Annotated in this window: 219 protein-coding genes, 2 tRNA genes, 3 other RNA genes, 9 pseudogenes and 1 other annotated feature (2 of these 234 cut by a window edge); of the genes and pseudogenes, 163 read left to right on the plus strand and 70 right to left on the minus strand. The window is 55.3% G+C overall.

All coding sequences use genetic code 11. The features are described from left to right. The 4 genes from dauA to lolB all read right to left on the minus strand — a co-directional run. Positions 1–752, minus strand: the 5' end (the start) of a protein-coding gene (gene dauA, locus KO1_RS02240) for a C4-dicarboxylic acid transporter DauA (RefSeq protein WP_026055944.1). 928 nt of this gene lie to the left of the window's left edge; only the first 752 of its 1,680 coding nucleotides appear in the window; its start codon is at positions 750–752; the stop codon falls past the left edge of the window. 249 nt (positions 753–1,001) lie between these two features. Beyond that, positions 1,002–1,949: a ribose-phosphate diphosphokinase gene (gene prs, locus KO1_RS02245; RefSeq protein WP_004103157.1), complete on the minus strand. Its 948-nt coding sequence runs from the start codon at positions 1,947–1,949 to the stop codon at positions 1,002–1,004. 182 nt (positions 1,950–2,131) lie between these two features. Further along, the gene (gene ispE, locus KO1_RS02250; protein ID WP_024274374.1) at positions 2,132–2,980 is read right to left on the minus strand and encodes a 4-(cytidine 5'-diphospho)-2-C-methyl-D-erythritol kinase; all 849 of its coding nucleotides are present in this window, start codon (positions 2,978–2,980) and stop codon (positions 2,132–2,134) included. Next, entirely contained in the window at positions 2,980–3,591 is a 612-nt protein-coding gene (gene lolB, locus KO1_RS02255; protein WP_004103154.1) for a lipoprotein insertase outer membrane protein LolB, read from the minus strand. The genes ispE and lolB overlap by 1 nt, the downstream gene beginning before the upstream one ends. 273 nt (positions 3,592–3,864) lie before the next feature. Between lolB and hemA the strand changes: the two genes are divergently transcribed. The 6 genes from hemA to kdsA all read left to right on the plus strand — a co-directional run bounded on the left by hemA (position 3,865) and on the right by kdsA (position 9,391). Further along, the gene (gene hemA, locus KO1_RS02260; RefSeq protein WP_004103152.1) at positions 3,865–5,121 is read left to right on the plus strand and encodes a glutamyl-tRNA reductase; all 1,257 of its coding nucleotides are present in this window, start codon (positions 3,865–3,867) and stop codon (positions 5,119–5,121) included. A 42-nt stretch (positions 5,122–5,163) separates the two neighbouring features. Then, positions 5,164–6,246, plus strand: a complete 1,083-nt coding sequence (gene prfA, locus KO1_RS02265) for a peptide chain release factor 1 (RefSeq protein WP_004103150.1) — start codon at positions 5,164–5,166, stop codon at positions 6,244–6,246. Next, entirely contained in the window at positions 6,246–7,094 is an 849-nt protein-coding gene (prmC, locus tag KO1_RS02270) for a peptide chain release factor N(5)-glutamine methyltransferase (RefSeq protein WP_024274372.1), read from the plus strand. Before prfA ends, prmC begins: the two co-directional genes overlap by 1 nt. Continuing rightward, a complete protein-coding gene (gene sirB2, locus KO1_RS02275; protein WP_004103148.1) occupies positions 7,081–7,473 on the plus strand; it encodes an invasion regulator SirB2 in 393 nt (130 codons plus the stop codon). The genes prmC and sirB2 overlap by 14 nt, the downstream gene beginning before the upstream one ends. Before the next feature lie 3 nt (positions 7,474–7,476). Next, entirely contained in the window at positions 7,477–8,289 is an 813-nt protein-coding gene (gene sirB1, locus KO1_RS02280; RefSeq protein WP_004103147.1) for an invasion regulator SirB1, read from the plus strand. Between the two features lie 247 nt (positions 8,290–8,536). Beyond that, positions 8,537–9,391, plus strand: coding sequence for a 3-deoxy-8-phosphooctulonate synthase (kdsA, locus tag KO1_RS02285; RefSeq protein WP_004103146.1), 855 nt, complete (start codon positions 8,537–8,539; stop codon positions 9,389–9,391). 88 nt (positions 9,392–9,479) lie between these two features. Here the strand turns inward: kdsA and chaA are convergent, their stop codons facing one another. Further along, positions 9,480–10,580: a sodium-potassium/proton antiporter ChaA gene (gene chaA / locus KO1_RS02290; protein ID WP_004113666.1), complete on the minus strand. Its 1,101-nt coding sequence runs from the start codon at positions 10,578–10,580 to the stop codon at positions 9,480–9,482. A gap of 265 nt (positions 10,581–10,845) precedes the next feature. Between chaA and chaB the strand changes: the two genes are divergently transcribed. Together chaB and KO1_RS02300 are read left to right on the plus strand one after the other, a co-directional pair. Continuing rightward, complete coding sequence (gene chaB, locus KO1_RS02295) at positions 10,846–11,076, plus strand: putative cation transport regulator ChaB (protein WP_004103144.1); 231 nt, start codon at positions 10,846–10,848, stop codon at positions 11,074–11,076. 149 nt (positions 11,077–11,225) lie between these two features. Beyond that, a complete protein-coding gene (locus KO1_RS02300) occupies positions 11,226–11,906 on the plus strand; it encodes a gamma-glutamylcyclotransferase (protein ID WP_004103143.1) in 681 nt (226 codons plus the stop codon). A gap of 35 nt (positions 11,907–11,941) precedes the next feature. Here KO1_RS02300 and KO1_RS02305 read toward each other — a convergent pair whose 3' ends face one another. Together KO1_RS02305 and KO1_RS02310 are read right to left on the minus strand one after the other, a co-directional pair. Next, entirely contained in the window at positions 11,942–12,184 is a 243-nt protein-coding gene (locus tag KO1_RS02305) for a DUF1883 domain-containing protein (protein WP_004103142.1), read from the minus strand. A 238-nt stretch (positions 12,185–12,422) separates the two neighbouring features. Next, complete coding sequence (locus KO1_RS02310) at positions 12,423–12,776, minus strand: DsrE/DsrF/TusD sulfur relay family protein (RefSeq protein ID WP_004103141.1); 354 nt, start codon at positions 12,774–12,776, stop codon at positions 12,423–12,425. A gap of 68 nt (positions 12,777–12,844) precedes the next feature. On the opposite strand from KO1_RS02310, the gene nasR reads away from it, so the two are divergent. The 7 genes from nasR to KO1_RS02345 all read left to right on the plus strand — a co-directional run bounded on the left by nasR (position 12,845) and on the right by KO1_RS02345 (position 25,391). After that, entirely contained in the window at positions 12,845–14,041 is a 1,197-nt protein-coding gene (gene nasR, locus KO1_RS02315) for a nitrate regulatory protein NasR (RefSeq protein WP_024274371.1), read from the plus strand. A 246-nt stretch (positions 14,042–14,287) separates the two neighbouring features. Then, positions 14,288–15,544 carry a CmpA/NrtA family ABC transporter substrate-binding protein gene (locus KO1_RS02320; protein WP_024274370.1) on the plus strand — a complete coding sequence of 419 codons (1,257 nt, stop codon included), beginning with the start codon at positions 14,288–14,290 and terminating at the stop codon, positions 15,542–15,544. Position 15,545: 1 nt separating this feature from the next. Continuing rightward, entirely contained in the window at positions 15,546–16,430 is an 885-nt protein-coding gene (gene ntrB, locus KO1_RS02325; protein ID WP_024274369.1) for a nitrate ABC transporter permease, read from the plus strand. A 10-nt stretch (positions 16,431–16,440) separates the two neighbouring features. Then, positions 16,441–17,229, plus strand: coding sequence for an ABC transporter ATP-binding protein (locus tag KO1_RS02330; protein WP_016808835.1), 789 nt, complete (start codon positions 16,441–16,443; stop codon positions 17,227–17,229). Between the two features lie 9 nt (positions 17,230–17,238). Next, a complete protein-coding gene (gene nirB / locus KO1_RS02335; protein ID WP_073971790.1) occupies positions 17,239–21,309 on the plus strand; it encodes a nitrite reductase large subunit NirB in 4,071 nt (1,356 codons plus the stop codon). Then, positions 21,309–23,909 carry a nitrate reductase gene (locus KO1_RS02340; protein ID WP_049594087.1) on the plus strand — a complete coding sequence of 867 codons (2,601 nt, stop codon included), beginning with the start codon at positions 21,309–21,311 and terminating at the stop codon, positions 23,907–23,909. Before nirB ends, KO1_RS02340 begins: the two co-directional genes overlap by 1 nt. A gap of 102 nt (positions 23,910–24,011) precedes the next feature. Then, positions 24,012–25,391, plus strand: coding sequence for a YchO/YchP family invasin (locus KO1_RS02345; RefSeq protein ID WP_023321187.1), 1,380 nt, complete (start codon positions 24,012–24,014; stop codon positions 25,389–25,391). Here the strand turns inward: KO1_RS02345 and narL are convergent. After that, positions 25,388–26,038 carry a two-component system response regulator NarL gene (gene narL / locus KO1_RS02350; RefSeq protein ID WP_004103129.1) on the minus strand — a complete coding sequence of 217 codons (651 nt, stop codon included), beginning with the start codon at positions 26,036–26,038 and terminating at the stop codon, positions 25,388–25,390. The genes KO1_RS02345 and narL overlap by 4 nt on opposite strands. Before the next feature lie 10 nt (positions 26,039–26,048). Continuing rightward, entirely contained in the window at positions 26,049–27,827 is a 1,779-nt protein-coding gene (gene narX, locus KO1_RS02355) for a nitrate/nitrite two-component system sensor histidine kinase NarX (RefSeq protein WP_004103128.1), read from the minus strand. A 311-nt stretch (positions 27,828–28,138) separates the two neighbouring features. On the opposite strand from narX, the gene KO1_RS02360 reads away from it, so the two are divergent. The 5 genes from KO1_RS02360 (at position 28,139) to narI (ending at position 36,582) form a co-directional block, all read left to right on the plus strand. After that, positions 28,139–29,527 (plus strand): NarK family nitrate/nitrite MFS transporter, encoded by a 1,389-nt coding sequence (locus KO1_RS02360; protein WP_017145678.1) that lies wholly within the window; start codon positions 28,139–28,141, stop codon positions 29,525–29,527. A gap of 395 nt (positions 29,528–29,922) precedes the next feature. After that, complete coding sequence (locus tag KO1_RS02365; protein ID WP_032728385.1) at positions 29,923–33,666, plus strand: nitrate reductase subunit alpha; 3,744 nt, start codon at positions 29,923–29,925, stop codon at positions 33,664–33,666. After that, positions 33,663–35,198: a nitrate reductase subunit beta gene (gene narH, locus KO1_RS02370; protein WP_004113647.1), complete on the plus strand. Its 1,536-nt coding sequence runs from the start codon at positions 33,663–33,665 to the stop codon at positions 35,196–35,198. Before KO1_RS02365 ends, narH begins: the two co-directional genes overlap by 4 nt. Next, on the plus strand, positions 35,195–35,905 hold the full coding sequence (gene narJ / locus KO1_RS02375) for a nitrate reductase molybdenum cofactor assembly chaperone (RefSeq protein WP_004113646.1): 711 nt from the start codon (positions 35,195–35,197) through the stop codon (positions 35,903–35,905). Before narH ends, narJ begins: the two co-directional genes overlap by 4 nt. Beyond that, a complete protein-coding gene (gene narI, locus KO1_RS02380; protein ID WP_004103123.1) occupies positions 35,905–36,582 on the plus strand; it encodes a respiratory nitrate reductase subunit gamma in 678 nt (225 codons plus the stop codon). The genes narJ and narI overlap by 1 nt, the downstream gene beginning before the upstream one ends. A gap of 180 nt (positions 36,583–36,762) precedes the next feature. Here the strand turns inward: narI and KO1_RS02385 are convergent. From KO1_RS02385 to KO1_RS02410, 6 genes are all read right to left on the minus strand, one after another. After that, positions 36,763–36,893, minus strand: a non-coding RNA gene (locus tag KO1_RS02385) — RtT sRNA. Between the two features lie 46 nt (positions 36,894–36,939). Further along, positions 36,940–37,071: non-coding RNA, RtT sRNA (locus tag KO1_RS02390), on the minus strand. Between the two features lie 46 nt (positions 37,072–37,117). After that, positions 37,118–37,202 (minus strand) — tRNA-Tyr (locus tag KO1_RS02395). Positions 37,203–37,237: 35 nt separating this feature from the next. Further along, a tRNA-Tyr gene (locus KO1_RS02400) sits at positions 37,238–37,322 on the minus strand. Between the two features lie 159 nt (positions 37,323–37,481). After that, on the minus strand, positions 37,482–38,324 hold the full coding sequence (gene purU, locus KO1_RS02405) for a formyltetrahydrofolate deformylase (RefSeq protein WP_004103121.1): 843 nt from the start codon (positions 38,322–38,324) through the stop codon (positions 37,482–37,484). A gap of 42 nt (positions 38,325–38,366) precedes the next feature. Further along, a complete protein-coding gene (locus KO1_RS02410) occupies positions 38,367–38,825 on the minus strand; it encodes a YchJ family protein (RefSeq protein ID WP_004103120.1) in 459 nt (152 codons plus the stop codon). Positions 38,826–38,937: 112 nt separating this feature from the next. Between KO1_RS02410 and rssA the strand changes: the two genes are divergently transcribed. From rssA to galU, 3 genes are all read left to right on the plus strand, one after another. Then, entirely contained in the window at positions 38,938–39,837 is a 900-nt protein-coding gene (rssA, locus tag KO1_RS02415; RefSeq protein WP_004103119.1) for a patatin-like phospholipase RssA, read from the plus strand. An 89-nt stretch (positions 39,838–39,926) separates the two neighbouring features. Continuing rightward, positions 39,927–40,940 carry a two-component system response regulator RssB gene (gene rssB / locus KO1_RS02420; RefSeq protein WP_004103118.1) on the plus strand — a complete coding sequence of 338 codons (1,014 nt, stop codon included), beginning with the start codon at positions 39,927–39,929 and terminating at the stop codon, positions 40,938–40,940. Between the two features lie 197 nt (positions 40,941–41,137). Next, positions 41,138–42,040, plus strand: a complete 903-nt coding sequence (gene galU, locus KO1_RS02425) for a UTP--glucose-1-phosphate uridylyltransferase GalU (RefSeq protein WP_004103117.1) — start codon at positions 41,138–41,140, stop codon at positions 42,038–42,040. Between the two features lie 133 nt (positions 42,041–42,173). On the opposite strand, the gene hns is transcribed toward galU, so the two are convergent. Continuing rightward, positions 42,174–42,581, minus strand: a complete 408-nt coding sequence (gene hns, locus KO1_RS02430) for a histone-like nucleoid-structuring protein H-NS (protein WP_004103116.1) — start codon at positions 42,579–42,581, stop codon at positions 42,174–42,176. Between the two features lie 93 nt (positions 42,582–42,674). After that, positions 42,675–42,995, minus strand: a complete 321-nt coding sequence (locus KO1_RS02435) for a hypothetical protein (RefSeq protein WP_017145681.1) — start codon at positions 42,993–42,995, stop codon at positions 42,675–42,677. A 144-nt stretch (positions 42,996–43,139) separates the two neighbouring features. On the opposite strand from KO1_RS02435, the gene tdk reads away from it, so the two are divergent. Then, positions 43,140–43,757 carry a thymidine kinase gene (tdk, locus tag KO1_RS02440; protein ID WP_016808826.1) on the plus strand — a complete coding sequence of 206 codons (618 nt, stop codon included), beginning with the start codon at positions 43,140–43,142 and terminating at the stop codon, positions 43,755–43,757. 178 nt (positions 43,758–43,935) lie between these two features. On the opposite strand, the gene adhE is transcribed toward tdk, so the two are convergent. Then, positions 43,936–46,611: a bifunctional acetaldehyde-CoA/alcohol dehydrogenase gene (gene adhE / locus KO1_RS02445; protein WP_004103112.1), complete on the minus strand. Its 2,676-nt coding sequence runs from the start codon at positions 46,609–46,611 to the stop codon at positions 43,936–43,938. 477 nt (positions 46,612–47,088) lie between these two features. Between adhE and KO1_RS02450 the strand changes: the two genes are divergently transcribed. The 7 genes from KO1_RS02450 to KO1_RS02485 all read left to right on the plus strand — a co-directional run bounded on the left by KO1_RS02450 (position 47,089) and on the right by KO1_RS02485 (position 54,957). Then, the gene (locus tag KO1_RS02450) at positions 47,089–47,736 is read left to right on the plus strand and encodes a YchE family NAAT transporter (RefSeq protein ID WP_024274364.1); all 648 of its coding nucleotides are present in this window, start codon (positions 47,089–47,091) and stop codon (positions 47,734–47,736) included. A gap of 749 nt (positions 47,737–48,485) precedes the next feature. Continuing rightward, positions 48,486–50,117, plus strand: coding sequence for an oligopeptide ABC transporter substrate-binding protein OppA (oppA, locus tag KO1_RS02460; RefSeq protein ID WP_004103108.1), 1,632 nt, complete (start codon positions 48,486–48,488; stop codon positions 50,115–50,117). Between the two features lie 88 nt (positions 50,118–50,205). Further along, positions 50,206–51,126: an oligopeptide ABC transporter permease OppB gene (gene oppB, locus KO1_RS02465; protein ID WP_004103106.1), complete on the plus strand. Its 921-nt coding sequence runs from the start codon at positions 50,206–50,208 to the stop codon at positions 51,124–51,126. 14 nt (positions 51,127–51,140) lie between these two features. Beyond that, positions 51,141–52,049 (plus strand): oligopeptide ABC transporter permease OppC, encoded by a 909-nt coding sequence (gene oppC / locus KO1_RS02470; protein WP_004103105.1) that lies wholly within the window; start codon positions 51,141–51,143, stop codon positions 52,047–52,049. A gap of 11 nt (positions 52,050–52,060) precedes the next feature. Next, positions 52,061–53,074, plus strand: a complete 1,014-nt coding sequence (locus KO1_RS02475; RefSeq protein ID WP_004103103.1) for an ABC transporter ATP-binding protein — start codon at positions 52,061–52,063, stop codon at positions 53,072–53,074. Continuing rightward, positions 53,071–54,075, plus strand: coding sequence for a murein tripeptide/oligopeptide ABC transporter ATP-binding protein OppF (gene oppF, locus KO1_RS02480; RefSeq protein ID WP_004103101.1), 1,005 nt, complete (start codon positions 53,071–53,073; stop codon positions 54,073–54,075). Before KO1_RS02475 ends, oppF begins: the two co-directional genes overlap by 4 nt. A gap of 45 nt (positions 54,076–54,120) precedes the next feature. Next, the gene (locus KO1_RS02485) at positions 54,121–54,957 is read left to right on the plus strand and encodes an ion transporter (protein WP_004103099.1); all 837 of its coding nucleotides are present in this window, start codon (positions 54,121–54,123) and stop codon (positions 54,955–54,957) included. A 69-nt stretch (positions 54,958–55,026) separates the two neighbouring features. On the opposite strand, the gene KO1_RS02490 is transcribed toward KO1_RS02485, so the two are convergent. Together KO1_RS02490 and cls are read right to left on the minus strand one after the other, a co-directional pair. After that, positions 55,027–55,356, minus strand: coding sequence for an HI1450 family dsDNA-mimic protein (locus KO1_RS02490; protein WP_004103097.1), 330 nt, complete (start codon positions 55,354–55,356; stop codon positions 55,027–55,029). A 34-nt stretch (positions 55,357–55,390) separates the two neighbouring features. Then, positions 55,391–56,851, minus strand: a complete 1,461-nt coding sequence (gene cls, locus KO1_RS02495) for a cardiolipin synthase (protein ID WP_004103095.1) — start codon at positions 56,849–56,851, stop codon at positions 55,391–55,393. 143 nt (positions 56,852–56,994) lie between these two features. Here cls and KO1_RS27970 point away from each other — a divergent pair, with 143 nt between their 5' ends. Both KO1_RS27970 and KO1_RS02505 read left to right on the plus strand, forming a co-directional pair. After that, on the plus strand, positions 56,995–57,168 hold the full coding sequence (locus KO1_RS27970; RefSeq protein ID WP_004103093.1) for a YciY family protein: 174 nt from the start codon (positions 56,995–56,997) through the stop codon (positions 57,166–57,168). A 291-nt stretch (positions 57,169–57,459) separates the two neighbouring features. Next, positions 57,460–58,560, plus strand: a complete 1,101-nt coding sequence (locus KO1_RS02505) for an NADH:flavin oxidoreductase/NADH oxidase (protein WP_024274362.1) — start codon at positions 57,460–57,462, stop codon at positions 58,558–58,560. 206 nt (positions 58,561–58,766) lie between these two features. Here KO1_RS02505 and KO1_RS02510 read toward each other — a convergent pair whose 3' ends face one another. Then, positions 58,767–59,063 carry a YciI family protein gene (locus tag KO1_RS02510; protein ID WP_004103089.1) on the minus strand — a complete coding sequence of 99 codons (297 nt, stop codon included), beginning with the start codon at positions 59,061–59,063 and terminating at the stop codon, positions 58,767–58,769. A 211-nt stretch (positions 59,064–59,274) separates the two neighbouring features. On the opposite strand from KO1_RS02510, the gene tonB reads away from it, so the two are divergent. Next, positions 59,275–60,012 carry a TonB system transport protein TonB gene (gene tonB, locus KO1_RS02515; RefSeq protein ID WP_016808819.1) on the plus strand — a complete coding sequence of 246 codons (738 nt, stop codon included), beginning with the start codon at positions 59,275–59,277 and terminating at the stop codon, positions 60,010–60,012. 19 nt (positions 60,013–60,031) lie between these two features. Here tonB and KO1_RS02520 read toward each other — a convergent pair whose 3' ends face one another. From KO1_RS02520 to pfkB, 3 genes are all read right to left on the minus strand, one after another. Further along, entirely contained in the window at positions 60,032–60,904 is an 873-nt protein-coding gene (locus KO1_RS02520; protein WP_004103085.1) for a fructosamine kinase family protein, read from the minus strand. 106 nt (positions 60,905–61,010) lie between these two features. Further along, complete coding sequence (gene ghoS, locus KO1_RS02525) at positions 61,011–61,295, minus strand: type V toxin-antitoxin system endoribonuclease antitoxin GhoS (RefSeq protein ID WP_004103083.1); 285 nt, start codon at positions 61,293–61,295, stop codon at positions 61,011–61,013. Positions 61,296–61,388: 93 nt separating this feature from the next. Beyond that, a complete protein-coding gene (gene pfkB, locus KO1_RS02530; protein ID WP_017145685.1) occupies positions 61,389–62,318 on the minus strand; it encodes a 6-phosphofructokinase II in 930 nt (309 codons plus the stop codon). Between the two features lie 286 nt (positions 62,319–62,604). On the opposite strand from pfkB, the gene KO1_RS02535 reads away from it, so the two are divergent. The 3 genes from KO1_RS02535 (at position 62,605) to KO1_RS02545 (ending at position 65,644) form a co-directional block, all read left to right on the plus strand. Continuing rightward, the gene (locus KO1_RS02535) at positions 62,605–63,363 is read left to right on the plus strand and encodes a DUF481 domain-containing protein (RefSeq protein ID WP_024274361.1); all 759 of its coding nucleotides are present in this window, start codon (positions 62,605–62,607) and stop codon (positions 63,361–63,363) included. A 270-nt stretch (positions 63,364–63,633) separates the two neighbouring features. Beyond that, positions 63,634–63,867: a hypothetical protein gene (locus KO1_RS02540; protein WP_004103077.1), complete on the plus strand. Its 234-nt coding sequence runs from the start codon at positions 63,634–63,636 to the stop codon at positions 63,865–63,867. A 583-nt stretch (positions 63,868–64,450) separates the two neighbouring features. Continuing rightward, on the plus strand, positions 64,451–65,644 hold the full coding sequence (locus KO1_RS02545) for a tyrosine-type recombinase/integrase (protein ID WP_064406820.1): 1,194 nt from the start codon (positions 64,451–64,453) through the stop codon (positions 65,642–65,644). Here KO1_RS02545 and KO1_RS02550 read toward each other — a convergent pair. The 9 genes from KO1_RS02550 to KO1_RS02580 all read right to left on the minus strand — a co-directional run bounded on the left by KO1_RS02550 (position 65,614) and on the right by KO1_RS02580 (position 72,269). Then, the gene (locus KO1_RS02550; RefSeq protein WP_004103073.1) at positions 65,614–65,856 is read right to left on the minus strand and encodes a hypothetical protein; all 243 of its coding nucleotides are present in this window, start codon (positions 65,854–65,856) and stop codon (positions 65,614–65,616) included. The genes KO1_RS02545 and KO1_RS02550 overlap by 31 nt on opposite strands. Then, on the minus strand, positions 65,857–66,084 hold the full coding sequence (locus KO1_RS02555; RefSeq protein WP_064406821.1) for a TraR/DksA family transcriptional regulator: 228 nt from the start codon (positions 66,082–66,084) through the stop codon (positions 65,857–65,859). After that, positions 66,081–66,776, minus strand: a complete 696-nt coding sequence (locus KO1_RS02560; RefSeq protein ID WP_064406839.1) for an ASCH domain-containing protein — start codon at positions 66,774–66,776, stop codon at positions 66,081–66,083. The genes KO1_RS02555 and KO1_RS02560 overlap by 4 nt, the downstream gene beginning before the upstream one ends. Before the next feature lie 43 nt (positions 66,777–66,819). Beyond that, positions 66,820–67,908, minus strand: a complete 1,089-nt coding sequence (locus tag KO1_RS02565) for a RecT family recombinase (RefSeq protein WP_064406822.1) — start codon at positions 67,906–67,908, stop codon at positions 66,820–66,822. Between the two features lie 11 nt (positions 67,909–67,919). Next, entirely contained in the window at positions 67,920–70,817 is a 2,898-nt protein-coding gene (locus tag KO1_RS02570) for a RecE family exodeoxyribonuclease (RefSeq protein ID WP_064406823.1), read from the minus strand. Positions 70,818–70,953: 136 nt separating this feature from the next. Further along, entirely contained in the window at positions 70,954–71,112 is a 159-nt protein-coding gene (locus tag KO1_RS28635) for a YdaE family protein (protein WP_004121647.1), read from the minus strand. Between the two features lie 8 nt (positions 71,113–71,120). Further along, the gene (locus KO1_RS02575; RefSeq protein ID WP_004103055.1) at positions 71,121–71,312 is read right to left on the minus strand and encodes a DUF1482 family protein; all 192 of its coding nucleotides are present in this window, start codon (positions 71,310–71,312) and stop codon (positions 71,121–71,123) included. Further along, positions 71,312–71,506 (minus strand): hypothetical protein, encoded by a 195-nt coding sequence (locus KO1_RS26765; protein ID WP_048257997.1) that lies wholly within the window; start codon positions 71,504–71,506, stop codon positions 71,312–71,314. The genes KO1_RS02575 and KO1_RS26765 overlap by 1 nt, the downstream gene beginning before the upstream one ends. Before the next feature lie 319 nt (positions 71,507–71,825). Continuing rightward, the gene (locus KO1_RS02580; protein ID WP_032734637.1) at positions 71,826–72,269 is read right to left on the minus strand and encodes a hypothetical protein; all 444 of its coding nucleotides are present in this window, start codon (positions 72,267–72,269) and stop codon (positions 71,826–71,828) included. 28 nt (positions 72,270–72,297) lie between these two features. Here KO1_RS02580 and KO1_RS26770 point away from each other — a divergent pair, with 28 nt between their 5' ends. The 19 genes and pseudogenes from KO1_RS26770 (at position 72,298) to KO1_RS02660 (ending at position 82,953) form a co-directional block, all read left to right on the plus strand. After that, positions 72,298–72,549, plus strand: a complete 252-nt coding sequence (locus tag KO1_RS26770) for a transcriptional regulator (RefSeq protein ID WP_048257996.1) — start codon at positions 72,298–72,300, stop codon at positions 72,547–72,549. Positions 72,550–72,569: 20 nt separating this feature from the next. After that, positions 72,570–72,890 carry a CII family transcriptional regulator gene (locus tag KO1_RS02585; protein WP_032734636.1) on the plus strand — a complete coding sequence of 107 codons (321 nt, stop codon included), beginning with the start codon at positions 72,570–72,572 and terminating at the stop codon, positions 72,888–72,890. Between the two features lie 337 nt (positions 72,891–73,227). Beyond that, positions 73,228–74,145 (plus strand): phage replication protein O, encoded by a 918-nt coding sequence (locus KO1_RS02590; protein WP_168421988.1) that lies wholly within the window; start codon positions 73,228–73,230, stop codon positions 74,143–74,145. Then, complete coding sequence (locus tag KO1_RS02595) at positions 74,142–74,885, plus strand: replication protein P (RefSeq protein ID WP_049101124.1); 744 nt, start codon at positions 74,142–74,144, stop codon at positions 74,883–74,885. The genes KO1_RS02590 and KO1_RS02595 overlap by 4 nt, the downstream gene beginning before the upstream one ends. Next, on the plus strand, positions 74,878–75,144 hold the full coding sequence (locus KO1_RS28885; protein ID WP_053087338.1) for a DUF977 family protein: 267 nt from the start codon (positions 74,878–74,880) through the stop codon (positions 75,142–75,144). The genes KO1_RS02595 and KO1_RS28885 overlap by 8 nt, the downstream gene beginning before the upstream one ends. Then, a pseudogene (locus tag KO1_RS02605) lies at positions 75,141–75,527 on the plus strand (class I SAM-dependent methyltransferase); the annotation flags it as partial. The gene KO1_RS28885 and the pseudogene KO1_RS02605, both read left to right, overlap by 4 nt. A gap of 174 nt (positions 75,528–75,701) precedes the next feature. Further along, the gene (locus tag KO1_RS02610; protein WP_049101123.1) at positions 75,702–76,295 is read left to right on the plus strand and encodes a hypothetical protein; all 594 of its coding nucleotides are present in this window, start codon (positions 75,702–75,704) and stop codon (positions 76,293–76,295) included. Positions 76,296–76,308: 13 nt separating this feature from the next. Then, the gene (locus KO1_RS02615; protein WP_049101122.1) at positions 76,309–77,421 is read left to right on the plus strand and encodes an ImmA/IrrE family metallo-endopeptidase; all 1,113 of its coding nucleotides are present in this window, start codon (positions 76,309–76,311) and stop codon (positions 77,419–77,421) included. A 99-nt stretch (positions 77,422–77,520) separates the two neighbouring features. Further along, a complete protein-coding gene (locus tag KO1_RS02620) occupies positions 77,521–77,787 on the plus strand; it encodes a hypothetical protein (protein WP_049101121.1) in 267 nt (88 codons plus the stop codon). A gap of 610 nt (positions 77,788–78,397) precedes the next feature. Beyond that, positions 78,398–78,718, plus strand: coding sequence for a TonB family protein (locus KO1_RS27830; RefSeq protein WP_074195144.1), 321 nt, complete (start codon positions 78,398–78,400; stop codon positions 78,716–78,718). Positions 78,719–79,121: 403 nt separating this feature from the next. Continuing rightward, positions 79,122–79,217, plus strand: a pseudogene (locus KO1_RS28955) (hypothetical protein); the annotation flags it as partial. Positions 79,218–79,614: 397 nt separating this feature from the next. Then, a complete protein-coding gene (locus KO1_RS02630; protein WP_032734624.1) occupies positions 79,615–79,908 on the plus strand; it encodes a hypothetical protein in 294 nt (97 codons plus the stop codon). Positions 79,909–80,329: 421 nt separating this feature from the next. Then, positions 80,330–80,563, plus strand: coding sequence for a DinI-like family protein (locus KO1_RS02635; RefSeq protein ID WP_064406825.1), 234 nt, complete (start codon positions 80,330–80,332; stop codon positions 80,561–80,563). A 108-nt stretch (positions 80,564–80,671) separates the two neighbouring features. Beyond that, positions 80,672–80,863: a hypothetical protein gene (locus tag KO1_RS02640; protein ID WP_224227084.1), complete on the plus strand. Its 192-nt coding sequence runs from the start codon at positions 80,672–80,674 to the stop codon at positions 80,861–80,863. A gap of 57 nt (positions 80,864–80,920) precedes the next feature. Then, positions 80,921–81,520 (plus strand): DUF1367 family protein, encoded by a 600-nt coding sequence (locus tag KO1_RS02645; protein ID WP_064406827.1) that lies wholly within the window; start codon positions 80,921–80,923, stop codon positions 81,518–81,520. Beyond that, on the plus strand, positions 81,520–81,726 hold the full coding sequence (locus KO1_RS02650) for a hypothetical protein (protein WP_064406828.1): 207 nt from the start codon (positions 81,520–81,522) through the stop codon (positions 81,724–81,726). The genes KO1_RS02645 and KO1_RS02650 overlap by 1 nt, the downstream gene beginning before the upstream one ends. A 2-nt stretch (positions 81,727–81,728) precedes the next feature. After that, positions 81,729–82,025, plus strand: coding sequence for a DUF1364 domain-containing protein (locus KO1_RS02655; RefSeq protein ID WP_064406829.1), 297 nt, complete (start codon positions 81,729–81,731; stop codon positions 82,023–82,025). Positions 82,026–82,027: 2 nt separating this feature from the next. Then, positions 82,028–82,153 carry a YlcG family protein gene (locus tag KO1_RS27980; RefSeq protein WP_375294025.1) on the plus strand — a complete coding sequence of 42 codons (126 nt, stop codon included), beginning with the start codon at positions 82,028–82,030 and terminating at the stop codon, positions 82,151–82,153. Between the two features lie 2 nt (positions 82,154–82,155). Beyond that, positions 82,156–82,953, plus strand: a complete 798-nt coding sequence (locus KO1_RS02660; RefSeq protein ID WP_064406830.1) for an antitermination protein — start codon at positions 82,156–82,158, stop codon at positions 82,951–82,953. Positions 82,954–83,255: 302 nt separating this feature from the next. Here KO1_RS02660 and KO1_RS02665 read toward each other — a convergent pair whose 3' ends face one another. Then, entirely contained in the window at positions 83,256–83,570 is a 315-nt protein-coding gene (locus KO1_RS02665; RefSeq protein ID WP_126468312.1) for a hypothetical protein, read from the minus strand. Positions 83,571–83,767: 197 nt separating this feature from the next. Between KO1_RS02665 and KO1_RS02670 the strand changes: the two genes are divergently transcribed. The 6 genes from KO1_RS02670 to KO1_RS02690 all read left to right on the plus strand — a co-directional run bounded on the left by KO1_RS02670 (position 83,768) and on the right by KO1_RS02690 (position 85,958). After that, positions 83,768–84,163, plus strand: a complete 396-nt coding sequence (locus KO1_RS02670) for a phage holin family protein (protein ID WP_049101114.1) — start codon at positions 83,768–83,770, stop codon at positions 84,161–84,163. Then, entirely contained in the window at positions 84,150–84,431 is a 282-nt protein-coding gene (locus KO1_RS02675) for a phage holin family protein (RefSeq protein WP_004121581.1), read from the plus strand. The genes KO1_RS02670 and KO1_RS02675 overlap by 14 nt, the downstream gene beginning before the upstream one ends. After that, complete coding sequence (locus KO1_RS02680) at positions 84,431–85,060, plus strand: glycoside hydrolase family 19 protein (RefSeq protein WP_064406831.1); 630 nt, start codon at positions 84,431–84,433, stop codon at positions 85,058–85,060. Before KO1_RS02675 ends, KO1_RS02680 begins: the two co-directional genes overlap by 1 nt. Before the next feature lie 7 nt (positions 85,061–85,067). After that, positions 85,068–85,343 (plus strand): hypothetical protein, encoded by a 276-nt coding sequence (locus KO1_RS28640; protein WP_073971793.1) that lies wholly within the window; start codon positions 85,068–85,070, stop codon positions 85,341–85,343. Next, positions 85,294–85,491, plus strand: a complete 198-nt coding sequence (locus KO1_RS28645; RefSeq protein ID WP_024274329.1) for a hypothetical protein — start codon at positions 85,294–85,296, stop codon at positions 85,489–85,491. The genes KO1_RS28640 and KO1_RS28645 overlap by 50 nt, the downstream gene beginning before the upstream one ends. A 206-nt stretch (positions 85,492–85,697) precedes the next feature. Then, a complete protein-coding gene (locus KO1_RS02690; protein WP_004103013.1) occupies positions 85,698–85,958 on the plus strand; it encodes a hypothetical protein in 261 nt (86 codons plus the stop codon). A gap of 442 nt (positions 85,959–86,400) precedes the next feature. On the opposite strand, the gene KO1_RS28580 is transcribed toward KO1_RS02690, so the two are convergent. Further along, positions 86,401–86,571, minus strand: a complete 171-nt coding sequence (locus tag KO1_RS28580) for a YnfU family zinc-binding protein (protein WP_218017404.1) — start codon at positions 86,569–86,571, stop codon at positions 86,401–86,403. Positions 86,572–87,149: 578 nt separating this feature from the next. On the opposite strand from KO1_RS28580, the pseudogene KO1_RS28650 reads away from it, so the two are divergent. Continuing rightward, positions 87,150–87,242: pseudogene (locus KO1_RS28650) on the plus strand (DUF2514 domain-containing protein); the annotation flags it as partial. Between the two features lie 215 nt (positions 87,243–87,457). Here KO1_RS28650 and KO1_RS02700 read toward each other — a convergent pair. Beyond that, positions 87,458–87,961 carry a retropepsin-like aspartic protease gene (locus KO1_RS02700; protein ID WP_064406832.1) on the minus strand — a complete coding sequence of 168 codons (504 nt, stop codon included), beginning with the start codon at positions 87,959–87,961 and terminating at the stop codon, positions 87,458–87,460. 129 nt (positions 87,962–88,090) lie between these two features. Between KO1_RS02700 and KO1_RS28410 the strand changes: the two genes are divergently transcribed. From KO1_RS28410 to KO1_RS02825, 27 genes and pseudogenes are all read left to right on the plus strand, one after another. Continuing rightward, complete coding sequence (locus tag KO1_RS28410; RefSeq protein WP_158423277.1) at positions 88,091–88,255, plus strand: hypothetical protein; 165 nt, start codon at positions 88,091–88,093, stop codon at positions 88,253–88,255. Beyond that, positions 88,239–88,612 (plus strand): annotated as a pseudogene (locus tag KO1_RS26800) (HNH endonuclease). Before KO1_RS28410 ends, KO1_RS26800 begins: the two are co-directional and overlap by 17 nt. Beyond that, positions 88,609–88,905: a hypothetical protein gene (locus KO1_RS02705; protein ID WP_064406833.1), complete on the plus strand. Its 297-nt coding sequence runs from the start codon at positions 88,609–88,611 to the stop codon at positions 88,903–88,905. Before KO1_RS26800 ends, KO1_RS02705 begins: the two are co-directional and overlap by 4 nt. 2 nt (positions 88,906–88,907) lie before the next feature. Further along, the gene (locus KO1_RS02710) at positions 88,908–89,342 is read left to right on the plus strand and encodes a hypothetical protein (RefSeq protein ID WP_004103005.1); all 435 of its coding nucleotides are present in this window, start codon (positions 88,908–88,910) and stop codon (positions 89,340–89,342) included. 23 nt (positions 89,343–89,365) lie between these two features. Continuing rightward, positions 89,366–89,707, plus strand: coding sequence for an HNH endonuclease (locus KO1_RS02715; RefSeq protein ID WP_004103003.1), 342 nt, complete (start codon positions 89,366–89,368; stop codon positions 89,705–89,707). Between the two features lie 117 nt (positions 89,708–89,824). Beyond that, positions 89,825–90,289 (plus strand): phage terminase small subunit P27 family, encoded by a 465-nt coding sequence (locus KO1_RS02720; RefSeq protein ID WP_004103001.1) that lies wholly within the window; start codon positions 89,825–89,827, stop codon positions 90,287–90,289. Next, the gene (locus tag KO1_RS02725; RefSeq protein WP_004102997.1) at positions 90,243–91,979 is read left to right on the plus strand and encodes a terminase large subunit; all 1,737 of its coding nucleotides are present in this window, start codon (positions 90,243–90,245) and stop codon (positions 91,977–91,979) included. The genes KO1_RS02720 and KO1_RS02725 overlap by 47 nt, the downstream gene beginning before the upstream one ends. A gap of 6 nt (positions 91,980–91,985) precedes the next feature. Further along, a complete protein-coding gene (locus tag KO1_RS02730) occupies positions 91,986–93,305 on the plus strand; it encodes a phage portal protein (protein ID WP_004102996.1) in 1,320 nt (439 codons plus the stop codon). Continuing rightward, positions 93,281–93,988, plus strand: a complete 708-nt coding sequence (locus KO1_RS02735) for an HK97 family phage prohead protease (protein WP_004102995.1) — start codon at positions 93,281–93,283, stop codon at positions 93,986–93,988. Before KO1_RS02730 ends, KO1_RS02735 begins: the two co-directional genes overlap by 25 nt. 9 nt (positions 93,989–93,997) lie before the next feature. After that, positions 93,998–95,212, plus strand: coding sequence for a phage major capsid protein (locus KO1_RS02740; RefSeq protein ID WP_004102994.1), 1,215 nt, complete (start codon positions 93,998–94,000; stop codon positions 95,210–95,212). A gap of 50 nt (positions 95,213–95,262) precedes the next feature. Then, entirely contained in the window at positions 95,263–95,517 is a 255-nt protein-coding gene (locus KO1_RS02745) for a hypothetical protein (RefSeq protein ID WP_004102993.1), read from the plus strand. Between the two features lie 4 nt (positions 95,518–95,521). Then, on the plus strand, positions 95,522–95,857 hold the full coding sequence (locus tag KO1_RS02750) for a head-tail connector protein (protein WP_004102992.1): 336 nt from the start codon (positions 95,522–95,524) through the stop codon (positions 95,855–95,857). 28 nt (positions 95,858–95,885) lie between these two features. Next, positions 95,886–96,230, plus strand: coding sequence for a head-tail adaptor protein (locus tag KO1_RS02755; protein ID WP_024274323.1), 345 nt, complete (start codon positions 95,886–95,888; stop codon positions 96,228–96,230). Further along, positions 96,211–96,600: a hypothetical protein gene (locus tag KO1_RS02760; RefSeq protein ID WP_024274322.1), complete on the plus strand. Its 390-nt coding sequence runs from the start codon at positions 96,211–96,213 to the stop codon at positions 96,598–96,600. The genes KO1_RS02755 and KO1_RS02760 overlap by 20 nt, the downstream gene beginning before the upstream one ends. Beyond that, the gene (locus KO1_RS02765; RefSeq protein WP_004102988.1) at positions 96,597–97,001 is read left to right on the plus strand and encodes an HK97-gp10 family putative phage morphogenesis protein; all 405 of its coding nucleotides are present in this window, start codon (positions 96,597–96,599) and stop codon (positions 96,999–97,001) included. Before KO1_RS02760 ends, KO1_RS02765 begins: the two co-directional genes overlap by 4 nt. A gap of 34 nt (positions 97,002–97,035) precedes the next feature. Beyond that, positions 97,036–97,494, plus strand: coding sequence for a hypothetical protein (locus tag KO1_RS02770; protein ID WP_004102985.1), 459 nt, complete (start codon positions 97,036–97,038; stop codon positions 97,492–97,494). Between the two features lie 58 nt (positions 97,495–97,552). Further along, entirely contained in the window at positions 97,553–97,897 is a 345-nt protein-coding gene (locus tag KO1_RS02775) for a hypothetical protein (RefSeq protein WP_004102983.1), read from the plus strand. After that, positions 97,897–98,127 (plus strand): hypothetical protein, encoded by a 231-nt coding sequence (locus tag KO1_RS02780; RefSeq protein ID WP_224227083.1) that lies wholly within the window; start codon positions 97,897–97,899, stop codon positions 98,125–98,127. Before KO1_RS02775 ends, KO1_RS02780 begins: the two co-directional genes overlap by 1 nt. Further along, complete coding sequence (locus KO1_RS02785) at positions 98,124–101,306, plus strand: phage tail tape measure protein (protein ID WP_004102981.1); 3,183 nt, start codon at positions 98,124–98,126, stop codon at positions 101,304–101,306. Before KO1_RS02780 ends, KO1_RS02785 begins: the two co-directional genes overlap by 4 nt. After that, a complete protein-coding gene (locus KO1_RS02790; RefSeq protein WP_004102979.1) occupies positions 101,306–101,644 on the plus strand; it encodes a phage tail protein in 339 nt (112 codons plus the stop codon). The genes KO1_RS02785 and KO1_RS02790 overlap by 1 nt, the downstream gene beginning before the upstream one ends. After that, complete coding sequence (locus KO1_RS02795; protein ID WP_004102977.1) at positions 101,641–102,396, plus strand: phage minor tail protein L; 756 nt, start codon at positions 101,641–101,643, stop codon at positions 102,394–102,396. Before KO1_RS02790 ends, KO1_RS02795 begins: the two co-directional genes overlap by 4 nt. Before the next feature lies 1 nt (position 102,397). Beyond that, the gene (locus KO1_RS02800) at positions 102,398–103,108 is read left to right on the plus strand and encodes a C40 family peptidase (RefSeq protein WP_004102976.1); all 711 of its coding nucleotides are present in this window, start codon (positions 102,398–102,400) and stop codon (positions 103,106–103,108) included. A 66-nt stretch (positions 103,109–103,174) separates the two neighbouring features. Continuing rightward, positions 103,175–103,558 (plus strand): hypothetical protein, encoded by a 384-nt coding sequence (locus tag KO1_RS02805; protein ID WP_024274319.1) that lies wholly within the window; start codon positions 103,175–103,177, stop codon positions 103,556–103,558. A gap of 45 nt (positions 103,559–103,603) precedes the next feature. After that, positions 103,604–104,203: a tail assembly protein gene (locus KO1_RS02810; protein ID WP_004102974.1), complete on the plus strand. Its 600-nt coding sequence runs from the start codon at positions 103,604–103,606 to the stop codon at positions 104,201–104,203. Between the two features lie 65 nt (positions 104,204–104,268). Further along, positions 104,269–114,063: a TipJ family phage tail tip protein gene (gene gpJ / locus KO1_RS02815; RefSeq protein ID WP_004102972.1), complete on the plus strand. Its 9,795-nt coding sequence runs from the start codon at positions 104,269–104,271 to the stop codon at positions 114,061–114,063. Positions 114,064–114,411: 348 nt separating this feature from the next. Further along, positions 114,412–114,831, plus strand: coding sequence for a translesion error-prone DNA polymerase V autoproteolytic subunit (locus KO1_RS02820; RefSeq protein WP_004102971.1), 420 nt, complete (start codon positions 114,412–114,414; stop codon positions 114,829–114,831). A 1-nt stretch (position 114,832) separates the two neighbouring features. Next, positions 114,833–116,098 (plus strand): Y-family DNA polymerase, encoded by a 1,266-nt coding sequence (locus KO1_RS02825; protein ID WP_024274317.1) that lies wholly within the window; start codon positions 114,833–114,835, stop codon positions 116,096–116,098. Here the strand turns inward: KO1_RS02825 and KO1_RS28655 are convergent. The 3 genes and pseudogenes from KO1_RS28655 to KO1_RS28660 form a co-directional block, all read right to left on the minus strand. Then, positions 116,091–116,243 (minus strand): annotated as a pseudogene (locus KO1_RS28655) (SOS response-associated peptidase); the annotation flags it as partial. The gene KO1_RS02825 and the pseudogene KO1_RS28655 sit on opposite strands and share 8 nt — an antisense overlap. 106 nt (positions 116,244–116,349) lie before the next feature. Beyond that, positions 116,350–117,522, minus strand: a complete 1,173-nt coding sequence (locus KO1_RS02830) for a diguanylate phosphodiesterase (protein ID WP_004102968.1) — start codon at positions 117,520–117,522, stop codon at positions 116,350–116,352. A gap of 259 nt (positions 117,523–117,781) precedes the next feature. Next, positions 117,782–118,048: pseudogene (locus tag KO1_RS28660) on the minus strand (SOS response-associated peptidase family protein); the annotation flags it as partial. A 459-nt stretch (positions 118,049–118,507) separates the two neighbouring features. Between KO1_RS28660 and thrS the strand changes: the two are divergent. The 10 genes from thrS (at position 118,508) to btuC (ending at position 126,853) form a co-directional block, all read left to right on the plus strand. Next, a complete protein-coding gene (gene thrS, locus KO1_RS02835) occupies positions 118,508–120,436 on the plus strand; it encodes a threonine--tRNA ligase (RefSeq protein ID WP_004102966.1) in 1,929 nt (642 codons plus the stop codon). A gap of 3 nt (positions 120,437–120,439) precedes the next feature. After that, the gene (gene infC, locus KO1_RS02840) at positions 120,440–120,982 is read left to right on the plus strand and encodes a translation initiation factor IF-3 (RefSeq protein WP_052746887.1); all 543 of its coding nucleotides are present in this window, start codon (positions 120,440–120,442) and stop codon (positions 120,980–120,982) included. 96 nt (positions 120,983–121,078) lie between these two features. Then, positions 121,079–121,276, plus strand: coding sequence for a 50S ribosomal protein L35 (rpmI, locus tag KO1_RS02845; RefSeq protein WP_001124225.1), 198 nt, complete (start codon positions 121,079–121,081; stop codon positions 121,274–121,276). Positions 121,277–121,326: 50 nt separating this feature from the next. Beyond that, positions 121,327–121,683 (plus strand): 50S ribosomal protein L20, encoded by a 357-nt coding sequence (gene rplT / locus KO1_RS02850; RefSeq protein ID WP_004102963.1) that lies wholly within the window; start codon positions 121,327–121,329, stop codon positions 121,681–121,683. 117 nt (positions 121,684–121,800) lie between these two features. Beyond that, positions 121,801–121,926, plus strand: a sequence feature (Phe leader region). After that, on the plus strand, positions 121,806–121,850 hold the full coding sequence (gene pheM / locus KO1_RS28415) for a pheST operon leader peptide PheM (RefSeq protein ID WP_001386830.1): 45 nt from the start codon (positions 121,806–121,808) through the stop codon (positions 121,848–121,850). It overlaps the preceding feature by 45 nt. Then, positions 121,868–122,038 (plus strand): hypothetical protein, encoded by a 171-nt coding sequence (locus KO1_RS28420; protein WP_153675267.1) that lies wholly within the window; start codon positions 121,868–121,870, stop codon positions 122,036–122,038. A gap of 41 nt (positions 122,039–122,079) precedes the next feature. Further along, positions 122,080–123,063, plus strand: a complete 984-nt coding sequence (pheS, locus tag KO1_RS02855; RefSeq protein ID WP_004102962.1) for a phenylalanine--tRNA ligase subunit alpha — start codon at positions 122,080–122,082, stop codon at positions 123,061–123,063. Positions 123,064–123,078: 15 nt separating this feature from the next. Next, a complete protein-coding gene (gene pheT / locus KO1_RS02860; protein WP_004102961.1) occupies positions 123,079–125,466 on the plus strand; it encodes a phenylalanine--tRNA ligase subunit beta in 2,388 nt (795 codons plus the stop codon). A 4-nt stretch (positions 125,467–125,470) separates the two neighbouring features. After that, a complete protein-coding gene (gene ihfA, locus KO1_RS02865; protein ID WP_004102960.1) occupies positions 125,471–125,770 on the plus strand; it encodes an integration host factor subunit alpha in 300 nt (99 codons plus the stop codon). Positions 125,771–125,866: 96 nt separating this feature from the next. After that, positions 125,867–126,853, plus strand: a complete 987-nt coding sequence (btuC, locus tag KO1_RS02870) for a vitamin B12 ABC transporter permease BtuC (protein ID WP_029496803.1) — start codon at positions 125,867–125,869, stop codon at positions 126,851–126,853. A 57-nt stretch (positions 126,854–126,910) separates the two neighbouring features. On the opposite strand, the gene KO1_RS02875 is transcribed toward btuC, so the two are convergent. Continuing rightward, complete coding sequence (locus tag KO1_RS02875; RefSeq protein WP_017145687.1) at positions 126,911–127,711, minus strand: MetQ/NlpA family ABC transporter substrate-binding protein; 801 nt, start codon at positions 127,709–127,711, stop codon at positions 126,911–126,913. A 225-nt stretch (positions 127,712–127,936) separates the two neighbouring features. Here KO1_RS02875 and KO1_RS02880 point away from each other — a divergent pair, with 225 nt between their 5' ends. From KO1_RS02880 to selO, 4 genes are all read left to right on the plus strand, one after another. Continuing rightward, entirely contained in the window at positions 127,937–128,488 is a 552-nt protein-coding gene (locus KO1_RS02880; protein ID WP_004102953.1) for a glutathione peroxidase, read from the plus strand. Then, the gene (btuD, locus tag KO1_RS02885) at positions 128,488–129,237 is read left to right on the plus strand and encodes a vitamin B12 ABC transporter ATP-binding protein BtuD (protein WP_004113605.1); all 750 of its coding nucleotides are present in this window, start codon (positions 128,488–128,490) and stop codon (positions 129,235–129,237) included. Before KO1_RS02880 ends, btuD begins: the two co-directional genes overlap by 1 nt. Positions 129,238–129,318: 81 nt before the next feature. After that, positions 129,319–129,783, plus strand: a complete 465-nt coding sequence (locus tag KO1_RS02890) for an NlpC/P60 family protein (RefSeq protein WP_004102948.1) — start codon at positions 129,319–129,321, stop codon at positions 129,781–129,783. 251 nt (positions 129,784–130,034) lie between these two features. After that, complete coding sequence (gene selO / locus KO1_RS02895) at positions 130,035–131,477, plus strand: protein adenylyltransferase SelO (protein ID WP_004113601.1); 1,443 nt, start codon at positions 130,035–130,037, stop codon at positions 131,475–131,477. A gap of 34 nt (positions 131,478–131,511) precedes the next feature. Here the strand turns inward: selO and hemP are convergent, their stop codons facing one another. The 3 genes from hemP to ppsR form a co-directional block, all read right to left on the minus strand. Further along, positions 131,512–131,691 carry a hemin uptake protein HemP gene (gene hemP / locus KO1_RS02900; RefSeq protein WP_160886036.1) on the minus strand — a complete coding sequence of 60 codons (180 nt, stop codon included), beginning with the start codon at positions 131,689–131,691 and terminating at the stop codon, positions 131,512–131,514. Positions 131,692–131,857: 166 nt separating this feature from the next. Continuing rightward, positions 131,858–132,904, minus strand: coding sequence for a 3-deoxy-7-phosphoheptulonate synthase AroH (aroH, locus tag KO1_RS02905; protein WP_023321177.1), 1,047 nt, complete (start codon positions 132,902–132,904; stop codon positions 131,858–131,860). A 154-nt stretch (positions 132,905–133,058) separates the two neighbouring features. Beyond that, on the minus strand, positions 133,059–133,892 hold the full coding sequence (ppsR, locus tag KO1_RS02910; protein ID WP_004102943.1) for a posphoenolpyruvate synthetase regulatory kinase/phosphorylase PpsR: 834 nt from the start codon (positions 133,890–133,892) through the stop codon (positions 133,059–133,061). Positions 133,893–134,234: 342 nt separating this feature from the next. Here ppsR and ppsA point away from each other — a divergent pair, with 342 nt between their 5' ends. Beyond that, positions 134,235–136,613, plus strand: coding sequence for a phosphoenolpyruvate synthase (gene ppsA / locus KO1_RS02915; protein ID WP_004113595.1), 2,379 nt, complete (start codon positions 134,235–134,237; stop codon positions 136,611–136,613). Between the two features lie 74 nt (positions 136,614–136,687). On the opposite strand, the gene rprA is transcribed toward ppsA, so the two are convergent. Both rprA and ydiK read right to left on the minus strand, forming a co-directional pair. Then, an RNA gene (gene rprA, locus KO1_RS02920) (antisense sRNA RprA) lies at positions 136,688–136,795 on the minus strand. A 212-nt stretch (positions 136,796–137,007) separates the two neighbouring features. Then, complete coding sequence (gene ydiK / locus KO1_RS02925; RefSeq protein ID WP_004113594.1) at positions 137,008–138,129, minus strand: AI-2E family transporter YdiK; 1,122 nt, start codon at positions 138,127–138,129, stop codon at positions 137,008–137,010. Positions 138,130–138,332: 203 nt separating this feature from the next. Between ydiK and ydiJ the strand changes: the two genes are divergently transcribed. The 3 genes from ydiJ (at position 138,333) to KO1_RS02940 (ending at position 142,415) form a co-directional block, all read left to right on the plus strand. Beyond that, positions 138,333–141,389, plus strand: a complete 3,057-nt coding sequence (gene ydiJ, locus KO1_RS02930; protein WP_004102939.1) for a D-2-hydroxyglutarate dehydrogenase YdiJ — start codon at positions 138,333–138,335, stop codon at positions 141,387–141,389. Further along, positions 141,386–141,796, plus strand: a complete 411-nt coding sequence (menI, locus tag KO1_RS02935) for a 1,4-dihydroxy-2-naphthoyl-CoA hydrolase (protein WP_004102937.1) — start codon at positions 141,386–141,388, stop codon at positions 141,794–141,796. The genes ydiJ and menI overlap by 4 nt, the downstream gene beginning before the upstream one ends. Positions 141,797–142,166: 370 nt before the next feature. Continuing rightward, on the plus strand, positions 142,167–142,415 hold the full coding sequence (locus KO1_RS02940) for a GlsB/YeaQ/YmgE family stress response membrane protein (RefSeq protein ID WP_004102935.1): 249 nt from the start codon (positions 142,167–142,169) through the stop codon (positions 142,413–142,415). A 119-nt stretch (positions 142,416–142,534) separates the two neighbouring features. Here the strand turns inward: KO1_RS02940 and KO1_RS02945 are convergent, their stop codons facing one another. Together KO1_RS02945 and iraP are read right to left on the minus strand one after the other, a co-directional pair. Beyond that, positions 142,535–142,849: a hypothetical protein gene (locus KO1_RS02945; protein WP_029779334.1), complete on the minus strand. Its 315-nt coding sequence runs from the start codon at positions 142,847–142,849 to the stop codon at positions 142,535–142,537. Positions 142,850–143,510: 661 nt separating this feature from the next. Further along, positions 143,511–143,852 carry an anti-adapter protein IraP gene (gene iraP / locus KO1_RS02950; RefSeq protein WP_017145694.1) on the minus strand — a complete coding sequence of 114 codons (342 nt, stop codon included), beginning with the start codon at positions 143,850–143,852 and terminating at the stop codon, positions 143,511–143,513. Positions 143,853–144,389: 537 nt separating this feature from the next. Between iraP and sufA the strand changes: the two genes are divergently transcribed. From sufA to ldtE, 7 genes are all read left to right on the plus strand, one after another. Further along, positions 144,390–144,767: a Fe-S cluster assembly scaffold SufA gene (gene sufA, locus KO1_RS02955; RefSeq protein ID WP_017145695.1), complete on the plus strand. Its 378-nt coding sequence runs from the start codon at positions 144,390–144,392 to the stop codon at positions 144,765–144,767. 2 nt (positions 144,768–144,769) lie between these two features. Further along, positions 144,770–146,257, plus strand: coding sequence for a Fe-S cluster assembly protein SufB (gene sufB, locus KO1_RS02960; RefSeq protein ID WP_004102919.1), 1,488 nt, complete (start codon positions 144,770–144,772; stop codon positions 146,255–146,257). 16 nt (positions 146,258–146,273) lie between these two features. After that, the gene (gene sufC / locus KO1_RS02965; protein ID WP_004102917.1) at positions 146,274–147,020 is read left to right on the plus strand and encodes a Fe-S cluster assembly ATPase SufC; all 747 of its coding nucleotides are present in this window, start codon (positions 146,274–146,276) and stop codon (positions 147,018–147,020) included. Continuing rightward, positions 146,995–148,269 carry a Fe-S cluster assembly protein SufD gene (sufD, locus tag KO1_RS02970; RefSeq protein WP_004102915.1) on the plus strand — a complete coding sequence of 425 codons (1,275 nt, stop codon included), beginning with the start codon at positions 146,995–146,997 and terminating at the stop codon, positions 148,267–148,269. Before sufC ends, sufD begins: the two co-directional genes overlap by 26 nt. Further along, positions 148,266–149,486, plus strand: coding sequence for a cysteine desulfurase SufS (gene sufS / locus KO1_RS02975; protein WP_016807788.1), 1,221 nt, complete (start codon positions 148,266–148,268; stop codon positions 149,484–149,486). The genes sufD and sufS overlap by 4 nt, the downstream gene beginning before the upstream one ends. An 11-nt stretch (positions 149,487–149,497) precedes the next feature. Further along, positions 149,498–149,914 carry a cysteine desulfuration protein SufE gene (sufE, locus tag KO1_RS02980; RefSeq protein WP_004102913.1) on the plus strand — a complete coding sequence of 139 codons (417 nt, stop codon included), beginning with the start codon at positions 149,498–149,500 and terminating at the stop codon, positions 149,912–149,914. A gap of 101 nt (positions 149,915–150,015) precedes the next feature. Continuing rightward, the gene (ldtE, locus tag KO1_RS02985; RefSeq protein ID WP_017145696.1) at positions 150,016–150,999 is read left to right on the plus strand and encodes a L,D-transpeptidase LdtE; all 984 of its coding nucleotides are present in this window, start codon (positions 150,016–150,018) and stop codon (positions 150,997–150,999) included. A gap of 64 nt (positions 151,000–151,063) precedes the next feature. Here ldtE and lpp read toward each other — a convergent pair whose 3' ends face one another. The 3 genes from lpp to ynhH all read right to left on the minus strand — a co-directional run bounded on the left by lpp (position 151,064) and on the right by ynhH (position 153,459). After that, positions 151,064–151,300: a murein lipoprotein Lpp gene (gene lpp, locus KO1_RS02990; protein ID WP_003029373.1), complete on the minus strand. Its 237-nt coding sequence runs from the start codon at positions 151,298–151,300 to the stop codon at positions 151,064–151,066. A 312-nt stretch (positions 151,301–151,612) separates the two neighbouring features. Beyond that, positions 151,613–153,025 carry a pyruvate kinase PykF gene (gene pykF / locus KO1_RS02995; RefSeq protein WP_004102909.1) on the minus strand — a complete coding sequence of 471 codons (1,413 nt, stop codon included), beginning with the start codon at positions 153,023–153,025 and terminating at the stop codon, positions 151,613–151,615. Then, on the minus strand, positions 153,022–153,459 hold the full coding sequence (gene ynhH, locus KO1_RS28960) for a protein YnhH (RefSeq protein ID WP_418274608.1): 438 nt from the start codon (positions 153,457–153,459) through the stop codon (positions 153,022–153,024). Before ynhH ends, pykF begins: the two co-directional genes overlap by 4 nt. Before the next feature lie 75 nt (positions 153,460–153,534). Between ynhH and fumD the strand changes: the two genes are divergently transcribed. Further along, positions 153,535–153,747, plus strand: a complete 213-nt coding sequence (gene fumD, locus KO1_RS03000; protein WP_004102907.1) for a fumarate hydratase FumD — start codon at positions 153,535–153,537, stop codon at positions 153,745–153,747. 25 nt (positions 153,748–153,772) lie between these two features. On the opposite strand, the gene KO1_RS03005 is transcribed toward fumD, so the two are convergent. Beyond that, complete coding sequence (locus KO1_RS03005) at positions 153,773–154,411, minus strand: TetR/AcrR family transcriptional regulator (protein WP_004102904.1); 639 nt, start codon at positions 154,409–154,411, stop codon at positions 153,773–153,775. A gap of 126 nt (positions 154,412–154,537) precedes the next feature. Here KO1_RS03005 and KO1_RS03010 point away from each other — a divergent pair, with 126 nt between their 5' ends. The 4 genes from KO1_RS03010 to KO1_RS03025 all read left to right on the plus strand — a co-directional run bounded on the left by KO1_RS03010 (position 154,538) and on the right by KO1_RS03025 (position 159,458). Beyond that, positions 154,538–156,394 (plus strand): bifunctional sugar phosphate isomerase/epimerase/4-hydroxyphenylpyruvate dioxygenase family protein, encoded by a 1,857-nt coding sequence (locus KO1_RS03010; RefSeq protein WP_064406834.1) that lies wholly within the window; start codon positions 154,538–154,540, stop codon positions 156,392–156,394. A 76-nt stretch (positions 156,395–156,470) separates the two neighbouring features. Continuing rightward, positions 156,471–157,790 carry an MFS transporter gene (locus KO1_RS03015; RefSeq protein ID WP_047719762.1) on the plus strand — a complete coding sequence of 440 codons (1,320 nt, stop codon included), beginning with the start codon at positions 156,471–156,473 and terminating at the stop codon, positions 157,788–157,790. A 31-nt stretch (positions 157,791–157,821) separates the two neighbouring features. Continuing rightward, complete coding sequence (locus tag KO1_RS03020; RefSeq protein ID WP_077265619.1) at positions 157,822–158,658, plus strand: shikimate dehydrogenase family protein; 837 nt, start codon at positions 157,822–157,824, stop codon at positions 158,656–158,658. Positions 158,659–158,717: 59 nt separating this feature from the next. Next, on the plus strand, positions 158,718–159,458 hold the full coding sequence (locus tag KO1_RS03025; protein ID WP_023329813.1) for a substrate-binding domain-containing protein: 741 nt from the start codon (positions 158,718–158,720) through the stop codon (positions 159,456–159,458). Here KO1_RS03025 and KO1_RS03030 read toward each other — a convergent pair. The 4 genes from KO1_RS03030 to KO1_RS03045 form a co-directional block, all read right to left on the minus strand. Next, a complete protein-coding gene (locus tag KO1_RS03030; RefSeq protein ID WP_004102894.1) occupies positions 159,442–160,191 on the minus strand; it encodes an ABC transporter ATP-binding protein in 750 nt (249 codons plus the stop codon). The genes KO1_RS03025 and KO1_RS03030 overlap by 17 nt on opposite strands. Next, positions 160,191–161,195 carry a FecCD family ABC transporter permease gene (locus KO1_RS03035; RefSeq protein WP_023321168.1) on the minus strand — a complete coding sequence of 335 codons (1,005 nt, stop codon included), beginning with the start codon at positions 161,193–161,195 and terminating at the stop codon, positions 160,191–160,193. Before KO1_RS03035 ends, KO1_RS03030 begins: the two co-directional genes overlap by 1 nt. After that, the gene (locus tag KO1_RS03040; protein ID WP_029496804.1) at positions 161,188–162,246 is read right to left on the minus strand and encodes an ABC transporter substrate-binding protein; all 1,059 of its coding nucleotides are present in this window, start codon (positions 162,244–162,246) and stop codon (positions 161,188–161,190) included. Before KO1_RS03040 ends, KO1_RS03035 begins: the two co-directional genes overlap by 8 nt. Positions 162,247–162,343: 97 nt before the next feature. After that, a complete protein-coding gene (locus tag KO1_RS03045; protein WP_016807781.1) occupies positions 162,344–163,150 on the minus strand; it encodes a DNA-binding transcriptional regulator in 807 nt (268 codons plus the stop codon). Positions 163,151–163,340: 190 nt separating this feature from the next. Between KO1_RS03045 and KO1_RS03050 the strand changes: the two genes are divergently transcribed. From KO1_RS03050 to KO1_RS03090, 9 genes are all read left to right on the plus strand, one after another. Further along, positions 163,341–165,005: a bifunctional 3-(3-hydroxy-phenyl)propionate/3-hydroxycinnamic acid hydroxylase gene (locus KO1_RS03050; RefSeq protein WP_023321165.1), complete on the plus strand. Its 1,665-nt coding sequence runs from the start codon at positions 163,341–163,343 to the stop codon at positions 165,003–165,005. A gap of 1 nt (position 165,006) precedes the next feature. Next, the gene (gene mhpB, locus KO1_RS03055) at positions 165,007–165,951 is read left to right on the plus strand and encodes a 2,3-dihydroxyphenylpropionate/2,3-dihydroxicinnamic acid 1,2-dioxygenase (protein ID WP_004102884.1); all 945 of its coding nucleotides are present in this window, start codon (positions 165,007–165,009) and stop codon (positions 165,949–165,951) included. 17 nt (positions 165,952–165,968) lie between these two features. After that, positions 165,969–166,835: a 2-hydroxy-6-oxonona-2,4-dienedioate hydrolase gene (gene mhpC / locus KO1_RS03060; RefSeq protein WP_023329810.1), complete on the plus strand. Its 867-nt coding sequence runs from the start codon at positions 165,969–165,971 to the stop codon at positions 166,833–166,835. 9 nt (positions 166,836–166,844) lie between these two features. After that, entirely contained in the window at positions 166,845–167,651 is an 807-nt protein-coding gene (gene mhpD / locus KO1_RS03065) for a 2-keto-4-pentenoate hydratase (RefSeq protein ID WP_024274311.1), read from the plus strand. Continuing rightward, entirely contained in the window at positions 167,644–168,594 is a 951-nt protein-coding gene (mhpF, locus tag KO1_RS03070; RefSeq protein WP_047719763.1) for an acetaldehyde dehydrogenase, read from the plus strand. The genes mhpD and mhpF overlap by 8 nt, the downstream gene beginning before the upstream one ends. Next, on the plus strand, positions 168,591–169,607 hold the full coding sequence (gene mhpE / locus KO1_RS03075; protein WP_004102867.1) for a 4-hydroxy-2-oxovalerate aldolase: 1,017 nt from the start codon (positions 168,591–168,593) through the stop codon (positions 169,605–169,607). Before mhpF ends, mhpE begins: the two co-directional genes overlap by 4 nt. Positions 169,608–169,681: 74 nt before the next feature. Next, positions 169,682–170,878, plus strand: coding sequence for a 3-(3-hydroxy-phenyl)propionate transporter MhpT (gene mhpT, locus KO1_RS03080; RefSeq protein WP_004102866.1), 1,197 nt, complete (start codon positions 169,682–169,684; stop codon positions 170,876–170,878). Between the two features lie 184 nt (positions 170,879–171,062). Beyond that, entirely contained in the window at positions 171,063–171,800 is a 738-nt protein-coding gene (locus KO1_RS03085) for a purine nucleoside phosphorylase YfiH/LACC1 family protein (RefSeq protein ID WP_023329807.1), read from the plus strand. A gap of 80 nt (positions 171,801–171,880) precedes the next feature. After that, positions 171,881–173,284, plus strand: coding sequence for a CBM96 family carbohydrate-binding protein (locus tag KO1_RS03090; protein ID WP_024274309.1), 1,404 nt, complete (start codon positions 171,881–171,883; stop codon positions 173,282–173,284). Between the two features lie 187 nt (positions 173,285–173,471). On the opposite strand, the gene KO1_RS03095 is transcribed toward KO1_RS03090, so the two are convergent. Further along, positions 173,472–175,052, minus strand: coding sequence for a rhodanese homology domain-containing protein (locus KO1_RS03095; RefSeq protein ID WP_023329806.1), 1,581 nt, complete (start codon positions 175,050–175,052; stop codon positions 173,472–173,474). Between the two features lies 1 nt (position 175,053). Then, positions 175,054–175,650: a cysteine dioxygenase family protein gene (locus KO1_RS03100; RefSeq protein ID WP_004102858.1), complete on the minus strand. Its 597-nt coding sequence runs from the start codon at positions 175,648–175,650 to the stop codon at positions 175,054–175,056. Positions 175,651–175,757: 107 nt separating this feature from the next. Here KO1_RS03100 and KO1_RS03105 point away from each other — a divergent pair, with 107 nt between their 5' ends. The 7 genes and pseudogenes from KO1_RS03105 (at position 175,758) to KO1_RS03135 (ending at position 182,802) form a co-directional block, all read left to right on the plus strand. Then, positions 175,758–176,651: a LysR family transcriptional regulator gene (locus tag KO1_RS03105; RefSeq protein WP_023321156.1), complete on the plus strand. Its 894-nt coding sequence runs from the start codon at positions 175,758–175,760 to the stop codon at positions 176,649–176,651. A 145-nt stretch (positions 176,652–176,796) separates the two neighbouring features. After that, positions 176,797–177,901, plus strand: a pseudogene (locus KO1_RS03110) (LLM class flavin-dependent oxidoreductase). Then, positions 177,879–179,024: an acyl-CoA dehydrogenase family protein gene (locus KO1_RS03115; protein ID WP_004102852.1), complete on the plus strand. Its 1,146-nt coding sequence runs from the start codon at positions 177,879–177,881 to the stop codon at positions 179,022–179,024. The pseudogene KO1_RS03110 and the gene KO1_RS03115 overlap by 23 nt, the downstream one beginning before the upstream one ends. An 11-nt stretch (positions 179,025–179,035) precedes the next feature. Further along, positions 179,036–180,010, plus strand: coding sequence for an ABC transporter substrate-binding protein (locus KO1_RS03120; protein ID WP_004102851.1), 975 nt, complete (start codon positions 179,036–179,038; stop codon positions 180,008–180,010). Beyond that, a complete protein-coding gene (locus KO1_RS03125) occupies positions 180,007–181,044 on the plus strand; it encodes an ABC transporter substrate-binding protein (RefSeq protein WP_004102849.1) in 1,038 nt (345 codons plus the stop codon). The genes KO1_RS03120 and KO1_RS03125 overlap by 4 nt, the downstream gene beginning before the upstream one ends. Beyond that, a complete protein-coding gene (locus KO1_RS03130; RefSeq protein WP_023321154.1) occupies positions 181,025–182,020 on the plus strand; it encodes an ABC transporter permease in 996 nt (331 codons plus the stop codon). Before KO1_RS03125 ends, KO1_RS03130 begins: the two co-directional genes overlap by 20 nt. Then, positions 182,014–182,802 (plus strand): ABC transporter ATP-binding protein, encoded by a 789-nt coding sequence (locus tag KO1_RS03135; RefSeq protein ID WP_004102846.1) that lies wholly within the window; start codon positions 182,014–182,016, stop codon positions 182,800–182,802. The genes KO1_RS03130 and KO1_RS03135 overlap by 7 nt, the downstream gene beginning before the upstream one ends. Before the next feature lie 179 nt (positions 182,803–182,981). Here KO1_RS03135 and KO1_RS03140 read toward each other — a convergent pair whose 3' ends face one another. Then, positions 182,982–185,003, minus strand: a complete 2,022-nt coding sequence (locus tag KO1_RS03140) for a TonB-dependent siderophore receptor (protein ID WP_097365455.1) — start codon at positions 185,001–185,003, stop codon at positions 182,982–182,984. A 557-nt stretch (positions 185,004–185,560) separates the two neighbouring features. Between KO1_RS03140 and KO1_RS03145 the strand changes: the two genes are divergently transcribed. The 8 genes and pseudogenes from KO1_RS03145 (at position 185,561) to KO1_RS03180 (ending at position 192,717) form a co-directional block, all read left to right on the plus strand. Continuing rightward, positions 185,561–186,382 (plus strand): ABC transporter ATP-binding protein, encoded by an 822-nt coding sequence (locus KO1_RS03145; RefSeq protein WP_004102842.1) that lies wholly within the window; start codon positions 185,561–185,563, stop codon positions 186,380–186,382. After that, positions 186,379–187,404, plus strand: coding sequence for a FecCD family ABC transporter permease (locus KO1_RS03150; RefSeq protein ID WP_017145715.1), 1,026 nt, complete (start codon positions 186,379–186,381; stop codon positions 187,402–187,404). Before KO1_RS03145 ends, KO1_RS03150 begins: the two co-directional genes overlap by 4 nt. Beyond that, the gene (locus tag KO1_RS03155) at positions 187,401–188,453 is read left to right on the plus strand and encodes a FecCD family ABC transporter permease (RefSeq protein WP_004102840.1); all 1,053 of its coding nucleotides are present in this window, start codon (positions 187,401–187,403) and stop codon (positions 188,451–188,453) included. The genes KO1_RS03150 and KO1_RS03155 overlap by 4 nt, the downstream gene beginning before the upstream one ends. Beyond that, positions 188,444–189,417, plus strand: a pseudogene (locus tag KO1_RS03160) (ABC transporter substrate-binding protein); the annotation flags it as partial. The gene KO1_RS03155 and the pseudogene KO1_RS03160, both read left to right, overlap by 10 nt. Next, positions 189,414–190,313, plus strand: coding sequence for a MurR/RpiR family transcriptional regulator (locus tag KO1_RS03165; protein ID WP_004102837.1), 900 nt, complete (start codon positions 189,414–189,416; stop codon positions 190,311–190,313). The pseudogene KO1_RS03160 and the gene KO1_RS03165, both read left to right, overlap by 4 nt. A 95-nt stretch (positions 190,314–190,408) precedes the next feature. Next, positions 190,409–191,179, plus strand: a complete 771-nt coding sequence (locus KO1_RS03170) for a basic amino acid ABC transporter substrate-binding protein (RefSeq protein ID WP_004102835.1) — start codon at positions 190,409–190,411, stop codon at positions 191,177–191,179. Positions 191,180–191,243: 64 nt separating this feature from the next. After that, positions 191,244–192,011 carry an amino acid ABC transporter permease gene (locus KO1_RS03175; protein WP_004102832.1) on the plus strand — a complete coding sequence of 256 codons (768 nt, stop codon included), beginning with the start codon at positions 191,244–191,246 and terminating at the stop codon, positions 192,009–192,011. Continuing rightward, positions 191,995–192,717, plus strand: coding sequence for an amino acid ABC transporter ATP-binding protein (locus KO1_RS03180; protein ID WP_004102830.1), 723 nt, complete (start codon positions 191,995–191,997; stop codon positions 192,715–192,717). Before KO1_RS03175 ends, KO1_RS03180 begins: the two co-directional genes overlap by 17 nt. A 100-nt stretch (positions 192,718–192,817) precedes the next feature. Here the strand turns inward: KO1_RS03180 and KO1_RS03185 are convergent, their stop codons facing one another. Continuing rightward, on the minus strand, positions 192,818–194,023 hold the full coding sequence (locus KO1_RS03185; protein WP_004102828.1) for an MFS transporter: 1,206 nt from the start codon (positions 194,021–194,023) through the stop codon (positions 192,818–192,820). A 281-nt stretch (positions 194,024–194,304) separates the two neighbouring features. On the opposite strand from KO1_RS03185, the gene KO1_RS03190 reads away from it, so the two are divergent. Continuing rightward, positions 194,305–195,456, plus strand: coding sequence for a M20 aminoacylase family protein (locus KO1_RS03190; protein ID WP_023321150.1), 1,152 nt, complete (start codon positions 194,305–194,307; stop codon positions 195,454–195,456). Between the two features lie 151 nt (positions 195,457–195,607). Here KO1_RS03190 and fdhF read toward each other — a convergent pair whose 3' ends face one another. Continuing rightward, positions 195,608–197,758: a formate dehydrogenase subunit alpha gene (fdhF, locus tag KO1_RS03195; protein ID WP_016809484.1), complete on the minus strand. Its 2,151-nt coding sequence runs from the start codon at positions 197,756–197,758 to the stop codon at positions 195,608–195,610. Between the two features lie 237 nt (positions 197,759–197,995). Beyond that, positions 197,996–199,078 (minus strand): malate/lactate/ureidoglycolate dehydrogenase, encoded by a 1,083-nt coding sequence (locus KO1_RS03200; protein WP_004102825.1) that lies wholly within the window; start codon positions 199,076–199,078, stop codon positions 197,996–197,998. Positions 199,079–199,390: 312 nt separating this feature from the next. On the opposite strand from KO1_RS03200, the gene nqrC reads away from it, so the two are divergent. The 11 genes from nqrC (at position 199,391) to KO1_RS03255 (ending at position 212,652) form a co-directional block, all read left to right on the plus strand. After that, on the plus strand, positions 199,391–200,152 hold the full coding sequence (nqrC, locus tag KO1_RS03205) for an NADH:ubiquinone reductase (Na(+)-transporting) subunit C (protein WP_024274302.1): 762 nt from the start codon (positions 199,391–199,393) through the stop codon (positions 200,150–200,152). A gap of 250 nt (positions 200,153–200,402) precedes the next feature. Further along, the gene (locus KO1_RS03210) at positions 200,403–202,343 is read left to right on the plus strand and encodes an FTR1 family iron permease (RefSeq protein WP_017145719.1); all 1,941 of its coding nucleotides are present in this window, start codon (positions 200,403–200,405) and stop codon (positions 202,341–202,343) included. Positions 202,344–202,370: 27 nt separating this feature from the next. Then, positions 202,371–202,898 carry an iron transporter gene (locus tag KO1_RS03215; RefSeq protein ID WP_004102822.1) on the plus strand — a complete coding sequence of 176 codons (528 nt, stop codon included), beginning with the start codon at positions 202,371–202,373 and terminating at the stop codon, positions 202,896–202,898. A 262-nt stretch (positions 202,899–203,160) separates the two neighbouring features. Beyond that, on the plus strand, positions 203,161–204,540 hold the full coding sequence (locus tag KO1_RS03220; protein ID WP_024274301.1) for a Fe-S-containing protein: 1,380 nt from the start codon (positions 203,161–203,163) through the stop codon (positions 204,538–204,540). A gap of 2 nt (positions 204,541–204,542) precedes the next feature. Next, on the plus strand, positions 204,543–205,826 hold the full coding sequence (locus KO1_RS03225) for an ABC transporter permease (RefSeq protein WP_004113521.1): 1,284 nt from the start codon (positions 204,543–204,545) through the stop codon (positions 205,824–205,826). Beyond that, a complete protein-coding gene (locus tag KO1_RS03230) occupies positions 205,816–206,946 on the plus strand; it encodes an ABC transporter permease (RefSeq protein WP_004102814.1) in 1,131 nt (376 codons plus the stop codon). The genes KO1_RS03225 and KO1_RS03230 overlap by 11 nt, the downstream gene beginning before the upstream one ends. A 4-nt stretch (positions 206,947–206,950) precedes the next feature. Further along, positions 206,951–207,646, plus strand: a complete 696-nt coding sequence (locus KO1_RS03235; RefSeq protein WP_004102812.1) for an ABC transporter ATP-binding protein — start codon at positions 206,951–206,953, stop codon at positions 207,644–207,646. Further along, the gene (locus KO1_RS03240; protein WP_004102810.1) at positions 207,633–208,118 is read left to right on the plus strand and encodes a TlpA family protein disulfide reductase; all 486 of its coding nucleotides are present in this window, start codon (positions 207,633–207,635) and stop codon (positions 208,116–208,118) included. The genes KO1_RS03235 and KO1_RS03240 overlap by 14 nt, the downstream gene beginning before the upstream one ends. Before the next feature lie 541 nt (positions 208,119–208,659). Next, positions 208,660–209,748 (plus strand): ABC transporter substrate-binding protein, encoded by a 1,089-nt coding sequence (locus KO1_RS03245; RefSeq protein ID WP_024274300.1) that lies wholly within the window; start codon positions 208,660–208,662, stop codon positions 209,746–209,748. A 71-nt stretch (positions 209,749–209,819) separates the two neighbouring features. Continuing rightward, a complete protein-coding gene (locus tag KO1_RS03250; protein ID WP_004113515.1) occupies positions 209,820–211,589 on the plus strand; it encodes an ABC transporter permease in 1,770 nt (589 codons plus the stop codon). Continuing rightward, a complete protein-coding gene (locus KO1_RS03255) occupies positions 211,582–212,652 on the plus strand; it encodes an ABC transporter ATP-binding protein (RefSeq protein ID WP_032728370.1) in 1,071 nt (356 codons plus the stop codon). Before KO1_RS03250 ends, KO1_RS03255 begins: the two co-directional genes overlap by 8 nt. 53 nt (positions 212,653–212,705) lie before the next feature. Here the strand turns inward: KO1_RS03255 and KO1_RS03260 are convergent, their stop codons facing one another. From KO1_RS03260 to budA, 3 genes are read right to left on the minus strand one after another with little or no spacing between them, the layout of a single operon-like run. Further along, complete coding sequence (locus KO1_RS03260; protein ID WP_004102805.1) at positions 212,706–213,476, minus strand: (S)-acetoin forming diacetyl reductase; 771 nt, start codon at positions 213,474–213,476, stop codon at positions 212,706–212,708. Between the two features lie 23 nt (positions 213,477–213,499). Next, entirely contained in the window at positions 213,500–215,179 is a 1,680-nt protein-coding gene (gene alsS / locus KO1_RS03265; protein ID WP_004102803.1) for an acetolactate synthase AlsS, read from the minus strand. Positions 215,180–215,189: 10 nt separating this feature from the next. Next, positions 215,190–215,969: an acetolactate decarboxylase gene (gene budA / locus KO1_RS03270; RefSeq protein ID WP_004102800.1), complete on the minus strand. Its 780-nt coding sequence runs from the start codon at positions 215,967–215,969 to the stop codon at positions 215,190–215,192. A gap of 106 nt (positions 215,970–216,075) precedes the next feature. On the opposite strand from budA, the gene KO1_RS03275 reads away from it, so the two are divergent. Next, positions 216,076–216,948: a LysR family transcriptional regulator gene (locus tag KO1_RS03275; RefSeq protein ID WP_004102798.1), complete on the plus strand. Its 873-nt coding sequence runs from the start codon at positions 216,076–216,078 to the stop codon at positions 216,946–216,948. A gap of 47 nt (positions 216,949–216,995) precedes the next feature. Here the strand turns inward: KO1_RS03275 and cspF are convergent, their stop codons facing one another. After that, positions 216,996–217,208 (minus strand): cold shock-like protein CspF, encoded by a 213-nt coding sequence (gene cspF, locus KO1_RS26820; RefSeq protein WP_016810065.1) that lies wholly within the window; start codon positions 217,206–217,208, stop codon positions 216,996–216,998. A 175-nt stretch (positions 217,209–217,383) separates the two neighbouring features. Then, complete coding sequence (locus tag KO1_RS28585; protein WP_213799282.1) at positions 217,384–217,554, minus strand: YnfU family zinc-binding protein; 171 nt, start codon at positions 217,552–217,554, stop codon at positions 217,384–217,386. A 487-nt stretch (positions 217,555–218,041) separates the two neighbouring features. Between KO1_RS28585 and KO1_RS03280 the strand changes: the two genes are divergently transcribed. The 4 genes and pseudogenes from KO1_RS03280 to KO1_RS26825 all read left to right on the plus strand — a co-directional run bounded on the left by KO1_RS03280 (position 218,042) and on the right by KO1_RS26825 (position 221,819). After that, the gene (locus KO1_RS03280; RefSeq protein ID WP_023321146.1) at positions 218,042–219,229 is read left to right on the plus strand and encodes a trans-sulfuration enzyme family protein; all 1,188 of its coding nucleotides are present in this window, start codon (positions 218,042–218,044) and stop codon (positions 219,227–219,229) included. Then, on the plus strand, positions 219,222–220,640 hold the full coding sequence (locus tag KO1_RS03285; RefSeq protein ID WP_004102794.1) for a Na+/H+ antiporter NhaC family protein: 1,419 nt from the start codon (positions 219,222–219,224) through the stop codon (positions 220,638–220,640). The genes KO1_RS03280 and KO1_RS03285 overlap by 8 nt, the downstream gene beginning before the upstream one ends. A gap of 24 nt (positions 220,641–220,664) precedes the next feature. Continuing rightward, on the plus strand, positions 220,665–221,051 hold the full coding sequence (locus tag KO1_RS03290) for a RidA family protein (RefSeq protein ID WP_004102792.1): 387 nt from the start codon (positions 220,665–220,667) through the stop codon (positions 221,049–221,051). A 63-nt stretch (positions 221,052–221,114) separates the two neighbouring features. Further along, a pseudogene (locus tag KO1_RS26825) lies at positions 221,115–221,819 on the plus strand (PALP domain-containing protein). 139 nt (positions 221,820–221,958) lie between these two features. Here KO1_RS26825 and KO1_RS03305 read toward each other — a convergent pair. Both KO1_RS03305 and KO1_RS27995 read right to left on the minus strand, forming a co-directional pair. After that, the gene (locus tag KO1_RS03305; protein WP_024274293.1) at positions 221,959–223,269 is read right to left on the minus strand and encodes an L-cysteine desulfidase family protein; all 1,311 of its coding nucleotides are present in this window, start codon (positions 223,267–223,269) and stop codon (positions 221,959–221,961) included. Positions 223,270–223,541: 272 nt separating this feature from the next. Beyond that, complete coding sequence (locus tag KO1_RS27995; protein ID WP_004102786.1) at positions 223,542–223,682, minus strand: hypothetical protein; 141 nt, start codon at positions 223,680–223,682, stop codon at positions 223,542–223,544. 311 nt (positions 223,683–223,993) lie between these two features. Here KO1_RS27995 and KO1_RS03310 point away from each other — a divergent pair, with 311 nt between their 5' ends. Then, positions 223,994–224,905, plus strand: coding sequence for a DUF535 family protein (locus tag KO1_RS03310; RefSeq protein WP_024274292.1), 912 nt, complete (start codon positions 223,994–223,996; stop codon positions 224,903–224,905). A 323-nt stretch (positions 224,906–225,228) separates the two neighbouring features. Continuing rightward, the gene (locus KO1_RS03315; protein ID WP_064406835.1) at positions 225,229–227,634 is read left to right on the plus strand and encodes a membrane-bound PQQ-dependent dehydrogenase, glucose/quinate/shikimate family; all 2,406 of its coding nucleotides are present in this window, start codon (positions 225,229–225,231) and stop codon (positions 227,632–227,634) included. Between the two features lie 78 nt (positions 227,635–227,712). Here the strand turns inward: KO1_RS03315 and KO1_RS03320 are convergent, their stop codons facing one another. Both KO1_RS03320 and KO1_RS03325 read right to left on the minus strand, forming a co-directional pair. Beyond that, on the minus strand, positions 227,713–228,678 hold the full coding sequence (locus KO1_RS03320) for an ABC transporter ATP-binding protein (RefSeq protein WP_024274290.1): 966 nt from the start codon (positions 228,676–228,678) through the stop codon (positions 227,713–227,715). Then, positions 228,675–228,696 carry the end of an ABC transporter ATP-binding protein gene (locus tag KO1_RS03325; RefSeq protein WP_064406836.1) on the minus strand. Its footprint extends 959 nt past the window's final position, so 22 of the gene's 981 nt are visible here — the last part of the coding sequence; its start codon lies off the right edge, out of view — the gene reads right to left on this strand; its stop codon occupies positions 228,675–228,677. Before KO1_RS03325 ends, KO1_RS03320 begins: the two co-directional genes overlap by 4 nt.

The following is a 228,696-nucleotide window of genomic DNA, read 5'->3' on the forward strand; positions in this document are numbered from 1 at the left end:
GGAATACCGTTGCCCTGACTGCCGTCGGCGAGAATATAGTGGAACTGAGAGCCGATGGTGGCGACGCTGCCGCCGAGCAGATTAACCACGCCCATGACCGCGCAGCCTGCCAGCAGCGCCGGCAGGTGGCCCGGCAGACGAATACCCAGGCGAGGCCAGATAATCAGCGTGCCCAGCGTGACAATACCGATGGCGGCATCGCCGGGATTAATCGTCGGCAGCGCCATAACCAGCGCGCCGACTTTCTGCAGATAATGTTCAGGCACATGCGCCATCTGCAGACCGAGAAAATCTTTAATCTGCATGGTACCAATGGTGATACCGATCCCGGAGGTGAAGCCGAGGGTAACCGATAGCGGGATATATTCAATCAGCCGGCCAAAGCGTGCCAGGCCGAAAAGAATCAGGAAGATCCCAGACATCAAAGTTGCAACCAGCAGTCCCGCAAGGCCGAACTGCTGCGAGACCGGGTAGAGAATGACCACAAAAGCGGCGGTTGGCCCGGAAACGCTGAAGCGCGAGCCGCCGGTTAACGCAATCACGATCCCCGCCACAGCAGAAGTGTAGAGACCGTACTGCGGCGCCACGCCGCTGCCAATTGCCAGCGCCATCGCCAGCGGGATAGCGATAATCCCGACGGTAATCCCGGCGATCGCATCACGGGTAAACCGCGAAGCGGTATATTTTTCTTTCCAACAAGCGTCGATGAGGGCGCGGAAAGGCATCACATGTGAGGAAAATAATCTGTTCACAATAATGTTTCATCCATGAGCGCATCATCTGTCAACTAAATGGCAGGTGAAGGAGGCATTGGTCATATCCACGCCATCCTTCGGATGCCTCTCTGCTGGCTGCGTTCATTTACCTCGATCACGTACTGCCGGTACGCTCCCGGGGATTCATTCACTTGCCGCCTTGACGCATGCCGAATGATATTGTGGAAGAATAAAAGGTTCAGAGACAAAAAAACCCGCCGCAGCGGGTTTTTGTGCCGGGCTCGATTAATGTTCGAACATAGCAGAGATAGATTCTTCGTTGCTGATACGACGAATCGCTTCGGCCAGCATACCAGACAGCGTCAGAGTACGTACCTTTTCCAGCGCTTTGATTTCCGGCGTCAGCGGAATGGTATCGCAGACGACGAATTCGTCAATCACAGAGTTTTTGATGTTCTGGATGGCGTTGCCGGAGAAGATCGGGTGCGTTGCGTAGGCGAATACGCGTTTAGCACCGCGCTCTTTCAGCGCTTCTGCGGCCTTACACAGGGTGCCGCCGGTATCGATCATATCGTCAACCATCACGCAGTCACGACCAGCGACGTCACCGATGATGTGCATCACCTGAGAAACGTTAGCGCGCGGACGGCGTTTGTCGATGATAGCCATATCGGTATCGTTCAGCAGCTTGGCGATAGCGCGAGCGCGAACCACGCCGCCGATGTCCGGAGAAACCACGATAGGGTTATCCAGGTTCAGCTGCAGCATATCTTCCAGCAGGATCGGGCTGCCGAATACGTTATCCACCGGAACGTCAAAGAAGCCCTGAATTTGTTCTGCGTGCAGGTCAACGGTCAGAACGCGGTCAACGCCGACGCTTGACAGGAAATCAGCAACCACTTTCGCGGTGATAGGAACACGAGCAGAACGAACACGACGGTCCTGGCGAGCATAACCGAAGTAGGGGATAACAGCGGTGATACGACCTGCCGAAGCACGACGCAGAGCATCAACCATAACAACCAGTTCCATCAGGTTGTCGTTGGTGGGAGCACAAGTGGACTGGATGATGAAAATATCACCACCGCGTACGTTTTCATTGATTTGTACGCTGACTTCGCCGTCGCTAAAACGACCTACAGCGGCGTCGCCAAGAGAAGTGTACAGGCGGTTGGCAATACGTTGTGCTAGTTCCGGGGTGGCGTTACCAGCAAAAAGCTTCATATCAGGCACGAGAAGAACCTCAGGCATGCGTCCAGTGGTGGATGAAATGGGCCAAAAACTGTGCGGGTGGGCACGATTTCATCCAGGCGGTGTATTTAAAGAGCCCGATGCAACGTCTGGAACAGGGTGACGTTGTCACCGTAACTCAGTTTCCCCGGCGTTTTCGCCAGATTTGCTATAATAAGCAGAACTTAGCGCAGCGCCTGCTTGAGCGGAGAGATGTTAACACCTCGCGCCACGAAGCCATGCAGCCATGCCGGGGCTTTTTCAAGCACCTGACGAGCGGCGGATTCAGTGTCAAATTCAGCAAATACACATGCACCGGTGCCAGTCAGGCGCGACGGCGCATATTCTAACAGCCAGGAAAGCGCCGCATCAACCTCACGAAAACGTTTTCTTGCGATAACCTCGCAATCATTGCCGAATTTACATTTTAATAACGTATTAATTGACCTGGCCGGGGTATTGCGCGGAAGTTCCGGATCGCGAAAAATGATCGGCGTTGGAATGCTGACCCCCGGATGCGCCACCAGATACCATTTTTCCTCCGGTTCGGCCGGGGTGAGAATTTCCCCGATGCCTTCAGCAAAGGCCGCATGGCCGCGAACGAACACCGGCACGTCGGCGCCGAGCTGCAGACCCAACGCCGCCAGCTCATCTTCCGGAAGATTACAGCCCCACAAGTGATTCAGCGCCACCAGTACGGTGGCCGCGTTGGACGAGCCGCCGCCGAGGCCGCCGCCCATCGGCAGCACCTTATCAATGCTGATATCGGCGCCGCTGCCTGCAGGAAGCTTCCCGTCCTGCGCTGCGGCCTGCATTAACAGCCTGGCCGCGCGAATAATCAGATTCTCTTCATCCGGTACGCCGTCAACCGGCGTTAGCAGACGCAGTTGGCCATCGTCGCGCGGTTCAATCGTCAGCGTGTCGCCATAATCCAGAAACTGAAAAAGCGTCTGCAGCGTGTGGTAACCGTCGGCGCGCTGCCCGGTAATGTATAAAAACAGATTCAGTTTTGCGGGAGAGGGCCAGCGGGTCATCATTTCACAATCCAGTTATCCATTTTCAGCTTGATGCGCTGACTGCCGTCGTTAAGTTCCATATTGGCCGGTAGCGAAGGTTTGGTGTCTGAGGTGTAGCCGCCCCAGGTGACGTGCCAGGTTTTGCCGTTTTGCGTGTAGTTCAGTTCGCGCAGGCGATACTGGTCATCAAGCGAGTAGTCGGTGGCCTCGCCCGGCAGGCCAATGATCCACTGCCGGAGGCTATTGAGCGGAATCGGCATGCCGGTCAGGCGGCCAATCATCTCTTCGGCGTCGGTCGCCGTGTAAGTCTGGCCTTTATTGTCAATCAGCTGCACGTTGCCCGGCTGGGCGGTTAACGACAGTTCGGTGCTGCCGAGCGGGTTAGTCAGCAGCAGGCGGTAGCGGTCCTGGCCCGTCTGCTGCCAGAAGAAGCGGGCATAGACTTTTTGCTCATCAGAAAGATAAGCAAAAGCGCCGCGCGTCTGGAACTGATTAAGATTGCGGACATCTTGCTGGTGCTGACGCCACTGTGGAGAATCCGGGCTTTTACCCGGCCCTTTCGGAGCATTAATCGCACAGGCGGTCAGAACGAGGCTTGCCAGCGGCAACAGGCGGAACAGTCGATTCATAATGATGACAAATCCTTGATGTCTACAGTGAAATGCGGCGGATGAGAGAAACAGGTGGCCGATTTGTGTAGCGGGTTACAATTATAACCATTAATGCTAGCGTTGCCGGGCGGTAGCGTCTACGTTCAAGTTGTCTGAAATCAAAAAATTACCGTTAATGGCTATTACAGATTAGCTATTACTCCAAAAGGGGAGCCTCTCTTTTATTGATTACGCGCATCCTGTATGATGCCTGCAGACTAACCTTAGCAACGCTGGTACTACTCCCTCACAATGACCCTTTTAGCTCTTGGCATTAACCACAAAACAGCTCCTGTAGCGCTGCGAGAACGCGTAACGTTTTCGCCGGATACGCTCGATCAGGCGCTGGAGAGCTTGCTGGCCCAGCCAATGGTGCAGGGCGGAGTGGTGCTGTCGACCTGTAACCGCACGGAACTTTATCTCAGCGTCGAAGAGCAGGATAACCTCCAGGAAGCTCTTATTCGCTGGCTGTGCGACTACCACGGTTTAAATGAAGAGGACCTGCGTAAAAGCCTTTACTGGCATCAGGACAACGAGGCGGTCAGCCACCTGATGCGCGTCGCCAGCGGTCTTGATTCGCTGGTGCTGGGCGAACCGCAGATCCTCGGGCAGGTGAAAAAAGCCTTTGCGGATTCCAGCCGTGGGCACCTGAACGTCAGTGAACTGGAGCGCATGTTCCAGAAGTCGTTCTCAGTGGCCAAACGGGTGCGCACCGAAACCGATATCGGCGCCAGCGCGGTCTCCGTGGCGTTCGCTGCCTGTACTCTGGCGCGGCAAATCTTCGAATCACTCTCCAGCGTGACCGTGCTGCTGGTCGGCGCCGGTGAGACTATCGAACTGGTGGCTCGCCATCTGCGCGAACATAAAGTCCGCAAGATGGTGATTGCCAACCGCACCCGCGAGCGCGCTCAGGCGCTGGCCGATGAAGTCGGCGCGGAGGTGATCGCGCTGAGCGATATCGACGAGCGGCTGAAAGAGGCCGATATCATCATCAGTTCTACCGCCAGCCCGCTGCCGATTATCGGCAAGGGGATGGTGGAGCGCGCGCTGAAGGCGCGCCGCAATCAGCCGATGCTGCTGGTGGATATCGCCGTTCCGCGCGATGTCGAACCGGAGGTTGGCAAGCTGGCGAACGCCTATCTTTACAGCGTGGACGATCTGCAAAACATCATTCAGCACAATCTGGCGCAGCGTAAAGCCGCGGCGGTGCAGGCGGAAACCATTGTTGAGCAGGAAGCCAGCGAGTTTATGGCCTGGCTACGCGCCCAGAGCGCCAGCGAGACCATCCGCGAATATCGTTCCCAGGCCGAGCAGGTCCGCGAGGAGCTGACGGCGAAAGCGCTGGCAGCGCTCAATCAGGGCGGCGATGCGCAGGAAATCATGCAGGATCTGGCGCGCAAGCTCACTAACCGCCTGATCCACTCGCCAACCAAATCTCTTCAGCAGGCCGCCCGTGACGGGGATGATGAACGCCTGCATATTCTGCGCAACAGCCTCGGGCTGGAATAGCGCACCTTTATCTCTTTTTTAGGACAGGGTGAATTTACGCCTATGAAGCCTTCTATTGTTGCCAAACTGGAAGCCCTCTATGAACGCCATGAGGAAGTTCAGGCGCTCCTCGGCGATGCCGCAACCATCGCCGATCAGGATAAATTTCGCGCGTTGTCGCGCGAATACGCGCAGCTGAGCGACGTCGCGCGCTGCTATACCGACTGGCGTCAGCTGCAGGATGATATTGAAGCCGCGCAGATGATGCTCGACGATCCGGAGATGCGCGAAATGGCGCAGGAAGAGCTGCGCGAAGCGAAAGAAAAGGGTGAGCAGATGGAGCAGCAGCTGCAGGTTCTGCTGTTGCCAAAAGATCCGGACGACGAGCGTAACGCGTTTGTTGAAGTTCGTGCCGGCACCGGCGGTGATGAAGCGGCGCTGTTCGCGGGCGATCTGTTCCGTATGTATAGCCGTTACGCGGAATCACGCCGCTGGCGCGTGGAAATCATGAGCGCCAACGAAGGCGAGCACGGCGGCTTCAAAGAGGTGATTGCCAAAATCAGCGGCGACGGCGTCTATGGACGACTGAAGTTCGAATCCGGCGGCCATCGCGTTCAGCGCGTCCCGGCCACCGAATCCCAGGGGCGTATCCACACCTCCGCCTGCACCGTGGCGGTGATGCCGGAGCTCCCGGAAGCCGAAATGCCGGATATCAACCCGAGCGACCTGCGCATCGATACCTTCCGCTCCTCCGGCGCGGGCGGTCAGCACGTTAACACCACCGACTCGGCAATTCGTATTACCCACCTGCCGACCGGCATTGTCGTCGAATGCCAGGATGAGCGTTCCCAGCATAAAAACAAAGCCAAAGCGCTATCGGTACTTGGCGCGCGTATCCGCGCCGCGGAAGTCTCCAGACGCCAGCAGGCGGAAGCCTCCGAGCGCCGTAACCTGCTGGGCAGCGGCGATCGCAGCGATCGTAACCGTACCTATAACTATCCGCAGGGCCGCGTGACCGATCACCGCATCAACCTGACGCTTTACCGTCTGGATGAAGCGATGGAAGGCAAGCTGGATATGCTGATTGAGCCGATCGTTCAGGAGTATCAGGCCGATCAGCTGGCAGCCCTTTCCGAGCAGGAATGATGACTTTTCAGCAGTGGCTGACGCAGGCCATCGCTCGTCTGAGCCAAAGTGAAAGCCCGCGCCGGGATGCCGAAATCCTGCTGGGTCACGTGACCGGCAAAGCGCGGACCTATATTCTCGCCTTTGGCGAAACGGCGCTGACGGCGGAGCAGGCCGTCGAGCTGGAAACGCTGCTGAGCCGTCGCGCACGGGGCGAGCCGGTGGCTCACCTGGTGGGCCAGCGCGAATTCTGGTCGCTGCCGCTGTTCGTTTCTCCGGCCACGCTGATCCCCCGTCCGGATACCGAATGCCTTGTTGAGCAGACGCTGATGCGGTTACCCGGCAAGCCGTGCCGCATTCTCGATCTCGGTACCGGCACCGGCGCTATCGCTCTGGCGCTGGCCAGCGAACGCCCCGATTGCCACGTCACCGCCGTTGACTTTATGCCCGATGCGGTTGCGCTGGCGGCGCGTAACGTTGAGCACCTCGCCATCAAGAACGTTACCGTGCTGCAAAGCCACTGGTATAGCGCGCTCGGCGCACAGCCGTTCGACATCATCGTCAGTAATCCACCCTATATTGATGAAACCGACCCGCATCTTGCACAGGGCGATGTGCGCTTTGAGCCAAAAACGGCGCTGGTCGCCGCCGATGGCGGCCTCGCCGATCTGGCTTACATCATTCGCGAAGGCCGCCGCTTCCTGACTCCCGGCGGTTTGATGCTGCTGGAACACGGCTGGAAGCAGGGGGAAGCGGTGCGCGCAATCTTTCGCGAGGCGGGTTATGGCAATATTGCTACCTGCCGCGACTACGGCGACAACGAGCGTCTGACGCTCGGGCAATATCAGGAGGCGTATGAATCTGTTTAACGCTGTCCTGTATCTGCATATCGCCTGCGTGGTGGTCTCGGTCAGCCTGTTTGTCCTGCGCTACTGGTGGCACTGGAGCGGCAATCGCCGGCTCGACCAGCGCTGGGTTCGCATCGCGCCGCACTGCAGCGATACGCTGCTGTTTCTCAGCGGCGCCGGATTAATGGCAATAACGCACTATCTGCCGTTTACCGAAGAGGGTACATGGCTGACTGAGAAGCTGTTTGGCGTTATCATTTATATCGCATTGGGATTTATCGCGCTGGGCCGTCGTCGTCCGCGCAGTCAGCAGAGCCGGTTTGTCGCCTTTCTGCTGGCCCTGGTGGTGTTGTTTATCATTATTCAACTCGCCATCACAAGAACACCGTTACTGGGGTAAGGCATGAGGTCGTTAGCTGATTTCGAATTTAATAAAGCGCCGTTATGTGACGGCATGGTCCTCATTTCTGAATTAATCCGCGACGATTTTCCGACGCACTATGTGCAGGATGAGCTGGAGCGGCTGCTGGCCCTGGCGCGTGAGGAGATTGCCTCCTCGTGGGACCAGGAGCGCCAGATAGAGCGTTTGCTGGAGCTTTTCTACAATGACTGGGGCTTTAGCGATTCGCGCGGCGTATACCGTCTGTCCGACGTGCTATGGCTTGATAAAGTGTTGAATAATCGCCAGGGTAGCGCGGTGTCGTTAGGCGCGATCCTGCTGTGGATTGCTCAGCGTCTGGCGCTACCGGTGGTGCCGGTGATTTTCCCGACCCAGATGCTGCTTCGCGCCGACCCTGAAGAGAGCGAGGAGATGTGGCTCATTAATCCGTTTAACGGCGAAACGCTCAACGAGCATACGCTGGAAGTGTGGCTGAAGGGCAATATTAGCCCGGTTGCCGAGCTGTTTAACGAAGACCTTGATGAAGCGGATAACGCGGAGGTGATCCGCAAGCTGCTCGATACCCTTAAATCGGCGCTGATGGAAGAGCGGCAGATGGAGCTGGCGCTACGGACCAGCGAAGCGCTGCTGCAGTTCAATCCGGAAGACCCGTACGAAATTCGCGACCGGGGGCTGATATACGCCCAGCTGGATTGCGATCACGTGGCGCTGCAGGACCTTAATTACTTCGTTGAACAGTGCCCGGAGGATCCCATCAGCGAGATGATCCGCGCGCAGATCAACACCATTTCGCACAAACAAATTACATTGCATTAAAGCCAATCCCAGCAGGCGTTCCTGGCGCAGCCAGTTTGGACACGGACAGCGCGCAGAAACCGGAGCGTACACGTAGTACGTGAGGATTGACTCGCGACGCTCGCCCTCCGGGCCGCCCTGAAGGGCGTTCAAAATACTTTCGTATTTTGTCGAGCACTGCCCAGGTCCAAAATGGCAAGTAAAATAGTCCTGATTGGATAGGCTTTAGTCTGAAACCATTCCGGTTACACCCTGATAAGGCGAACTTATGAAACAAAAAGTGGTTAGCATTGGTGATATCAACGTAGCAAACGACCTGCCATTCGTGCTGTTTGGCGGCATGAACGTGCTGGAGTCCCGCGATCTTGCGATGCGTATCTGCGAACACTACGTGACCGTTACGCAGAAGCTGGGCATTCCTTACGTGTTCAAAGCCTCTTTTGATAAAGCTAACCGTTCTTCCATCCACTCCTATCGCGGGCCGGGTCTGGAAGAAGGGATGAAGATTTTCCAGGAGTTGAAACAGACTTTCGGCGTGAAAATAATCACCGACGTTCACGAAGCCAGCCAGGCGCAGCCGGTCGCTGACGTGGTGGATGTTATTCAGCTGCCAGCGTTCCTCGCCCGTCAGACCGATCTGGTTGAAGCGATGGCGAAAACCGGCGCGGTTATCAACGTGAAAAAACCGCAGTTCGTGAGTCCGGGCCAGATGGGCAATATCGTCGATAAGTTTATCGAAGGCGGCAACGACAAAGTGATCCTTTGCGATCGCGGCGCAAACTTCGGCTACGACAACCTGGTCGTCGATATGCTGGGCTTTGGGGTGATGAAAAAAGCCTCCAATAACTCACCGGTTATCTTCGACGTTACCCACGCCCTGCAGTGCCGCGACCCGTTTGGCGCGGCCTCCGGCGGCCGTCGCGCTCAGGTTGCCGAACTGGCGCGCGCCGGGATGGCGGTTGGGATCGCGGGCCTGTTTATTGAAGCGCATCCGGATCCGGAGCACGCGAAATGCGACGGTCCTTCCGCGCTGCCGCTGGATAAACTGGAGCCGTTCCTCAAGCAGATGAAAGCCATCGACGATCTCGTTAAAAGCTTTGATGAGCTCGATACCAGCAAGTAATCGCCGCTGAAACGACAAAAGCCTGCCGGTTTTACAACCGGCAGGCTTTTTTGATCTCCCCGAACGGCATGACGCCGCCGGGGGAGGCTCAGGCAAAAATGGTCATCAGGTAGGCAGCGAACAGCGCCAGATGCGCCGCACCGTTCAGCACATTGGTGCGTCCGGTAGAGAACGATATCTGGCACAGCAGCAGCGAGGCGACCATCACGACCATCTCCGGGGCGCCAAGGCCAAAACGCAGTTCGTTACCGGTGAGGAAGGCGATAAGCGTCACTACTGGTACGGTCAGGGAAATGGTGGCCAGCACGGAACCGAAAAACAGGTTCATCGCCCGCTGGACCTGATTGTTTAATACGGCCTTCAGCGCGCCAAGGCCCTCCGGGGAGAGGATCAGCAGCGCCACCAGGAAGCCGGTAAAGGCAACGGGAGCGTTCATGCTGGTCAACAGCGTCTCCAGCGGATTGGCATTCATTTTAGTGACCGCAATAACCGCAACCAGATGTATCAGCAGCCAGGCGGTGTGCCACTTGCTGCTGTGCGCCGACGGTTTGCCGTGATGCGGGTCATCGTCGTCGCCGTCATCCTCATGTTCGTAAACAAACAGGCTCTGGTGCGTTTTCGTTTGAATCAGCAAGAAGACGCCGTACATAGCGGCGGAGATCAGCGCCACCAGCAGCGCCTGGCCGGTGGTAAAGTTGGCCCCGGGCAGCGCCATCGGGAAGACCAGAACGATTATCGCCAGCGGAAAGAGGGCGATAAGGTACTGTTTAATCCCGAACAGATTCATATACTGGGTGGCGAATTTGCGCCCGCCCAGCAGTAAAGAGAAACCGACAAGCCCGCCGGTAACAATCATAATGATCGAATAAAGCGTATCGCGCATCAGAGTCGGCGCTGCGTCGCCGGTAGCCATTAATGCGGAAATCAGGCTGACTTCAAGAATCACCACTGAGAGGCTTAAAATTAACGATCCGTAAGGTTCGCCAAGGCGGTGGGCCAGCACGTCGGCGTGGCGGACGACGCTAAAGGCGCTGCTTAGTATGCCGACCAGCGCCAGAATATTAATCGCAACGACCACTGGCAGTGACTGGCTGCTTCCCCAGAAGAACAGCACCGCCAGCGCCAGAACCGGAAAGGCGAGGGAGGTCTCCTTGTGGCGGGTTTTTACCGCCTCATGTGCATCGGTCATGAATTATCTCCAGCTATGCAGGTGTTATAATTATAGATATCGTAAGTTAATAAAATAACAGACATTGATTAAACTAATTTGTTTTTTTACTTAAATTTACCACTATAGTCCTGTAAAAGTGATAGATTGCCATAAACTGCGGTTACTATTTTTTTGTATTTATTATTCAGATAATTACTAAAACATCTTTCTCATTTATCTGTCGCCTTGCCAGCCGGTTGATCCTCTACCAGACTCACTATTCACCCTTAAACCGGAGGTTGCCATGCCCTATAGCAACAAAAGTGAATTGCCCGACAGCGTTCAGCACGTACTGCCCGCCCACGCCCAGGAGATTTACAAAGAAGCCTTTAATAGCGCCTGGGAGCAGTATAAACATAAAGAGGACCGGCGTGATGACGCCAGCCGCGAAGAGACGGCGCATAAAGTGGCCTGGGCAGCGGTGAAAAATGAATATCAAAAAGGTGAGGATGATAAGTGGCATAAGAAGAAATAATACCTTTTGCCGCGGCCTCCGCTGACTGTCCGCTTGCCCGCGGCCCGTTCATTGCTTATTGTCGAATAAAGCTGGATAATAATTCGGCAATACTTCACGGATGGCACCAGATAATCGCCGGAAGCGGGCAGTGGCGGAGGTAGTAGACAGTGTTAACTCGTGATTTCTTACTGAATGCAGATTGTAAAACGGCGTTTGGCGCTATTGAGGAATCGCTTCTCTGGTCGGCAGAACAACGGGCCGCCTCTTTGGCGGCGACCCTGGCCTGTCGTCCGGATGACGGCTCGGTGTGGATCTTTGGTTACGGTTCGCTAATGTGGAATCCGGCGCTGGAATATCGCGAATCCTGTACCGGTACGCTACCGGGCTGGCACCGCGCGTTCTGTTTGCGGCTCACCGCCGGGCGCGGTAGCGCCATGCAGCCGGGCCGCATGCTGGCGCTGAAAGAAGGTGGGCGCACGACCGGCGTCGCCTACCGCCTGCCCGATGAATCGCTGGAAGAAGAGCTGACGCTGCTGTGGAAGCGGGAGATGATCACCGGCTGCTACCTGCCGACCTGGTGTAAGCTGGAGCTTGACGATGGTCGCACCGTCAATGCGCTGGTCTTTATTATGGACCCGCGACATCCGCTGTTTGAGGCGGACACCAGCGCGCAGGTGATTGCGCCGCTGATAGCGCGCGCCAGCGGGCCGCTTGGTACCAACGCTCAGTATCTGTTCGCGCTCGATCAGGAGTTGCGCAAACTCGGCATGCACGACGCTTGCCTCGACGATTTAGTCGGTAAGGTACGTCATCTGCTTGGGGAGAATAGCCAGCCGGGGCTGGCGTAAGAATGAATCGCCCGGGGAGACCCGGGCGTTTGCTATCAGGCGGGAACGTAGCTGATAGAGTGTTCCAGCGACTGGCTGTGGCTGTCGATGAGAACGTTCCAGGTGCCGCTGTAAGGCACGGTCAGATACGCGCTATCTCTGTCCTGTACGCTCAGAACATCAGCGTGACTATCGCCAGGCACTTTGGCACTCATCAGGTGAATATGGCAGCGTTCAGAACAACGCACCACCAATGTGTCACCGCCAAACAACGTCAAACTTGCTTTTACCATTGCCATTTAATCTTAACCCCGTTTCTGTCTACAGCATCCTGCCAGCCCATTAACCCGCGTGATATTGTTCACACTTTGCTCTGTGCATAACACCAAAGGGGAGGGATGCGGATGCTGATTTTGATCAAAAAAAAGAATAAAGATTAAACAAAAATGACGTTGTGCCTGAAAGCTTTCAGCTGGCATTGTTTTCGATTAGTAAACGCCGCCAGCTTAATATTTAATCCCGTGAGCGCGGGGATTTTTAGAAGGTCAGGACTTTATCCGCCGCCAGCGTCCACTGCGCCAGCTCAACGAGGGTGCCAATCTCCACGCCATCAATCAGCGGCAGCGCGCTGATCCCCCGGCCATCGGTACAGGTTTTACACAGCTTCACCGGCACATTTTGCGCGGTGAGGATCTCCAGCATCTGCTGAATATTGTAGCCTTCCGCTGGCTTCTGCCCGCGCAGGCCGGCGGTGACCGCATCGGACATTAAAAACAGTTTGAGTTCAAGGTCGGACTGCTGCTCGCGCAGGGCGATCGCCAGACGCAGGCTGTTGAACAGAGATTCGCTGCCGTAGGCGGCACCGTTAGCGATAATCACAATACGTTGCATAAGGACTCCTTCTATAAGGCACGGTTATTGCTTGGCTGAAGTATAAAGCGTTAACCCGGGAGAGGGGTATGAATAATACGGCTGGCAATAGGCCTGAGGTGGTCGACTGGTTTGTGCGCGCGCGGCGACGCCAGAAACAGCAGCTACGTCAGCTGTCGCAGCTGGGGTCGCTGGCAGGAGAGATAAGTTCGCTGGTGCATATGCTGCAGTGCGAACGCGGCGCGTCGAATATCTGGCTGTGCTCGGGCGGCAGACTGTACTCGGCGGAGTGCCGGGCGGCAGCGGCGCTGGTCGATGAGCAATTCACACGTTTCAACGCCGCGCTGGAACCCGCCCGTGATGCCGCCAGCAGCGCGCTCTGCTGGCGCATTGCCTGCGCGGCGTGGTATTTGACGCAGCTTGCGGCGCTGCGCCAACGCGTGCGCGCCCGGAACATTCCTGCCGAAGAGGCGACCGGGCAGTTTAGTCGTATTATTCGCCATCTGTTGAATATTGTTCCGCAGCTCAATGACAGTATCGACGACCCGCAAATCGCTGGACGTATGGTAGCGCTCTATAGCTTTATGCAGGGAAAAGAGCTGGCCGGACAGGAACGTGCGCTGGGCGCGCTAGGCTTTGCCCGCGGGCAGTTCAGCGATGAACTGCGTCAGCAACTGGTGGACCGCATTGATGGTCAGCAGCCCTGTTTCGATAGTTTTCAGGCCTTAAGCTATCCGCCCCTCACCACTCTGTTTGCCAGCCAGTGCCTGGCCAGCCTGGAGATTGAACAGCTGCGGCGGGTTGCCTGTACCCGCCAGCCTCCAGTAGACGAGGGAGAAACGGCGCTCCGCTGGTTTTGCGCACAGACCCAGCGCCTTGAGCAGCTCCGTGGCGTGGAAGAGCGGCTAATCGTCGACCTGCTCAACGCCACCGCCGCCCTGCTGGAAGGCGAAGAGCAGAGCATGCAGTTGCCGCCCGCAAACTGGGATGAGGCTGAGGACAGTATCGCCCTGCGGCTGTACAAACAGCTGCTGCCGCTGGTACGCCAGCAGGCCCTTGAGCTTCAGCAACTCTCCTGCCAGCTTGCATCGTTAAAGGAAGCCCTTGAAGAGCGCAAACTGATTGAGAAGGCGAAAAGCGTGCTGATGACCCATCAGGGGATGCCGGAGGAACAGGCCTGGCAGACGCTGCGAAAAATGGCGATGGATAAGAACCAGCGGATGGTGGAGATAGCCCGTGCGCTGCTAACGGTAAAATCACTCTGGCAGACAACCCCAAAGGAGTAGTTGCACGATTAGCGAGCATTTATTGCCAGCCGACGGTGCAGCGTTTTGCGTATAGCAAGGCCGCTGGCTAAGCAAAAGCGCACAATATGGCCTTCTGCAAATCTGGCATCTGCTTTGCATTAGAAAAAATGAGTGAATAAGGTTTTGGGCAGCGGGCCAATGGCGGTGCGTATGTCCATGGATAAAGGCGTCCTGCGGTGCGTAAGCACCGCCGGGCGCTTTTTTTTGCGCGTTTCTGGAGCAGATATGGGCGATACGTTTTCAATTTCACGACGGCGTTTATTACAGACGGGGGCGGCGCTAGGCGGCGCGATGCTGCTGCCCGGCATGATGCAGGCGGCATGGGCGGCGGGGACGGATAAGCCGGAACAGACCACCGTGCGGGTGGGTTTTATTCCGCTGACCGACTGTGCCCCCTTAGCCATCGCTTCCCTAAAGGGATTCGATAAAAAGTACGGCATCACCCTCGTCCCGAGCAAGGAGGCCAGCTGGGCGGCAGTGCGCGACAAGCTGGTTGCCGGAGAGCTGGACGCCGCGCACATTCTGTACGGCATGCTCTACGGCCTTGAGCTGGGGATCGCCAGTAAACCCCAGGCGATGGCCAATCTGATGACTCTTAACCGCAACGGGCAGGCGATTACGCTCTCCAGCGAGCTGCAGGAGAAGGGCGTCACCGACCTGGGCGGACTGAAAAAACGGATCGACCAGCAGGCGCCGGGCAGCTACACCTTCGCCCATACCTTTCCAACCGGCACCCACGCGATGTGGCTCTATTACTGGCTGGCGAGCGGTGGAATTAACCCTTTCGACGATATCCGCACCGTCGTTGTGCCGCCGCCGCAGATGGTGATGAACATGCGTATCGGCAATATGAGCGGTTTTTGTGTCGGCGAGCCGTGGAACGCGCGCGCCATTAACGATCGCATCGGCTTCACCGTCGCCACTTCTCAGGATATCTGGCCGGAACATCCGGAAAAAATTCTCGGCACCCGCAGCGAATGGGTTGAGCGTAACCCGAATACGGCTCGGGCGTTGGTGGCGGCGCTGATGGAGGCCCAACGCTGGATTGATGCTTCCGTGGAGAATACTCGCGAAACGGCGCGGATACTCACCAGACGCGCGTGGCTGAACACGAAAGAGCAGTACCTCACCGGGCGCATGCTCGGCGCATACGACAATGGTATCGGTCGCCGCTGGCAGGATGCGCACCCGATGCGCTTCTACGAACAGGGGGAGGTGAGCTTTCCATGGCTCTCGGACGGCATGTGGTTTTTGACCCAGTTCCGCCGCTGGGGATTGTTGAAGGCGTCGCCGGATTATCAGGCGGTGGCGCAGCGCATTAATCGCATTGACGTCTGGAAAGAGGCGGCGCTGGCTGTCGGCGGGATCGGCGCGCCGAAGCAGCCGATGCGCAGCAGCACATTGCTCGACGGCAAGGTCTGGAATGGGGCCGACCCGGAAGGCTATGCCAGCAGTTTCGCGATTCAACGTAAAGGGGCATGAGATGAAACACGCATATAAAACTCAACCGCAGGCCAGCGCTGGAAAGGCGCCCGGCGAAGTGATCACCCTGGCTCCGCTGCAGGTTCGCAAAACCACGCCTCCGTTCAGCCGCTGGCTGCGCGATGCTACCCAACGTCTGCTGCCGCCGCTGCTCGGGCTGGGATTGCTGCTGTTGGGCTGGCAGCTGGCAGCAATAAACAGCAAAGGTTTCCCGACGCCGCTCAGCACGCTGGATTCCGCGTTGACCCTTTTTGCCGATCCGTTTTATCAGGACGGGCCGAACGATATGGGGATCGGCTGGAACGTGCTGGCGTCGCTGCAGCGCGTGGCGGTGGGGTTTGGCCTTGCCGCGCTGGCGGGCATTCCTCTGGGCTTTCTGATCGGTCGTTCGCCATTCTTCGCCCGGATGTTTAACCCGTTGATTGCGCTGCTGCGCCCGGTCAGCCCGCTGGCCTGGCTGCCTATTGGCCTGCTGCTGTTCCAGAAGGCGGAACCGGCCTCGAGCTGGACCATTTTTATCTGCTCGATCTGGCCGATGGTTATTAACACCGCCGAGGGCGTGCGGCGTATTCCTGAGGACTACCTCAACGTGGCCCGCGTGCTGCAGCTTTCCGAGTGGACGGTGATGCGCAAGATCCTCTTTCCGGCGGTCTTACCCGCGGTGCTGACCGGGGTTCGTCTCTCGATTGGTATCGCCTGGCTGGTGATCGTCGCCGCCGAAATGCTCACCGGCGGCTTAGGGATCGGCTTCTGGATCTGGAACGAGTGGAACAACCTCAACGTTGAAAACATCATCATTGCCATCGTCATTATCGGCGTGGTCGGGTTGCTGCTGGAACAGGGGCTGATGCTGCTCGCCCGTCGTTTTAGCTGGCAGGATAAATAAGGAGTCGCAGATGAAACCACTCATTCAGGTCCAGGGCGTCAGCCAGCGTTTCAATACCACCAGCGGCGAATTCCTCGCACTGCAGAATGTCTCATTCGATATTTACGAGGGGGAGACCATCAGCCTGATTGGTCACTCAGGGTGCGGTAAGTCAACTCTGCTGAATCTGATTGCCGGGATTACCTTGCCGACGGAGGGCGGCCTGCTGTGTGATAACCGTGAAATCGCCGGGCCGGGCCCGGAACGCGCGGTGGTGTTTCAGAACCACTCTCTGCTGCCGTGGCTGACCTGCTTCGATAACGTTGCGCTGGCGGTGGATCAGGTCTTCCGCCGCAGCATGAGCAAAGGCGAGCGCAAAGAGTGGATTGAGCACAACCTCGAACGGGTCCAGATGGGGCACGCCCTGCACAAGCGCCCGGGAGAAATATCCGGCGGTATGAAGCAGCGCGTTGGCATTGCCCGGGCGCTGGCGATGAAGCCGAAAGTGCTGCTGCTGGATGAACCCTTTGGTGCCCTTGATGCCCTGACGCGGGCGCATTTACAGGACGCGGTGATGCAGATTCAGCAGTCGCTGAATACTACCATCGTGATGATTACCCATGATGTTGATGAAGCGGTGCTGCTTTCCGACCGGGTGCTGATGATGACCAATGGTCCGGCGGCGACGGTCGGGGAGATCCTCGATGTTAACCTGCCGCGCCCGCGCAATCGCGTGCAGCTGGCGGACGATAGCCGTTATCACCATCTGCGTCAGCAGATCCTGCACTTCCTCTATGAAAAACAGCCGAAAGCGGCATAGGGGGCGGCGATGACGCGGCAACTGGTGATTATTGGTAACGGTATGGCGGCCACGCGCCTGGCGCAGGCATTGGTAGAACGGGATGCGCAGCGGTTTAGCATCACCATTATCGGCGATGAACCCGGCCAGGCCTATAACCGCATTCAGCTGTCGCCTGTGCTGGGCGCAGAGAAAACAGCAGGCGAGACGAGACTGCTGCCCGAGACGTGGTATCAACGGCATAACGTTAAGGTACGCGCCGGCGAGACGGTTACGGCGGTGGATATTCATGCCCGTACGCTGCAAACCACCGCAGGGGTAGTTAGCTGGGATGAACTGGTGTTCGCCACAGGCTCGCTACCGTTTGTGCCGCCGTTACCGGGCATTACGCAGCCGCACGTTTTTGCTTTCCGCACTCTGGCGGACGTCGAGGGCATCCTGGCCATCGACGGCCCGGCGGTGGTTATCGGCGGGGGCGTACTCGGCGTAGAGGCCGCCGCGGCGCTGCGGCGTTATGGTGACAGTGTCACTTTACTTCATCGCGGAAGCGGGCTGATGGAGCAGCAAATCGATGCTTTTGCCGGCGAGCAGCTGCAAATGCTGCTTGCCGATCGCGGGATTCGCTGCGTGATGGAGAGCCGTATCGCCGCTATTGATGCACATCAGGTGCGGCTGGAGGACGGCCGCGCGTTTGCCGCCTCGCGGGTGGTGCTGGCGACCGGCGTGCAGCCGAACAAACGGCTGGCCGAGCGCAGCGGGCTGGCCTGCGCCCGCGGAATCCTCGTTGACCGCCAGCTGGCAACCGTGCAGCCGGGCGTCAGCGCCATCGGGGAGTGCTGTGAAATCGACGGTCGGACCTGGGGGCTGGTGGCGCCATGCCTGCGCCAGGCGGAGGTGCTGGCTGCCCGCCTGTGCGCTACCCCAGGCGAAGATTTTTGCTGGCAGGATAGCGGCACTCGTCTGAAGGTCAGCGGTATCGAGTTGTTCAGCGCGGGCGAGCTGCGGGCCGCAGAACAGGATGAAAGCTGTATCAGCTGGGACCCGCTGGACCGCCACTACCGGCGCCTGCTGCTGCGCGACGGTAAGCTGCGCGGCGTACTGCTGCTGGGCGATTGCAGCAGCGCTGCGCCCCTCACCGCTCTGCTGGGGGCGGATGCCCCGGCGCCGGCAGAGTGGCTCTTCGATCCCTCTTCAACGATGCAGCCGCGCGCTGCGGGAAAAATTATGATGACAAAACCTGTTTTAGTGCTGGTCGGACACGGTATGGTCGGCCACCATTTTCTTGAGCAATGCGTCGACCGTCGCCTTCATCAACGGTATCGGATTGTGGTGTTCTGCGAGGAACGCTATGCCGCCTACGACCGGGTTCATCTGACTGAATATTTCACCGGACGCAGCGCAGAATCGCTGTCGCTGGTTGAGGGCGATTTTTTCGCTCAGCACGGTATTGAGCTGCGCCTGAGCGAATCGGTCGCCAGCATCGACCGCGAAGCGCGGGTGGTGCGCGATGCCTTCGGCCACGAAACCCACTGGGATAAGCTGGTGCTGGCGACGGGGTCTTACCCGTTTGTTCCGCCGGTGCCGGGTCATCATCTCGAGGGCTGTTTTGTTTATCGTACGCTTGACGACCTCGACCAGATTGCCGCCCGCGCCGCAACCGCCCGACGGGGTGTAGTTATCGGCGGCGGGCTGCTCGGGCTGGAAGCGGCCAACGCGCTGAAGCAGTTGGGGCTGGAAACTCACGTTGTCGAGTTTGCGCCGAACCTGATGGCGGTGCAGCTGGACAACGGCGGCGCGGCAATGCTGCGAGAAAAAATCAGTCAACTGGGCGTCGGGGTGCATACCAGCAAGGCGACGACGGAGATTGTTCGCAACGAACAGGGGCTACAGCTGAACTTTGCCGACGGTAGCTCGCTGGCGGCCGATATGCTGGTGTTCTCCGCCGGTATTCGCCCGCAGGACGGGCTGGCGCGCAGCGGCGGGCTGGAAGTGGGCGAACGCGGCGGGATTTGTATCGACAACCAGTGTCGTACCTCCGACCCGGACGTGCTGGCAATCGGCGAATGTGCCCTGTGGGAGAACAAAATTTATGGTCTGGTGGCGCCTGGCTATCAGATGGCGCGCGCCGCAGCGGCTACCCTGGCGGGCGAGGAAGGCTGCTTTAGCGGCGCGGATATGAGCACTAAGCTGAAGCTGCTGGGCGTTGATGTCGCCTCGTTCGGCGACGCCCAGGGGCGCACCCCGGGCTGTCAGAGCTATCAGTGGACCGATGGGCCGCAGCAGATCTACAAAAAAATTATAGTCAGCGCGGAGGGCAACAAACTGCTCGGCGGGGTGCTGGTCGGGGATGCCAGCGACTATGCCACGCTGCTACAGATGATGCTTAACGGTATGGCTTTACCCAATCACCCGGAAAGCCTGATCCTTCCGGCGCTGGAGGGCAGCGCGCCAAAAGCGCTCGGCGTGGCGGCGTTGCCGGACAGCGCGCAGATTTGCTCCTGTCACAACGTCAGCAAAGGCGATATCTGCCAGGCGGTGAACGGCGGCGCGGGCGATATGGCGGCGATAAAAAGCTGCACCAAAGCGGCGACCGGCTGCGGCGGCTGTAGCGCGCTGGTAAAACAGGTGATGGAGTATCAGCTTGCCGAGCAGGGCGTTGAAGTCAAAAAGGATATCTGCGAGCATTTTGCGTGGTCGCGGCAGGAGATCTATCACCTGGTACGCGTCAACCATATTCGCACCTTCGAACAGCTGATTGCCCGCTATGGACGCGGTCACGGCTGTGAGATCTGTAAACCTCTGGCGGCCTCGGTGCTGGCCTCCTGCTGGAATGAATATCTGCTGAAGCCGGCGCATTTGCCTCTTCAGGACACTAACGACCGCTACTTCGCCAATATTCAGAAAGATGGCACCTATTCGGTGGTACCGCGTATGGCGGCGGGAGAGGTGACGCCGGACGGGCTGATTGCGATCGGCCAGATCGCCAAACGCTATCAGCTGTACAGTAAAGTGACCGGCGGCCAGCGTATCGATCTGTTCGGCGCGCGCCTGGAGCAGCTCCCGGCAATCTGGCGCGAGCTGGCCGAGGCGGGATTTGAAACCGGCCACGCCTACGGCAAATCCCTGCGGACGGTGAAATCCTGCGTGGGTTCAACCTGGTGCCGCTATGGCGTCCAGGATTCCACCGGCCTGGCGGTAACCCTCGAACATCGCTATAAGGGGCTGCGCGCGCCGCACAAAATTAAAATGGCGGTCTCCGGCTGTACCCGCGAATGCGCGGAGGCCCAGGGCAAGGATATTGGCGTCATCGCTACGGAGAAGGGCTGGAATCTGTACGTTTGCGGCAACGGCGGTATGAAGCCGCGCCATGCCGACCTGTTCGCCAGCGATCTGGATGAAGCCACCCTTATCCGCAGTATCGACCGGCTGCTGATGTTCTATATTCGTACCGCCGACCGTCTGCAGCGTACCAGTACCTGGATGGATAATCTTGAGGGAGGCGTCGACTATCTGCGCGCGGTTATCCTCGAAGACAGCCTTGGCATCGGCGAAGAGCTGGAGCAGGAGATGGCGCGGGTGGTCGAGAGCTACCAGTGCGAATGGCAAACCACCCTTAACGATCCGCAGCGGCTGGCGCTGTTCCGCTCCTACGTGAACAGCGATGAGCCGGACGAAGCGGTGCAGCGGCAAACCCTGCGCGGCCAGCCGCAGCTGGCCCCGTTCGCGGCGCAGGCCGAACCGGCGCTGCCGTCCCGCCCGTGGCAGGCCATTTGCGATCTCGACGCCATCCCGCAGCAGGCGGGGATTGGCGCGCGGCTCGGCGAGCGGCAGATTGCGCTGTTCCGCTTTGGCGATCAGGTATATGCCCTCGATAATCTTGAACCGGGCAGCGAGGCCAACGTTCTTTCGCGCGGCCTGCTGGGCGATGCGGGCGGTGAACCGATCGTGATTTCGCCTCTGTATAAGCAGCGTATTCGCCTGCGCGATGGCCGCCAGTGCGACGACGGCGAAATGGCGGTACGCGCATGGCCGGTAAAAGTGGAGAACGGTAAAGTATGGGTTGGCAACCAGCAGCTGCTGGCGCGCGCGGAGGCCTCGTGATGAATGAAACCAGGACCACTTGCCCCTATTGCGGGGTCGGCTGCGGCATTATCGCCAGCCTGAATGCCGACGGCCAGGTTACCGTACGCGGGGATGAACAACATCCGGCAAACTTTGGCCGCCTGTGCGTGAAGGGGGCGGCGCTGGGCGAAACCGTCGGGCTGACGGGAAGATTGCTCTTCCCGGAAGTCGATGGCGGTCGCGCGACCTGGGCCCAGGCGCTGGCAGCGGCGGGTTCGCGTCTGCGGGAGATTATCGACGAGCACGGGCCGCAAGCGGTGGCGTTTTATGCCTCCGGCCAGCTGCTGACCGAGGATTACTACGTGGCCAATAAGCTGATGAAGGGGTTTATCGGCGCGGCAAATATCGATACTAATTCGCGGCTGTGCATGTCTTCAGCGGTCACCGGCTATAAACGGGCGCTGGGCGCTGATGTGGTGCCGTGCAGCTATGAGGACGTGGAAAACAGCGATCTGGTGGTGCTGGTCGGGTCGAACGCCGCCTGGGCGCATCCGGTACTCTATCAGCGGCTGGCGCAGGCGAAGCGCGACAATCCGCAGATGCGGGTGGTGGTCATTGATCCGCGTCGGACCGCCACCTGCGATATTGCGGACAGGCATCTGGCGCTGGCTCCCGGCAGCGACGGCGGACTGTTTGTCGGCCTGTTGAACGCCATTGCCGCCCGCGACGACATCTGCGGCGATTTTAGCGATGCGCCGCAGGCGCTGGCCATCGCGCAGGACTGGGATATCAACCACGTCGCGCAGTTCTGCGGCCTGCCGCGACAGCAGATCGCCGATTTCTACAGCGAGTTTATCGCCGCTCCCCGCGCCATCACGCTCTATACCATGGGGATTAACCAGTCCGCCAGCGGCAGCGATAAATGTAACGCTATCATTAACGTTCACCTGGCGAGCGGTAAATATGGGCGTCCGGGCTGCGGGCCTTTTTCGCTGACCGGACAACCTAACGCCATGGGCGGGCGCGAGGTAGGCGGACTGGCGACCATGCTGGCGTCGCATATGAACTTTGAAACCGACGATTTACGGCGTCTGGCGCGCTTCTGGGGGACCGAACGTCTGGCGCAAACGCCGGGGCTGTCGGCGGTGGATCTGTTCGCCGCCATTGGCCGCGGCGAGGTGAAAGCGGTGTGGATTATGGGCACCAACCCGGTAGTGTCGCTGCCGGACAGCCATGCGGTAAGCAAAGCGCTGGCGGCCTGTCCGCTGGTCATCGTGTCCGACATCGCCGCCGCTACCGATACCGGACGCTTTGCCCATATCCGCTTTCCCGCGCTGGCGTGGGGAGAGAAGAGCGGCACGGTAACCAACTCCGAACGAAGGATCTCACGCCAGCGCGCTTTCATGGCGCCACCGGGGGAGGCCAGAGCCGACTGGTGGATCGTCGCCCGCGTGGCCCAGGCGCTGGGCTTCGGCTCCGCTTTTGCCTGGCAGCACCCGCACGAGGTGTTCAGCGAACACGCCGCGCTTTCAGGATATGAAAATGATGGCCAGCGGGCATTTGATATCGGCGGACTGGCGGATCTCAGCCGCGAAGCGTGGGAGGCGCTGGAACCGGTGCGCTGGCCGGTGAGCCGCAGTGAAGCAGCCTGGAGTGTGCATAAGGGCTGGCATCGCGACGGTAAACTGCGGATGGTGCCGGTCGCGCCGCAACCTACCCGGGCGACCACCGATGCGTTCTATCCACTGATCCTCAACAGCGGGCGGATCCGCGATCAGTGGCACACCATGACCCGCACCGGCGCGGTGCCGCGTCTGATGCAGCATATTAACGAGCCGGTGGTGGAAGTCGCGCCAGCGGACGCGACGCGCTATCAGCTGCTGGAAGGCGAACTGGCGCGGGTGCGCTCACCGAATGGGGTGATGGTAGCAAAAGTGATTGTCAGCAATGGCCAGCGTCCCGGGTCGCTGTTTGTGCCGATGCACTGGAATGATCAGTTTGCTCGCCAGGGACGGGTGAATAACCTGCTGTCTGCAGTCACTGACCCGCACTCCGGGCAGCCGGAAAGTAAACAGGCGGCAGTGGCGATAGCTGCCTGGCTACCAGCGTGGAAAGGCGAGCTTTTTTCTCGCTTGTCGGTGCCGCTACCCGCTTCACTACACTGGCGGCGGCGGGCAGCGCAGGGAATCATTCATCTTTCGCTGGCGGGGGATATCGCCTCCCGCGAGTGGCTTATTGAGTGGTGCCAGCGAAAAGGGTGGCAACTACAGACAGCCAAAGGCGGTAGCATCTGGAACCTGCTGGCGTGGCAGGGGGAAGAGCTGATGCTCGGCTGGTGGAGCGATGTCAACGAACCGCGCGTGGATGCCGAGTGGATTAGCGCCGCGTTTCGCAGCCCTCCGCCGAATGCTACCCAGCGTCACGCATTATTGAGCGGCAGAAAGGGTAGCGATGAGGTACCGCGCGGACGCATTATCTGTAGCTGCTTTAGCGTGGGCGAACGGGCGATAGACGAAGCGATTGCCACTGGCTGCCGTACGCCCGCCGCACTGGGAGCAAAGCTCAAATGCGGCACCAACTGCGGCTCTTGTATCCCGGAACTTAAGGCGCTGCTGGCGGCGAAGCTGGCGCAGGCCTGATATTCGGTATATTCCTGGAATCGTGCGGGAGGCTGCCAGGGCGGGTAAAAAACGATAAACTTAACTTTTGCCGCCATCACTTTATGAGTAGACGTAACCGATTTGAGCTCCTTGTCGTTCCGTATAACCCCTTATTTACCGCTTCTCCTGCTGCTGACAGGCGCTCCCACCCGCGCGCTGCAGGATACTCAGGCCTTTTCCAGAGGCCCTGAAAGCTTACCCGACCTTGGCCTGGCGCCGCAGGTCGATGACGACGCAAAACATTTTGCCGAGATGGCGAAAAAATTTGGCGAAGCCAGCATGAGCGATAATGGGCTGACAACCGGCGAACAGGCGCGTGTATTTGCCATGAGCCGGCTGGGCAACGAAGTCAGCCACCAGCTGGAAAGCTGGCTTTCGCCGTGGGGCAACGCCAACGTCGATTTGCTGGTCGATAAAGAGGGCAATTTTACCGGCAGCAAGGGGAGCTGGTTTGTTCCTCTTCAGGATAACGGCGACTATCTCACCTGGAACCAGTACTCGGTCACCCAGCGGGATAACGGTCTGGTCGGCAACGTCGGCCTCGGCCAGCGCTGGCGGATGGGCTCCTGGCTGCTGGGCTACAACTCCTTCTACGATAAAGTGCTCGATGAGCGCATGGCGCGCGGCAGCGTCGGGGCCGAAGCCTGGGGTGAATCGCTGCGCCTGTCGGCTAACTACTACCAGCCGCTCGGCGGCTGGCAGCAGGGGAGTAGCCTGACTCAGCAGCAGCGTATGGCGAGCGGCTACGATGTGACCGCTCAGGCGCGGCTGCCGTTTTATCAGCACATTAATACCAGCGTGAGCGTGGAGCAGTACTTCGGCGATAGCGTTGACCTGTTCCATTCGGGCACCGGCTATCACAATCCGGTCGCGGTGTCGGTGGGGCTGAATTACACCCCCGTTCCGCTGGTCACGGTGACCGCCAAACATAAGCAGGGCGAGAGCGGCGTCAGCCAAAACGATATTGGGTTAAAGCTGAACTATCGTTTTGGCGTTCCTCTGAAACAGCAGCTGGCGGCCGATGAAGTCGCCGTTAGCCGATCGCTTCGCGGCAGCCGCTACGATAGCCCGGAACGCGATAATCTGCCGGTGGTTGAATATCGCCAGCGCAAAACGCTGTCGGTTTATCTGGCGACGCCGCCCTGGGATCTTCAGCCCGGGGAGACGGTGCAGCTGAAACTACAGATTCGTAGCCTGCACGGAATTAAGTCGCTAAGCTGGCAGGGCGATACCCAGGCGCTGAGCCTGACCTCGCCGATAGAGGCCAACAGTACGGACGGCTGGACCGTGATTATGCCGCGCTGGAACAGCGAAGCCGGGGCAAGCAACCGCTGGCATCTTTCGCTGGTGGTGGAGGATAAAACGGGTCAGCGCGTCTCATCCAATGAGATCGCACTGGCGCTGACTGAGCCGTTGGTACGCGTACCGGCCGATGGCGTTTCGTGGCAGCATCTGCCCTAGAATACGCGCTCCTGATGGACCCAAACCGCCGCTTCCACGCGCGATTTCAGCTTCATTTTCTTCAACATATGTTTGACGTGCACTTTAACGGTACTTTCGGTGATATCCAGACGGCGGGCGATCATTTTGTTTGGCAGGCCCTGGGCAATCAGCTTGAGAATATCGCGCTCGCGCGGGGTTAGCTGGCTGATGTCGCGGTCTGAGGTAGCGCGATTAGCGCGCAGGCTGGCAGCCAGCACCGGGGTTAACGCTTCGCTGAGCACCATTTCGCCTGCCGCCGCCTGCTGTAGCGCTTTCAGCAAATCTTCCGGCTCCATATCCTTCAGCAGGTAGCCGTCGGCGCCGCGTTTCAGCGCGGTCACCACGTCTTCTTCATGATTGGAGACGCTAAACACCACCACGCGGCCGGACAGCGACTTCTCGCGCAGCTTGTCGAGCGTTTCCAGACCGTTCATGCCCGGCATATTGAGATCCAGCAGAATCAAATCAGGATCCAATGATTCCGCCATCGCAATACCTTGCTCGCCGTTGCTGGCTTCGCCGATAACCTGGATATCCGGGGCCATGCTGATCAGCTGTTTGACGCCGGTGCGCAGCATCGGGTGATCGTCGATGAGAAGGATGGTTGCCCGTTCCTGTTGACTCATGGAGTTCTCCTTATTGGATTGAAAACGATTTTTCAGGGATAAAAGTGACCACCACTTCGGTACCGCCGGTTTCCCGGCGCCGAACCTGGCAGTCCCCGCGCAGGCTCTGAGCGCGATCGCGCATGATAATCAGGCCGTAGTGGTTGCTGCGCTCCGCATGGTCCGGTACGCCGCGACCGTTATCGGCCACCGTCAGACGGACCTGATTGTCCCGCAACGCCACGGTAACGCTGACATCGGTGGCATTGGCGTGCTTCAGCGCGTTGCTGAGCGCTTCCCGGGCGATTTGCAGCAGATGGATGGCCTGATGCGACGGCACAAAACGCGGCGGCAGCTGATAGTCCAGGCGTACCGTAAAACCGAAGTGGGCGCTGTATTCCTGGCAGCTGGCCTCCAGCGCCGGACGTAGTCCCGGCTCGGTGAGCTGTAGCCGGAAGGTCGTCAGCAGTTCGCGCAGCTGAGCCCAGGAGGTATTCAGTTCATTACGGATTTGCCCCAGCAGCTGGCGGCTCGCTTCCGGCAGGTCATCGCCCTGCATTTGCAGGCAGCTAACCTGCATTTTCATACAGGAGAGCGACTGGGCGATGGAGTCGTGGAGCTCGCGGGCGATAGTGGCGCGCTCCTCCATGACGATTAGCTGCTGCTGGCGCTCCTGATGACGATCGAGAGCGAGGGTGCCGGTAAGTTGTTCCACCAGCGTGTCAACCAGCTGCTGCTGATCGTGGCTCAGATGACGCCCGGCGGGCAGGGTGGCCAGTAAAATACCGTACTGATTATGGGCATCCGACAGCCGCCATTTTAAAGTGGTGCCGGTATCAGGCAGCGGCGGCAGGTCGCGGGGACAGAGATAACAGCCCCTGTCGTCGCACTGAATATCGGAGTGGCAGGAAAACTCCTGATGGTTGTCTTCGTCTTCAAGGTCGTAGACGCGAACTTCAATATCGCGCAGCAGGGTCAGCCCCTGTAAACCGTTAAGAACGGGCGAAATGCGTTCACAGAGCGGCGCGTTAGAGTGCAGGCGGCGGTTGGCCTGCCACAGAAAGGCGAGGATCTCGTTTTTTTGCTCCAGGCCGGCGGTTTTTTCCTGCACCCGGCGTTCAAGCACCGAATAGCTCTCCGCCAGCTCTTTGGACATGTTGTTCAGCGCCATGCCGAGCGTCGCCATCTCGTTGCGCCCGTTAATCTGCGCCCGCTGGGTGAAATCACGTCGGCTCACCGCTCGGGCCATACCGAGCAGCTGTTTCCACGGACGTAACAGGCGGGCGCGCAGCCAGACGATGGTAAATACCAGCAGCAGCGCCATCCCTACGGCCATGATGCGCTGGATCCAGACAACGTGTTTAATCCGCTCCTCGGTGGTGTGATCGAAAGCGGTAACCAGCTGGTCAATGCGGTCGACAAAGCCGGCGACATCCGTCGCGACCGAGGCCTGATTTTGCGCTTTGCGCATTCCCGGCGCCAGCTCCAGCTGCCAGTAGTGCTGCAGCGCCTGGAGCTGCCGCTGCTGATCGTCATGGCGAGCGGCGTACTGCAGTTCCGGGCTAAAGACGGTTGCCGTCATTTCATCCAGCAGCTTTTGATCGCTGTCGGTGAGCGGTATCGCCGCCAGCAGGCGATAGCTCTGCATGCGCAGCGAACCGGCTTTATTGATGGCATGCGCGCTGCCCTGAACGCCATGCACCAGGCGGGAAGAGATCGCCATTCCGGCGACGCCGATGATCGTGGCCAACAGAACGATCAGCGCGAGTTGATTAACCAGCGTCAGCGGCGTAAAAAGTCGTTTCAACATGGGATATGGGGCTCCTGACCGGCAAATTATCCGGGAGTGGCGCTTATTCTCGGACATCCCCTGGAGTATACCCATACCCCCAAAGGATTACCCCTTAATTGTCAGTCTACGATGGGCTGGTGGCAGGCGTTGAGGTAATCCCGGCACTGGCGTGAAAAACCACACTTTTTTGCGCAGAAATAGCTACTCACTTCGGGTGATGAATTTTTTTTAGCCAAATTAGCGCCAACTTTTCCTTTGATTTATATCAACTTACCGCCGCCTGTAACCCATAAGGTAGCCAGGGTTAATATGAATCATCAGAGGTGTCTATGAGTCACTCTTCAATCCCGGAGAAGACTAACAGCTCAGTCATTAGCGACTGGCGTCCTGAAGATCCTGAATTCTGGCAGCAGCGCGGTCATCGCATCGCCAGCCGCAATCTGTGGATCTCCGTTCCGTGTCTTTTACTGGCATTCTGCGTCTGGATGTTGTTCAGCGCCGTTGCCGTCAACCTCAATAAAGTCGGCTTTCAGTTTACTACCGACCAGTTGTTTATGCTGACCGCGCTCCCGGCGCTGTCCGGCGCGCTGCTGCGCGTGCCTTACGCGTTTATGGTGCCGTTGTTCGGCGGTCGTCGCTGGACTGCGTTCAGTACCGGGATCATGATCGTACCCTGCGTATGGTTAGGCTTCGCGGTGCAGGATACCTCTACGCCTTTCAGCGTTTTCGTGATCATCTCTCTGCTGTGCGGCTTTGCGGGGGCGAACTTTGCTTCCAGTATGGCTAACATCAGCTTCTTCTTCCCGAAACAGAAGCAGGGCGGCGCGCTGGGTATCAACGGCGGCCTCGGTAATATGGGCGTCAGCGTGATGCAGCTGGTTGCTCCTCTGGTGGTATCCCTGTCTATTTTCGCCGTCTTTGGCGGTACCGGCAGCGAACAGCCGGATGGTTCCATGCTATATCTGGAAAACGCCGCGTGGATCTGGGTGCCGTTCCTGATTATCTTCACCCTGGCGGCGTGGTTCTTCATGAACGACCTGTCGGCATCGAAGGCGTCGCTGAGCGAGCAGCTGCCGGTACTGAAGCGCGCGCATCTGTGGATTATGGCGCTGCTCTATCTTGCCACCTTCGGCTCGTTTATCGGCTTCTCGGCGGGCTTCGCCATGCTGTCCAAGACCCAGTTCCCGGATGTGCAGATTCTGCACTATGCGTTCTTCGGGCCGTTTATCGGCGCACTGGCGCGCTCGACCGGCGGGGCGATCTCCGACCGACTCGGCGGGACTCGCGTGACGCTGGTGAACTTTGTGGTCATGGCTATCTTCTGCGGCCTGTTGTTCCTGACGCTGCCGACCCACGGCGAGGGCGGTAACTTTATTGCCTTCTTCGCGGTATTTATGGTGCTGTTCCTGACTGCCGGTCTGGGGAGCGCGTCTACTTTCCAGATGATTTCGGTTATCTTCCGTAAAATGACGATGGATCGCGTCAAGGCGCAGGGCGGCAGCGAAGCGCAGGCCATGCGTGAAGCGGCGACCGATACGGCGGCGGCGCTGGGCTTTATTTCAGCGATTGGCGCCATTGGCGGCTTCTTTATTCCAAAAGCGTTTGGTATCTCGCTGGATTTGACCGGCTCGCCGGCCGGAGCAATGAAGGTATTCCTGGTGTTCTATATCGCCTGCGTGGTGATTACCTGGGCAATCTACGGACGCAAGCAGAAATAATATTTTCTGGTGAGTTTCTGCAAAGGGCGCAAATATCGTTGCGCCCTTTTTTTATTTATTATTTAGTTACAACATGCTAATCGTTGAGGGTTATTTTAAAAGCAGTCCGGAGTCACAAATAAAATAGCGGCATAAGCATCTACCCCTTAATACCATGGCGAATGGCAAAACCCTGGCCTTTGCAGGTTTTTTAGATGAATTTATATGTAAATCATATAGATATAAAATAGAAATAAATACTACTTTGGTGGTATCAGGCTTCCGGAGCGGCTTTTATAAGCCCTATCGTCTTGATCGTTATCAATTCTCTCCCTCTTTCATAGCGTTACCTTCGCTGCAAATCCAGCAATGTCGATTTATCAGAGAGCCGTCAGGCTCCACACAGGAGAAACCCGATGAGTAAATTCCTGGACCGGTTTCGCTACTTCAAACAGAAGGGTGAAACCTTTGCCGATGGGCACGGCCAGCTTCTAAAAACCAACCGGGACTGGGAGGATGGATACCGTCAACGTTGGCAGCATGACAAAATTGTGCGCTCCACCCACGGTGTCAACTGCACCGGCTCATGCAGCTGGAAGATTTATGTCAAAAATGGTCTTGTCACCTGGGAAACCCAGCAGACCGACTATCCGCGCACCCGTCCGGATATGCCAAACCACGAGCCTCGCGGCTGCCCGCGCGGCGCCAGCTACTCCTGGTATCTTTACAGCGCTAATCGCCTGAAGTACCCGCTGATGCGCAAACGCCTGATGAAAATGTGGCGTGAAGCGAAAGTACAGCACAGCGATCCGGTTGACGCATGGGCCTCGATTATTGAAGATGCCGACAAAGCGAAAAGCTTTAAGCAGGCGCGCGGCCGCGGCGGTTTCGTGCGTTCGTCCTGGCAGGAAGTGAACGAGCTGATTGCCGCCTCTAACGTCTATACCGTCAAAACCTACGGCCCGGACCGCGTAGCCGGCTTCTCGCCCATCCCGGCGATGTCGATGGTCTCCTATGCCTCCGGCGCGCGCTATCTGTCGCTGATCGGCGGGACCTGCCTGAGCTTTTACGACTGGTACTGCGACCTGCCGCCTGCATCACCGCAGACCTGGGGCGAGCAGACCGACGTACCGGAATCTGCCGACTGGTACAACTCCAGCTATATCATTGCCTGGGGATCCAACGTACCGCAGACCCGTACCCCGGATGCCCACTTCTTCACCGAAGTTCGCTATAAGGGCACTAAAACCGTTGCTATCACCCCTGACTACGCCGAAATCGCCAAGCTTTGCGATCTGTGGCTGGCGCCGAAGCAGGGTACCGATGCGGCGATGGCGCTGGCGATGGGTCACGTCATGCTGCGCGAGTTCCACCTCGACAAACCAAGCCAGTACTTTACCGATTACGTGCGCCGCTACACCGACATGCCGATGCTGGTGATGCTCGAAGAGCGCGATGGCTATTACGCCGCAGGCCGCATGCTGCGCGCAGCTGATCTGGTGGATGCATTAGGTCAGGAAACAAATCCGGAATGGAAAACCGTCGCCTTTGATGAGAAGGGCGAAATCACCGTACCGAACGGTTCTATCGGTTTCCGCTGGGGCGACAAAGGTAAATGGAATCTTGAACAGCGCGACGGTAAAACCGGCGAAGATGTCGAGCTACGCCTGAGCCTGCTGGGCGGCCACGACGATATCGCTAACGTTGGCTTCCCCTATTTTGGCGGCGAAGGTACCGAGCACTTTAATAAAGTCGAGCTGGAAAACGTGCTGCTGCACAAACTGCCGGTAAAACGCCTGCAGAAGGCCGACGGTTCTACCGTGCTGGTCACCACCGTCTACGACCTGACCATGGCGAACTATGGCCTGGATCGCGGACTCGGCGATGAAAACTGCGCCAGCAGCTACGATGACCTCAAAGCGTATACCCCGGCATGGGCGGAGAAAATCACCGGCGTTTCCCGGGCGCATATTATCCGCACCGCGCGGGAGTTTGCCGATAACGCCGATAAGACCCACGGCCGTTCGATGATCATCGTCGGCGCCGGTCTGAACCACTGGTTCCACCTCGATATGAACTATCGCGGTCTTATCAATATGCTGATCTTCTGCGGCTGCGTTGGTCAGAGCGGCGGCGGCTGGGCGCACTATGTCGGCCAGGAAAAACTGCGTCCGCAGACCGGCTGGCAGCCGCTGGCGTTTGCCCTTGACTGGCAGCGTCCGGCGCGCCATATGAACAGCACATCGTACTTCTATAACCACTCCAGCCAGTGGCGCTATGAAACCGTAACCGCGCAGGAACTGCTGTCGCCGTTAGCGGATAAATCCCGCTACAGCGGCCACCTGATTGATTTCAACGTGCGCGCCGAGCGTATGGGCTGGCTTCCGTCGGCGCCGCAGCTGGGCACCAACCCGCTGCGTATTGCGCATGCGGCAAAAAAAGCGGGCATGACGCCGGTCGATTACACCGTCAAATCGCTGAAAGAGGGTTCCATTCGCTTTGCCGCAGAGCAGCCGGAAAACGGTAAAAACCATCCGCGCAACCTGTTTATCTGGCGTTCCAACCTGCTGGGCTCCTCGGGTAAAGGCCACGAGTACATGCTGAAGTACCTGCTGGGTACGGAAAACGGTATTCAGGGCAAAGATCTCGGCAAGCAGGGCGGCGTGAAGCCGGAAGAAGTGGAGTGGAAAGATAACGGTCTCGACGGCAAGCTGGATCTGGTGGTGACCCTCGACTTCCGTCTGTCGAGTACCTGCCTCTACTCCGACATCGTGCTGCCGACCGCTACCTGGTATGAAAAAGACGACATGAATACCTCGGATATGCATCCGTTTATTCATCCGCTGTCTGCCGCCGTCGACCCGGCCTGGGAATCGAAAAGCGACTGGGATATCTACAAAGATATCGCGAAAAAGTTCTCCGAAGTGTGCGTGGGTCATTTGGGTCAGGAAACCGACGTGGTAACGCTGCCTATCCAGCACGACTCCGCCGCCGAACTGGCGCAGCCGCTGGACGTTAAGGACTGGAAAAAAGGCGAATGCGACCTGATTCCAGGGAAAACCGCGCCGCATATTCTGACCGTCGAGCGCGATTATCCGGCGACATACGAACGCTTTACCTCTATCGGCCCGCTGATGGAGAAAATCGGCAACGGCGGTAAAGGCATCGCCTGGAATACCCAGAGCGAGATGGATCTGCTGCGCAAGCTCAACTACACCAAAGCGGACGGCCCGGCGAAAGGCCAGCCGATGCTTAACACCGCCATTGATGCGGCAGAGATGATTCTGACCCTGGCGCCGGAAACCAACGGCCACGTGGCGGTTAAAGCCTGGGCGGCGCTCAGCGAATTTACCGGTCGTGACCATACGCACCTGGCGACGAATAAAGAAGAGGAAAAAATCCGCTTCCGCGATATTCAGGCCCAGCCGCGCAAAATTATCTCCAGCCCGACCTGGTCCGGACTCGAAGATGAGCACGTTTCCTATAACGCCGGCTACACCAACGTTCACGAACTGATCCCGTGGCGCACGCTTTCCGGCCGCCAGCAGCTGTATCAGGATCACCAGTGGATGCGTGATTTTGGCGAAAGCCTGCTGGTTTATCGTCCGCCAATCGACACCCGGTCGGTGAAAACGGTGATGGGCGCGAAATCCAACGGCAACCCGGAGAAGGCATTGAACTTCCTGACGCCGCACCAGAAGTGGGGGATCCACTCCACCTACAGCGACAACCTGCTGATGCTGACGCTGTCGCGCGGCGGGCCGATTGTCTGGATGAGCGAAGCGGACGCCAAAGATCTGGGGATCGAAGATAACGACTGGATCGAAGTGTTTAACAGCAACGGCGCGCTGACCGCCCGCGCGGTGGTAAGCCAGCGCGTACCGGCCGGGATGACCATGATGTACCACGCGCAGGAACGTATCGTAAACCTGCCGGGTTCTGAGATCACCGAACAGCGCGGGGGGATTCACAACTCCGTGACTCGTATTACGCCAAAGCCGACCCATATGATCGGCGGCTATGCGCAGCTGGCCTACGGCTTTAACTACTACGGCACGGTAGGGTCTAACCGCGACGAGTTCGTGGTGGTACGTAAGATGAAGAATATTAACTGGTTAGATGGCGAAGGTAACGACCAGGTACAGGAGAGCGTAGAATGAAAATTCGTTCACAAGTCGGCATGGTGCTGAATCTCGATAAGTGCATCGGCTGTCATACCTGTTCAGTCACCTGTAAAAACGTCTGGACCAGCCGCGAGGGTATGGAGTACACGTGGTTCAACAACGTTGAAAGTAAGCCGGGCGTTGGTTTCCCGAACGACTGGGAGAATCAGGAAAAGTGGAAGGGCGGCTGGATCCGTAAGATCAATGGCAAGCTGCAGCCGCGCATGGGCAACCGCGCGATGCTGCTGGGTAAAATCTTTGCTAACCCGCATTTGCCGGGCATCGACGACTACTACGAGCCCTTTGATTACGACTACCAGAATCTGCACAACGCGCCGGAAAGCAAACATCAGCCGATCGCTCGCCCGCGCTCGCTGATCACCGGCCAGCGGATGGATAAAATCACCAGCGGTCCGAACTGGGAAGAGATTCTGGGCGGCGAATTTGAAAAACGCGCCAAAGACCAGAACTTCGAAAACATGCAGAAGGCGATGTACGGCCAGTTCGAAAACACCTTTATGATGTATCTGCCGCGCCTGTGCGAACACTGTCTGAACCCGGCGTGCGTCGCGACCTGCCCGAGCGGCGCGATCTATAAACGTGAAGAAGACGGCATCGTGCTGATCGACCAGGACAAGTGCCGCGGCTGGCGCATGTGCATCACCGGTTGCCCGTACAAGAAAATCTATTTCAACTGGAAGAGCGGCAAATCAGAGAAGTGCATTTTCTGCTACCCGCGTATCGAATCCGGGATGCCGACCGTCTGTTCGGAAACCTGCGTGGGGCGTATTCGCTACCTCGGCGTGCTGCTGTATGACGCGGACGCGATTGAAAATGCCGCCAGCACGGAGAATGAGAAAGACCTGTATCAGCGTCAGCTGGACGTGTTCCTCAACCCGAACGACCCGAAAGTGATTGAGCAGGCGCTGAAGGACGGCGTGCCGCAGGGGGTTATCGAAGCCGCCCAGCAGTCGCCGGTGTACAAAATGGCGATGGACTGGAAGCTGGCGCTGCCGCTGCATCCGGAATATCGCACCCTGCCTATGGTCTGGTACGTGCCGCCTCTGTCGCCGATTCAGTCAGCCGCCGATGCGGGTGAACTGGGCAGCAACGGTATTCTGCCGGACGTCGAAAGCCTGCGTATCCCGGTTCAGTATCTGGCAAACCTGCTAACCGCGGGCGATACCCAGCCGGTGCTGCTGGCGCTGAAACGCATGCTGGCGATGCGCCACTTCAAACGCGCGGAAACCGTAGACGGCGTACTGGATACCCGGGCGCTGGAAGAGGTTGGCCTCACTGAAGCCCAGGCGCAGGAGATGTATCGCTATCTGGCTATCGCCAACTACGAAGACCGTTTCGTGGTGCCGAGCAGCCATCGCGAGCAGGCCCGCGATGCTTTCCCGGAGAAAAACGGTTGCGGCTTCACCTTCGGTGACGGATGCCACGGTTCTGATAGCCAGTTTAATCTGTTCAACAGCCGCCGTATCGATGCTATCGACGTCACCAGCAAAACGGAGCCGCACCCATGATTGAACTCGTCATTGTGTCGCGCCTTCTTGAGTACCCTGACGCTGCCTTATGGCAGCACCAGCAGGAGCTGTTCGACGCTATTGCCTCTTCGGAAAAGCTCGCGCCGGAGGATGCCCATAAGCTGAGCGTTTTCCTGCGCGACCTGACCGCCCAGGATGTGCTGGACGCGCAGTCTCGCTACAGTGAGCTGTTCGATCGCGGCCGTGCGACCTCGCTGCTGCTGTTTGAGCACGTGCACGGCGAATCCCGCGATCGCGGCCAGGCAATGGTCGACTTGATGGCGCAGTATGAACGCCACGGTCTGCAGCTGGATAGCCGCGAATTGCCGGATCATCTCCCGCTGTATCTTGAGTATCTGGCGCAGCTGCCGGAGGCGGAAGCGCGCGGCGGATTGCAGGACGTTGCGCCGATTCTCGGTCTACTGAGCGCTCGCCTGCAGCAGCGCGATAGCCGCTACGCGGTACTGTTTGAGCTGCTGCTCAAGCTGGCACACGCCCAGGTAGATAGCCAGAAAGTGGCGGAAAAAATCGCCGATGAGGCCCGCGACGATACGCCGCAGGCGCTGGACGCCGTCTGGGAAGAAGAACAGGTGAAATTCTTTGCCGATCAGGGCTGCGGCGAGTCGGAGATCTCCGCTCACCAGCGTCGTTTTGCCGGAGCCGTTGCCCCGCAATATTTGAATATCTCTAACGGAGGACAGCACTAATGCACTTCCTGAATATGTTCTTCTTTGACATCTATCCGTATATCGCCGGGACGGTATTTCTGGTCGGCAGCTGGCTACGTTACGACTATGGGCAGTACACCTGGCGTGCGGCCTCCAGCCAGATGCTGGACCGTAAAGGGATGAATCTGGCCTCGAACCTGTTCCATATCGGTATTCTGGGAATTTTTGCCGGTCATTTTCTCGGCATGCTGACGCCGCACTGGATGTACGAGTCATTCCTGCCGGTTGACGTGAAGCAGAAGATGGCGATGATCGCGGGCGGCGCCTGCGGCGTCATGACGCTGGTGGGCGGGCTACTGTTGCTGAAACGCCGTCTGCTGAGCCCCCGCGTGCGCGCCACCACCACCGGAGCGGATATTCTGATCCTCTCCCTGCTGATGGTGCAGTGCGCTCTGGGTCTGCTGACTATTCCGTTCTCCGCTCAGCATATGGACGGTAGCGAAATGATGAAGCTGGTGGGCTGGGCGCAGTCGGTGGTGACCTTCCACGGCGGGGCTTCGCAGCATCTGGACGGCGTGGCGTTTATTTTCCGCGTGCATCTGGTGCTGGGGATGACGCTGTTTGTGCTGTTCCCGTTCTCCCGTCTGGTGCATATCTGGAGCGCGCCGGTCGAGTACCTGACGCGCAAATACCAGATTGTTCGCGCCCGTCGCTGATTCTATTTCGTGTAAAGCTCAACCCTGCTGCGGCAGGGTTTTTCATTGGTGCGGTCTGCTCCCGGCGTAGCGCTGCCGGGGCATATATGGCAGAAATACAGAATCAGTTCTGGAGCAATAAAAGAGCTAACTAAGACGGTTTTGATTATTTGATTTTGCTGAGGTACTGCAGGGAAGTGATGGTGGTGGGGAAGGATTATTCGTCGCTTCGCTCCTCACCCTTCGGGCCGTTGCCTGCGGCAACGTTGTCTCGCTTTCGCTCGACTCGAACCTTGGTCGAAGCTTCTCATCCTTCCCTGCATCGGGAGAATATATGGCAATGTGCTTTGAGCCGGTAGCGGTGTAACAGAGAAGTGATGGTGGTGGGGGAAGGATTATTCGTCGCTTCGCTCCTCACCCTTCGGGCCGTTGCCTGCGGCAACGTTGTCTCGCTGACGCTCGACTCGAACCTTAATCGAAGCTTCTCATCCTTCCCTGCATCGGGAGAATATATGGCAATGTGCTTTGAGCAGGTAGCGGTGTAACAGAGAAGTGATGGTGGTGGGGGAAGGATTCGAACCTTCGAAGTCGATGACGGCAGATTTACAGTCTGCTCCCTTTGGCCGCTCGGGAACCCCACCAGGGGTAATTCATATTGTCGAGGTAAAGCTTGAAATGGTGGTGGGGGAAGGATTCGAACCTTCGAAGTCGATGACGGCAGATTTACAGTCTGCTCCCTTTGGCCGCTCGGGAACCCCACCACGGGGTAATGCTTAATACTGGCCTGCTTCCTTATCGGGAAGCGGGGCGCATCATATCAAATGACGCGCCACTGTAAAGTATTCGTTTGCTAAAAATAAACTGGTTGCCTGATTTTTACGCGTAAAGCCGTAAAGCTAACCAGTTAATTTCATTATCGATTAAAGAATAATCGTTCGGTTGCCGTAAACAAACACCCGCTGTGCAAGCACCTGGTACAATGCGCGGCTCAGAACGTTTTTCTCAACGTCGCGGCCAGCGCGCATCATATCTTCTGCGGTGTAGGTGTGATCGACGTGAATAACGTCCTGCATGATGATGGGGCCTTCATCCAGATTATCGTTCACGTAGTGGGCGGTTGCGCCAATAATCTTCACCCCGCGGTCATAGGCCTGATGATACGGACGCGCGCCGATAAACGCCGGCAGGAATGAGTGGTGAATATTGATAATCTTATTCGGGAAGCGGGAGACAAACTCGGGGGTCAACACCCGCATGTATTTCGCCAGCACGACGTAATCCGGTTCATGGGCGGCGATAGCATCACCCATCTGCTTATCGTGCTCTTCGCGGGTTAGCCCCTCATGGCTCACCAGCTGGAAGGGAATATCAAAGCGTTCAACCAGCGAGCGCAGGGTTTCGTGATTGCCGATGACGGCGGCGATTTCTACGTCCAGTCCGCCATAGTTGGCTTTCATCAGCAGATCGCCGAGGCAGTGCGCCTCTTTAGTCACCAGAATGACGACTCGGCGGCGGCCTGCTGGGTTGAGCTCACGAATCGAGCCTTCCGGCAGCGCGCTGTCGAGGTCAGCCAGCAGAACGGAGTCATTGAAAATACCCTCGAGCTCGGTACGCATAAAGAAGCGGCCGGTCCGGTGGTCAACGAACTCATTGTTCTGCACGATGTTCAGCTCGTGCTTATAGCAGATATTCGTGATACGCGCGATGAGGCCTTTCTGATCAGGGCAAATGGTGCGTAGTACTTTACGTTGTAGTGAATGCATCGCGGGGAAAATCCTGTAGTGTTTGCTATTCCTGCTGCTGGCTTACTGGCCGCAGCATTTTTTAAATTTTTTACCTGAACCGCAAGGGCAGGGGTCGTTACGACCGATCAGCGGTCGCATTCCGTCAATATAGTACCACTGTCCGTTTTCTTTTAAGAATCTGGATCGTTCAATAATGGCGCCGGAGCGGTTATTGTCAGTGAAACGCGCGATAAAGCTGACGTAGCCTTCATCGGGACTTCTGCCTTCATCGGCAGCAAAGACGGTGAGACCCAGCCATTGAGTTTGCTTAAACCCGTTCTCCAGGTCCGCGCGAAACTGTTGCGCCTGACAGGAGGGGTGCCAGGTTTTAATCAGATAGTCGGCGTCCTGCATAACAAATGCGCTATAGCGGGAACGCATCAGCTGTGACGGATCTGGCGCAAGCTGCGTGCCAGCCAGATAACGCTGACAACATGCGCTATACTCCAGAGCGCTGCCGCAGGGGCATAATGGCGACAAAACGGCCTCCATGGGATAAAGAAAGACGGCGCTACGCCGCCAAAGCGCAATATGTTAACTGAGGTATGGCGATGATGCCATGCCCGGAGTGGAAGGATATGTTTCGGTAAGAATGAGAAAGCTCAAGATCGGTCTGGCGCTAGGGGCAGGAGCCGCCCGCGGGTGGTCGCATATCGGTGTGATTAATGCATTACAGCGTGCGGGCATTGACGTTGATGTCATCGCAGGGTGCTCTATTGGCTCGCTGGTGGGGGCAGCTTACGCCTGCAACCGCCTTCCGGCGCTGGAGAAATGGGTATGCTCTTTTAGCAACTGGGACGTCCTGAAATTAATGGATCTCTCCTGGCAGCGAGGGGGCTTGCTGCGGGGCGAACGGGTATTTAGCCAATATCGTAAACTGCTACCGGTCACCGAGATTGAACGCTGCGAGCGTCGTTTTGCGGCAGTTACCACCAATTTAAGTACCGGTCGCGAACTATGGTTTACGGAAGGGGATCTGCATCTGGCGATTCGTGCCTCGTGCAGTATGCCTGGTCTGATGTCGCCGGTCATGCATAATGGTTACTGGCTAGTGGATGGCGCGGTGGTTAATCCCGTGCCGGTATCCCTGGCTCGGGCAATGGGCGCGGATATCGTTATTGCCGTTGATTTGCAGCACGACGCGCATCTGATGCAGCAGGATTTATTATCCATGGAGGTGCCGCGTCCGGAGGCCGAAGAAGATTTTTCGTGGCATTCACGGCTGCGCTCCCGCCTGGCGCGTATGACCTCACGTCGGGCGACGGTAGCGCCGACGGCAATGGAGATCATGTCGACTTCCATTCAGGTTCTGGAAAATCGTCTTAAGCGAAACCGTATGGCGGGCGACCCGCCGGATATCCTGATTCAGCCCTTTTGCCCGCAAATCTCCACGCTGGATTTCCACCGTGCCGGCGAAGCTATCGCTGCCGGACATCTGGCAGTGGAAAAGAGAATGGATGAACTATTACCTTTAGTGCGTACCTCCGTGTAGCGCATTTGATGCATACTTAAGTAAATTCTGACAGGCGGTAGCGTGAATCGCGTGCCACTATTAACTTATCGTCAGTCAGGGGAGAGATCATGACGCAGCCATTGGCGGGAAAACAGATTCTGATAGTTGAAGACGAACCCGTTTTCCGCTCACTTATGCACACCTGGTTAGCTTCGCTGGGCGCGACCATCGTCCAGGCGGAAGATGGCGTGGATGCACTTCAAAAAATGGCCGAGTCAAAACCCGATTTGATGATATGCGATATTTCCATGCCGCGAATGAACGGCCTGCAGCTGGTGGAGCATGTGCGCAATCAGGGCGAGCAGCTGCCGATTCTGATGATTTCAGCGACGGAAAATATGGCGGATATCGCCAAAGCGCTGCGCCTTGGCGTGCAGGACATTCTTCTTAAACCGGTAAAAGATTTCGATCGCCTGCGAGAAACCGTGTACGCCTGCCTCTACCCCAACATGTTTAATTCTCGTGTCGAAGAGGAGGAACGCCTGTTTGAGGATTGGGACGCGCTGGTCAGCGATCCCTCCGCGGCGTCAAGGCTGCTACAGGAGCTTCAGCCCCCGGTCCAACAGGAGATGTCGAACTGCCGTATTCACTATCGGCAGCTTGTCTCCGTCGATAAGCCCGGTCTCGTGCTCGACATTGCGCCGCTATCAGAAAACGATCTGGCGTTTTATTGTCTGGACGTCACGCGAGCGGGTGATAATGGGGTTCTTGCTGCTTTATTACTGCGCGCCCTTTTCAATGGCCTGCTGCAGGAGCAGCTTGCTCATCAGGGACAGCGTTTACCGGAGATGGGGAGCCTGCTGAAACAGGTCAATCAATTACTGCGTCAGGCTAACCTGCCGGGGCAATTTCCATTATTGGTAGGGTATTACCATAGCGGCTTGAAAAATTTAATTTTGGTTTCCGCGGGTTTGAATGGCACGTTGAATACGGGGGAACACCAAATTCAGATTAGCAATGGCGTTCCGTTAGGTACCCTGGGTAATGCCTATCTCAACCAAATTAGTCAACGCTGCGCATCATGGCAGTGCCAAATTTGGGGGGCCGGGGGACGTTTACGCCTTATGTTGTCTGCGGAGTGAACAATTGCGCTTATTTTTACCCAAGTGGGATTACCACGCGATCTTTTGTGGTGGTACTATCGCCGGGTTTAATGCGTAAAATTCCTAATTCGGAGATATCTAATCCTTTTCGGAACAGGTTCAACTGAACAGGCTGATATACTCGATACCATATTATTAACGAGAAGTTTAAAAAACGAACAGTCCAGGAGATTTCAATGGCTGCGCTTAATTCAAAAGTAAGAAAAGCTGTCATCCCGGTTGCGGGATTAGGCACCAGGATGTTGCCCGCTACTAAGGCTATTCCGAAAGAAATGCTGCCGCTGGTAGATAAGCCATTAATTCAATATGTTGTTAACGAATGTATCGCCGCCGGGATTACAGAAATTGTTCTGGTGACGCACTCTTCTAAAAACTCCATCGAAAACCATTTCGATACCAGTTTTGAACTGGAAGCCATGCTGGAAAAACGTGTAAAACGCCAGCTGCTGGAAGAAGTGCAATCTATTTGTCCGCCGCACGTGACTATTATGCAGGTGCGTCAGGGGCTGGCTAAAGGTCTGGGCCATGCTGTGCTGTGCGCGCATCCGGTTGTCGGCAATGAGCCGGTCGCGGTTATTTTACCGGACGTTATTCTTGACGAATATGAATCCGATCTGTCCCGCGATAACCTGGCGGAAATGATCGCTCGTTTTGATGAGACCGGAGCCAGCCAGATTATGGTTGAGCCGGTTGCTGACGTGACCGCGTACGGCGTTGTCGATTGCAAGGGCCAGTCCCTGCAGCCGGGTGAGAGCGTACCGATGGTCGGCGTTGTTGAGAAACCGAAAGCGGACGTAGCGCCGTCTAACCTGGCAGTTGTAGGTCGCTATGTGCTGAGCGCCGATATCTGGCCGCTGCTGGCAAAAACGCCTCCGGGAGCCGGTGACGAAATTCAGCTGACCGATGCCATCGATATGCTGATCGAAAAAGAGACCGTTGAAGCCTATCATATGAAAGGCAAAAGCCACGACTGCGGTAATAAGCTGGGCTATATGCAGGCCTTCGTTGAATATGGCGTGCGCCATAAGTCGCTGGGCGCTGAATTTAAATCCTGGCTGGAAAAAGCCATCGCGAAGTAATTGATCGCTACACAATGCACGACCGGGAGCGAGATTCGTTTCCCGGTTTTTTTATGTCCGCAGGGCACAGGTCCGATTAGCGGATAAAAAAAATCCCGCCGAAGCGGGATTTTTAAACGGATGCGCGGGGATATTACAGCAGGAAATCGTCCAGCGTTTTACCTTGCTCATCCATCGCTTTCTTGATCACTGCCGGAGTACGACCCTGACCAGTCCAGGTTTTAGTTTCGCCATTTTCGTCAACGTAGCTGTATTTAGCCGGACGTGCAGCGCGCTTGGTTTTAGTTCCCGCTTTAACTGCAGCCATAGTGCTCAGCAGTTCATTAGGATCAATACCGTCAGCAATCAGCATTTCACGATATTGCTGCAGTTTACGAGTGCGTTCTTCAATTTCCGCAGCCGCAGCGCTTTCTTCTTCACGACGTTCGTTAACGACAACTTCTAATTTTTCCAGCATTTCTTCGAGCGTTTCAAGGGTGCATTCTCTTGCCTGTGCACGAAGAGTACGGATGTTGTTCAGAATTTTAAGTGCTTCGCTCATTGTAGTAATCTCAAACTTATATTGTGGGGTGGTTTGTTGGTCTAATAATAGAGCGATAAATTCAGATGTGCAATAGGGGAGAATGTAAGGAAGTCAAAATAACTTGTTATTTGTCTCGGGAATTAATTCATTTAACTTAAATTTTATGTGCGGGTTCACATCTTTCCTGCTTATAGCGCGGTGGAAAACATAAGCTAAAACCCTGAGATAGTATGCTTTTTCTGTTGCGCGATGAGAAAAATTATACTTTGCATGGATAAATATCATTGTCAGTATTAGCGCAGCAGCGGCGATGATGTTTAATATAAAACACTTGTCCAGCGCGGTTATAGCTATCAGAAAAATGCCTGGTAAGCACAAAAGCGCAATAGCGATGTGAGAGCGGACCGCTGTTGGCGCACGAATAGCAGGCATTCCCCTTCAATTAAGATGCTTAATCTATCAGGCATTCGTTGACCGAACATTCCCGGCAATACCCACACGGTGAGGGCTGATAGTGAGTGAATATATGATACAATTTTGCTGCGAAAAAACACATTGATTGGGGTTACGCGGCCGATGGCACAACTTTATTTCTACTATTCAGCAATGAATGCAGGCAAGTCTACCGCTCTGTTGCAGTCTTCATACAATTACCAGGAGCGAGGGATGCGTACTCTGGTTTATACCGCAGAGATTGACGATCGCTTTGGTTCAGGGAAAGTGAGTTCAAGGATTGGCCTCTCCTCGCCGGCGCGGTTGTATAATACGCAGACAGCGTTATTTACCGACATTGCCGACGAACATAGACGTCAGCCGATTCACTGCGTATTAGTTGATGAGAGCCAGTTTTTGACGCGCGAACAGGTGCATGAGCTGTCTGAAGTCGTAGACCAGCTGGATATTCCCGTGCTGTGCTATGGACTGCGTACTGATTTTCGCGGTGAACTTTTTACCGGCAGTCAATATTTGCTGGCGTGGTCAGATAAGCTGGTTGAATTAAAAACTATCTGTTTCTGCGGTCGTAAAGCGAGCATGGTTTTGCGCCTCGACCAGGAGGGGCGGCCGTACAATGAGGGGGAACAGGTAGTGATTGGCGGTAATGAACGCTATGTGTCCGTCTGCCGCAAGCATTATAAGGAGGCGTTGAGCGTCGGTTCTTTAAGCTTTGTGCAGAACAGGCAGCACACCTGCTAATACCTTCCCGTGAGACCCTCTCAGGCGCTTATATAGCGCCTTTTTTTATTACTCAACCCTGAACCCTTGATTATACATTTCGGCCGTCTGAGACCTTATGTGGGCCGCTGAACGGGGGAGATAAAAAAAGCCCCATCATAAGATGGGGCTGGTATTAACGTTCTTGACTACTGTGAGATTAAGCGGATTTCTTCGCTTTTTTCTCAGCTTTACCCGGCGCGGCTTCTTTCTTCTCTTCCACGCCGCCTTCGACGTAATGGCGACCGTAGTAGGTATCCAGCAGAATCTGTTTCAGCTCGGCAATCAGCGGATAGCGCGGGTTGGCGCCGGTGCACTGGTCATCGAATGCGTCTTCAGACAGCTTATCAACGTGGGCCAGGAAGTCAGCTTCCTGCACGCCAGCTTCGCGGATAGACTTAGGAATACCCAGTTCAGCTTTAATTTCTTCCAGCCAGCCAAGCAGTTTTTCGATTTTCGCTGCGGTGCGGTCACCCGGTGCAGTCAGACCCAGGTGGTCAGCGATTTCCGCATAGCGACGACGGGCCTGCGGACGGTCGTACTGGCTGAATGCCGTCTGTTTGGTCGGGTTGTCGTTGGCGTTATAGCGGATAACGTTGCTGATCAACAGGGCGTTCGCCAGACCGTGAGGAATGTGGAACTGAGAACCCAGTTTGTGCGCCATGGAGTGACATACACCCAGGAAGGCGTTAGCAAACGCAATACCGGCGATTGTTGCAGCACTGTGTACGCGCTCACGCGCTACCGGGTTCTTAGAACCTTCATGGTAAGACGCCGGCAGGTTTTCTTTCAGCAGCTTCAGCGCCTGCAGCGCCTGGCCGTCGGAGAACTCGGAAGCCAGTACGGAAACGTAAGCTTCCAGCGCATGGGTCACCGCATCCAGACCACCGAAAGCACACAGGGATTTCGGCATTTCCATGACCAGGTTAGCATCAACAATCGCCATATCCGGAGTCAGGGCATAGTCAGCCAGCGGGTATTTCTGCCCGGTTGCATCATCGGTAACAACGGCGAACGGCGTGACTTCAGAGCCGGTGCCAGATGTGGTGGTGATCGCCACCATTTTGGCTTTAACGCCCATTTTCGGGAACTTGTAGATACGCTTACGGATATCCATAAAGCGCAGCGCCAGCTCTTCGAAGTGGGTTTCCGGATGTTCGTACATGACCCACATGATTTTCGCCGCGTCCATCGGGGAACCGCCGCCCAGGGCGATAATTACGTCCGGTTTGAAAGAGTTCGCCAGCTCAGCGCCTTTACGGACGATGGTCAGAGTCGGGTCAGCTTCCACTTCAAAGAAAACTTCTGTTTCAACGCCGGCCGCTTTCAGTACGGAAGTGATCTGGTCTGCGTAGCCGTTGTTAAACAGGAAACGGTCGGTGACGATCAGCGCGCGTTTGTGACCATCAGTAATCACTTCATCCAGCGCGATTGGCAGTGAGCCACGACGGAAGTAGATAGATTTCGGAAGTTTGTGCCACAACATGTTTTCAGCTCGCTTAGCAACGGTTTTCTTGTTGATCAGGTGCTTAGGACCAACGTTTTCCGAGATGGAGTTACCACCCCATGAACCACAACCCAGAGTCAGGGAAGGTGCGAGTTTGAAGTTATACAGGTCACCGATACCACCCTGAGAAGCCGGGGTGTTGATCAGGATACGTGCGGTTTTCATCAACTGACCGAAGTAAGCAACGCGTTCTGGCTGGTTATCCTGGTCGGTATACAGGCAGGAAGTGTGGCCGATACCGCCCATAGCAACCAGTTTTTCCGCTTTATCAACCGCGTCTTCGAAGTTCTTCGCACGATACATCGCCAGCGTCGGGGACAGTTTTTCGTGGGCAAACGGCTCGCTTTCATCAACGTCGGTGACTTCACCAATCAGAATCTTGGTGGACACAGGAACGGTGAAGCCTGCCAGCTCAGCGATTTTATACGCAGGTTGACCAACGATAGCGGCGTTCAGCGCGCCATTTTTCAGAATGATATTCTGAACCGCTTTCAGCTCCTGGCCCTGCAGCAGGTAGCCGCCGTGGCTGGAGAAACGTTCGCGAACGGCGTCGTATACGGAATCTACAACGACTACGGACTGCTCGGAAGCACAAATAACGCCGTTATCGAAGGTTTTAGACATCAGTACGGATGCGACGGCGCGTTTGATATCAGCCGTTTCGTCGATAACAACGGGAGTGTTACCCGCGCCTACGCCGATTGCCGGTTTACCAGAGCTGTACGCTGCTTTAACCATGCCCGGACCGCCGGTAGCGAGGATCAGGTTGATATCCGGGTGATGCATCAGCGCATTGGACAGTTCTACGGAAGGCTGGTCAATCCAACCAATCAGATCTTTCGGCGCGCCGGCAGCGATAGCCGCCTGCAGTACGATATCAGCTGCTTTATTGGTTGCATCTTTAGCACGCGGATGCGGCGAGAAGATGATGGCGTTACGAGTCTTCAGGCTAATCAGAGATTTAAAGATAGCGGTTGAAGTCGGGTTAGTAGTCGGGACGATACCGCAGATGATACCAATCGGTTCAGCGATTGTAATAGTACCAAAGGTGTCATCTTCAGACAGGACGCCGCAGGTCTTTTCATCTTTATAGGCGTTATAGATGTATTCGGAAGCAAAGTGGTTTTTGATCACTTTATCTTCGACGATGCCCATGCCGGATTCGGCAACGGCCATCTTAGCGAGAGGGATTCGAGCATCTGCAGCGGCCAGAGCGGCGGCGCGGAAGATTTTGTCTACTTGTTCTTGAGTGAAACTGGCATATTCACGCTGGGCTTTTTTTACGCGCTCTACGAGTGCGTTAAGTTCAGCGACATTAGTAACAGCCATAATGCTCTCCTGATAATGTTAAACTTTTTTAGTGAATCAGTAGCTCGATTCGACAGTATAGACAGTGTGTTAACTGCTTGCATTTAAATGTTAACGTAAAGAATTTTGTGCTTCTGACTTCACCGATTGACTAAAAAAGCTTTTGTTTTTTCTTTCAGGTACCGCTGTTGTGCCTCCTCTCTGTGTGTAAACAAGGTTACTCACTTCTGAGTACAAATTATGTGATCTAAATCAATAATCGGCAAAGCTGATACCTTTCAGCAGGTCATTTTTTGACCAATTTGCTCAAGTGTAATGATACGGTATGCTAATTAAATGACTAAATAGCATTGCATAAACAAATAAATAACATTCCAGCCTTATTATGTACTTCCAGATGAATAGAGATGAATTATGCTATCAAACAGCGTATCTTCTCGCGGATATTTTATGCTGGTAACTGTCAACAGCCATTTTTATGATGCTGCGGAGCGCCCTGTGATTCAGTCGTTGTTCGATTTTTCAGCCTACTTTAAATTTTTTATTGGGTTATTTGCGCTGGTAAACCCGGTTGGCATTATCCCGGTGTTCATTAGTATGACCAGCTACCAGACGGCGGCCGTACGCAACAAAACCAACCTGACCGCCAACCTGTCCGTCGCCATTATCCTGCTCACGTCGCTGTTTTTGGGCGATGCAATTCTGCAGGTCTTCGGCATTTCCATTGATTCTTTCCGCATTGCCGGCGGGATTCTGGTCGTCACCATTGCCATGTCGATGATTAGCGGCAAGCTGGGCGAGGATAAACAGAACAAGCAAGAAAAATCAGAAACGGCCATTCGCGAGAGTATTGGCGTGGTGCCGCTGGCGCTGCCCCTGATGGCCGGTCCCGGGGCCATCAGTTCGACTATTGTCTGGGGAACGCGCTATCACAGTGTCGCCCACTTTGTTGGCTTTTCCGTCGCTATCGCGCTTTTTGCGCTGTGCTGCTGGGGCATTTTCCGTATGGCCCCCTGGCTGGTTCGTTTACTTGGTCAAACCGGTATCAACGTAATTACCCGTATTATGGGACTGTTGCTGATGGCTCTCGGGATTGAGTTTATCGTGACCGGTATAAAGGCGCTGTTTCCAGGGCTGGTGAATTAACCTGCATCGCTTTGTGCGCGGGGCTCATTGTCCCGCGTTTGCTAAATATCAGTAAAACATATCAAAAATGGTGATTTATCTGGCTGGTATACGTTTTTTTAATGCCTGATAATGTTATTTATTTTCAGTTAATTACCCCTGTAATTTACGTCTTTCCTGCCGTTTTACCCACAGTCGCTACTGTTATTTTCTTCACATCATTCTCTGGCGCTTGCCGTCTGATAATCGAAATGATATTAGTAATTTATCTCGTGAAGCAGATGAATGTGCTAAATAATAAGCGAATGTTAAATTTTCGTACAAAATTTCATCGATTCACTGAGATTTGGCATTCAATGCGAGTATTTTATTTTAACGTCATGATAAATAACAATTTTTTAAACATTGCCCTGCCTGATGCTGACTCGGCTACCGCAATGATCTGGCGACAAAAGAGAATCCGGTAACATATTTGCAAATTGCATTGGCGGACAATAAAGCGTTTTGGTACTTTCCGGCGTGATCTTTAGTGAATTCATGCGCAAATGAGAATTCTTATTAAATAGCTCATTGCGACTTAAAATCGCCCCCGGACAGGGGGGTAAGAATCGACGTCAAGGCTGCCGTTTGAGCGGTCGTAATAAATAAGTCGGTGATAGCAAGCAGTACTCGCTGGCAGCTGCATAAACTCCTGCACTGTTCAGAATCCAGAAAAGAGAAAACAGGCTGGTTAAATAGCCAGTAATTATAATGAGTGGAGTAACAAACACATGACCATCATCACGAAAAAAAGCCTGGTAGCCGCAGGCGTACTCTCTGCATTAATGACAATCAACGCCGCGGTGGCGGCAGATGTACCGGCAGGGGTACAGCTGGCGGATAAACAAACGCTGGTACGTAACAACGGCTCCGAAGTTCAGTCTCTCGATCCGCACAAAATTGAAGGCGTGCCGGAGTCCAATATTAGCCGCGATTTGTTTGAAGGGCTGTTGGTAAGCGACCTTGATGGCCATCCGGTGGCGGGTGTGGCGGAAAAATGGGACAACAAAGATTTTAAAGTCTGGACCTTCCATCTGCGTAAAGATGCTAAGTGGTCCGACGGTTCGCCGGTTACCGCGCAAGATTTTGTTTATAGCTGGCAGCGTCTGGCGGATCCGAAAACAGCCTCGCCTTATGCAAGTTATTTACAGTACGGTCACCTGGCCAACGTTGACGACATCATCGCCGGGAAAAAGCCAGCAACCGATCTGGGCGTCAAAGCGCTGGACGATCATACCTTCGAAGTGACCCTTAGCGAACCGGTACCTTATTTCTACAAACTTCTCGTGCACCCATCCGTTTCTCCAGTTCCTAAAGCCGCTATTGAGAAATTTGGTGACAAATGGACCCAGCCGGCCAATATCGTCAGCAACGGCGCGTATAAATTAAAAGACTGGGTAGTGAACGAACGTATTGTACTGGAACGTAATGCTAACTACTGGGATAACGGCAAAACCGTTATTAATCAGGTTACCTTTTTGCCGATCGCTTCTGAAGTCACCGACGTCAACCGCTACCGCAGCGGCGAAATCGATATGACCTATAACAATATGCCGATCGAACTGTTCCAGAAACTGAAAAAAGAGATCCCGCAAGAAGTTCACGTCGATCCGTATCTGTGTACTTATTACTACGAAATCAATAACCAGAAAGCGCCGTTTACCGATGTTCGCGTGCGTACCGCGCTGAAGATGGCGCTGGACCGCGACATTATTGTCAATAAAGTGAAAAACCAGGGCGACCTGCCAGCCTATAGCTATACGCCGCCGTATACCGATGGCATGAAGCTCATCGAACCTGAGTGGTTCAAGTGGTCACAGGAAAAACGTAATGAAGAAGCGAAAAAACTGCTGACCGAAGCCGGCTATTCTGCTGACAAGCCGCTGACTTTCAATCTTCTCTATAACACTTCCGATCTGCACAAAAAACTGGCTATCGCCGTGGCTTCGATCTGGAAGAAAAATCTGGGTGTCAACGTGAAGCTGGAAAATCAGGAATGGAAAACCTTCCTCGATAATCGCCATCAGGGTACCTTCGATGTCGCACGCGCCGGCTGGTGCGCGGACTACAACGAACCCACTTCCTTCCTGAATACCATGCTGAGCGACAGCTCAAACAACACTTCGCATTATAAGAGCCCGGCTTTCGACAAGATTATTGCCGAAGCGCTGAAAACCAGCGATGAAGCAAAGCGCGCGGATCTCTATGCACAATCCGAGCAGCAGCTGGATAAAGACTCCGTCATTGTACCGGTCTTCTATTATGTTAACGCCCGTTTGGTTAAGCCGTGGGTAGGTGGGTATACCGGTAAAGATCCGCTGGATAATACTTACACAAGAAATATGTACATTGTGAAGCACTAATGGCAATACGTGAGGCAGGCATCATTGCCTGCCTCACGGTGTCTTATTTCATCGCACTATTGAAGGCACACGCCAGAAGGTACGGGCAATGTTAAAATTTATCTTACGTCGCTGTCTGGAAGCGATTCCGACGCTATTTATTCTTATTACTATCTCTTTCTTCATGATGCGTCTTGCGCCGGGAAGCCCTTTTACCGGTGAACGCACGCTGCCGCCGGAAGTCATGGCGAATATTGAAGCAAAATACCATTTAAACGACCCCATCATGACCCAGTACTTCAACTACCTGAAGCAGCTGGCGCACGGTGATTTCGGTCCTTCTTTTAAATATAAAGATTATTCAGTCAACGATCTGGTGGCCTCCAGCTTCCCGGTATCAGCCAAATTAGGCTTTGCCGCGTTTTTTCTGGCGGTGGTGCTCGGCGTGACGGCCGGGGTTATTGCAGCATTGAAGCAAAATACGAAATGGGATTTTGCCGTGATGGGGATAGCAATGACCGGAGTCGTGATACCGAGTTTCGTGGTGGCGCCACTGCTGGTCATGATATTCGCCATTACGCTGCACTGGTTGCCGGGCGGGGGATGGAACGGCGGGGCGCTGCAATATATGATTTTGCCGATGGTCGCTCTGTCGTTAGCCTATATCGCCAGTATCGCGCGTATTACCCGCGGTTCGATGATCGAGGTTTTGCACTCTAACTTCATCCGCACCGCCAGGGCAAAAGGCTTGCCGATGCGCCGTATTATTCTGCGCCATGCCTTAAAGCCTGCGCTGCTGCCGGTACTTTCCTATATGGGGCCCGCCTTCGTCGGTATTATCACCGGCTCAATGGTTATCGAAACGATTTATGGTCTGCCGGGAATCGGTCAGCTGTTCGTCAACGGCGCGCTGAACCGCGACTACTCGCTGGTGCTCAGCCTGACCATTCTGGTGGGCGCATTGACCATTCTGTTTAACGCGATTGTTGACGTGCTGTATGCCGTTATCGATCCGAAAATTCGTTACTGACGCTGGGGTTCGCCATGATGTTAAGTAAGAAAAACAACGAGGCGCTGGAAAACTTCAGTGAAAAACTGGAAGTCGAGGGGCGTAGCCTCTGGCAGGATGCCCGCCGCCGCTTTATGCATAACCGCGCCGCGGTTGCCAGCCTGATTGTGCTGGTGATTATTGCGCTGTTCGTTACCATCGCGCCGATGGTAACGCAGTTCTCCTATTACGATACTGACTGGGGCATGATGTCCAGCGCGCCCGATATGGAGTCCGGCCACTACTTTGGTACCGACTCTTCCGGCCGCGATCTGCTGGTGCGCGTGGCTATCGGCGGGCGTATCTCATTGATGGTCGGCGTTGCTGCTGCGCTGGTGGCGGTGATTCTGGGAACGCTTTACGGTTCGCTTTCTGGCTATCTGGGCGGCAAAGTGGATTCGGTGATGATGCGCCTGCTGGAAATCCTCAACTCCTTCCCGTTTATGTTCTTCGTCATTCTGCTGGTGACCTTCTTTGGCCAGAATATCCTGCTGATTTTCGTGGCTATAGGCATGGTCTCCTGGCTGGATATGGCGCGTATCGTTCGCGGTCAGACCTTGAGCCTGAAGCGAAAAGAATTCATTGAGGCTGCGCAGGTCGGCGGCGTTTCAACGCGCAATATCGTTATCCGCCATATCGTGCCTAACGTGCTTGGAGTGGTTGTGGTGTATGCCTCACTGCTGGTCCCAAGCATGATTCTGTTTGAATCCTTCTTAAGCTTCCTCGGTCTGGGGACCCAGGAGCCGTTAAGCAGCTGGGGCGCGCTGCTCAGCGATGGCGCCAACTCGATGGAAGTGTCGCCGTGGCTGCTACTGTTTCCTGCCGGTTTCCTGGTAGTTACGCTGTTTTGTTTTAACTTTATCGGCGATGGCCTGCGTGATGCCCTCGACCCGAAAGACCGCTAAGGAGCGCCGTCATGAGTACGATTGAAACGGCGAAAACGCCGCAGACTGCCCAACAATCCGGATTGCTTCTGGATGTGAAAGATCTCCGCGTCACCTTTGGTACCCCCGATGGCGATGTGACCGCGGTCAACGATCTCAATTTCAATCTGCGGGCCGGGGAAACCTTAGGCATCGTGGGCGAGTCCGGTTCCGGTAAGTCGCAGACCGCTTTTGCGCTGATGGGCCTGCTGGCGGCAAACGGTCGCATCGGGGGTTCAGCGACCTTTAACGGTAAGGAGATCCTTAACCTCCCGGAGCGCGAACTGAATAAGCTGCGCGCCGAGCAGATCTCCATGATTTTTCAGGACCCGATGACCTCGCTCAATCCCTATATGCGGGTAGGCGAGCAACTGATGGAAGTTCTGATGCTGCACAAAGCGCTGAGTAAAGCCGAAGCGTTTGAAGAGTCGGTGAAAATGCTGGATGCAGTCAAAATGCCGGAAGCGCGCAAGCGGATGAAAATGTACCCACACGAGTTTTCCGGCGGGATGCGCCAGCGCGTGATGATTGCGATGGCGCTGCTGTGCCGGCCCAAGCTGCTGATCGCCGATGAACCGACCACGGCGCTGGACGTGACCGTACAGGCGCAAATCATGACGCTTCTCAATGAGCTTAAGCGCGAATTTAATACCGCAATCATCATGATTACCCACGACCTGGGCGTTGTCGCCGGCATCTGCGACAAGGTGCTGGTGATGTATGCCGGGCGTACCATGGAGTATGGCGAGGCGCGCGACGTCTTTTACCAACCCTCGCATCCGTATTCCATCGGACTGCTCAACGCAGTACCGAGGCTGGATGCGGAAGGCGATGCCCTGCTGACGATTCCCGGTAACCCGCCGAACCTGCTGCGTCTGCCTAAGGGCTGTCCATTCCAGCCGCGTTGCCCGCATGCGATGGAGATTTGCAATAGCGCTCCGCCTCTGGAGGAGTTTGCACCTGGCCGCCTGCGCGCCTGCTTTCAACCGGTGGGGGATTTGCTATGAACGCCGTAACGGAACAAAGAAAAGTCCTGCTCGAAATCGCCGATTTGAAGGTGCACTTTGATATTAAAGATGGAAAACAGTGGTTCTGGCAGCCGTCAAAAACGCTGAAAGCGGTAGATGGCGTGACGCTGCGTCTGTATGAAGGGGAAACCCTGGGCGTGGTCGGGGAGTCAGGCTGCGGAAAGTCGACGTTTGCGCGCGCGATCATTGGTCTGGTGAAAGCCACCGACGGTAAAGTCGCCTGGTTGGGCAAAGATTTACTGGGCATGAAGGCCGAAGAGTGGCGCGACGTGCGTAGCGATATTCAGATGATCTTTCAGGATCCGCTGGCGTCGCTCAATCCGCGCATGACGATCGGGGAAATTATTGCCGAGCCGCTGCGCACCTATCATCCAAAAATGCCGCGCCAGGAAGTTCGCGACCGCGTGAAGGCGATGATGATGAAAGTGGGCCTGCTGCCGAACCTGATTAACCGCTATCCGCATGAATTCTCCGGCGGCCAGTGTCAGCGTATCGGTATTGCGCGCGCGCTAATTCTTGAACCGAAGCTCATTATCTGCGATGAGCCGGTCTCCGCGCTGGACGTGTCGATTCAGGCACAGGTGGTTAACCTGCTGCAGCAGCTGCAGCGGGAAATGGGGCTGTCGCTGATTTTCATCGCCCACGATTTGGCGGTCGTAAAGCATATTTCCGACCGCGTGCTGGTGATGTATCTTGGTCATGCCGTGGAGCTGGGCACCTACGATGAGGTGTACCATAATCCGCTGCACCCCTATACCAAAGCGTTGATGTCGGCGGTGCCGGTGCCGGACCCCGATAAGGAAAAGAATAAAACGATCCAGCTGCTGGAAGGGGAGCTGCCATCGCCGATTAATCCGCCGTCGGGATGCGTATTCCGTACCAGATGCCCCATCGCCGGGCCGGAGTGCGCAAAAACGCGACCGGTGCTGGAGGGCAGTTTCCGCCATGCGGTTTCCTGCCTGAAGGTAGACCCGTTATAATCTCTGGGGCTGACGTAAGTCAGCCCTTTTATTAGCGAGGTTTACGTGGCTTTTCATATTCATGCCGCTCGTCTGCGGCTGTATCATTTACTCTTCGATCAAAATCGCCGTTCCGGTCGTCATTTTGAGGGACTTTGCGGCATATTTGCCCTGCTCAGCGTGCTGGTGATATTTATCGAGTCCGGGCTCGGTACGCAATATCATCTGACATTAGACGAATGGCATATTTTCGTCTGGCTCGAACTTATCGTCACGGCGGTTTTTACTTTTGAGTATTTTCTGCGCATTATCAGCTGGCCGAATCCGCTAAAGTATATTTTCAGCTTCTGGGGAATTATTGACCTGGCCACCATTTTACCGCTTTATGTTATGTGGCTATGGCCCGAGATCAGTATTGAGTACGTGTTTGCCTGGCGGGCGATGCGCGCCATCCGGGCATTGCGCATCCTTAAGCTACTGCGCTTTATGCCGTCGCTGAATATTTTCTGGTCCGCAATCGTCAGCGCACGCCACCAGCTGATCCTGTTCTATTCTTTTATTGCCATTGTGATGGTGATCTTTGGCTCCCTGATGTATCTGGTTGAGGGGCCGCGATACGGTTTTACTACGCTAAATGCGTCGGTTTACTGGGCGATAGTGACGATAACTACGGTAGGGTATGGCGATATTACGCCGCATACGCCGCTGGGGCGCATTTTGGCATCCATACTTATCTTAATTGGCTACTCGATTATTGCGATCCCTACCGGCTTAATTACCAGCCATATGACCGCCGCCTTTCAGAATCGCCGCACGCAGCGCCAGTGTCCGCACTGTCAGCATCACGCTCATGAAAAAGGTGCTCGCTACTGCAATGCTTGCGGCAGCGAACTGCCGGAATAAATAAAAAAGCCTGCGCTGATTCACTCAGGCAGGCTTCTTCTTTTATTAGCTATTTGCTTAAGAAAGAGCTTATTCGCGCCACAGGATATGGCAGAGCTTGTGGTCTTTCTCGCGGCAAAGCAGCACGCGTGCAAAAATGTCGTTAATTTCGCCGCCATCTTCATCGGCCAGGCCAATCACCACTTCAGCGAAGAAGTCAGGATTGAGGTCGAAATCCACGTGCTCTTCCCAGTCCGGTGCCGGGTCAAACAGCTCGGCGCCGCCGCGCTCTTCAAACTGCAGGTTGAACAGAATGACATCCGCCGGGTCGAGGTTATCGACGGCCAGTTCAAGGAAAATGTCGTAGGCCTGTTCAAGCGTTTCGTCTTCGGTCAGGCGGTTGTTTAAATCCATATCCATGATTGCTACCCATTAAACATCTGATTGGCACGTTTTACAGCAACGGACTGAAGAAGTAAAACAGTCGCTCGGCGATCCGTTGCCACAGCGGACGTTTTAACCACAGCCTGGCGTCCAGCAGGCGCGAGCGGGAAATATAATCATCCTGCACCGCGGCCAGATCGCTGCCGAAACCGGCATCGTCAATCACCAGCGTGATCTCGAAGTTAAGCCACAGGCTACGCATATCGAGGTTAACGGTACCCACGAGGCTAAGTTCGCCATCAACCAGCACGCTCTTGGTATGCAGCAGACCGCCTTCAAACTGATAGATTTTCACCCCGGCAGCCAGCAGCTCGGTAAAGAAAGCGCGGCTGGCCCAGCCGACCAGCAGCGAGTCGTTCTTGCGCGGCAAAATAATGCTGACGTCAACGCCGCGCTGGGCGGCAGTGCAGATGGCGTGCAGTAGATCGTCGCTGGGCACAAAATAAGGTGTCGTCATGATCAAATGCTCTTTGGCTGCATAGGCGGCAGTCAGCAGAGCCTGATGGATCAGGTCTTCCGGGAATCCCGGGCCCGAGGCAATGGTGTGAATCGTATGCCCGCTGGCCTCTTCAAACGGCATAATGTTCGCGTCCGGCGGCGGGGGCAAAATACGTTTTCCGGTTTCAATCTCCCAGTCGCAGGAGTAGACAATGCCCATGGCTGTCGCGACCGGACCTTCCATTCGCGCCATCAGATCGATCCACTGGCCTACGCCGGAGTCCTGCTTAAAGAAACGCGGATCGACCAGATTCATACTGCCGGTATAGGCAATATAGTTATCGATCATGACCATTTTGCGGTGCTGACGCAGGTCCATGCGGCGCAGGAAGACGCGCATCAGGTTTACCTTCAGCGCTTCGACGACTTCAATGCCGGCATTACGCATCATGGCGGCCCAGGGGCTGCGGAAGAAAGCCACGCTCCCCGCGGAGTCCAGCATCAGCCGGCAGTGCACGCCGCGCCGCGCCGCCGCCATTAATGACTCTGCGACTTTATCGGCCATGCCACCGGGCTGCCAGATATAGAACACCATCTCGATATTATGACGAGCGAGCTGAATATCGCGAATCAGCGCCTGCATGACGTCATCGGATTCGGTAAGCAGCTGTAGCTGGTTGCCTTTAACGCCACCAATTCCCTGACGACGTTCGCAGAGCTTGAACAAGGATTCTGCGACCGGGCTATTATCTTCGGCAAAGATATGCTTGCAGGCCTTAAGATCCTTCAACCACTTAGCCGTCGATGGCCACATGGCCCGCGCGCGCTCGGCGCGACGTTTACCCAGATGCAGTTCACCAAATGAGAGATAGGCGATAATTCCTACCAGCGGAAGGATATAAATGATCAGCAGCCACGCCATCGCTGACGGTACCGCGCGTCTTTTCATTAATATCCGTAATGTTACACCGGCGATAAGTAGCCAGTAACCGAGTATAACCAGCCAGTTCACCACCGTGTAAAAGGTTGTCATAGATGAAAAATCCTTTTGAATGACTTGATGACATGAGTTTACGCATCAGCATCCATCTGGCAAATAAAAACGCAGCGAAAGCGTTGGTTAGCCCGATTCATCGGTCTATAATGCAGGCTGTTTTCACTCGTAGAGTAGTTGCAATGAAGCGTAGTAGAACGGAAGTAGGGCGCTGGCGCATGCTTAGACAGGTGAGTCGCCGTAAAGCACGCTGGCTGGAAGGCCAATCGCGTCGCAATATGCGCATCCTCTCCATCAGAAAGGAGCTGGTTAAACGGCAACGTCACTCTCTGCTGTTCACCTTCTCTGAGTTTTGAGAGTCGAAACAAAAGGCACCGTTCGCGGTGCCTCTGTTTTATCCGCGTTTCGTTGTGAGCATACTCTTATATTGACACCCTCTTTCTTTAGCCAGCGAAACCCTTTTTCGCACCGGATCCTGCGTTATTGTTTGCATTAGCCGAATGCTGGCAGGAAGGCTCATCGCCACAACACCTTTTCCCGGCTCATAAGGCTGGCTCAACGCGTATAAACGCAAAAAACGGGAAGTACCATGCATCAACACATGCTACTTATAATGTCCGTAAGGCTTCTATTATTGAGAGGTATCTATGAGTCAACTTTTTAGTCCGGTGCGAATCGGTAAGCTGGAACTTGAGAATCGCATTGTCATTGCTCCAATGTGTCAGTATTCCGCCGACAATGGCAAGGCGACGGCATGGCATCGTATCCATCTTGGACAACTGGCTTTTTCCGGCGCAGGTTTACTGATTATCGAAGCCAGCGCTGTCGAGCCAGCAGGGCGAATCACCCCGGCTGATATGGGCTTATGGGATGACGAAACGGAAGCCGCATTACACGCCGTACTGAAAGATATACGCCAGTACTCTTCAATCCCCATCGGCATCCAACTGGGCCATGCCGGAAGAAAAGCATCTTCCGCAGCCCCCTGGCTGGGGGGACAACAGCTGGCACATGATGCTGGCGGGTGGGACGCGGTTGCGCCATCAGCGCTGGCCTATGGCGAGGGCGATCGTCCTCCGGTTGAGCTTACTCAGGACCAGATGAAACGCATCAAGCAGGCATTCGCAGACAGCGCCAGACGCGCTGAGCGGATGGGTATCGAGTTGATTGAAATGCATGCTGCTCATGGTTACCTGCTTCATCAGTTCCTTTCTCCGCTCAGTAACCAGCGCACCGACGAGTATGGCGGGTCTCTGGAGAACCGCTTGCGTTTCCCGCTCGAAGTCTTTCAGGCCATTCGCGAGGCTGTCGGTCAGGACATCGCGGTGGGAGTGCGACTTTCTGCGACCGATTGGGTTGATGGCGGCTGGGATAATGCACAATCAATTCTCTTCAGCCAGAAGCTTGAGGCTCTCGGCTGCGACTATATTCATGTTTCCAGCGGTGGATTGTCGCCTCATCAGGCGATTCAGGTTGGCCCGGGCTATCAGCTGCCGTTCGCCCGTGAAATCCGGGAGAGGGTGAATATCCCGGTGATTGGGGTGGGCTTAGTGACGGAACCCCAGCAGGCGGAAGATGCGTTAAGCCATGGCGACGCCGATCTCATCGCCATTGCCCGCGCGGCGCTCTACAATCCGCACTGGCCCTGGCAGGCAGCTGCCGCTCTGGGAGCCCATGTGAGCGTTCCGCCACAATATCTTCGCTCGGAACCACATTGTCTCAAAGGCACGCTGCACTCCAATAGCTAATCAACAACAGCAAGTCGGCGGTGCTGATGCGCCGCCGGCAACGGTTATCATCATGACGTTGCTTACAGCGACTGCTGGAATCGAGAAGGTGAAGGGAAATAAGGATGGCGACCATTGCGTACTCGCGGACACGGAAGCGTCCTCTCATGAACGATCGCCATAGATAAAACTTTTAACGCACTCTTATTGCTTAAAAATTTTAGATTCTAAAAGACTTTCTTATACGGTTTGACCGACACTTTCTGATAAACCCCTGCGGCAATATAGGGATCGTCATTGGCCCATGATTGCGCCGCTTCCAGTGATTCAAATTCCGCAATGACCGTTGAGCCGGTAAAGCCCGCCGCGCCGGGTTCATTACTGTCTACGGCAGGCATTGGGCCTGCGGTCAGTAAACGACCTTCATCATGTAATAATTGCAAACGCGCCAGGTGGGCGGGACGTACCGACGTCCGTTTTTCCAGAGAGTCGGCGATATCTTCAGCGTAGATAACGTAAAGCACGGCATGGCTCCTTATCAATAAATTGGCGAATCACGTTAAGTGAAACCGTCGTTGACTGCAATGCAAAGATGCTGACGATCCTCAGAATGCCATGCTCCGGAGGCTTTTTGTCAGAAAACAGGGCAAATTTTGATACAAGCCAACAACCCTAGTTGAATATGATTGCTATTTGCATTTAAAATCGGGACATCATTTTTCAACAGAAACGACTATGAGCGCAATGACCTTTGATTTACCTCGCCGCTTTCCGTGGCCTACGCTACTGTCCGTGGTTATCCACGGCGGTGTTGTCGCGGCGTTGCTCTATACTTCGGTACATCAGGTTATTGAACGGCCTTCGCCATCGCAACCCATTGAGATCACTATGGTAGCCCCGGCAGATCTGGAACCGCCTCAGGCGGCGCAGCCGGTCGTAGAACCCGTTGTTGAACCGGAACCCGAGCCTGAGCCGGAAGCGCTTCCGGAACCGCCAAAAGAGGCGCCGGTGGTTATCCATAAACCGAAGCCTAAACCGAAGCCAAAGCCTAAACCAAAGCCGGAAAAAAAAGTTGAGCAACCGAAGCGGGATGTAAAACCGGCGGAGACGCGCCCGGCCTCGCCTTTTGAAAATGCAAATACGGCGCCAGCGCGTACCGCGCCGAGCACTTCAACCGCTACCGCTAAACCAACCGTCACGGCGCCTTCGGGACCGCGGGCGTTAAGCCGCGGAGAGCCGACCTATCCGGCACGTGCCCAGGCGCTGCGGATTGAAGGAAGCGTACGGGTTAAGTTTGACGTGACAGCGGATGGGCGCGTGGATAACGTGCAGATCCTTTCGGCCCAGCCAGCCAATATGTTTGAACGTGAAGTGAAAAGCGCCTTACGCAAATGGCGCTATGAGCCGGGTAAACCGGGGACCGGTATTACCATGACTATTCAGTTCCGCATGAAAGGCGTTCAAATTAACTAACCCGCAGAAACAAGGCCCCTTACGGGGCCTTTTCCATTAAGACGTCATCAAGCGCTTTTTGCGCCGTCACCAGGTGCTGGCCGCCAAACAGGATAGCCCGATTCAGCAGCGTATAGAGCTGGTAAATTGGCTGCCGCTCGAGAAAACCGGACGGCAGCGGCGAAACGGATTGATAGCCATCGTAGATTTGCGGCGGCTGTTCCGGATGCAGCGGCAGCATCGCCAGATCGCACTCGCGATCGCCCCAGTAGCAGGCCGGGTCGAAAATGTATGGCCCGTCAGGCCCGAGCGCGCAGTTACCGGACCATAAATCGCCGTGAAGCAGCGACGGCTGCGGTTGATGATTGCTCAACCGCTGCTGGACGGTATCGACAAGACTATCGATATCGCCAAAATGCAGACCTTTCTCGGCGGCCAGCTCCAGCTGCCAGCCTATGCGTTGTTCGGCGAAGAACGTAGACCAGCGACGTTGCCAGGCGTTCGGCTGAGGCGTTGTGGAAAGATCGTTGTCAAAATCCAGACCAAACTGCGGTTGGTCGCTCCATTGGTGTAAATGGGCGATTTGCTGGCCTAACAGGAAAGCGCTGTGCGCATCCAGCGGGCGAGGAGGGAGGTATTCCATCACCAGAAAGCTGTAATCCCGGTCGCTGCCTACGGCAAAAACCTGCGGTACGTTCACGGTTTTGCTGCGTGACAGTAGCTCAAGCTGGTCTGCCTCGGCCGTGAAGATGGGTAAAAGCTCACGTTCGTCGCACTTTACGAAGTAATCCCGGCCGCCGAAGCGTAAATGCCAGGCCGCGTGGATCTCGCCGCCGGGTAGTTCGTTGCGCAGTTCGATTTCAGCTGCTTCGGTATGCAAATCGCTTAATAATTTGCCGATCGCTTGCCACATGCCGTCTCTCCCCATGTTTGCCAACTTTTCATAAGGTTAGCGCATAACCCAGGCGCAAAATTCGAACTGACGCACAACTGAACGTTTTCTGTCGCGTCAATCGCACTTATTGAGCTTTTAACCACTCGCTGAATGTGGCAACGGTAACGTCGACGGTTCTTCCCAGCGCAGTTTCGGCTAAACCCGCGCTCAAGGCTTTGACCTCTTCGGCATTCTGCATGGAAAGCAGACCAAAAACGTTGGTTCCCAACTCGTGGGGGTTGCCTTCATCATCGTTTAAAACCAGGGTAAATCCGGCGCGAGTCAGGTGATTACTAAGCTCATTAATTTCCGTTAACGTCTCTTCGTGAAAACGAACCGTGACCACCCAGGCAGTAATTTCGCTACTCATTTTTCACCCCATTGTTATCCATGGCTTTTTTAGCATAGACCATCCTGTTGATTTGGCGACTCCCCCTGTAAAGACAGAGGGAGTGAGGCGTAATCAACCGCGCAGGTAGTCGTAGATTTTTTGCGTATTTTCCAGCGAGCAAAGGCGGGTGCCCTGATTTATCGTTGCCGCGCTACCCGCCGCCACCCCAAAGCGAACCATATCTTCAAGTGAGGCATTTTCCGCCAGCCTTAACGTCATGGCGCCGACCATGCTATCGCCGGCGCCGACGGTGCTCTGGCTTTTCATCGGCGGCGGTACGACCTGGACACTTCCATTCATATCAACACCCAGCGCCCCCTGTGCGCCCAAAGAGACGACAACGCGCTGGACTTTGCCTGACCGAATAAGCTCCTGCGCGGCAAGACGCACATCATCCGGTTGGCTCAGGTCCCGCTGTACCAGCGCGCTGAGCTCTTTCTGGTTCGGCTTAACCAGCTCGATATTGCCGACATCAAGCGCGGCGGCAAGCGCGTCGCCGGAACTATCAACAATACAGCGCAGGCCATGCTGCTGAGCGTTTTTGACCAGCTGCGTCAGGTTTTCGACGCTGATGCCCGGCGGCAGGCTTCCGCTAATCACCAGCAACGAGCCTGGAGCAATGGCGAGAACTTTTTGCTCCAGAAGATGAAGCTCTTCTTTGGTTAACGCCGCGCCCGGCATCACGAAACGATACTGTTCGCCGCTGGCGTTCACGTGAACGTGAAGATTCTGTCGCGTCCAGTCATGGGTTTCTACCGTATCGACGGGAACATGCTCATCCGTCAGCAGCGCGGTCAGATGTTCACCCGTTGCGCCGCCGACGGGAAAGATAGCGGTGGCGCTGCCGCCAAGAAACGTGATGGCTCGCGCCACGTTAATACCGCCGCCTCCGGGTTCAAATACGGGGGCGCTACAGCGTAGCTTGCCTTCAGGGTAAATTTGCGGGGTTTGCGTGGCGCTGTCGAGCGAGGGGGCTAACGTGAGCGTATAGATTTTGGTCATCCGGTTTCCTCCATAATACGAATTTAGCTGCTCTGATTTTAAGCATGGCACTTAAAGGAGGTGAGGGAAAGCCGCAAGTGATTTTCGCCGGGCCTGGCTTTTATCTTTATGAAATAAAAATTGTTTTAAGAAGGGTCTTATACAAAAAACGAAAGAGTAATTGATTGCTAAGTTAATCGTGCTTTTTTATAATTTACTCCCTTTCCTGGAGCGGCAATCTGCGATCCTCGCGAAAGTTTCCGGGACCCTCCTGGTCTCCTTATAGGTTGTACGGACTTAAAATTAAATGAAGCTTTTGAAGACAGTACCCGCAGCGGCAATGCTGGCGGGGGGGCTCTTTGCGTCTGCATACGCAATGGCCGATGATTCCGTTTTTACTGTCATGGATGACCCTTCTTCTGCCAAAAAACCTTTCGAAGGAACTGTTAACGCCGGCTATCTGGCGCAGTCCGGCAATACGAAAAGTTCCTCAATGACCGCAGACTCCACGTTGACCTGGTATGGCAATACGACCGCATGGTCGCTGTGGGGAAATGCCAGCAATACATCGTCAAACGATCAGCGCTCTTCGGAAAAGTACGCGTTGGGTGGACGTAGCCGGTATAACCTGACCGATCAGAACTATATCTTTGGCCAGGCCAGCTGGCTGACCGATCGTTACAATGGCTATCAGCAGCGTGATGTGTTCACCGCGGGTTATGGTCGGCAGATCATGAACGGTCCGGTACACAGCCTGCGTTTCGAATTCGGTCCCGGCGTGCGTTACGACGAGTATACCGATGGAGATAACGATACCCAGCCGCTGGGCTACGCTTCCGGCACTTATGCCTGGCAGATGACCGATAACGCCCGATTTACCCAGGGCGTTTCGGTATTCGGCGCTGAAGATACGACGCTGAACTCGGAAAGTGCATTGAATGTGGCGATCAATGCGCATTTTGCGCTCAAAGTGGCCTATAACCTGACGTGGAACTCGGAACCGCCATCCTCGGCACCGGAACACACCGATCGTCGTACAACGCTATCGCTCGGATATAAAATGTAATATTTTCAGGCCGGATATTCCGGCCTGTTTGTTTTAAATTTGGCATAAAGTGGCATTATTATTTTTGGTCTCTTGTTTTGTTTTTTATAAAAAGAACCGGCCTTCATAATTTCCTCATAATTGTCTTTTTGCTGACAAATATGCAGTTAATTTGACACGAAAAGATAAATATTGGGTCGGACAAAAATGTGATCTGGATCTATACTGTGGAACACAGGCGGAGATAACGATTCCGTTCTATTACCTGAAACAAATAAGAGAATGACTATCATGAGAAATAGCAAAATCGCACTCGCGGCCGTGATGCTGTGCACGCTGTCTTTTGGCGCATTTGCCGCCGCTCCCGCACCGCAGCCGGGTAATAACGATCATACGCAAGTTGGCATTGCTAAAGCCACCGATGTCGAAGCGGGTTCCAACATTGCGCCGGGTTCACAATCAACCGGGCAGTCAATGAACGATGCTTTTGATGTTCATAAACTTGTTGCCGGGGAATGGTCCTGATATTTCATCACCATTTAACATCCCCCTTTAATTATTTCGTGAAGCAGCAAACCGGGTAATGTTGTACCGGTTTTGCTTTGCGCGTTTTCGGTTAAACATTCACTATTTATGTGAAATCATAAATATCCTTTATGGGTCATCCCGTCCTGCGTTGTGCATCTTGTTGCGAAAGAATTACGCTGCGTTAGTCGCGCCCCCCTTTTTTTTCCCATCAACAATAACCATTTAGTCTCATGTGACTTTAATCACGCAGTAATGATGTGTAAACTAACCGTCGGTGTTATCAACAGGCGGCTGCAGGTGGGTACGCGTCGGTGAACGAGCGTGCACATATTTTCGCAGAGTGAAGCGGGAACTGAGCCGGAACATGTTGATAATTATGATTATATTGTTTTGTATGTGCTCTTTCGTGTAGGTCCCTATCACTGTTTCCCTTTGTTCATCCCCGTTTCACGATTCCATTCCCGGCCCGCGCCAGCGTTGACTTAAGCCCTCTCAGGTGTTTCACTCCGTTTTATTCTATTCCACATTGTGCCACGGAAATTGTGTACACAACGATGTACACAGTAAAACGGATGTACACATGCTTACTGATGCCAAATTACGCAAGATGAATGGCAAGCCGATCCCGAAACGGATTGAGCTTTCAGACGCCAATGGGTTGTCTGTTCGTGTAACCCCTAACGGCGTCATTGTTTTCCAGTACCGGTATAAAATTGACGGCCGCCCCCGGAGAATGACCATCGGTCAGTATGACCAGGTTTCATTGAAAGAGGCCAGAGAACAGGTATCTGAATTCCGCAAACTGGTCGCTGTGGGTAAAGACCCGATAACCGCGCGCGATATGGCCGTTGAAGCGAACATTAAAGCCGCCACTGTAGAGGACTGCATAAAGGCCTGGCTGGGAAGTGCATCAGCAAGCAGATTGGTTAAGCGCGATCAGTGGGAGAGGGCTTTATATCGCCATGTGGTGCCCTATGTCGGGAGTATGCTTGTCGATGAGATGGCTATTTCTCACTGGCAGCCAGTGTTTAAGCGAATGAGAGATAACGACGCCGAGACATATGCCGGAGAAGTCCTTTCACGCATGAAAACGATTTTCTCATACTGCATCCGAATTGAACTGATAAAGAGAAACCCGGTCACCGACCTGCGTGTTATTGATGTTGGCAAACCGGCAAAGAAAGGTAAGCGCAATCTCAGCGACAAAGAAATAGGCGCGTTCTGGCATGCGGTTGAGGCGTCAACTATTACTCATCAGAACAAACTGCTTCTTAAGTTACTTCTGCTAACCGGCTGCCGCGGCGTAGAGCTCAGACTGGCGAAAAAGGCGGATTTTGATTTAGATGCAAGGGTGTGGCGCGTGCCTGATGAACACTCCAAAACCAGGGAGCCATTCGAGCGAGGGTTATCAGTGAAGGCGGTAGAAATTCTGCGGGAGGCATTTTCCCTGTATGAGGATTTCAGTCAGGTATTCCCGCCAGCAGCTAAGAAAGAAGACCGACCGATGGCGGCAAGCGTGATCCTAAATCTTGCCATTCAGCTTCGTGAAGATATGACCATCGATCACTGGTCGATACATGACTTACGTCGCACTGCTAAAACCAAAATGGCAGAGCTTGGCGTTATGCCACACGTATCTGAAAAAGTGCTTGGCCATAAACTTAGTGGCGTCCTTGCCATTTATGACCAGCACAGTTATCTGCGTGAACAGCAAGAAGCGCTCGATCTCCTTGCTGCCCATATTCAATCATGCGTGGACTCAACGAGCCCCTGAGAGGCAAAGAAGCGCATTACGTCACAATAGCGATACTGCTCTCCACCTTTCCCCGGGTTCGTGCCTGGGGCTGGTGCAGGGAAGGGGGTTCCGCTCTGCTCCCAGTCGCGGCGCTTCCTCCAGAAAGTGGTCCGTGAAATTCCTCCCAGCATGGCCTGCACCGTTTCACGGTTAATGATGGCCGGCTGAATAGTGATGTTTGTGTTCTGCATCTACTTGTACCCCTTCTGGTGCTTACCGCGCAATTCCTCTTCTTCTTGGCAATCAGCGCAGCGCTGACAACCCGCAACCGCTTCCCGGCGCTTTTCTGGTATCTCTTCCCCGCAATCAGAGCAGTGAGTAGCCGAAACCGCCGCATGGTTGATCCGCATGTTCTGGATGGTCAGCTCCAGCCTGCGATCTGCCAGCTCGTTGGCCTGATCGATGATTTCCGCGCTCATGCTGCACCGCCTTCAACGCGCTTGAACTCGATAACCCAAACCCATGGATTCGCCTTCCAGCTTTCAGTGCCGTAGATTGATTCCCATAGCAGTTGAAACGCTCGTACAGGATGCTGCGCATTTACGACGCCAGGAATGCCGAAATCAGCGTGTGAACATGTCGTCAGATTCTGTATTCCTTCTCGCATAGCATCGACATCGTGTATTGAGTTAAGACGCTCAACGCGCACGTCGGTGATTTCCAGTAGAATGCGGCTTGCTGCTTTCGGCATATGAATGGATGGCTTCCAGCACGAACGTCCATCTTCATAACCATCGTCATCACCCCAGGTAAAATCACCATCAGCTGCATAAATGGCGTGGCCAGAGTAATAGCCATTGCCAAACGGCATTTCGTGAATGGCTGTAGCCGGTCGGTTTGGCGTCCATGGTTGGATTCGACCATCCTCATCAAGTTCGTGACTGACGACTCCCCACGTCTCGCGCACCCAAACTCGATCGCTTGGTTTACCAAATGCGCTGTTCAGATAGTTGCCTGCCGACAGCTCCCCGGCCAGTTCATTGCCAGACAACTCGCACCCAAGGTTTTTATCTAAAACTGGAAACTTTACCGGGCGCCGCGTCTGCTTCTTCCTACCGTCGAGAATGGCGCACACCATTTCCCCGTTAAAAATCATTCCGCGTTCAGTAATTTTCGTCATCTCGTTACCGGGAGGGCGAACCCTCCCGCCTCCCTTAGCCCAGGTATTCCGGTTTCATGTCGTCCAGGGTGATACGAAACTGGTCATACAGTTCATCACCAAGATGGCGTTTGGCGGCGGTGAGGGTGCCTTCAGCTTTAGCAAACAGCTCGGCGGCTTCAGGTTCGCCAGGATTTGGCAGTGAGTTGATCGCAGCTTCAATCTTGTTACGTGCATCAACGAGGTAGTAGCGCTTCACTGCCTTGTTTTTCAATTCAGTAAAAAGTGCCGTACCCAGTAATGCTTTTTGCGATTCGATATCTGCGCGAATGGCTTTGGCTTGATCAACGGAGCTTGCTGTGTCAATCCGATCACGTAGTTCGTCGGCAACAGCATCAATGTTAGATGCTGATTCCTGCGCGCTGGCAACAGCGCCTACGGTACTGGTTATCTCATTCAGCGTGATTTTTTCTGTCTGGGCAGGGTTGATTATCTTTTCCTCGCGCTCGTCAATCTCATCTGCAGTATAGACGCCCAAAATTACATCCGGGCAGTACAGCCGCGCCCAACGTTTAACGGCGAGATAAGCCAACTGCTGACGGGGATCTGTCGCCCAGAGTGTTGAATTGCGAACCTGTGCCTGCGAAAGCATCAGGACAAGTTCGCGAGGTTCGGATTCTCCTTTGAGCGTTGCCCAGGCGCGAACGCCCACACCAGCTTCATCTTTCAAATTCCAGCCCGGAGCGATGTACTTCTTGTTCTGGTTGCTTGTCTTTTCTACGAAGCGCCCAACGATATTCTCCCATTCCCCGAACCATTCGAAGTGGATTCGATCCTTTGTTGGCGCCATGGTGTTGATTACCGCATTCACTAGTTGCGCTTCATAACCAAGAACACCTGAATTACCCACGATAAAAGTTTTCTGCGCCACTGCGAATGGGTCCATGCCCCAGCGTGCAGCCTGCATTACAACAGCCATGCACGCATCTGGTTTCCCGCGATAATGCTCGGGCACGAAGTTCCCACTATTGGCCATTACCTCCGAGAGCGTGCGCAGGCGGTTGAACAATTCCCCATTCGTCAGGATTGAAACGTTGTCGATCTTCTGGGTCTGGTTGTCAGTAGTTGCGACTAAATTGGACATTGTTTTTCCCCTTATGCCTGTACGCGCAGCGCTTCGAGACGGCGCACATCAAAATCGTTAAGTTCTTCGGCGTAGTCTTCGGTAATCGGTGCTGGCCATTCGCCAGTGTCGAAACCGTTAGCGATGGCGCGCATTGCTTTGCGGTATTCCAGCATGCCGAGCTCCAGTAGCTCTTCGGATGCCTCGATAATGGCGATCCAGTGGTAGTTCTCGTCTTTGTTGACGAATATCCAGAAGAACTGGTCAAGGGCTGCGGTTTCGCAGTACATAGCCGCGCTCAGGTGGTAATCGCGCTCGATGATTTCTCTGTGCAGCTTCGCGCGCAGACCTTCCTGCTTGATGTTCCACATGCTGATGGTTTTAAGGTCTGCACCGATGCGCAGGCCGCCCATGTCTATCTCAAGGTCAGGACGCACGCGAACTTCCAGCCCGGTTTCCTCATCAATGCCGAAATAGCTCACCTCGACGGCACGGCTCGGGTGCGTCAACAACTTGCCAGCGGTCGGGTGATTCAACAGTGCTTTCTGAATGGCCAGTGCCGTAGCCAGCTGCTGGCGGGTAACCAGCACTTTTCCTTCCGGGTTCTCGCGCCATGCATCCAGCAGCTCATCGGCAAACACGGCATCCGGTTTAACCGATTTCACAGCCTGAATCAGATCCGCTTTGGTGCCTGATACTTTCAGCGGCTGCGCCTTCTGGGCTTCCTGAGCGACCATGTCAGGATTGATAATCGCCAGTTGTTCCAACATGGCATCACGGCTGCCGCTGGTTTTAACAGGCGCTGGCAGGGTGGCGTTGTATTCTTTGATGCAGGCCTTCATTTTGACTGCGGTAACTTTCTGGCCTTCTTCGATGCGCTGAAATTCAGCGGGTAAGGCCATGTAGTTTTCACCTGTTTGGGTAACGTCATCACCCATAGGAACCGGCTGCGGTAGTGTGGCGTTGTGCGCCTCCAGTTGCGCCTTGATGTCATCAGCACTCAAAAGCGGCGGAAGCCCGGCGTTGTACTCGTCGATAAACGCGCGGATCGTCGAAGCCGTGGTGAAGGCGCCTTCCGGGATTTCCGGCTCGATGCTGAATTCTTTTTCCAATTGTTCGGGCTGCAGCGCCAGCGCATGGACCAGATTGCCCATATCCAGAACAGGGGAGCGCGTTTTTTCAATGACTTTCGAGACGTGACGCTTTTCGAAATACATCAGAGATATACGGGCATCTTTAACCTGAGTCGAACTGATGCCGTTCGCCGCGTGGTAAACCTCGTTCGGTACACCTTCATAGCGGCTAGGCTCGAAGTATTCTGGCCATACTGTCGCTGTAAGTTCCTGGTCTGGTTCTTCGGCGGAACCTTCAGGCTTGATTGTTGGTTCCTGGTCCTGCAGAACCGCAGCGGCCAGGTCAGGACAGCGCTCAGTTAAAATTTTGCGTGCGTTTACGGCATCTGTTTTTTCAGCATCTGCATTAGCGCTTTCGCCTGCCGGTACCGGATTATCAGCTTCGTCTTTGACCTGCTGAGCCTCTTCCATCTGCACATCGCTGGTGGCCTCTTCGTTATCGCTTTTTGGGGCAGGAGAGGCCATAAGGCCTTCAATGGAGAACACGGTGGTACTGATCCTGGCGATTTCAGGCTGACTCTTTTTGGTCAGGTCTTCGTGAACCCATTTGGAATCGCTTGGGTCGCTGATGCCTTCGACGTATTCACCACGGTCAGCAGCAAGTTTCCTGTCGACATCCTCCCGGGTTAAATCTGTACTGCTTGAGTGACGGCCAGCGCGCGGATCCTCTTCCCACTCCGGATAGCCTTTTGAGCGCTCGCCGTTTTCATAAATGCCATTAGCCGCAAGCCAGTTACGAACCATTGCCCGTAGTTCTGACGTGCTTTCTTCGCCATTCCATTTAATGGCCCGGGTGACGCCGAATATGCTATTTGCGTCGTAATCGAGAATGTCTGTAGTTTTGCTCAGAATCTTGAGCGCCTTAACATGCACATCCTCTTTCCTGTCTACCAGGTCTTTGGCACCGATGAGTTGAGGGCGGCTGATTTTTCCCGGCTCTGCATCCGGGTACAGTTGAGCAATAGCGATCTCAATAGCCAGATTCGCGATATTCTGCGTTACGGCGCGTTTATAGCGTTCGGGTGTAGCGTGAGGGTCAGCATGGGGAACTGCTGAAATCTGATTGCCAACTGACCATTCCCTGGTAAGGATGCCGCGATCGATAGCATTGGTTTCGAACCACAATTTCGCAAACTGAATACGCTTGCCAAGTTCGTGGCGCTTCCCTTCAGGGAAGACCTTTTTATTCGCGCTCGTAAATTTCCACAAAGCTGGCATGTCGTATTTCTTTATTTCAGGAATGCTTTCAGCAGCAAGAATGAGATCCTGAACTGCCGAATTATCTGTATCCATTTCCATGGCGGAAAGGCGGCCGCGATGCGGGATGCTGATATGGTAAACGTGGCCTTCTTCTGCCATGTACTGTGCCAGCAGCTGAATGCGGAAGGGCATTTCTGCGAGGTTGTAGAGGGAGTTTTCATCGTCTGAAACCGCAGCGTCGGAAGCATCAGAATCGTTTTTGTCTGAATCACCATTAACGATCTCATCTTCAACAACGGTGGTTGAATCAGCAACAGCCCCCGGGATAACCTGCCAGGTGCGCTGGTCGTCGCCGAGCTGATAGCGCTTGCACCATTCAAAATCCAGAACACCTTCAGCGGGAAGGTCATTAAATACCGGGAAATCGGTCCGAATGGGTTTCAGGTAGTCTTTGCCGCGCCCGGTTTCGATTTCTGCATCTTCCAAATCAACATCTAACTGCAGCTGCGCGCGAGCTTCAGATTTTGCGGAACGCCAGATAATGGCATCGGCTTTACCCGATTTTTGAGTTGCCTTTATCAGATAAAAATATTCCATGTGATAGCCTCAATTTTGGGTGTTAGAATCCCCGGGCCATTGATAGCGCCCATCGGGTGTTCATTGGTTTTGGTAATTTCCGGTGTAACTTTGGTCGGTGGCACCGGACGTACAGCCCGCTTCGGCGGGTTTTACGTTAGGCCTCGTTGGCCATGGCGTCGTATTCGCCACAACGTTTCGAGCAATACGTTCTTTCACGTGGTACTAACTGCGTGCCGTGAATGATGAGAATTGTCATCTTCACAACTTTTCCTTCCTCCAGTGCCTTGCGGCAATACGCACATCGTTTCTGCATAACGCCTCCTACATCTGTGCGGTGAACCCGGCGGGGTGTTCAGCCAGAACGCCTTTCAATGGAAGGCATTCGCCTTTTACACCTTGCTCAACTGCGGCTTCCTGGCATTCTTTCTCGCTGTCATAAACACCCAGCAAAACATCCTGATTACCGCCAATGAGCATGCCGACGGTGATTACCAGAGCGAACATTGTGCTCATCAGTGGGTACCTGCCGGAACGAGATAGGGCGCAAGCTCCCTTGAGTAAAAGGGCTGACGGATAAAGCGCAGATTTCCCTGCGGTTCATGGAAATAGGTTTTGCGAACATGGTCGTATGAAACAGACCAGGGCGCGCCGGTGCGCGGATTACGCATTGGTATTGCGCGACCGCTGTTTGGAACTGGATTAGCCATAGATAACCCCCGCAATGCATATGATGAATAAAACCCAGAAGGTGAACCCTATAACTGCCGAAATGATCAGGGCTCTGATGCCTTGCTTACTCATTTCAACCTCTGCCTTGTCGCCGGCCAGCGGAACGTTTATCGGAGCAACGCAGCGCGTTGTTGATGGAGTGAGTTTATGAAAATATAAACCTTTATGTAAACCTTTTTATGAACAAAAAAGTTAATTTTTCTGTAAACATTTGATTATATTAGTTTTAAAGTTTTGATTGATTAATCGTGAAACTAAAAAGCCGCCATGAAGGCGGCTTAACAAAGAAGAGATATGTTACTTACGGGAGGCGAGTAGTTCAGCAAATAACTGGTTGTATTTTTTGAATTTTGTTTCGAATTCAATTAGTACTGTTTTTTTCTCAGAATCCGGAAATCCACGATAAAACTTAATTAGGTTAACTTCATCAGCAGTAAGCATTGACGAAAGCACTGAAGGCATAGAGCCATCATGCTCATTACCGGCATCCATAGCATCCAGATAACCTGGGGGCATATTGTAGTCCCTTTCTATCCGCCGTGCCGCTCTTTCGCCAAAAGAAGTCTTACCATTTATCAGTTGTGATAAATAGCTTTTCTCTCTTTCAGGAAGAGTGCGCTCAGCAAACCAGTCAGCTAGTCGCTTACTTCTAATTTCTTTTGTGCTCATGCCGTCATTGTGATTAGTAAAATCTAAACAATCAAATTCTTTACTTTTTTGTTTATAAAGATATAAACTCATAGCGAAACACCTCGGACAGGAAGCACAAATGCAACTTAGTCAATATTTTCTAGAGCGCGGTAACGCGAAGTTCCTAGCTGAAAAACTTGGAATATCAAAATCATATCTATCTCAGATGGCCTCTGGGAAATCCGCTATATCACCAGAACGGGCCATAGAGATTGAAAATCACACAAAAGGCGTTGTTACAAGAGCAGATTGTCTACCAGATCGCTGGATGAACATTTGGCCCGAATTCACACCCCCAAATGCAACTAATAAAGCATCAATAAACCAATGACCTCAAAAGGATTATTACCAATGCAAAACGCAATAGCACGAAAGTTAGATCCACCAATTCTCAACCCGGTTGAGATTGAAAGCGTCTTACTCAACCGGCTTTCATCGGTCGGCCAAAAGGTTTACGCCGAACTTTTGGGGATCAGTGAGTCAACGGCAAGCAGGCGTAAAGGGGAGGGCCATTTTGCTGATGTGGCGAAAGAACTCTCAATACTCGGATTGCAAGTTGTACCGCCGGAAGCAGTCGTTGTGTCCAGGCATTACCTGCAGTCTGTTGAAACGCTCGCTGATATAGGTCTGCGTGCTGAGCGGTGCCGCCCGGGTCCGCTGGGATGGGACTGAATGAATCACATCGAATTCATCGAGAAGAATGTCCGCGAGGAACTGCTTCGCCAGGGCTTCACGCAGGCAGTGGCTCAGGGGGGGGGGCATACCAGGCGGTCGATATGTACAAGCGGATGTCACAGGCAAGCCGAAAAGGGGGAATGTTTGACGATGTTATGCGACACGCAAAGTTATGGGCAGAGAAGCAGACAAGCGCATCCGAACGCCGGGAAGCAAAGCGCACCGTGCGAAAAGGCAGCAATCAGGCTGGTTTGTTCTGAAAGGGTGAAGACCGTTGTGCTCTAACACAGCCGGTCTTCGGGTGAATTAATTGGACCAATTCACGGGATTAAGTATGTCAAATACCGCTGAAGTTATCAATTTTCCAATCAAAACTGAACTAACGGGAGGTCGCATGGCCGACCTGTCCAATGGCTATACCAGGATCGCCAATGAGATTCAGAAACTCAAACCGCGGCTGCGCATGTCCGGGCGCGAGTGGCAGTGTCTTGAGGCAGTTATCTGGCTTACCTACGGATGGAACAAAAAACAGGATCGGGTAACAAATACCGTCATTTCTGAGTTAACCGGTTTGAGTGATTCTCATGTTTCAGATGCGATAAAACTACTCGCGGCGCGGGGGATTATTTTTAGTCACAAGCATGGCGTGATGAAAACCGTCGGTATAAATACCGAGCTATCCGCCTGGATTTTGGACAAACCGAAAACGGGAAAACTCTTCCCGAAAACGGGAATTACCTTCCCGGAATCGGAAAAAACCTTCCCGGAAACGGTAGACACCCAAGACTATAACAAAAACAATATTAAAAGATCTTCGTCTCGGAATTCTGAAGAATCCCGAAACGAGAAAACTCAAGAGTTTCTCTCTCGGCATCCAGAAGCGGCCGATGGGATTTATACCCCTGCGGGAAAATCCTGGGGAACAGCTGACGACCTCAAAGCCGCGCGATGGATTTTCGATAAAGCCCTGACCGTGAATGCCTCACTCTCAGAACCGAACTGGGTTGAATGGGCAAACACCATCCGTCTGATACGCATGCAGGACAAGCGCAGCCATTACGAAATCTGCGAACTGTTCAAGTGGGCCAACGAAGACGATTTCTGGCAAAAAAACATTCTCAGCCCTTCAAAACTACGCAAGCAGTGGGATCAACTGACAACTAAGCGCCTGCGCAGCCCATCTCCATCAAAAATCACATCAGGCGCCAGTGCGCTGGACAATACCGACTGGATAGACGGGGTACTCGAATGAAATCTATCGCAGAAAGCATGCATAACTTCGATCGAAAGAACTTCCAACGTATCGCCGCCGGCATGCCTGAAATGCAGGATGCGCAGAGCTTTGCACATCAGGCGACAAAGACGGCTGAGGTATTCAACGAACTGTTTCGCCAGTTGCTCGCGGTATTCCCGGCGCTTGCCAACAAATCAGCGGAAGACCTCAACGAGATGCGTCGCCAGTGGCTCCTGGCGTTCAAGGAGAACGGCATCACCACGGTAGAGCAGATTAACGCCGGCATGCGGGTTGCTCGCAAGCAGGAAAAACCCTTCATGCCATCTCCTGGTCAGTTTGTTGCCTGGTGCCGTTCTGAGGAGGCGGTGACGGTAGGCCTTCCAGATGCGAGTGAGCTGGTTGATATGGTTTACCAGTATTGCCGGACCCGCGGTCAGTATCCTGACGCTGAGTCGTACCCATGGCCTGAACACAAAATCGAACCGATAACGCTGAAACACAAAGCCTGCTACTGGATGGTTACCGGTCTGTATACGGATATGCGCGCAAATGGTCTCAGCGATTCAGAACTGCGTCGTAAAGCATCAGATGAGCTGTTGCGTATGGTTCGTCGCTTGAACGCCGGAGAAACGATTCCAGAGCCGGTTAAGCAGATCCCAAAACTCGGCGGACGTCCGCTGAGTAACGAGCAGGGCTTAAACAAAATCGCTGAAATCCGCGCGAAGTTTGGCCTTGGGAGAGGGCGCAACCATGGCTAACAAATCACGTGAACAAAAACAGGCCTGCGTCCAGGCGATTATCGAACTTACTCGCGAGAAAGGGCGCCTGACAGTGAAAGAAGCCTGCGCAGAACTACGCATGTGCAGGGATACCGCAGGTCGATATTTCCAGGCTGCAGTCAGAACCGGAAAGGTCATCCGCTACGGGCGGCTTGGATTGTTCCGGGACCAGCGGGCGACCATAGATTTTGACCTTCAGAGATTCAGTCGTCGGAAGGATACGGGAGCATGCAAATGACAGAGCAAACCATTCTCGACATGTGCTGTGGCTCTCGGATGTTCTGGTTCGATAAACAGGACGAGCGCGCTGTATTCAGTGATATTCGCGCTGAACAGCACAAACTTTGTGACGGTCGCAGCCTGGTTATCAGCCCGGACATTATTGCCTACTTCCGCGCGCTGCCGTTCGCTGACACCTCTTTCCCGATTGTCGTGTTTGACCCGCCGCATCTTGAACGAGTGGGCGAAAACGCCTGGATGGGTAAGAAATACGGTCGCCTGAACAAAGATATCTGGCGCGATGACCTGCGCACAGGTTTTGAAGAGGCTTTTCGCGTGCTGCGGCCACACGACGTAATCATCTTCAAATGGAACGAAACCCAGATAACCGCGCAGCGTCTGGGGTAGATAATTTGGCATCTGAAAAAATCGCAGTTAAGAAAAAAATCTGACGAGCTTCTCAATCGTTGGAAAGTGGCTGTAAACATTAATAGGGGCTAGTTGACAAAATCAATGTTTTGCACCATTATCCCGGTTGACAAAGTTTGATTTTTGCACTGAAAGGAAAGTGACCCGATGCAAAATTACCCATTACCTTGGACGTTTCATCCGCAGTTAACCGAAGAACGCTTATCTATTATTGCGGAGGCTCTCCTTAAAGTGCAGGAAGACACGCATGAGCTTTTGTCTTCTTCGCTTGATGATAATTATACCCGAGCAACATGTACTTTTGGGCGCCAGAAAAATCGAATCGTCAAATTGTGCATGTCAAATAAATACGACTGGTTGGGGCTTTCTAATCCGAATAATGATTACACAATCACTATTGGCGGTATCCCAATCCGTTCATTTAGCGATGATCCAACTAATCCGAAAAAGGCTAACTTCTTTCGAAAGAATAGTGTTGATCAGCTATTCGCATCGGAAGATACAATCCCTACGATTTGGCGCTTCGTTGTAGAGAAACCTGAGTTCGAAGGTGAAGGTGGGCGAGTGCATTTTGCGGGTTATAATGCGCTGGAAGAAATGCTCTCTTTATGGACGTATGGCGAAGAACGGGTAACTGTGCTGCATTCTACAGATGATACCCCGCCAGCACCTGTCAAGATTGAGCTGGATGATATCAGCGCTTCTATTCCTGAAAAGGAAAAGAAAAGCGATAACGGATAATAGTAGGTGAAAAGTGTTTAACGGTTCTAATTTGCGATTGGCTCGTCTGTATCATGAGTTATCACTGGAGCAAGTAGCTGAGCGGGTCGATAAGACCCGCCAGTACATTCAGCGGCTGGAATCCGGTTCGGCTGTGCCTACTCCTGAGCTTGCGAATAAATTAGCTGCCGTATTGCTGGTCACGCCTGAATTTTTCTCAGTGCAAGAGCAGTCTCCAGTGAATGAAGAGCTCGTTCACTTCCGCAAGCGTAGTTCAACACGCATGGCTACTAAGTTGGCGACGCTTGCTAAAGCTGAATTATATCGCCGCCTCATTGAAGTTTTTGAAGAGTACTTGAATTTACCGCCAGTAAGATTTCCTGAACTGAGAGTAAATACTCAAGAGGACATAGAAAGAGCCGCTGAGAAATGCCGGACTGATTGGGGATTAGGTTTTGGGCCGATTGACAATATGACTCGACTTGCTGAAAAGCTGGGAGCATTTGTTACTTCTTTCGATTCTGTCTCTGATGATGTGGATGCGCTTTCTGTTCCTTTAAGCCGGCCATTCATTGTAAGAAATACGGCTAAAAAATCGCCTTGCCGTCAGCGTTTTGATATTGCTCACGAAGTAGCACATTTGATTTTGCATGAAGGTATTTCAACGGGAGATCGGGTAACTGAATCTCAAGCTAACCGTTTTGCATCGGCATTGCTTTTACCCCGTTCGGCGATGGCAAAATATTTCCCTCGCCCAATTGGTGGTCGTATCGACTGGCAAGGGCTGAGTCAATTTAAATTGACATGGAAAGTAAGTAAGGCAGCAACAATTTATAGGGCGCATCAGCTTTCTCTCTTAACCGATGCCCAATATAAAACGGCATTCTTCGGTTTAAAGCGCAAGGGGGAAGCAATTGATGAAAAAGAGGATTATTTGATTCCTAATGAAAAGCCTGAGCTTTTTCATAAGGCAATGAAGTTTCTCTTAACGGATCTGTCTGTTGATGTTGAGTACTTAGCCAAGCGTTTGTGTATTACCCCGACGATGTTAGCAGAGTTAGCAAACGATAATACGTTAGATTTTGCCCGAGAAGTCGCTAACGAAAATGTCGTTTCTCTGTCTGCATACCGAATGAATACCGTTTAATCTAGTTGTAAAGAGATCCCGCTTTGGCGGGATTTTTTATGTGTAATATTAAATAACTAATTGATTTATATAAATTTATTTTGAAAAAGGAAAGTTTTAATGAAGATTCGCCTCACAGTGACAGTTAGCGCTTATGGCCAGGGTGATAACCCTTTGTTTACAAGATTGATATTTGTAGATAAAGACCTTACTAATGCGCCTCCGATAGAGGTTTTTGTGGAAGGATTACAAATGGAGTTGCTTCCTGATTTTCAAAAAGAAAACAGTAGTATTGCAAGCATTGCGGTTGAATCAATTGTGATTATTGACAGCGGAAAAAGCGTCGCGCATACAGTCTGGCCGAAGCCTGATAAAAAAGGTGCATAAATCTGCATTCATATGTACAAAATTTAGGATGGTAATTTTTCAAGAGCAGACCAGATGGGTGGGTCTTCCGGTGGTCTGCACATTTGCACAAAAAAGCGGGGTTTCTGCGTGCGTGCGGGCGAGGCGGGGAGTTGGTGATACCTAAATCCCCTACAGTGACAAAAACCATAAAACGCAAACACGCTATTTGTTATCAACAAACCGCAGGTTTGTATTTATGCGAATGATAACCAGGAAGAAACCCGCCTTTACTGGGCTGTATCAGACAGGCGTACTGACTCGCATAGCTGCTGTAAAAAGTCCTGATGGTGGCGGCTTGCGATTGTTCAGTTTGTGGGGGAGGCAAGGATATAGCTGTGTTTGTGAAGGCTGCTCGCGGAGGAATCCGCGAGTGGTCTGGTCTCGACTACCTTGCTAACTTCTGCGCGAGCTGCGGAATCAGCCTCTGGGAGATTCACAACAAGGTCACAGAAAAACCGCCGCAGTGATATATAATCCCCTCCACACAAGAGTGGGCTTGTGTCGAAGTGGAGCCTCTCCCTCCGGCTTTACATGTAAAATGCGCATTAGTGAACTTTGGACGCAAGGGAAACAACAGTTGGTATAGTATATGAATAAAACATTACTTCTGGTTTGCGCTGTTCTTATATCAAACTTGGCACTTGCTGTAGAAAATAAAGAAGAAATAGTGCCTGTGCGTATAAGTTGCCCTTTCCCTTATTATCCAGCTTCTGCTATGGCTAATAAGATTAGCGGCACTGTAACATACTCTGCCGAAGTAAATGAAAAAGGAGAAGTTACTTCTGTTGATACAACTGGCACTGAGATCTTTTTTAGAGAAACTAGATCAGCAATCCGGAAATGCAAGTTTGAGCCAGGAAGACCGGGCATTGCCCGTGGAACCATAAGATTTAGGCCGTATCAACCGTAAGAGCTCCTAACTTTTTGGGGAAGTTACCTCTGGAACTATGCTTCGCAAGAAGATTTAGATGCACATGACATGTTTTATCTATTTCCTGCATAGATTATCTGGTTTTTCTTGCATATGTATGGCGATAAACCTTGCTATTGTATTGGCATTTGGGCTTTACCTACAGGCGCGCTCAAGCAAAACATCATGTACCCGCTTCAGTGGGGCTTTTCGCATATGCTCATTTTGCATTTATCCCCAAGGCGAGCGATTATTACCTCGTCAGCCTGAACACCTGATACCTGTTATCCGGCTCCAAGTGGGGGCACATGGCGCACAAAACCTTAAAGCAATTCCTGTCACCGATGGCGAAAGTCACCGGATATTTTCTGCATTCACCATTTGGCCTCTGCGGAGGTGAAGCGTGAACATTCCTCAAGAAGGCATCAAACTCCATCGCGGTAACTTTTCGGCTATTGATGAATACCTACAGCCATATCTGGCGAATGGCGATACCTACTGACTAATACTCAAGCCGCGGCGTGAAATATGCAAAGGATAAGCAGGTCGCGCGCTGTGGCAATGCCGTCCCGCCGCCGTTTGCTGAGGCGTTGGTGAGGGCTAATTTACCTGAATTATGTCAAAAGAAAGACCCGCCACCTGATATATATTATAAAGCTGAGAATGCAACTGTGTTTGAAATTTGTTGAATGAAATTATTGAAGTGAATTTATGTGGCGCGCTTATCATTATATAGCTTTAGGTTAAATTATTTGGAAAACTCTCAATTTGAAAATAGTTAAATCTTTTCTCCATTAAAGCTGCTATTGTCTCTTATGAAAGGGACCCATCAGGTACCAGAGCCTTCTGGTACTTGATTTTTAAGTCTATCGCTTAGGGAAGATTGAGGGTTTGCCATGGCTAATGATTCACGAGGAAATGAAGTGATCTTCAATCGTGCATATCTAAACTTATGCTTTAAAAACAAAAAATTAAGCCCGTTGGTTATAGTGGGGAAAATTAAAGAACACAATATTGTTGAATGTTTTTCTTTTGGTCTTAAGGGTACGATAGATATTGAGTCAAGATGTCTTTTTTTGCGTTATAAATATCCGTGGCCAGATTTTGAAATTGAACTGGTTAGAAAAAAAGGAGGTGATTATGAGTTCATGCTCTTTCATAATTATTTTCTTAAGGGTATTGGCAATTAAGACATTTATAATGCTTTTTTAATAAAAATGGATTTCCCTAGACTATATGACTTAGGTGTCTTTTTTCTTGAACCTGTCTATAAATAACATTCAAAGAGTATGGCGTACTTTCCGACGCTTCTATCAAATAATTGTAGTGTCGCTAAACACTTATATTTGGCCTCCATGTAATTAAAAAATGTACTTCTAAATGACTCTTTTGAACTCACATGAGTTGGTTGAATTTTGTTCATCGCGACCTATGCTCCTGTCCATATATAAAGCTATTGTCTAAAAAAAACCATAAAATCAACCCGCTACGGCGGGTTTTCTTTTCCCATTCCTGACAAAAATTAACGTTTTGTGCTCTTAAGATATTGAACATTCAGTAAGTTAGGTGTACTGTTTATTTATACAGTATATCGAACGGGGGGGTGATACCATGAGAATCGAAGTAACCATCGACAAAGCTAAAAAACTGCCTACCGGTGCTGAACCAGCGTTAGAGGCCGAATTCCTGCGGCGATTAAATCAAAAATATGATGATTGCAAATTATCTATTCGTCGCGCTGGTGCTGATGGGCTCAGTGTTTTCGGCGGCGTAGATGGCGATAAAGAAACTATTGCAGAAATTCTCCAGGAAACATGGGAAAGCGCCGACGACTGGTTTTATTGATAGACCTTTTTGGTGACTGGCATTTCCCAAAGTATCGCAATAAGCGTGTCCCTTTGATGCTGTCGCCGGACTATATTTTTGCGTCTGTATGTCGCTCAGGGGGATGAAGTGGAGCTCGATATCGCCGAAGTGGTAGACATAATCAGGCAAGGCGGGAAGTTTTTAATTTCGAGTGAGGAAGGAAAAATAACCGGGCTCGAAAAGGTAAGAAAAAACCAGTTTTTGCTGACTATTGAAGAATTTAAAGAACTGTCTAAAGATGCTGGTTGCATTGACGAAACCGAGAATAAGCTGCAATAATTTAGCTGCCGCCTGAACAACGGCAACGGAGCATCACAGCGCCACGGAGTGAAACCCATGGCGCAACAATTACACCTGATAAAACAGTCTCAAGGAATTCTGATCCCTGCAACGCAGGAGACCAGTGATTTCCTGCAATCAAAATGCAAGCTCGGCGCCGTTCTGGAAGCTGACTATAAGCTTGTCCGCAACCCGGCGTTTCATCGCCGCTATTTCGCTTTACTCAATCTTGGCTTTGAATACTGGGAACCTACTGGGGGAGCGATCTCGTCTAACGAGCGCAGGCTTATCACCGGTTACGCCAAATACCTGGCTGCATACGGAGGTAATGAGTCGGCATTGCTTAATGCTGCCGAGCAATACCTCGACCGCATAGCTGAGAAGCGTGCCGGCAGCATCAGTATTTGTAAATCCTTCGACGCTTACCGGGCATGGGTCATTGTCGAAGCTGGACACTATGACGCCATACAGCTGCCGGACGGCACGCTAAAAAAACACCCTCGCAGCATTTCTTTCGCCAGCATGGACGAATGCGAATTTCATGAACTGTATAAAGCATCGCTGGATGTTCTCTGGCGGTGGATCCTTTCGCGTTCGTTCAAAAGCCAGCAGGAAGTAGAGAACGCCGCAAACCAGCTTTTGAGCTTTGCGGGGTGATGCTTATGAAATATTCATGGTTTCACCATAGCGACTGCACCACGCAGCAGGCTGAAGAGCTGATGGCGAAATATCGCCAGCGGGGTGTGAGGGTTGAGCGCAGCCTGAATCAGGACTTAATCACCTGGACCGTCAGTGCGCAACTGGTGGAGGAAAAGAACCCACCACGCCCTGATTCTCGGTGGCGCAACCGGATGTGGAGGTGATTATGGCTAACCTTTGCAAAGCGGCGCGTGGTCGCGAATGCACCATCCGGATTCCCGGGTACTGCAACGGCAACCCGGAAACCAGTGTGCTGGCACATTACCGGCTCGCTGGCACCTGCGGCACAGGATACAAGCCTGACGATACTCAGGCGGCTATCGCCTGCAACTGTTGCCACGACTTGATCGACGGCCGGAAGAAAACAACCGATTACACCTATGACGAACTGCGCCTGATGCATGCAGAAGGTGTGCTCAGAACACTGGCCATATGGAAAAAAGAAGGGCTGGTAAAAGCATGAACATGAAGACAACTGAATGTATCCGCCAGCGCTGGTTACGGTTGAACATCGTCCGCTATCGCGGGTCGTTCCCGGTGGCATATCGCATCCTCAGAAACCAAATCCGCAATCAGAAAGCAGGGGCATAATTGTGAAACTTGAAGCATTACCAAAATTTTTCTCACCAAAATCGATGATGCCCGGTGCAGTACCATGCGGAATAACGTCTGAGACCCTGACGATTACCGATGTCATGGCCGCGTTAGGCCTGGCAACATCAAAATCAGCGATAGGTATCGAGCTTTACCTTGCAAAAGCCGGTGTTCTGGAACCTGACAACATAATTGCCTTCATTGGCGAACTCGCCATTCAACGCGCCGGCAGGAACCGACCCCTGCAGGCGATGGAGGAACAGCAGCGCACGGAGTTCTTGCGTGTAATGGCTGGTTACGTGTTCCGGGATTATTCGCTTAGCGCTGCCAGTCTGGTCACATGTAGCAGTTGCGCTGGATCTGGTTTTATTGACGCCGAGGTGTTCACCAACAAAGTGTCTTATCCGGACGGAAAGCCTCCGAAATGGGTAAAAGTAACTAAGGGGATCTCGCCATCGGACTGGGAAGAAGTTAAGGCCGTTCGTGAGCAAGTAAAAGTGATATGCAAAGCGTGTAATGGGAAAGGGCGACTCAAAAACGAATGTCGGTGCCGGGGCCGCGGAGAGGTACTGGATAAGAAAAAATCAGAGCTTCAGGGACTTCCGGTTTTTAAGCAATGCCCCCGCTGCACTGGCCGCGGCTATCCCAGATTAAAAGACACGGAGGTATTCAAGGCTCTAGGTGTGACCGAAACTACCTGGCGAAGAAACTTCAAATTGTTCTTTGAGCGTCTGGTGGAGTATTGCCACGTCGAGGAATCCTTCGCAGAAAAGATGCTTGAGAAGGTAACGAGATGATTTTGCAGCAGGCTATTGCAAGCGTGGCGGAAATTGGCTAATCTCATTCCAACGATGGGTTAATTCGCCCATGACGTTACAGATCTTAAAACCTCGCTTCGGCGGGGTTTTCTGTTATGCGCTTTCGTTGACTCATTTCTTTTCAGCATGTAGATTTGATAGAAATTCTGTTTTGGGAATGAAGAGGCGGCTCCCAAAAATTAACCGCCAAGTTGGTCACTTCGGCTTAGGACTGGGACTCTAACCATGCCGGCTGAGAGGTCGGTGCTAACTCAAACCACTTATTAATGTCGGTAGTTTTTTTATTTCACCAATGATACGACAATCACACCATGGCCGTAAGCTGACGGGTGTTTATCGTCACGGATAACTTTGACGCCACTTTCAACAATTAGACTGTCCTTGGATAGCTCTTCTGTTAAGAGATTTGCCAAATGATTTAAATCAGTCTTCCCGTCAAGCGAAGTATAGTGGAACTCAACCTTTTCGTTTGCATTGATGTAAGTCGGTCTACCAGTCACATCGGGGTATTGACTCCTGATCTTATCGGAAATCTTTTCCATCGCGTTATATATTGGCATTCCGCCTTGAGAGCATTTTACTTTTACGTTTCTCACTGAATAATCCTTTTTCGATTATGGGAATTCCATTCTATCAGTTCGAAAAACAAACACACAAGGCTGCGCCTTTGCGTGGCCCTTTTCATTTGTGCCGCCAGAACGTCATTCACATTGTGCATTATCGAAAATCCATCTGGCGGCCTTTCTAATTTCCCCTCGCACTGAGAGGACTCACAGCAATAAGAGGGGGTTAAATGTCCGATCCTGTTTCTGCCACAACGATAGCGGCTGGTGGACTGTTCGGCGCCAGCCTATTCGGCTTGGCAACTGGCATTGATTATGGCGTGGTGTTTGGTGCGTTCGCTGGTGCGGTGTTCTATGTCGCAACGGCAGTGAATATTAGCCGCATTAAGCTGGTGGGCTACTTCATCACTTCATTCATATTCGGTGTGATTGGCGCTCCTCTGTTGGGGGCGTACTTCTCAAAGTGGACGGGTTACAGCGACAGGCCGCTTGATGCACTCGGTGCTGTAATCGTGGCAGCCATAGCCATTAAGTTGCTGACGTTCGTTAACAGTCAGGACCTGGGTAGCCTCTTTGGGATTCTCTCTCGCTTACGTGGAGGAGGGACAAGCAATGGTAACAAGTGATCCGAGCGCAATCATCAATGCGGTGATATGCGCTGTAATTGTTGTTGTGCTGATGTTCTACCGACGCGACGGGTCAAGACACCGCCCCATGATATCGCTGATGGCTTACTTCACTGTGCTGGTTTATGCCAGCATCCCTTTCCGTTTCCTGTTTGGCCTGTACGAGTCGTCACACTGGCTGGTGGTGCTGGCGAACATTCTTATCTGCGGCGCGGTTCTCTGGTTCAGAGGGAATGTGGCGCGTCTGGTTGATGCACTGAGGCACTGATGAACAAATCACAATTCCAGAAGGCGGCCGGCATCAGCGCCGGGTTAGCTGCGCGTTGGTTTCCGCATATTGATGCTGTGATGAAAGAATTCGGCATCACAACTCCACTCGACCAGTCGATGTTTATTGCCCAGATGGGACACGAGTCCGGAGGCTTTACCCGACTGGTGGAAAATCTGAACTATGCAGCAGATAGCCTTGTGCCTACGTTCGGTAAACACCGTATCACCGCTCAGCAGGCCGCCGCACTCGGCAGAACGGCAACACAACCAGCTAATCAGCGAGCAATCGCGAATCTGGTGTATGGGGGCGAGTGGGGCAAAAAGAATCTCGGTAATCAGGTTGCTGGTGATGGCTGGAAATATCGAGGTCGAGGCCTGAAACAAGTTACGGGCTTGAGCAACTATCGCAGTTGCGGACAGGCGCTGAAGCTTGACCTTGTTACCCAGCCTGAGCTGCTGGAGCGAGATGGTTACGCAGCACGTTCGGCCGCATGGTTTTATGTCTCCCACGGTTGCCTGCTTCATTCCGGTGATGTTGAGCGCGTAACCCTGCTTATTAACGGTGGCCGCAACGGTCTGGATAAACGCCGTGCGCTCTTTAACCTGGCTAAATCAGTACTGGTGTGAGGTAATTATGGGCATTGAAATGATTATTGGTCTGGCAACTGCGTTGCTGGCCGTTATCGCTGGCGCATTTGGGTTAGGCCATGCCCGCGGGAATTGCAAGGCGGAAACCAAAGCCGAACAGCAGCGAACCGAAGATAATGCCGCTGCCCGCGTCGCCGTGGCGGAACGGAAAGAAGAAGCCACCAGAGAGGCCAGCAATGTACAGCAGACTGTTAGCCATATGCCTGATGACGATGTTGATCGCGAGTTGCGCGAAAGATTTACCCGCCCCAGTGGTGGTTGATACCGCGTGCAGCTGGGCGCGGATCATCTACCTGACTGACCACGATATCGACGCGCTGGACAAGCAGACGAAGCGAGACATCCTAGCGCACAACAAGTCTGTGATAGCGAATTGCCCGAACCGAAACGAAAGGCTACAAAATGAGTGAAGCTAAACAGCAGGACGGCTTTACCGTACAGGTTAACCCTCAGCGAAATTGAGTAGATCAACCTTATTAAGATAATGAATAGCCCCTAAGTCCAAAACCTACTGAAAAAGGTAGGGGTAAACAGAGCTTGTTATGCTATGCCATTACAATCACTTATAGTAGGGTGAGAAAATAATGTGCTTTACCATAAACTTAGGATTAGTTTAATGAATACGTTAACTGGCTTCATAGTTTTTTTAATTATCGCTCTGGTATTTGGATACTTATGCCATATTACGGCGGAGCGAAAACTTTCAAAGGCAAGGGCTGAGCTCAAAGCGGCGGAGGAAAGGGGGAAACCATACTCAGAAGAAGTTGTTAGTTATATGATGGGACAGCCAGGTATAATTGCAATCTTCTTTGCATTCATCAGTTTCCTTTCATTTATTGCGTCAATGTTCAATCTGGTCTACTGGTTTTTCCCATAAAGATCCTGTTGAAAATGTACCTTATCAGCCGTGGCCACCTCTGGGTGGCTTTTTTATGACATAATAGACTCGCTCCGTTTGTCGTTGAAACCTTCCGCTACTGGGGGAGAATCATCTATCTGACTGACACGATATCAATGTCTGGACAAGCAGACCAAGCGAGATATTTTGTGCACAGCAAATCGGACCTGACCAATTGTCCATAACAAACTGAAAAGGCGAATAAATGAGTGCTGTTGAACCGCAGGATGGCAGCACCGTAAAGTGCTCTCGCAAGTTAACTCCTGATGATTTTGAGCGAATGAGTCGCCTGAAAGGAGTGAGCCGTCATTTTTGCAGTCCGCTGGATACGGGCTGTAGCGCGCCCTGATGCTGATTGCTGAGTTGTTTCGGTTATTGAAGCCTAAGAGTGTACTTAAGCTTCAGAAAAGCAGTCAATCAGTTACTTTATAGGTTTACTTTCTGAGGGTAGGAAAATATTTCCGCAGTATGGGCAGATCAATGTTATATCGTTTTTTATTCTCGACAGGCTATGTGTTGACTGGCGAGAGCAGTGAGGACAGGTGCTTTTTACAGGTCTAAGTGTACGTATTTTGTCTTTGAGCATCGACATGGTTTTTATCCTCGTTAGTGATTGCTAACCATACACCTCAGGACAGAAAATAGCTCGCTTTATAACCGTTATTTTTTTGAGGCTACTTCGTTGTAGATGACAACGCACGACTAAAGCTAATCTCGTTAGGTCAGGGCCGTTGCACCTTTCGACGACGGGTAAATCAGCTAACGACATCTTCAAAGATTTTCATTGCGTGAGTGTGTTAACCCTTGGCGGGATAATCATCTGCCTGGACAGACTATTTTAGTGGCATTTGTCGGTTAAAAAGACGAACTGCCATAATTATATGTTCGTTAGTATGAAAAAAAATGAAATACACTACTATCATTGCACCTCCGTCCCCAACACCAGTTTGTCGGAGGTCAGTTGCTCGTTTGGATAAATCTCTCCCGGATGGCTCCTGAGAGTTTATTTAATCGATAACTGTGCATGACAAAAGGCCGCATCTCTTTTGCGGCCTTTTTCATAGCCATCAGAAAGGCCACATTTCGGAGGCACTCCACGTAGGTAGTTTTTTTAATGGCTATAACAATGTGCCTTCGATTGTTACGCATAGGGAGTTAACCCCCGTGGCTTATGCTGCAATTGCAGACGAACGATACACAGCAGGAATGACCTGTGAGCGGATTTACGAATCGGTGAGAACCTCTGTCCCCGCCAAGGGGTAACATAATCAAAAATCCCTGATAGGGGATTACTGAGGACAGTATGACCTTAATCCAGCACATTAAAATGCAGGGAGATGCGATATGTAACAAGGAGGCAGAAATTATAGCTCTTAGGATGGTTAATATTCAGGGGCAGCGGCAAGTACCATGTGATAACAAGCCGCAGTTGGGGGAAGGGAGCTCGGAAACTAGAGTTGTATTTCTGCCAGTATGGCTTAACTGTTAAATAATAACTCAAATTTATTATTTTTGTAGTCAAGCGTGAATGTGCAGTGTTGCAGAAACTCCATTCCAAGAATTGCTTTGAAATGACGCCCATTATCAACTAAAGGTGTTGCATGAAATTCTTGAGAAAAAAGGCGCCCGTCCAATGTTAGGCTCATAATAGCCCTTCGAGAAGTTGAATTAATTGTAGAAGTTCCTCCCTGTACCTGTATTTCTCGAGTAACTGGGAGTTCTAATTCATCAGCAAAATTATTATCGATATAACAAGCGGTAGCACCAGTATCGATCAGAACCATGACTGATTGATGTTTCTCGGGGCTCGGCATGTGGTAATGATTATCTTTGTCAGCTGCAGCAAATGTAACAGCTATCACGGGTACAGCCTTTGGTTGCGGTGTAGTTGAAAGTTCCCCGCTGTCGTTCATAAAGTATATTGGTAAATTAATTGCCATTTCATTTCCTAAAGCAGAACTAATCAGCCAATTTTCTGCCATTACATGTTCGTCTGTGTCCCACCACGGACGGGCCGAGCTATAACCTTACATGCTGAGGTTTCACAGTAACATCCTGATGTTTAACCAGTAGCCTCGCATCTGCGGGGCTTTTGGTATTCGTGATGCCACATGATGAAGAGCTTAAAAATTGAATACGTAGGAGGGAAGCTGGTGGTGATTGAGTATGACGATTTGTCATTCGCATCGCTGCCAGTTTCAGAGTTTCCCATCGACAGTGCCGCTTTAACTCTCTCCAAATTCATGCTTGAGGATGAGTATGCCTCCACGAGCTAAACGACCTTGCCGGCACAGAGGATGCGCGGCAGTGACGAATGATGTCAGTGGATACTGTGAGATCCACCGGCAGCAACACATTGGCGATGGTTGGCGTAACCATCAGAGCGGAAAAAGCCGACAGCAACGCGGATACGGTCGTCCCTGGGAAATCATTCGTGCCTCATTCGTGCCCGAATTCTCGTGCGCGACAAATATCTTTGCCAGAACTGTCGACGTAACGGCATCGCCACCAAAGCCGCCAGCGTAGATCACAAAATCCCAAAAGCCCACGGTGGTACTGATGACGATTCCAATTTTGAATCGTTGTGCTGGCCGTGCCACAGAAAGAAAACCGCAACAGAGAGAACACGATGAAGAATTTAAAAATTGAATACGTTGATGGCCAACTCGTTACCGTTGATGTTGAGGGGATTTCGATGCTCAATGCAGGACTATCGGGCCTGAACTTCAGCCATTTTCTGGGGAAAGAACCGCATCTCAAGTTTGAGGTAGGTGGTGAAATTCCCGAGGGACTGGTTCCCGTTCAACCGCAACCGCAAGAGCCACAGCAAGCGCAAGCGTTCGAAGGCGAGCACCTGCCAGCCGAAAGCGCACCGCGCCATCAGCGTAACCGCAATAAAAATCGCAACCGTAACCGGAGCCATTAATCATGTTCAGTCGTGATGATTTAACTATTTCAATGTACTACGCATCATCCACTGATGCTGAATCAGGTAACAAGCTGGCCACAATGACTATCGAAGTGCGCGATACAACTCCGATTGCTGATCTGGCCCTGATGACACAGCTGCAGTGTGTGACCGATAAGGCGAAAAAGAAAACTTACTCGGTAGGCAAGCAAAGTATCGCCAACGGTTCCGATCCTCTTCTGGTGGCCATTGAAGGCCACTGGCGGACTGGTACGGAGGCGCTGGTCAAAGAGCTGATTGCAGAGGTGATGGATTTCATCGCCGGCAGCGTAGGACAGGAAAGTACCTGGGTTGGACAGTACGGGCTTAAGGTATTTGAGAATGCACCGTTGGCAGAACGTCTCCCGGAGAATGTGCTGCGGGCGGATGGTATTGCGGAGTCAACGGCATCCTGAGGTCACCACCAATGAGGTAGAGGATGAATAATAGGCCCCGTATATATAACAACAAATGGGATAAGGCGCGTTTGTCATTCCTGCGTAAGCATCCGCTGTGTGTGATGTGTCATGAACAGGGCAGAACAACTGCCGCTACAGTCGTTGACCACATTATTCCTCACAAGCTTAAAGATGCGCTGATTTCTTGCGACCTAAGGTTAATCGCTGTAGCTCAAAAGCTTTTCTGGGACAGAAAAAACTGGCAGGGACTCTGCAAATCTCATCATGACTCAACGAAACAGCGAATGGAGAAGCGTGGCACCGTCATTGGTTGCGATGAAAGCGGTGTGCCGCTTGATCCGAATTCCCACTGGTTCAAATGATGATGGTCCTACGGGGGGAGGGGGGATCTAAACTTCAGCGCCCTGACCCCAAATGACCGCCGCTTGTCCTTTGTGTGCACAACCGCGAAATGAAAAGTTTTTTTCCTGGAGGTTCTGATGGCCGGACGACGCCCGAAACCGACACACCTCAAAGTGGTTACCGGCAATCCGGGCAAACGAAAACTCAACGATAAGGAACCCACGCCAGCGAAAGAAATCCCGAGTCCTCCGGCCCATCTTACTGACTGGGGAAAAGTAGCCTGGGGACGGTTGACTGTTCTTCTTGACGGGATGGGGGTTCTCACCGTCGCGGATACGCTGGCGCTTGAACGTCTCTGCGATATCTATGCCGACATCCTGCAACTGCGTGACACGATTGCGGTGGAAGGCAGAACCTATACCGTCCAGACCGATGGCGGTTTTTTGATTAAGGCTAATCCGGCGGTTTCAATGCTGGCTGATGCCGACCGTCGTTTTAAAAGCTACCTGGTAGAATTCGGTCTGACGCCGGCGGCAAGGACGAAGGTGAAAGTTAATGGCGAAACCCCCGAAGAGGACACGCTCGACAAGTTCTTCGGTTGATCCGGCCACGCAGTACGCGCTGGACGTGACCTCCGGAAAAGAGTTGGCGGGGCCGGACATTCGTAATGCCTGCAAGCGTCATCTTAAGGATCTGGATTCCTGCCATGCGCGTGGGCTCAGTTGGGACGCTGAGGCGGCACTGCGTTCAATTGATTATTTTGCCAAAGTGTTGAAGCTTAATGGTGGTGATTTTGAAGGTGCCCCTTTTGTTCTTCTTCCCTGGCAGTGCTTCATTGTTGGCTCCATTTTTGGCTGGAAAAATTCGAAAGGATATCGACGCTTTCGCATGGTTTATGTGGAGTCCGGGAAAGGTTCCGGCAAATCACCGCTTTCTGCAGGGATCGGTCTTTACTGCCTGACAGCGGATAAAGAGCCGCGTGCTGAAGTTTATGCCGCGGCGACGAAGAAGGACCAGGCGATGGTTCTTTTCCGTGATGCGGTAGCGATGGTCGATCAATCGCCGGCGCTTTCCGCGCGCATCCAGAAATCAGGCGGTGCGGGAAAAGAGTGGAATCTGGCATTTCTGCAGGCAGGCTCCTTCTTTCGTCCAATCAGTTCTGATGATGGTCAGTCGGGACCTCGTCCCCACTGTGCGCTCATTGATGAGGTCCATGAGCACAAAAGTAACCAGGTCGTGGAAATGATGCGAGCCGGTACTAAGGGGCGTCGGCAGGCTCTTATTTTCATGATAACCAACAGCGGCCACGATAAAACCAGCGTCTGCTTTGACTACCATGAGTACGGGCGAAAGGTCGCTGAAGGCTCGATTGAAGATGATAGCTTCTTCTCCTTTATCTGTTCTCTGGATGAGGGAGATGATCCTTTCAAGGATGAAACCTGCTGGAAAAAAGCTAACCCATCGTTGGGACATACCTTTGACGAAAACTATCTTCGGGAGCAGGTCACTCAGGCCCGGGGCATGCCATCGAAAGAGAGCATTGTTCGCCGGCTTAATTTTTGCCAGTGGGTCGATGCCGATAATCCATGGATGAGCAGCGACGTCTGGATGGGATGCGAAGAAGCTTTCGACATTGACGAACTGGAAGGTGAGGAGTGTTACGGCGGTCTGGACCTTTCTGGTTCTCGTGATTTGACCGCGCTGGCGCTATTTTTCCCTAAGCAGCGGAAACTGCTGGTGGAGTTCTGGACACCAAAAGAGACGTTGCTCGATCGGGCAAAAACCGACCGGGTACCTTATGACGCCTGGGCTCGTGATGGCCATATTCACACCACGCCGGGAAAGGCAGTGAAATATGGTTTTGTCGCTCAACGAATAGCCGATCTTTCACAGCAATTTCACATCATTGCGATTGCCTTTGACCAGTACCGTATTAAGTACCTTGAACCTGAGCTGGAGGAGGCATCAGTTTCTGTCCCGCTTATTCCTCACGCGCAGGGCTATTACAAGGCAAAAGACTCCGGGTTGTGGATGCCACATTCCATTGAACTCTTCGAGGAGTTGCTTGATGACAGCATCGTCATTATCAAAACCAACCCCTGTCTGCGCTGGAACGCTGCTTCAGCGGTGACTGAGGCAGACCAGAAAGAAAATCGCATTTTTGCCAAGAAGAAGAGTACGGGCCGTATCGATGGTGTGGTAGCCAGCGCTATGGCGATCGGCGCTGCTGAAGGTTACGAGGACGACTCTGGCGATATCGATGATTTTTTCAGTAATCCAATCATAGTGTGAGTCACCATGAATAAAGAGAAGAAACCCGGTCGGATAAAAAGTGCCGTCCGCCGGTGGCTCGGTATGCCGATATCACTGACGGACGGAGAATTCTGGTCAGCCTGGGCTGGCGGTGAATCGGCGGCGGGCAAAACCGTCACCGTTGATAAGGCGCTTCAGCTGTCTGCTGTCTGGTCATGTGTCAGGCTGTTATCGGAAACCATCGCCACGCTGCCGGTTGGCTTTTATGAAAAAACATCCGACGGGCGTCAGAGTGCAAATGAACATCCGCTCTATGAGCTTCTGCATAATCAGCCCAATGCTGATATGACGGCGGTGGAATTCTGGGAAATGATAATGGCCAGCCTGTTGTTGTGGGGAAATGCTTATGCCGAGATTGACCGTACCGGAAAGCGTATTACGGCGCTGGTACCACTACGGCCTGAGCGTATGAAGGTGGAACGAAGTCGCGAGGGTGAGCCCATCTATACCTATCGGGATGGAGCAGGCGGCGGAACCCGGAATATTAAAGAACAGAACATGATGCATATCCGCGCATTCAGTACGAATGGCGTGATGGGTCTCTCGCCAGTGAGTTATGCCCGCCAGACCCTGGGGATGGCAATGGCAACGGATGAAGCCAGCGCGAAGGTATTTAAAAACGGTATGCGCCCAAGCGGCATCCTTTCTATGGAGCAAGTCCTTAAGAAAGAGCAAAGAAACGAGGTGCGGGACAGCCTGACTGAACAATTCGCTGGATCGATGAATACCGGGAAAATGATGGTGCTGGAAGCTGGAATGAAGTTTCTTCCTGTGGCTATGAATCCGGAGGATGCCCAGATGCTCCAGACCCGGGCTTTTAATATTGAGGATATCTGCCGTTGGTTCAGGGTCTGGCCGGGGCTGATTGGTCATAACGCCCAGGGGCAGACGATGTGGGGGAGTGGGGTGGAGCAGATGTTGATTGGCTTTCTGACTTTCTCTCTTCGCCCCTGGTTGACCCGCATCGAGCAGGCCATCCGTAAAAATCTTCTGGCGCCAGGTGAACGCAATCGGTACTTCGCTGAGTTCTCAATTGAAGGGCTGCTTCGTGCGGACAGTGCCGCTCGTGCTGCGTTTTATTCAACGATGACTCAGAACGGGCTGATGTCCCGTAATGAAGCCCGACAGAAAGAAAATCTGCCACCCAGACCTGGTGCCGATCAACTTACCGTTCAATCCAACCTGCTGCCAATAGATCTGCTGGGGAAATCTGGCGACGGTGAATCTGCCAAAAACGCACTGCGGGAATGGCTTGGCATTAAATCAGAGGAGACGCCGGAATGTACCGGAAAAACGCAGCCATGAAAGTAAAGGCATTCGATTTTGATATTAAGGCCGTCAGCGATGATGGCCTTTTTTCTGGGTACGGTTCCGTCTTCGATGTGGTGGACAGCTACAACGAAGTGGTTGCACCGGGCGCTTTCCTTGAAAGTATTGAGGAAACCCGGGCAAAGGGCCGAACCTTTCCGGTGCTCTGGCAGCACCGGACAGGTGAGCCGATAGGGAACTGGGATATCTCGACCCTGAAAGAAGACAAGCATGGTCTGTTTGGCGAAGGGGCACTGTGGCTTGATGACGCAGCTTACGCAAAAACCGCCTGGCGGGGCATGAAAACCCGGGCAATTACTGGCCTTTCCATTGGCTATTACGTCCGGGAGTCAAATTACGATGAGAAAACCCGGATCCGCACATTAACAAGGCTCGATCTGGTCGAAATTTCCATCGTCACTGTACCAGCCAACGATGACGCCCGCATTGACGTCATTAAGTCGAAGTTGTCCCACGGCGATCTTCCTTCACTACCTGAATTTGAGGGGCTCCTGCGTGAGGCAGGCTTCTCTAAAACGCAGTCCACGGCGATCGCCTGTCGCGGCCTGTCATACCTGCTTGACCGGAGTGAGTCCGGGGGCGAAGACGGCGAAACCAAATCGGCTATTGCGGCGATGAGCCAGCAACTGTGTCAGTTTTCTCTCCCTAAAATTTTCTAAGGAAAAGATATGTATCAGAAAAAATCGGCTGAAGACCAGCCGCAAACCATCGGCGAAATTTCGGCTCAGCTCTCTGCCGTTATGGACCAGGTCAAAAATTTTGGCGAAGACGTGAAGCGAAAAATGGAGACGGGCGAGACGGTCTCTCAGGAGCTTAAGCAACGAACAGATGAAAGTCTCAGTCAGCTCAGCGAGCTGAAAGAGCGCCTGACCGAACTGGAGCAAAAAGGTGCCCGCCGCCAGGACGATACCCCGACGCAAAGGAAATCACTCGGTCAGTTGGTGGTTGAAAGCGAAGAGTATAAAGGTATGGACAGCTCGGCCCGCAAAAGTATTCGTGTGAAGCTGGAGCAGAAAGACATCATGAACGTGCCGGCAACAACCGGAACGGGTGTCAGTGCAACTAACAGCCTGGTCGTCTCTGATCGTGTTCAGGGCATTATTGCCCCGCCGGAACGCACTCTAACCATTCGTAATCTGCTTATCCCGGGCAATACCGCATCCAACGGTATTGAATTTGTTCAGGAGACGGGGTTTACGAATAATGCAGACACTGTTCCGGAAGGTGCCCTGAAACCCAAATCTGACATCAGGTTTGACCTGAAAAATGCACCAGTTCGCACCATCGCCCACCACTTCAAAGCATCGCGTCAGATCCTGGACGACGCCCCCGGGCTGGCCAGCTATATCGATGGGCGTGCGCAATATGGCCTTCGCTTTAAAGAAGAGTTGCAGCTTCTGAGTGGTGATGGTACCGGCGCGAATATTCTCGGTATTTTGCCGCAGGCAAGTGAATTTGCGCCTGCACTCACTTTGTCCAATGCCACGCCGATTGATCGTCTGCGTCTGGCTGTTTTGCAGGCCGTTCTGGCGGAATATCCGGCGTCTGGTTTTGTGCTGAACCCGATTGACTGGGCTGGCATTGAACTGACCAAAGATAACGAAGGTCGTTACATTATTGCTCAGCCGGTCAATGGCGGTGTTCCACGTATCTGGGGTCTCCCTGTTGTGGAAACGCAGGCCATGGTGCAGAACAACTTCCTGACGGGGGCCTTCAATATGGGGGCGCAAATCTTTGACCGTATGGATATCGAAGTTCTGCTATCCACCGAGAACGAAGACGACTTTGTTAAAAACATGGTCACCATCCGTGCGGAAGAGCGTCTGGCACTGGCTGTGTATCGCCCGGAGGCGTTTGTCACCGGTACTGTGACAGCGCCATAACCTGTGAGCCGGGGCCATCTGTGTGGCCCTTTTTTTATTCAGAGGGTGTGATGAAAACGACTAAGAAAGCAGTGAGTGCGGAAGCCATAGTCTCTTCAGAAGCGACAGCAGAATCGGCACCGGGAATGGTCTCAGTCCAGCCCCTTCGCCGTTTTATGGATGGCGATGTATTCCGTACACCACAGGATGAGGCATTTACCGTTTCACGTCAGCGGGCTGCGGATCTGAAGGCGAATGATCTGGTGGCTCTGGTGGGGGATGCTCCGGATAACAAAATGAGCCCACAACCTGATACGAAGGGGTAATTCGATGCCAGTGATCCACACTGAAATAGCGATGGAGCATCTGCGGGTGGATGACGAACTGGAGAAGACGATGGTTGAGGGCTATCTGTCAGCTGCTGAAGATGCGGCCATGGAGTTTTTAGATCGTCGTTTTTATGCGGATGAGCAGGCGCTTGTAGCTGCAGTAGAAGACGGAAGCGCTGGAGAACGCCCCATGGTTATCAGACCTTCTGTACAGAGTGCCGTCTTGCTGATCCTCGGTGGGCTTTATGCACATCGTGGTGACGATTCTGCTGGTGGTGCAATACCAAAGCAGGCGCGCTGGTTACTGGAGCCTTTCCGCACAGGCATGGGTGCCTGAAAGAATTGCCCGGAAACAGGAAACGATTATGGGTAGCCTTCATGCTGGCGAGCTCAATAAACGCATCATCCTGCAACGTCAGGAAAAAAGCCGCGGTCCTCTTGGTGAAATTATTTCCGGGAGTATCGCTAATGTTGCCACCGTTCGGGCAAAAGCGGAGCTGAGATCAAACCGGAAAATAAGGACGCTGGATCAACAGCAAGTTGCCGAGACCTGGCTGTTCACTCTGCGAACCCGGCCTGATGTTCAGATTGACTGGCTTATAAGGTGGAATGATGCGGTTTTCACCGTCGTCTCTGTTGATCGCAGCCATCCTGACCGGGTGGAAATAAAAGCAGAGAGGGATACGAGACATGATCGAGTTGGCGATTAAAACCGCGCTGGAGCGCATTACCGGCATGAATGCTTATCCGCTTTTACTGCCGGATACGGTCCAGGAAGGGGTGACCTTTCAGCGTATCTCTGACCCGGAAATGTACTCGGGAACATTGCGGACGGGGATCGTGTCTGCCCGTATCCAGGTGAATCTGTACCGTGTTGATGATTACACCTCATTGCTGCAGCTGGATAAAAAAATCTGGTCGGAATGGAAGTCAATCGTTCACGGCCAGCTGGAGGGTATCCCGGTTCAGTATGTGGAGCGTGGTGGTATCCAACAGGATAAAACGACGCTGACGAACCGCAGCATCCAGTACCGCCTGATTCGTGATTTCATCATTCACTACGTGGAGGACTCATCATGATCCGAATGGAAGTGAAAGGGCTGGATGAGCTGGAACGGCAGTTAACCGCTTTGGGGGAAAAGGTCGCGACGAAGGTGTTACGGGATGCCGGTCGTGAGGCGTTAAAGGTTGTCCAGGAGGATATGAAGCAGCATGCTGGCTTTGACAAGGAAAGTCCCGGCCCTCATATGCGCGACAGTGTAAAAATCAGCTCAAGGAAGGGATCAGCTAAGTACCGCAGTACCGTTGTCACACTCCGGGTCGGACCGAGTAAAAAGCATCATATGAAAGCACTTGCGCAGGAGTTTGGCACCGTTAAACAGGTGGCTCAACCATTCATCCGACCGGCGCTGGATCACAACGTCCAGAAGGTTCTACGCATCCTGGCGGTCGAAATCCGCAACGGCATTCAAAACAGGTAGTGTTCGCTACCATTCATAAAAAAGAGAGAAAACTATGGCTGATAAGAGTTCGCCTGAATATGCGATGTTGCCTGCCGGCACCATCGTAAAATACGGGGAACCCGGCGCTGCAGCATCGGCTCTGAAGCCGCTGGTTAACTGTAAAGCGCTGGGCGCAATGGGGCAGACTGGAGGTTTTGTCGACTGCACTACGCTGCTTGATAAGCAGAAACAATCCATCAGTGATCTGCCTGACGGGCCTGAAAAGTCGCTGGGTTTTATTGATGATCCGAGCAATACGGATTTTGCCGCTCTGCTTAACGCAGCGGAAGCCCGAGAAACTATCCAGCTGTATGTTGAACTACCGAACAAGCGGACGGCGACGATGTTGCTGGCGCTGTCCGGCTGGCAGATGAACGAAATCACCGCTCCGGCGAGTGAGGTCATTCAGATCACCGTGCAGGGAAAGCAGAACAAAATCACCTGGGGCACTGCCAACAGCAGCGGGGCATAACCACATCATTATTGAAGTGACAGCCACCTCCGGGTGGCTATTTTATGGAGAGTAACTAATGAAAGATGACGTTAAATCCCGCCTTCTGGCCCCTGACAGTGATGCAGTTCCTGTCCAATTGTTTGGCAGCGAATTCCATATCAGGCGTCTTACCGCCTTTGAGATGTCAGAGTTTGAAGATAAAGCATCACAGCTGACCGGTCCCGATAATACGCGAGGGCTGATGCTGGAAGCTGCAGGGCTGGTCCTGAGCGCTCTGGTCGACGAAAATGGCCTTCCCCTGCAGAACCTGCCTTCTCCGCTGGAACTGATGAAATCACGCTCCTATGCATCGATAACCGAGGCGATGAGCAAGGTCCAGCGTTTTAGCTACGGTACGCTGGAGGAAGCACAAAAAAACTAATGAACTCCCCCTGGCTTATGGCGGTTTTTTCGCTTGCCGCTCGCATGGGGGAGTATGACCCACGAAAAATTGCCAGTCTTCCTGCAGATATTCTTCTTTACTGGCAGGCCTGGTTCTCCCTGAGCGGTGGTGAAGCTGTTCATCTGTCCGCTCCAGAAACCACTGCCAGCCATTCCCCTTCTCTTGCTGACCAGCAGTGTGCTGATGTTATGAGGATTCTAGGACAATGAGTGATGTAGCCAGCTTATCGGTTGCCCTGCATCTGAATTCAGCTGCATTCCGGTCGCAAATTACCGAGGCATATCAGAACGCAGGGCAGGCCAGTAAAAAATTTAATCAGCAGGCGACAGCACAGGCTAACGAGCTGACAACAGCGATAGCCAAAACCGTCGAGGCCGCAAAAAAAATCGGCGTGCAGGGTGCTAATGATGATCAGTTTGCCGGTGCCACCCGAGGTGCTGGCCAACTGAACTTCGTGCTTCATGAAGTTGCAGCCGGGAGTAATGTCGCCAGCAGCAGCATAATTAATGCACTTATCCCCGCCGTTCATACCTTAAAGGGGCGACTTGACAGTTCGGCAGGAGGCTGGAAGACACAGCAGGATGCAGCCCGTCAGGCAGCTGCCGAACTGGAGTCGGCGGCAAAGGCACAAATTGCGGCGGCACAGGCCGAAAGGCAGTCTGCGCTGAATAAAGCTGCTATCGCTGAAAAGACGATAGCTGCAGCGCAGGCCCAGCGTGAGCAGGCGATTGCGTTGGACGAGTATTACGCGAAACAAACCGAAGTTAATAAGCTGTACGGGCTGAATGTCAGCTATCAGGATGAACACCTGAAGAATGAGCGGGCCATCATTGAAGCGAACCGTCTTGAGGCCAGCGGGCTTGAAAAATTAAAAGCCGCCAAAGCGGTTGTTGTGACCGCTGATGCCGCCGAAACAGGTGGAAAGGCGGCACTAACAGCAGCAACAGAAGCTGCTGCTGCGGCAAATACCCAGCTTACTGTGACCCAGCGTATTGCAGCGACCAGCAGCCGGGCGCTTAGTTCGGCGATGAGTCTGCTGGGTGGACCTGTTGGTATTGGCCTGTCGGTGCTTGCTGCCGGTGGCTCAATGATTTACAGCGAGTTTAAAAAATCCGAGGAGCAAACAAAAAAACTGAATGCGGCGCTACTCGGAACGAGAACGTCAGCTCAGTTATCTCTCACTGAACTGAGAAGCCTCAATGCTCAGCTTGGTGGTACAGAACATTCCCTTTCTGCTGTGGTCGCTACGGCAAACGGTGGTTTCAGTGGTGCATTGCTGCATGAAGTTGCATCTATTGCGACAGCCTACGCTGAAGCCGGTGGGAACGCTGAGGATCTGGTCAGCAAAATATCTGCCCTGAAGGGAGACCCGCTTAATGCGATGGCCCAGCTGACAGCCCAGGGCATTTCGCTGAATGAATCCATTGTCGCACAGGTTATCAGCCTGACGAATAAAGGGGAAACAGCGAAAGCAACGCAGCTCATCATGGAACAAGCTCTTGATGCGGAAAGCGTTAAGCTGAAAGAGCTGGCGGCACATGCGGAAACTTATCTTGATAAGTTAAAAAATCTTGGGCGTGAGTGGGGGATACTCGGAAGTCTTGGTGAAACCATTGCTTTGACCGATCTCCTCACTAAAGACCAGAAAGAGTTTGACGAAAAGACACGCCGCTTTATCGCTACAAGCAAAGCAGGATACGCCGAGGCACAAAGTGACCGTATAAAAAACGCTGCCGGGCTGAAGAGCTACATGGATGCCGGGAGTACCGCAGCAGAAAAGCGTGCTGCAGCGATAAAAAAACTCAATAACAGCATTTACGCATCCGGCTCGCAGGAGTATCAGCGGATCCTGAAAGGGATTAATGATGAATACGACAAGGCCACGAAGAAAGATAAACCCAAAAAGTCTGGTAGCGGCGAGACTGAAGGGCAGCGAATGCTGGAGCAGGCACTGCAACGAAACGCAGTACTGAAAGAACAGGCGCAGACCACTGATACGTTGACAGAATCCGAACGACAGCTGGTCGCCTTTAATGAAAAACTCTCCGGGCTGAAGGGTGAAAACCTGACCAAAAGCCAGCAAAGCCTGGTGAATATGCAGGACCAGATCCGGGCGCAACTGCAGTCGAATATTCAGCTTGAAAAAGAAGCCGTCTTGCGAAAAACCTCGCTGAAATATCAGGCTGAAAGCCGTAAGTGGGCTGAAGAGGCTCAGGCTATGCAGCGCGAAGCTGCTCTGAATCTGGAGAAGTACAACCTTTCCGAACAGGAAGCTAGCGACGCAGAAGCCCGTAACGCCATTATTAACCGCTTTAATCAGCGGCGCATTGCGCTGGAGAAAGATTTTACCGATACCACATCGGCTGAATATCAGGCCCGTCTGGCCGATCTGGAGCGGATAAAGCAGCAGGAACTGCAGATTACCGAGCAAAGCGTGCAGGATCGTCTGAGAGCAGAACAGGATTACAGTGCGGGATTCAGGCGTGGGGCGAAGAACTGGACAGATAATGCGCGGGATGCAAACAGCCAGATAGCCAGCTTTACCACGAGTGCCTTTGACAGCATGGCAAGCTCCCTCGCTTCCTTTGCCATAACCGGTAAAGGAAGCTTCAAAAGCTTTACTATTTCAATCCTTTCAGATTTGGCGCAAATTGCCACGCGTATCGCGCTTTCCAGTGCACTGCAGAGTATTTTTGGCATGGTCGGTTCTGCTTTTGGCGGTGCGATCGGAGGAAGTGCAGGTGCGGCAGGAGGTGGAAATACGCCGTCCGGATCGTATGAAGCCGCTGCAGCCACGGTGGAATTCAACGCAAAAGGTGGCGTCTACGATTCCCCTTCATTAAGTGCCTACAGCAACCAGATCCACGACACCCCGCAGTTCTTCGCCTTTGCCAAAGGCGCGGGGGTATTTGGTGAGGCTGGTCCGGAGGCCATTATGCCACTGACCCGAGGGACTGATGGTTCGCTGGGCGTCCGTGCCATTGGTGAACAGTCCTCCGGCCCGGCCCTGTCGGTCATTAAGGGGCTGATTGATATGGCGACACAGTCACTTCTGACCACGATTCAAAGACTTGTCGGAACAGGTTTCAGCACAAGCGCAGAGGGGATCACCGGAATGGGGGCTGCTCCGATGATACCTGCGCCGCGTGCCGCGGATGAGTTTTCAGGCATCCGGGCGACAGCATCCGGCCAGCCCTCAGCGTCTGTTGAAGGGCCAAAAGTCTGGATCACCATTTCTGGCGACAAAACCTCGACTGACAGCACGTCAGGGTTTGAAGAGTTTGGCCAGCAGATTGGGTCGTTCGTCGAGAAAAAATATCGTGAGCTGCAGGCGAAGGATATGCGCCCGGGTGGCGCTATCTGGAGCGCCGTAAGAGGACAACGCTAATGGCCATCGAGATATTCACCTGGAGTCCCCGGGTAAACCCTGCGCAAACCGTGAAGTTTCGCACCAGAAAGGCGGAATTTGGTGACGGGTATACGCAGGTTTCAGGGGACGGATTAAATACCCGGTCACAAGAATGGGAGTTGAGTTTTGTCGGTACTGAGGAGTATATCCGACCGATAAAACAGTTCCTGGACCGGCATGCAGGTACAAAGTCGTTTCAGTGGACTCCGCCGCTTGAAGATGCGGGGCTATTCCGTTGTGAACAATATAAGCCCGTGCCGATGGGCGGCGGGAATTATTCACTTTCAGCCACTTTTATTCAGGGATTTAAACCATGAGTCTGAATGCAAATTACCAGAAACTGGAGCCGGGTGATGAAATTCGGTTGTTCGAAATAGACGGCCGCGCTTTTAATATGGGCGAGGTCTTGTATTTCCACGGTTATAACGTTCCACATTCAGCAGAGGAAATCATCGCCGCCGGTGGGGATGAAGCAGCATTACCCGCGAAAAGTATCTGGTGGCAGGGTATCGAATATAAAGCCTGGCCGTGCGAGCTGGAAGGGATTGAATCCAGCACTTCGGGGAGTGATGCGCAACCGACGCTGCGTGTAGGCAATATCGACGGGTCAATTACAGCGCTATGTCTGTATTACGACGACATGGCGCAGGCGCGGGTCACGATACACGAGACCCAAAAGCAGTATCTCGATGCGCAAAACTTCCCGGAGGGAAACGCGTCCGCAGATCCCACGCAGGAAAAGCGTCGGCTGTATTTTATCGATGCCAAAAATCTTGAAACCGACGAAGAGGTGGAGTTCACCCTATCAAGCCCGCTGGACCTGCAGGGGCTAATGATTCCTACCCGGCAATACCACTCGATTTGCACCTGGTGTATTCGCAACCAGTACCGCAGCGGCGATGGTTGTGATTATGCCGGGACAAAATATTTCGATAAGAACAACAAACCGGTCGATGACCCTTCGAAGGACGTCTGCAATGGGACGCTCTCGGCGTGCAAATTGCGCTTTGGTGAAAACAACGAGCTACCGTTCGGGGGATTCCCTGGCACGTCGTTGATAAGGAGCTGATATGCGCCAGAAAACGATTAAAGCCATTCAGACGCATGCTGCGTCTGAGTACCCGCGAGAGGCCTGCGGGCTGCTTGCTCAGAGGGGGCGTGTTGAGCGCTATTTCCCCTGCAGGAACCTGGCCAGCGAGTCGAATGATAATTTCGTCCTAGCCCCAGAAGATTACGCAGAGGTAGAAGATTGGGGTGTGGTCATCGGTATTGTTCACAGCCATCCGGATGCGACCACTCAGCCCAGCGAACTGGATAAAGCGCAGTGTGATGCTACGCTGCTCCCCTGGCATATCATCAGTTGGCCGGAAGGCGATCTCCGCACCATCCACCCAAGGGGGGAACTGCCGCTCATCGAGCGACCGTTCGTGCTTGGCCATTACGACTGTTGGGGGCTGGTGATGAGTTATTTTCGGCAGACCCACGGCATCGAGCTGCATGACTACCGTGTCGACTATCACTGGTGGGAAAACGATTATCCGGATAACTTCTACCATGATTGCTGGTACGAATGCGGGTTCCGTGAATTTGATGGCCCGCCGCAGCCGGGCGATATGGTCATCATGCAGGTGCAGGCAGATAAGTGGAACCATGCCGGGATTCTGCTGGAAGGGAACATGCTGCTGCACCATTTCTATGGCCACCTCAGCCAGCGAGTGCCGTATGGCGGGTACTGGTTAGACCGAACGATGAAAATCGTTCGCCATTACTCTCTGTGTTAGCCTTCTCTTCATATTCAGGTTTATCCTACAAGGGACTTTAAGTTTTTGACTGAAAAGGAGAAGCAAGTGAGGAATTTTTTAACTGTATTTTTATGCGCTATTTGCCTGGCAGGCTGTAAGCCAGGTAATGATCAGATTACTGATATCGCGAAGAAAGAAATTAAAAGGATAATGAAAGATCCTGATAGTGCCGAATTTACTGATTTGGTAACAATAGAAATAAATGATAGAGATATTGGAAATGGCGCATATTGCATAATCGGGAAAGTTAACGGGAGAAATAGTTTTGGTGCCTATAACGGACCGACCCCCTTTGCTATAACACTGGTTGCTGAGCCTACATTATTGCCATTTATGTCACCAAAGTATTATTTATCCAGTAAAGTATACGTTCGTGATGAGGCCGATACTATTAGGTACATGGCTATACGTAAGCTATGCGGACAGTAAATAACACTAAAACTCGGCTTAACCGGGTTTTTAAATGGAATATATATGCAAGAAACCATGACACGAATAGAGCTTTCTGGCGTTTTGGGAAAAACCTTTGGCAGGCTCCACTATCGTTTAATTAGCACAATTCATGAAGCAAGCGTGGCGCTAGCAGCGACCATTCCTGGGTTCGAAAAATTCATGATTAACAGTAAGGAACAGGGACTGACTTTTGCAGTTTTCAGGGGCAAAAAGAATATTGGTAAGGATGATTTGGGATTTCCTGCTACAGGAGAAGTCATCCGCATCGTTCCTATAGTTATTGGTAGTAAAAAGGCCGGGATTCTTCAAACGATTCTTGGCGCAGTGCTGGTCGTTGTGGGCGCAGTAATGACGTATGTTTCGGGCGGGACGGCTTCTCCACTGGCTGCAAGCCTTATGACCAGCGGCGCAGCCATGATGCTGGGCGGCGTCGTCCAGATGCTTTCCCCTCAGCCCGGAGGTCTAGCCCGCAGAGAATCCCCTGAGAATAAAGCCAGCTATGCCTTTGGCGGTGTAACAAATACCGCCTCACAGGGTTATCCCGTTGGTTTGCTTTATGGTCAGCGGCGAATTGGCGGCGCGATTATTTCCGCCGGAATTTATGTCGAAGACCAGCAATAGATGTTTCAGTAAATAACACCCTCCAGTACAGGCCACCTTGCGGTGGCTTTTTTTATGGGCGTAATATGGCAAATAACATAATCAAAGGGCGCAAAGGTGGCAGCTCAAGCCAGCGCACGCCGACAGAACAGCCGGATGATTTACAGTCCGTAGCAAAAGCCAAAATTCTCATCGCGCTGGGCGAGGGTGAATTTGCAGGTGAGTTAACGGGCAAGGATATTTATCTCGATGGTACCCCGCTATTAAATGCCGACGGGTCAGAGAACTTTTCCGGCGTGGCCTGGGAATTTCGTCCCGGAACACAGGCCCAAAAATATATTCAGGGTATTCCGGGCACTGAAAATGAAATCAGCGTCGGAACAGAAATATCCAGTGAAACCGCCTGGAGCCATACGTTTACCAATACCCAGCTTTCCGCCGTTCGCGTCCGCCTGAAATGGCCATCCCTGATGAAACAGGAAGACGACGGGGACGTAGTGGGAAATACAGTTAAATACGCCATTGATTTACAGACCGATGGCGGTGCCTGGCAGACCGTGCTGGAAACGGCGGTGACCGGGAAAACCACGTCCGGCTATGAGCGCAGCCACCGCATCGACCTGCCGCAGGCAGGGAGTACCTGGACTTTGCGACTGCGGAAAGTCTCGCCGGACGCCAACAGCGTCAAAATCGGCGATGTGATGACGCTGCAGAGCTACACAGAGGTAATCGACGCGAAGCTGCGCTATCCGCATACCGCGCTGCTCTATATCGAGTTCGACTCCAGCCAGTTTAATGGTTCCATCCCGCAAATTTCCTGTGAGCCACGCGGGCGCGTGATCCGCGTTCCGGATAACTATAATCCAGAAACCCGTGAGTATACCGGCACCTGGACAGGTGGCTTTAAGTGGGCATGGACGGATAACCCGGCATGGATTTATTACGATATCGTTGTTTCAGACCGGTTTGGCCTCGGCAACCGCCTGACCAGCGCCAATATTTCTAAATGGACGTTGTACCAGATCGCACAGTACTGCGATCAGCTGGTTCCGGATGGTAAGGGCGGCGACGGCATGGAGCCTCGCTATCTCTGTAACGTTTACGTGCAGGAACGCAATGATGCCTACACCGTGCTGCGTGACTTTGCGGCTATTTTCCGGGGAATGACCTGCTGGAGCGGTGAGCAGATTGTTGTGCAGGCGGATATGCCGCGCGATGTTGATTTCAACTATACGCGGGCGAATATCATTGGTAAACCGCGCTATTCGAGCAGCACCAGCAAGGCTCGCTACACCAACGCGCTCGTCTCCTGGTCCGACCCGGCGAACGCGTATGCTGATGCGATGGAACCGGCGTTCGTCCCGGAGCTGGTTTCCCGCTACAGCTTTAACCAGCTCGAAGTGACGGCCATTGGGTGTACCCGGCAGAGCGAAGCCCACAGGAAAGGGCTGTGGGGCATTCTGACCAACAACAAAGACCGAATGGTTGAGATTGATGTGGGGCTGGACGGTAAAATCCCGCAGCCGGGCTACATCATTGGACTGGCTGATGAACTTCTGGCCGGACGCGTGAACGGCGGGCGTATCAGCGCAGTTAATGGACGGGTGATTACCCTTGACCGGGATACTGATGCAAAAGCTGGTGACCGGCTGCAGCTGAACCTGCCGTCAGGCATATCTCAGGCCCGGACGATCCAGTCAGTTAACGGTCGCCGACAGGTCACGGTTACGACGGCGTACAGTGAGACGCCGGAGGTGGAATGTGTCTGGGTGATTGAATCTGACGATCTGTATGTTCAGCAGTACCGCGTTATCGGGGTCAAGGACAACAACAACGCCACGTATACAATCACCGGCGTGGCCCACGACCCGGATAAATTCCCGCGTATCGATACCGGCGCGATCATCGACCAGCGCCCGATAAGCGTTATCCCTCCAGGGAGTCAGCAGCCGCCGGAAAGCATCGTTATCAGCTCGTATTCTGTGGTGAATCAGGGCATCAGCGTCGAAACGATGCAGGTGCACTGGAATGCGGTGAAAGATGCGATTTCGTATGAAGCGCAGTGGCGACGTAATGACGGTAACTGGATTAACGTGCCGCGCAGCTCGACCACCTCGTTCGAGGTCAGCGGCATTTACGCCGGTCGTTATCTGGCCCGTGTCCGGGCGATCAACGCTGCAGAGGTCTCCAGCGGCTGGGCATATTCAGAAGAGAAAACGCTGACCGGAAAAATCGGTTTGCCGTCGGCACCGCTGGCGCTGACCACCACTTCCCTGCTGCATGGCGTGCAGCTGAACTGGGCGTTCCCGGAGGGGAGTGGCGATACGCAGAAAACCGAGCTGCAGTACAGTCCTAATCCCAACGGCAACGGGGCGATGGCGCTGTCTGATGTGGCGTATCCGGGTAAAACGTATCAGCAGTTGGGCCTGCAGATTGCGGCGATGTTCTGGTACCGCGCGCGGATCGTTGACCGTATCGGCAATGAAAGTCCGTGGACGGCCTGGGTGCAGGGGATGGCCAGCGACGATATCGGTGAGTATTACGATAAGCTGACTGATGCGATCAAGGACACGGACGCCTGGCAGGAAGTCCAGCGGGATATTGAGGAGACTCATAAGGAGCTGCTGGACACCGCCGATGCTATTCGTGAAGAAGTCACGCAGCAGGTTGACGGGCAGATAGAGTCCGTCAACAAGACGATAACGGAGAATATCAACAGCGTAAATCAGACGCTCAGTGACAATATCACGGCAGTCAACAAGAGCATCACCGATGCCGTGAGCGAGATTAATGCCTCCGTTGACCAGCAGATCGCTGACGTTAACAAAACCCTGACCGAGGGGGATGCTGCGTTAAAATCCCAGCTGCAGGCGGTTGAAAACAGTCTGAAACAGTCCATCGCCCAGGCGAATACAGGCTGGGACAAAGCGGTAAAACAGGAAACTGCCGACCGCATTGCGGACGTCAACGCGAAGGCGGCGCAGGCGGCAGACCAGCTGCTGAATGAAAAAAACGAGCGCGTGGCCGCCATTAATAATCTGCAGACGATTATTCAGGACGGCGACGAGTCACTGGCCCGTCAGATTTCTGAAATTTCCGCCGGTAGCGGGCAGCAGTTTGATTCGTTCAGTATCTGGTACTTCGATAAAGACAATGAGGGGTGGACCGAGGACGATGCCGGTCAGGTGCCGATGCAAATCACGGACGACGGCTGGCTGAAAGCACTGAACAGCACCGCCTCCTGCCGTTCGCCCAACGGGCAAACTATTCCGGCTTCCTCCTATCGCACCGTCATGCTGCGTATTAAACGCGTGGGTAATCCGGCATGGAAAGGGCGGCTTTACTGGATTGGTACAGAGGAAACCGGCTGGAGTGATGCCCGCTCGGTGAATATCGCGGAGCAGGAGTTTGACGGCGATGGTATCAGCGTGGTGGCCATCTCCGATGTGAACTGGAATGCATCCGGTACGGTCCGCCGCTTTCGCCTGGATCTGGCTCAGGGGCAGAATGCCGACAACCATTTCCTGATCCACTGGATATCGGTCGGGCGTCCGGCACCGGCGGCCAGTACTGCGGCGCTGCGTAATGAGGAGATGGCGCGGACGCAGGCAGATGAAGCGGAAGCGCTGAAGCGCTCCACGCTGGCGGCACAGATAAGGGGAACGACGGAAAGTAACAGCCTGGCGGATCTGCGTTCCGGCCTGCTGTATCAGGAGATGAGTGCCCGTATCACTGCTGATAAAGCAGAGGTGACAGCCCGGGAATCGCTGCAGACGCAGTTCAACGAGAATAAATCCTCGGTCGCGGAGGAGCTGAGTTCCCTGTCGACCGCACAAAGCGCACAGGCCAGCAAAATCAGCGGGCTGGAAACCAGTCTGGGTAAAAAAGCCGATGCAACCGCGCTGCAGTCCCTCACGCAAAAGGTTGAACAGCAGGGCACCACGTTAACCAGCCAGGGGAATTCGCTGACCTCGCTGTCTAACCGCGTCGGTAAAACAGAGTCGGGCGTGGCCGCAAACAGCAACGCCATCACGGGCCTGCAGTCCAGCGTCAGCCAGCAGGATAAAACGCTGACCAGCCAGGGCAGCGCGATCGCTAAACTGCAGAACGACCTGACGACAACCAATTCAAACGTCAGTACAAAGGCCGATGCGAGCGCGGTCACGGCGTTAACCAACCGGGTATCCGCGACGGAAGGCAACCTGACCACACAGTCTGGCCAGCTGACGATGCTGAAAAACACCCTGGCTGAAGGGAGCCTGATTAGTAACGGCGGCATGGATGTGGATCTGTCGTTCTGGGAGAACTCCGGTACCGGCTCGGCATTCACGTATGATGCAGGTGAAAAAGCGCTGAGAACGACAACCGGCTCTGTTCGGGTTGCCAACGTGACGCGTATCCCCGCTGAGGCCGGGCTGACGCTTACCGTCTCATTTGAGTACAAAACATCGGAAACGATGAACAGCGTATCGTCTGATACCGTTGGTGTGATAACTGATTTGGGCAATCCTGTCGCCTGGCTATCCTCAGAATCCCCGTGGCTGAGTGGCGTGACGACCAGCTGGCAGACGAAAACCGTGGAGCTGACCATTCCGGCAGACTTTACCGGGAATTATGTCTATCTGCGGTTTGCCGCCGGGGGCTGGGCACCGTCAAACAGTGCGCGTCTGTATATCCGTAAAGTCGACGTTTTTTCGTCGACCGGGGTGTCGAAGAAGGCAAATGCCTCTGCCGTGACTGACCTGACCAGTCGCGTTGACTCAGCGGAAGGGAAGCTGGCCAGCCATAGCCAGGCAATCACAAAGCTGCAGAATGACCTGACCACCACGAACTCGAATGTGAGTAAAAAGGCGGATCAGAGCGCGCTGACGTCACTGACCGGGCGAGTGGAGAAGACGGAAAGTGGTCTGACTGCAGCGAACAGCAATATCACTTCCCTCAACAGCTCAATTAGCGCCGCAAAAGCAGCCGGGGATGACTATATACCTAACCCGGCATTTGATCCTTCTTACGACCGCATGGGGTATGACGTCGTATCATCCGGCGCTGCTGGCGTGCCCGGGGATTGCCCGTTTGCGTACGTGGTTCGTCTGGCAGGCCGCGATCATGTCCCAAAAATAAACAACATTGCTGTCACACCGGGTGATGTCTTCGAGATGTCGGCCCTGGTAGCCTGCGGCGCCGGTCAGGCCGATTTTAATCTCTATATCGCCAGCGGCACCTCTGCGACAGAAGGGGTTAAAGCGAGGCTTTCTGGCGGTAATACGAAAACCACGGCGGCCTGGAAGCGCGCAACATGGCGCTTTACGGTGCCGTCCGACACGAATTTCCTGCGCCCCTTCCTGCAGGTTAACCAGAGTTCACCCTTTGGTACGGTCTGGTATGCAGCAGACTGGCATCTGCGCAACGTCACCGCAGCGAACCGCGCACAGAAAACCGCCGATGCCACCGCGTCAGCAGTGGATACCCTGACCACGAAAGTCACCCAGCAGGGCGATACGTTGTCCAGCATCGGGAGCCGGACGACGGCGCTGGAAAACGGGCTGAAGACGACAAACAGCACCGTCAGCCAGAAGGCGGACGCGAGCGCTGTTCAGACCCTGCAGAACACGGTGACGCAGCAGGGCAAAGACATTACGGCGGCGAACAGCGCGATAACGAAGCTGACCAGCGACCTGTCGACGACGAATGCCAATGTCAACAAAAAGGCGGATGCGAGTGCGCTGCAGACGCTGCAAAACACCGTGGCGGAGCAGGGCAAAACGCTGACAAGCCAGGGCAGCAGCCTGACGCAGCTGAGTAACAGCCTCAATGAAGCTGTTGCTGATGCGGATGCCTCCCGGGCGATACCCGGCAACCTGATTTCCAACGGGTCATTCGAGCGCGGCCAGGCTGCGTTTACTGGCTGGCAGTCAGCGACGTCAGTCATAACGGCATTGTCACCGTACAACGGCACCCGAATCCTCAAGGTGGTGCCGGGCAGTAACGTGGTCTCGCTGCTTCAGAAGATTTCGTTCATAAAGGATCGCACCTACAAAATAGGTGTGTTCACGCGTGTTTCAGGTGGCACGACAATGCCGTCAGGCGCTGCCGGAAATAACAAGCTGCGTATTGGTGAATCCGGCGGACCACTGAAAGAGGTGCAGTTCAATCCCGCGACGCTGCCGACAGGCTCTGTCTGGCAGGAAATTTCTGGCACATGGAAGGCGACGAAAACGGCAGTCCTTGACGTCTCCATTATGGTACTGCTGGCGACGGGTGAGCAGTATTTTGATGATTTCTATCTTATTGACGTGACTGATGAGACCAGTATTGCGGCCAGCGCCACTGCCATCAGTAATCTGACCAACCGGGTAACGAGCGCGGAAGGGAAGCTGGAGAGTCAGAGCAGCAGCATCACGAAACTCACGAACGATCTGGCCACGACGAATGCCACAGTTAACAAAAAGGCGGACGCGAGTGCGCTGCAGTCGCTGCAGAACACCGTGACAGAACAGGGCAAAACCCTGAGCAGCCAGGGCAGCAGCATCACCAGCCTGCAGAACGGGCTGACGACCGCGAACCAGAACATCGCGAAGAAGGCCGATGCGTCAGCCGTCACCTCGTTAAGTAACCGGGTTACCGAAGCCGAAGGGAAACTGACAAGCCAGAGTAACAGCATCACGCAACTTCAGGCATCGCTGATATCCGGCAGTCTGATAGCTAACGGGGGGATGGAATCGGACCTTTCGCTATGGGTGGATTCCGGCACCGGCTCCGCGTTTACGTATGATGCCGGGGAAAAGGCGCTGAGAACGACGACAGGCTCCATTCGTGTAGCCAACCAGACCCGCATTCCGGTTGAGCCAGATACGAAATTAACCGTTACGTTTGAATTTAAATCCTCAGAGGCGATGTCGAATATATCCTCTGACTCCGTTGGGGTTATTTCTGACCTGAATAACCCCACCAGCTGGGTGGTATCCAGTACATCATGGTTAAAAGGGATAACGACCAGCTGGCAGACGAAAACCGTGGAGCTGACCATTCCAGCAGATTTTACTGATAATTTCGTCTATCTGCGGTTTGCAGCGGGCGGCTGGGCGCCTTCCACCAGTGCACGACTTTTTATCCGTCATGTAGTTGTGTTTTCATCAAATGGCGTGGCGGGTAAAGCCGACGCCAGTGTCGTGAATGATTTATCGTCAAAGGTTACTGAGCAGGGCAAGACGCTGGCCAGCCAGAGCCAGGCGATCACAAAGCTGCAGAATGACCTGTCGGGCACCAACGCGAACGTGACGAAGAAAGCCGACGCCACTGCCTTAAACGCGTTATCTAATCGGGTAACGCAGACGGAAAAGGATATCAGCAGCCAGGCTGACAGCATTACCAGCCTGAACAGCTCGCTGAATATTAATGCCCGTAAAGGCTCAAACCCGTGGCTGGACGGAACGTTTGAATCCTACGACGCAAACCACAACCTGGGTGGGTCAGCGCGAGTGGTCACCGGGGTCAGTTACTCGGGCGGCAAATGTATGCGCGTTTCGCGCGCACAGAACACGACAGGCAACAGCGATGATTTAATCGGCTCACGCCTTGCCATTCGCGATACGGCAGTATTCAGGGTTGAATTCTGGGCGATGATGCCTTCCGGAGAAAACCCGTCCAGCGGCTGGGTCACTGTCGTCGGTCTCAACGTCCAGAATGATGCGGGTGCGAACTCATGGCTGGGGGCAGCGAATGTCAGCGAATCAGCGCTGGCCGGTCGTGACAAATGGGTTAAATTTTCCGGCTATGCAAAAGCCACAGCGAAAGGCGCGACGCGCGCAGTGGTCTGGATCTCCACGCGCGGAGCGAACGGCAGCAATACGCCAGGCTATAACCTGTATATCGACGACCTGGTTATCACCGATGTCACCGATGCTTACAATGCGCAGGGCACAGCAGACGCGGCGGCCTCTGCGGTTGACTCCCTGACCACGAAAGTCACCCAGCAGGGCGATACGTTGTCCAGCATCGGGAGCCGGACGACGGCGCTGGAAAACGGGCTGAAGACGACAAACAGCACAGTCAGCCAAAAGGCGGACGCGAGTGCCGTTCAGACCCTGCAGAACACGGTGACGCAGCAGGGTAAAGACATTACGGCGGCGAACAGCGCGATAACGAAGCTGACCAGCGACCTGTCGACGACGAATGCCAGTGTCAACAAAAAGGCGGATGCGAGTGCGCTGCAGTCGCTGCAGAACACCGTGACAGAACAGGGCAAAACCCTGAGCAGCCAGGGCAGCAGCGTTACGTCCCTGAATAACAGCATTGTGGCCACCCAGCAGGATGCGGACGCGGCAAAATCAATGCCCGGCAACATGCTGGCGAACAACTCGTTCGAACGCGGTTTTGACGGCTGGAGTAACTCCGGCTGGAGCACGCTGGCAGCGCAGAACCCGAAGTCCGGCAAATACATCATTCAGGCCACGAAGACATCCAGCGGCTCAACGGCCTGTGACCAGGTGGTGAAGCTGACGGGTGGCCAGACGTACCGCGTGGGTGCCTGGGTGCGCAGGTCTGCCGATATGGCCATCAGCAATGCCAGCAATACCAAAATCAGCATCCGCAATAGCTCAGGGCCGCTGAAAGATATTACGATCCCGGCCAGCGTCGGTACTGCATGGACTTATATCAGCGGCGACTATAAGCCGACGGCAGACGCAGAGCTGATCATCTCTCTGCGCTCCAGCCTGTCTGCTGGTTATCTGTATCTGGACGATGCATTCTGCATCGATGTCAGCGATGAGGTGGCCAATACCGTCAACGCTGCAGCCATCAGTTCGCTGACAACGCGCGTGACCAGCGCAGAGGGGAAAATTACCTCGCAGGGGCAGCAGCTCACCAGCCTGCAGAACAGCCTCGGAAATAAAGCGGATGCCAGCGCGGTCAGTTCGCTGACGACGCGGGTCACGAAGGCTGAAGATAAAATCGAATCAACAGCCAGCAGCCTGACCAGCCTGAACAGTACCGTCGGTACGTTATCCTCGACCGTACAGGCCCAGGGTCAGACGCTGGCGGATACAAACGGCAAGGTCAACTCGATGTACTCCATCAAAGTTGAAACAAATAACGGGAAGAAGGTAGGCGCCGGGATCGTGCTGGGCAGCGATGGTTCCACAAGCGACATGATCCTCTATGCCGACCGTTTCTCGCTGTTTAACCGCAACAGCAAGACTGCTGTGCCGGTGATGATTGCTGAAGGAAACGAGCTGTACATTGATACCGCCCGGATTAAGAACGGTTCGATCCAGAACGCCAAGATTGGCGATATTCAGTCAAACAACTACGTTGGGGGCAGTGAGGGCTGGCGAATCACTAAATCGGGAGCCAGCGAATTTAATAATGTTGTCGTGCGTGGGGAAGTTCATGCAAACAGCGGAAAGTTCACGGGTCATATTGAAGCAACCAGTGGTACGTTCAAGGGCAAGCTGGAGGCGCAGGAATTTATCGGGGATATTGCTATTGCCCGTCGCTACGATGATATGGCATTTCGTCGTAACAACAGGGTGCGCCGTAATATTTACTATCAGAATCGTGGTTATGGAATGACCGTTGTTCTTTGCTGTACGTTGCTAATGGAGTCGCCGGGTATTGATAGAAAATATGGCTACACGGTGGATGTTGTGTTTAATGTAGGAGGGCAGCAGGTCACTCGAAAATACCAAATGATGGGTGATAACGGATTTACAGGGACCATTGCACAGGAATTTCGATTTGCAGCTAACCTCAACGCGGACAATAACAAAGTGAGTTGCTTTGTTGAGGCCCATGGAAATGACGCCAATTTTGACTATAGCTGCAGGGTGGAGAACATCACAGCAATGGCATTCCGGACCAGTAGTAGCAGCTTCAGCTAATACGAAAAGAGGCCATACGGCCCCTTCTCATGTTTCTTTGCATCGGTATTGTTGGGTCATTTATAAAAATCCTCCTGCTGGTTAAGGTTGCTCTCCTGCGAACCGTATGCAAAAGCCTGCTGGTTAGCAATTTGCTATTGAGGCAGTGTCATGACTGAAAATTTTTATCCTCGCACTGTTCGCAAAACCATCAATCGGTTAAGTCATTAAAACCTTTTAAGACTATCCACAATCATTACATCAATACCTTACAGCAATAACGAAAATTGATAGGTAAAACCTATATTGATATGTCGCTGAGTTGAAATTACTGTATATATAAACAGTATTTATGTGAGCGAGTTTATTATGCAGTTTTACACGCCCGTTGAGTTACGTAAGATCATCCTGATTCCGTTGTTCAGTGACCTTGTGCAATGTGGTTTTCCGAGTCCAGCGCAGGATTATGTTGAGCAACGTATTGACCTGAACGAGTTGTTAGTTAACCACCCCAGCGCGACGTATTTTGTCAAAGCTGCCGGCGATAGCATGAAGGACGCCGGGATCGGGGAGGGAGATTTACTGGTCGTGGATAGCTCACGAACCGCAGTCCATGGCGATATCGTGATTGCCGCTGTGAACGGGGAGTTTACCGTTAAGAAGCTGCAGCTGCATCCGCGGGTTCAGCTTAACCCAATGAATCCTGCATATTCGCCGATAGTCGTAGGAAGCGAGGATACTCTCGACGTGTTCGGGGTCGTTACTTTCATCATCAAATCGGCTGGCTGAGATGTTTGCGCTTTGCGATGTGAACTCATTTTACGCATCGTGCGAAACAGTATTCAGACCAGATCTGAAAGGGCGGCCAGTGGTCGTCCTTTCCAATAATGATGGTTGTGTGATTGCCCGTAGCGCAGAAGCCAAGCCGTTTGTCAAAATGGGTGAGCCGTACTTCAAACAAAAGGATCTGTTTCGCCGGCACGGCATTATCGCGTTTAGTAGCAACTATGAGCTCTATGCCGATATGTCCAATCGTGTGATGACGACACTGGAGGAGCTATCTCCACGATGCGAAATTTACAGCATCGATGAAGCTTTTTGCGACCTGACAGGAGTTCGTAACTGCCGCGACCTAACCGACTTTGGCCGGGAAATTCGTGAGACAGTTCTACGAAGGACGCACCTCACTGTAGGCGTTGGCATAGCCCAGACTAAAACTCTGGCTAAGCTGGCAAATCACGCAGCGAAACAGTGGCAGCGGCAGACCGGAGGTGTGGTTGATTTGTCGAACCTGGAGCGGCAGAGAAAGCTAATGGCGATCTTACCAGTTGATGAGGTATGGGGCGTTGGGCGCCGTATCAGTAAAAAGCTGGAAGCCATGGGGATTAAAACTGTGCTGCAGCTGGCTGATACTGATATCAGGTTTATCCGTAAGCATTTTAATGTGGTACTGGAGCGAACAGTGCGGGAACTGCGCGGCGAGCCATGCCTCGGTCTGGAGGAATTCGCGCCGGTAAAACAGGAAATCGTGTGCAGCCGTTCGTTCGGCGGTCGTATCACGGAATACCATGAGATGAGGCAGGCGATATGCAGCTATGCGTCGCGCGCAGCGGAGAAACTCCGTGGCGAGCATCAGTATTGCCGGTTCATCTCAGCGTTCGTTAAAACCAGTCCCTTCGCACTGAACGAGCCATATTACGGTAATAGTGCATCGGTAAAACTGCTAACGCCAACTCAGGATAGCCGCGATATCATCGAAGCGGCAACGAAATGCCTCGATGCAATCTGGAAAGATGGGCATCGTTATCAGAAAGCAGGGGTAATGCTGGGCGATTTCTACAGTCAGGGCGTTGCACAGCTGAATCTGTTCGATGACAACGCACCGCGGCAGAACAGCGAAAAGTTAATGGAAGTTCTCGACCACCTTAACGCAAAGGACGGAAGGGGGACGCTCTATTTTGCAGGGCAGGGAATGCAGACCGCATGGCAGATGAAGCGAGAAATGCTATCACCCCGCTATACAACGAGATACAGCGACCTGCTGAAGGTCAAGTGACCGGCCCCTGATTCTTCACGTTACCAACCGCGTGGGATACAGGTTGCCATGTGAAATGGTCTGCTGACACTGCAACATCCGCATTTATCTCCTCCGTCTCTTTCCCTCCTATATCCTGCCTCATCCATTCGCGCGCTGCTTACGGCTCGGGGAAACGCGGGTATAGGAGGTCAATATCAATAAGGCGTTTATCGACCTCAAAATCAACGACCGTAAAACGCCTTAAAATTCGTCACCACTTTCTACTATTCCTAAATCTCCGCAGGGTCCGGCCAACTTACAAATGGCAAGCCATTATCTGAGTAGCCTGAAAAAAGGGGCCCCTGGAAGTAAGCGATACCGGCTGACTCCAGCCACATCCATTCTTCAGCTTTCTCGATATCAGTAGCGCATATTCTTATCTCGAGCGTATCACAGCAACTGATTATGCTTTGAACTACAGCTTGTTTCGCACCATCCCTGTGGATATTTCTTATTAGCTCACCATGAATTTTAATTTTTTCAGGCTGGAATTTTGTTAGGAGGAGTAAGCCTGCATGTCCAGACCCAAAGTCATTAATAGCAACGCTTATACCAGCGCTTTTAAGTATTCGCACCGCATATAAAAAGTCATCAATATTGGCGAACAAATCTTTTTCTAAGAATTCGATGATAATTTGTTCAGGAATGAGATCGCTTTGTTCAATATACTTAAGCAGCATACAAGGGGCATCACTAATCTTGATTATAGTCAATGGTAATAGACTTATAGAAACCCTTTGTTCAGAATGAAGGAAACTACCAGCTTCAAGAAGAGCAACACGCTTTGATTCAAGATCATGATGTAACAAGTCCATTCCATACAAACCAGTTGTCTTGGGATTGCTGAACTGGAACGAATGGACCTTTCTCGCGAGAGGATCTACCACTGGATTTATAATGAAGGAACTAGCAATATAAGGACTTTCAGGGATTAAAGGTTCCCTGGTAAACAGCCATTCAGTAGTGGACGGCAATTTATAGTATTTTTCTTGTTGTATGGACTCTATGAATGTCCGAAAAAAACGCAATGCTCTATCATTATAAAGCAGTTGGTGTTGTGTAGTCCCTCTGTTCAGAATTGCCCTCAGGCAGTCTTCATGGCTATGTAAATCAATATCAATTAATTCCATGCCCGCATTACCAAATCGCCTGAAAGGTGCAACGTCATTTAAGAGTTCAACAATATTAAAGTGACGAGTATCACTACAGATTCTACTGTAAATTTCGTTAACTTGGGCCTGAGGTCCTTCCAGTAATTGCAGAAAGTGAATCCCATTAAAAATCAAAATTCCAGTAACATCACTTTTGATATTATGTGCATTTGCGAGCTCAATCATTTCCATGATTGAGGTTCTTGAAATGCTACTATGGGCATGACTACGGTAAATGATAGTTGTAAGCATCTCAGTCCTCGCTATGGTGTCTAAACAGAGATTAGCAGACTTATGATCTAAAATTCGAGGAAATTATCAAAAATCTTTAGCCCGCTACTAATGATAAAATGTCTGTACCTTTCAGAAGGATTGGTATCAATTCATCAGCACAAAATGTTCGTTTTACACGATAAGCAAATAATTTCTTGACATATTAAAATGGTAAAAGAGTAGGGGCTATCGGTTAATTTTACTCAGTTATACCAGTCGTCAGCCTAGCAAACATCGAGCCATGTTGCCATAGAGGTTTGTACACCTGACTTATCGTGGAGATTTCAACGTGGGCGAATATGGGCACCGGCTTTTCGCTCACCCCCGGCACATAGCCGCGTGAACGGCGTTGGCCTTACGTACGCTCAGTAGCAAAACTTTAGTCCCTGGCACCACGTTATCGGGTGATTGGTTCGGGGTCATAGGCGATATCTCGCTCGGCCTCTTCGGCTAAATAAGCCAGGTATTCTTCACGGGTTTGTGATTGAGCAAATCGTCCGCACATAATCTACCTCCAGTCGGTAAGACTAAAAGTATAGACATCGCGCAGGAGGACTGATCGAGGGAGTAAGAATAGAGATTCATCATGAAAGAGAGGTGCGCACCGAAATTTACATGACTATCGGAATGGATGATGCCAGCGGGGTGGGATGTGGTAAACCGATTCGTTTGCGATCTGGAAAGCTGCTCGCAAATACCTTTTCTTTTAATTCTCCATGTTAAATTTCAGACTCTGATTCAATACCCATAGTTTTGTTGCAGCTTTCATGAGAAGTTGATGCCGTGTATCATGGTGACTCGGTATTAGGAGTTTATGGCGGGTACATTTTGGATTTTGTACATCCTGGTGTACACATTAAGCAGAGTGAAGCTCATAAACGTGTGTAAACTACTAATATTAATAAATTAATCAATTTTGCATGTGCTCTTTCGTGTGGGGCACCACTGCAAATAAGGACATGAAATGCCTGTAATTACGCTTCCTGATGGCAGCCAACGCCATTTTGATCATGCTGTGAGCCCGATGGACGTCGCTTTGGATATTGGCCCCGGTCTGGCGAAAGCCACCATTGCGGGTCGTGTCAACGGCGAGCTGGTCGACGCCTGTGACTTAATTGAAAACGACGCGACGCTCTCTATCATCACCGCGAAAGATGAAGATGGTCTTGAGATTATTCGTCACTCCTGTGCGCACCTTTTAGGGCACGCAATTAAACAGCTGTGGCCAAATACCAAAATGGCGATCGGCCCGGTTGTCGACAATGGTTTTTACTATGATGTCGATCTGGACCATACCCTGACCCAGGAAGATATCGACGCGCTCGAAAAGCGTATGCACGAGCTCGCCGAGAAAAACTACGACGTCATTAAGAAGAAAGTCAGCTGGCACGAAGCGCGTGAAACCTTCGTGAAGCGCGGCGAGAGCTATAAAGTCTCCATTCTTGATGAAAACATTGCTCATGATGACAAACCCGGTTTGTATCATCATGAAGAATATGTCGATATGTGCCGTGGACCGCATGTGCCGAATATGCGTTTCTGCCATCACTTCAAACTGATGAAGACCGCTGGCGCCTACTGGCGCGGCGATAGCAACAATAAAATGCTGCAGCGCATCTACGGGACCGCATGGGCAGATAAAAAAGCCTTAAATGCCTATCTGCAGCGTCTGGAAGAAGCCGCTAAGCGCGATCACCGTAAAATCGGCAAGCAGCTCGACCTGTATCATATGCAGGAAGAGGCGCCGGGTATGGTATTCTGGCATAACGATGGCTGGACTATCTTCCGCGAACTGGAAACTTTTGTGCGTTCTAAGCTGAAAGAGTACCAGTATCAGGAAGTTAAAGGTCCGTTTATGATGGACCGTGTGCTGTGGGAAAAAACCGGCCACTGGGACAACTATAAAGATGCGATGTTCACCACGTCTTCTGAGAACCGTGAATACTGCATCAAGCCGATGAACTGCCCGGGTCACGTACAGATCTTCAACCAGGGTCTGAAATCCTACCGCGATCTGCCGTTACGTATGGCTGAATTCGGTAGCTGCCATCGTAACGAACCGTCAGGCGCGCTGCATGGCCTGATGCGCGTACGTGGCTTTACTCAGGACGACGCCCATATCTTCTGTACTGAAGATCAGGTTCGCGATGAAGTGAACGCCTGTATTCGTATGGTCTACGATATGTACAGCACCTTTGGCTTCGAGAAAATCGTCGTCAAACTGTCGACTCGCCCGGAAAAACGCATCGGTAGCGATGAGACCTGGGATCGTGCTGAAGCGGATCTGGCCGTTGCGCTGGAAGAGAACAACATCCCGTTTGAGTATCAGCTGGGTGAAGGCGCGTTCTACGGTCCGAAAATTGAATTTACCCTGTATGACTGCCTCGATCGTGCATGGCAGTGCGGTACTGTACAGCTGGACTTCTCCCTGCCGCAGCGTTTAAGCGCCTCTTATGTGGGTGAAAATAACGAACGACAGGTTCCGGTAATGATTCACCGCGCAATTCTTGGTTCGCTGGAGCGCTTCATCGGCATCCTGACCGAAGAGTTTGCGGGCTTCTTCCCAAGCTGGCTTGCGCCGGTGCAGGTTGTGGTCATGAATATTACTGATTCTCAGGCTGAATACGTTAACGAATTGACGCGTAAACTACAAAATGCGGGCATTCGCGTAAAAGCAGACTTGAGAAATGAGAAGATAGGCTTTAAAATCCGCGAGCACACTTTACGTCGTGTCCCTTACATGTTGGTCTGTGGCGACAAAGAGGTAGAAGCCGGCAAAGTCGCCGTGCGTACCCGTCGTGGCAAAGACTTGGGCAGCCTGGACGTAAATGAAGTTATCGAGAAGCTGCAACAAGAGATTCGCAGCCGCAGTCTAAAACAACTGGAGGAATAAGGTATTAAAGGCGGAAAACGAGTTCAAACGGCACGTCCGAATCGTATTAATGGCGAGATTCGCGCCCTGGAAGTTCGCTTAACTGGTCTGGAAGGCGAAGCTTTGGGTATTGTGAGTCTGAGAGAAGCAATCGAAAAAGCTGAAGAAGCTGGAGTAGATTTAGTTGAAATCAGCCCTAACGCCGAACCGCCAGTTTGTCGTATCATGGACTACGGCAAGTTCCTTTATGAAAAGAGCAAGTCTTCTAAGGAACAGAAGAAAAAGCAAAAAGTTATCCAGGTTAAGGAAATTAAGTTCCGTCCTGGCACCGACGATGGCGATTATCAGGTAAAACTCCGCAGCCTGATTCGCTTTCTGGAAGATGGCGATAAGGCCAAGATCACGCTGCGTTTTCGCGGCCGTGAGATGGCCCACCAACAGATCGGTATGGAAGTGCTTACCCGCGTCCGTGACGATCTGAGTGAACTGGCAGTAGTCGAATCCTTCCCAACGAAGATCGAAGGCCGCCAGATGATCATGGTGCTCGCTCCTAAGAAGAAACAGTAAGGCCTTCAAGTAGCAATGTCTGTGGAGCCTGCGGGTTCCACAGCCGTTGTTCGCCTATGTTTCGTTTATTAACAATGCGAAGTGGAAGTTATTAAAATGCCAAAAATTAAGACCGTACGCGGTGCTGCTAAGCGCTTCAAAAAAACCGGTAAAGGTGGTTTTAAGCACAAGCACGCTAACCTGCGTCACATTCTGACCAAAAAAGCTACCAAGCGTAAACGTCACCTGCGTCCGAAAGCCATGGTTTCCAAAGGCGATCTGGGCCTGGTCATCGCGTGCCTGCCGTACGCATAAGTCGTTAACCCTTTTAACTTTTTAATTAGAATAGATACAGGAGAGCACATATGGCTCGCGTAAAACGTGGTGTAGTTGCCCGTGCACGTCACAAGAAAATTTTGAAACAAGCTAAAGGCTACTACGGTGCGCGTTCTCGCGTATACCGCGTTGCCTTCCAGGCTGTTATCAAAGCTGGTCAGTACGCTTATCGTGACCGTCGTCAGAAAAAGCGTCAGTTCCGTCAACTGTGGATTGCGCGTATCAACGCAGCAGCACGTCAGAACGGTATTTCTTACAGCAAATTCATCAACGGCCTGAAAAAAGCCTCTGTTGAAATCGACCGTAAGATCCTGGCTGACATCGCAGTATTCGACAAATTAGCGTTCACCGCGCTGGTCGAAAAAGCGAAAGCAGCTCTGGCATAAGCCAGTTGAAAGAGGGAGCTTGTCTCCCTCTTTTCGTTTCAAGACTATCAATACATTGACTTTTATTCGCGTAAGCTTTTCAATATCGATCTTACGTTTTTACCAGACAAGGTAATGCAAGCATGAATGCTGCTATTTTCCGCTTCTTTTTTTACTTTAGCACCTGAACTCAGGAGGCTAGCGCGTGAAAGAAGAAACGGAAAACAGCGCCAAAAAGCCTCCCACTGTGGAGGCTTTTTTTGTATCTGAACTGGCTTGTTCTATTTCAAGCCCCAGACGAGTGGCTGGCCCTGGTCATTCTGACAACGGGCGGATTGCCCGCCGTCTGCGGCTCGAAATAGTGAGAGCAAAATAATAACCATAACCGGTGTCTGCACCGACATAATGAGGAAAACCATGTCACATCTCGCAGAGCTGGTTGCCAGTGCGAAGGCAGCCATTAACGAGGCATCAGATGTTGCTGCGCTGGACAACGTCCGCGTGGAATACCTGGGTAAAAAAGGTCTCCTGACCCTTCAGATGACGACCCTGCGTGAGCTGCCTGCTGAAGAGCGTCCGGCAGCCGGTGCGGTTATCAACGAAGCGAAAGAGCAGGTCCAGCAGGCGCTTAACGCGCGCAAGTCAGCGCTCGAAAGCGCAGCGCTCAACGCGCGTCTGGCCTCGGAAACCATTGATGTCTCTCTGCCGGGGCGTCGTATCGAGAACGGTGGCCTGCATCCGGTGACCCGTACCATCGACCGTATTGAAAGTTTCTTCGGTGAGCTCGGTTTTACCGTCGCGACTGGCCCGGAGATCGAAGATGATTATCACAACTTCGATGCGCTGAATATTCCAGGCCACCACCCGGCACGCGCTGACCACGACACTTTCTGGTTTGATGCCACGCGCCTGCTGCGCACGCAAACATCAGGCGTACAGATCCGCACCATGGCTAATCAGCAGCCGCCAATCCGCATTATTGCCCCCGGCCGCGTGTATCGTAACGACTACGATCAGACGCATACCCCGATGTTCCATCAGATGGAAGGTCTGATCGTTGACACTAACATCAGCTTCACCAACCTGAAGGGAACGCTGCACGATTTCCTGCGTAACTTCTTTGAAGAAGACCTGCAGATTCGTTTTCGTCCGTCCTATTTCCCGTTCACTGAGCCGTCTGCAGAAGTTGACGTGATGGGTAAAAACGGTAAATGGCTGGAAGTGCTCGGCTGCGGTATGGTGCATCCAAACGTGCTGCGTAACGTGGGCATCGATCCGGAAATCTATTCCGGCTTTGCCTTCGGCATGGGTATGGAGCGCCTGACCATGCTGCGCTATGGCGTGACCGACTTACGCGCGTTCTTCGAAAACGATCTGCGTTTCCTCAAACAGTTTAAATAAGGGCAGGACAGAACAATGAAATTCAGTGAACTGTGGTTACGCGAGTGGGTTAACCCGGCCATCGATAGCGAAGCGCTGTCGGATCAGATAACGATGGCCGGCCTTGAGGTTGACGGCGTAGAGCCGGTGGCGGGCAGCTTTAACGGCGTTGTCGTTGGCGAAGTGGTTGAGTGCGCTCAGCACCCGAATGCCGATAAACTGCGCGTCACAAAAATTAACGTCGGCGGAGAACGTCTGCTGGACATCGTCTGCGGCGCGCCAAACTGCCGTCAGGGCCTGAAGGTTGCTGTTGCTACCATCGGCGCCGTTCTGCCGGGCGATTTTAAAATTAAAGCGGCAAAGCTGCGCGGCGAACCGTCGGAAGGCATGCTGTGCTCCTTCTCCGAACTGGGAATTTCCGACGATCACAGCGGTATTATCGAACTGCCTGCCGACGCGCCGCTGGGTACCGATATTCGTGAATACCTGAAGCTTGACGATAACACTATCGAAATCAGCGTCACGCCAAACCGTGCCGACTGCCTGGGAATTATCGGCGTGGCCCGCGATGTTGCCGTGCTCAACAAGGCGCCTTTGAATGTCCCGGAAATGGCTCCGGTTGCCGCCACCATCGACGATGTTCTGCCAATCCAGGTTGACGCGCCGGAAGCGTGTCCTCGCTATCTGGGGCGTGTGGTAAAAGGCATCAATGTCAAAGCGCCGACGCCGCTATGGATGAAAGAGAAGCTGCGCCGCTGCGGTATTCGCTCCATCGATGCCGTGGTTGACGTGACCAACTACGTTCTGCTTGAGCTCGGTCAACCGATGCACGCATTCGATAAAGACCGCATTGAAGGCGGAATCATCGTACGTATGGCGCACGAAGGTGAAACGCTGGTTCTGCTTGACGGCTCCGAGGCGAAGCTGGATAGCGATACTCTGGTTATCGCTGACCACCAGAAAGCCCTCGCCATGGGCGGTATTTTCGGCGGCGAGCACTCCGGCGTAAACGATGAAACGCAAAACGTTCTGCTGGAATGCGCGTTCTTTAGTCCGCTATCCATTACCGGCCGCGCCCGCCGCCATGGCCTGCATACCGACGCTTCGCACCGCTACGAGCGCGGCGTGGACTCCGCGTTGCAGTATCAGGCAATGGAGCGTGCTACCCGCCTGCTGATGGATATTTGCGGCGGTGAAGCGGGCCCGATTATTGACGTTACCAATGAAGCGACTCTGCCGAAGCCTGCGACCATCCGTCTGCGCCGCAGCAAACTGGATCGTCTGATTGGCCATCACATTGAAGATACGCAGGTTAGCGACATTCTGCGTCGTCTGGGCTGTGAAGTTACCGAAGGACAGGATGAGTGGCATGCCGTGGCGCCGAGCTGGCGTTTCGACATGGAGATCGAAGAAGACCTGGTCGAAGAGGTTGCCCGCGTCTATGGCTATAACAATATTCCTGATGAACCGGTACAAGCGGGCCTGATTATGGGCACCCACCGCGAAGCGGATCTGTCGCTTAAGCGCGTGAAAACGTTGCTTAATGACAAAGGCTACCAGGAAGTGATTACCTATAGCTTTGTCGATCCGAAAGTACAGCAGTGGATCCACGCCGGCGAGGAAGCGCTGATTCTGCCGAGCCCGATCTCCAGCGAAATGTCGGCGATGCGCCTCTCCTTGTGGACCGGTCTGTTAGCAACGGTGGTCTACAACCAGAATCGTCAGCAGAACCGCGTACGCATCTTTGAGAGCGGTTTACGCTTTGTGCCTGATACCCAGGCTCCGCTGGGTATTCGTCAGGATCTGATGCTGGCTGGCGTTATCTGCGGCAACCGCTATGAAGAACACTGGAACCTGGCAAAAGAGACCGTCGATTTCTATGATGTAAAAGGCGATCTTGAGTCTGTACTCGACCTGACCGGTAAGCTGTCCGACATCGAATTCCGTATCGAAGCTAATAATGCGCTTCATCCGGGCCAGTCGGCAGCGATTTATCTGAAAGGTGAACGTATTGGTTTTATTGGGGTTGTTCATCCCGAGCTGGAACGTAAACTGGATCTGAACGGTCGCACTCTGGTATTTGAACTGGAGTGGAACAAGCTTGCAGACCGCGTGGTGCCTCAGGCGCGTGAAGTTTCTCGCTTCCCGGCGAACCGTCGCGACATCGCCGTCGTTGTGGCAGAAAACGTTCCCGCTGCCGATGTTTTAGCCGAGTGTAAGAAAGTTGGCGTAAATCAGGTAGTTGGCGTAAACTTATTTGACGTGTACCGCGGCAAGGGCGTAGCGGAAGGTTTCAAGAGCCTCGCTATCAGCCTTATCCTCCAGGATACCAGCCGTACACTCGAAGAAGAGGAGATTGCCGCTACCGTCGCCAAATGTGTAGAGGCATTGAAAGAGCGATTCCAGGCATCATTGAGGGATTGAACCTATGGCGCTTACAAAAGCTGAAATGTCAGAATATCTGTTTGATAAGCTTGGGCTTAGCAAGCGGGATGCCAAAGAGCTGGTAGAGTTGTTTTTCGAAGAGGTCCGTCGCGCTCTGGAAAACGGGGAGCAGGTAAAGCTCTCCGGGTTCGGCAACTTCGATTTGCGTGATAAAAACCAACGCCCGGGCCGTAACCCGAAAACGGGAGAGGATATCCCTATTACAGCCCGGCGAGTGGTGACTTTCAGACCTGGCCAGAAGCTAAAAAGCCGCGTCGAAAATGCGTCACCCAGAGACAAATAATCTGAACTAACTAAAAAGGCCGCGATGCGGCCTTTTTTCTTTTCTTCGCCGAATACCGTAAAATCAATCACATCCTTTTCCCCGATGCAGAAATCTATGCTGACCTTTGCTCAAATTCAACGGCGCCGCAGCCGGCGCTGGCTTGCCGTATTAACCTTGCTGCTGCTGGCTACGTCGACCATTAGCCTGTGCGCGGGCGACCAGTGGATTGGCCCCGGCGAATGGTTTAGCGCCAAAGGTGAGCTGTTTATCTGGCAGATACGTCTGCCGCGCACCCTGGCCGTTCTGCTGGTGGGCGCCGCGCTGGCGCTTTCCGGGGCGATTATGCAGGCGCTGTTTGAAAACCCGCTGGCGGAGCCCGGCCTGCTGGGGGTCTCAAACGGCGCTGGAGTCGGCCTGATTGCTGCCGTATTGCTGGGAAAAGGACTGCTTCCTGGTTGGGCGCTGGGGCTGTGTGCAATCGCGGGCGCGCTGGTCATAACCTTTATTTTGCTACGTTTCGCCCGGCGGCATCTGTCTACCAGCCGTCTGCTGCTGGCGGGTGTGGCGCTCGGTATTATTTGTAGCGCGCTGATGACCTGGGCAGTCTATTTCTCTACCTCTTTCGATCTCCGCCAGCTGATGTACTGGATGATGGGCGGATTTGGCGGCGTAGACTGGCAGCAGCTGTGGTTGATGCTGGCGCTGCTGCCGGTACTGGCCTGGGGATGCCTGCAATCGCAGCCGCTTAATTTGCTCGCGCTGGGGGAGGTTTCAGCGCGTCAACTGGGGCTTCCGCTGTGGTTATGGCGAAAGGTACTGGTGGTCGCGACCGGTTGGCTGGTGGGCGTCAGCGTGGCGCTGGCTGGAGCGATTGGCTTTATCGGTCTGGTTATCCCGCATATTCTGCGTTTATGTGGTTTGAGCGATCACCGCGTACTGCTTCCGGCTTGTCTGCTGGCGGGCGCCAGCGCGCTGCTGGGGGCGGATATCGTCGCGCGGCTGGCGCTATCTGCGGCGGAGCTGCCTATTGGCGTAGTGACCGCCACCCTGGGGGCGCCGGTGTTTATCTGGTTATTGCTTAAATCAGGCCGCCCGCATTAACGGGCGGCCATACAGACAGGGGCTGGCTTGTTGCCGCCTCTGTATGCGGCCGATCCATTACCAGCCCTTAATCGCATCGCCTTTATAGACTTCCGCTGCCTTGTCGGCAACGGCTTGCGTCTGGAAGGCCTCTTTCAGTTCCTGAACTTTTTTACTGTCTTTATTATCTTCGCGCGCAACAATGGCGTTGACGTACGGAGAGTCCGGCCCCTCCATAAATAACCCATCGCGAGCGGCGGACAGACCAGCCTGCGCGGAGAAATTGGTATTAATAATCGACAGGGCGACGTTCGGGTCGTCAAGCGTACGGGTCAGCTGCGGCGTGTCGACTTCCACAATCTTCAGCTGTTTAGGATTATCAATAATATCCAGCGTCGTCGGCAGGTAGCCTGTCCCGTCTTTCAGCTTGATCAAGCCCTGCGCCTGTAGCAACAGCAAACTGCGGCCCAGGGTGGTGGTTTCGTTAGAAATGGAGATCGTCGCGCCGTCAGGCAGTTCGCTAATATTTTTGATTTTCTTCGAGTAAGCGGCGATCGGGAAGACGAAGGTTTTACCGACAATCGCAAACTTATAGCCGCGTTCTTTTGATTGCGCTTCAAGGTAAGGCAGCGTCTGGAAGGCGTTAGCAGCAACGTCTTTATTGTTTAACGCTTCGTTCGGCAGGACGTAATCATTAAAAGAGATGACCTCCACGTCGAGGTTGTATTTCTCTTTAGCCACCTGTTCTACGACTTTCCAGATAGCCTCATCCGGCCCGGTATTGATCGCGACTTTAACTTTATTATCTTCATCCGGCGAGCAGGCCGATAACAGCGCGACGGAGGCCGCAATTAACACGGTGCTAAACATCTTTTTCATCAATAAAACTCTCTCAAATTAACAATTAACGAAATGCTATTACATCCATTCACCACTGTACACTGAATTGCTCTGTACCGGTGTTGAGATGAATTCATGTTGCGCAGCCTGTTACATCAAGAGACACTCCAGGGCGATTCCAGGTAGAATGCCCTGGTCTGAATCCGCTACAGTAGATAGAGATCACCTGAAGCAGTCACCGGTTTTATTCACTGAGGGAAGGCTATGCAACACGATATTCTTAATACTGATGTCACCACTATCGATGGTGAGAAAACAACGCTTGCTCCGTGGGCAGGCAAAGTGCTGTTGATCGTTAACGTTGCGTCAAAATGCGGCCTGACGCCGCAGTATGAGCAACTGGAAGCGCTGCAAAAGGATTTAGAAAGCGAAGGTTTCAGCGTGCTGGGCTTTCCCTGCAACCAGTTTTTGGGGCAGGAGCCGGGCAGCGAAGAGGAGATTAAAACGTTCTGCAGTACGACTTACGGCGTGACCTTCCCGATGTTCAGCAAAATTGACGTCAACGGCGAACATCGCGCGCCGTTGTATCAAAAGCTGATTGCGGCGGCGCCTCAGGCCGTTGCTCCAGCAGGCAGCGGTTTCTATGAACGCATGGCCAGTAAAGGCCGCGCGCCGCTGTATGTCGACGACATTCTGTGGAACTTTGAAAAATTCCTGATTGGCCGCGACGGCCAGGTTATCGGTCGTTTCTCTCCGGATATGACGCCGGATGACCCGCAGCTGGTGGCCGCTATTAAAGGAGCATTAGCGAAATAATGCCGTTTTTGATGCAGCTACAGGATGTCGAAGAGCCTGGACGGCTGGCGCCGTTTTCAGCCGATATCAGACCGGGAGAGATTATTCATCTGGTGGGGCCAAACGGGGCGGGGAAAAGCACATTGCTGGCACGTATGGCGGGGCTCTCTACCGGCCCGGGGCAGGTAAGACTGAATGAACGTCTTCTGAATGACTGGCCGGCGCAGGAGCTGGCGCGTCATCGCGCCTACTTAAGCCAGCACCAGATGCCGCCTTTCGCCATGCCGGTCTGGCATTACCTATCGCTGCATCTGCAGAACGAGGCGCAAAACGGACTCCTGACGGCCATTGCGCAGAAGCTGGGCTTAGGCGATAAGCTTGGACGTCAGGTGAATCACATCTCCGGTGGGGAGTGGCAGCGCGTGCGCCTGGCGGCGGTGATACTGCAGATTCATCGTCAGGCTAACGCGTCCGGTCAACTGCTACTGCTGGATGAACCGATGAACAGCCTGGACGTGGCGCAGCAGGCCGCGCTCGATCGACTGCTTAGCGATCTCTGCGCATCAGGCATTGCCATCGTCATGAGCAGCCACGATCTTAATCATACTCTCCGGCACGCCCACAGCTCCTGGCTTATCTGTCAGGGGCAAACTATCGCCTGCGGCAGCACCGCGGAGGTGTTAAGCGAGGAGAATTTAACCGCTGCCTATGCCATGGAGTTTCAGCGGGTTGAGGTGGCGGGTCATCTTATGCTCGTTGCGTCACAGTAGCACGCAGTCAGCTTGCCAGCGAATTGATAAACAAGGTAAATTATTCCGATAACCGGATAGGGAACAGAGGATTCGTCTGAGATGCGTTTCTGGCTCGTTTTGTGCGTTGCGTTATTTCTCGCGGGTTGTAGCAGTCACCGTGCACCGCCGCCAAATCCGCGGCTGGCTGATTCGATTACCGTCGTTGCCAACCTGAATGAGCAGTTAAGGAACTGGCGGGGAGCGCCGTATCGCTACGGCGGAATGTCGCCGCGCGGCGTTGATTGCTCGGGGTTCGTGCTGATGACGTTTCGCGATAAATTTGCGTTACAGCTGCCGCGCGAAACCCGCGAACAGGCGGAAATCGGCACTAAAATCGATAAAAGCGAACTGCTGCCCGGCGATCTGGTCTTCTTTAAAACCGGATCCGGCGAGAGCGGTCTGCACGTCGGTATTTACGACACGGATAACCAGTTTATTCATGCTTCCACCAGCCAGGGCGTCACGCGTTCATCGCTGGATAATGTCTACTGGCATAAAAATTTCTGGCAGGCGCGCAGGATCTAACGTTAGCTAATGAGCAGGGAGCCCCTGTCTCCCTGCTCATCATGGCAAAGCGGCTGAGAGATAGCGCTCCATGCTTGCCGATTCAGCTATCCCCCCCAAATTAGACCAGCCGATCCGCGTCTCTTCCCGGTACGCTACCGGGCAATGGCAGAAGCGTGCTAAATCCCCGTGCGGCTTATTATTGCAATAACCCCGCACTCGCCCCGTGTTAATAATTTGTTGAAGGCACTACACTGAAGGCAGGAGGAAACATGACCCTGTCTTTTACTACCCACTGGCGTGATGAACTGCCGGATTTTTACACTGCATTATCCCCCACGCCGCTGGAGAACGCGCGCCTTGTCTGGCATAACGCGCCGCTGGCGCAAGAGCTGGGCATTCCCGAGTCGTTGTTTAACCTGGACAAGGGCGCTGGCGTATGGGGCGGCGAAGCGCTGCTGCCGGGGATGTCGCCGCTGGCGCAGGTCTACAGCGGCCACCAGTTCGGCTCGTGGGCCGGACAGCTCGGCGACGGGCGCGGTATTCTGCTCGGCGAACAGCAGTTGGCCGATGGCCGCCGCGTTGACTGGCACCTGAAGGGCGCCGGGCTGACACCCTATTCGCGCATGGGAGACGGGCGGGCGGTGCTGCGCTCAACGATCCGCGAAGGCCTGGCCTCGGAAGCGATGCATGCGCTGGGCATTCCCACCACCCGCGCTCTGGCAATGGTCGCCAGCGATACGCCGGTGTACCGCGAAACCGTCGAGCAAGGGGCAATGCTGATGCGCCTGGCGGAAAGCCACGTGCGTTTTGGCCATTTTGAGCACTTTTACTATCGCCGCGAGCCGCAAAAAGTGCAGCTGCTGGCGGATTATGTGATTCGCCACCACTGGCCTCATCTGCAAAATGAAGCGGATAAATACATTGTGTGGTTCAGGGATGTTGTCACCCGAACCGCGGAGATGATTGCCAGCTGGCAAACGGTCGGCTTCGCCCACGGGGTGATGAATACCGATAATATGTCGATCCTCGGACTGACGATGGATTACGGCCCGTACGGCTTCCTTGATGATTTTCAGCCTGGCTTTATCTGCAATCATTCCGACTATCAGGGGCGCTATAGCTTTGATCATCAGCCGGCGGTAGGACTATGGAATCTGCAGCGCCTGGCGCAAGCGCTCTCGCCGTTTATCAGCGCGGAAGCGCTGAACGGCGCGCTGGATGACTACCAGCACGCGCTGCTGACGGCATATGGCCGGCGTATGCGCGACAAGCTGGGATTATTGACCCAGCAAAAAGGGGATAACGAGCTGCTGGACGGCCTGTTTTCTCTGATGGAGCGCGAGGGCAGCGACTATACGCGGACCTTCCGGATGCTAAGCCTTAGCGAGCAGGAGAGCGCCGCCACGCCGCTGCGCGACGAATTTATTGATCGTGAGAGGTTCGATAGCTGGTTTGCCGCTTATCGCGCGCGCCTGCGCGATGAACAGATTGACGATGCGCAAAGGCAGGCGCAAATGCGCAGCGTGAATCCGGCTATCGTGCTGCGCAACTGGCTGGCTCAACGAGCCATTGAGCAGGCAGAGCAGGGGGATATGCGTGAACTGGAACGTCTGCATAGCGCACTTTCTCAGCCCTTTGTCGATCGCACGGATGAGTATAGCCAGCGTCCTCCGGACTGGGGAAAGCGCCTTGAAGTGAGCTGCTCGAGCTAATCACCATTCTCCCTGCCTCTTCCGGCGGGGAGCATTATTTGGTCAGGATCAGCTTGCCCGAATGAGTCTGACGCAGCAGATAGCGCTGACCGCCATGTTCAATCACTACCCGTCCTTCGCTGCCTAATAATGTCCGGCTGCTTATCTCTTTGTCCGTCGGAACGGGATACGGGGCATTGTCTTTTGTTTTTTCTGCTGTGGCAGTGTTATCCATACGCGTCATAGCACTAAAAATAAAAATCAAGGCAACAATGATAATCATTATCAATAATGTTGTTTTTGACGGCAAGCTTTATTTAACGCTTTACCAGATTTAGCAGGTATCCGGCCGGACATTGGCGAGAAAAATCTCCCCGCCGCGATCGCGACGGGGAAGGGGACTAGAGGCGGGTGGCGGTTGCGGCGGCTAATTCATCCAGCAGCCGTTCGCTGTCTTCCCAACTCAAGCAGGGATCGGTAATCGATTGTCCCCAGGTCAGCGGCTGGCCGGCAACGACCTTTTGCGTACCTTCCTTAAGGAAGCTTTCGGCCATGATCCCGGCGATTGCGTTCGAGCCCGCGCGGATCTGCTGACATATATCGGCGCAAACTTCCAGCTGACGGCGATGCTGTTTCTGGCAATTACCGTGGCTAAAATCCACCACCAGTTGTTCCGGCAGGTCGAACTCTGCCAGCGCTTCTCCGGCGGCGGCGATGTCGGCAGCGTGGTAATTCGGTTTTTTACCACCGCGCATAATAATATGGCCGTACGGATTCCCGCTGGTCTGATAGATGGTCATCTGGCCCTGCTTATCCGGCGACAGGAACATATGGCTGGCGCGGGAAGCGCGGATGGCATCAACGGCGATACGGGTATTACCATCGGTACCGTTTTTAAAGCCCACCGGGCATGAGAGCGCAGAGGCCATTTCGCGATGGATTTGGCTCTCGGTTGTACGCGCGCCGATAGCGCCCCAGCTAATCAAATCGGCAATAAACTGTCCGGTCACCATATCGAGAAACTCGGTAGCGGTGGGGACGCCGAGCTCGTTCACCTGCAGCAGCAGGCTACGCGCCAGTTCAAGGCCGTGATTCACCCGGTAGCTGCCGTTCAGGTCGGGGTCGGAGATCAGCCCCTTCCAGCCAACCACCGTACGGGGCTTCTCAAAATAGGTGCGCATCACGATTTCCAGCTGCGGCTGATAGCGTTCGCGCATACCCTGCAGTCTGCGCGCATACTCCATCGCCGCATCAGTATCGTGAATGGAACAGGGACCGATCACTACCAGCAGGCGGCGATCTTCACCGTTGAGAATTTTTTCGATTCGGCGGCGCGAAGCAGAAACGTGGGCGGCAACATCGGGGGACACGGGATGCCGTTGCGCCAGTTCCGCGGGCGTTACCAGGCTTTCAATGCGCGCGGTACGCAATTCGTCTGTTTTATTCATTGGGGTCTCAAAAATCTGTTTCTTCCGCGGCGAAAATGCCGGGAAGTGATGCGCATCACGATAAACCAATCCCTGCTTATTGCAAGAGCAGGGCATGATCCTGTATAGGCCACGGGTGATAGCATAAACAAATTTTTGATATCGTACTAGTGTGTTAGTACATTCTGCGGCTTAGCCCCATAATATCCATGATTTTGGTGGCGATCTCTTCAACGGAGTAATTGGTACTGTTCAGGCAAGGGATTTTATTTTTGCGATACAGCGCTTCAACTTCGGTGACTTCCATCCGGCACTGGCGCATAGAAGCATAGCGGCTGTTTTCCCGTCGCTCTTCGCGGATGGCCGCCAGCCGCTCCGGATTGATAGTTAAGCCGAATAGTTTGTGCTGGAGCGGCTTAAGCGATGCCGGCAGAATCAGATTGTCCATATCATCGGCGATAAACGGGTAGTTGGCGGCGCGGATACCGTACTGCATCGCCAGGTACAGGCTGGTAGGCGTTTTCCCGCAGCGCGAAACGCCGAGGAGGATCACCTGGGCCTGATCGAGGTTGCGCAGCGAAATCCCGTCATCATGAGCAAGGGTGTAGTCGATAGCGGCGATACGCGCGTCGTATTTGTTCAGATTACCCGGGGTCAGGCCGTGGGTGCGGTGAGCGATTGGCGTCGGGTCCAGGCGTAGCTCCTGCTGAAGGGGGGCCACCAGCGCCTGAACAATATCCTGACAAAAGCCTTCGCTTTGCACGATGATATCGCGGATCTCCGGCAGCACGATGGAATAGAACACCAGCGGTCGAATACCGGTCTGCTGGAAGATGGCGTCAATTTGTTCCTTCACGGCGCGCGCGCGGCTGATATTTTCGACAAACGGCAGGGTTACGCTGCTGGTGGCTACCGGGAATTGCGACATGACCGCATGACCCAGAACTTCCGCCGTAATAGCGGTACCGTCGGAAATATAAAATACGTGGCGATCTACAGCACTTTCCATTTTGACCATCCGGTATAAAGAGTTTAATTAGCTGAAAGCAGATATTAAATTTAAGCATATCACTCCAGGCTTTGTCTCAAATTTAAAAAGTGAAACGCTATTTTTATTTTTAATGAAAAGGTTGGTTCATTTTTCGCAACTGCGTATCTTTTGTATCAAATTTCATCAGATTTTAGAAGAATCATTGGCTTAGCTATATCCGGAAAAGAATCCTAAAAACGAAAAAATAATTTGCTTGAACGATTCACCGTTTTTTTCAACGGCATAATTATGTCAGGATAAATCCCGTAGTCGATCGTGAATTATTTATCACTGGTATTAAATCACAAAAGGATTGTCTCGATGTCCAACAATGGCTCGTCACCGCTGGTGCTTTGGTATAACCAACTCGGCATGAATGATGTAGACAGGGTTGGGGGCAAAAATGCCTCCCTTGGTGAAATGATTACAAATCTGTCAGGTATGGGTGTGTCCGTACCGAACGGGTTTGCCACCACCGCTGATGCTTTTAATCAGTTTTTGGACCAAAGCGGCGTGAACCAGCGCATCTATGAACTGCTGGATGAAACCGACATTGACGACGTTTCCGCATTAGCGAAAGCGGGCGCGCAGATCCGTCAGTGGATCATTGATACGCCGTTCCAGAGCGAACTGGAAAATGCGATTCGCGACGCGTATACCCAGCTGTCCGCCGATGACGCTGAGGCCTCCTTTGCCGTGCGCTCCTCCGCAACGGCGGAAGATATGCCGGATGCCTCCTTCGCCGGTCAGCAAGAGACATTCCTTAACGTGCAGGGCTTTGACGCCGTGCTCGTCGCGGTGAAGCACGTGTTTGCTTCGCTGTTTAACGATCGCGCCATTTCCTATCGCGTGCATCAGGGTTACGATCACCGCGGCGTGGCTCTATCCGCCGGGGTACAGCGGATGGTGCGCTCCGATCTGGCATCATCCGGCGTAATGTTCTCCATCGATACCGAATCCGGATTCGATCAGGTGGTGTTTATCACCTCCGCCTGGGGGCTTGGCGAGATGGTGGTGCAGGGGGCGGTGAACCCCGATGAGTTCTACGTCCATAAACCGACGCTGGAAGCGGGACGGCCGGCGATTGTTCGCCGCACCATGGGGTCGAAAAAGATCCGCATGGTTTATGCTCCAACTCAGGAGCACGGCAAGCAGGTGCGTATCGAAGACGTGCCGCAGGCGCAGCGCGACGTTTTCTCGTTGACCGACGCGGAAGTGCAGGAGCTGGCCCAGCAGGCAGTGCAAATCGAGAAGCACTACAACCGCCCGATGGATATCGAATGGGCGAAAGATGGCCATACCGGTAAGCTGTTTATCGTCCAGGCGCGTCCGGAAACCGTCCGTTCGCGCGGCCAGGTGATGGAGCGTTATACCCTCCATGCGCAAGGGCAGATTATTTCGGAAGGGCGCGCGATCGGCCACCGCATCGGCGCGGGTCCGGTGAAAGTCATTCATGATATCAGCGAAATGAACCGTATCGAGCCCGGCGACGTTCTCGTGACCGACATGACCGACCCGGACTGGGAACCGATCATGAAAAAAGCGGCGGCGATCGTCACCAACCGCGGCGGGCGGACCTGTCATGCGGCGATTATCGCGCGTGAGCTGGGGATTCCGGCGGTAGTGGGCTGCGGCAACGCCACCGATCGCATCCAGGAAAACCAGAATGTAACCGTCTCCTGCGCCGAGGGCGATACCGGCTACGTCTATGCCGAAATTCTCGACTTCAGCGTCAAGAGTTCCACCGTCGGCGATATGCCGGATCTGCCGCTGAAAATTATGATGAACGTCGGTAACCCGGACCGGGCTTTCGACTTTGCCTGCCTGCCGAACGAAGGCGTGGGCCTGGCGCGTCTGGAGTTTATTATCAACCGGATGATCGGCGTTCACCCGCGCGCGCTGCTGGAGTTTGACGATCAGGAACCGGGTCTGCAGAACGAAATCCGCGAGCTGATGAAAGGTTACGACTCGCCGAGAGAGTTTTACGTCGGTCGCCTGACCGAGGGTATTTCGACGCTTGGCGCGGCATTTTTCCCGAAACGGGTCATCGTGCGCCTTTCCGACTTCAAATCTAACGAATACGCCAACCTGGTCGGCGGCGAGCGTTATGAGCCGGAAGAAGAAAATCCGATGCTGGGCTTCCGCGGGGCTGGCCGCTATGTCTCCGAAAGCTTCCGTGACTGCTTCGCGCTGGAGTGTGAAGCAGTAAAACGCGTGCGTAACGATATGGGCCTGACTAACGTCGAAATCATGGTGCCGTTTGTTCGTACCGTCGCGCAGGCAAAAGCGGTGGTTGAAGAGCTGGCGCGCCAGGGCCTCAAGCGCGGCGAGAACGGCCTCAAGCTGATTATGATGTGTGAAATCCCATCGAATGCGCTGCTGGCTGAGCAGTTCCTCGAATACTTCGACGGTTTCTCCATTGGTTCCAACGATATGACGCAGCTGGCGCTGGGTCTGGATCGCGACTCCGGCGTGGTCTCCGAGCTGTTCGATGAGCGTAACGACGCGGTGAAAGCGCTGCTGTCGATGGCTATCCGCGCGGCGAAGAAACAGGGTAAATACGTCGGTATCTGCGGGCAGGGTCCGTCAGACCATGAAGATTTTGCCGCCTGGCTGATGGAAGAGGGAATCGATAGCCTTTCCCTCAATCCGGATACCGTGGTGCAAACCTGGCTTGGCCTGGCGGAGCTGAATAAGTAAGTTTTTCGCTAAACAAAATGCGCAATCCCCGTCAGCAATGGCGGGGATTTTTTGTTTCAGCCGTCAGCGTACGGGCAAAAAAAAGCCCATCGTGGGAGATGGGCAAAGACTACACACAGCAATTCGTTGTTTCACTCAGGGGATTTCCATGCTTATAAATCAAGGCATTGATTTATAACCGTGAGCTAATACTAGGCACTGAGGCTTTTTGCGTCGATCGGATTCCTCTCAATAGTTAAATTAAGGTAAAGAATCTGCGAAGCAAATGTGGTTAGTGGGCAGAGGAATGCGGACTGTTGTGAGGAATATATTAGTGTTTCTTAATATTTGAGGGCGGTGTGCCCGACAGCGGTCGAGGCGCAATGGCAAAAGGCGGGTTCCCCCGCCCGTTGACTTATTTATCCTGCGAGGCTCGGGTATTGAGCTCGCTAAGCTCCTCAAGCACCAGATCGGGATCTTTCGGCGGCGGCGGCGCTTCGTTAACCCACGCGTCGTATAGTCGCCAGGAGACCGCCAGCAGAACCGGCCCGATAAACAGGCCAATCATGCCGAAAGCCACCAGACCGCCGATAACGCCGGAAAGGATCAGAATCATCGGCAGGTCGGCGCCCATACGAATCAATAGCGGGCGGATAAAATTGTCCATGGTGCCCACTACGCAGCTCCACACCAGCAGTACGGTACCCCAGGTGGTATCGCCGCTCCAGTAGAGCCAGATAATTGACGGCACCAGAACCAGTAAAGGCCCCAGCTGGACAAGACAGGTAAAAATCATCACCACGGTGAGCAGCGCCGCGTAGGGAACGCCGCTGACCGCGAGACCAATACCGCCGAGCACCGCCTGGGCCAGGGCCGTCACGACCACTCCCAGCGCCACGGCGCGAATTGCCTGACCGGCGAGGATCACCGCCGCGTCGCCGCGTTTGGCGGCCAGACGGGTAGCGAAGTGGCGGAAACCATAGGCGACCTGTTCACCACGCCAGTACAGCAGCGCGCTAAACAGTAGCATAAGACCGCAGTAGACCAGCAGCTTGCCGATATGCGCCGCCTGACCAACAAACCAGGTGGTGGTGGTGCCGAGATAAGGGCGAATTTTAGTCATAATCGCCGTGCCCCCCATCTCCAGCAAATTATGCCAGCCGGTGTACAGCTTATCGCCGATCAGCGGAACCGTATTCAGCCACGCCAGATCCGGCGGGGTAAAGTTGCCGCTGGTCACCACTTTTATTAATGGCACGCTGTTGTCCACCAGACTATTGACCAGTAGCGCAATAGGAATAACGAAGAGTAAAAAAAGCAGCAGGGTCATTACCAGTACGGCCAGAGAGCGTTTGCCGAAAAGCAGGCTCTGCAGGCGCAAAAGTACCGGCCAGGTCGCGATGACCACCGTACCGGCCCACGCAAATGACAGAATAAATGGCTGAACGACCCACAGACAGGAAATAATAATCAGGGACAAAAACAGCACCGACAGCAGAACTTGCGGTATATCCCGGGGCTGATTGGGGTTAATCATAGTGAAATTTTACCTTTGCAGTCGCGTCAAAAGGCTGACGCAGCGTAATTCCATGTACTGATAATAATATCAATAAGTTCGCGCGCCTGATTTTGCCCTTAATTCTGGCGGGCGCATATGAAAAAAATGTGATAAAAAGTTGGGTGCGTCACGCAAACGATTAATCACTTACAACACAACATAGTCAGGCAGGGTCGAGCGTCATGATCCCACAGATTTCTCAAGCGCCAGGTGTCGTTCAACTGGTGCTGAATTTTTTGCAGGTACTGGAGCAACAGGGTTTTACCGGCGATACCGCCACCAGCTACGCCGACAGGCTAACGATGGCAACTGATAACAGTGTATATCAGCTGTTGCCGGATGCGATTTTATTCCCCCGTTCCACGGCAGACGTGGCTCTGCTGGCAAGACTGGCGGCGGAAGAGCGTTTTAAAACGCTGATCTTTACCCCGCGCGGAGGCGGCACCGGTACGAATGGCCAGGCGCTGAACGCCGGGATCATTGTCGATATGTCCCGCTATATGAACCGCATTATTGAAATCAACCCCGAAGAAGGGTGGGTGCGGGTGGAGGCGGGGGTCATTAAGGACCAGCTTAATCAGTTTCTTAAACCGTACGGCTACTTTTTTGCGCCGGAGCTGTCGACCAGCAACCGCGCCACGCTTGGCGGGATGATCAACACCGACGCCTCCGGGCAGGGGTCGCTGGTCTACGGTAAAACCTCCGATCACGTACTCGGGGTGCGCTCGGTGCTGATCGGCGGCGATATTCTTGACACTCAGCCAATCCCGGCGGCGCTGGCGGAAACCCTGGGCGCAGAACAGTCGGCGATCGGGCGAATCTATCGCACGGTATATCAACGCTGCAAAGCGCAGCGGCAGCTGGTTATCGATAAATTCCCGAAACTTAACCGTTTCCTCACAGGTTACGATCTGCGCCACGTGTTCAACGACGACATGAGCGAATTTGATCTGACCCGAATCCTGACCGGTTCCGAAGGCACGCTGGCGTTTATTACCGAAGCGCGGCTGGATATCACCCGTTTGCCGAAAGTGCGCCGGCTGGTCAACGTTAAGTACGATTCCTTTAACTCTGCGCTGCGCAACGCGCCGTTTATGGTGGAAGCGAAGGCGCTTTCGGTCGAAACGGTCGACTCGAAGGTGCTCAATCTGGCGCGGGAGGATATTGTCTGGCATTCGGTTAGCGAGCTCATTACCGACGTTGCGGATAAGGAGATGCTGGGGCTGAATATCGTCGAGTTCGCCGGTGATGACGCCGAACTGATTGATGGCCAGGTGACGACCCTGTGTCAGCGCCTGGATGAACTGATAGCACGCAACGAGGCGGGCGTAATCGGCTGGCAGGTTTGTCACGAGCTGGACGGCGTCGAGCGCATCTACGCGATGCGGAAAAAAGCGGTTGGGCTGCTGGGGAATGCCAAAGGGGCCGCCAAACCGATACCTTTCGCCGAAGATACCTGCGTGCCGCCGGAACACCTGGCCGATTATATTGCTGAATTCCGTGAGCTGCTCGACGGCCACGGGCTGAGCTACGGTATGTTTGGTCATGTCGATGCCGGCGTGCTGCACGTGCGGCCGGCGCTGGATATGTGTGACCCGCAGCAAGAGATGCTGATGAAGCGGATCTCCGATGACGTGGTCGCGTTAACCGCTAAGTACGGCGGTCTGCTGTGGGGGGAACACGGCAAGGGTTTTCGCGCTGAATACAGTCCGGCATTCTTCGGCGAAGAGCTGTTCGGCGAACTGCGCAAAATTAAAGCCGCGTTTGACCCGGATAACCGTCTGAACCCGGGTAAAATCTGTCCTCCGGAAGGCGTTGATGCGCCGATGATGAAGGTGGATGCGGTCAAGCGCGGGACATTCGATCGGCAGATCCCCATCGCCGTGCGCAGCTCGTGGCGCGGCGCGATGGAGTGTAACGGCAATGGCCTGTGCTTCAACTTTGATGCCAAAAGCCCGATGTGCCCGTCGATGAAGGTCAGCAACCACCGTATTCACTCGCCGAAAGGGCGGGCAACGCTGGTGCGTGAATGGCTGCGCCTGCTGGCGGACCGCGGCATCGACCCCAATCAGCTGGAAAAAGATCTGCCGGAAAAACGCGCCAGCCTGCGTACTCTGGTGGAGCGTACCCGCAATAGCTGGCACGCACGTAAAGGCGAGTACGATTTCTCCCATGAGGTTAAAGAGGCGATGTCCGGCTGTCTGGCCTGTAAAGCCTGCTCGACCCAGTGTCCGATTAAAATCGACGTTCCGGAGTTCCGTTCGCGTTTCCTGCAGCTTTACCATAGCCGCTATTTGCGCCCGGTTCGCGACCATCTGGTGGCGACGGTTGAATCCTACGCGCCGCTGATGGCGCATGCGCCAAAGACCTTCAACTTCTTTATCAATCAGCCGTGGATGCGCAAGCTATCGGAAAAGCATATTGGTATGGTTGATCTTCCGCTGCTTTCCGTCCCATCGTTGAAGCAGCAGATGGTCGGCCACCGTTCGGCGAATACCACCCTGGAACAGCTGGAAGCGCTGAGCCCTGAGCAGAGGGCGAAGAGGGTGCTGGTGGTTCAGGATCCCTTCACCAGCTATTACGATGCGCAGGTGGTTGCCGACTTTGTTCGCCTGATCGAGAAAGTGGGATACCAGCCGGTGCTGCTGCCGTTCTCTCCCAACGGCAAGGCGCAGCATATTAAGGGCTTTCTGACGCGATTCGCGCGCACCGCGCAGAAAACTGCCGACTTCCTTAACCGCGTGGCCCAGCTCGGCATGCCGATGGTGGGTGTCGATCCGGCGCTGGTGCTCTGCTATCGCGATGAATACAACCAGGTGCTGGGCGACAAGCGCGGCGATTTTCGCGTGATGCTGGTGCATGAATGGTTGCCGCAGGCGTTGACGGAAACCGCAGCGCAGGATCAAGGCGGCGAGTCGTGGTATCTGTTTGGTCACTGTACTGAGGTGACGGCGCTTCCCGCTTCTACCCGGCAGTGGGCGGATATCTTCGCACGCTTTGGCGCGAAGCTGGAAAACGTTAACGTGGGCTGCTGCGGTATGGCCGGGACCTACGGTCATGAAGTGAAGAATCACGCCAATTCGCTGGCCATCTACGCGCTCTCCTGGCAGCAGGCGATGCAGCGCCTGCCGCGCAACCGCTGTCTGGTCACCGGCTACTCCTGCCGTAGCCAGGTGAAGCGTATTGAAGGCAGCGGCGTACGCCATCCGCTGCAGGCGCTACTGGAGATTATGGGATGATTTGGAAACGTCACAGCACGCTGGAGCAGTTGAACGCGATGGGCGACGGGAACATGGTCGGCCTGCTGGATATACGCTTCGAGGCCATGACCGACGAGACCATCGCCGCGACCATGCCGGTAGACAGCCGTACCCATCAGCCGTTTGGCCTGCTGCACGGCGGCGCATCGGTAGTATTAGCGGAAACGTTAGGTTCGGTGGCGGGCTACCTGTGCAGCGAAGGCGAACAGAAGGTGGTCGGTCTGGAGGTCAATGCCAACCATATTCGTTCGGTGCGCAGCGGGAGGGTTCGCGGCGTGTGCCGGGCGCTGCACGTCGGCTCCCGTCACCAGGTGTGGCAGATCGACATTACTGATGAGCAGGGGCGTCTTTGCTGTTCGTCGCGGTTGACCACAGCCGTAATTTAAGTCAATTAAGGGGGAAGATTTCCCCCTTAATACTTATTACCTGCCATCCTTCATCACCGCTGAACGTACCTACGCTATATCCGCTAGCTGCCGGTTTGCACTGTTATTTGTATTGAGATTCAACCAGGCCCAATGTTAACGCTTTATAAGAAAAGTCCTGGCTTAACTTTGCTGCTCACCAGGGATTATTAGCCTTCTACCTTTTATATTCTTTGGTCGCTTATTTGTGCGACATCTTTAGCGCGTAGACCATTATGTTTGATATGACAAGCTCATCCATGTTAAATATAAATTTATCAAACATCGTTAATATTTATGCTAATATTTTTAATACCAGAATTTACAAGGTAACAAGAGGACGGAGTTAGCTATGGGTATCATTTCATGGATCATTTTTGGGCTTATTGCCGGTATTTTAGCCAAGTGGATTATGCCGGGGAAAGACGGCGGCGGGTTTATCGTTACCGTAATTCTCGGTGTCATCGGTGCAGTTGTCGGGGGTTGGATTAGTACTTTCTTCGGCTTTGGCCGGGTCGACGGTTTTAATTTCGGCAGCTTTGTCGTCGCGGTGATTGGTGCGCTGGTCGTACTCTTCATCTACCGTAAGATCAGAAGCTAACCGCACCAGCAACGCCATAAAGTGCAGAGGCTGCCGCCATTGTCGGCAGCCTTTTTAATATCTCTAAAATGTCCGAGTGTTTAATTTCCCCTCTTTCATTCTATTACCACGATACGCGCTTACAGCGCGGGCATATCGGGGACCGGCACGACTTCAACGCGCACTTCATAATGTTTAGCTTTGCTGGCTGGAATCAGCGGCGTGAGTTTATTGATCGTTTCGACCGGATTATCGGTGGCTACGGTGGCGGAGAAAATAACCGGTTTTTTCGGCGGCACAGGGAAAGGCATTGGGCCATAACCCTGAGTCAGCTCGAAGGGGGGATGGCCAGCATTATGCGCCTCAGCCGCCGGTGAGGGCGTTTCGGCTTTCTCTGCATCGGCGGCGAACGCGCTGGTGACGGTAATCGAAACGACGGCGAAGAGCGCAATGATAGTTTTTTCATTTTTGTTACCTCATAAGTATGTCGATAAAAGCTTAGAGGCAACGCTTTTGGCAAACAATCCCACGGCGGGCGAATCCTATGAATCTCCTTATTTCTTCACGAATGTGAAAGCCTGTCCGCGACGGTGAGGCTTACGAAATTTAAGGGGGAAATGGGGTTAATCGAGCAAAACGCTAATAATTAACAGGACGACCATACACATCGACATGACATCTGTTTCTATATCCATAGTTCAGTACAACACAGGTTCCCGATCGGTCGCCGTTGCGACATTGCGTGAAAAGATGAAGGAAATTTAGCAGCGCATTCTACAGGAGCCAGCCGGTACTGAATAAATCTTTATTTCTGTGAAATGACAGCACTTATAATGAAAACGAATAGGTTTCGTTGCATGAATGGATTCGCGTTAGTGAGGGGGCAAACAGCGTCTCAATTTGGCATATTGGTCGGGTGGCGCGTCAGGCGGCGCGGGAGCCAGAGGGGCAATGGGAGGCAAATGCCATCGTCCCGCCGGATACGCACGTGAAGAAAATATTAATACCGTTTATTGGCCGCCGCGCCTCGTTATGCGCAGCGCGGCATCAATCGATGCCACGGTGGACGCCGACGCGGCGAACAGGCGGCAGGACTTCGCTGGAGCAGGGCTCCGCTTAGTCCACGCGTTTGCCTTTGGCTGCCTCTCCGCCGCCGAGTGCGTCTTGATTAATTTTATCTTCGTGGGTATTAATCAATTGCGTGAGCGCTATTTGCTCCTGAAATTTAGTCAGCAGAAGCTCAGCGTCGGATTTAAGAATATCTTCCGATGATTCAAGCACCGAGTTAATTGCTTTGGTCACATTCCCAACCAGCTCCGCGACCCCTCCTTCCTCGCCAATGGCAAGCATCAATGCGCTTATCAGCAGCGACTGGGCCTCAACCTGCGCAGCAAGCTGCTTGTTTTCTGCATCCATCGCTGAAATTTTCGCGATGATGCTGAGAATGACATTATTCATGATAATCCTTAAATCAATGAGTTAAACGCCGAAGATCACGCTGGTTATATTCGTTGCAGGATCAGCGAAATATCCATTGAAGATAAATATGCCAGAAAATATATCATCAGTGGTAGTGGGGTATTTTCATTATCGGTTGCAGGCGATCCGTCGCTATGGCTTTATCTCAATGTGCTGTCAGATGATTTTGCTGCCGGCACGCTGGCTTGTTGCGGCCTGAAGCGTGTAACTCATTGAATGTCCAGCAAGTAGATGAAAAGTGCTTTTTCCCGCGCCTATTTTATAAATCGGTATTTTCGATACATCTTTGCCATTGCCTGCAATTAAGTGCGCCAAACGTCAATATCTTATTATTTTTCAATATATTAAAACAGAAATTCGCAGGCTGAAAACGCCGAGCACAGGGTCTATGCTTATAAAAAGCGCAAGAAATGAGCCAGCGGGGACAATACCCCTTCTCCGGATGGGTTGAAGTGATAATCATTATCACTAACATAGTGGGTATGCCCTGATGGCGTCAACCTATGAGGTAGAGCGATGGATTCACATGCAGGAACTTTTAATCCCGAAGATTTCAGCTGGCGCGGCCTGGCGATGACCCCAGCCGCCGCCGCCCATATTCGCGAACTGGTCAGCAAACAACCCGACAAGCAGGGGCTACGCCTGGGCGTTAAAACCAGCGGCTGCGCCGGCTTTGGCTACGTTCTCGAACTCATCGCTGAACCGGAGCAGGACGATCTGCTTTTTGAGCGCGATGGCGCGAAACTGTGGGCGCCGCTGCAGGCCATGCCGTTTATCGATGGCACCGAGCTCGACTACGTCCGCGAAGGTTTAAACCAGATTTTTAAATTTCATAACCCCAAAGCGCAGCACGAATGCGGCTGCGGCGAAAGTTTTGGCGTTCAGGCGGAGTAACTATGTCTCGTAATACTGAAGCAACTGACGATGTCAAAACCTGGAGCGGCGGGCCACTCAACTATAAAGAGGGCTTTTTTACCCAGCTACAGACCGATGAGCTGGCGAAAGGCATAAATGAAGAGGTGGTTCGGGCGATTTCGGCACGCCGCAATGAACCAGAATGGATGCTGGAGTTTCGTCTGAACGCCTTCAAGGCCTGGCAGGCAATGGAAGAGCCGCACTGGCTGAAAGCGCACTACGACAAGCTGAATTATCAGGATTACAGCTATTACTCAGCGCCCTCCTGCGGCAACTGCGATGACGCCTGCGCTTCTGAGCCCGGAGCTCTACAGCAAACGGGGTCCAGTGCGTTTCTGACCAGCGAAGTCGAAGAGGCGTTTAACCTTCTCGGCGTACCGGTTCGCGAAGGGCGGGAGGTGGCCGTCGACGCCATTTTTGACTCGGTTTCCGTGGCGACCACCTATCGCGAAAAGCTGGCGGAGCAGGGGATTATTTTCTGCTCCTTCGGCGAAGCGATTCACGATCACCCTGAACTGGTCAGGAAATACCTCGGCACCGTAGTACCGGGCAACGACAACTTCTTTGCCGCCCTTAACGCGGCGGTAGCCTCCGACGGCACCTTTATCTATGTGCCCAAAGGCGTGCGCTGCCCGATGGAGCTGTCGACCTATTTCCGCATCAACGCCGAGAAAACCGGCCAGTTCGAACGCACCATACTGGTCGCCGACGAAGGCAGCTACGTGAGCTATATCGAAGGCTGTTCGGCGCCGGTACGCGATAGCTACCAGCTGCACGCGGCGGTGGTGGAGGTGATTATTCATAAAGATGCCGAGGTGAAGTACTCCACGGTGCAAAACTGGTTCCCCGGCGACAATAATACCGGCGGGATCCTTAATTTCGTGACCAAGCGCGCCCTGTGCGAAGGCGAGAACAGCAAAATGTCGTGGACCCAGTCGGAAACCGGCTCGGCGATCACCTGGAAGTATCCGAGCTGTATTCTGCGCGGCGATAACTCCATTGGCGAGTTCTTCTCGGTAGCGCTGACCAGCGGCCACCAGCAGGCGGACACCGGCACCAAGATGATCCATATCGGCAAAAACACCCGTTCGACGATTATCTCGAAGGGGATTTCAGCCGGCCACAGCCAGAACAGCTATCGCGGCCTGGTCAAAATCATGCCCACCGCGACCAACGCGCGCAACTTCACCCAGTGCGACTCCATGCTGATTGGCCCGGACAGCGGGGCGCATACCTTCCCGTATGTAGAATGCCGTAATAACAGCGCGCAGCTTGAGCACGAAGCGACCACCTCCCGTATCGGCGAAGATCAGCTGTTCTACTGTCTGCAGCGCGGAATCAGCGAAGATGATGCCATCTCGATGATCGTTAACGGTTTCTGTAAGGATGTCTTCTCAGAGCTGCCGCTGGAGTTTGCCGTAGAAGCGCAAAAATTACTGGCGATTAGCCTTGAACACAGCGTCGGCTGATAACAAAGGAAATAAGATGTTAAGTATAAAAAATTTGCAGGTCGCCGTTGAAGACAAAGAGATCCTGCGCGGACTGAATCTGGACGTTCGCCCCGGCGAAGTGCATGCCATTATGGGCCCGAACGGTTCCGGTAAAAGTACGCTCTCCGCCACGCTTGCCGGACGTGAAGACTATGAGGTGACCGGCGGCAGCGTGGAGTTTAAAGGCAAAGATCTGCTGGAACTCTCCCCTGAAGATCGCGCCGGCGAGGGCATCTTCATGGCCTTTCAGTATCCGGTTGAAATTCCCGGCGTCAGCAATCAGTTTTTCCTGCAAACCGCGCTGAACGCCGTGCGCAGCTACCGCGGCCAGGAGCAGCTTGACCGTTTTGACTTTCAGGACCTGATGGAGGACAAAATTAAGCTGCTGAAAATGCCGGAGGATCTGCTGACCCGCTCGGTTAACGTCGGCTTCTCCGGCGGCGAGAAAAAGCGCAACGATATCCTGCAGATGGCGGTGCTGGAACCGGAGCTGTGCATCCTGGACGAGTCGGACTCCGGGCTGGATATCGACGCCCTGAAGATTGTTTCCGACGGCGTCAACTCGCTGCGCGACGGCAAGCGCTCGTTTATTATCGTCACCCACTATCAGCGCATTCTCGACTATATCAAGCCGGATTACGTCCACGTGCTGTACCAGGGGCGGATTGTTAAATCCGGCGATTTTACTCTGGTCAAACAACTGGAGGAGCAGGGCTATGGCTGGCTTACCGAACAGCAGTAACGCGCTGCAGCAGTGGCACCATCTGTTTGAAGCGCAAAGCGAGCAGCGCAGCCCGCAGGCGCATCAGCATTTGCAACAGCTTCTGCGGCTGGGGCTGCCGACGCGTAAACATGAAAACTGGAAATATACGCCGCTGGATGCGTTACTGAACCATACTTTTGTCGCTGCGGAACCGCAGACGCTGACGGCGGCCCAACGCGACGCGCTGGGGCTGGCGGTGGACGCATGGCGTCTGGTTTTTGTCGACGGCCAGTTTAACGAACGCCTGAGCGACGACCTGACCGCCAGCGGCTTTGAGGTGCGGGTAGATAACGACCGTCAGCCGCTGCCTGAAGCCGTTCAGCCCGAAGTTTTTCTGCATTTGACCGAAAGCCTGGCGACCAGCGTCACCCATATCCGGGTCGGGCGCCACCAGCGACCGGAAAAGCCGCTGCTGATCGTGCACATGACGCGCGGGCTGGCGGGCGATGAAATGAACACCGCCCACTATCGCCACCATCTGGAGCTGGAGAGCGGCGCGCAGGCGACTATTATCGAACACTATCTGAGCCTCAACGACGCTGCCCATTTTACCGGCGCAAGGCTGACGATGTCCGTGGCGGATAACGCCCACCTGCAGCATATCAAGCTGGCGTTTGAAAATGCGCAAAGCTACCACTTTGCCCATAACGATTTGGCCCTCGGACGCGACGCCTCCGCCTTCAGCAGCAGTTTTCTGCTCGGCGCCTCGGTACTGCGCCACCACACCAGCACGCAGTTGAACGGTGAAAACAGCAACCTGCGGATTAACTCGCTGGCGATGCCGGTTAACAACGAAGTGTGCGACAGCCGCACCTGGCTCGATCATAAGGTCGGATACTGTAACAGCCGTCAGCTGCACAAAACCATCGTCAACGATAAAGGGCGCGCGGTGTTTAATGGACTGATCAACGTCGCCCAGCATGCGATTAAAACCGATGGCCAGATGACCAACAATAATTTGCTGCTTGGCCGCCTGTCCGAAGTGGATACCAAGCCGCAGCTGGAAATCTACGCTGATGACGTGAAGTGCAGCCACGGCGCGACCATCGGGCGCATTGATGATGAACAGCTGTTTTATCTGCGTTCGCGCGGCATTACGCAGCAGGCGGCGCAGCAGATGATTCTTTACGCCTTTGCCGCGGAGCTCACGGAAGCGATCGATGATGAGGCGCTCAGGCAGCAGATACTGGCGCGTATTGGCCAGCGTTTGCCGGGAGGTAAAGCATGACATTTTCTGTGGAACGCGTGCGCGCGGATTTTCCCGTGCTTAATCGCGAGGTGAACGGTCAGCCGCTGGCCTACCTTGATAGCGCCGCCAGCGCGCAGAAGCCGGAAGCGGTGATCAACGCTGAGGCGGAGTTTTACCGCCACGGCTATGCGGCGGTACACCGCGGCATTCATACCCTTAGCGCGGAAGCCACGGCGCGGATGGAGCAGGTGCGTCAGCAGGGGGCGACGTTCCTGAATGCCCGATCGGCAGAAGAGCTGGTGTTTGTTCGCGGTACCACGGAAGGCATTAATCTGGTAGCGAACAGCTGGGGCAATGCTAACGTCGGCGCAGGGGACAATATCATCGTCAGCGCGATGGAGCATCACGCCAATATCGTGCCGTGGCAGATGCTGTGCGCCAGGGTGGGCGCCGAACTGCGGGTCATCCCGCTGAATCAGGACGGTACGCTGCAGCTCGATGCCATCCCCGGCCTGTTTGATGAGCGCACCCGGCTGCTGGCAATCACCCAGGTGTCTAACGTGCTGGGAACCGAAAACCCGGTCGCCGCCCTGGTGGCTTTAGCCCATCAGCACGGCGCCAAAGTGCTGGTGGACGGCGCGCAGGCGGTGATGCACCATCCGGTGGACGTGCAGGCTCTGGACTGTGATTTCTACGCATTTTCCGCGCATAAGCTTTACGGCCCCACCGGTATCGGCATGCTCTACGTTAAGCAGGATATCCTGCAGGATATGGCGCCTTGGGAAGGGGGCGGGTCGATGATCGCCACGGTCAGCCTGACGCAAGGCACGACCTGGACAAAAGCGCCGTGGCGCTTCGAGGCGGGAACGCCGAACACCGGCGGTATCATCGGGCTGGGGGCGGCGCTGGATTACGTCAGCGCGCTGGGTCTGACGCAGATCGCGGAATATGAACAAACCCTGATGCGCTACGCGCTGCAGGCGCTGGAGAGCGTGGCGGATTTAACCCTTTATGGTCCGCAAAATCGGCTCGGGGTGATTGCCTTTAATCTCGGCAAGCATCATGCCTACGATGTCGGCAGCTTCCTGGATAACTACGGCATTGCGGTACGTACCGGGCACCATTGCGCCATGCCGCTCATGGAGTTCTACGGCGTCCCTGCCATGTGCCGGGCGTCGCTGGCGATGTACAATACCACGGAAGAGGTGGACCGGCTGGTAGCGGGCCTGCAGCGGATCCACAAATTGTTAAGCTAAAGGAAGCAACTATGGCGGCGTTACCTGATAAAGACAAACTGCTGCGCAACTTTAGCCGTTGCGCGAACTGGGAAGAGAAATATCTCTATATCATCGAACTGGGGCAGCGCCTTGCGCCGCTGAGCCCGGAAGAGCATAGCGCGCAGAACATCATTCAGGGCTGCCAGAGCCAGGTATGGATCGTGATGACGCAGGAGCAGAGCGGCGCAATTGCGCTTCGCGGCGATAGCGATGCCGCTATTGTGAAAGGGCTTATCGCGGTGGTGTTTATTCTTTACGATCGGATGACGGCGAAGGATATCCTCGCTTTTGATGTGCGCCCGTGGTTTGAAAAAATGGCCCTCACGCAGCACCTGACGCCTTCACGGTCGCAAGGACTGGAAGCGATGATCCGCGCAATCCGCGCGAAGGCGGCAAATCTTAGCTAGAATTAAACAGTAGATTTCATTCTGTTATGCGCGACGGGAGGGGAACCTCCCGTTGTGCATAACAGGCCTGGCGTTTTATCAGCGAAAGAAGGAATCTCAGTATGAAACGCGCTTCTCTCATCACCATAGCCGTTCTGAGCGCCCTCAGCGCGTCACATGCAGCCTGGGCCGTCGATTACCCTCTTCCCCCTGCCAACAGTCGTTTGATTGGTGAGAACCAGTCCTGGACGGTACAGGAGGATGATCGCAACCTGCAGGCGATTGCCCGTCGTTTCGATACCGCAGCGATGCTGATCCTCGAAGCGAACGATACGATTGCCCCGGTGCAGCCTAAACCGGGTACCCAGGTGCTGATTCCCTCCCGGATGCTGCTGCCGGACGTGCCGCGGGAAGGGATCGTCGTCAACCTGGCCGAGCTGCGCCTGTACTACTTCCCGCCGGGAATGAACCAGGTGCAGGTTTATCCCCTCGGGATTGGTCAGCAGGGGCTGGAGACCCCGGAGATGACCACGCGAATAGGGCAGAAAATTCCGAACCCGACCTGGACGCCGACGGCAGGCATTCGCGCTCGCTCGCTGGAAAAAGGAATTAAGCTGCCGCCGGTCGTGCCCGCAGGACCGAATAACCCGCTGGGGCGTTATGCGCTGCGCCTGGCATACGGCAACGGGGAATATCTTATTCATGGCACCAGTGCGCCAGATAGCGTCGGACTACGCGTCAGCTCCGGCTGTATGCGCATGAATGCGGCGGATATTCAGGCGTTATTCAATCAGGTGAAAAGCGGGACGCCGGTGCGGATTATCAATCAGCCGGTCAAGTTCGCCGTGGAGCCGGACGGTAAGCGCTATGTTGAAGTTCATCGACCGTTGACGCCGGATGAGACCAGCAACCCGCAGACGATGGCCTATACGCTTCCTGCGGAGTTCCATCAATTCTCCGGCGATAAAGCGGTGGATGAGGCCATGCTTAAACGCGCGCTGACCCGGCGAGCAGGATATCCGGTGGTGGTATCCGCGGGCAGCAGCTCGACGTCGGGCCTGTCCGTACAGAGTGCGCCGGTAGACGAAGCAAAAAGGGTGCAGTAGGCGGGGGAACGAGAGGCAAAAAAAATGGCGCACAATGTGCGCCATTTTTATTACACAGATACTATTACTTACGGTATTTAGTAGCTGCGTTGTCCAGACGCTGGTTAGCGCGAGCTGCGTCATCTTTAGCAGCCTGAACGTCGGAACGCATTGCGTTCACGTCGTTGCTCAGCTGGTCAACTTTAGCGTTCAGAGTCTGAACGTCAGAAGACAGCTGATCGATTTTAGCATTGCTGGAGCAACCAGCCAGCAGAGTAGAACCCAGGATTACCGCGCCCAGTACCAGTTTAGTACGATTCATTATTAATACCCTCTAGATTGAGTTAATCTCCATGTAGCGTTACAAGTATTACACAAACTTTTTTGTGATGAGAATATTTTTTTACTTTAATACGCTTATTTTTGATCGTTCGCTCAAAGAAGCATCGAAATCATCAGGTAACCTTAAAAAGGCGAGAGAAAACAGCGCGCTTCCATCGGATTCATCTTAGATAATCTCGCGTTAAATAGTAAATTCCGATTTGCATTTTTATTAATAGCAGCTAGTGCTGGAATAAAAAAAAGCGCCTCAATGAGGCGCCTTTAAAGGAAATACTAATTAACCTGTAAATTATTACAGCACGTGCACGGAAGCGGTATTGGTGGTTCCGCTCGGGACTAATGCGCCGGAAACCATAACAACCACGTCGCCTTTGCGCGCCAGGCCGCTCTGCAGCGCCAGCTCTTTACCGAGGTGATAGAAAGCGTCGGTAGAGGCGATCTCTTCAACCAGCTGCGCTACCACGCCTTTGCTCAGCACCAGCTGACGCGCGGTGGTTTCGTTGGTGGTCAGCGCCAGGATGGTTGCATCCGGGAAGTATTTACGTACGGCGCGCGCGGATTTACCGCCCTGGGTCGCGACGACGATCAGCGGCGCTTCCAGTTTTTCAGCCGTTTCAACCGCACCGCGGCAGACCGCTTCGGTGATGCGCAGCTTACGGTTATCGTTGTTGTACTCAAGACGGCTGGTCATCACGCGGTCGGTACGTTCGCAGATGGTCGCCATGATGGTGACCGCTTCCAGCGGATATTTACCTTTTGCGGATTCGCCTGAGAGCATGACAGCATCGGTGCCGTCGAGGATGGCGTTAGCCACGTCGCCCGCTTCCGCACGGGTCGGACGCGGGTTTTTGATCATGGAATCCAGCATTTGGGTCGCGGTAATAACGACTTTACGCGCGCGGATACATTTTTCGATCATCATTTTCTGCGCGAAGATAACTTCTTCAACCGGGATTTCAACGCCCAGGTCGCCACGCGCAACCATGATGCCGTCAGAAGCTTCGAGGATTTCATCGAAGTTGTTCAGGCCTTCCTGGTTTTCAATTTTAGAGATGATCTGGATCTTCTCGCCGCCGTGAGCTTTCAGGTGCTCGCGGATTTCCACGACGTCAGAACGCTTACGGATAAAGGAGGCCGCAACAAAGTCCACGCCCTGCTCGCAACCGAAGATCAGATCTTGTTTGTCTTTCTCAGCCAGCGCCGGCAGAGCGATAGATACGCCCGGCAGGTTAACGCCTTTGTTCTCGCCGAGGTCGCCGTTGTTCAGCACTTTACAAACAACTTTGTTACCTTCGATCGCGGTGACTTCCATACCGATCAGACCATCGTCGACCAGTACGGTGTTGCCGACGCTCAGGTCGCTGGTGAAGCCTTCATAGGTCACCGCAACGATTTCGTTATTACCTACTACCGATTTGTCGGTGGTGAAGGTGAAAGTCTGGCCCGCTTTCAGGGAGACGTCGTTACCGCCTTCCAGCTTAATGGTACGGATTTCCGGACCTTTGGTATCCAGAAGGATTGCCGCTTTCTTGCCCGTTTTGCTCATCACATTGCGCAGGTTCTGGATGCGCTGGCCGTGTTCCGCATAGTCACCGTGAGAGAAGTTCAGACGCATAACGTTCATACCGGCGTCCAGCATTTTGGTCAACATCTCTTCGGATTCGGTTTTCGGACCGATGGTGCAAACAATTTTGGTCTTTTTCATGACAGTTTAATCTTTAAGTTGTGAAGGATAGGGATGGGGAATCTGACTCCGCGGGCGTACTGCCGCAGAGTTAAACCTGTATTACGAAAGTTGCTATGCCACGCTCTAAGGATAGGTGACAACAAAAGAGCGTGCAGAAGAATGTGTGCTGGCGGTTCAGCCCATGAAAAGAGGCAACGTGTTATGCGTTTAGTCATGCAATCCAATGCGCTGAAACCATTCAATAAGAATTTGCCGGGCATTATACGTTGCCCAATCCAAAAAAGAAAATGAAAACCATGTTTCATTTCTATAGTTATATACTTAACAAAATGCAAACTAAACCTACGCTTATGCGCAACACATTTTTTCATCAGCTGACAAGATAAAGCGGGCGGAAATGCGGATTTATTCACAACTTTGCCAGCAAAAATACGTCGCTGAGGCGAAATCATCGCGCTGGTTTGATTTAAGCGGGAAATATATCAATAATGATTTGATTGATAATGAAAATTTGAGAGCCAAATAGCATGGGAAACACAGCCAAAGATGAGGCGCTGTATCAGGAAATGTGCCGCGTTGTCGGTAAAGTCGTGCTTGAGATGCGCGACCTGGGTCAGGAGCCAAAGCATATCGTTATCGCCGGCGTGCTGCGTACCGCCCTGGCAAACCCGAAGGTCAAGCGCTCAGCGCTGACGCAGGAAGCGATGGAGAAGGTGGTCCATGCGCTTTCCGGCAGCTAGCCGGACCTGCGCGTTTCCCTGAGCTTCATGAAATCACAAAGCGTATCACCGCTTTGACGGCAATATCGCAGTGGTGGGCGACCATCGCTTCATCATCAATGGCCGGCATCGGGTCGTCCAGATAGAGGCTGCTAAAGGTATAAAAGTTCGACACCTGATAGAAGCTAAAGCTGCTGATCAATCGATGCACATCGCGCGCCTCCAGACCCGCCTGAAACACGCCTTGCTGCTGGCCGCGCTGCAGAATATCTTCCAGAATCGACAGAGCGGTACGGTTTAGCGGTTTCAGCTGTCCGGAGCTTTTCAGCCACTTGCCGCGCTGCATGTTTTCCATACAGATAACCCGCATATAGTCGGCGTGCGTGGCGTGATAGCGCACGCTCCACTTTACCAGCTGCACCAGCGCCTCAACCGGCGGCACGTTTTCCAGCCCAAGCTGCTGCTCGGTTTCGCGGATCCTCGCGTAGACGTGCTGGAGCACGGCCTGATAAAGCTGCTCTTTGGTCTTGAAGTAGTAGACCACCATGCGTTTAGTGGTCTGCGCTTCGGTGGCGATTTGCTCCATTCGCGCGCCCGACAAACCGTGCTCGGCGAAAACGGTAATAGCGGCGGCGAAGATCCGCTCCTTAAGCGATTGTGCTTCATCATGAGCAACGGCAGACATAACGGCTCCTTTTCTTGAGATGCAAAAAATACACATATTGATCACAATTTTGCAACCAGCCATGGCGCAATTGAACCAAATGATTCATATTCAGGTCATTAAGTCAGCTCATGACCCGAGGACACTATGTTGCGCTCCATCGCCACCGTCTCGATTTCCGGTACCTTACCCGAAAAGCTCCATGCCATCGCAGCGGCGGGCTATCAGGGCGTCGAAATTTTTGAAAACGATCTGCTCTATTATACCGGTACGCCGGCCGATATCCGCCACCTGGCGGCTGATTTAGGGCTAAAAATCACGCTTTTTCAACCGTTTCGTGATTTTGAAGGCGCCAGCCGCGCCCAGTTCACCGCTAATATGGAACGCGCCAGACGCAAATTTGCGCTCATGCATGAGCTGGGCTGCGATACCATGCTGCTGTGCAGTAACGTTCAGCCGGACTGTTCCGCCGACGTCGAACTGCAGGTGGCCGATTTACGCGCTCTGGCTGAGCTGGCGGAGCAGGAAGGCATCACCATCGGCTACGAGGCGCTGGCCTGGGGCACCCACGTTAACCGCTGGCATCAGGCATGGGCGCGGGTCAAACGCGTCGATAGCCCGGCGCTGGGTATTGCGCTCGACAGTTTCCACGTGCTGGCGCGCGGTGACACGCTGGCGCAGCTGGCGGACGTGCCGCTGGAGAAAATCACCTTTGTACAGATGGCTGACGCGCCACTGATGAAAATGGATATCCTCGAATGGAGCCGCCACTTCCGCTGCTTCCCCGGTCAGGGACAGCTGCCGCTGGTGGATTTTGCCTGCGAGATTATCCGCTGCGGCTATCGTGGCCCCTGGTCGCTGGAGATTTTTAACGACAGCTTCCGGGCTTCTCCCAACGGTGCGACGGCGAAAGATGGCTATCGCTCGCTGCTGTGGCTGGAAGAGCAGGTCCGCCACCGGCTGCCGGAAAGCCGCGCGCCGCTGTTTGCACCGGCTGAACTACCGGTCTATGCCGGGCTCGAGTTTATCGAGTTTGCCGCCACGCCATCGCAGGCGGGAGTACTCGGAGACAGGCTGGCGCAGCTCGGCTTTGCCGAAGAGGGGACGCATCGCTCAAAACGCGTCTCCCTCTGGCGCAACGGTGGGGCGCGGGTGGTGGTTAACGCCCAACCGCATAGCTGGGCCGACCATTTTCATCAGCGTCACGGAGTTTCTCTCTGCGCTATGGCGCTACGCGTCAGCCAGAGTGCGGCAATCGTCGAGCGCGCCCGCGCCTTGGGCTATGCCACCTGGCAGGGCGATGCCGGGCCCAACGAAAGCCCAATCCCGGCGGTTTGCGCCCCGGACGGTAGCCTGATTTATCTGATTGAAGTGGGCGACGACATCTACACGCGCGATTTCCATCTGCGCACGGACGTCACGCCGCGCGACGATTATTGTGGTATCGATCACCTGGCACTTGGCATGGAGTCGGATAGCCGCGATAACTGGATCATTTTTTTCCGCACCGTATTCGGCTTTATCCTTGAGCATGAACAAACGCTACCCGATCCGTACGGGCTGGTGCGCAGCCTGGCGGTACGCAGTCCGCAGGGCGACATCCGCTTTGCGCTGAATATTTCGCAAAGCCGCGCCACGCAAATTGCCCGTTCAGTGGCCTGTTATCAGGGGGCAGGTTTACAGCACGCGGCTTTTGCCTGCCGCGATTTATCCTCCACGCTTGCAAGTGTGCCCGAGGTTGCCGTCAATGCGCTGCCGATTCCGGCGAACTACTATGAAGATTTGCTGGCCCGTTATGGGAAAGATGTTCCTGTTAACCTGTTGAAGAATCATCAAATTCTTTACGATCGCGATGGCAGCGGCGGCGAATTTTTCCACCTCTACACCCGACCGATTGCGGTGGGACGCTTTTTCTTTGAACTGACCGAGCGCCGCAACGGTTACGCACTTTATGGTGCTGTAAATGCAGCTGTACGCTTGTCAGCAATGCAGTACACCGAGTAATGTAGCAGATGGTTCACCACCCAACGTTGCAAACACAATAACAATATCCGGCTGTACCCTATGACAGGAAACGACTATGAACTCTTATAGCCACAATCACCCGACGGCGGCGGCCGCGTCCGGCGTGAGGCCCTCCCGGCGGCGTATCGGTATTCTTGCGCTGCTGGCCGTCGGCACCATGATCAACTATCTCGACCGTACGGTGCTGGGTATCGCCGCGCCGCAGCTGACCGCTGAGCTGGGTATTGATGCCGCAATGATGGGCATCGTGTTCTCCGCCTTTGCCTGGACCTACGCGCTGGCGCAGATCCCCGGCGGCATCTTCCTTGACCGCTTCGGCAACAAAGTGACCTATTTTCTGGCGCTGACCCTGTGGTCGCTATTCACCATGTTCCACGGCCTGGCGGTTGGCCTGAAAAGTCTGCTGTTGTGCCGCTTTGGCCTCGGCGTCAGCGAAGCGCCCTGTTTCCCGGTGAACAGTCGGGTGGTGAGCGCCTGGTTCCCGCAGCAGGAGCGGGCGAAGGCGACGGCGGTCTATACCGTCGGCGAATATCTCGGGCTGGCCTGCTTTTCGCCGCTGCTGTTCTGGATAATGGGCAGCTTCGGCTGGCGCGCGCTGTTTATTAGCGTCGGCGCGGTCGGCGTGATGTTCGCGCTGGTGTGGTGGCGCTGCTATCGCGAGCCGCATGAAGATAAACACCTCAATCAGCAGGAGCGCGAGCTCATCGTCAACGGCGGCGGAATGTCCACCGGCGCAGAGCAGCATACCGCCTTTAGCTGGCCGCTGATTCGCCAGCTGCTGGCGAAAAGACAGATTCTCGGCGCCAGCATCGGGCAGTTTGCCGGTAATACGGTGCTGGTCTTCTTCCTGACCTGGTTTCCAACTTATCTGGCCACCGAACGCCATATGCCGTGGATTAAGGTCGGCTTCTTTGCCATCATGCCGTTCCTGGCGGCGGCGGGCGGCGTGATGTTCGGCGGCTGGGTCTCGGATAAGCTGCTGAAGGCCACCGGTTCGGCGAATCTCGGGCGTAAACTGCCGATCATTGCCGGTCTGCTGATGGCGAGCACGATTATCTCCGCCAACTGGCTGACCAGCGATCTGGCGGTGATTCTGGTGATGTCATTCGCCTTTTTTGGTCAGGGGATGGTCGGGCTGGGCTGGACGTTAATTTCCGATATCGCGCCGAAAGGCCTTGGCGGTCTGACCGGCGGCCTGTTTAACTTCTGCGCTAACCTCGCCGGGATCCTGACGCCGCTGATCATCGGTTTCATCGTCGCGGCTTCCGGCAACTTCTTCTACGCGCTTGTTTATATCGGTGGCGCTGCGCTGCTGGGCGTAGCGGCGTATGTGTTTATTTTGGGTGACGTCAAGCGTATCGAACTTTCGCAGTAACGTGATGCAGTCGTTGTTAAAGGAGCAGGGAATGGTGATTAGTGGAAATACGCGGCTGATAGCGCATCTTGGCTATCCGACCACGAAGTTTAAAGCGCCGATGATTTATAACCCGTGGTTTGCCGATCGACAGGTTGACGCCAAAGTAGTGCCAATGGGCGTGAAGCCTGAGGATTACGCCGCCTTTGTCCCGATGCTATTTAAAATGACCAATATTATTGGCGCGCTGGTCACCATGCCGCACAAAATCGCCACCTGCGGGCTGGTCCAGCATCTTAGCCCGACGGCGGCAATTGCGGGCGCCTGTAACGCGATTCGCCCCGAAGCCGACGGCACGCTCAGCGGTGATATGTTTGACGGAGAAGGCTTTGTTCTCGGTATCCGGCGCAAAGGGTTCGCGACGCAAGGGGCGCGGGCGCTGGTGGTGGGCAGCGGCGGCGTCGGCTCGGCCATTGCCGCATCGTTGGCGGCAGCGGGCGTCAGCGCCCTGACGCTGTACGACGTCCGCCCGCAGACGGCGGAAGCGCTGGCCGGACGTCTGCTCGAGCACTATCCTCGGCTGGATATCACTCTGATGCAGCGCGACCCGCAGGGGCACGATCTGGTGGTCAACGCTACGCCGCTGGGGATGAAAGAGGGCGATCCGCTGCCGCTGGACCCGCAGCGCCTGGCGCCGGGCACTTTTGTTGGCGAAGTGGTTATGGCCCAGGAATTTACTCCGCTACTGCAGGCCGCGCGGGCGGCGGGCTGCCCCATTCAGCGCGGCACCGACATGCTGTTTGAAATGATCCCGGCCTATCTGCGCTTCTTTAACCTGCCGGTGGCAACGCCGGAACAGCTGCGCGAACTGGCGGAAATTGGCTACTGAAATGATCTGAACCTGCGTTATTATAGCGCTGTATTTATGACTATATAGCGATGGTTCTTATGACTTCCTCCCTAAAGCTGCTGGCAGCGGGAAGCCTGAAAAGCGCTTTCATTCCGCTGCTGGCGCGCTTTCAGCAACAGACCGGCATCCCGGTCGACGTCCATTTCGGTCCGGCTGGTCTGCTGCGCGAGCGCATTGAGGCCGGAGAGCCGTGCTCCGTGTTCGCCTCGGCCAATAGCCATCATCCGCAGGCGCTGCGTCAGGCGGGGCTGGCCGGAGAGTGCTATTGGTTCGCCCGGAATCAGCTGATGCTGACCGTCCGGCGCGACGCGAAAACCGAGGCGCGGGAGTGGCTGACGCTGCTCAGCGACCCGGGCTTGCGTCTGGCAACCTCAACGCCGGGCTGCGACCCTTCAGGCGACTACACCTGGCAGCTTTTCTCCCACATTGAAGAGCGCTGTCCCGGCGTCGGTGCCGCCATCATGGCGCGTGCTCGTCCGCTGGTAGGCGGTCGAGACTCGCTGCCGGTGCCTGCGGGAGAAACCGCCGGGGCGTGGCTCATTCGGCAAAATTTAACCGATCTGTTTATCGGCTATGCGCATTACGCCGCGCAGATGGCGGCGTGCGGCGATCTGCGCACGCTGGTTATTCCGCCGGCGTGGAATGTTCGCTGCGATTATCAACTGACGCAGATTGAACAGAGCGCCGGGGCGCAGCGTCTGTGCCGCTTTATCCTCGGCGGAGAGGGCCAGCGTTTTCTGAAAAACGCCGGCTTTTTAGCCATCAACGGCGAATCGTAAACTGCGGGGCCAGCAGCGGCAGCGCCGAGCCCGGGTGACAGATTTTGCGTACCGCCAAACCATACGCGCGCTGAAGATTCTCTTCCGTCAGTACGGCGGTGGATTCTCCCGCCAGCCATTCACCGTCGGGGAGCAGTAGCAAAGTCTGGTTCGCTACCTGCAGGGCGTGGGTGGGATCGTGCGTGGTAAACAGCACCGTCCGCTTCTGGCGATATGCCAGGTCGCTAATCAGCTGCAGCACCAGCTGCTGATTGGCCAGATCCAGCGCCGAGCAGGGTTCATCCAGCAGGATATTCTGGCTGGCTCCCACCAGCGCCCTGGCGATGAGCACCAGCTGCTGCTGGCCGCCGGACAGCGCACGGAACACCTTGTCGGCGAGCGTCGCGATCCCCAGCTGCGCCAGCGCCTCCTGGACCTGGCGCTCGTCGTCCGCCGATGGCTGAGCGAACAGGTTAACGTGGCGCGCCCGCCCCATCAGCACCACGTCACGTACCAGCCAGCTAAAGGCTGGACGAAAATGCTGCGGCACGATGGCGATACCGCCGGTGCCGGTAAACTGGCCGCCGAGCGGCGCCAGGACGCCGGTCAGGGTATCGAGCAGGGAGCTTTTGCCGCGGCCGTTGGCGCCAAGTACCGCCCAGATATCACCGGAGCGGCACTGCAGGTTCAGCGGGGCGAATAGCGGTCGGCTATAACCGTAGAGCAGGTTGCTTAAATTCAGGGAAAGGGTCATCAGCGCGCGCCCGTGCGTCGCGACTGCACCAGCAGCCAGGTGAACAGCGGCGCGCCAAGCAGCGCGGTGATAATACCAATGGGAATTTCGGCCTGGGTTAGCGTGCGGGCAAGGTCATCGACGACGATCATAAAACCGCCGCCGAGCCAGAAGGCGATAGGGAGAAGACGCCGGTGATCGGCGCCGGTCAGCAGCCGCGCCAGATGCGGGATCACCAGCCCGACCCATGCGATGCTGCCGCTGACCGCCACCTGAGCGGCGACCAGCACCGCGCAGCATACCAGCACCCCGCGACGCAGCGCGGTCACCGAAACGCCCAGCCCGCGGGCATCTTTTTCCTCCAGCGCCAGCAGGTTAATCCGCCAGCGGAGCCTGAACAGCACCATCGCGGCGCAGGCTACCGGTAGCGCCATCAGCAGGACTTTATGCCAACTGGCGGTGGCAAAGCTGCCGAGCAGCCAGAAGACGATATTCGGCAGCGTTTCTTCGGTATCGGCCAGATACTGCATCAGGCTCACCAGGGCGGCAAAAAAGCCGCTGAGGATAATTCCTGAGAGGATCAGTACCAGGGTACTTTCGCGCCCCTGCAGCGCGGCGATTAGATAGACCAGCATCAGCGCGGCAAGGCCGAAGAGAAAGGTCGAGGTCATCATCAGCGCGGCATTGAGTCCCAGCAGAATCGCCAGCGTCCCGCCGAAAGCGGAGCCGGAGGTGACGCCGATGATATGCGGGTCGACCAGCGGGTTCTGGAACACCCCTTGTAAGGTGGCCCCGCACAGCCCCAGCGCGCCGCCGGCCAGCAGCGCCATCACGATCCTCGGCAGTCTGACCGACCACACCACCTGACCGGCGACGCCGTCGAGGGGGGAAAGATGCGCCAGCTGGCGAAAAACCTCCGCCAGGCTTAACGGATACTGCCCGAGGCAGATAGAGGCGAGTGCAATCATGAGCGTTACCAGCGCGAGGGTACAGTGCAGCAGAGCCGGATGACGATGACTAAGCATCCGGCGACCACTTCACGCGGTAGAAACGCTGATAGTACTCCTGCGCCTTCGCATCGACATCAATGGTGTTATAGCGTGATGGATAGAGCTTTTTCGCCATCCACAGCTCGCCAATCGCCAGCGCCTCCGGCATCGGATAGCCCCAGGCCTTGGCGTACTCCGGCATCAGCCACACGCGATGGTTTTTGACCGCGTCAATGCTCTGCCACTGCGGGTCGTTTTGTATCTGTTTGACCACCTCCGGGTAGCGGTCCTGAACGAAAATTACCTGCGGATCCCACTGTAGTACCTGCTCCAGCGAGACCTGGCGCGCCCCCTTCACGCTGGCGGCGGCTACGTTCAGCGCTCCGGCGTGCTTCATCATCAGGCCGGTATATTTGCCCGAACCGTAGGTGTTGAGATCCGGATTGGCCATATACACCCGCACCCGCTCATTTTCCGGGATGTCGGCAACCGGCGCATTGGCCAGACTGCGCGCGCTGAAGGTGTAATCAATCAGCTGTTCGGCCTGATCCTGGCGACCGACCACTTCGCCAATCAGGCGGATCCCCTGTTTCAGCCCCTCATTGTAGGCCTGCTCTTCATTGGCCATTGTCGGGTTCATTTTGTTTTTCTCCCCTGCGGCATCCTGGCGCAGAGAGATCGCCACCACCGGGATCCCGGCGCTCTGGATCTGCTGGATCATCGCCTGCGGCGCATAGTTGGCAACGAAGACTACCTGCGGATGTAGCGCCAGCAGGCTCTCGATATTGACCTGGGTGAGATCGCCTGGCATCGGCAGTTTTTCAATGTTCGGCATAAAGCGCGCAAACTGCGGGCCAAGCTGTTTTTTCCAGCTGCTCAAGACGCCGACGACGTCGTCAGCAGCATTAAGTTGCACCAGCAGGTTTAAGGTCTGGTGCTGGAGCACCACGGCGCGGGTGACGCGGTCGGGGAGGGTGACTTCACGGCCCAGCTGGTCGGTGAGGGTGCGCTCGGCAAAGGCCTGACCGGTGAACAGGCTGGCGCCTGACAGCGTCAGGAGAAGTAAAACGTGCGGGTATCTGAACATAACAGGCTCGGCAGCAAATGAATAATCGTTATATATTAGAATATACAACGTGGCCGGGCGCAATGGCTGACGGGCTATTTACCCCTTATGGACAGGGCTACTGGTAGAAAACCTCTTCATCGGACATCCGTTCCTCTATCTGCCTTGCGACCTTTTGCAGCGAGGCGAGATGCTTTTGCGCCGCCTGGTCGATGGTCATAGCTTTGGCCATATAGACCAGGTTCAGGCAGCCGATAACCCGCTGCCGGCGGCGAACGGGAACGGCAATGGAGGCGATTTTCTCCTCCTGCTGCCAGCCGCGAAAGTTTTCACCGTAGCCGTTTTGCCGGGTGCGTTCGAGAATGGCGGCCAGTTTTTCCGGCTCGCGCGCCAGCTGATACTCCGCTTCCGGGCGGGCAGCCAGCATATCGATGATCGGGCGTCGTTCGTGTTCCGGCGCGAAAGCCAGCCAGGTTAACCCGGAGGCGGTCAGCAGCAGCGGCAGGCGGCGGCCGACCATTGCCCGGTGGAAGGAGAGGCGGCTGAAGCGGTGGGTGGTTTCGCGCACCACCATCGCATCGACGTCCAGGGTGGTGATATCGGTCGGCCATAAAACCTCGCGCAGCAGCTCGCCAAGCAGCGGCGTGGCGAGGGCAGAAATCCAATGTTCGTCACGAAATCCCTCACTTAACTGACGCACTTTAATCGTCAGGCGAAAGCTGTCATCGGAGCGGCTGCGGCGCACGTAACCCTCATCCTGCAGCGTTTCCAGCAGCCGCCTGACGGTCGTACGATGCAGACCGCTAAACTCGGCCAGGGTGCTGACCGTCGCGCCTCCGTCGAATTTATTTAACAAATTTAATAACAATAATCCGCGGCTCAATCCGCGTACCGTTTTGTATTCCGCCGACGAATTCTCGTTCATGCATCCTCAATAAAAATCAGTTTAAACAAGCTTGTGCACCAGGTGCACATCAGGTGATGTTTTGATTGTAGCGTAAATCGCCAACCCTATACTGACCTCACAATAAAAATAAATTCACATTTAGTTAACAAATTGCCTCGCTGACATTAGTGCAGTGGCGGCAATTTGTCCGAAGCGTGAGGTTTTGAAAATGACAACATCCAATCCTGATATCCAGCCCGCCGTACAGCACAGCGCGCAGGTCGCGATTGCCGGCGCCGGCCCGGTTGGCCTGACGATCGCCAACTACCTCGGGCAGATGGGCGTCAGCGTGGTGCTGATCGAGAAGCTCGAGTCGCTGATCGATTATCCCCGCGCCATCGGTATCGACGATGAGGCGCTGCGGGCGATGCAGGCCGTGGGGCTGGTAGATAATGTGCTGCCGCATACCACGCCGTGGCACGCGATGCGCTTTCTCACCCCCAAAGGGCGCTGCTTTGCCGATATTCAGCCGATGACCGACGAGTTTGGCTGGTCGCGCCGTAACGCGTTTATTCAACCGCAGGTCGATGCCGTGCTGTACGACGGACTCAGCCGCTTTCCCCACGTGCGCTGCCTGTTTTCCCGCGAAGTTGAAGCCTTTAGCCAGAATAGTGACGGTGTCACGTTAAATGTTAAAGGCAGCGGCGGCGAGCGGGAAACCGTTCGCGCCGACTGGCTGGTGGCCTGCGACGGCGGAGCCAGCTTTATTCGCCGCACGCTGAATATTCCTTTTGAAGGGAAAACCGCGCCGAATCAATGGATTGTTATCGATATTGCCAACGATCCGCTGGCGACGCCGCATGTCTATCTGTGCTGCGACCCGGTGCGCCCGTACGTCTCCGCCGCGCTGCCGCACGGCGTCAGGCGTTTCGAATTTATGGTCATGCCCGGCGAAACCGAAGCCCAGCTCAGCGAGCCGCACAAGATGCGCCAGCTATTGAGCAAAGTGCTGCCGGACCCGGATAACGTCGAACTGATTCGCCAGCGCGTCTATACCCATAACGCACGCATCGCCGAACGCTTTCGCGTCGATCGCGTGCTGCTGGCGGGCGACGCGGCGCACATCATGCCGGTCTGGCAGGGACAGGGTTACAACAGCGGTATGCGCGATGCTTTTAACCTGGCCTGGAAACTGGCGCTGGTGGTGAACGGCAAAGCCGGAGAGGCGCTGCTGGACAGCTACCAGCAGGAGCGGCGCGATCACGCCAAAGCGATGATCGACCTGTCGGTCACCGCCGGCAACGTCCTGGCGCCGCCGAAACGCTGGCACGGCGCGGTGCGCGACGGAATTTCGTGGCTGCTGAATTATCTGCCGCCGGTCAAACGCTACTTCCTTGAAATGCGTTTCAAGCCGATGCCGCAGTACCGCGACGGCGCGCTGCTGGCGGAAGGCGAAGGCAAAACGTCTCCGGTTGGCAAAATGTTTATCCAGCCGAAGGTCACGCTGGAAACGGGGCAGGTGACGCTGCTCGATGAGGTGATTGGCGCCAGGTTCGCCATTATCGCCTGGGGCTGCAATCCCCGGTGGGGGCTCACCGACGAGCAGATTGCGCGCTGGCGCGCGGTCGGGGTGCAGTTCATTCAGGTCGTGCCGGAAGTACAGATTCATTGCGATCAGGACAACGTGCCCGGCGTTATCCGCGTGGGCGATACGCAAAACCGCCTGAAAAACTGGTTCGCGCAGCACGATACCGCCATCGCCGTGGTGCGTCCGGATCGCTTCGTCGCGACCGTGGCTATCCCGCAAACCCTCGGCAAAAAGCTCAACGCGCTGGCGAGCAAGATGCAGCTGGCCTCCGCGCAAGCGCCAACCGTGATTGAACAGGTGGCCTGATATGAACGCTTATCTTCATTGCCTCTCGCATACGCCGCTGGTGGGTTACGTTGACCCGGAACAGGCGGTGCTGGACGAAGTTAACGGCACCATTGCCGACGCGCGGGCGCGTATTGCCGCTTTCGATCCGGAGCTGGTGGTGCTGTTTGCCCCCGATCACTACAACGGCTTTTTCTACGATGTGATGCCGCCGTTCTGTTTAGGCATCGGCGCAACTTCTATCGGCGATTTCAGCAGCGCCAGCGGCGTTCTGCCGGTGCCGACGGCGCTGGCGGAGGCCTGCGCCCACGCGGTGATGAAGGAGGGCATCGATCTGGCGGTCTCCTACTGCATGCAGGTGGATCACGGCTTCGCGCAACCGCTGGAGTTCCTGCTCGGCGGGCTGGATACGCTGCCGGTTCTGCCGGTGTTTATCAACGGCGTCGCGTCGCCGCTGCCGGGCTTTCAGCGTACCCGCATGCTGGGCGAAGCCATCGGCCGCTTTCTGACCACCCTCAATAAACGGGTATTAATCCTCGGCTCCGGCGGCCTGTCGCATCAGCCGCCGGTACCGGAGCTGGCGAAGGCCGATGCCCATATGCGCGACCGGCTGCTGGGCAGCGGCAGGCAGCTGCCGCCGGACGAACGGGAACTGCGCCAGCAGCGCGTGATTAGCGCGGCGAAGCAGTTTATCGAGGATCAGCACTCGCTCTATCCGCTCAATCCGGTCTGGGATACCCGCTTCATGAGCCTGCTGGAGCAGGGGCGGCTGGCGGAGCTGGACGCCGTCAGTAACGAAGAGCTGTCGGCAATGGCCGGGAAATCAACGCACGAAATTAAAACCTGGGTGGCCGCCTTTGCCGCGCTATCCGCATTTGGCCGCTGGCGCTGCGAAGGTCGCTATTACCGACCAATCCCCGAGTGGATTGCCGGGTTTGGCTCGCTGAGCGCCACAGTGCAGAACTGAATTAACGGGAGAATATGATGAGCTACCAACCGCAAACCGAAGCCGCCACCAGCCGCTTTCTCAACGTGGAAGAGGGCGGAGAAACATTACGCATCCATTTTAATGACTGCGGCCAGGGTGACGAAACCGTGGTGATGCTGCACGGCTCCGGCCCCGGAGCTACCGGCTGGGCCAACTTTAGCCGCAATATCGACCCGCTGGTGGAGGCGGGCTATCGGGTCATTCTGCTGGACTGCCCCGGCTGGGGGAAAAGCGATGCTATCGTCAGTCGCGGCTCCCGCTCCGACCTGAACGCCCGGGTGCTGAAAAGCGTCATTGATCAGCTGGATATCAGCAACGTGCATTTGCTGGGCAACTCGATGGGCGGACACAGCGCGGTGGCCTTTACCCTCAGCTGGCCGGAGCGCGTCGGCAAACTGGTGCTGATGGGCGGCGGAACCGGCGGCATGAGCCTGTTTACGCCGATGCCGACGGAAGGCATCAAGCTGCTGAACGGCCTGTATCGCGAACCGACCATCGAAAATCTGAAAAAGATGATGAACATCTTTGTTTTCGATACCCGCGATCTGACTGACGCCCTGTTCGACGCGCGTCTCAACAATATGCTATCGCGCCGGGAGCATCTGGATAATTTCGTCAAAAGTCTCGAAGCCAACCCGAAGCAGTTCCCGGACTTTAGCCCGCGTCTCGGCGAAATCCGCGCGCAGACACTGATCGTCTGGGGGCGTAACGATCGCTTCGTGCCGATGGACGCCGGGCTGCGCCTGCTGGCGGGCATTAACGGTTCTGAACTGCATATCTATCGCGACTGCGGCCACTGGGCGCAGTGGGAGCACGCGGAGAGTTTTAACCAACTGGTGCTCGATTTTCTGGCACGTGCCTGAGGAAGCCGAATGACAACTTTATCTCTTGAACACCTGGCGCAACGGTTGCGTGAGGCGGAAAGTCGCGGCCAGGCGATTGAACCGCTGCGATCTCTCCTCGGCGTCGACAACGCCGAAGCGGCCTATGCTATCCAGCGGATGAACGTGCAGCACCACGTGGCGAACGGCCGCCGGGTGGTGGGACGCAAGGTGGGATTGACCCATCCTAAAGTGCAGCAGCAGCTGGGCGTTGACCAGCCGGACTTCGGCACCCTGTTTGCCGACATGTGCTACGGCGATAACGCCAATGTGCCGTTCTCCCGGGTGCTGCAGCCGAAGGTGGAAGCCGAAATCGCCCTGGTGCTGAAACAGGATCTGCCGCATGCCGATACCACTTTTGATGAACTGTACGCCGCCATCGACTGGGTGCTGCCGGCGCTGGAAGTGGTCGGCAGCCGTATCCGCGACTGGTCGATTGGCTTTGTCGATACGGTCGCCGATAACGCCTCCTGCGGCGTTTACGTTTTGGGCAGTCCGGCGCGGCGCCCGGATGGGCTGGATCTGAAACATTGCGTGATGCGCATGACCCGTAACGAGGAAGAGGTCTCCAGCGGGCGCGGCAGCGAATGCCTTGGCCATCCGCTGAACGCGGCGGTGTGGCTGGCGCGCAAAATGGCCAGCCTCGGCGAGCCGCTGCGGGCGGGCGATATCGTGCTCACCGGAGCGTTAGGCCCGATGGTGGCGATTACCGCCGGCGATCGTTTTATCGCCCATATCGACGGTTTAGGTTCAGTGGCGGCGACCTTTGTCGCCGAAGAGGAACAGCGTGATGAGTAAACGTAAAGTCGCCATTATCGGCTCCGGCAATATCGGCACCGATTTAATGATCAAAATTCTGCGCCACGGGCAGCACCTGGAGATGGCGGTGATGGTCGGCATCGACCCTGAGTCCGACGGCCTGGCCCGCGCCCGGCGTATGGGCGTCGCCACCACCCACGAGGGCGTTGGCGGGCTGATGCAGATGGCGGAATTCGCCGATATCGATGTGGTTTTTGACGCCACCAGCGCCGGGGCGCACGTGAAAAACGACGCCGCGTTGCGGGAAGCCAAACCGGGGATCCGCGTGATCGACCTGACCCCAGCGGCCATCGGCCCGTACTGCGTGCCGGTGGTCAATCTCGAGGCCAATCTTGCCGAGGGTAACGTCAATATGGTGACCTGCGGCGGCCAGGCCACTATCCCGATGGTGGCGGCGGTATCCAGAGTGGCAAAAGTGCACTATGCAGAGATCGTCGCCTCGATTGCCAGCAAATCTGCCGGTCCGGGGACGCGCGCTAACATTGATGAATTTACCGAAACCACCTCGCAGGCCATTGAGAAAGTGGGCGGCGCGGCGAAAGGCAAAGCGATTATCGTGCTGAATCCGGCGGAGCCGCCGCTGATGATGCGCGATACCGTTTATGTCCTGAGCGAAGCGGCATCGCAGCAGGCGGTTGCCGAGTCGATCGCCGAGATGGCGGCGGCGGTGCAGGCCTATGTGCCGGGATATCGCCTGAAGCAGCAGGTGCAGTTTGAGGTGATCCCGGAAGATAAACCGGTGAATCTGCCGGGCGTCGGCCGCTTCTCCGGCCTGAAAACGGCGGTTTACCTCGAGGTCGAAGGGGCGGCGCACTATCTGCCCGCTTACGCGGGTAACCTCGATATTATGACGTCGGCGGCGCTGGCGACGGCGGAAAAAATGGCCCAGGCGATGAATGACGCAGCGGGAGAGGCAGCATGAACGGCAAAAAACTCTATATCTCCGACGTGACTCTGCGCGACGGGATGCACGCGATTCGCCATCAATACTCACTCGACAATGTACGCCAGATTGCCCGGGCGCTGGATAGCGCGGGAGTGGATTCAATCGAAGTCGCCCACGGCGACGGCCTGCAGGGTTCCAGCTTTAACTACGGCTTCGGCGCGCACAGCGACCTGCAGTGGATTGAAGCGGCGGCGGAGTCGGTCAGCCAGGCGAAGATCGCGACTTTACTGCTTCCCGGCATCGGTACCCTGCATGACCTGAAAAATGCGTATCAGGCAGGCGCGCGGGTGGTGCGCGTGGCCACCCACTGCACCGAGGCGGATGTTTCCGCGCAGCATATCGCCTTCGCCCGCGAGCTGGGCATGGACACCGTCGGCTTCCTGATGATGAGCCATATGACCACTCCGGAGCAGCTGGCGCAGCAGGCGCTGAAAATGGAATCCTACGGCGCGACCTGTATCTACGTTGTCGATTCCGGCGGGGCGATGAATATGCGCGATATTCGCGATCGTTTCCGCGCCCTGAAATCGGTGCTGAAGCCGGAAACCGCCACCGGGATGCACGCACACCATAACCTGAGCCTCGGCGTCGCCAACTCCATCGCCGCGGTGGAAGAGGGCTGCGACCGCATCGACGCCAGCCTGGCGGGGATGGGCGCCGGTGCGGGCAACGCGCCGCTGGAGGTGTTTATCGCCGCCGCCGATAAGCTCGGCTGGAATCATGGCACCGATCTGTATGCCCTGATGAACGCCGCCGATGAGCTGGTGCGCCCGCTGCAGGATCGCCCGGTGCGGGTTGACCGCGAAACGCTGGCGCTGGGCTATGCCGGGGTTTACTCCAGCTTTCTGCGCCACAGCGAAGTGGCCGCCGAGCGCTACGGCCTGAGCGCGGTGGATATCCTCGTCGAACTGGGCAAACGGCGGATGGTGGGCGGTCAGGAGGATATGATCGTCGACGTCGCGCTGGACCTGCTCAATCGTCATCAATAAAAGCAACGCGCGGCTGGCAACGTATCAGCCGCCATTTACCTGCTCCGCTTGTCCGGATATCGCAAAGGTACCCTATGACCCAAACAACGACTGCAAGCAATTCGCGCCTGATGTTAACCGTCGGGCTCTGTTTTATGGTGGCCCTGATGGAAGGGCTGGATCTCCAGGCGGCGGGCATCGCCGCCGTCGGCATGGCGCAGGCGTTCGCGCTGGATAAAATGCAGATGGGCTGGATTTTCAGCGCCGGGATCCTCGGCCTGCTGCCCGGCGCGCTGGTGGGCGGCATGCTGGCGGATCGCTACGGCCGCAAGCGAATTCTGCTCGGCTCGGTGCTGCTCTTCGGCCTGTTCTCAATCGCCACCGCGCTGGCATGGAATTATCCGACGCTGCTGCTGGCGCGCCTGTTAACCGGCGTCGGGCTTGGCGCGGCGCTGCCGAATCTGATTGCTTTAACCTCCGAGGCCGCGGGTCCTCGTTTTCGCGGCAGGGCGGTCAGCCTGATGTACTGCGGCGTGCCCATCGGCGCGGCGCTGGCGGCGGCGTTGGGCTTTTTCGGCCTTGCCGCGGCCTGGCAAACGGTGTTCTGGGTCGGCGGTATCGTTCCGCTGCTGCTGGTGCCATTATTGATGCGCTGGCTGCCGGAATCGCAGGCGTTTCGGCGCAGCGCACAGGGCGTGCCGCTACGCACGCTCCTTGCGCCGGGCAACGCCGCCGCTTCTCTGCTCCTGTGGTTGTGCTATTTCTTTACGCTGCTGGTGGTCTATATGTTGATCAACTGGTTGCCGATGCTGTTAGTTGGCCAGGGATTCAGCCCCAGCGAGGCGGCGGGGGTGATGTTTGTCCTGCAGTTCGGCGCCGCCTGCGGGACGTTGCTGCTGGGGGCGCTGATGGATAAGCTCAGTCCGCTATGGATGTCGCTGCTAATTTATATCGGCATGCTGGCGTCGCTGCTGGCCCTGGGAACCGCGTCCTCGCTGACCGCAATGCTCTTCTCCGGCTTTGTCGCCGGCCTGTTTGCCACCGGCGGCCAGAGCGTGCTGTATGCGCTGGCTCCGCTGTTCTATCGCACCGAAATCCGCGCCACGGGCGTGGGAACGGCGGTGGCGATTGGCCGTCTCGGCGCGATGAGCGGTCCGCTGCTGGCTGGCAAAATGCTGGCGCTGGGCACCGGCACCGTCGGGGTGATGGCGGCGTCCGCCCCCGGCATTCTGCTGGCGGGCGTGGCGGTGTTCTGGCTGATGAGCCGACAAAAGCGCGCCGCGCTGGCCTGAGCATTTTCGTTTATTCCCGGGGACGGCGCGGTAAACCCGCGCCTTGCCCGGGCTACCGGCCCGCAGCAGTTTGTTGCTTGTAGCCCGGCTAAGCGCAGCGCGAGCCGGGGCGCTGTCCTTCGCCTTGCGCATCTCTCTACTTTGGCATAGGTTAAATCATCATCCATTGATTCTTCCTGGCATCATGTCTTTTACCTCCCGCTTACTGAGCACTATCCCCGGCATCCGGTATGCCTTTCTCGACGTCCATGAAACCGCCGCCTTTCCCTATAGCGAAATGGCGCCAGTTAAACTGGTTCACAGCAACATCGTGCATGAGTATCTGGCGCCGCAGGCGGAGCGACCCCATGCCGATGCGATGTTTACCGCCCTCAGCGGGCAAAAGATAGGGGTAGTGACCGCCGACTGTCTGCCGCTGCTGATGGCGTCGCGCGATGGGCGCTATATTTGTAGCGTCCACGCAGGCTGGCGCGGCGCGGCCAGCGGAATTATTGAAAATAGCCTGGCGTTGTTTCAGCGTTATCACGTCGCCCCGCAAGATCTGGTGGTGGTGAGCGGGCCGCATATTCACGCCTGCTGCTACGAAGTCACCGCCGACTTCTATCAGGCTCTGCTGGCAATGCCCGCAGGCGAGCTGGCAAAGCGCCATCGGGAGCAGCTCTTCCTGCCCCATCAGGCGGCGTCAGTGGGGGAGCAGGCGCAAGCGACCGCTGACGACAATGTCTGGTTCGATCTGCGGGCCTTTGCCCATCTCCTGCTGCGCAGCGCGGGGGTGCCGGAAGAAAACATGGAGTGGCTGGGGAGCTGTACCTACTGCACGCCGCAGCTGCTGGGGTCGTTTCGTCGGCGCACGCATTTCCCGGCGCCGAAGTCATTTCAGTACTCATGGATCATGCGCGAACCTGATAGTGCGGGCCGATGAGACGAAATGATATTTGATGATGTGTAACATCGGCGGGCGTTTGCTATCTCTGCACTCCTTCAAACAAGGAGGATTGCAAAATGAAATTGAACCCGTTCGCTTTAACTCTTGCGCCGCTGCTGGCCGCCGGCGCGTTTTCTGCTCATGCCGGCCCGCAGGCCCACGTGGTCTGCGCTTATCACCATACGTTGGGCGATGACGCCATTATGATGTTCGGCAAACCGAATCAGGCTATGTGGCATGATTTTTTTGGCAACACCCATACTGACGCAGTGTCGACCTATCAGACGCTGCGCGACCAGCCGGAAACCACCTGCGATAACAAAGCCGACAGCTCCGCCTACTGGGCGCCATCGCTGAAGCTGCCTGACGGTCAGGTGGTCGCGCCGGCTTATCAAAAAACCTACTACCAGACCAGCAAAGTCGAACAGCATCCGCTGCATCCGTTCCCGGCCGGTCTCGAACTGCTGGCGGGCGATCATCACGGTTCTGCTCCCAGTTCGCGCATTACCTTTCTCTGCGCCAACGGCAATGGCTATACCAATAAGGCCGATCAGATTTGCGGGCTGCGCAAAGCGGGGGATGCGGTACAGTTTAATATCGGTATCCAGTTCCCCAACTGCTGGGATGGCGTCAACCTGAAACCGACGCACGGCCACAGTAACGCGACATACGACGTCAATGGCGCCTGTCCAGGCGATTACCCGGTGAAAATTCCGACCGTAAACATGAACGTGGCATACGTTCTGCCGCAGATAAAAACGCTGGATACGGCAAAAATTCAGCTTTCAATGGATCCGGTCATGGACGGCGACAAGCGTCAAGAGCGCTGGGGCAGCATCTATACGGCGCACGCGGATTTCATGAACGGCTGGACGGTTGAGGCAGCGCACTATATGACCGAGCGCTGCATGAATAAGGGGATCGACTGCGGTAGCGCGGTGCCTTATGGCTTCTCCACGGTAGAGGAGAACGCGCTGGTGGACAGCACCGAGCCGACGGTGACCCATGCCGCTCCGGAAAATCTGGTGGTCAGCGATAACTGGAAAAACGGCGGGCGCACGCATAACCCGGAAACCATGACGCTGGTGAAATTCCCGATCCCGCCGCTGCCGCAGGGACAGGACGCTTCGCTGTTTAAATATCAGTTGCGGATCTACGGTGGAAAAGTGGAAACCAACGGCGCGGATCAGATTTTTCTCTATCCGGCGAGCAACGACTGGAGCGCAAACAGCGTGACCTGGAATCATCGTCCGTCCTGCAACTACAGCTCTGATGGGGTTCTGTATCTTAATTCAAAGCGTGAATACCGGACGATCGATGTTGATAAAGCGGTGCGCAAGGCGCTGGCTGAGGGCAAATCCGAGATCTCGTGGTATATCGGCGGAGACCGTCAGGGCAACCGCTATCATTTCGATCCCGCGGGGTCGCAGCAGGAGCCGATGCTGATGCTGATGGGCTTTAAAAATACGCCGGAGATCTGATCGCAGCTATACCCCGGGAGCAGAGTGCAGTGCGGCATAATTTCCCGGAGGCGATGCTGCGCATCTGTCCGGGCTACGGGATGGCAGATGGCGGTGAACCTGTAGCCCGGGCAGGCGCTTAGCGCCGCCCCCGGGAGCAGAGTACAGGGGCCCGTAGCCCCGCTAAGCGCAGCGCGAGCGGGGGAAATCACAATACCGTAAACCCGTGCGTACCATCGCGCGCCAGCTGTTCAACCAGGCCGAACTCCCAGTCGAGGTAGGCCTGCATTGCCGCCGGGGAGTTATCGGTACCTTCATATGGGCGCTGATAGCGATCGCTGCGCGGCGTCGCCAGATGCGTCTCGCCATGCTCCAACGCCAGTCCGGCATCAATCCACGCCAGGGTGCCGCCGCTCAGCAGCTGCACCGGTTTACCGGTTAAAGCCGCTACCTCCGGCACTGCGTAGCGGGCCAGCAGGCTGCTGCCGCAGGTGACAACGTAACGTTCTCCTTGCGGTATCACCTCCAGCGCCTGGCGCAGCTGCGAACGAACCAGCCAGTAAGCGCCCGGGATATGCCGGGCGACATAGTTGGCGCTGGTGGTGAAGTCCAGCACCACGGTGCCGGGTACCCGCAGCTGTTCCGCTAACTGCTGTGGCGAAATCTCCTCCGCCTGCGGCCCCGGCGGTACTTTGGCCGCGGGGGTACCGCGCTCGCTAAAGTCTTCAGGGCGCGCATCATTTAACACCGCCACTTCCCACCCCATCTGCGCCAGCCAGGACGCCGTTATCGGCGCGCGTATCGCGTCATCGGCAATCAGCACAATCCGCGCTCCGCGCACGCTGGCGAAATGGTCGGTTTCCTGCACCAGCTGCCCGCCGGGCGCGCTAACGCTCAGCGGCAGATGGCCTGCGGCGTACTCCTCCGGGCTGCGAACGTCAAACAGGTAAGTCGTACGCGCGGGCTGCCGCAGCCAGCGCTGAAGGGTTGCGGTGTCTATAAAGGCGACGCCGGCGCGCTCCGCCAGCTGTCTCACCGCCGTCGCGCGTTCGACTGAGGCGCGAAAATCGGCATCGTAGCGGCGCTGCTGGCCGCGCTCAAGGTCAAGCCCGGCTAAGGTCCAGCCGATGGTGCCGTTGCGCAGCGCGTAGACCGGATTGGGCAAACCGGCGTTGCGCAGCGACTGCGTGCCGATAATACTGCGCGTGCGCCCCGCGCAGTTGACGATCACCGTCGCCTGCGGTGACGGAATCAGGCCCTCGATGCGCAGCGCCAGCTCCCCGCCGGGCACGCTGATGCTGCCGGGAATATTCATGGTGTGATACTCATCGAAACGGCGCGCGTCGACGACCACCACCTCCTGTTGACCCTCGAGCAGCGCCTTCACTTCCCCGGCGCTCAGCGAGGGGGTATGCCGCTCGCTCTCTACCAGCTCGCCGAACGCTTTACTCGGCGAATTCACGTCCTGAAACAGCTCCCCGCCGCTGCGTTGCCACCCCGAGAGGCCGCCTTCCAGCAGCGCGACATCCTGATAACCCCAGCTCTGCAGGCGCTCGACGGCCCGCTCCGCCAGACCTTCGCCGCCGTCATAGACGGTAATCGGCGTCGTCAGGCGCGGCACGCGTCGAAAAACATCCAGCTCCATTTTGCTGAGCGGCAGATTAGCGGCAAACAGCGGATGGCTGCGGGCAAAGTCGGCCTCTTCGCGAACATCGATCAGCGCCAGCTCCGCGCCGTCAAGCAGCGCCTGGCGCAGCTGAGCGGTCGGGCGATAAGAACAGATGGGCATATTAATTATCCTTTGAGAGATCCCAGATATTGGGCAAGTGGCGATTGGAGTAACCGGAGACAAAAGGTTTGACGAGGCCTTCCGGGGTATAGACCGCGCGCCTGACGCCGCCGATATTGCCGCCGTAAACGTGAATACTGATCGAGACGCTATCCGCGAGGGCGTTGCTCACCCGGTGAATATCGCCATCGCGGGAAGAGACTTTTTCTACTTCACCAGGGGAGAGGCGTTCGGCAACGCCGCTGACCACCGGCTGGCCGCGCTCGTCCAGGCGGTAGCGCTGATTCTCCTCCGCGCCGCGCAGCATGCCGATGGCGCCCCACACCCGATGATCGTGAATCGGCGTCGATTGCCCAGGCCCCCAGACGAAGCTGACGATGGAAAATCGCTGTCCGGAATCGGCATGCAGTAGATACTGCTGATAGTGGTGGGGGTGCGGCAGGGTGTACTCTTCCGGCAGCCAGTCATCTTTTTTTACCAGCGTGGCCAGGCGCTGAGCCACGGCGTCAAGCAGGGCTGGCTCATCGGCAAATTCGCGATGCAGGGCATCAAGGTCCTGAATAAACTGGCGTAATTTTTCCACTCGCGGTGCGGTCATGGTCGCTTCCTGTTGTCGGGACTGGTCTTTACGCTAGCAAAGGCGTTAATATAATTAAAATGCAATTTCCTCATATATTAATATGCAAAAATCACATTAAGGACGCTATGCGCATCGACGACATTGACGCACTGCTGGCCACCGTGCAGTTCTCCTCGCTTAATCAGGCCGCGGAATATCTCGGTATTACCCAATCGGCGATAACCCGCCGACTTCAGCGACTGGAGCAAACCCTCAACGTGACGCTGCTTGAGCGTCAGACCCGGCCGCTCACCCTGACCGCCGCCGGGCACCGGGTTTACGAGCAGTGCCTGAGCATCAAGCGGGAGACCAAAAAGCTGTACGGCCTGCTCGACCCCGAGGCCGAGCCGCACGGCATCCTGCGTCTCGGGGTTCCGCAGAGCGTGGCGGAAATTGCGCTGCAGCCGGCGCTGACCGCGCTGCGCCAGCAGTTTCCCGCCCTGAGACCGCAGGTGACCTGCGGCTGGAGCGGGCTGCTGCAAAAGCGCCTTGAAAGCGTCGAGCTGGACGGCGTGCTGGCGATGGGGCCGGAACAGCAACGCTTTGCTGAGGGCTGCGGCGGGCGCTTGCTGTGCCCGCTGGATATTGCGGTGATTGCGGCCAAAAGCTGGCGTCTTCACGCCGGGGCGCTGCGCGACTGCGCGGAAAAAGGCTGGGTGCTTAATCCCGACGGCTGCGGCCTGCGGGCCGGGCTGATTCGCGAGCTGCAGTCCCAGGGGCTGCGTCTGGCGCTGAATGTTGAGACCGCGGGTGCCCAGCTGCAAATCAGCCTCGTGGCGCAGGGGCTGGGGCTTGGCCTGGTCCCGCGCGCCGCGCTGGCCGCCAGCCCGTGGCGCGATGAGGTGACAATATTGACGCTGGCGGATTTCCAGCCCGAGGTGCATCTGTGGCTGGTTCACGCGCAGAATCTGGCTAATCTGAGCCAGCCGCTGACTTTTTTCGCCGGCAAAGTCGTTCAGCAGCTAAACGTATCTGGCTGAAACGTATATATAATTTTTATAAATGCTTATCTTGCATATTAAGATATGATAAAAATGCATTTTGTTCATTAAGAGCCCGTGTATAGGGTAATGAAAACGCGCCGCCGCGGCGGCCCACTCATTATCCTGCTACAAGGAGTTCTGCATGAGCATTCAATTTCTCGGCATGATCGGCCACCGCCTGTCGTCGGAAACCATCGCCCCGGTCGGCCCCATTTTTGACCGCGATTACATCGTGCGTTTCGCGCAAACCCACGAGGCCGCCGGGTTTGACCGCCTGCTGGTAGGCCACTGGTCCGATCAACCCGACGGATTTCTGGTGACCGCGCTGGCGGGCCTGTCGACGCAAAAGATCGGCTTCCTGTTGGCTCATCGTCCCGGTTTTGTCTCGCCGACCCTCGCTGCGCGTAAGTTCGCTACCCTTGAACATCTGCTGGGCGGACGGCTGGCTGTGCATATCATCAGCGGCGGCAATGACGCCGAGCAGCGCCGCGACGGCGATTATCTCGATCACGACCAGCGCTATGCGCGCACCGATGCCTTCCTTGAGACCCTTCGCACGGTGTGGACCGCCGAACAGCCGGTGGATATCGCCAATGACTTTTATCAGGCGGAACAGGCGTGGTCGGCGATACGCCCGCTGCAAAAACCGCATATCCCTCTCTACTTCGGCGGCTCGTCGGAAGCCGCTATCGCCGTGGCCGGCAAACACGCCAATGTTTTCGCTCTGTGGGGCGAGTCGCTGGCGCAAACCGAGGAAACCATCCAGCGCGTGCGGGCCGAGGCGGCGAAACATCAGCGAGAAATCGACTTCAGCGTCTCGTTCCGGCCGATTATCGCCGCGACCGAAGCTGAGGCCTGGGAAAAAGCCGAGCATATTCTGCACGTCGCCACCGAACGGGCGGCGCAGAGCGGGGACGGCTTCAAAGCCAAGCCCGACAGCGTCGGGGCGCAGCGTCTACGGGCCACCGCAGCGCAGGGCAAGGTGGTAGATAAACGTCTGTGGACCGGAATTGCGCAGCTGGTGGGCGGCGGCCACAACTCTACCGCGCTGGTAGGCACTCCGGAACAGGTTGCTGACGCGCTGCTCGATTATTACGACCTCGGCGTGCGCAACTTCCTGATCCGCGGATTCGATCCGCTCAACGATGCCCAGGAGTACGGTAAAGCGCTGCTGCCGATCGCCCGCGAAAAAGCGGCCCTGCGCGCCGCGGCGGAGCGCGCATCGTGAAACATCCGGCTACCGATGAGTGGGCGCGACGGCTCGCGGAGATTCGCCACCTGATGGCGGAGCAGGCGGCCAGCCTCGACGCCAGCGGCGACTTTCCCCGCGACAATATCGACCGTCTGCGCCAGCGCGGCTTTTTAAGCCTCGCCGTACCGCTGCAGTACGGCGGGGCAGGTGCCGATCTTCCCAGGCTCCAGCAGGCGATTGCCGCTATTGCCTGGGGCGAACCGGCGACGGCGCTGATTGTCTGCATGCAGTACCTGCATCATCTGCGGCTGGCGGAAAACGAGAACTGGTCCGAGCCGCTGCGCCAACGGGTTTTTCACGATGCCGTTGAGCGGGGAGGATTGATCAACAGTCTGCGCGTGGAGCCGGAACTGGGCTCCCCGGCGCGCGGCGGCCTGCCGCAAACCGTGGCGACCCGCCGCGCGGAAGGGTGGCAGATTAATGGCCATAAAATTTATACCACCGGTATTGAGGGGCTGAGCTGGCTGGCCATCTGGGGCCGCAGCGACGACGCTCCGCCGCTGGTCGGCACCTGGCTGGTGCCGCGCGAAAGTGACGGTATTAGCGTCGTCAAAAGCTGGGACCACGGCGGAATGCGGGCAACCGGCAGCCATGAAGTGGTGCTCAACAACGTGCAGGTGGCCGCCGATCACGCGGTGGATGTATGGGCTGCCGATGCGCCTCCCGCGCCGGATGCTGAACAGTTTCGCCTGTTTGCCAACCGCCACACGGCGCTACTGGCGGCAATTTACGACAGCATCGCGCGGGCGGCCCGCGACTGGCTGGTGTCCTGGCTGGGTACGCGTATCCCGGGGAGCCTTGGGCAACCGCTTTCCAGCCTGCCGCGGGTGCAGGAAAAAGTCGGCCAGATTGACGGCTGGCTACTGGTCAATCGCAGTCTGCTGGAAAAGGCCGCGCAGCTGGGCTTTTCCGCCATTGAGGCGAATCTCGCGAAAGTCACGATTACCGACAACGCCATTCAGGCGGTAAACCTGGCGCTGGAGCTCACCGGCAACCATGGCCTGAGTCGGCAAAATCCTCTGGAACGCCACTATCGTAACGTGCTTTGCGGACGGGTACACACCCCGCAGAGCGACAGCGCGTGGCTGGCGGCCGGCAAATACGCTTTTCAAAAATAAGGATAATTCTCATGCGCAGATTTAATGTTACCGCTTTAGGCGGCGCGATCATGCTGCTGGTCCTCAGCGGCTATGCGGCGGCTCAGGAGCGAATCACCCTGCGAATTGCCGATCAAAAAGGCGGCATGCGTTCGCAGCTGGAAGCCGCCAACGCCCTGCAGAATCTCCCATATGAGATTAAATGGGCCGAGTTTCCGGCCGCCGCGCCGCTGGCGGAAGCGCTTAACGCCGGGGCGGTGGATGCGGGGATAATCGGCGATGCGCCGCTGCTGTTCGCGCTGGCTAACGGCGCGCCGGTTAAAGCCATCGCCGTCGATAAAAGCAACCCGGCCGGCACCGCGGTGCTGGTCTCGCCCGGCAGCGCGTTGAAAAGCGCCGCGGATTTAAAAGGCAAACGCATCGCTACCGGTAAAGGATCGATTGGCCACTTTGTGGCGCTGAAAGCGCTGGAGCAGGCGGGAATTTCGCCAAAGGATGTGCAGTGGGTGTTTCTCGGTCCGGTGGACGCCAAAGTGGCGCTGCTCAACGGTTCGGTTGATGCCTGGGCGACCTGGGAGCCGTACACCACGCAGTTGGTGAAGACCGCCGAGGGGCAGATCCTGGTCAGCGGCAAAGGGTTGCTGCCGGGCAACACCTTCCTGGCGGCAACCGATGATACCCTGAAGGACCCGCAGAAGCGCGCGGCGCTGCAGGATTACCTCAATCGCCTGGCCGGCGCCGAGCGCTGGGCGTATGCCAATCTCGATAGCTACGGTAAAACCCTGGGGGAGATTATTCGCTTCCCGGCGGATATCGCCCGCGCGCAGTTTGCCAATCGCCAGTCGCAGTGGCAGCCTCTGAACGCGAAGACGGTCGCCCAGCAGCAGTCGACGGCGGATTTTTATCTCGCCAACGGGCTGATCCGCGCGAAGCTGGACGTGACGCCGACGTTTGATAACGGCTTTAGCGTGCCTGCCGCGCAGGCCCATGCGGAGGCGACGCCATGATAACCTCTGCTTTTTCCCGCCGTCGTTTCTTACGCTTGACCGGCAGCCTTGCGCTGGCCGGCGCATCCCTGCCGCTTTGGGCTCACGATATGGCGGCTATGGCGAGCGGTGAGGAACACCTGGCCCTGCGCCTGGCGCAGCCGTACAAAATCAAGCTGGCGATTAACAAAAGCGCGGTGTGCCTGGCGCCAGTCGCCGTCGCCGAGCAGCAGAAGATCTTCACTAAATACAATCTCGACGTGGAGTTCGTTAACTTCGGCAACTCGACGGACGTGCTGCTGGAGGCAATTGCCACCGGCAAGGCCGACGCTGGCGTCGGGATGGCGCTGCGCTGGCTGAAGGCGCTGGAGCAGGGCTTCGACGTGAAGCTCACCGCCGGAACCCACGGCGGCTGCCTGAACCTGCTGACGGCGAAAAACTCGCCGTTCGGCGGCCTGGAGAGCCTGAAGGGGCAAACCATCGGCGTCACCGATATGGCGGGGCCGGATAAAAACTTTTTCGCCATCTTGCTTAAGCGCCACGGTATCGATCCGATAAGCGATGTGCAGTGGAAAGTCTATCCGGCGGATTTGCTCAGCGTGGCGCTGGATAAACGCGAAATCGCCGCCATCAGCGGCAGCGAACCCTTTAGCTATCGTCTGCTGGACACCGGTAAATATCAGCTTATCGCCAGCAATATGACCGGCGATTATGCCAGGCTGAGCTGCTGCGTACTGGGGGTCAGCGGTAGCCTGGCGCGCGATCATAAACCGGCCGCTGCCGCGCTCACCCAGGCGATTCTTGAGGCGCACAGCTATGCCGCCGCGCACCCGGAGAGCGTGGCGCAATCCTTCCTCGCCCATGCGCTGAATACCAATGAGGCGGAGGTCAGCGGCATTCTCCACGGCCAGGGGCACGGTCATCACGCGGTGGGCGAAGCGTTTGTTAAAGAGCTGACCCAGTACGCGGTGGATCTTCAGCGGGTGCAGGTCATTAAACCGGGAACCGATCCCCATCAGTTTGCGGAGAGCATTTATGTCAACGTTTTCGCCTGAACGGGCGCTGGCGCGCCCGGCAAGCGGCAGGCCGCGGTGGACGGAAGGCTGGCTGGCCGCCGCGCTGTGGATGCTGGGCGGCTTGTATACGCTGGCCTGGCCCGATGCCGGGCGGCGCTGGCCGTTTAGCGAAGGGTGGGCGCTGGCGCAGTTCACCCTCGGCGGCGGGCTGCTGGTGCTGGCGCTGAGCTACCGCTACTGGCGGCAGCGGGGGACGCGTCTGCAGCATGCCGGAAAGTGGCTGGCGCTGCTGCCGCTGCTCTTTGCGCTGTGGGAAGGGCTGACGGCAAAGACGGCATTTTTGCCGGTGCCGTTTTTCGCGCCGCCGCAGGCGCTGATTGAGGTGCTGCACGATGACTGGCCGCGCCTGCTCGATAGCCTTCTGCATTCGCTGGGGCTGCTCGGGCTCGGGGTGCTGCTGGGCACCAGTTGCGGTTTTATCAGCGGGCTGGCGATCGGCTGGTCCCAGCGGATCGGCTACTGGGTGCATCCGGTGTTACGTCTGCTGGGGCCGGTGCCGTCCACCGCGCTGCTGCCGCTGTGCCTGTTTATCTTCCCTTCCAGCTTTGGCGCCAGCGTGTTTCTGATCGCGCTCAGCACCTGGTTCCCGGTGACCGTGCTGACCTGGTCCGGGGTTATCGGCATCGATAAGGCGTGGTATGACGTGGCGCGTACCCTGGGCGCCAGCCAGCGTTTCCTGATCCTGCGCGTGGCGATCCCCGCCGCCTTGCCGAACGTTTTTGTCGGCCTGTTTATGGGGCTGGGCGCGTCGTTTTCGGTGCTGATTGTCGCCGAAATGGTCGGCGTGAAATCCGGGATCGGCTTTTATCTGCAGTGGGCGCAGGGCTGGGCGGCCTATCCCAATATGTACGCGGCGCTGCTGGTGATGGCGCTGCTTTGCTCCGGCCTGATTAGCGGGCTGTTTATGGTGCGCGACCGGCTGCTGAGCTGGCAGCGGGGAGGGATGCAATGGTAACCGCGAACGCCACTTCTCAGGCGGCATCGACCGGCGCGGCGGTGTCGATAAGCCATCTGCATCATGCTTTTACCCTCGGCAAACGGACGGTGCCGGTGCTGGAGAATATCAGCCTGCAGTTGCGGCCCGGAGAAAGCGTCGCGCTGCTCGGCCCTTCAGGCTGCGGTAAATCCACTCTGCTGCGGCTGCTGGCGGGACTGGAGCCGCAGCAGGCCGGGCAAATTCAGATTGATGAGGCGGCGATGGGCGGGCCGGGGCCCGAGCGAATACTGGTGTTTCAGGACCCGACCCTTTATCCGTGGCTGACGGTGCGGCAAAACGTGCTGCTGGGGCCGCAGGCGCAGGGGAAAAAGGGGCTTGAGCCAAAGGCCGACGCGCTGATTGCGCGAATGGGTCTGCAGGCGTTTAGTGAGGCGTTGCCGCGCCAGCTTTCCGGCGGGATGGCGCAGCGTGCGGCGCTGGCGCGCGCGCTGCTGAATGAACCGCGTCTGCTGCTGCTCGACGAACCGTTGGGCAAACTGGATTCGCTTACCCGCATCAGCATGCAGCGGGAGCTGATCGCCCTGTGGCAGCAGCAGGGCTATACCAGCCTGCTGGTCACTCACGATATCGAAGAGGCGCTGCTACTGTGCGATCGGGTGTTAATCATGTCGCCGCGGCCGGGGCGGATTATCGCCGAGTTTGCGCTGCCGCTGGCGTATCCTCGCCATCGCGACAATCCGCTGCTGCTGCAGCATCGTCAGGATATTCTGCGTATTCTTGGCCAGGGAGAGGATTGGTAAGGCAACGTGCTAACCGGGGGCGTGCTCATTCTGACCGTTCGGCGGGTAGTCCCGGGAGCGGCGCGGTAGGGCCGCGCCTTGCCCGGGCTACAGGGATTGCGCTCATTCTGACCGTTTGGCGGGCAGTGTGGTAGCCCGGATAAGGCGCCGCGCGCCGCGATCCGGGACAGGGATGAGGCTTAAAAATCCATCTTCACCGTAAACTGCACTTCCCGCGGATCGCCGATCTGGTTACCGAGGTTATTGGTGCCGATGGAGGAGGTGTAATAGGTCTTATCGAACAGGTTCTTCACGTTAACCTGCAGGGTGACCGGATATTGTAGCTTCATCTTATAGGCGGCAAACACATCCGCCACCGCATAGCCCTGCAGATAATAATCCGCGCCGTTGGTCCCGGAACGTTTGCTCACCGCGCGACCGCCGCCGCCCACCGTCAGCGTATTGCTGTCGTAGACGTTATGAATGTCATAGCTCAGGAACAGCGAACCGGTGTGTTTCGGCACGTTCGGCAGCGGTTTGCCTTTGTAATCCGGATCGTCGGTGACCTTCGCATCGGTATAGCCGTAGCTGGCGATGACGCTCAGGTTATCGGTCAAGGATCCGGCCACGTCGACTTCGACGCCGCGAGAGCGCACCTTACCGGCGGTTTTCGCCACGGTTTCATCACCCACGGATTCCGTGTAGAGAACGTTGCGCTTATCAATATCAAACAGCGCAATATTGGCGGTGACGCCGTTGAACAGCTCAAACTTTGCGCCCAGCTCGTACGCCGTGGACTCTTCCGGCGGCAGGTTGCCGATATAGCTGGCGATAGAGGACTGCGGCATAAACGACTGCGCTACGTTACCGAACAACGAAACGGACGGCGTCAGCTTATAAACCAGGCCCGCTTTCGGCGTCCATTTTTGGTCGCTGCTGTCGGTATTGACGTTAAACGGGCGGCCCTTACCGGCGTACTGGGTGTAATACTGATAGCGCACTCCGGCAACGGCAATCCATTTATCGGTAAGATAGAGCGCGTCCTGAACGTAGCCCGCGTAGCTCTCCTGCTGAATGCGCTGGTCGCTGTCGGATGCCGAAGCGCTGGAGCATTTGCCAACAGTACCGTAGACCGGATTATAGATATTGAAACCCTTGACGTTCTTACAGCGGATCATATCGGTGCGCAGCAGATCGTAATTCTCATAGGCCAGACCAGTGAGGATCTCGTTGTAAAAGCCGCCAATAACCACGTTACCCTGTAAATCCGCTCGCGAAGAGTGCATTTTCTGGGTTGAACCGTGTGTGGCATCGACGCGGCGGGTCAGGTTGCCGGTCGCCGAGTCGTAGGCCATTACCCGGGCCTGATCGTCGTTGTAATGATCCTGGCTGTAGCTGTAGTCGAAGCGGGCGGTCCAGGCGTCGCTGAGACGGTATTCGGCATTCAGCTGCGCGAGATCGGAATAACCGTCGGTAATATTAAACGGTTCATCAAAACGGGTTTTACGGTCGACGTTCACCGCATGACCGGTGTTCAGATCGAAGATGGTGCCGCGATCGAAGGGAGTACTGTAGTTACGGTGCGAATATGACACGTTCACCGTCGCCCGCTCGCCGAACCAGGTCAGAGAGGGGTTAATAAAGCTGCTCTTCTCTTTGCCGAAATTACGCCAGTAATCTTCATGCTGATATTCGCCAATCACCCGATACGCCAGCGGCGTCCCGTCAATGGGGCCGGTGACGTCAAATCGGCCGGTACCGCCGCCAAAGCTGGTGGAGGTGGCGGAAACAGAGCCGCCAAAAGTGCGCTCCGGGCGTTTGGTCACCACGTTGATTAATCCGCCGGGGTCGAGAATACCGTACAGCGTTGAGGCCGGGCCTTTAAGCACTTCGACGCGTTCGGTGGCGGCGGTAAAACTGCGCGGCAGTACGGTGCGCAAGCCGTTGGTCATGATTGAACCATCGCGGTTAGCGCCGAAGCCGCGGCGGGTAAAGGCATCCTGGGTTCCGCCGAGGGTATTGGTTTGCACCACGTTGGCGACGTTATACAGCGCTTCATCGAGGTTCGTCGCGTGCTGATCCTGCAGCACCTGTTCGCTGACAGTATTGACGACCTGAGGAATATCCAGCATCGGCATGGAGGTCAGGGTAGCGGTTGACGTATTGACCGGCTGATAACCGTTAGTGGCGCTTTGCCTGCTGCCGTCGGCCACGACCGTCATGGTCTCGTCGGCGGTTTTTTTTGTTGTATCGGCGCCATTAACCGCTGCCAATAATCCCGGTGAGGTGAAAAAAATCAGTGAAAAAAGCGCACGCCCTTTTAATGCCGAAGAAGGGACATTTAATGGAGTCATTGTTGTTTCTCGTGAACGAACCTCGCCTTTGCGGTGAGGTAAAGCCAATAAAATCATTGCCCTGGAAAATAAACCTGGCTGTTTTTTACGCCGTACCGCGCGCCAGATATGTAATTGAGAATCATTCAAACACGAAGAAATGTAGTAGTAAACGTTATGTAAGATAAAAAATCGGCGAAATGAATAATCAATCATTTAGCGGCGAACTGACGAGAGGGTAAGCGTTTATTTTCTTGTTTTTATTGATAATAAATTTTTTACCTGGTCATTGACGCGGAGGTGATAAAGCGTGAAGTCAGACGCGGTAATGGGGTATTGACTACTACATTCATCCACCGCATGATCAAAAGAGAATGAGATTTATTTATGTTTGAGTGCGGAACGCGCGGGCCCGACGCCACGCCGTTGCGGCGCGGGAGCGAGTTATGCCACAGCGGGTGTTGCCTGCAGAGCAGGGAATCGTCCTTGATTCCCTGTCGGCCGGATATGGCCAGACGTTAATTATCGACAATATTCATCTCACCATTCCTCACGGGAAAATGACCGTTCTGGCCGGTGCCAACGGTTCGGGTAAATCGACGCTGCTGTCGACTATCGCCCGGATGCTCAAGCCGCTGGGGGGCTGCGTACGTCTGGACGGCGAGGTGATTCACCAGATGCCGACCCGGGAGGTTTCCCGTCGGCTGGGCATTCTGCCGCAATCGCCGCTGACCCCGGAGGGGCTGACGGTTTTTGAACTGGTTTCGCGCGGGCGCTATCCGTGGCAGGGGCTGATGCGGCAATGGTCGCAAGCCGATGAACGGGCGGTGGAAGAGGCGCTACGGCTCACCGGCACCGCAGAATTCGCTCATTTACCGGTGGATAGCCTCTCCGGCGGCCAGCGCCAGCGCTGCTGGATCGCAATGGCCCTCGCTCAGCAAACGGCGACGATTCTGCTGGATGAACCCACTACCTGGCTCGATCTGCGCTATCAGGTCGATATCCTCGAACTGCTGCAAACCTTAACCCGCGAACACGGCCGCACCGTGGTGACCGTCCTGCACGACCTGAACTTTGCGGTGAACTATGCCGACCTGCTGGTATTTCTCAAAAAAGGGCAGATCGCCGGGGTGATTAATGAACAGGAAATCTGCACGCCGGAGCTGATCAAAAACGTCTTTGACGTGGACGTTCAGATGTCGCTCAACCCGCAGACCGGCAAGCCCTTTTTTATGCCGTTCCGCGCTCGTGAGGAGAAAGCTTTATGAGCGCCTCCGCGCTGCTGCTTCAGCGCCGACAATCCCGGCCCCGGCTGGCGCTGGTATTGCTGAGCCTGCTGCTGCTGGGCGGCTCGCTGGTGCATCTCGGGCTCGGCGCGCGCTGGATTGCCCCGCAAACGGTGTTGCAGGCGCTGTTCCATTACGATCCGCGCAATTTTGACCACCGAATTATCGTTGATTTACGTCTGGTACGTCTCGCGGCGGCGCTGCTTACCGGCGCGGCGCTCGGCGTGGCGGGCCTGCTGCTGCAAACCGTGATCCGCAACCCGCTGGGTGAGCCGCATATTCTCGGTCTTAACGCCGGCGCTTCGCTGGCGGTGGTGGCGACATCGGCGCTGGGGATCAGCCTCGGCGGCGTCGCGTTAGCCAGGCCGCTGACCGCCGCCTGCGGCGCGGCGCTGCTGTTTGGCGGCGTGATGCTGCTGTCGTCGTCCGGTCGCGGTGGCGTCACGCCGCTACGCATTACCCTGTGCGGGGTGGCGCTGTCGGCCTTTGCCTCGGCGGTGACGGCGGCGATTCTGATCCTCGATGAACAAACGCTACTGGCGATGCGTACCTGGCTGGCGGGCGATCTTGCCGGGCTGAACTGGCAAACGCTGTGCGCTGCGCTACTTCCGGCGCTGGCGGGGCTGACGATCGCGCTGATCATTGCCCCGCGTCTGAACGTGCTGGCGCTGGGCGATAAGGTCGCGCTGGGGCTGGGGGTGAAAATCGTTCAGACCCGCCTGCTGGGGCTGGCCGCCATTGCGCTATTGTGCGGCTCCGCGGTGGCGGTGGCCGGGCCGATCGGCTTTGTCGGGCTGGTGGTCCCCCACGCGGTGCGCCGGCTGATTAGCGAAGATATTCGCCTGGCGCTGCCGCTGGCCGCTCCGGTTGGCGCCCTGGTGCTGCTGCTGGCGGATATCGCCGCCCGCACGCTGGCGGCCCCCCAGGAGCTGGCGACCGGCGCAATGACCGCGCTGGTGGGGGCGCCGGTGTTTATTGTTATCGCCGCGAGGTTTTTTAAATGAAAAATGCCGTCCGTCGCGCCGGCTTTCGGCCGCTGACCTGCGGCCGCTGGCACATTCTGCTACGGCCCGCGGCATTAAACATCGCCGCTGTTGCGCTGCTCGTCATCCTGCTGCTGGCGCTGTTTGGCCTGACCCGCGGCAGTTTCCCGATGCCCTCCGGTACCCTGTTCCATGCGCTGCTGGGTGGGGAAAACGTGGGCGAACAGCAGCGATTTATTCTGTTTGATATCCGCCTGCCGAGGCTGTTTATGGCGCTGCTGTGCGGGGCGATGCTCGGTCTGGCCGGCGCGGCGATGCAGAGCATTACCCGCAACGGTCTGGCGGATCCCGGGCTTATCGGGGTGAAGGAGGGGGCCAGCATTGTCGTCCTGGCGCTGGTGCTGTTCTTCCCGGCGGTGGGCCTGGTCTGGCGGCCGCTGGCGGGAATGCTCGGCGGCGTGCTGGTGGCGCTGCTGGTTCTGGCGCTGGCCCGCGATTGTTCGCGCCCGCGCTTTATTCTCATTGGCATCGGCGTGTCGTGGACGCTGGCGGCGGCGGTCGGTATTTTTATGACCACCGCCGACGTGCGCGATGTACAAACGGCGATGATCTGGCTGGCGGGGAGTTTGCACGCGGCGACCTGGCCGCTGTTGGTCGTTGCCTTCTGCTGGGCGCTGCCCGGGGCGATGATCCTTTTTTTGACCGCCAGGGCCGCCGATGTGGCGCTGCTCGGCGACCGCACGGCCATCGGCCTCGGCGTACGTCTGCAGCAGCTCACCCTGTTGCGCTTTTTCGCGCCGGTGCTGCTCACCTCCGCCAGCGTCTCCTGCGTCGGTAGCCTTGGCTTTGTTGGCCTGATGGCGCCGCATATGGCGCGTTTTCTGCTGCGCGGCGGCCAGGTGGCGCTGCTCTGCGGCAGCGCGTTAATTGGCGCGCTGCTGGTGTTAGTCACCGATACCATTGGCCGACTGGCGTTCGCGCCGCTGCAGATCCCCGCAGGGATCGTCATCGCTCTGGTCGGTTGCCCGTTTTTTATCGTTCTGCTCTGGCGTCGTCGTGATGCCCTGTAAATCAAAAAGGATCGCTATGCGTTGGTTCGTTTCTCTGCTGGTGCTGCTGGCGGGCGTCGCCTCGGCCGCCGATACGCAAACCTTTACCGACGACTTAGGTCGCACGGTCACCGTTCCACGACATCCGCAGCGCATTGTGTCGATGCACGATCTGGATATCACCATCCCGCTGATTGAGCTTGGCGTCCCGCCGGTGGCCAGCCATGGCCGGACGCGTCCGGACGGCAGCCACTTTTTACGCGCCAGCGCTCAGCTGACCGGCGTTGATTTTGATAACAGCGCGATTCGGTTTATCGGCACGGCGGATATCGATCTCGAGGCGGTAGCCGCCGCGAAACCGGACCTGATTATTACCGAGCCCAGCCGCCACGTTTCGGTGGAGCAGCTGGAGAAGATTGCGCCGACGGTCAGCATCGACCACCTGCAGGGCAGCGCGCCGCGCATCTATAGCAAGCTGGCGCAGCTCACCGGCACCCAGCCGCGGTTATTGATTCTCGAACGCCGCTATCAGGCGCAGATTGCCCAGCTGAAGTCGATTGTGGACACGCAAAAAATCGTGGTTTCGGTGATTCAGGCCAACAACGGCAAGGTTACCGTGCATCACGCCTATCATGCGCTGGGACGCGTGCTGCGCGATGCCGGATTTCGCTTTCCGCCGCTGATCGACAACATCCCCGATGGCCAGCGTATTGACGTCAGCGCCGAGCAGCTACCGGCGCTGGACGCCGATTTCGTATTTGCCACCTGGCGTTCCGATACCGGCGGCAGGCCGCAGGATGAGCTGCAGGCGATGGAGAGCGTGATGCCCGGCTGGTGCGACTTTATGCGCGCCTGCCGCACCGGGCGCTATATTCTGCTGCCGCGCGAGGAGGTTATCTCTAACTCCTACGCTGCGCTGTCGCTGATGGTCGCCCAGGTGCAGTCGCACATTGCCGGTCGTCCTTTGCCCGAGGGATTGCAATGAAAACGGTGGTTAAAAGAGAGAAGGGACGGGTGGACCTGTTCGGTGAGCGTTTTCGCGCTCGCGCGCATCAACTGTCGCCGCGTTTGCTGGCGGTGGTGAGCTATATCAACGAAAACCGGGAAGCGGTGCTGGAGCGCACGGCTATGGAAATCGCCGCCGCGACGAATACCTCGGACGCCACGGTGGTGCGCGCCATCCAGGCGCTCGGCTTCGCCGGCCTGCGGGAGCTGAAGCAGACCATGGAGCGCTGGTTCGGCCCGTCGGCGACCTCGTCGGAAAAAATGATCTCCACGGTGAGCGCCTTGTCCAGCGACGTCAATTCGAGCATCGATTTCGTGCTGGACGGGCATCAGCGGGCCTGCGAAGTGCTGTCGCGCCCCGCCAACCGTGCGGCGGTGGCCCAGGCGGTGGCGCTGCTGACCGACGCCCGCCAGGTGGGGATTTTCGGGATCGGCGCCTCGGGCATTCTGGCGGAATATACCGCCCGGCTGCTGAGCCGCATCGGTCTGCCTTCGTACGTGATGAACCGCACCGGGTTTAGCCTCGCCGAGCAGCTGATAGGCCTGCAGCGCGGCGACGTGCTGATTATGATGGGGCAAAAGTCGCCGCACCGGGAGGGGATGACGACCCTGCGAGAGGCCCGGCGACTGGGAATACCGACGATTTTGCTGACCCAGGCGGTGGATTCCCGCTTTAGCCAGGAGGCGCAGGTGGTGATTGAGGTGCCGCGCGGCGGCGATAACGGTCGGGTGCCGCTGCACGGTACGGTGCTGGTATGCCTGGAGATGATTGTGCTGTCGGTCGCCTCCACCGCGCCGCAAAAAACGGTGAAATCGATGAAGCGGATCAATGAATTGCATCGGGCTATTGGTAAATCCGGCGGTAAACGAAGCTAAACGACAGATAATTTACCGTCGGGAAGGTTTCCGGTTGCATGCCATGCTGACTGTGTGTATTTTTATGCAAAATTAATGCATAAAACGGAGTTGTCATGGTTAAGAACTGGATGAAAGCATGTTGCCTGGTGGCAGCAATGATCGGCACCGCTCAGGCGGCTCAGCAAACGTATGTGGTGGGCTCCGGCGGCACCTATCGCCCGTTTGAATTTGAGAACAGCCAAAAACAGCTGGAAGGTTTTGATATCGATATCATTAAAGCGATCGCCAAAGCGGAAGGCTTTGATATCAAACTGGTCAATACGCCGTGGGAAGGGATCTTCGCCACCCTCAGTACCGGCGATCGCGACATTATTATTTCCGGGATCACCATCACCGATAAGCGTAAGCAAATGGTGGATTTCTCCGCCCCTTATTTCCCGGCTGAGCAGTCCATCGTCGTGCCGGCGGATTCGAAAGTCACCTCCCTTGAGGCGCTGAAAAATGAGAAAGTCGGCGTGGTGAACTCCAGCACCGGCGATATTGTGGTTTCCGAGGTACTGGGTAAGAACAGCACGTCAATCAAGCGTTTTGATAATACCCCGCTGATGCTGCAGGAGCTGTTTGAAGACGGCGTAAGCGCCGCGGTCGGCGACGTCGGCGTGGTGAAATATTACATTAAGCAGCACCCCGAGAAGCAGTTCAAGCTGGTGCCGGATGCCAAATTTGAGCGCCAGTATTTCGGCATCGCGGTGGCCAAAGGCAACAGCGAGCTGCAGGCGAAAATAAACGCCGGTTTACAGAAGATCGTCGCTGACGGCACTTACGCCAAAATCTATAAAACCTGGTTCGACGAGAACGTTCCGACACTGCCAGCGCAGCAATAATTCGATTTTTGTTTTCATCACGGCTATCGACACTGGCGATAGCCGTATTTTTTAGGGAAGGGCTATGACGGGATTCCGTTGGGAGATCATTGAGGAGTACGGTCCGCTGTTTATGGACGGTGCCCTGATGACCATTAAATGTACCATTATCTGCGTGATCCTCGGCACCCTGTGGGGGCTGACCCTCGGGCTGGGGCGCATGGCGAAAGCCGAACATGGGGTATGGAAGTACGTTCTGCGTTACCTGGTGCAGTTTCCGGTGCGCTTTTACGTCAGCGCGTTTCGCGGCACGCCGCTGTTCGTGCAAATTATGGTGGTGCACTTTGCGCTGGTGCCGCTGTTTATCAATCCCCGCGACGGTTTGCTGGTGACCAGCGGCATGATGAGCGCCGATTTTGCCCGCGAGCTGCGCTCAAACTATGGCGCGTTTCTCTCCTGTATCGTGGCGATTACGCTGAACGCCGGGGCTTACGTGTCGGAGATCTTCCGCGCCGGGATCCAGTCGATCGATAAGGGGCAAATGGAAGCTTCCCGCGCGCTGGGAATGCCGTGGTGGAAAACCATGCGTCAGGTGATTCTGCCGCAGGCGTTTCGCCGCATACTGCCGCCGCTGGGCAACAACGCCATCGCCATCGTCAAGGACTCCTCGCTGGCGTCGGCTATTGGTCTGGCGGACCTGGCCTACGCCGCGCGCACCGTTTCCGGCGCTTACGCCACCTACTGGGAACCCTACCTGACCATCTCTCTGGTGTACTGGGTTATTACTTTCCTGCTGGCGCAGCTGGTTAACCGTCTGGAAAAGAGGTTTGGCAAAAGTGATTCACATTCATAATTTACACAAGCGCTTCGGCGACAGCCACGTTCTGCGCGGCATCAGCTGCGATATTAAGCCACAGGAAGTAGTCTGTATCATTGGGCCGTCCGGTTCCGGGAAAAGCACCTTCCTGCGCTGCATGAACGCGCTGGAAACCGTTAGCGAAGGCGAAGTCGAGGTGAACGGCTATGCCGCTCACGATCGCGCGACCGACCTGAATAAGATGCGGGAAAGCGTTGGTATGGTTTTTCAGCGCTTCAATCTGTTCCCGCACAAAACGGTGCTGGAAAACCTGATTATGGCCCCGATGAGCCTGCGCGGCATGGCGCGTGCGGAGGCAACGCATCTGGCGGAAGAGCTGTTGGCGAAAGTCGGACTGAGCGATAAGCGCGACGCCTGGCCCTCCAGCCTTTCCGGCGGCCAGCAGCAGCGCGTGGCCATCGCGCGCGCGCTGGCGATGAAGCCATCGATTATGCTGTTTGATGAGCCCACTTCGGCGCTCGATCCTGAGCTGGTGGGCGACGTGCTGGAGGTGATGAAAAATCTCGCCAGCGAAGGGATGACCATGGTGATCGTAACCCACGAGATGGGCTTTGCCCGTGAAGTGGCCGACCGGGTTATCTTTATCGACCAGGGCATCATTCAGGAAGAGGGTAAACCGGCGCAGATCTTTGGCGCGCCGACTAACCCGCGCACCGCCGCGTTTTTAAGTAAAGTGCTGTAACGACTCCCGGCCCCGGCGCGCGACGGCGCTGCCGGGGAGAAGACCTTACGCGGGCGATGAGGGCGCTTTCGTTCTGTCAAACCGTGACTGCCCTTAAGCGTTACTGCGCCGCCTCGCGAATATCATCCCTCTCTTCTTCGCGCTCACGTTCGTCCGCCAGTAGCGCTTTTTCGTTTTTACCCAGGCATTGAATCAGCAGGAACAGCGCGCCGCTGACAAACAGCGTGATAAGCAGGCCGTCATAGCCCGAGACGCTAATCAACAAGCCGCTGACCACCGGGCCGGCCACGCTGCCTGCAGACCAAAAGAAGCCCAGCAGGGCGTTGATCATAATCAGCTTCTGCCCGGAGAAGGTTTTCCCGGCGCGGACCAGCGATAGGGTATAGAGTGCCCCCGCCGCGGCGCCGAGAATCAGGCAGCCGACAATCAGCTGGATGTACGATGCCAGCAGGAACGGCAGGGCCAGCAGGGCGAGGCAGAAGACCATTGCGCAGGTCAGATGTACGCGGCGGATGCCGAAGCGGTCGGCAATCCAGCCCAGCGGCGCCTGAAATACGGCATCGCCGGTAAGTACTACCGTAACCAGCAATACCGCCGTCACTTCATTCAGCCCTTTATCCATACCGTAAAGCGGCAGCAGCGCCAGTATGCTGGCATCAAAAAAGGCAAAGCAGAAAACGCCGGAAGCCAGCACCGGTAAAAAAGCGCCGAGGCTGCGCCAGCTGGCCCGTTCCGCCAGCCGTTCGCGGCTGCCGGTTGGCAGGTGGCGCAGCATCAGCAGGCAGGCGAGGGTCACCACGCCGACCAGCAGCAGCGTCCAGGATTGCCAGGCCTCTCCGGCGGAGATCAGCAGCGGCCCCGCCAGCTGACAGCCGGTAAAGGCGGAGGCATAAATGCCGGTCAGGGTGGCCCGATTTTTCCCCGCCGCGCCGCCGGTGATCCAGCTTTCGCCAATGACGATAATTACCCCTGACGCCAGGCCGGTCACCAGACGCGGCAGCAGGAGATGAAGCATATCAAACGACAGGCAGGAGGCGATCGTAGCTGCCGCCAGCGCCACCAGGCTGACGGAGAGCAGAAGCCCCATCTCGAAACGCCGGCACAGCGCGGGTGAGAGGAAGGAGGAGATCATCATCCCCGCTGGCGGAAGCGCGGCCAGCAGGCCGACGTAAACGGTATCAATCTGCTGCTGCGCCAGCTCCAGACTGATTAAGGGCACCGTGTATCCGGTGATAAATCCCACTAATGAAGCCGCCATGATCATCGCCAGCGTGGGGGCAAGACGATTCTGCTCTGGGTTGAACATTTTATTTTCGGTTAAGGAGGTCTGTAGAGTGAATTATTCGGCAAAACGCCAGTATAGCTGCATAATAATTAATCGCACGCCTTATGTCACCGTTGATATGACTACAAAAAAACGCAGTGCAGGCCGATGCCGCGCAGGGGCGCGTTGGCGCTGGGTTTGGCGGAAGTTGTCAGCGAGCGGGCGAAAGGATATAACCAATAGGCTAGCGGGTTACCCGTAGCCCTAAAAAATCGCATAAAACACTCGTTCAGCGCTGAAGCTGTGCAGGAAAGGAGTATGTCATGGCTGTGTCCCCTTCACTGATCGCCGAGGCCATTCGCTGGCGACGTGATTTTCATGCTTGCCCTGAGCTGGGGTATCAGGAACAGGAAACGTCGCGCCGGGTGGCTGAACTGCTCGCTTCATTTGGCCTTCAGGTGCATCGCGGGCTGGCGGGTACGGGCGTGGTCGCGACGCTGGAGAACGGCCCCGGTCCGGTAATTGGCCTGCGGGCCGATATGGATGCGCTGCCGATAACCGAGCTGAGCGACGTCGGCTATAAATCGCGAAACCCGGGCGTGATGCACGCCTGCGGCCACGACGGCCATAGCGCGATGCTGCTGGCGACGGCGGCCCATCTGGCGCAGACCCGATGCTTTCGCGGCACCGTGCACTTTGTTTTTCAGCCTGCTGAAGAGAACCTGGGCGGCGCGCGTAAAATGGTGGAAGAGGGGCTGTTTGCGCGCTTCCCGATGGATGCCATTTACGCGCTGCACAACTGGCCGGGTATGCCGCTGGGCCAGGTGGCGATCGGCAGCGGAGCGATGATGGCCTCTCTCGATGCGTTTGAAATCACCCTGACCGGCAAGAGCTGCCATGCGGCGATGCCGGAGCGCGGGGCGGACCCGATTGTCGCCGCGGCACAGCTGATTATGGCGCTGCAAACCATTCCGTCGCGCCGCCTGTCGCCGCAGGAATCCACGGTGGTAAGCATTACCCAGATTTCCGGCGGGGAGGCGATTAACGTGCTGCCGGATAAAGTCGTGCTGCGCGGCACCTTTCGCTGCCTGAACAACCAGGTGCGCGAGCGGGTCAGGGGGCTGATCGAGAGCTATGTCGCCGCCCAGCCGCAGGTATCAGACGTGGAAGGCAAAATCGCCTGGTATCCCGGCTATCCGGTGACCACCAACCATCCTGCCGAAGCGCAGAAGGTTCGTGAGGTGGCGAGTGCGCTTCTGGGCGAGTCGGCGGTGATCTGGAACGGTAATCCGTCCATGGCGTCGGAAGATTTTGCCTGTATGCTGGAGGCCTGCCCGGGCGCTTATTTCTGGATCGGCACCGATGGCGAGACGGCGTCAAAGCCGCTGCATAATGCCGGCTATGATTTTAACGATGAACTGATTCCGCACGGCGTGGCGCTGTGGACGACGCTGGTGGAGACGCTGCTGGCGTAAGAGACCGATCCCCGAGGCGATACTGCGCATCTGTTCGGGCTACCGGCCCGCAGACGGCACTGAACCCGTAGCCCGGGCAAGGCGCGTTGCGCGCCGCCCCCGGGAGCAAAACTTGATATGGAGGGAGAAGCGCGTCTCTCCCTCCGGTGTTTTACACGTTCACGGCCGCTTTCAGGCGGGCTTTCATCTCGCTGTAGCTGTTCCATGCATACTGCTCGGCCCAGCGCTGATCCGCAATAGCCTCTACCTTCACCGCACAATATTTGGTTTCCGGCGTTTTCGAGATCGGATCGAGATTATCCTGCGTCAGCTCGTTACAGGCACCCACCCACCACTGGTAGGTCATATACACCGCGCCCTGGTTAATGCGATCGCTAATGTCGGCGCGGGTAATCACCTTACCGCGTCGCGAGCTCACCCACACCAGCTGCTGATCGGCGATGCCGAGGCGCTGCGCGTCGGCGCGATTGATTTGCACCCGGCCCGGCTCATCGGCAAGCGACTGCAGGGCCGCGCAGTTACCGGTCATCGAACGGCACGAGTAGTGGCCCACTTCGCGCACGGTACAGAGCACCAGCGGGTAGGCTTCATCCGGGGTTTCGGCCGGCGCTCGCCACGGGGCGGCAAACAGCTGGCCTTTGCCGGTCGGCGTGTCGAAGAGATTATCTTTATACAGCCACGGCGTTCCGGGGTGATCCAGCGTCGGACACGGCCACTGTACGTGGTTCATATCGCCCATTTTTTCATAAGTGACGCCGTAGAACAGGGGGCAAAGCTCGCGCATTTCGTCCCAGATTTGCTGGTTATTGTCGTAATGCATCGGGTAGCCCATTTCGCTGGCCAGCAGGCAAATGATTTCCCAGTCGCGCTTAACGTTGCCGGTGGCAATAACCGCCTGCTCGAAGCGCTGGAAACCGCGATCGGCGCAGGTGAAGACGCCGCCGTGTTCGCCCCAGGAGGTGGCGGGCAGCAGCACATCGGCGATCTCTGCGGTTTTGGTCATAAAGATATCCTGCACCACCACGAAATCGAGCGCCTCAATCCCTTTGCGCACCAGGCCCAAATCGGCTTCCGTTTGCAGCGGATCTTCCCCCATGATGTAGTAGGCTTTGATTTCGCCGGCCAGCGCTTTGTGCGGCACTTCGGTGATTCGGGTGCCGACCTGGTCGTCCATGACCGCCGGGTTAACGCCCCATGCTTTAGCAAACTTATCGCGAACGCTGGCGTCGGTGACGTCCTGGTATCCGGGGAACATATTTGGCAATACGCCCATATCGCAGGCGCCCTGAACGTTGTTTTGCCCGCGCACCGGGCCTACGCCGACGTTGGCGCGTCCGAGGTTACCGGTTAACAGCGCGAGGCTGGCCAGCCCTCTGACGACGTCCACCGCCTGGCCGAACTGGGTGACGCCCATGCCCCACATGATGGTCGCGGAGGGGGCGGCGGCAAACATGCGCATCGCCTGGCGAATTTCAGCGGCCGGCACGCCGACTATCTCCTCAACGGCTTCAGGTGAATAGTCTTTTACCGTTTCGCGATAGGCGTCCAGCCCCTCGGTAAAACGGTCGACGTAATCGTGGTTATAGAGATCCTCTTCCAGCAGGACGTGGGCGAAGGCGTTGACCAGCGCCATATTGCTGCCGTTGTTGAGCTGCAGATGGCGATCGGCGATGCGCGCGGTTTCGATACGGCGCGGGTCGCAGACGATGATTTTCGCGCCGTTTTCCCGGGCTTTAATCACCCGGCGGGCGACGATAGGGTGAGAGTCGGCGCAGTTATAGCCGAAGACCAGCAGGCATTTTGAGTTTTCGATATCGCTGATCGAGTTGCTCATCGCGCCGTTACCCAGCGCCAGCTGAAGTCCGGCTACCGACGGGCCGTGGCAGACGCGGGCGCAGCAGTCGACGTTATTGGTGTGGAGCACGCCGCGGGCGAACTTCTGCATCACATAGTTGGTTTCATTGCCGGTACCGCGGGATGAACCGGTCGTCATAATGGCGCGCGGGCCATGCTTCTCCTTTATTTCACGCAGTTTTTTCGCCGTATAGCGGATAGCTTCATCCCAGCTTACCGGGGTGAATTTGCCGCCTTTTTGATAGCGAATCATCGGCTGCTGCAGACGCGGCGTCAGCAGCTGGGTATCGTTGAGAAAATCCCAGCCGTAATAGCCTTTAAGGCACAGCTGATTTTGGTTGGTGACGCCATCAGCGGCTTCGGCTCGGATAATTTTATTGTTTTCGACGACCAGCTTAAGTTTGCAACCGGCCCCGCAATAAGGGCAAACGCTCGTGATTTTTTTCATCAGTAACAGACCTGTTAACAGTGAATAAACAACAACGGACAGACCGGGCCCGGCCCGCCGGTGTCAGGGCGCCATAAGCCAGCGTACCGGCAAATGACGCAAGCGTTATGCACAGCGCGTGCCAATAATTAATACATTGAATATAAAGATAATATTTGTTCGAAAAAGAGATGGCGGCAGTGATGTCGACACTAATGACGATGACATGACGCCCGGGCGGGCGTCATGGCGGGAAAATCAGGCCAGCTTCTGCCGCAGCCGCGCGAGGGTGTCGGCGGGTAAACCAACTTCTTCGGCGGCGGCGCAAATCGCCTGCCAGCTTCCGGCGTCCAGCGGAATGCCCTCCGCCAGGCGCTGCTGGCGGTTAGCCTCTTCCCACTCGCCCGGGGCCAGAATCGGCGCGTCCGGCTCGTGCGGCGACTGTTTACACCAGTCGATAAACGCTTCGGTCTCGCGCTGCATATCCGGCGCATCGAACGCTTCCGGGCTGAGAATAATGGTGGTCATGCAGTTGAAGATAGCGTCCACGCTGCCCTGCAGGGTCTCCTGATGCGAGGTTTTACCGCCGGATACCGCGCCGCCGATAATTTCGCACAGCGTCGCCAGCGCGTAGCCTTTGTGTTCGGCAAAGGTCAGCAGCGCCCCCAGCGGCGACGTCTGCATCACCGCCGGGTCGGTCGTGGGGACGCCGCGAGCGTCGATCAGCGACCCCGCGGGGACCGGCACGCCTTTATGCCAGGCAACGCGGGTTTTACCAAAAGCGATGGCGCTGGTGGCGTAATCCAGCAGCAGCGGCGGATGGCCGGCGCGCGGAAAAACCACGCACAGCGGGTTCGTGCCGAAGCGGCTATCTTTGCCGCGGAACGGGGCGACCATCACGTTGCCAACCACGTTTACGAAATGGATAGAGATCATTCCGGCGGCGGCGCACTGTTCCGCCCAGTAGCCGATGCGGCCAATATGATGCGCATTGCGCAGCGCCACGGCGGCCATACCGTGCTGTTTCGCCTTCTCAATACCGATCTGCATGGCTTCATGGGCCACGACCTGGCCGAAGCCGCCGTTGCCGTCCAGCGTGACAACCGCACCCGCGTCCTTCATCACGCTGGCGTGGCGGTTGAGCTGCAGATAGCCCTGCGCGTGGGATCGTACGTAGCTCGGGATCATGCCTACGCCGTGGGAGTCATGCCCGGCCAGGTTGGCGGCAACCAGATGGTCGGCGATAAGCGACGCTTCGGTGGGGGAGCTTCCCATATGGGCGAAAAGGGTTTTAACAAAATGATGCAGATCCGTGGCCTGGAAGCGATGTCCTGTTTGCACTGATTCTCTCCTGTGAGTGGGTTGCGGATTATTGTTTTAGTGTGTTTGCCGTTCCATGCTGCGCTGAGCAACGGCGAAGATCAAGGTTTGCGCGCGGCTGTCGTTACGCTGGGCGATCATCTCCAGAGAACAGGGGAGAAATAAAAAATAGGGGGGAGATATTTTTCTCTGCAGTCGGGGATATTTATCCCGCCGGCTTTGGCGCTCCGCAGAATTAATGATAACGATAATAATTATCATCAGCTCTGGACAGCCAGAGGCAAATGATTGCACTCTGTATTAAGGATGCCAACCGATGGGAAAATGAAGCGCATGCGTAAAGGTAAAATTATTGTTTTAATTTTGATGGTGTTTTGTATTCTTATTTTTGCAATTGTTGTCGCCTGGTTTTTACTGTCCAAAGACAATTATGCCGTACCGGAAAATGCGGCGACAGAAAATGCGGTACTGCAGGTGGCGGGTTTAACCGGCAACGAACCTCGCGATCCGCAGGCGCTGAAATCGCTCTATGCAAAACGGGTGATCGTCCGTCAGGTTAATCTGGATAGCGGCCAGTTTGTTGCGCCGGGAGAGGATACCGCTGGGCAAAAAGGCTGCGGTGAACCGGCAGTAGCGCAGAACCCGACGCCCATTCGCCAGCGCTGCCCGCGGGCAGTGGTTTATCTTATTCGCAATAATGATAATGAAATTCAGCAGGTTATACTGCCCTTTTACGGTAAAGGGGCAAAATCGATGATGTATGGCTTGATCGCGCTGGCTACCGATGGTCGCACGGTAAAAGACCTGCTGTATTATCAGCAAAATGAGACGCCGCTGCTGGGCGCGCGCGTGACAGATCCCGAATGGCGTCGCCAATGGCCGGGCAAAAAAATACGCGATAATAACGGCCAGCCGGCGCTGAAGGTCGTACAAAATACTCCTGGCCAGCACGATGATTACACCGTGGATGGTATCAGCGGCGCGACGTTAACCTCCGTCGGCGTCGAGAAGAGTATTAATTATTGGGTGGGTGAGCAGGGCTACGGTAATTTTCTCCGGCAGCTACAGCATAACCCTGAGATATTACGCCGTTAATATCGCACAAGCCAAAATATGCTCCATAACCGGCGCGAAGATCGCGCCGGTTTTTTTATGCGCTCACGACAGCTATTTCGCGCAAGCCAGGCGTCACTCACGCGCTAATAACGGATAGTTATTAATAATTATTTCTTTGCAACATTTTACATAAATTGTCACAGGTTGACATTTTCATGATCCAGGTCATGTACATTGCGAGTAAAAATGACAACGATAATCATTATCATTAACTCGCAAGGGATTTGTCATGACCGGCCCTCGTTCCTTCCTGCTGCTGATGCTGTTGAGCCTGTTGTTTGGCAGCGCGTGCGCGATGGCGCAGACCCAGTATGCGCCTTATATCGAAGATATCGAGCAACGTCTTGATAAAACGGCAGAACTTTATCAGCAGCAAAAAAATACCGACGCGCGGCGCGAAGTGCAAATGGCCTACTTTGAAGTGTTTGAAAACCTTGAAGGGCCAATTCGGATCAATATCTCGGCGCGTAAGAGCTACGAGATGGAGAGCACTTTCGGCGAGATCCGCCGCATGATCGGTGAAGGCAAACCGATCGGCGAGGTGCAGGCACGTATCGACGGGCTGAAGCAGGCGCTGCGTGAAGTTGAGCCGGTGCTGGACGGCGGGCATCGGCTGGTGGCGGAAGAGCAGCATACCGCGCTTACGCGCGATGACATTGCGCAGCACTGGCAGGAGAGCTTCCGCACCCTTGACGACAGGCTGGCGCAGGCGGTAACGGAGTATCAGGCCGGCAACTACGCGCAGGCCAGCCAGCAGGTGCAGCAGGCGCAGTATCAGGGATTTAAAAACTCCGGAATGGAAACCTCGGTGCGGCAAAATCGCTCGGCGAAGGAAGCGGCCGCCATTAACCAACAGTTTAGCGCGCTGCTGACTCTGGCCGCCCAGCCTGACCGCCTGAACGAGGTGTCGTATCAGGTCACCACGCTATTACAGGATCTGGAAGACATTCTGCCGGGTCTGCCAACCACCCGCGACGATCGGCCGATGGGCGCTCCCTCTGGCGCCGATAACGCCGCGCTGGCTGATGAAACGACCGCCCGCGCGGACTGGGCAAGCGTCGCCCAGGGGATTAACCAGAGCATCAACGCCGCGCTAACGCGCTATCAAAATGGGGAAGGGCAGGAGGCGATCCTCGACGTACAGGACATCTATTTCGACCGCTTTGAAGCCACCGGGATGGAGAACAAAATCGGTTCTCGCGATGCGGCCTTTAAAACTTCTCTGGAGGCCCATTTTACCCGTATGGTCAGCCTGATGAAGGCCGGACAGCCGCAGGAGAGGCTGGCCGCGGAAGCCGCCGCCCTTGAGGCGGATCTGCAAAAAGCGGTCACCATGCTTGGCGAAGGCGAAGAGACCCAGTGGAGCCTGCTGCTCTATAGCCTGATGATCATCGTGCGCGAAGGGCTGGAAGCGCTGCTGATTGTGGCGGCTATCGTCGCGTATCTGGTTAAAAACAACCATCACGACAAACTGCCGCTGATCCGCCAGTCGGTGATGGTGGCGCTGGTCGCCAGCGTGGCGACGGCGTTTATCTTCCAGCTGCTGTTTACTCAATCCGGCGCCAGCCGCGAGCTGCTGGAGGGGATCACTATGCTGATTGCGGTAGTGATGCTGTTCCTTATGAGCTACTGGCTACTGTCCAAAGTTGAAGCCCGCCACTGGAAGGCCTGGCTTGAGGGCAAACTCTCCCATTCGCTGTCGCGCGGTTCGCTGGTGGGACTGTGGTTAACCAGCTTCCTTGCGGTCTACCGCGAGGGGGCCGAAACGGTGCTGTTCTATTACGCCCTGATTGGCGATGCCCAGGGGCTGCCGGGCCATCTTGCCATCGGCGCCGGGTTTGTTATCGGCTGTGTCGTTCTGCTGATCGCCTGGCTCGTCATGCGCTACTCGGTGGTCCGGCTACCGCTCAAACCCTTCTTCCTGTTCACCGGCGGTTTTATGTACCTGATGGCGTTTGTCTTCGCCGGAAAAGGGGTACTGGAACTGGTGGAGGGCAAACTATTTCAGCCAACGCTGATCGCCGGAATACCGGAAATCAGCTGGCTGGGAATTTACCCCTATGTGGAAACGCTATTGCCGCAGGGCATATTGCTGCTCGCGGCGCTGGCGGCGCTATGGATCATGCGCCGTCGTCAGGCACCCGCTGAAACCATAAAAACGCATTGCTAACCATTTTAAGACGAGAGGATGAGTCAGATGACCATGAAGAAGACCCTGATGATCAGCGCCACCCTGGCCAGTATCTTCACCGCGCCCGCGGCGCTGGCCTTTAAAGAGTATCCGGCCGGCGAGCCGGTCACCATGAATGAAATGGAGATCGCCGCGGTTTACCTGCAGCCTATTGATATGGAGCCGCGCGGCATGGGGCTGCCGGCAGCGAAGTCGGATATCCATCTGGAAGCGGATATTCACGCGGTAGAAGGCGGTAAAAATGGTTTTGGCGCAGGTGAATGGATCCCTTATCTGACGATCTCCTACACCCTGGTCAATAGCGATACCGGCGAAAAACAGGAAGGCACCTTTATGCCGATGGTGGCGAGCGACGGCCCGCACTACGGCGCGAACATCAAGATGATGGGCGTGGGTAACTATAAAGTCACCTACCACATTGATCCGCCGTCGAAAGCCGGGATGCACCGCCATACCGATAGCGAAACCGGCGTCGGCCGCTGGTGGAAGCCGTTTGATGTGAGCTATGAGTTTAAATATGTCGGTCTGAACTAAGCGTCTCCGGAGGCTCAGATTGTTGACAAAGCGCGCTCTGCTGCAAATCTCCGTTTCGCATTCGCGATCCTGTGGTAACGCATAACTTGCTGATATTACTTTTTTGTAAGCAGAGTGAGGCGTTAGCCGCCAGAAATGCGACGCCATCGTTAAAGCAGGGTTGTCATCAGTCTCAGCATCCTCAGATGCGAGTGTTTTCACGCAGGATGGCCGGGCGGTCATCCTGCGGCGTGTTATTCATCCGCCGTACTGAGTTAAAGTCATGAGCTATTTTTTCGTCACGACGCTACAGGCCTTTTCCTGCATTGCGCTGCTTTCCGCCGTACTCTGGGCGCGCGGCGCGCCTCCCGTCCTGCGTCCGCTGGTCTGGACGCTGCTTACCGCGCTGGGCTGCGGACTACTGACCGGGTTGTATATTCGCCCGAGCCAGACGCTGGAGCTTCTGCTGGTCGGCGCTGAAATCCTCGTATCGCTGCTGTTTTTACTGAGCTTCAGCTGGTCTTCGCCGCGCGTTCGCTATCTGTGGCAATGGCTCCTCACTTTCGGCGCAGCCCGGCACTGGGCGCTGGACCCGAACCTGGGCGGATTGACCTCCACGCACGTTCTGAACACCGATCTGCTGCTGAATATCACCGCGCTGGCTGCGGCGTTCGCGCTGCTGTGCCTTGCCTGCGCGCTCTGCGCCATGCTGCTGCGCAGAATGCGCGGCTTCTACTGGCCGCTGGCCCTGCTGCTGTTGGTCCTGCTGTGGCTACCGCTCGGCGGTAACCTGCTGCTGCTGTTGATGAAGCTACAGGTGCTACCGCTGCTGAAACCGCTGCTGAGCTTTGTCGCCAGGGTGACCAACAACGCGGCGATGTATAACTGGGCCGCCGCCGCGATACTGCTGCTGCTGTGTCTGTGCTGGATCCCGGCGCTACGCCGCTATTATCGGGCGGTTAAAGCCGCGGAGGCCCCCATCTCCCGCCGCCTTGCGCTGGCCGAACGCCGTAAAGCCAGCCGTTTGTGGTTGACCACCGTTTGCTGCGCGCTGGCGATTATCGGCGGCCAGCTATGGTGGAATCTGGTGGCTTCGCAGCCGCCGCGCTTGTCCGAGGCGCAGGCGGTTACGCTGGCCGCCGACGGCCAGGTGCATATTCCGGTCGAGCAGGTTCGAGATGGCAAACTGCATCGCTTCGTCTGGGTGGCGGACGACGGCAAAGCGATTCGCTTTTTTATCATTAACCGCTATCCCGATAAGCTGCGCTTTGGCGTGGTGTTTGACGCCTGCCTGCTGTGCGGCGATCAGGGCTACGTTATGGAAGGCAATCAGGTGATTTGTGTCGCCTGCGGTGTGCACATTTTTATCCCCTCGATTGGCAAGCCCGGCGGCTGTAACCCGGTGCCGATCGACGGCTGGCGCAACGATGACAAACAGCTGACGATACCCGGCGCGGCGCTGGCCGGCGGAGGTAACTATTTCTCTACCGTCCTGACGATTAACGTCACCGACCCGGTGGATGGCTCCACCCTGACCAACACCCGCGCCGACTACAAATACAGCTATGGCGGTAAAACCTGGTTCTTCTCCTCTGAAGCCAACTATGACCGTTTCCGCAATGCGCCAGAGCAGTTTGTGCCCGACGCGGTGAAGGAGGAGTAACCATGCTGTGGCGAATGATCTACCAGTCGTGGGGGCGCAACCTGCGGCGCAAAGCGCTGGCGGTATTGACCGTGTTTCTGGCGACCAGCCTGATCTCGGCGCTGCTGGCGGTCTCTATCGATATCGGCGACAAGATGTCCCGCGAGCTGAAATCCTACGGCGCCAATATTTTAATTGAGCCCGCCGGGCAGGCGGCGCTGCCCGCGCTGTTCAGCGAGCAAAGCAACCCGCTGGCCAGCGACGACTTTCTTGATGAATCCGAGCTGCCGAACATCAAAGATATTTTCTGGCGCAATAACATCGTTGGCTTTGCCCCGATGCTCGGCGGCGAGGTAAACGTTGCAGGACAGGATATTCGCGTGCTGGGCACTTTTTTTAGCCAGCCGGTCAGTATCCCGGATGAAGAGGGGTACGAGACCGGACAGCGGACGGTCAGCCCCTTCTGGCAGGTGACCGGCGCATGGCCGCAGGAGCCGGTCGGCGAGACGCCGCAAACGCTGGTCGGTCACGCGCTGGCGCGAAACTACGGCTGGCAGCCCGGCGATCGCCTGGCCCTCAACGTTGCGGATAGGGTGCTGAACGTCCAGGTGAGCGGTATTTTGTCCAGCGGCGGCGATGAGGATAACCAACTGGTGATGCCGCTTAGCGTCGTGCAGCAGCTGCTCGGTCTACCGGGAAAAGTGCAGGCGATCCGCGTCTCGGCGCTGACGGTACCGGAGAACGAGCTGTCGCGCCGTGCCCGTGAGGATCTCGAGGCGCTGAATGCCGAAGAGTACGATCTCTGGTACTGCACCGCCTACGTATCGTCCATCGCCCACCAGCTGGAAGAGGCCATTTCCGGCGCCGAGGTGCGTCCGGTCTGGCAGGTTGCTGCTTCGGAAGGTGTGGTTATCGACAAAATTCAGCTGCTGATGGGGGTGGTGACTCTGGCCGCGCTGGCTGCGGCGGCGATGGGCATCGCCTCGTTGATGACCAGCACGATTATGGAGCGCGCCAAAGAGATTGGTCTCATGAAAGCGCTGGGCGCCCGCCAGTGGCAAATTTTGCTGCTGTTTTACCTTGAGGCGGCGCTGGGCGGCCTGGTCGGCGGCGCATTGGGCTGTATCGCCGGTTGGGGGCTGGCAAAGGCTATTGGCCTGATGCTGTTTGCTACGCCGCTGAATTTTGCCTGGGTGGTGGTGCCCTGCGTGCTGGTGATAGCGGTGCTGATTGCTTTAATCGGTACCTGGTTCCCGGCCCGCCGGATCGCTCGTCTTTACCCTGTGGAGGTGCTATATGGCCGCTAAGCGCGACATGCTGTGGCTGCTGGTGTGGCGAGCGCTGCGGCTGAGAATGCAGCGGGTCAGCGTGGTGTTTGCCGCGCTGGCGGTAGGGGCGACCATCGTGACCGCACTCTCCGCCGTGTGGTTCGATATCAATAGCAAAATGAGCGAAGAGCTGCGCACCTTCGGCGCCAATTTTTATATTGGTCCGGGCCACGGCGCCAGCATGCCGCAGCCGGAGCTTCAGGCCATTCTTGATGGCGCGCCGGCGGGCCTGATTCACGGCGCCAGTCCGTGGCTGTACGGTACGGCGCGTACTGAGCTGGAGAAAGTGGTGATGGTCGGGGTGTGGTTTGAGTCGCTGCAAAAGCTGGTGCCTTACTGGCAGGTCAACGGCAGCTGGATCGGCGTCAGCTTTGACGATCGCAACGCGATGATTGGCGTCAAACTGGCGCAGCGCCTGGCACTGAATGTTGGCGATAGCGTGACGCTGGTAGACCATAGCCGGCGTAAGACGCTGCTGATTAAAGGCATCGTAGAGGCGGGGGACGCGACCGACAATATGCTGATCGTCAGCCTCGATGTGGCGCAGTCCTGGCTGCAAAAGCCCGGCGCGATCAGTCACGGGCTGCTTAGCGTCAGCAATGACCTGGGCCAGGTGGAGCGCTATGCCAGCCAGCTGCAGCATCAGTACCCGAACCTTGAGATTCGTCCGGTGCGCAAAGTGTCGGCTTCCGAGGGGCAGGTGCTGGATAAAATTAAGGGGCTGATGGGGCTGGTGTCGATGGTGATCCTCGCGCTGTCGTCCCTGTGCGTTAACACCACCCTGATGGCGATTGTCGGTGAGCGGGCGAAAGAGTTTGCGCTGCAAAAAGCGCTGGGCGCCAGCAACGGCGATATTACCCGCCAGATGCTGCTGGAGACCAGCATTATTACCCTCGCGGCGGTGGTCTGCGGCTGGGGGCTGGGCTATCTGCTGGCGCAGCTGCTGGGACTAACGGTGTTTAACGCCAGCATCTCGCTGCGTCTGCCGGTGCTGCCGCTGACCCTGGTTCTGTCTTTACTGGTCGCCCTGCTGGCGGCCATTGTTCCGGTGCGGCGCGCGGTGAGCGTCGAACCGGCGAAAGTGCTGAAAGGAGAGTAACGCCATGACCGTCACGTCTTTGCGTCAAATGGCGATTGAAACGCGTCATTTATATAAGCGGTTCGGGGAAGTTACGGCGCTGGAGGATATTAATTTGCGCATCGCACGCGGCGAGTTTGTTGCCATCATGGGCGCCTCCGGTTCCGGCAAAACGACCCTGATGAACATTCTTACCTGTCTGGATACCGCCAGTGAAGGACAGGTGATCCTGGATGGCACCGACGCCGCGGCGTTGGATGAAGAGGGGCGCCGTCGCTTTCGCGCGCAGAAAATTGGCCTCGTCTTCCAGCAGTTCCATCTCATCCCGTTTCTGACGGCGCTGGAAAACATCATGCTGGCGCAGCATTACCACAGCGTGGTGGATGAGAGCGCCGCCAGAGCGGTGCTGGCTCAGGTGGGACTTGAGCATCGCGTGACCCATTTACCGAGCCAGCTGTCGGGCGGGGAACAGCAGCGCGTCTGCATTGCCCGGGCGCTGGTTAACGAGCCGCCGGTTATTTTTGCCGATGAGCCGACCGGTAACCTTGACGAAGAGAACGAGCAGCGGGTGCTGGATCTGCTGACAGATTTACACCGCCAGGGGCGAACCATTGTGATGGTGACCCACAATCCGGCGCTGGGTCAATTCGCTGACCGCATCGTGCGTTTGCAGCACGGAAAGTATCTCGGCGAGGAGGTGAATCATCATGCGCATGCCTGAAGTGATGCTGTTTCTGACGCTGGCGCTGCTTAGCGGCTGCAAAGAAGAGAAGCTGGCTCGCGGCGAAACGGCGCCTGCGCTGGCGGCATTCGATTTACAGGAGTCGCCGGTCAGCCTCGATCGTTGGCGAGGGAAGGCGGTCTATCTTAATTTCTGGTCCGCAGGCTGCGGCGGCTGTCTGGCGGAGATGGATACCCTGCAGGCGCTCAGCCAGCGCTGGCCGGATAAGCTGGTGGTGGTGGGGGTGAATACCGATCCGGATACCGTGGATATCGCGCCGCTGCTGGCGAAGCATGGGATTAGCTATCCGGTGCTGCGCGATCGGCTGAAAATAACTCAGGAGCGCTATCAGGTTATCGGTACGCCAACATCAATATTAATTGATGGCGACGGTAGGGTGCTGGACTGGCATCAGGGGATGCGTAAGCCCGATGAACTACGAACGGTTTTGCGCCAGCTGGCGCAACGGTAAATTCCCCAGCTCGTGCTGCGCTTAGCCGGGCTACAGGTTCTCGGGCCGGTAGCCCGGACAGGTGCGTCAGCACCGCCTCCGGGACAGGTGTGAAGCCAAATGCACCGGCTTAGCGTTCACCCGGCCCGCGCTGCGCTTAGCCAGGCTACGGATTCACACCGTCAGCGGTCCCGTAGCCCGGATAAGGCGTCAGCCGCGACCCGGGAGTTTTCGCTTATACATACTGACTCCGTAGCGTCGGCTATTAGCCGCTGCCATTCATGATATGGAAGTCAGCGATTTACCGCGTCCTGCGCCAACAAGTTTTATTCGTTTATTTAAGAATGCCTTATTCGGCAGGTTTAAAAACAGAAAAACTTAATCTTTTCTTAATATTTCATCACCTCAACGTTTTAGGCTTTTGCCAAATCTCAATCACCATCATTTAAATTACGTCAGCGTCACAAAAGCCGTAAAAAAACATTCCCAGGCGTTGCAAGGTTCTTACGTCACGCTATATGTTAAATTTACATTTAATAAATGATGCTTAAAGGTTGATTTTATGTATATGAAAATTAGTGGCTTAGTGATTTCACTGACGGCCATATTCTCCGGTCAGGCCTTTGCTGCGCTCCCTCAGGGCTATCCGGCGGATTATCAAAAGGTCGTGGATGCGGGGATTAAAGAAGGCAAGGTGGTGATTTACTCAACCACGGATACTAAGGCCGCAGGTCCGTTAATTAAAGGTTTTGAAGCGCAATATCCCGGCATTAAAGTTGAATATAACGATATGAACAGTACCGAATTGTACAACCGTTATATCAGCGAGCAGGCAGCGGGCGGCGGAAGCGGCGATGTGGTCTGGAGCTCTTCAATGGATACGGCGCTGAAGCTTGCCACCGATTATGCGGAACAGTATGCCTCCCCGGAACAAGATAAGCTGCCGAAATGGGCGGTCTGGCAGCAAAAAGCCTACGGCACCACCTATGAACCGGTGGTCTTTATCTATAATAAGCGCCTGATCCCGCAAGGGGATGTTCCTGATTCGCACACCGCGCTGGCGAAGCTGATCGCCAGTCAGGCTGATAAGTTCAAGGGCAAGGTCACTACCTACGATATTGAAAAATCGGGCCTGGGTTTTATGCTGGCGGTTCAGGACAGTAAAGCCGATGCTCACTACTTTGACGACCTGGCGGGAATGGCGAAAGGCGGGCTGACCGTGCAATCGTCCACCGGGACGATGATGGAGCGCGTCTCCTCCGGGGAAAACCTGATTGGCTACAACATCCTCGGTTCATACGCGGAGGCGCGGGCGAAAAACGACCCTTCGCTGGGTATCTCGTACCCGAAAGATTATGTGCTGGTGCTCTCGCGGGTCTCGTTTATTACCGCAGAAGCCGAGCATCTGAATGCGGCGAAGCTGTGGTTTGATTACGTGCTCTCGGAAAAGGGGCAAAGCATCCTGGCGAACCAGGCCGATATTCCCTCCCTGCGCAATGATATCGAAGGTAAAAATGATATCGACGGTATGACCAAAATGCTCGGCAGCGCGCTGAAGCCCATTCCGGTCGATGAAACGCTGCTGGCGTATCTTGAGCCGAAACAACGCCTGGAATTTATCAAACAGTGGCGCACCGCCGCGGCGAAATAACCCTCCGGCGCTGCGCATCTTTTCAGGATGCGCAGCCCACATGATACCCGCCAGGTTTAAAGGGATCGCTTATGAATATTTTACGCCGAAAGTGGCAGGGGTTGCCGCGCGGAATTGTTGTCCTGATAACGGCGCTGGCCATTTATGTCCCGCTGCTATTTATCGTGGTGCAGAGCTTTCTCTCGGCACCCTTTTTTGCCCGCTCGAAGGCATTTAGCCTTGAGGCCTTCGAATTTATCTTTACCGATCCGGATTTTTATCTGGCGCTAAAATCTGGCTTTATTCTCGCCTTCGGCCTGGTGGCGATCGCCATTCCTCTCGGCGGGATCCTCGCCTTTTTAATGGTGCGCACCGATTTACCCGGCAGACGGATTATTGAGCCGCTAATTCTGGTGCCGATTTTCGTATCGCCGATGGTGCTGGCCTTTGGTTACGTGGTGGCGGCGGGACCAGTAGGCTTCTTTTCGCAATGGGCGGAGCAGCTGATCGGTTTTGTGCCCTGGAATATCTATTCGATGTTCAGCATCGTGGCGATCGCCGGACTGACGCACGTTCCACACGCCTATCTCTATATCTCTTCCGCGCTGCGCAGCGTCGGTTCGGATGTGGAAGAAGCGGCGCGAACGGTTGGCGCATCGCCGCTGCAGGTCATGACCTCGGTGAGCCTGCCGATGGTACGGCCGTCCATACTCTATGCCTGCGTACTGCTGTTTTTTCTCGGCCTGGAAGTCTTCGGCCTGATGCTGGTGCTGGGGGACCCGGAAGGCAATATGGTGCTGGCCACCTATCTTTATAAACTGACCAACAAGCTCGGCACGCCTTCCTATCATCTGATGGCAGCGGTGGCGGTGGTGCTGATCTGCATCACCATTCCGCTGGTGATGCTCCAGCGCCGCCTGATGCGTACCGCCAACCGCTTTGTCACCATGAAGGGGAAAGCATCGCAGGCCCGGGCGCTGCCGCTGGGGAAATGGCGCTGGGTCGCCGGTATCGTCGTGGTGGCCTGGTTAACGGTTACCATCGGCGTACCGCTGATCGGCGTTGCGCTGCGGGCCTTTATTTCGAACTGGGGGGTTGGCGTCCCGCTGTGGGATGAACTCTCGCTGGCGACGTTTCGCAACATCTGGCAGCAGCCGAATTTGCTGCGCGCCATCGTTAACTCTATGGCGATTGGGGTCATCGGCGGCGCGCTGGCGGTGGTCTGCTATCTGTTCGTAGGCATCGCGATGCACCGCAAACCGGATAACGTCACGCGCTTTCTCGACTACAGCGTGCTGGTGCCGCGTGCGGTGCCGGGGCTGCTGGCCGGGCTGGCATTTTTGTGGGTGTTTCTGTTTCTGCCGATGTGGCTGGATCAGTCGCTGAAAAACGGCTGGCTCTCGGCGCTGCCGGTGGCTGAGTGGCTGCGCGACCATCTGATTGTTCAGCTGCGCGCGCTGCGTAATACCATTTTTAGCGTCTGGCTGGCCTATACCGTGGTCTGGATGGCCTACGGCCTGCGGCTCATCTCCTCGACGCTGCTGCAGGTGGCGCCTGAGCTGGAGGAGGCGGCGCGCAGTACCGGCGCATCGCGCGGGCAGATCACCCGCCACGTCACGGTGCCGCTGTCGCGCTATGGCCTGATTGGCTCCTGGCTGCTGATGTTTCTTATCTTCGAGCGCGAATATTCGACCGGGGTTTATCTGCTCTCTCCGGGAACGGAAACTATCGGTTCGATGCTGGTGTCGCTGTGGGCGGCGGGAGCTATCGATATCGTCGCCGCGCTCTCGTTTATTAATATCCTGCTGGTGGTCGTGGGTCTGGGCATCGCCCTGCGCTTTGGAGTGAAATTACATGATTGAATTATCGGTAGAAAACCTGCATCTGACCTACGGCGATAACCCGGTACTGAAGGGCGTATCTATGGAGCTGAGGCGGGGGGAAGTCGTCTCGCTGCTCGGTCCATCGGGGAGCGGAAAAACCACGCTGCTGCGGGCGGTCGCCGGGCTGGAGAAGCCCACCAGCGGCACGATCGCTATCGGTAAAACCCGCGTTTATGACGGCAACCCGCGTAGTGAAATTCCGGCGGAGGAGCGTAACCTGGGTCTGGTGTTCCAGTCCTACGCCCTGTGGCCGCATAAAACGGTATTTGAGAACGTGGCTTACCCCCTCAGGCTACGTAAGGTCGCCGCCGCGGAGATCAAACAGCGGGTGCAGAGCGTACTCGATCAGCTGGGCCTGGGGAATCTTGGCAATCGCCACCCGCATCAGCTCTCCGGAGGACAACAGCAGCGCGTGGCCATCGGCCGGGCGCTGGTATATAACCCGCCGGTCATTCTGCTGGATGAACCCCTGTCGAACCTCGACGCTAAGCTGCGGGAAGAGGCGCGGGTCTTTTTGCGCGAGCTGATCGTCAAGCTGGGTCTGTCGGCGCTGATGGTGACCCACGATCAGAATGAGGCGATGGCGATTTCCGATCGCATTTTGCTGCTCAATAACGGCGTCATTGAGCAGCAGGGAACGCCGCAGGAGATGTACGGCAGCCCGAGAACGCTGTTTGCCGCCGAGTTTATGGGCAGCAATAATCGGCTGCACGGCACCGTCACCGATCTGGATAACGGTCGGGCGCGCATTGAGGGCGCCAGCTGGGCACTGTGGGGAATGGCCGGGGAAGGGGTCAGCGTGGGGGCGGAAGCAACGGCGATCATTCGTGTTGAACGCCTGCGCATAGCCTCCTCGCCTGAAGAGAACATGCTGGAATTAGCGCTGCTGACCAGTATGTATCTCGGCGACCGCTGGGAGTATCTGTTTCGCACCGAAGGCGATGATTTCGCTATTCGTGCCTACGGTAGCGCACTGCGCGATGCCGAACGTTGCCATCTTACCTTGCCCGTCAACGATCTGTGGATCTTCCCGAAAGGCTGAAAAAAAGCCCCGGCGCTTAGGCCGGGGCAAACCATGTCAGAGTTTATTTATTATTAACTGAATACCATACCACCATCGATCAGCAGCGACTGACCGGTCATATAGTTGGAGTCCGGACCGGCCAGATAAGAGACGCAGGCCGCGACGTCTTCCGGTTCGGAAAGACGACCGAGGGTAATGCGTTTCGCAAATTCCTGGGTTCCGTAGCCCAGCGGTTTGCCCGCCGCTTCGGAAACCTGACGGTCAATTTCCGCCCACATGGGGGTTTTGACGATCCCCGGGCAGTAGCCGTTAACGGTAATTCCCAGATGCGCCAGATCGCGGGCGGCGGTTTGCGTCAGGCCGCGCACGGCAAACTTGCTTGAACTGTAGACCGCCAGTTCCGGGTTACCCACGTGGCCCGCCTGGGAGCAGGCGTTGATGATCTTGCCGCCGTGGCCCTCTTTTTTAAACGCATCTACCGCGGCCTGAATGCCCCAGATAACGCCCTTAACGTTGATATTGTAGACTTTATCGATGACGTCCTCGCGAATCTCTTCGATAGGCGTAGAGGGCGCGACCCCGGCGTTGTTAACGATCACGTCAAAACCGCCAAGGCCCTTACGCGCCTGCTCAACGGCGGCAAAAACCTGATCGCGTTTCGAGACATCGACCTTCACCGCCAGCGCCTGGCCGCCGTGCTGGTTAATTTCGTCAGCAACCGCCTGTGCGGTGGCATCGTTATAATCGGCGATGGCCACGGCAAAGCCATCTTGAACCAGGCGAAGGGCGATAGCTTTACCGATACCCTGGCCTGCGCCGGTCACGAGTGCGACTTTTTTCATTGCTGGATTCCTTCTGTAGTGACTCAAAGTAGTTGACTGAGATGAAGCTGGCCCATCAGCAGCGGGTTGTCGCTGTAATCGACGGGGATGGCGACCACGGCGGGGCCATCGACGTCCATCGCCGCCCGCAGCGTCGGCTCAAGGGCGGCGGCGCTCTCGACCGCGAACCCTCTGGCGCCGAAGGCTTCGGCATAGGCTTTAAAATCCACCGGTCCGAACTCAACGCCGGATAGCCGCTGATATTTTTTCTCTTCCTGAATTGCCACCATGTTGTAGCCGTTATCGACCCAGATGATATGCAGGACGTTAGCTTTTAGCCTTACGGCGGTCTCCAGCTCCATACTGGATTGCAGGAAACCGCCGTCGCCGGAAACCGAAACCACTTTGCGCTGCGGGTTCACCAGCCAGGCGCCAATCGCCCACGGCAGCGCCACCCCCATGGTCTGTTGACCGTTGGAAATCATGACCTGACGAGCGCGGAAGCTGTAGAGATAGCGGGCGATCCAGATATGAAAGCTCCCCATATCGACGGTCAGCGTTACGTCGCTGTTGACGATATCCTGCATGGCGCGAACGATGCGCAGCGGATGAAGCGCAAACTGGTTTAGCTGCGCGCCGCGGCGATCGAGCAGTTCCCGCTGGTGCTGGCGGTCAACAAGAATCTCCGCGGCCTGCGGCGACAGAACCAGCTGGTGGTCAATACGCCCGGAGAGTTTGTGCAGCGTGGCAGCGATATCGCCGACCAGCTCGATATCCGGGGTATAGTTGCGCTCTTCATAAGCGGGCAGTACGTCGATATGCACCAGCGCGGCGTTACCGTTATTCCACATCGCCGGTTCATACTCCACCGGGCTATAGCCAATGCAGATGACCAGGTCGGCGAGATGCAATAGCCGATCCCCGGCCTGGTTATTGAACAGCCCAACCCGTCCGGCAAAGCGCGTAAAGTGGTCCTGATTTACCGCGCCGGCGGCCTGATAGGTACTGGTGACCGGGATATGGCTTTTTTTCAGCAATTCGCGGAGCGCCGCGCTGTTTTCCGTCTGGCTGGCCATCAGACCGAGCAGGAATACCGGATTTTTTGCCACGGCAATCATCTTCGCCACTCGCTCAATGGCGTCGTCCGGGGCCGCGCCGGTCTGCGGGGCTTCGCTGGCGGGCAGCACCCTGGCGTGGACTGGCTCATCGACGACATCCTGCGGCAGACTGACGAAGGCGCTTCCCGGCCGTCCCTGCTCGGCGGCGCGAAATGCGTTAGACACGACCTCCGCCAGCGCATCGGATGCGGTGACTTCCACCGAGTATTTGGTTACCGGGCTGAACATCGCCACCGTATCCATACTCTGGTGCACTTGTTTGGCCTTGTCGGCGCGTTTTACCGCACCGCCCAGCGCCACCACCGGATCGCCTTCGCTGTTAGCGGTGGCCATACCGGTAATCAGATTGGAGCAGCCGGGGCCGGAAGTGACCAGCGCGACGCCCGCTTTCCCGGTGATGCGGCCAACCGCAGCGGCCATAAAGGCGGCGTTGGCCTCGTGGCGTACCGGGATAATGCGAATTGAGGAGTCCAGTAGCGAATCAAAGACCTTATCGATTTTTGCCCCCGGAATGCCGAAGACCTGGCGAACGCCCTGGGCCTCCAGCTGGCTGACGATCAGGTCGGCGCCATGCGCCCACTGGCGAGGTTGATGTTGATTATCCACGAGAATCTCCTTAGTTTTCGACTGAGCGAATGGCGGCATCTAGATTGTCCGGGTGCAGATCCGCCTGCAGGAAGGCGCTATCGGCAGGAAGGTCAATCATCAATTTGTGGATTTCGCCAAAGGTCAGCACGCCGTGGTCGAGCTGATAATCGAGCAGATGACCGCCGCCCTGACGGTCATCGGTGATGAAATGTTCGTGGTAGCCGGCAACGTTAATGCCCTGCATATGCTGCGGGGTACGGAAGCCGACCAGTACCCCTTCGCGCTGGTTGAAGCGGAACACAGGCTGGTCGTCGAGCACGTCGGTCATCGCCCGGTAGGGCGGGGTCTGGCGCGGTACGGTGCGGGTATGCGCATGACGAAAATGACCGTTAATGCGCAAGGCGCAGAAGAGATTATCGGAGGGTATTTGCTGGTCGATAATGTCGTGCAGCTGCTGGCGGCTCACCGGTTTATCGAACGTTTTACGATACTGCGGCTGAAACCAGGTCATCACCGCAAACGGCGTGCGCTGTTCCATTCGGGCTTTACGGGCGCTGCCGTCGGCGCGCAGCTGGTATACCTCGCTGCTAAACGCGATCAGCTCGCCGTCCAGTTCATTAAAGGTTCCCAGGCCAAAATCGCCGTGGGTGAGTAAATCAGCGATGGTGGTATTGCCTTCATAAACGCCGCTCAACAGCGCGCTCATCAGAGAGGTCTGGTAGATGACGCTATCGGGATGTTGCGCGGAAAACCCTCGTAGAGTTTCACACAGGCTCTCTTCACAAGAGCATTCAGCAGAATGGTTCATTACCCGCTTCCTCGTTCAACGAATATCAGAAAGGTTAAATAAATGTTGACGCGATTCAGCTCACAGTTCCAATATAGAATCTATGCTTGTTTGAGACGTTTTCGATATGGAACTTCGTTATCTGCGCTACTTTGTTGCCGTCGCCGAGGCGCGACATTTCACTAAAGCGGCAAAAGAACTTGGTATCTCACAGCCGCCTTTAAGCCAACAAATTCAACGGCTTGAACGGGAAATTGGCACGCCGCTTTTCCGCCGTTTAACGCGCGGCGTTGAGCTAACGGAAGCGGGGGAGTCGTTCTATGAGGATGCCTGCCAGATCCTCGCCCTGAGCGATGCGGCGCTCGAAAAGACGAAAGGGATCGCCCGCGGACTGAACGGTCGGCTGGCGCTGGGCATTACCAGTTCTGATGCCTTCCATCCGCAGATCTTTAGCCTGCTGCAGCAGTTCCAACAACGTTACCCGGCGGTAACGCTGCATCAAATCGAGGGCAATATGGCGACGCTGATGGGGGCGCTTGGCGAAGCGGAGCTGGATATTGCTTTTGTACGCCTGCCTTGTGAAAGCAGTAAAGCCTTTAATCTGCGGATTATCGATCAGGAGCCGATGGTGATCGCGCTGGCGCGTTCGCATCCGCTGTCGTCATGCGATGAACTCGCGCTCGAGCAGCTTACCGACGTGGCGCCGATTCTTTTTCCGCGCGAAGTGGCCCCTGGCCTGTATGAGCTGGTGTTCAACAGCTATCTGCGCGCCGGTATTGACGTGCAGCGAGCCTATCAATCATCGCAAATATCGTCGTCGCTCAGCATGGTGGAAGCCGGATTCGGCTTTGCGCTGGTGCCGCAGTCGATGACCTGCATCACGCTACCTGGCGTCAGCTACCACCCTTTGGCGGGCGCGCCGCTAAAAACCGATATTGCTATCGCCTGGCGACGCTACGAGCGTTCGCGCACGGTGAAGCATTTCCTGGCCATGTTTTAACCGGCGAGGTGACTTATTCAGCAGCTATTGACGTTTTATACTGTGTTTTAAGAAAGATAAACATTGGCGGCGGTCGGGCCACGCAGTCCGTTGACTCGACAAAATTCGACGCGGATGCCGGGGCTGATTGTGGTTGGCTCGCCGGGCGATAGTGCGGAAATATGAACCTGTACGTCTTTGCGACCATCGGAGGGGATGATCAGGCCTTTGCCTGTTTTATTATCAAATGTTTTGACAATACCTGTCATTTTTTGGAACAAATAAATACCTTTTAAATATGAAAACCGGCACGACTATACAGTAAGTGAGTGGGAAGTCTATGCAAATCGAAATAAAACCCGCGCTTGCGGGCTTTTACTTTGCCAAAAAAACGCCATCAGCGCTGGCTGATTATTGTGCAATCATGCGCAATAATCGGCTTCTGACAAGGGATAATTAAGCAGCGGTTTTTGCAGAGGACTGGAAAAATTTATGGCAGTAGGGGCAGATGAGTTGAGCACCTTTTTGTACTCGGCTGAAGCTGTGTTCTGAGTCCTGAGAGCAGTTAGGGCAGGAACATTTTACGAGATAATTACGGCGAGTTTTAGCGTCTTTGCGTTCTGACATATGATATTTCCTGAGTTAAGGGCTTACGACCATACAGCATTGCGCCGCAAATAGCTCTAACTCATTCTGCATAGCGCGTAAATGAGGGAACTCAGGAACCCTATCGCTGGCACCAGTATGAGAAAAATCGTTTCGTGGCCGCAGGCGGTTAAAGAGTAAGTTTTCCCCCATATTTTTGTGATTAACATCACCCTTTAAATTCAATGTTTTATTTATCAATCAGTTAATGGTGGGTGATTTTTTCGTGCAGAGAACAATTTTCTCCATTATTCGCGGATTAGAGGGAAAATAGGTAAGATTTTCTTCCGCGCCTAATATACATTTTAATGGTGGTCGAAGAACGCAAATCACGATGTTGATGATTATATGACCGTTTATTTTTTGGCTATTAAACGGAGTTTTGGCGGCAGTCTTATGTGCCAACTTCGCTGACCACGTAAATAAGAACTCACGATATTTATGACTAATAATAGTTTGAGTATATCCTATGAAAACCAGAACTAAAGATATTGCTACCCTGGCCGTTCATGCTGGAAGCCAATCCGATCCGGTAACCAACGCTATATTTACCCCGATTGTCACAGCCAGCTCTTTTATCCAGCCTAACCTTTATGAAGGCGGCGATTTTTGTTATTCCCGGGTTTCCAATCCAACGCGTAAAGCTTATGAATCCGCACTTGCCGAGCTGGAGGGGGGGATATATGCCACCGCTACCGCATCGGGAATGGCGGCCACCAATATCGTGATGGAACTATTGCCCAAAGACGCACACATTATTGCGATGAAGGGCGTCTACGGCGGAACCTGGCGGCTGTTTGAGAAATTAAAAACGCACACCACCGGCGCCACAATTTCCTATATCGATCTGAACGATGAGCAGAGCCTGATGGCGAATATTCAGGAAAATACCGCCTTAATCTGGATTGAAACGCCGACCAATCCATTACTTGAACTGGTCGATATCGCGAAAGTGTGTCGTATTGCTAAAGAACACGCCATTACCACCTGCGTTGATAATACCTTTGCCAGCGCCTGGAACCATAAACCGCTTGAAATGGGGGCGGACATGGTCATGCTCTCCACCAGTAAATATGTTGGCGGACATTCTGATTTAATAGGCGGCGCGGTTATTACCAATAATGAAGCGCTCGCCTCGAGGCTCGATTTTATTAAAACAACGATCGGCTCTATTGCCTCGCCCTTTGATGCTTACCTTGCCCTGCGCGGTATGAAAACGCTGGATTTGCGCATGGAGCGTCAGTGCAGTAATGCCCTGCGCGTGGCGGAATATCTGGAAAACCATCCGGCGATTGCCAGCGTCTATTATCCGGGGCTGCCGTCGCATCCTCAGCATCAGCTATGCAAGAAGCAAATGCGTTCGGGCGGCGCGGTAGTGACCGCGACCCTGAAGGGAGACATGCAGAGCCTGAAACGCTTTATCGGCGGTCTGCACTATTTTGTGCTGGCGGAATCGCTGGGCGGGGTAGAGAGCATGATTAACCATTCGGCCTCAATGTCCCACGGTTCGATGTCAAAAGAGGAGCGGGAAGCGATCGGCGTTTATGACACGACGCTGCGCTTCTCCGTCGGCATTGAACATATCGATGACTTACTCCAGGACCTGGATATTGCCTTCGCCGCTATGGACCTCAAACAGGATAACCATCATGCATGATTATGGCATCTGGACGATAATTACTCCGCTGGTCACCATTATTCTGGCGATTCTGACCCGCCAGGTGATCCTCTCTCTGCTTACCGGTATTTTTGTCGGCTATGCGGTGATTCACCACAGCATTATCCAGGGCGTTGGCGGCACGCTGAACGGAATTATTGAAACCTTTGCCTCCGCCGGTAATGCGCGAACGATTATTTTTATGGTGATGATCGGCGGCATTATGCGGCTGATTGTGGTCACCGGCGGCGTGCGAAAGCTGGTGCAGTTTCTTTCGGAGAAAAATGATTTCGTCACCAATAAAAAGTCGGTCCAGCTACTGGCGATGGTGGTGACATCGTTAATCTTTATCGAGAGTTCGATAAACCAGCTGATTGCCGGCGCATCAACGAAAAACCTTGCCCGGCGCTATAAAGTCTCGCCGGAAAAGATGTCCTATATTATCCAGACTTCCTGCGTGTCCGTTTGCTCGTCGGTGATGATCAACGGCTGGGGAGCGGCGATGATGGGGGTTATCGGCGTCCAGATTGCGCAAGGCTACCTGACCGGCGAGCCATTTGAAGTGCTGGCAAGCTCGATGGTCTGGAATACGATGGCCTGGTTTTCATTAGCCTCAGTGCTTTTTTATATCCTCTCCGGCTGTAGCTGGGGGCCGATGAAAAAGGCGGAGGTTAAGTTTGAAACGGTCCAGACGGAAATAGAACAAGAGCATGGCGAAGAGGAAGCGGACCCGGTGATTGACCATCCGGCCTGCAACTCATTGCTCAACTTCTTTATTCCAATCCTTTCCACCGTACTTATGGTGCCGGTAGTGCTATATATCACCGGCGAGGGACAATTCTCCAAAGGCAGCGGCTCCATGTCGGTCTACTCCGGCGTTATGTTTGGCACCGTCGTCTCTTTTATCTGGTTTCGCCTGCGCGGTATTCTGAACGTAGAAAACTTTTTTAAAGAGCTGTATATCGGCTACGCCAGTATGGTGAAAATCAGCTCAATCATGATTCTGGCCTTCCTGATGGGGCATATTTCGGCGGAACTGAATACCGGACAGTATATTGCTTCGATAACCTCCGGCGTTATTCCATCCGGCTTTTCGATCGGCTTTATCTTCCTGATTGCCGCGGTGATGTCGCTGGCCACCGGTACCTCCTGGGGAACCTTCGCCATCATGATTCCAATTGGCGTCCAGCTCGGCGTGTCCTTAGGCATCGATCCGCACTTTATGATCGGCGCGGCGATTTCCGGCTCAATCTTTGGTGATATGACTTCGCCTATCTCCAGTGATGCCATCGTGGCATCGATGGCGACCAACTGTGACCATATTGAACATATTCGCACCCAGCTGCCTTATGCGCTGGTGACGGGCGGGCTGGCGCTCATTGTTTATTTAATTGTCGGCTTCACTCTTTAACTCAATATTCTTAAAGGATTTGCTATGACTAAGGCTATCGCGACAGAAAATGCGCCGCAGGCAATTGGCCCCTATATCCAGGGCGTGCGCAGCGGAAATTTTATTTTTACATCTGGTCAGCTACCCATCGATCCGCAAACGGGCACTATTCCCGAGTGCGCCGAAGGCCAGACCCGACAGAGCCTCGAGAATATTCAGGCAATCATTGAGGCCGGCGGCCTGACGGTCGCCAATATTTGTAAGATGACTATCTTCGTCAAGGATCTGAACGAGTTCGCCGCCATTAATGATGCCTACGCGGCGTTCTTCACTCAGCGTAACGCTTCTTTCCCGGCGCGCTCTTGCGTAGAGGTCGCCCGGCTGCCAAAGGACGTTAAAGTAGAAATTGAAGCTATCGCCTGGCAGGGATAACTCACGCGAAAGACGGCTTAACGGCGGCTTATTAGCCGCCGTTTTTATATCAAGGAGAGGGCTATGTCGGTAAAACATTATCTCAACAGCTTAGCGCGCGTCGCGCTGGTTGGTGGCGTCACTCCCGTTCAGCATCTGCAGCGGCTGTCGGAATATTTGCAGCGCGATATCTCTATAAAACGTGACGATATTTCGCATCCTGGCATGGGCGGTAATAAGCTCAGAAAGCTTGAGTTTCTGGCGGCAGATGGGTCTGAAGTGCGCAGCGCTGCTGGAGAATCCCATTCAAACCGTGGAGCCTAACTATCTCTGCAACGGCAACCATCTGCTGTTTAGCCTGATGGGCTGCGAGTCAGAAAGGGTTGCAGAACTTTACGATTCGGATGCGCAGCTGCAGCAGTTCAGCGAGCGGCTTTCGGCAGAAGGGGCGAAACCCTATATTGTTCCCGTCGGCGGCTCAAACGCGCTGGGGTCGCTGGGCTACGTTGAGTGCGCGCTGGAGATAGCGGATCAGTGCGAGCAGATGTGTGCAGTCCGTGGTGGTGTCCTCCGACAGCGCGGAGACGCATGCCGAATACCGCAGGGATGGAGGCGGTGGCGTTGCTGGCGCAGCTGGAGGGGATCGTGCTTGATCCGGTCTATACCGGCAAGGCGATGGCGGGCCTGATCGATGGCGTGAAAACGACGCGTTTCACCGGCAGCGGGCCGGTGATGTTTGTCCATACCGGCGGCGCGCCGGCGCTCTTTGCTTACTATCCTCGCGTCTGAACAACGACGTTAACCAAAAATCGAACCACGCCCGCGCGTGCATGCCGGCGTGGTTTTTTTACATGCTGCGGCGGAGGGGCAGTGGACGCTTTACCGCCGGACAACGCCCGGCATCCATTCGTCCAGCGCCGCGTCAAACCTAATAACGCTTGTGCGCCATGATTTCGATAATTTGTCGGTCGGTATGCTGCATGGCCCGACCGGCGATGGCGCAAAGATTACGAATGGAGTTTTCCACATCGCGATCGACGATACCGTCGTTGCCGGAAACAACCGAATTATCCAGCGCCAGCAGAACCGCTTTCCAGGCGGAAGAGATGCTGGTGGACACTTTCATTGCGCAACTACCGGAAGCGCCATCGCATATGATGCCGCTGACGTCGCCAATCATGTTATTAACCGCCATGGCGATGGTGTCAAAGCTGCCGTTCATCAGCCAGATAATCCCCGCCGCGGCACCCATTCCGGCGGTGGTGGTGGCGCAGAGGGCCGATAGCCGCGGAAGTTGACAGTGAATATAAATGGCGACCAGATGTGATAGCGCCAGCGCGCGGGCCAGCTGCTGCTGGCTGGCGTGAAGACGCTCTGCGGCCACGACCACCGGCATGGTGGCGGTGATGCCCTGGTTGCCGGAGCCGGAGTTGGTCATCGCCGGCAGCGATGCGCCGCCCATGCGGGCATCCGACGCGGCGCTGGTGCGGTAGAGGATCTCGTTAAACATATCATCGGAAACCAGTCCTTTGTCGACCTGGCGCTTTAGCGTCGGGCCGATATGCAATCCCCACTCTTTGCTCAGCCCTTTCTTTGAAAGGGCGTTGTTCATTGCGCCAGCCTCGAGCATAAATTCCAGCGTCTGCGCAGGCGCTTCGCTAACGAAATCATAGATCTCGCGCAGCGAACTGTGGGCGACCTGCGCCAGCGGATCGCAGGCGGGAGCAGCGTTCGCGCTTGCGTCCTTAACAAACAGAGGCTCACCCATTTTCTCAATCGCCACCACGTTGGTGTGGTCGCCGGTGATGGTGACCGTCGCATGCTGGTCGCCCGCGTAGACTTTGGCGCGAACGTACAGAATCTCGTCGCAGGGTTCCTGTAGCACCACGCGCACGGCGCCAACCTCAAGTAGCGCCCTGGCGGCATCAATTTCCCGACGGGTGGCCTTGTTAAGCACTTCCAGATTCGCCTGCGGGTCGCCGGCGATAGCGCCGAGAGCCGCGGCGATAGGCAAGCCGGTCATCCCCGTACCCGGGATGGTGACGCCCATACCATTTTTCATCAGATTCGGCGAGACCGCAGCTTCGATCCGCACAATCGCGCCAGAGAGCTGCTGCGCCGCCACGGCGCAGGCGAGGGCGACAGATACCGGTTCGGTACAGCCTAAAGCGGGTTTCACTTCCTGTTTTAATGCCTGAATAAACAGGTTCCATTTAGCACGATTTTCCCGGTGTGACATGACTGAGCCTCTGGAGCGGTGCAGAAAAATGGCCATCGAGGGGATGACTTTCTCCTCGACATTGATTTGCGCCTGCGGGCCAGAAAACGGCGCGGCTCGCAGGAACGATAATCAAAATATTACCGCACTCAGCAGAGAAAAAAGTTGCACGTTCAATTTGTAAAATAGCGCTTTGGGAGAAAATTTTTCTTTAAAAAGCGCGTTGCAAACGGCTTTATGGCGAGGGCTGCGCTGGCGGGATAAAAAAACCGGCAGAGTAGCCGGTTTGGTCGTTAGATCTTACAGGCGTCGCCGCAGTCATCATCGGCCACAATGGCCTGCGCTTTTTTATCGGCATCTTCAAGTCGTTCAGCGTTGCGCTCTTGCGCTTCTTCCAGTCCGCTAAAAACCAGGTTATCGAGATCAATTTCCATGCGTTACCCATTTAAGTTCAGTGTTGACCGTGTGCAAGTATAGGCAAAACGGCAGGCGGATGCACCCGGCCTGAGCCCCGGTAGCACATAGCGGTAAGCGCGGATGTTTTATTGCGCAAGGCGAGACGAGAAAAGGCGTGGGCGGCGACAAACAATAGTTGAGCGGATATTTCATTTTTAGCCATCAAATTGTTGAATGTTTATCACGCTATTTGTTAAACAAATCGACAACGAGCGCCACACTGGCCATTGACTTGTAAAGATTATGCTAATATTGCCGTGCTTATGGATGTATCTATGGATTATGGTCAATGGTATCGACAACCGCAGTAGCCGCCGTCAAAGAATGGCGGAAACATAATAAATTTATTTGTCAGGTTAAACTCAGCTATAAAAAGGTACTGCGTAAATGCAGAGAAATATCTTTAACCGGAGGGAAATACAAAGAATATCAGACATTATGCGCCAGCTATGCTTGCGCGAAATTAACGGGAGCCACCGAGGGGCTGGTTAACTTTGAAGATAAACCCTTTAAGGCCTATTTAAATAAAAAGATGTCAAAAAGAGCGAAACTCGATATCGCTCATGGCGCTTTGAATTTTATAGAAAAAAGCTTTCGTCCCGAGGCCTTGCCGCAGCTGTATGATATGGCGAACTTTGGCCGTACGCTTATCGCCATTCCGCTGAAAAACGGTAGCAGTATTGATGTGAAGCTCCTGGCATCGCCTTTTCAGGAGGAAGGGGAGCTCATGTTGTTAATGTTCCTTGGCGATAAACGCGTCTACAGTATCTGTTTTTCCTGCACTGACGATGGCCGCGCCTGGATTGGCGGTATTCAGGGAGGGAAAGATATCGATAATGAAGAGGTGAAGGCGCTGACGAAAGAGCTTTACGGCACCCGTCCTAAAAACTTAATTATCACTCTGCTGTACGGTTTTTTATCCTTTTTCAATATCAAGGAGATCTATGCTATCGACAGTGATTTTCATGTTAAAAGCGACAGAGTAAAAACCCGTTATTCTGAGCTTTGGCTGGAAATCGGCGGCGAGAAGCATCGACGCGGCTGGTATAAATTACCGCCAACCGAGATTAAGAAAAGCCTGGAAGAGGTTAAAAGTAAGCACCGTAGCCAGTTTATCAAGCGTGAAGGTCTGAAGGAGCTGGCGCAGTTGGATCTTGCCGCCGCGCTAGGCGACATCTGCCTCTGCCGTAACGCCGGATAAGCATAAAGTGAAGATTGTCGACCCGCAGGGGGCTGCGGGTCGACAATCGTTTTGCCCTTCATCTTTCCTCGCCTCAACTCCGCGCGTTCAGCCTTACAACCGCTTCATCTGATAAATTAGTTTTATAAATTAAAAAAATTTAAACATTTCATGCGTGATAGTTTTACATTATTTTTACAAATACATATAATTCCTTACGTTCTTCGCTCTGCCTGAGAGCGTCCAACCAACATGATATGCGGTCTGTGCCCTTATTGGTCTGATAAGGCGCTGTTTATATAAGATGTTTTGGTTTTTTCGACTGACGTCGTATGGGATGAAATATGGACGAACGACAAGGTAGCGGAAGGGGAATTTTCTTCACCGTCTACCGATTACTCTTTGTATTACTGAGCTTTGGCATTGGGCTCTTTTTCACCATCTGGGGGGGCAAACTCCTCTCGCTGGGCGGCAGCGCCTGGTATCTGCTCGCCGGTATTGCTTATCTGCTTATCGCCGTCGGCTATCTCGCCCGTAGTCGATATGTCCTGCCTTTTGCCATTCTGACTTTTCTGTTGACCCTTGCCTGGGCGCTGTATGAAGTGCAGCTCAGCTATTGGGGACTGATCCCACGACTGGTGGTGCCTGCGCTGATGCTGATGCTGGCGCTGTGGCTGTCGGCGACGCTGCCGATGCCGCGTACGCGGGTACGCTACGCCAACTGGAGCGCTTCGGCGATTTTCCTCGTGCTGCTGGCGACGCTGGTCTCGGCCTTTTACCCGCACGGCGGTATTCATAACGGCGTGGTGAAAGCGAGCGACGACAAAACGCCGACCCTGGCTGCCAGAAGCGATAACTGGGCGTTCTTCGGTCGCGATGCCTCCGGCACCCGTTTTGCGCCGTACGAGGACATTACGCCGCAAAACGTCAAAAACCTGAAAGTCGCCTGGACGTACCATACCGGCCGGCGGCTTACCGGCGCCGGAATTGGCGTCGATGAAAATACCCCGCTGCAAATTGGCGATACGCTGTACTCCTGTACGCCGCTGAACGTGGTCACCGCGCTGGATGCGGATACCGGTAAAGCGCGCTGGCGTTTTGACCCGCACGCGCAAACCGCCGAGCACGTCACCTGCCGCGGGGTTGGCTATTGGGATGCGCAGAGCGATGATTCTCTGAGCGCAGAGGAGAAGGCCAGCCCGTCGCTGCAGCAGTGTCCGCAGCGTATCCTGGTGTCTACGGTCGACGCCCGCTTGATCGCCCTGAACGCCAAAACCGGCGAGCTGTGCGATGACTTCGGCGACCACGGTAGCGTTGATCTGAAACAGGGTATGGACAATACCGAAAACAGCAAACGCTACCATCCGACCTCAACGCCGGTGATTATGGGGCATATTGCGGTGCTCGGCGGCTGGGTGCGCGATATCGTGCACGGCGAACCCTCCGGCGTGGTGCGCGCGTTTGACGTCCGTACCGGCAAAGTGGTGTGGGCGTGGGACGTCGGCCAGCCGGAAAACGTGACCGATCCGGTAAAAGGGCGCGTCTACACTCTCGAAACGCCGAACGTCTGGACGGTGCCGGGCTTTGACAAAGAGCTGAATCTGATTTATCTGCCGACCGGTAACGGTCCGCCGGACTACTGGGGCGGCGATCGCAACGCGGCCAAAGAGAAATATGGCTCGTCCGTGGTGGCGGTGGATGCCAGCACCGGGGAGACGAAGTGGATCTTCCAGACCGTGCATCATGATATCTGGGACTATGACCTGCCGTCGCAGCCGGTACTGTTCCATATGAAAAACGACCGGGGTGAAGAGGTTCCGGTCCTGATCCAGACTACCAAAACCGGGCAGATTTACGTGCTCGACCGGCGTACCGGCAAGCCAGTGACTCGCGTAGAAGAGCGACCTGTGGCCCACGACGGCGCGGAAGGCGAGCATCTCTCCGCCACCCAGCCGTTCTCCACCGGCATGCCGCAATTGGGCGTCGAGCCGCTCACCGAGAAGTCGATGTGGGGCGTGACGCCGTTCGATCAGCTGATGTGCCGTATCGACTTCAAAGCGTCGACTTATCTGGGTATGTACACGCCGCCGTCAGAGAAGCCGTACATCGAATGGCCGAGCCTGCTGGGCGGCATGAACTGGGGCGGTATCACTATCGATGAGCGTACAGGAACGCTGTTCGTCAATGATATGCGGATGCCGCTGAGAATGTCGCTGGTGCGCAAAGAGGATATGGCGAAATACAAAGTCTCCACCGACGAGGTGCCCGGCTTTATGGGGACCGTGCGTCCGCAAATTGCCGGGCCATACGGCGGCGTGCGGATTGATATCTTGCAGTCGGCGCTGGGCGTTCCCTGTAATACGCCGCCGTTTGGCACCATGAGCGCCATCGACCTCAATACCCGCCAGCTGATATGGCAGGTACCGATGGGATCGGTAGAGGATACCGGTCCGCTGGGGCTGAAAACGCACATGCATATCCCGCTGGGTATGCCGACGCTGGGCGGCCCAACGTCCACGGCTTCCGGACTGGTCTTCTTCGCCGGTACCCAGGATAACTACCTGCGCGCGCTGGATTCCGCTACCGGTAAAGAGCTATGGCGCGCTCGTCTGCCAGTAGGGGCAGTGGCGGCTCCGCTGATCTATAAATCATCGAAAAGCGGTAAAGAGTACGTGGTGATCTCCGCCGGGGGCGCCAGCCACTCGCCGGACGTGGGCGATGATATTATTGCCTTCGCGCTGGAAGAGTAGCCGCAGCCGGTTCGCTCTTACGCAACTAACCGCCCCTGCGTGTGGGCGGTTTTTTTATGCTCTGAAGATTACCCGGCGCTAAACCGCGTGACAGGCGACGAGGTGGCCGTCGGCAACCTCCCTTAGAAGTGGAATATCACGGCGGCAGCGGTCGCTGGCCTGCGGGCAGCGCGAGGAAAAACGACAGCCGGAAGGGGGCCGGGACGGGTCGGGAATTTCACCTTGTAGCGCCGCGACCGGCTCGCTGTCCGGATCGAGGGTCGGTACCGCCGCCAGCAGCGCCCGGGTGTAGGGATGCAGGGGGCTGCTGAATAGCGCATCGCGGCTGGCGGTCTCTACTAACTGACCGAGATACATTACCGCTACGTCATCGCACAGATGCTCTACTACCCCCAGATCGTGGGAGATAAACAAAAACGTCACCCCATGGTCGTCGCGCAGGTCGGAAAACAGATTGATAATCTGCGCCTGAATCGACACATCGAGGGCTGAAATCGGTTCATCGGCAATAATAAAATCCGGGTTTAAGATCAGCGCACGGGCAATGCCGATGCGCTGACGCTGGCCGCCGGAAAATTCGTGCGGGAAGCGGTTGTAATGCTGCGGAGACAGCCCGCAGATGCGCATCACCTCAAGGGTTTTGTCATACAGCTCCGCCCGGCGACAGAGCTTGTGTTCCAGCATCGCCTCGCCGATGGCGACGCCAATGCGTATGCGCGGGTTTAATGAACTGTAGGGGTCCTGAAAAACCAGCTGGATTTTAGGCCGCAGCGCGCGCATCGCCTGCGGCGACAGTTCGGCAAGCTCCTGGCCGCGAAACTTCACGCTGCCGGCGGTCTTCTCGTATAGCCCCAGCAGCGTGCGGCCAACGGTGGTTTTCCCGCTGCCGGATTCGCCTACCAGGCCAAAAATCGTGCCCCGGCGAATCTTAAAGCTCACGCCATCCACGGCCCGCAGCACGCCGGTCTGCTGGCCGAATAGCCCATCGCGTAGCGGGAAGTGTTTTTTTAGCCCATCCACTTCAATCACGTATTCATGACTCATGCCACGGACTCCGAAAGT

The organism is Klebsiella oxytoca NBRC 105695, assembly GCF_001598695.1.
Taxonomy (GTDB): Bacteria; Pseudomonadota; Gammaproteobacteria; order Enterobacterales; family Enterobacteriaceae; genus Klebsiella; species Klebsiella oxytoca.

What these genes read in the sequence shown, in the direction of transcription:
- ispE (WP_024274374.1), bottom strand. Translation starts at nt 2,980, where the DNA reads ATGACCCGCTGGCCCTCTCCCGCAAAACTGAATCTGTTTTTATACATT.
- lolB (WP_004103154.1), bottom strand. Translation starts at nt 3,591, where the DNA reads ATGAATCGACTGTTCCGCCTGTTGCCGCTGGCAAGCCTCGTTCTGACC.
- hemA (WP_004103152.1), top strand. Translation starts at nt 3,865, where the DNA reads ATGACCCTTTTAGCTCTTGGCATTAACCACAAAACAGCTCCTGTAGCG.
- prfA (WP_004103150.1), top strand. Translation starts at nt 5,164, where the DNA reads ATGAAGCCTTCTATTGTTGCCAAACTGGAAGCCCTCTATGAACGCCAT.
- prmC (WP_024274372.1), top strand. Translation starts at nt 6,246, where the DNA reads ATGACTTTTCAGCAGTGGCTGACGCAGGCCATCGCTCGTCTGAGCCAA.
- sirB2 (WP_004103148.1), top strand. Translation starts at nt 7,081, where the DNA reads ATGAATCTGTTTAACGCTGTCCTGTATCTGCATATCGCCTGCGTGGTG.
- sirB1 (WP_004103147.1), top strand. Translation starts at nt 7,477, where the DNA reads ATGAGGTCGTTAGCTGATTTCGAATTTAATAAAGCGCCGTTATGTGAC.
- kdsA (WP_004103146.1), top strand. Translation starts at nt 8,537, where the DNA reads ATGAAACAAAAAGTGGTTAGCATTGGTGATATCAACGTAGCAAACGAC.
- chaA (WP_004113666.1), bottom strand. Translation starts at nt 10,580, where the DNA reads ATGACCGATGCACATGAGGCGGTAAAAACCCGCCACAAGGAGACCTCC.
- chaB (WP_004103144.1), top strand. Translation starts at nt 10,846, where the DNA reads ATGCCCTATAGCAACAAAAGTGAATTGCCCGACAGCGTTCAGCACGTA.
- KO1_RS02305 (WP_004103142.1), bottom strand. Translation starts at nt 12,184, where the DNA reads ATGGCAATGGTAAAAGCAAGTTTGACGTTGTTTGGCGGTGACACATTG.
- KO1_RS02310 (WP_004103141.1), bottom strand. Translation starts at nt 12,776, where the DNA reads ATGCAACGTATTGTGATTATCGCTAACGGTGCCGCCTACGGCAGCGAA.
- nasR (WP_024274371.1), top strand. Translation starts at nt 12,845, where the DNA reads ATGAATAATACGGCTGGCAATAGGCCTGAGGTGGTCGACTGGTTTGTG.
- KO1_RS02320 (WP_024274370.1), top strand. Translation starts at nt 14,288, where the DNA reads ATGGGCGATACGTTTTCAATTTCACGACGGCGTTTATTACAGACGGGG.
- ntrB (WP_024274369.1), top strand. Translation starts at nt 15,546, where the DNA reads ATGAAACACGCATATAAAACTCAACCGCAGGCCAGCGCTGGAAAGGCG.
- KO1_RS02330 (WP_016808835.1), top strand. Translation starts at nt 16,441, where the DNA reads ATGAAACCACTCATTCAGGTCCAGGGCGTCAGCCAGCGTTTCAATACC.
- nirB (WP_073971790.1), top strand. Translation starts at nt 17,239, where the DNA reads ATGACGCGGCAACTGGTGATTATTGGTAACGGTATGGCGGCCACGCGC.
- KO1_RS02340 (WP_049594087.1), top strand. Translation starts at nt 21,309, where the DNA reads ATGAATGAAACCAGGACCACTTGCCCCTATTGCGGGGTCGGCTGCGGC.
- narL (WP_004103129.1), bottom strand. Translation starts at nt 26,038, where the DNA reads ATGAGTCAACAGGAACGGGCAACCATCCTTCTCATCGACGATCACCCG.
- narX (WP_004103128.1), bottom strand. Translation starts at nt 27,827, where the DNA reads ATGTTGAAACGACTTTTTACGCCGCTGACGCTGGTTAATCAACTCGCG.
- KO1_RS02360 (WP_017145678.1), top strand. Translation starts at nt 28,139, where the DNA reads ATGAGTCACTCTTCAATCCCGGAGAAGACTAACAGCTCAGTCATTAGC.
- KO1_RS02365 (WP_032728385.1), top strand. Translation starts at nt 29,923, where the DNA reads ATGAGTAAATTCCTGGACCGGTTTCGCTACTTCAAACAGAAGGGTGAA.
- narH (WP_004113647.1), top strand. Translation starts at nt 33,663, where the DNA reads ATGAAAATTCGTTCACAAGTCGGCATGGTGCTGAATCTCGATAAGTGC.
- narJ (WP_004113646.1), top strand. Translation starts at nt 35,195, where the DNA reads ATGATTGAACTCGTCATTGTGTCGCGCCTTCTTGAGTACCCTGACGCT.
- narI (WP_004103123.1), top strand. Translation starts at nt 35,905, where the DNA reads ATGCACTTCCTGAATATGTTCTTCTTTGACATCTATCCGTATATCGCC.
- purU (WP_004103121.1), bottom strand. Translation starts at nt 38,324, where the DNA reads ATGCATTCACTACAACGTAAAGTACTACGCACCATTTGCCCTGATCAG.
- rssA (WP_004103119.1), top strand. Translation starts at nt 38,938, where the DNA reads ATGAGAAAGCTCAAGATCGGTCTGGCGCTAGGGGCAGGAGCCGCCCGC.
- rssB (WP_004103118.1), top strand. Translation starts at nt 39,927, where the DNA reads ATGACGCAGCCATTGGCGGGAAAACAGATTCTGATAGTTGAAGACGAA.
- galU (WP_004103117.1), top strand. Translation starts at nt 41,138, where the DNA reads ATGGCTGCGCTTAATTCAAAAGTAAGAAAAGCTGTCATCCCGGTTGCG.
- hns (WP_004103116.1), bottom strand. Translation starts at nt 42,581, where the DNA reads ATGAGCGAAGCACTTAAAATTCTGAACAACATCCGTACTCTTCGTGCA.
- KO1_RS02435 (WP_017145681.1), bottom strand. Translation starts at nt 42,995, where the DNA reads ATGCCTGCTATTCGTGCGCCAACAGCGGTCCGCTCTCACATCGCTATT.
- tdk (WP_016808826.1), top strand. Translation starts at nt 43,140, where the DNA reads ATGGCACAACTTTATTTCTACTATTCAGCAATGAATGCAGGCAAGTCT.
- adhE (WP_004103112.1), bottom strand. Translation starts at nt 46,611, where the DNA reads ATGGCTGTTACTAATGTCGCTGAACTTAACGCACTCGTAGAGCGCGTA.
- oppA (WP_004103108.1), top strand. Translation starts at nt 48,486, where the DNA reads ATGACCATCATCACGAAAAAAAGCCTGGTAGCCGCAGGCGTACTCTCT.
- oppB (WP_004103106.1), top strand. Translation starts at nt 50,206, where the DNA reads ATGTTAAAATTTATCTTACGTCGCTGTCTGGAAGCGATTCCGACGCTA.
- oppC (WP_004103105.1), top strand. Translation starts at nt 51,141, where the DNA reads ATGATGTTAAGTAAGAAAAACAACGAGGCGCTGGAAAACTTCAGTGAA.
- KO1_RS02475 (WP_004103103.1), top strand. Translation starts at nt 52,061, where the DNA reads ATGAGTACGATTGAAACGGCGAAAACGCCGCAGACTGCCCAACAATCC.
- oppF (WP_004103101.1), top strand. Translation starts at nt 53,071, where the DNA reads ATGAACGCCGTAACGGAACAAAGAAAAGTCCTGCTCGAAATCGCCGAT.
- KO1_RS02490 (WP_004103097.1), bottom strand. Translation starts at nt 55,356, where the DNA reads ATGGATATGGATTTAAACAACCGCCTGACCGAAGACGAAACGCTTGAA.
- cls (WP_004103095.1), bottom strand. Translation starts at nt 56,851, where the DNA reads ATGACAACCTTTTACACGGTGGTGAACTGGCTGGTTATACTCGGTTAC.
- KO1_RS27970 (WP_004103093.1), top strand. Translation starts at nt 56,995, where the DNA reads ATGAAGCGTAGTAGAACGGAAGTAGGGCGCTGGCGCATGCTTAGACAG.
- KO1_RS02505 (WP_024274362.1), top strand. Translation starts at nt 57,460, where the DNA reads ATGAGTCAACTTTTTAGTCCGGTGCGAATCGGTAAGCTGGAACTTGAG.
- tonB (WP_016808819.1), top strand. Translation starts at nt 59,275, where the DNA reads ATGAGCGCAATGACCTTTGATTTACCTCGCCGCTTTCCGTGGCCTACG.
- KO1_RS02520 (WP_004103085.1), bottom strand. Translation starts at nt 60,904, where the DNA reads ATGTGGCAAGCGATCGGCAAATTATTAAGCGATTTGCATACCGAAGCA.
- ghoS (WP_004103083.1), bottom strand. Translation starts at nt 61,295, where the DNA reads ATGAGTAGCGAAATTACTGCCTGGGTGGTCACGGTTCGTTTTCACGAA.
- pfkB (WP_017145685.1), bottom strand. Translation starts at nt 62,318, where the DNA reads ATGACCAAAATCTATACGCTCACGTTAGCCCCCTCGCTCGACAGCGCC.
- KO1_RS02535 (WP_024274361.1), top strand. Translation starts at nt 62,605, where the DNA reads ATGAAGCTTTTGAAGACAGTACCCGCAGCGGCAATGCTGGCGGGGGGG.
- KO1_RS02540 (WP_004103077.1), top strand. Translation starts at nt 63,634, where the DNA reads ATGAGAAATAGCAAAATCGCACTCGCGGCCGTGATGCTGTGCACGCTG.
- KO1_RS02545 (WP_064406820.1), top strand. Translation starts at nt 64,451, where the DNA reads ATGCTTACTGATGCCAAATTACGCAAGATGAATGGCAAGCCGATCCCG.
- KO1_RS02550 (WP_004103073.1), bottom strand. Translation starts at nt 65,856, where the DNA reads ATGCAGAACACAAACATCACTATTCAGCCGGCCATCATTAACCGTGAA.
- KO1_RS02555 (WP_064406821.1), bottom strand. Translation starts at nt 66,084, where the DNA reads ATGAGCGCGGAAATCATCGATCAGGCCAACGAGCTGGCAGATCGCAGG.
- KO1_RS02565 (WP_064406822.1), bottom strand. Translation starts at nt 67,908, where the DNA reads ATGTCCAATTTAGTCGCAACTACTGACAACCAGACCCAGAAGATCGAC.
- KO1_RS02570 (WP_064406823.1), bottom strand. Translation starts at nt 70,817, where the DNA reads ATGGAATATTTTTATCTGATAAAGGCAACTCAAAAATCGGGTAAAGCC.
- KO1_RS28635 (WP_004121647.1), bottom strand. Translation starts at nt 71,112, where the DNA reads ATGCAGAAACGATGTGCGTATTGCCGCAAGGCACTGGAGGAAGGAAAA.
- KO1_RS02575 (WP_004103055.1), bottom strand. Translation starts at nt 71,312, where the DNA reads ATGAGCACAATGTTCGCTCTGGTAATCACCGTCGGCATGCTCATTGGC.
- KO1_RS26765 (WP_048257997.1), bottom strand. Translation starts at nt 71,506, where the DNA reads ATGGCTAATCCAGTTCCAAACAGCGGTCGCGCAATACCAATGCGTAAT.
- KO1_RS02580 (WP_032734637.1), bottom strand. Translation starts at nt 72,269, where the DNA reads ATGAGTTTATATCTTTATAAACAAAAAAGTAAAGAATTTGATTGTTTA.
- KO1_RS26770 (WP_048257996.1), top strand. Translation starts at nt 72,298, where the DNA reads ATGCAACTTAGTCAATATTTTCTAGAGCGCGGTAACGCGAAGTTCCTA.
- KO1_RS02585 (WP_032734636.1), top strand. Translation starts at nt 72,570, where the DNA reads ATGCAAAACGCAATAGCACGAAAGTTAGATCCACCAATTCTCAACCCG.
- KO1_RS02590 (WP_168421988.1), top strand. Translation starts at nt 73,228, where the DNA reads ATGTCAAATACCGCTGAAGTTATCAATTTTCCAATCAAAACTGAACTA.
- KO1_RS02595 (WP_049101124.1), top strand. Translation starts at nt 74,142, where the DNA reads ATGAAATCTATCGCAGAAAGCATGCATAACTTCGATCGAAAGAACTTC.
- KO1_RS28885 (WP_053087338.1), top strand. Translation starts at nt 74,878, where the DNA reads ATGGCTAACAAATCACGTGAACAAAAACAGGCCTGCGTCCAGGCGATT.
- KO1_RS02610 (WP_049101123.1), top strand. Translation starts at nt 75,702, where the DNA reads ATGCAAAATTACCCATTACCTTGGACGTTTCATCCGCAGTTAACCGAA.
- KO1_RS02620 (WP_049101121.1), top strand. Translation starts at nt 77,521, where the DNA reads ATGAAGATTCGCCTCACAGTGACAGTTAGCGCTTATGGCCAGGGTGAT.
- KO1_RS27830 (WP_074195144.1), top strand. Translation starts at nt 78,398, where the DNA reads ATGAATAAAACATTACTTCTGGTTTGCGCTGTTCTTATATCAAACTTG.
- KO1_RS02630 (WP_032734624.1), top strand. Translation starts at nt 79,615, where the DNA reads ATGGCTAATGATTCACGAGGAAATGAAGTGATCTTCAATCGTGCATAT.
- KO1_RS02635 (WP_064406825.1), top strand. Translation starts at nt 80,330, where the DNA reads ATGAGAATCGAAGTAACCATCGACAAAGCTAAAAAACTGCCTACCGGT.
- KO1_RS02645 (WP_064406827.1), top strand. Translation starts at nt 80,921, where the DNA reads ATGGCGCAACAATTACACCTGATAAAACAGTCTCAAGGAATTCTGATC.
- KO1_RS02650 (WP_064406828.1), top strand. Translation starts at nt 81,520, where the DNA reads ATGCTTATGAAATATTCATGGTTTCACCATAGCGACTGCACCACGCAG.
- KO1_RS02655 (WP_064406829.1), top strand. Translation starts at nt 81,729, where the DNA reads ATGGCTAACCTTTGCAAAGCGGCGCGTGGTCGCGAATGCACCATCCGG.
- KO1_RS27980 (WP_375294025.1), top strand. Translation starts at nt 82,028, where the DNA reads ATGAAGACAACTGAATGTATCCGCCAGCGCTGGTTACGGTTGAACATC.
- KO1_RS02670 (WP_049101114.1), top strand. Translation starts at nt 83,768, where the DNA reads ATGTCCGATCCTGTTTCTGCCACAACGATAGCGGCTGGTGGACTGTTC.
- KO1_RS02675 (WP_004121581.1), top strand. Translation starts at nt 84,150, where the DNA reads ATGGTAACAAGTGATCCGAGCGCAATCATCAATGCGGTGATATGCGCT.
- KO1_RS02680 (WP_064406831.1), top strand. Translation starts at nt 84,431, where the DNA reads ATGAACAAATCACAATTCCAGAAGGCGGCCGGCATCAGCGCCGGGTTA.
- KO1_RS28640 (WP_073971793.1), top strand. Translation starts at nt 85,068, where the DNA reads ATGGGCATTGAAATGATTATTGGTCTGGCAACTGCGTTGCTGGCCGTT.
- KO1_RS28645 (WP_024274329.1), top strand. Translation starts at nt 85,294, where the DNA reads ATGTTGATCGCGAGTTGCGCGAAAGATTTACCCGCCCCAGTGGTGGTT.
- KO1_RS02690 (WP_004103013.1), top strand. Translation starts at nt 85,698, where the DNA reads ATGAATACGTTAACTGGCTTCATAGTTTTTTTAATTATCGCTCTGGTA.
- KO1_RS28580 (WP_218017404.1), bottom strand. Translation starts at nt 86,571, where the DNA reads ATGTCGATGCTCAAAGACAAAATACGTACACTTAGACCTGTAAAAAGC.
- KO1_RS02700 (WP_064406832.1), bottom strand. Translation starts at nt 87,961, where the DNA reads ATGGCAGAAAATTGGCTGATTAGTTCTGCTTTAGGAAATGAAATGGCA.
- KO1_RS28410 (WP_158423277.1), top strand. Translation starts at nt 88,091, where the DNA reads ATGATGAAGAGCTTAAAAATTGAATACGTAGGAGGGAAGCTGGTGGTG.
- KO1_RS02705 (WP_064406833.1), top strand. Translation starts at nt 88,609, where the DNA reads ATGAAGAATTTAAAAATTGAATACGTTGATGGCCAACTCGTTACCGTT.
- KO1_RS02710 (WP_004103005.1), top strand. Translation starts at nt 88,908, where the DNA reads ATGTTCAGTCGTGATGATTTAACTATTTCAATGTACTACGCATCATCC.
- KO1_RS02715 (WP_004103003.1), top strand. Translation starts at nt 89,366, where the DNA reads ATGAATAATAGGCCCCGTATATATAACAACAAATGGGATAAGGCGCGT.
- KO1_RS02720 (WP_004103001.1), top strand. Translation starts at nt 89,825, where the DNA reads ATGGCCGGACGACGCCCGAAACCGACACACCTCAAAGTGGTTACCGGC.
- KO1_RS02725 (WP_004102997.1), top strand. Translation starts at nt 90,243, where the DNA reads ATGGCGAAACCCCCGAAGAGGACACGCTCGACAAGTTCTTCGGTTGAT.
- KO1_RS02730 (WP_004102996.1), top strand. Translation starts at nt 91,986, where the DNA reads ATGAATAAAGAGAAGAAACCCGGTCGGATAAAAAGTGCCGTCCGCCGG.
- KO1_RS02735 (WP_004102995.1), top strand. Translation starts at nt 93,281, where the DNA reads ATGTACCGGAAAAACGCAGCCATGAAAGTAAAGGCATTCGATTTTGAT.
- KO1_RS02740 (WP_004102994.1), top strand. Translation starts at nt 93,998, where the DNA reads ATGTATCAGAAAAAATCGGCTGAAGACCAGCCGCAAACCATCGGCGAA.
- KO1_RS02745 (WP_004102993.1), top strand. Translation starts at nt 95,263, where the DNA reads ATGAAAACGACTAAGAAAGCAGTGAGTGCGGAAGCCATAGTCTCTTCA.
- KO1_RS02750 (WP_004102992.1), top strand. Translation starts at nt 95,522, where the DNA reads ATGCCAGTGATCCACACTGAAATAGCGATGGAGCATCTGCGGGTGGAT.
- KO1_RS02755 (WP_024274323.1), top strand. Translation starts at nt 95,886, where the DNA reads ATGGGTAGCCTTCATGCTGGCGAGCTCAATAAACGCATCATCCTGCAA.
- KO1_RS02760 (WP_024274322.1), top strand. Translation starts at nt 96,211, where the DNA reads ATGATCGAGTTGGCGATTAAAACCGCGCTGGAGCGCATTACCGGCATG.
- KO1_RS02765 (WP_004102988.1), top strand. Translation starts at nt 96,597, where the DNA reads ATGATCCGAATGGAAGTGAAAGGGCTGGATGAGCTGGAACGGCAGTTA.
- KO1_RS02770 (WP_004102985.1), top strand. Translation starts at nt 97,036, where the DNA reads ATGGCTGATAAGAGTTCGCCTGAATATGCGATGTTGCCTGCCGGCACC.
- KO1_RS02775 (WP_004102983.1), top strand. Translation starts at nt 97,553, where the DNA reads ATGAAAGATGACGTTAAATCCCGCCTTCTGGCCCCTGACAGTGATGCA.
- KO1_RS02780 (WP_224227083.1), top strand. Translation starts at nt 97,897, where the DNA reads ATGAACTCCCCCTGGCTTATGGCGGTTTTTTCGCTTGCCGCTCGCATG.
- KO1_RS02785 (WP_004102981.1), top strand. Translation starts at nt 98,124, where the DNA reads ATGAGTGATGTAGCCAGCTTATCGGTTGCCCTGCATCTGAATTCAGCT.
- KO1_RS02790 (WP_004102979.1), top strand. Translation starts at nt 101,306, where the DNA reads ATGGCCATCGAGATATTCACCTGGAGTCCCCGGGTAAACCCTGCGCAA.
- KO1_RS02795 (WP_004102977.1), top strand. Translation starts at nt 101,641, where the DNA reads ATGAGTCTGAATGCAAATTACCAGAAACTGGAGCCGGGTGATGAAATT.
- KO1_RS02800 (WP_004102976.1), top strand. Translation starts at nt 102,398, where the DNA reads ATGCGCCAGAAAACGATTAAAGCCATTCAGACGCATGCTGCGTCTGAG.
- KO1_RS02810 (WP_004102974.1), top strand. Translation starts at nt 103,604, where the DNA reads ATGCAAGAAACCATGACACGAATAGAGCTTTCTGGCGTTTTGGGAAAA.
- gpJ (WP_004102972.1), top strand. Translation starts at nt 104,269, where the DNA reads ATGGCAAATAACATAATCAAAGGGCGCAAAGGTGGCAGCTCAAGCCAG.
- KO1_RS02820 (WP_004102971.1), top strand. Translation starts at nt 114,412, where the DNA reads ATGCAGTTTTACACGCCCGTTGAGTTACGTAAGATCATCCTGATTCCG.
- KO1_RS02825 (WP_024274317.1), top strand. Translation starts at nt 114,833, where the DNA reads ATGTTTGCGCTTTGCGATGTGAACTCATTTTACGCATCGTGCGAAACA.
- KO1_RS02830 (WP_004102968.1), bottom strand. Translation starts at nt 117,522, where the DNA reads ATGCTTACAACTATCATTTACCGTAGTCATGCCCATAGTAGCATTTCA.
- thrS (WP_004102966.1), top strand. Translation starts at nt 118,508, where the DNA reads ATGCCTGTAATTACGCTTCCTGATGGCAGCCAACGCCATTTTGATCAT.
- rpmI (WP_001124225.1), top strand. Translation starts at nt 121,079, where the DNA reads ATGCCAAAAATTAAGACCGTACGCGGTGCTGCTAAGCGCTTCAAAAAA.
- rplT (WP_004102963.1), top strand. Translation starts at nt 121,327, where the DNA reads ATGGCTCGCGTAAAACGTGGTGTAGTTGCCCGTGCACGTCACAAGAAA.
- pheS (WP_004102962.1), top strand. Translation starts at nt 122,080, where the DNA reads ATGTCACATCTCGCAGAGCTGGTTGCCAGTGCGAAGGCAGCCATTAAC.
- pheT (WP_004102961.1), top strand. Translation starts at nt 123,079, where the DNA reads ATGAAATTCAGTGAACTGTGGTTACGCGAGTGGGTTAACCCGGCCATC.
- ihfA (WP_004102960.1), top strand. Translation starts at nt 125,471, where the DNA reads ATGGCGCTTACAAAAGCTGAAATGTCAGAATATCTGTTTGATAAGCTT.
- btuC (WP_029496803.1), top strand. Translation starts at nt 125,867, where the DNA reads ATGCTGACCTTTGCTCAAATTCAACGGCGCCGCAGCCGGCGCTGGCTT.
- KO1_RS02875 (WP_017145687.1), bottom strand. Translation starts at nt 127,711, where the DNA reads ATGAAAAAGATGTTTAGCACCGTGTTAATTGCGGCCTCCGTCGCGCTG.
- KO1_RS02880 (WP_004102953.1), top strand. Translation starts at nt 127,937, where the DNA reads ATGCAACACGATATTCTTAATACTGATGTCACCACTATCGATGGTGAG.
- btuD (WP_004113605.1), top strand. Translation starts at nt 128,488, where the DNA reads ATGCCGTTTTTGATGCAGCTACAGGATGTCGAAGAGCCTGGACGGCTG.
- KO1_RS02890 (WP_004102948.1), top strand. Translation starts at nt 129,319, where the DNA reads ATGCGTTTCTGGCTCGTTTTGTGCGTTGCGTTATTTCTCGCGGGTTGT.
- selO (WP_004113601.1), top strand. Translation starts at nt 130,035, where the DNA reads ATGACCCTGTCTTTTACTACCCACTGGCGTGATGAACTGCCGGATTTT.
- hemP (WP_160886036.1), bottom strand. Translation starts at nt 131,691, where the DNA reads ATGGATAACACTGCCACAGCAGAAAAAACAAAAGACAATGCCCCGTAT.
- aroH (WP_023321177.1), bottom strand. Translation starts at nt 132,904, where the DNA reads ATGAATAAAACAGACGAATTGCGTACCGCGCGCATTGAAAGCCTGGTA.
- ppsR (WP_004102943.1), bottom strand. Translation starts at nt 133,892, where the DNA reads ATGGAAAGTGCTGTAGATCGCCACGTATTTTATATTTCCGACGGTACC.
- ppsA (WP_004113595.1), top strand. Translation starts at nt 134,235, where the DNA reads ATGTCCAACAATGGCTCGTCACCGCTGGTGCTTTGGTATAACCAACTC.
- ydiK (WP_004113594.1), bottom strand. Translation starts at nt 138,129, where the DNA reads ATGATTAACCCCAATCAGCCCCGGGATATACCGCAAGTTCTGCTGTCG.
- ydiJ (WP_004102939.1), top strand. Translation starts at nt 138,333, where the DNA reads ATGATCCCACAGATTTCTCAAGCGCCAGGTGTCGTTCAACTGGTGCTG.
- menI (WP_004102937.1), top strand. Translation starts at nt 141,386, where the DNA reads ATGATTTGGAAACGTCACAGCACGCTGGAGCAGTTGAACGCGATGGGC.
- KO1_RS02940 (WP_004102935.1), top strand. Translation starts at nt 142,167, where the DNA reads ATGGGTATCATTTCATGGATCATTTTTGGGCTTATTGCCGGTATTTTA.
- iraP (WP_017145694.1), bottom strand. Translation starts at nt 143,852, where the DNA reads ATGAATAATGTCATTCTCAGCATCATCGCGAAAATTTCAGCGATGGAT.
- sufA (WP_017145695.1), top strand. Translation starts at nt 144,390, where the DNA reads ATGGATTCACATGCAGGAACTTTTAATCCCGAAGATTTCAGCTGGCGC.
- sufB (WP_004102919.1), top strand. Translation starts at nt 144,770, where the DNA reads ATGTCTCGTAATACTGAAGCAACTGACGATGTCAAAACCTGGAGCGGC.
- sufC (WP_004102917.1), top strand. Translation starts at nt 146,274, where the DNA reads ATGTTAAGTATAAAAAATTTGCAGGTCGCCGTTGAAGACAAAGAGATC.
- sufD (WP_004102915.1), top strand. Translation starts at nt 146,995, where the DNA reads ATGGCTGGCTTACCGAACAGCAGTAACGCGCTGCAGCAGTGGCACCAT.
- sufS (WP_016807788.1), top strand. Translation starts at nt 148,266, where the DNA reads ATGACATTTTCTGTGGAACGCGTGCGCGCGGATTTTCCCGTGCTTAAT.
- sufE (WP_004102913.1), top strand. Translation starts at nt 149,498, where the DNA reads ATGGCGGCGTTACCTGATAAAGACAAACTGCTGCGCAACTTTAGCCGT.
- ldtE (WP_017145696.1), top strand. Translation starts at nt 150,016, where the DNA reads ATGAAACGCGCTTCTCTCATCACCATAGCCGTTCTGAGCGCCCTCAGC.
- lpp (WP_003029373.1), bottom strand. Translation starts at nt 151,300, where the DNA reads ATGAATCGTACTAAACTGGTACTGGGCGCGGTAATCCTGGGTTCTACT.
- pykF (WP_004102909.1), bottom strand. Translation starts at nt 153,025, where the DNA reads ATGAAAAAGACCAAAATTGTTTGCACCATCGGTCCGAAAACCGAATCC.
- ynhH (WP_418274608.1), bottom strand. Translation starts at nt 153,459, where the DNA reads ATGATTTCGCCTCAGCGACGTATTTTTGCTGGCAAAGTTGTGAATAAA.
- fumD (WP_004102907.1), top strand. Translation starts at nt 153,535, where the DNA reads ATGGGAAACACAGCCAAAGATGAGGCGCTGTATCAGGAAATGTGCCGC.
- KO1_RS03005 (WP_004102904.1), bottom strand. Translation starts at nt 154,411, where the DNA reads ATGTCTGCCGTTGCTCATGATGAAGCACAATCGCTTAAGGAGCGGATC.
- KO1_RS03010 (WP_064406834.1), top strand. Translation starts at nt 154,538, where the DNA reads ATGTTGCGCTCCATCGCCACCGTCTCGATTTCCGGTACCTTACCCGAA.
- KO1_RS03015 (WP_047719762.1), top strand. Translation starts at nt 156,471, where the DNA reads ATGAACTCTTATAGCCACAATCACCCGACGGCGGCGGCCGCGTCCGGC.
- KO1_RS03020 (WP_077265619.1), top strand. Translation starts at nt 157,822, where the DNA reads ATGGTGATTAGTGGAAATACGCGGCTGATAGCGCATCTTGGCTATCCG.
- KO1_RS03025 (WP_023329813.1), top strand. Translation starts at nt 158,718, where the DNA reads ATGACTTCCTCCCTAAAGCTGCTGGCAGCGGGAAGCCTGAAAAGCGCT.
- KO1_RS03030 (WP_004102894.1), bottom strand. Translation starts at nt 160,191, where the DNA reads ATGACCCTTTCCCTGAATTTAAGCAACCTGCTCTACGGTTATAGCCGA.
- KO1_RS03035 (WP_023321168.1), bottom strand. Translation starts at nt 161,195, where the DNA reads ATGCTTAGTCATCGTCATCCGGCTCTGCTGCACTGTACCCTCGCGCTG.
- KO1_RS03040 (WP_029496804.1), bottom strand. Translation starts at nt 162,246, where the DNA reads ATGTTCAGATACCCGCACGTTTTACTTCTCCTGACGCTGTCAGGCGCC.
- KO1_RS03045 (WP_016807781.1), bottom strand. Translation starts at nt 163,150, where the DNA reads ATGAACGAGAATTCGTCGGCGGAATACAAAACGGTACGCGGATTGAGC.
- KO1_RS03050 (WP_023321165.1), top strand. Translation starts at nt 163,341, where the DNA reads ATGACAACATCCAATCCTGATATCCAGCCCGCCGTACAGCACAGCGCG.
- mhpB (WP_004102884.1), top strand. Translation starts at nt 165,007, where the DNA reads ATGAACGCTTATCTTCATTGCCTCTCGCATACGCCGCTGGTGGGTTAC.
- mhpC (WP_023329810.1), top strand. Translation starts at nt 165,969, where the DNA reads ATGAGCTACCAACCGCAAACCGAAGCCGCCACCAGCCGCTTTCTCAAC.
- mhpD (WP_024274311.1), top strand. Translation starts at nt 166,845, where the DNA reads ATGACAACTTTATCTCTTGAACACCTGGCGCAACGGTTGCGTGAGGCG.
- mhpF (WP_047719763.1), top strand. Translation starts at nt 167,644, where the DNA reads ATGAGTAAACGTAAAGTCGCCATTATCGGCTCCGGCAATATCGGCACC.
- mhpE (WP_004102867.1), top strand. Translation starts at nt 168,591, where the DNA reads ATGAACGGCAAAAAACTCTATATCTCCGACGTGACTCTGCGCGACGGG.
- mhpT (WP_004102866.1), top strand. Translation starts at nt 169,682, where the DNA reads ATGACCCAAACAACGACTGCAAGCAATTCGCGCCTGATGTTAACCGTC.
- KO1_RS03085 (WP_023329807.1), top strand. Translation starts at nt 171,063, where the DNA reads ATGTCTTTTACCTCCCGCTTACTGAGCACTATCCCCGGCATCCGGTAT.
- KO1_RS03090 (WP_024274309.1), top strand. Translation starts at nt 171,881, where the DNA reads ATGAAATTGAACCCGTTCGCTTTAACTCTTGCGCCGCTGCTGGCCGCC.
- KO1_RS03095 (WP_023329806.1), bottom strand. Translation starts at nt 175,052, where the DNA reads ATGCCCATCTGTTCTTATCGCCCGACCGCTCAGCTGCGCCAGGCGCTG.
- KO1_RS03100 (WP_004102858.1), bottom strand. Translation starts at nt 175,650, where the DNA reads ATGACCGCACCGCGAGTGGAAAAATTACGCCAGTTTATTCAGGACCTT.
- KO1_RS03105 (WP_023321156.1), top strand. Translation starts at nt 175,758, where the DNA reads ATGCGCATCGACGACATTGACGCACTGCTGGCCACCGTGCAGTTCTCC.
- KO1_RS03120 (WP_004102851.1), top strand. Translation starts at nt 179,036, where the DNA reads ATGCGCAGATTTAATGTTACCGCTTTAGGCGGCGCGATCATGCTGCTG.
- KO1_RS03125 (WP_004102849.1), top strand. Translation starts at nt 180,007, where the DNA reads ATGATAACCTCTGCTTTTTCCCGCCGTCGTTTCTTACGCTTGACCGGC.
- KO1_RS03130 (WP_023321154.1), top strand. Translation starts at nt 181,025, where the DNA reads ATGTCAACGTTTTCGCCTGAACGGGCGCTGGCGCGCCCGGCAAGCGGC.
- KO1_RS03135 (WP_004102846.1), top strand. Translation starts at nt 182,014, where the DNA reads ATGGTAACCGCGAACGCCACTTCTCAGGCGGCATCGACCGGCGCGGCG.
- KO1_RS03140 (WP_097365455.1), bottom strand. Translation starts at nt 185,003, where the DNA reads ATGACGGTCGTGGCCGACGGCAGCAGGCAAAGCGCCACTAACGGTTAT.
- KO1_RS03145 (WP_004102842.1), top strand. Translation starts at nt 185,561, where the DNA reads ATGCCACAGCGGGTGTTGCCTGCAGAGCAGGGAATCGTCCTTGATTCC.
- KO1_RS03150 (WP_017145715.1), top strand. Translation starts at nt 186,379, where the DNA reads ATGAGCGCCTCCGCGCTGCTGCTTCAGCGCCGACAATCCCGGCCCCGG.
- KO1_RS03155 (WP_004102840.1), top strand. Translation starts at nt 187,401, where the DNA reads ATGAAAAATGCCGTCCGTCGCGCCGGCTTTCGGCCGCTGACCTGCGGC.
- KO1_RS03165 (WP_004102837.1), top strand. Translation starts at nt 189,414, where the DNA reads ATGAAAACGGTGGTTAAAAGAGAGAAGGGACGGGTGGACCTGTTCGGT.
- KO1_RS03170 (WP_004102835.1), top strand. Translation starts at nt 190,409, where the DNA reads ATGGTTAAGAACTGGATGAAAGCATGTTGCCTGGTGGCAGCAATGATC.
- KO1_RS03175 (WP_004102832.1), top strand. Translation starts at nt 191,244, where the DNA reads ATGACGGGATTCCGTTGGGAGATCATTGAGGAGTACGGTCCGCTGTTT.
- KO1_RS03185 (WP_004102828.1), bottom strand. Translation starts at nt 194,023, where the DNA reads ATGTTCAACCCAGAGCAGAATCGTCTTGCCCCCACGCTGGCGATGATC.
- KO1_RS03190 (WP_023321150.1), top strand. Translation starts at nt 194,305, where the DNA reads ATGGCTGTGTCCCCTTCACTGATCGCCGAGGCCATTCGCTGGCGACGT.
- fdhF (WP_016809484.1), bottom strand. Translation starts at nt 197,758, where the DNA reads ATGAAAAAAATCACGAGCGTTTGCCCTTATTGCGGGGCCGGTTGCAAA.
- nqrC (WP_024274302.1), top strand. Translation starts at nt 199,391, where the DNA reads ATGCGTAAAGGTAAAATTATTGTTTTAATTTTGATGGTGTTTTGTATT.
- KO1_RS03210 (WP_017145719.1), top strand. Translation starts at nt 200,403, where the DNA reads ATGACCGGCCCTCGTTCCTTCCTGCTGCTGATGCTGTTGAGCCTGTTG.
- KO1_RS03215 (WP_004102822.1), top strand. Translation starts at nt 202,371, where the DNA reads ATGACCATGAAGAAGACCCTGATGATCAGCGCCACCCTGGCCAGTATC.
- KO1_RS03220 (WP_024274301.1), top strand. Translation starts at nt 203,161, where the DNA reads ATGAGCTATTTTTTCGTCACGACGCTACAGGCCTTTTCCTGCATTGCG.
- KO1_RS03225 (WP_004113521.1), top strand. Translation starts at nt 204,543, where the DNA reads ATGCTGTGGCGAATGATCTACCAGTCGTGGGGGCGCAACCTGCGGCGC.
- KO1_RS03230 (WP_004102814.1), top strand. Translation starts at nt 205,816, where the DNA reads ATGGCCGCTAAGCGCGACATGCTGTGGCTGCTGGTGTGGCGAGCGCTG.
- KO1_RS03235 (WP_004102812.1), top strand. Translation starts at nt 206,951, where the DNA reads ATGACCGTCACGTCTTTGCGTCAAATGGCGATTGAAACGCGTCATTTA.
- KO1_RS03240 (WP_004102810.1), top strand. Translation starts at nt 207,633, where the DNA reads ATGCGCATGCCTGAAGTGATGCTGTTTCTGACGCTGGCGCTGCTTAGC.
- KO1_RS03245 (WP_024274300.1), top strand. Translation starts at nt 208,660, where the DNA reads ATGTATATGAAAATTAGTGGCTTAGTGATTTCACTGACGGCCATATTC.
- KO1_RS03250 (WP_004113515.1), top strand. Translation starts at nt 209,820, where the DNA reads ATGAATATTTTACGCCGAAAGTGGCAGGGGTTGCCGCGCGGAATTGTT.
- KO1_RS03255 (WP_032728370.1), top strand. Translation starts at nt 211,582, where the DNA reads ATGATTGAATTATCGGTAGAAAACCTGCATCTGACCTACGGCGATAAC.
- KO1_RS03260 (WP_004102805.1), bottom strand. Translation starts at nt 213,476, where the DNA reads ATGAAAAAAGTCGCACTCGTGACCGGCGCAGGCCAGGGTATCGGTAAA.
- budA (WP_004102800.1), bottom strand. Translation starts at nt 215,969, where the DNA reads ATGAACCATTCTGCTGAATGCTCTTGTGAAGAGAGCCTGTGTGAAACT.
- KO1_RS03275 (WP_004102798.1), top strand. Translation starts at nt 216,076, where the DNA reads ATGGAACTTCGTTATCTGCGCTACTTTGTTGCCGTCGCCGAGGCGCGA.
- KO1_RS28585 (WP_213799282.1), bottom strand. Translation starts at nt 217,554, where the DNA reads ATGTCAGAACGCAAAGACGCTAAAACTCGCCGTAATTATCTCGTAAAA.
- KO1_RS03280 (WP_023321146.1), top strand. Translation starts at nt 218,042, where the DNA reads ATGAAAACCAGAACTAAAGATATTGCTACCCTGGCCGTTCATGCTGGA.
- KO1_RS03285 (WP_004102794.1), top strand. Translation starts at nt 219,222, where the DNA reads ATGCATGATTATGGCATCTGGACGATAATTACTCCGCTGGTCACCATT.
- KO1_RS03290 (WP_004102792.1), top strand. Translation starts at nt 220,665, where the DNA reads ATGACTAAGGCTATCGCGACAGAAAATGCGCCGCAGGCAATTGGCCCC.
- KO1_RS03305 (WP_024274293.1), bottom strand. Translation starts at nt 223,269, where the DNA reads ATGTCACACCGGGAAAATCGTGCTAAATGGAACCTGTTTATTCAGGCA.
- KO1_RS27995 (WP_004102786.1), bottom strand. Translation starts at nt 223,682, where the DNA reads ATGGAAATTGATCTCGATAACCTGGTTTTTAGCGGACTGGAAGAAGCG.
- KO1_RS03310 (WP_024274292.1), top strand. Translation starts at nt 223,994, where the DNA reads ATGGTATCGACAACCGCAGTAGCCGCCGTCAAAGAATGGCGGAAACAT.
- KO1_RS03315 (WP_064406835.1), top strand. Translation starts at nt 225,229, where the DNA reads ATGGACGAACGACAAGGTAGCGGAAGGGGAATTTTCTTCACCGTCTAC.
- KO1_RS03320 (WP_024274290.1), bottom strand. Translation starts at nt 228,678, where the DNA reads ATGAGTCATGAATACGTGATTGAAGTGGATGGGCTAAAAAAACACTTC.